This window comes from Micromonospora sp. RTP1Z1 (genome assembly GCF_033804685.1).
GTDB lineage: Bacteria > Actinomycetota > Actinomycetes > Mycobacteriales > Micromonosporaceae > Micromonospora.
The window spans coordinates 1-183,566 of the sequence record NZ_JAPFQV010000003.1; the positions used below are offsets into that span (position 1 = coordinate 1).

168 protein-coding genes, 7 pseudogenes and 1 riboswitch are annotated in these 183,566 nt (G+C 73.3%); of the genes and pseudogenes, 122 read left to right on the top strand and 53 right to left on the bottom strand.

Annotated elements, in window-relative coordinates; translation table 11 throughout:
• The coding region (locus tag SLP03_RS02305; protein ID WP_319458808.1) for an NTP transferase domain-containing protein at positions 1-472 on the bottom strand (472 nt) is incomplete at its 3' end.
• Positions 473-586: 114 nt separating this feature from the next.
• Here SLP03_RS02305 and SLP03_RS02310 point away from each other — a divergent pair.
• The 5 genes from SLP03_RS02310 to SLP03_RS02330 all read left to right on the top strand — a co-directional run bounded on the left by SLP03_RS02310 (position 587) and on the right by SLP03_RS02330 (position 5,660).
• Positions 587-1,312 (top strand): lysophospholipid acyltransferase family protein, encoded by a 726-nt coding sequence (locus SLP03_RS02310; RefSeq protein WP_319458809.1) that lies wholly within the window; start codon positions 587-589, stop codon positions 1,310-1,312.
• Complete coding sequence (locus SLP03_RS02315) at positions 1,309-2,316, top strand: NAD(P)H-dependent glycerol-3-phosphate dehydrogenase (protein ID WP_319458810.1); 1,008 nt, start codon at positions 1,309-1,311, stop codon at positions 2,314-2,316. Before SLP03_RS02310 ends, SLP03_RS02315 begins: the two co-directional genes overlap by 4 nt.
• 7 nt (positions 2,317-2,323) lie before the next feature.
• A complete protein-coding gene (locus tag SLP03_RS02320; protein WP_319458811.1) occupies positions 2,324-3,478 on the top strand; it encodes a cystathionine gamma-lyase in 1,155 nt (384 codons plus the stop codon).
• A 161-nt stretch (positions 3,479-3,639) separates the two neighbouring features.
• A complete protein-coding gene (locus tag SLP03_RS02325) occupies positions 3,640-4,431 on the top strand; it encodes a putative protein N(5)-glutamine methyltransferase (RefSeq protein ID WP_319458812.1) in 792 nt (263 codons plus the stop codon).
• Between the two features lie 173 nt (positions 4,432-4,604).
• On the top strand, positions 4,605-5,660 hold the full coding sequence (locus tag SLP03_RS02330) for an ROK family protein (protein WP_319458813.1): 1,056 nt from the start codon (positions 4,605-4,607) through the stop codon (positions 5,658-5,660).
• On the opposite strand, the gene SLP03_RS02335 is transcribed toward SLP03_RS02330, so the two are convergent.
• A complete protein-coding gene (locus SLP03_RS02335; protein WP_319458814.1) occupies positions 5,657-6,913 on the bottom strand; it encodes an ATP-binding protein in 1,257 nt (418 codons plus the stop codon). The genes SLP03_RS02330 and SLP03_RS02335 overlap by 4 nt on opposite strands.
• 208 nt (positions 6,914-7,121) lie before the next feature.
• Between SLP03_RS02335 and SLP03_RS02340 the strand changes: the two genes are divergently transcribed.
• Positions 7,122-8,228, top strand: coding sequence for a D-alanine--D-alanine ligase family protein (locus SLP03_RS02340; protein WP_319458815.1), 1,107 nt, complete (start codon positions 7,122-7,124; stop codon positions 8,226-8,228).
• A gap of 135 nt (positions 8,229-8,363) precedes the next feature.
• Here the strand turns inward: SLP03_RS02340 and SLP03_RS02345 are convergent, their stop codons facing one another.
• Positions 8,364-8,981, bottom strand: coding sequence for a DUF3515 family protein (locus tag SLP03_RS02345; RefSeq protein WP_319458959.1), 618 nt, complete (start codon positions 8,979-8,981; stop codon positions 8,364-8,366).
• A gap of 9 nt (positions 8,982-8,990) precedes the next feature.
• Positions 8,991-9,224, bottom strand: a complete 234-nt coding sequence (locus SLP03_RS02350; RefSeq protein WP_319458816.1) for an Lrp/AsnC ligand binding domain-containing protein — start codon at positions 9,222-9,224, stop codon at positions 8,991-8,993.
• A gap of 174 nt (positions 9,225-9,398) precedes the next feature.
• Here SLP03_RS02350 and SLP03_RS02355 point away from each other — a divergent pair, with 174 nt between their 5' ends.
• Both SLP03_RS02355 and SLP03_RS02360 read left to right on the top strand, forming a co-directional pair.
• Positions 9,399-10,346: a thiamine-phosphate kinase gene (locus SLP03_RS02355; protein ID WP_319458817.1), complete on the top strand. Its 948-nt coding sequence runs from the start codon at positions 9,399-9,401 to the stop codon at positions 10,344-10,346.
• Between the two features lie 62 nt (positions 10,347-10,408).
• Positions 10,409-10,876 (top strand): GNAT family N-acetyltransferase, encoded by a 468-nt coding sequence (locus SLP03_RS02360; protein WP_319458818.1) that lies wholly within the window; start codon positions 10,409-10,411, stop codon positions 10,874-10,876.
• A gap of 132 nt (positions 10,877-11,008) precedes the next feature.
• On the opposite strand, the gene rpmB is transcribed toward SLP03_RS02360, so the two are convergent.
• Positions 11,009-11,200 carry a 50S ribosomal protein L28 gene (gene rpmB, locus SLP03_RS02365; RefSeq protein WP_007456456.1) on the bottom strand — a complete coding sequence of 64 codons (192 nt, stop codon included), beginning with the start codon at positions 11,198-11,200 and terminating at the stop codon, positions 11,009-11,011.
• Between the two features lie 236 nt (positions 11,201-11,436).
• Here rpmB and SLP03_RS02370 point away from each other — a divergent pair, with 236 nt between their 5' ends.
• Entirely contained in the window at positions 11,437-13,059 is a 1,623-nt protein-coding gene (locus tag SLP03_RS02370; RefSeq protein WP_319458819.1) for a DAK2 domain-containing protein, read from the top strand.
• Entirely contained in the window at positions 13,056-15,257 is a 2,202-nt protein-coding gene (recG, locus tag SLP03_RS02375; protein ID WP_319458820.1) for an ATP-dependent DNA helicase RecG, read from the top strand. Before SLP03_RS02370 ends, recG begins: the two co-directional genes overlap by 4 nt.
• Before the next feature lie 203 nt (positions 15,258-15,460).
• On the opposite strand, the gene SLP03_RS02380 is transcribed toward recG, so the two are convergent.
• Positions 15,461-16,414, bottom strand: a complete 954-nt coding sequence (locus SLP03_RS02380; protein WP_319458821.1) for a cell wall anchor protein — start codon at positions 16,412-16,414, stop codon at positions 15,461-15,463.
• Positions 16,415-16,665: 251 nt separating this feature from the next.
• Here SLP03_RS02380 and rsmD point away from each other — a divergent pair, with 251 nt between their 5' ends.
• The 9 genes from rsmD (at position 16,666) to SLP03_RS02425 (ending at position 24,399) form a co-directional block, all read left to right on the top strand.
• A complete protein-coding gene (rsmD, locus tag SLP03_RS02385) occupies positions 16,666-17,229 on the top strand; it encodes a 16S rRNA (guanine(966)-N(2))-methyltransferase RsmD (protein WP_319458822.1) in 564 nt (187 codons plus the stop codon).
• On the top strand, positions 17,226-17,714 hold the full coding sequence (coaD, locus tag SLP03_RS02390; protein WP_319458823.1) for a pantetheine-phosphate adenylyltransferase: 489 nt from the start codon (positions 17,226-17,228) through the stop codon (positions 17,712-17,714). Before rsmD ends, coaD begins: the two co-directional genes overlap by 4 nt.
• A gap of 148 nt (positions 17,715-17,862) precedes the next feature.
• Positions 17,863-18,360 carry a hypothetical protein gene (locus tag SLP03_RS02395; protein ID WP_319458824.1) on the top strand — a complete coding sequence of 166 codons (498 nt, stop codon included), beginning with the start codon at positions 17,863-17,865 and terminating at the stop codon, positions 18,358-18,360.
• A 106-nt stretch (positions 18,361-18,466) separates the two neighbouring features.
• Positions 18,467-19,030: a YceD family protein gene (locus SLP03_RS02400; protein ID WP_319458825.1), complete on the top strand. Its 564-nt coding sequence runs from the start codon at positions 18,467-18,469 to the stop codon at positions 19,028-19,030.
• 5 nt (positions 19,031-19,035) lie between these two features.
• The gene (rpmF, locus tag SLP03_RS02405; protein ID WP_319458826.1) at positions 19,036-19,209 is read left to right on the top strand and encodes a 50S ribosomal protein L32; all 174 of its coding nucleotides are present in this window, start codon (positions 19,036-19,038) and stop codon (positions 19,207-19,209) included.
• Between the two features lie 111 nt (positions 19,210-19,320).
• Positions 19,321-20,292 carry a phosphate acyltransferase PlsX gene (locus SLP03_RS02410; RefSeq protein ID WP_319458827.1) on the top strand — a complete coding sequence of 324 codons (972 nt, stop codon included), beginning with the start codon at positions 19,321-19,323 and terminating at the stop codon, positions 20,290-20,292.
• Positions 20,289-21,098: a ribonuclease III gene (gene rnc / locus SLP03_RS02415; protein ID WP_319458828.1), complete on the top strand. Its 810-nt coding sequence runs from the start codon at positions 20,289-20,291 to the stop codon at positions 21,096-21,098. Before SLP03_RS02410 ends, rnc begins: the two co-directional genes overlap by 4 nt.
• Entirely contained in the window at positions 21,091-21,948 is an 858-nt protein-coding gene (mutM, locus tag SLP03_RS02420) for a bifunctional DNA-formamidopyrimidine glycosylase/DNA-(apurinic or apyrimidinic site) lyase (protein ID WP_319458829.1), read from the top strand. The genes rnc and mutM overlap by 8 nt, the downstream gene beginning before the upstream one ends.
• A gap of 234 nt (positions 21,949-22,182) precedes the next feature.
• Positions 22,183-24,399 carry an MMPL family transporter gene (locus tag SLP03_RS02425; protein WP_319458960.1) on the top strand — a complete coding sequence of 739 codons (2,217 nt, stop codon included), beginning with the start codon at positions 22,183-22,185 and terminating at the stop codon, positions 24,397-24,399.
• 122 nt (positions 24,400-24,521) lie between these two features.
• Here SLP03_RS02425 and SLP03_RS02430 read toward each other — a convergent pair whose 3' ends face one another.
• Entirely contained in the window at positions 24,522-25,421 is a 900-nt protein-coding gene (locus tag SLP03_RS02430; protein WP_319458830.1) for an endo alpha-1,4 polygalactosaminidase, read from the bottom strand.
• Positions 25,422-25,501: 80 nt separating this feature from the next.
• On the bottom strand, positions 25,502-26,644 hold the full coding sequence (locus tag SLP03_RS02435; protein ID WP_319458831.1) for a CAP domain-containing protein: 1,143 nt from the start codon (positions 26,642-26,644) through the stop codon (positions 25,502-25,504).
• Positions 26,645-27,018: 374 nt separating this feature from the next.
• Between SLP03_RS02435 and SLP03_RS02440 the strand changes: the two genes are divergently transcribed.
• From SLP03_RS02440 to SLP03_RS02450, 3 genes are all read left to right on the top strand, one after another.
• Positions 27,019-27,213 (top strand): hypothetical protein, encoded by a 195-nt coding sequence (locus SLP03_RS02440; protein WP_091064470.1) that lies wholly within the window; start codon positions 27,019-27,021, stop codon positions 27,211-27,213.
• 319 nt (positions 27,214-27,532) lie between these two features.
• A complete protein-coding gene (gene smc / locus SLP03_RS02445; protein ID WP_319458832.1) occupies positions 27,533-31,144 on the top strand; it encodes a chromosome segregation protein SMC in 3,612 nt (1,203 codons plus the stop codon).
• On the top strand, positions 31,144-31,764 hold the full coding sequence (locus SLP03_RS02450; RefSeq protein WP_319458833.1) for an HAD-IA family hydrolase: 621 nt from the start codon (positions 31,144-31,146) through the stop codon (positions 31,762-31,764). Before smc ends, SLP03_RS02450 begins: the two co-directional genes overlap by 1 nt.
• 22 nt (positions 31,765-31,786) lie before the next feature.
• Here SLP03_RS02450 and SLP03_RS02455 read toward each other — a convergent pair whose 3' ends face one another.
• The 6 genes from SLP03_RS02455 to SLP03_RS02480 form a co-directional block, all read right to left on the bottom strand.
• Positions 31,787-33,283: a N,N-dimethylformamidase beta subunit family domain-containing protein gene (locus SLP03_RS02455; RefSeq protein ID WP_319458834.1), complete on the bottom strand. Its 1,497-nt coding sequence runs from the start codon at positions 33,281-33,283 to the stop codon at positions 31,787-31,789.
• Positions 33,284-33,542: 259 nt separating this feature from the next.
• Positions 33,543-34,073, bottom strand: a complete 531-nt coding sequence (locus SLP03_RS02460; RefSeq protein ID WP_319458835.1) for a DinB family protein — start codon at positions 34,071-34,073, stop codon at positions 33,543-33,545.
• Between the two features lie 43 nt (positions 34,074-34,116).
• On the bottom strand, positions 34,117-34,608 hold the full coding sequence (locus tag SLP03_RS02465) for a universal stress protein (RefSeq protein WP_319458836.1): 492 nt from the start codon (positions 34,606-34,608) through the stop codon (positions 34,117-34,119).
• A 4-nt stretch (positions 34,609-34,612) separates the two neighbouring features.
• Positions 34,613-36,232, bottom strand: a complete 1,620-nt coding sequence (locus tag SLP03_RS02470) for an MDR family MFS transporter (protein ID WP_319458837.1) — start codon at positions 36,230-36,232, stop codon at positions 34,613-34,615.
• Positions 36,233-36,344: 112 nt separating this feature from the next.
• Positions 36,345-36,782 carry a MarR family winged helix-turn-helix transcriptional regulator gene (locus tag SLP03_RS02475; protein ID WP_319458838.1) on the bottom strand — a complete coding sequence of 146 codons (438 nt, stop codon included), beginning with the start codon at positions 36,780-36,782 and terminating at the stop codon, positions 36,345-36,347.
• A gap of 14 nt (positions 36,783-36,796) precedes the next feature.
• Positions 36,797-38,509, bottom strand: a complete 1,713-nt coding sequence (locus tag SLP03_RS02480) for an alkaline phosphatase D family protein (RefSeq protein WP_319458839.1) — start codon at positions 38,507-38,509, stop codon at positions 36,797-36,799.
• 149 nt (positions 38,510-38,658) lie between these two features.
• On the opposite strand from SLP03_RS02480, the gene ftsY reads away from it, so the two are divergent.
• The 5 genes from ftsY (at position 38,659) to SLP03_RS02505 (ending at position 45,015) form a co-directional block, all read left to right on the top strand.
• Entirely contained in the window at positions 38,659-39,849 is a 1,191-nt protein-coding gene (gene ftsY, locus SLP03_RS02485) for a signal recognition particle-docking protein FtsY (protein ID WP_319458840.1), read from the top strand.
• A gap of 6 nt (positions 39,850-39,855) precedes the next feature.
• A complete protein-coding gene (locus tag SLP03_RS02490; RefSeq protein WP_319458841.1) occupies positions 39,856-40,719 on the top strand; it encodes an aminoglycoside phosphotransferase family protein in 864 nt (287 codons plus the stop codon).
• Positions 40,720-40,963: 244 nt separating this feature from the next.
• Positions 40,964-42,361, top strand: coding sequence for an ammonium transporter (locus SLP03_RS02495; RefSeq protein ID WP_319458842.1), 1,398 nt, complete (start codon positions 40,964-40,966; stop codon positions 42,359-42,361).
• A gap of 25 nt (positions 42,362-42,386) precedes the next feature.
• The gene (locus SLP03_RS02500) at positions 42,387-42,725 is read left to right on the top strand and encodes a P-II family nitrogen regulator (RefSeq protein WP_170285500.1); all 339 of its coding nucleotides are present in this window, start codon (positions 42,387-42,389) and stop codon (positions 42,723-42,725) included.
• 13 nt (positions 42,726-42,738) lie between these two features.
• Entirely contained in the window at positions 42,739-45,015 is a 2,277-nt protein-coding gene (locus tag SLP03_RS02505; protein WP_319458843.1) for a [protein-PII] uridylyltransferase, read from the top strand.
• Between the two features lie 178 nt (positions 45,016-45,193).
• Here the strand turns inward: SLP03_RS02505 and SLP03_RS02510 are convergent, their stop codons facing one another.
• Positions 45,194-45,430: a winged helix-turn-helix domain-containing protein gene (locus tag SLP03_RS02510; RefSeq protein WP_319458844.1), complete on the bottom strand. Its 237-nt coding sequence runs from the start codon at positions 45,428-45,430 to the stop codon at positions 45,194-45,196.
• 192 nt (positions 45,431-45,622) lie between these two features.
• Here SLP03_RS02510 and SLP03_RS02515 point away from each other — a divergent pair, with 192 nt between their 5' ends.
• The 7 genes from SLP03_RS02515 to SLP03_RS02545 all read left to right on the top strand — a co-directional run bounded on the left by SLP03_RS02515 (position 45,623) and on the right by SLP03_RS02545 (position 52,539).
• Positions 45,623-45,829 (top strand): hypothetical protein, encoded by a 207-nt coding sequence (locus SLP03_RS02515; RefSeq protein WP_319458845.1) that lies wholly within the window; start codon positions 45,623-45,625, stop codon positions 45,827-45,829.
• 204 nt (positions 45,830-46,033) lie between these two features.
• Positions 46,034-46,936: an ABC transporter ATP-binding protein gene (locus SLP03_RS02520; RefSeq protein ID WP_319458846.1), complete on the top strand. Its 903-nt coding sequence runs from the start codon at positions 46,034-46,036 to the stop codon at positions 46,934-46,936.
• Positions 46,926-47,747, top strand: a complete 822-nt coding sequence (locus SLP03_RS02525; RefSeq protein WP_319458847.1) for an ABC transporter permease — start codon at positions 46,926-46,928, stop codon at positions 47,745-47,747. Before SLP03_RS02520 ends, SLP03_RS02525 begins: the two co-directional genes overlap by 11 nt.
• Positions 47,748-47,756: 9 nt before the next feature.
• Positions 47,757-48,929: a sensor histidine kinase gene (locus tag SLP03_RS02530; protein WP_319458848.1), complete on the top strand. Its 1,173-nt coding sequence runs from the start codon at positions 47,757-47,759 to the stop codon at positions 48,927-48,929.
• Positions 48,926-49,582: a response regulator transcription factor gene (locus SLP03_RS02535; protein ID WP_319458849.1), complete on the top strand. Its 657-nt coding sequence runs from the start codon at positions 48,926-48,928 to the stop codon at positions 49,580-49,582. The genes SLP03_RS02530 and SLP03_RS02535 overlap by 4 nt, the downstream gene beginning before the upstream one ends.
• Positions 49,583-49,782: 200 nt before the next feature.
• On the top strand, positions 49,783-51,339 hold the full coding sequence (gene ffh, locus SLP03_RS02540) for a signal recognition particle protein (protein ID WP_319458850.1): 1,557 nt from the start codon (positions 49,783-49,785) through the stop codon (positions 51,337-51,339).
• A 120-nt stretch (positions 51,340-51,459) separates the two neighbouring features.
• Entirely contained in the window at positions 51,460-52,539 is a 1,080-nt protein-coding gene (locus SLP03_RS02545; RefSeq protein WP_319458851.1) for an amidohydrolase family protein, read from the top strand.
• Between the two features lie 70 nt (positions 52,540-52,609).
• Here SLP03_RS02545 and SLP03_RS02550 read toward each other — a convergent pair whose 3' ends face one another.
• Entirely contained in the window at positions 52,610-53,176 is a 567-nt protein-coding gene (locus tag SLP03_RS02550) for a hypothetical protein (RefSeq protein WP_319458852.1), read from the bottom strand.
• 127 nt (positions 53,177-53,303) lie between these two features.
• Here SLP03_RS02550 and proS point away from each other — a divergent pair, with 127 nt between their 5' ends.
• The 12 genes and pseudogenes from proS (at position 53,304) to SLP03_RS02610 (ending at position 61,631) form a co-directional block, all read left to right on the top strand.
• The gene (gene proS, locus SLP03_RS02555; RefSeq protein WP_319458853.1) at positions 53,304-54,710 is read left to right on the top strand and encodes a proline--tRNA ligase; all 1,407 of its coding nucleotides are present in this window, start codon (positions 53,304-53,306) and stop codon (positions 54,708-54,710) included.
• 49 nt (positions 54,711-54,759) lie between these two features.
• Positions 54,760-55,380: a DUF402 domain-containing protein gene (locus SLP03_RS02560; RefSeq protein WP_319458961.1), complete on the top strand. Its 621-nt coding sequence runs from the start codon at positions 54,760-54,762 to the stop codon at positions 55,378-55,380.
• Positions 55,381-55,619: 239 nt separating this feature from the next.
• Positions 55,620-56,174 (top strand): 30S ribosomal protein S16, encoded by a 555-nt coding sequence (gene rpsP, locus SLP03_RS02565; protein WP_319458854.1) that lies wholly within the window; start codon positions 55,620-55,622, stop codon positions 56,172-56,174.
• Positions 56,149-56,409: an RNA-binding protein gene (locus tag SLP03_RS02570; protein ID WP_030500803.1), complete on the top strand. Its 261-nt coding sequence runs from the start codon at positions 56,149-56,151 to the stop codon at positions 56,407-56,409. Before rpsP ends, SLP03_RS02570 begins: the two co-directional genes overlap by 26 nt.
• On the top strand, positions 56,409-56,966 hold the full coding sequence (rimM, locus tag SLP03_RS02575; RefSeq protein ID WP_319458855.1) for a ribosome maturation factor RimM: 558 nt from the start codon (positions 56,409-56,411) through the stop codon (positions 56,964-56,966). The genes SLP03_RS02570 and rimM overlap by 1 nt, the downstream gene beginning before the upstream one ends.
• Positions 56,967-56,984: 18 nt before the next feature.
• The gene (gene trmD, locus SLP03_RS02580; RefSeq protein ID WP_319458856.1) at positions 56,985-57,773 is read left to right on the top strand and encodes a tRNA (guanosine(37)-N1)-methyltransferase TrmD; all 789 of its coding nucleotides are present in this window, start codon (positions 56,985-56,987) and stop codon (positions 57,771-57,773) included.
• A 143-nt stretch (positions 57,774-57,916) separates the two neighbouring features.
• Positions 57,917-58,273, top strand: a complete 357-nt coding sequence (gene rplS / locus SLP03_RS02585) for a 50S ribosomal protein L19 (RefSeq protein ID WP_319458857.1) — start codon at positions 57,917-57,919, stop codon at positions 58,271-58,273.
• A gap of 193 nt (positions 58,274-58,466) precedes the next feature.
• A pseudogene (lepB, locus tag SLP03_RS02590) lies at positions 58,467-59,335 on the top strand (signal peptidase I).
• 9 nt (positions 59,336-59,344) lie between these two features.
• Positions 59,345-59,968 carry a signal peptidase I gene (gene lepB, locus SLP03_RS02595; RefSeq protein WP_319458858.1) on the top strand — a complete coding sequence of 208 codons (624 nt, stop codon included), beginning with the start codon at positions 59,345-59,347 and terminating at the stop codon, positions 59,966-59,968.
• A 48-nt stretch (positions 59,969-60,016) separates the two neighbouring features.
• On the top strand, positions 60,017-60,505 hold the full coding sequence (locus SLP03_RS02600; RefSeq protein WP_319458859.1) for an NUDIX hydrolase: 489 nt from the start codon (positions 60,017-60,019) through the stop codon (positions 60,503-60,505).
• Positions 60,499-61,311 carry a ribonuclease HII gene (locus SLP03_RS02605; RefSeq protein ID WP_319458860.1) on the top strand — a complete coding sequence of 271 codons (813 nt, stop codon included), beginning with the start codon at positions 60,499-60,501 and terminating at the stop codon, positions 61,309-61,311. Before SLP03_RS02600 ends, SLP03_RS02605 begins: the two co-directional genes overlap by 7 nt.
• Positions 61,308-61,631: a DUF2469 domain-containing protein gene (locus SLP03_RS02610; protein WP_011905215.1), complete on the top strand. Its 324-nt coding sequence runs from the start codon at positions 61,308-61,310 to the stop codon at positions 61,629-61,631. Before SLP03_RS02605 ends, SLP03_RS02610 begins: the two co-directional genes overlap by 4 nt.
• A gap of 58 nt (positions 61,632-61,689) precedes the next feature.
• Here SLP03_RS02610 and SLP03_RS02615 read toward each other — a convergent pair whose 3' ends face one another.
• Together SLP03_RS02615 and SLP03_RS02620 are read right to left on the bottom strand one after the other, a co-directional pair.
• A complete protein-coding gene (locus tag SLP03_RS02615) occupies positions 61,690-62,796 on the bottom strand; it encodes a sulfite oxidase (RefSeq protein WP_319458861.1) in 1,107 nt (368 codons plus the stop codon).
• A gap of 34 nt (positions 62,797-62,830) precedes the next feature.
• Positions 62,831-63,481, bottom strand: coding sequence for a class I SAM-dependent methyltransferase family protein (locus tag SLP03_RS02620; RefSeq protein ID WP_319458862.1), 651 nt, complete (start codon positions 63,479-63,481; stop codon positions 62,831-62,833).
• Positions 63,482-63,640: 159 nt separating this feature from the next.
• Here SLP03_RS02620 and SLP03_RS02625 point away from each other — a divergent pair.
• A pseudogene (locus SLP03_RS02625) lies at positions 63,641-64,210 on the top strand (murein hydrolase activator EnvC family protein); the annotation flags it as partial.
• Positions 64,211-64,222: 12 nt separating this feature from the next.
• On the opposite strand, the gene SLP03_RS02630 reads toward SLP03_RS02625, so the two are convergent.
• The 3 genes and pseudogenes from SLP03_RS02630 to SLP03_RS31480 form a co-directional block, all read right to left on the bottom strand.
• On the bottom strand, positions 64,223-65,404 hold the full coding sequence (locus SLP03_RS02630) for an aminotransferase class V-fold PLP-dependent enzyme (RefSeq protein WP_319458863.1): 1,182 nt from the start codon (positions 65,402-65,404) through the stop codon (positions 64,223-64,225).
• A 91-nt stretch (positions 65,405-65,495) separates the two neighbouring features.
• Positions 65,496-65,999, bottom strand: a pseudogene (locus SLP03_RS31475) (tyrosine-type recombinase/integrase); the annotation flags it as partial.
• Positions 66,000-66,196: 197 nt separating this feature from the next.
• A pseudogene (locus SLP03_RS31480) lies at positions 66,197-66,611 on the bottom strand (site-specific integrase); the annotation flags it as partial.
• Positions 66,612-67,196: 585 nt separating this feature from the next.
• On the opposite strand from SLP03_RS31480, the gene SLP03_RS02640 reads away from it, so the two are divergent.
• Entirely contained in the window at positions 67,197-67,538 is a 342-nt protein-coding gene (locus SLP03_RS02640) for a hypothetical protein (protein ID WP_319458865.1), read from the top strand.
• Positions 67,539-67,858: 320 nt separating this feature from the next.
• Here SLP03_RS02640 and SLP03_RS02645 read toward each other — a convergent pair.
• Positions 67,859-68,169, bottom strand: a pseudogene (locus SLP03_RS02645) (ATP-binding protein); the annotation flags it as partial.
• Positions 68,170-68,203: 34 nt separating this feature from the next.
• On the opposite strand from SLP03_RS02645, the gene SLP03_RS02650 reads away from it, so the two are divergent.
• From SLP03_RS02650 to SLP03_RS02695, 10 genes and pseudogenes are all read left to right on the top strand, one after another.
• Positions 68,204-69,361 carry a recombinase family protein gene (locus tag SLP03_RS02650; protein WP_319458962.1) on the top strand — a complete coding sequence of 386 codons (1,158 nt, stop codon included), beginning with the start codon at positions 68,204-68,206 and terminating at the stop codon, positions 69,359-69,361.
• A complete protein-coding gene (locus SLP03_RS02655; RefSeq protein WP_319458866.1) occupies positions 69,358-69,654 on the top strand; it encodes a hypothetical protein in 297 nt (98 codons plus the stop codon). Before SLP03_RS02650 ends, SLP03_RS02655 begins: the two co-directional genes overlap by 4 nt.
• 527 nt (positions 69,655-70,181) lie before the next feature.
• Positions 70,182-71,094: pseudogene (locus SLP03_RS02660) on the top strand (hypothetical protein).
• A gap of 345 nt (positions 71,095-71,439) precedes the next feature.
• A complete protein-coding gene (gene rpsB, locus SLP03_RS02665) occupies positions 71,440-72,327 on the top strand; it encodes a 30S ribosomal protein S2 (RefSeq protein WP_319458868.1) in 888 nt (295 codons plus the stop codon).
• 134 nt (positions 72,328-72,461) lie between these two features.
• Positions 72,462-73,289, top strand: a complete 828-nt coding sequence (gene tsf / locus SLP03_RS02670; RefSeq protein ID WP_319458869.1) for a translation elongation factor Ts — start codon at positions 72,462-72,464, stop codon at positions 73,287-73,289.
• Positions 73,290-73,447: 158 nt separating this feature from the next.
• Positions 73,448-74,215, top strand: a complete 768-nt coding sequence (pyrH, locus tag SLP03_RS02675; RefSeq protein WP_319458870.1) for a UMP kinase — start codon at positions 73,448-73,450, stop codon at positions 74,213-74,215.
• Positions 74,216-74,297: 82 nt separating this feature from the next.
• Positions 74,298-74,855, top strand: a complete 558-nt coding sequence (frr, locus tag SLP03_RS02680; protein ID WP_319458871.1) for a ribosome recycling factor — start codon at positions 74,298-74,300, stop codon at positions 74,853-74,855.
• Positions 74,856-75,116: 261 nt separating this feature from the next.
• Positions 75,117-76,601, top strand: a complete 1,485-nt coding sequence (locus SLP03_RS02685; protein WP_319458963.1) for a phosphatidate cytidylyltransferase — start codon at positions 75,117-75,119, stop codon at positions 76,599-76,601.
• A gap of 104 nt (positions 76,602-76,705) precedes the next feature.
• Positions 76,706-77,854 carry a 23S rRNA (adenine(2503)-C(2))-methyltransferase RlmN gene (gene rlmN, locus SLP03_RS02690; RefSeq protein ID WP_319458872.1) on the top strand — a complete coding sequence of 383 codons (1,149 nt, stop codon included), beginning with the start codon at positions 76,706-76,708 and terminating at the stop codon, positions 77,852-77,854.
• Positions 77,855-77,885: 31 nt separating this feature from the next.
• Complete coding sequence (locus SLP03_RS02695) at positions 77,886-78,962, top strand: DivIVA domain-containing protein (protein WP_319458873.1); 1,077 nt, start codon at positions 77,886-77,888, stop codon at positions 78,960-78,962.
• 76 nt (positions 78,963-79,038) lie between these two features.
• Here the strand turns inward: SLP03_RS02695 and SLP03_RS02700 are convergent, their stop codons facing one another.
• Complete coding sequence (locus tag SLP03_RS02700) at positions 79,039-79,263, bottom strand: DUF2631 domain-containing protein (protein WP_319458874.1); 225 nt, start codon at positions 79,261-79,263, stop codon at positions 79,039-79,041.
• Between the two features lie 78 nt (positions 79,264-79,341).
• Here SLP03_RS02700 and SLP03_RS02705 point away from each other — a divergent pair, with 78 nt between their 5' ends.
• From SLP03_RS02705 to SLP03_RS02715, 3 genes are all read left to right on the top strand, one after another.
• A complete protein-coding gene (locus SLP03_RS02705) occupies positions 79,342-80,220 on the top strand; it encodes a tetratricopeptide repeat protein (protein ID WP_319458875.1) in 879 nt (292 codons plus the stop codon).
• Between the two features lie 127 nt (positions 80,221-80,347).
• Positions 80,348-81,937, top strand: a complete 1,590-nt coding sequence (locus SLP03_RS02710; RefSeq protein ID WP_319458876.1) for a Rieske 2Fe-2S domain-containing protein — start codon at positions 80,348-80,350, stop codon at positions 81,935-81,937.
• Between the two features lie 122 nt (positions 81,938-82,059).
• Positions 82,060-82,683: a TMEM175 family protein gene (locus SLP03_RS02715; RefSeq protein ID WP_319458877.1), complete on the top strand. Its 624-nt coding sequence runs from the start codon at positions 82,060-82,062 to the stop codon at positions 82,681-82,683.
• Between the two features lie 74 nt (positions 82,684-82,757).
• Here SLP03_RS02715 and SLP03_RS02720 read toward each other — a convergent pair whose 3' ends face one another.
• Positions 82,758-84,359 (bottom strand): NAD(P)/FAD-dependent oxidoreductase, encoded by a 1,602-nt coding sequence (locus tag SLP03_RS02720; RefSeq protein ID WP_319458878.1) that lies wholly within the window; start codon positions 84,357-84,359, stop codon positions 82,758-82,760.
• A 193-nt stretch (positions 84,360-84,552) separates the two neighbouring features.
• Between SLP03_RS02720 and SLP03_RS02725 the strand changes: the two genes are divergently transcribed.
• Positions 84,553-85,095: a GNAT family N-acetyltransferase gene (locus SLP03_RS02725; protein ID WP_319458879.1), complete on the top strand. Its 543-nt coding sequence runs from the start codon at positions 84,553-84,555 to the stop codon at positions 85,093-85,095.
• A gap of 55 nt (positions 85,096-85,150) precedes the next feature.
• On the opposite strand, the gene SLP03_RS02730 is transcribed toward SLP03_RS02725, so the two are convergent.
• Positions 85,151-85,759, bottom strand: a complete 609-nt coding sequence (locus tag SLP03_RS02730) for a tyrosine-protein phosphatase (protein WP_319458880.1) — start codon at positions 85,757-85,759, stop codon at positions 85,151-85,153.
• 188 nt (positions 85,760-85,947) lie between these two features.
• Here SLP03_RS02730 and dxr point away from each other — a divergent pair, with 188 nt between their 5' ends.
• Genes dxr through ispG form a run of 3 tightly spaced genes read left to right on the top strand, consistent with a single transcriptional unit; the run spans position 85,948 to position 89,588 of the window.
• Positions 85,948-87,159: a 1-deoxy-D-xylulose-5-phosphate reductoisomerase gene (gene dxr, locus SLP03_RS02735; RefSeq protein ID WP_319458881.1), complete on the top strand. Its 1,212-nt coding sequence runs from the start codon at positions 85,948-85,950 to the stop codon at positions 87,157-87,159.
• Complete coding sequence (locus SLP03_RS02740) at positions 87,159-88,406, top strand: site-2 protease family protein (RefSeq protein ID WP_319458882.1); 1,248 nt, start codon at positions 87,159-87,161, stop codon at positions 88,404-88,406. The genes dxr and SLP03_RS02740 overlap by 1 nt, the downstream gene beginning before the upstream one ends.
• Before the next feature lie 9 nt (positions 88,407-88,415).
• Positions 88,416-89,588 (top strand): flavodoxin-dependent (E)-4-hydroxy-3-methylbut-2-enyl-diphosphate synthase, encoded by a 1,173-nt coding sequence (ispG, locus tag SLP03_RS02745; protein WP_319458883.1) that lies wholly within the window; start codon positions 88,416-88,418, stop codon positions 89,586-89,588.
• A gap of 135 nt (positions 89,589-89,723) precedes the next feature.
• Here ispG and SLP03_RS02750 read toward each other — a convergent pair whose 3' ends face one another.
• Positions 89,724-90,308 (bottom strand): PadR family transcriptional regulator, encoded by a 585-nt coding sequence (locus tag SLP03_RS02750; protein ID WP_319458884.1) that lies wholly within the window; start codon positions 90,306-90,308, stop codon positions 89,724-89,726.
• A gap of 235 nt (positions 90,309-90,543) precedes the next feature.
• On the opposite strand from SLP03_RS02750, the gene SLP03_RS02755 reads away from it, so the two are divergent.
• From SLP03_RS02755 to SLP03_RS02775, 5 genes are all read left to right on the top strand, one after another.
• Positions 90,544-91,383, top strand: coding sequence for a GNAT family N-acetyltransferase (locus SLP03_RS02755; RefSeq protein ID WP_319458885.1), 840 nt, complete (start codon positions 90,544-90,546; stop codon positions 91,381-91,383).
• Positions 91,384-91,497: 114 nt separating this feature from the next.
• The gene (locus SLP03_RS02760; protein ID WP_319458886.1) at positions 91,498-92,238 is read left to right on the top strand and encodes an ATP-binding cassette domain-containing protein; all 741 of its coding nucleotides are present in this window, start codon (positions 91,498-91,500) and stop codon (positions 92,236-92,238) included.
• The gene (locus tag SLP03_RS02765) at positions 92,235-94,385 is read left to right on the top strand and encodes a YhgE/Pip domain-containing protein (RefSeq protein WP_319458887.1); all 2,151 of its coding nucleotides are present in this window, start codon (positions 92,235-92,237) and stop codon (positions 94,383-94,385) included. Before SLP03_RS02760 ends, SLP03_RS02765 begins: the two co-directional genes overlap by 4 nt.
• A gap of 88 nt (positions 94,386-94,473) precedes the next feature.
• A complete protein-coding gene (locus tag SLP03_RS02770) occupies positions 94,474-95,067 on the top strand; it encodes a TetR/AcrR family transcriptional regulator (RefSeq protein WP_319458888.1) in 594 nt (197 codons plus the stop codon).
• Positions 95,068-95,190: 123 nt separating this feature from the next.
• Positions 95,191-98,688, top strand: a complete 3,498-nt coding sequence (locus SLP03_RS02775; RefSeq protein ID WP_319458889.1) for an ABC transporter ATP-binding protein/permease — start codon at positions 95,191-95,193, stop codon at positions 98,686-98,688.
• 35 nt (positions 98,689-98,723) lie between these two features.
• Here the strand turns inward: SLP03_RS02775 and SLP03_RS02780 are convergent, their stop codons facing one another.
• From SLP03_RS02780 to SLP03_RS02795, 4 genes are all read right to left on the bottom strand, one after another.
• The gene (locus SLP03_RS02780; RefSeq protein ID WP_319458890.1) at positions 98,724-99,791 is read right to left on the bottom strand and encodes an NADH:flavin oxidoreductase/NADH oxidase; all 1,068 of its coding nucleotides are present in this window, start codon (positions 99,789-99,791) and stop codon (positions 98,724-98,726) included.
• 65 nt (positions 99,792-99,856) lie between these two features.
• Positions 99,857-101,146 carry a dicarboxylate/amino acid:cation symporter gene (locus SLP03_RS02785; protein WP_319458964.1) on the bottom strand — a complete coding sequence of 430 codons (1,290 nt, stop codon included), beginning with the start codon at positions 101,144-101,146 and terminating at the stop codon, positions 99,857-99,859.
• 203 nt (positions 101,147-101,349) lie between these two features.
• Entirely contained in the window at positions 101,350-102,009 is a 660-nt protein-coding gene (locus SLP03_RS02790) for a DUF998 domain-containing protein (protein ID WP_319458891.1), read from the bottom strand.
• A complete protein-coding gene (locus SLP03_RS02795; protein ID WP_319458892.1) occupies positions 102,002-102,967 on the bottom strand; it encodes a glutathione S-transferase family protein in 966 nt (321 codons plus the stop codon). The genes SLP03_RS02790 and SLP03_RS02795 overlap by 8 nt, the downstream gene beginning before the upstream one ends.
• A 104-nt stretch (positions 102,968-103,071) precedes the next feature.
• Between SLP03_RS02795 and pcaF the strand changes: the two genes are divergently transcribed.
• The 8 genes from pcaF to SLP03_RS02835 all read left to right on the top strand — a co-directional run bounded on the left by pcaF (position 103,072) and on the right by SLP03_RS02835 (position 111,444).
• Positions 103,072-104,277, top strand: coding sequence for a 3-oxoadipyl-CoA thiolase (pcaF, locus tag SLP03_RS02800; RefSeq protein ID WP_319458893.1), 1,206 nt, complete (start codon positions 103,072-103,074; stop codon positions 104,275-104,277).
• Between the two features lie 187 nt (positions 104,278-104,464).
• Positions 104,465-105,283 carry an SAM-dependent methyltransferase gene (locus tag SLP03_RS02805; RefSeq protein ID WP_319458894.1) on the top strand — a complete coding sequence of 273 codons (819 nt, stop codon included), beginning with the start codon at positions 104,465-104,467 and terminating at the stop codon, positions 105,281-105,283.
• A 6-nt stretch (positions 105,284-105,289) separates the two neighbouring features.
• A complete protein-coding gene (locus tag SLP03_RS02810; protein WP_319458895.1) occupies positions 105,290-107,455 on the top strand; it encodes a putative bifunctional diguanylate cyclase/phosphodiesterase in 2,166 nt (721 codons plus the stop codon).
• A gap of 114 nt (positions 107,456-107,569) precedes the next feature.
• Positions 107,570-108,070: a DUF456 domain-containing protein gene (locus tag SLP03_RS02815; protein ID WP_319458896.1), complete on the top strand. Its 501-nt coding sequence runs from the start codon at positions 107,570-107,572 to the stop codon at positions 108,068-108,070.
• 147 nt (positions 108,071-108,217) lie between these two features.
• On the top strand, positions 108,218-108,961 hold the full coding sequence (locus SLP03_RS02820) for an MBL fold metallo-hydrolase (RefSeq protein WP_319458897.1): 744 nt from the start codon (positions 108,218-108,220) through the stop codon (positions 108,959-108,961).
• Between the two features lie 62 nt (positions 108,962-109,023).
• On the top strand, positions 109,024-109,518 hold the full coding sequence (locus SLP03_RS02825) for a GNAT family N-acetyltransferase (protein ID WP_319458898.1): 495 nt from the start codon (positions 109,024-109,026) through the stop codon (positions 109,516-109,518).
• Between the two features lie 295 nt (positions 109,519-109,813).
• A complete protein-coding gene (locus tag SLP03_RS02830; protein WP_319458899.1) occupies positions 109,814-110,230 on the top strand; it encodes a YciI family protein in 417 nt (138 codons plus the stop codon).
• A complete protein-coding gene (locus tag SLP03_RS02835; protein ID WP_319458900.1) occupies positions 110,230-111,444 on the top strand; it encodes an RNA polymerase sigma factor in 1,215 nt (404 codons plus the stop codon). Before SLP03_RS02830 ends, SLP03_RS02835 begins: the two co-directional genes overlap by 1 nt.
• Here SLP03_RS02835 and SLP03_RS02840 read toward each other — a convergent pair.
• Together SLP03_RS02840 and SLP03_RS02845 are read right to left on the bottom strand one after the other, a co-directional pair.
• The gene (locus SLP03_RS02840; protein ID WP_319458901.1) at positions 111,409-111,567 is read right to left on the bottom strand and encodes a hypothetical protein; all 159 of its coding nucleotides are present in this window, start codon (positions 111,565-111,567) and stop codon (positions 111,409-111,411) included. The two genes, SLP03_RS02835 and SLP03_RS02840, sit on opposite strands and share 36 nt — an antisense overlap.
• A gap of 495 nt (positions 111,568-112,062) precedes the next feature.
• Positions 112,063-112,317, bottom strand: coding sequence for a hypothetical protein (locus SLP03_RS02845; RefSeq protein ID WP_319458902.1), 255 nt, complete (start codon positions 112,315-112,317; stop codon positions 112,063-112,065).
• Between the two features lie 115 nt (positions 112,318-112,432).
• Between SLP03_RS02845 and SLP03_RS02850 the strand changes: the two genes are divergently transcribed.
• Together SLP03_RS02850 and SLP03_RS02855 are read left to right on the top strand one after the other, a co-directional pair.
• Positions 112,433-113,020: an isoprenylcysteine carboxylmethyltransferase family protein gene (locus tag SLP03_RS02850; protein WP_319458903.1), complete on the top strand. Its 588-nt coding sequence runs from the start codon at positions 112,433-112,435 to the stop codon at positions 113,018-113,020.
• 178 nt (positions 113,021-113,198) lie between these two features.
• Positions 113,199-113,759: a GNAT family protein gene (locus SLP03_RS02855; RefSeq protein ID WP_319458904.1), complete on the top strand. Its 561-nt coding sequence runs from the start codon at positions 113,199-113,201 to the stop codon at positions 113,757-113,759.
• Positions 113,760-113,862: 103 nt separating this feature from the next.
• Here the strand turns inward: SLP03_RS02855 and SLP03_RS02860 are convergent, their stop codons facing one another.
• The 3 genes from SLP03_RS02860 to SLP03_RS02870 form a co-directional block, all read right to left on the bottom strand.
• Positions 113,863-114,372, bottom strand: a complete 510-nt coding sequence (locus SLP03_RS02860; protein ID WP_319458905.1) for a hypothetical protein — start codon at positions 114,370-114,372, stop codon at positions 113,863-113,865.
• 189 nt (positions 114,373-114,561) lie between these two features.
• On the bottom strand, positions 114,562-115,356 hold the full coding sequence (locus tag SLP03_RS02865) for a HEAT repeat domain-containing protein (protein WP_319458906.1): 795 nt from the start codon (positions 115,354-115,356) through the stop codon (positions 114,562-114,564).
• A 140-nt stretch (positions 115,357-115,496) separates the two neighbouring features.
• Entirely contained in the window at positions 115,497-115,661 is a 165-nt protein-coding gene (locus SLP03_RS02870) for a reverse transcriptase N-terminal domain-containing protein (protein ID WP_319458907.1), read from the bottom strand.
• A gap of 865 nt (positions 115,662-116,526) precedes the next feature.
• On the opposite strand from SLP03_RS02870, the gene SLP03_RS02875 reads away from it, so the two are divergent.
• Positions 116,527-116,796 carry a nuclear transport factor 2 family protein gene (locus SLP03_RS02875; protein WP_319458908.1) on the top strand — a complete coding sequence of 90 codons (270 nt, stop codon included), beginning with the start codon at positions 116,527-116,529 and terminating at the stop codon, positions 116,794-116,796.
• A 325-nt stretch (positions 116,797-117,121) separates the two neighbouring features.
• On the opposite strand, the gene SLP03_RS02880 is transcribed toward SLP03_RS02875, so the two are convergent.
• Together SLP03_RS02880 and SLP03_RS02885 are read right to left on the bottom strand one after the other, a co-directional pair.
• Positions 117,122-117,817: a hypothetical protein gene (locus SLP03_RS02880; protein ID WP_319458909.1), complete on the bottom strand. Its 696-nt coding sequence runs from the start codon at positions 117,815-117,817 to the stop codon at positions 117,122-117,124.
• 442 nt (positions 117,818-118,259) lie between these two features.
• Complete coding sequence (locus SLP03_RS02885; RefSeq protein ID WP_319458965.1) at positions 118,260-118,400, bottom strand: DUF397 domain-containing protein; 141 nt, start codon at positions 118,398-118,400, stop codon at positions 118,260-118,262.
• A 450-nt stretch (positions 118,401-118,850) separates the two neighbouring features.
• Here SLP03_RS02885 and SLP03_RS02890 point away from each other — a divergent pair, with 450 nt between their 5' ends.
• From SLP03_RS02890 to SLP03_RS02915, 6 genes are all read left to right on the top strand, one after another.
• Entirely contained in the window at positions 118,851-120,443 is a 1,593-nt protein-coding gene (locus SLP03_RS02890; protein ID WP_319458910.1) for an amino acid permease, read from the top strand.
• A 176-nt stretch (positions 120,444-120,619) separates the two neighbouring features.
• Complete coding sequence (locus SLP03_RS02895) at positions 120,620-121,984, top strand: glutamine synthetase family protein (RefSeq protein WP_319458911.1); 1,365 nt, start codon at positions 120,620-120,622, stop codon at positions 121,982-121,984.
• Between the two features lie 38 nt (positions 121,985-122,022).
• Positions 122,023-123,378: an aldehyde dehydrogenase family protein gene (locus SLP03_RS02900; protein WP_319458912.1), complete on the top strand. Its 1,356-nt coding sequence runs from the start codon at positions 122,023-122,025 to the stop codon at positions 123,376-123,378.
• Between the two features lie 5 nt (positions 123,379-123,383).
• Positions 123,384-124,151 carry a 3-oxoacyl-ACP reductase gene (locus SLP03_RS02905; protein WP_319458913.1) on the top strand — a complete coding sequence of 256 codons (768 nt, stop codon included), beginning with the start codon at positions 123,384-123,386 and terminating at the stop codon, positions 124,149-124,151.
• Positions 124,148-124,846: a gamma-glutamyl-gamma-aminobutyrate hydrolase family protein gene (locus SLP03_RS02910; RefSeq protein ID WP_319458914.1), complete on the top strand. Its 699-nt coding sequence runs from the start codon at positions 124,148-124,150 to the stop codon at positions 124,844-124,846. The genes SLP03_RS02905 and SLP03_RS02910 overlap by 4 nt, the downstream gene beginning before the upstream one ends.
• Positions 124,847-125,094: 248 nt before the next feature.
• A complete protein-coding gene (locus tag SLP03_RS02915; protein ID WP_319458915.1) occupies positions 125,095-128,763 on the top strand; it encodes a SpoIIE family protein phosphatase in 3,669 nt (1,222 codons plus the stop codon).
• A 49-nt stretch (positions 128,764-128,812) separates the two neighbouring features.
• Here the strand turns inward: SLP03_RS02915 and SLP03_RS02920 are convergent, their stop codons facing one another.
• The gene (locus SLP03_RS02920) at positions 128,813-129,127 is read right to left on the bottom strand and encodes an STAS domain-containing protein (RefSeq protein ID WP_319458916.1); all 315 of its coding nucleotides are present in this window, start codon (positions 129,125-129,127) and stop codon (positions 128,813-128,815) included.
• Positions 129,128-129,222: 95 nt separating this feature from the next.
• Between SLP03_RS02920 and map the strand changes: the two genes are divergently transcribed.
• The gene (gene map, locus SLP03_RS02925) at positions 129,223-130,080 is read left to right on the top strand and encodes a type I methionyl aminopeptidase (RefSeq protein WP_319458917.1); all 858 of its coding nucleotides are present in this window, start codon (positions 129,223-129,225) and stop codon (positions 130,078-130,080) included.
• Positions 130,077-130,793, top strand: coding sequence for a VIT1/CCC1 transporter family protein (locus SLP03_RS02930; protein WP_319458918.1), 717 nt, complete (start codon positions 130,077-130,079; stop codon positions 130,791-130,793). Before map ends, SLP03_RS02930 begins: the two co-directional genes overlap by 4 nt.
• Positions 130,794-130,948: 155 nt before the next feature.
• On the opposite strand, the gene SLP03_RS02935 is transcribed toward SLP03_RS02930, so the two are convergent.
• From SLP03_RS02935 to SLP03_RS02960, 6 genes are all read right to left on the bottom strand, one after another.
• Positions 130,949-131,443 carry a nitroreductase/quinone reductase family protein gene (locus SLP03_RS02935; RefSeq protein ID WP_319458919.1) on the bottom strand — a complete coding sequence of 165 codons (495 nt, stop codon included), beginning with the start codon at positions 131,441-131,443 and terminating at the stop codon, positions 130,949-130,951.
• A 68-nt stretch (positions 131,444-131,511) separates the two neighbouring features.
• A complete protein-coding gene (locus tag SLP03_RS02940) occupies positions 131,512-134,226 on the bottom strand; it encodes an FtsX-like permease family protein (RefSeq protein ID WP_319458920.1) in 2,715 nt (904 codons plus the stop codon).
• Entirely contained in the window at positions 134,223-134,957 is a 735-nt protein-coding gene (locus SLP03_RS02945) for an ABC transporter ATP-binding protein (RefSeq protein WP_319458921.1), read from the bottom strand. Before SLP03_RS02945 ends, SLP03_RS02940 begins: the two co-directional genes overlap by 4 nt.
• Before the next feature lie 175 nt (positions 134,958-135,132).
• The gene (locus SLP03_RS02950) at positions 135,133-135,717 is read right to left on the bottom strand and encodes a PadR family transcriptional regulator (RefSeq protein WP_319458922.1); all 585 of its coding nucleotides are present in this window, start codon (positions 135,715-135,717) and stop codon (positions 135,133-135,135) included.
• A 79-nt stretch (positions 135,718-135,796) separates the two neighbouring features.
• Entirely contained in the window at positions 135,797-136,246 is a 450-nt protein-coding gene (locus SLP03_RS02955) for a ferritin-like domain-containing protein (RefSeq protein ID WP_319458923.1), read from the bottom strand.
• On the bottom strand, positions 136,243-136,698 hold the full coding sequence (locus SLP03_RS02960; RefSeq protein WP_319458966.1) for a hypothetical protein: 456 nt from the start codon (positions 136,696-136,698) through the stop codon (positions 136,243-136,245). The genes SLP03_RS02955 and SLP03_RS02960 overlap by 4 nt, the downstream gene beginning before the upstream one ends.
• A gap of 235 nt (positions 136,699-136,933) precedes the next feature.
• Here SLP03_RS02960 and rimP point away from each other — a divergent pair, with 235 nt between their 5' ends.
• The 10 genes from rimP (at position 136,934) to SLP03_RS03010 (ending at position 145,892) form a co-directional block, all read left to right on the top strand.
• Positions 136,934-137,647, top strand: coding sequence for a ribosome maturation factor RimP (gene rimP, locus SLP03_RS02965; RefSeq protein WP_319458924.1), 714 nt, complete (start codon positions 136,934-136,936; stop codon positions 137,645-137,647).
• Entirely contained in the window at positions 137,644-138,687 is a 1,044-nt protein-coding gene (gene nusA, locus SLP03_RS02970) for a transcription termination factor NusA (protein ID WP_319458925.1), read from the top strand. The genes rimP and nusA overlap by 4 nt, the downstream gene beginning before the upstream one ends.
• 16 nt (positions 138,688-138,703) lie before the next feature.
• Positions 138,704-139,036 (top strand): YlxR family protein, encoded by a 333-nt coding sequence (locus tag SLP03_RS02975; protein WP_319458926.1) that lies wholly within the window; start codon positions 138,704-138,706, stop codon positions 139,034-139,036.
• 93 nt (positions 139,037-139,129) lie between these two features.
• On the top strand, positions 139,130-142,156 hold the full coding sequence (gene infB / locus SLP03_RS02980; protein ID WP_319458967.1) for a translation initiation factor IF-2: 3,027 nt from the start codon (positions 139,130-139,132) through the stop codon (positions 142,154-142,156).
• Between the two features lie 88 nt (positions 142,157-142,244).
• The gene (locus SLP03_RS02985) at positions 142,245-142,538 is read left to right on the top strand and encodes a DUF503 domain-containing protein (RefSeq protein ID WP_319458927.1); all 294 of its coding nucleotides are present in this window, start codon (positions 142,245-142,247) and stop codon (positions 142,536-142,538) included.
• Positions 142,539-142,714: 176 nt separating this feature from the next.
• Positions 142,715-143,200 carry a 30S ribosome-binding factor RbfA gene (rbfA, locus tag SLP03_RS02990; protein WP_319458928.1) on the top strand — a complete coding sequence of 162 codons (486 nt, stop codon included), beginning with the start codon at positions 142,715-142,717 and terminating at the stop codon, positions 143,198-143,200.
• The gene (locus SLP03_RS02995; RefSeq protein ID WP_319458929.1) at positions 143,197-144,234 is read left to right on the top strand and encodes a bifunctional oligoribonuclease/PAP phosphatase NrnA; all 1,038 of its coding nucleotides are present in this window, start codon (positions 143,197-143,199) and stop codon (positions 144,232-144,234) included. The genes rbfA and SLP03_RS02995 overlap by 4 nt, the downstream gene beginning before the upstream one ends.
• A gap of 65 nt (positions 144,235-144,299) precedes the next feature.
• On the top strand, positions 144,300-144,707 hold the full coding sequence (locus SLP03_RS03000) for a hypothetical protein (protein WP_319458930.1): 408 nt from the start codon (positions 144,300-144,302) through the stop codon (positions 144,705-144,707).
• Positions 144,707-144,916, top strand: a complete 210-nt coding sequence (locus SLP03_RS03005; protein WP_319458968.1) for a DUF6186 family protein — start codon at positions 144,707-144,709, stop codon at positions 144,914-144,916. The genes SLP03_RS03000 and SLP03_RS03005 overlap by 1 nt, the downstream gene beginning before the upstream one ends.
• Before the next feature lie 463 nt (positions 144,917-145,379).
• Positions 145,380-145,892, top strand: a complete 513-nt coding sequence (locus tag SLP03_RS03010; protein WP_319458931.1) for an adenylate kinase — start codon at positions 145,380-145,382, stop codon at positions 145,890-145,892.
• Positions 145,893-145,963: 71 nt separating this feature from the next.
• On the opposite strand, the gene SLP03_RS03015 is transcribed toward SLP03_RS03010, so the two are convergent.
• The gene (locus SLP03_RS03015; RefSeq protein ID WP_319458932.1) at positions 145,964-146,710 is read right to left on the bottom strand and encodes an MIP/aquaporin family protein; all 747 of its coding nucleotides are present in this window, start codon (positions 146,708-146,710) and stop codon (positions 145,964-145,966) included.
• A gap of 125 nt (positions 146,711-146,835) precedes the next feature.
• On the opposite strand from SLP03_RS03015, the gene SLP03_RS03020 reads away from it, so the two are divergent.
• Positions 146,836-148,167 carry an MATE family efflux transporter gene (locus SLP03_RS03020; RefSeq protein ID WP_319458933.1) on the top strand — a complete coding sequence of 444 codons (1,332 nt, stop codon included), beginning with the start codon at positions 146,836-146,838 and terminating at the stop codon, positions 148,165-148,167.
• A 38-nt stretch (positions 148,168-148,205) separates the two neighbouring features.
• Here the strand turns inward: SLP03_RS03020 and SLP03_RS03025 are convergent, their stop codons facing one another.
• Positions 148,206-149,144, bottom strand: a complete 939-nt coding sequence (locus SLP03_RS03025) for a hypothetical protein (RefSeq protein ID WP_319458934.1) — start codon at positions 149,142-149,144, stop codon at positions 148,206-148,208.
• A 173-nt stretch (positions 149,145-149,317) separates the two neighbouring features.
• The gene (locus SLP03_RS03030; protein ID WP_319458935.1) at positions 149,318-150,301 is read right to left on the bottom strand and encodes a hypothetical protein; all 984 of its coding nucleotides are present in this window, start codon (positions 150,299-150,301) and stop codon (positions 149,318-149,320) included.
• Positions 150,302-150,413: 112 nt separating this feature from the next.
• Between SLP03_RS03030 and truB the strand changes: the two genes are divergently transcribed.
• From truB to SLP03_RS03070, 8 genes are all read left to right on the top strand, one after another.
• Positions 150,414-151,298 (top strand): tRNA pseudouridine(55) synthase TruB, encoded by an 885-nt coding sequence (gene truB / locus SLP03_RS03035; protein WP_319458936.1) that lies wholly within the window; start codon positions 150,414-150,416, stop codon positions 151,296-151,298.
• 59 nt (positions 151,299-151,357) lie between these two features.
• Positions 151,358-152,287, top strand: coding sequence for a bifunctional riboflavin kinase/FAD synthetase (locus SLP03_RS03040; RefSeq protein WP_319458937.1), 930 nt, complete (start codon positions 151,358-151,360; stop codon positions 152,285-152,287).
• A 193-nt stretch (positions 152,288-152,480) separates the two neighbouring features.
• A complete protein-coding gene (rpsO, locus tag SLP03_RS03045; RefSeq protein ID WP_319458938.1) occupies positions 152,481-152,750 on the top strand; it encodes a 30S ribosomal protein S15 in 270 nt (89 codons plus the stop codon).
• A gap of 223 nt (positions 152,751-152,973) precedes the next feature.
• A complete protein-coding gene (locus SLP03_RS03050; RefSeq protein WP_319458939.1) occupies positions 152,974-155,355 on the top strand; it encodes a polyribonucleotide nucleotidyltransferase in 2,382 nt (793 codons plus the stop codon).
• A 136-nt stretch (positions 155,356-155,491) separates the two neighbouring features.
• A complete protein-coding gene (locus SLP03_RS03055) occupies positions 155,492-156,862 on the top strand; it encodes a pitrilysin family protein (protein ID WP_319458940.1) in 1,371 nt (456 codons plus the stop codon).
• 149 nt (positions 156,863-157,011) lie between these two features.
• On the top strand, positions 157,012-157,785 hold the full coding sequence (dapB, locus tag SLP03_RS03060; protein ID WP_319458941.1) for a 4-hydroxy-tetrahydrodipicolinate reductase: 774 nt from the start codon (positions 157,012-157,014) through the stop codon (positions 157,783-157,785).
• A 134-nt stretch (positions 157,786-157,919) separates the two neighbouring features.
• Entirely contained in the window at positions 157,920-158,843 is a 924-nt protein-coding gene (locus SLP03_RS03065) for an AraC family transcriptional regulator (protein WP_319458942.1), read from the top strand.
• A 68-nt stretch (positions 158,844-158,911) separates the two neighbouring features.
• A complete protein-coding gene (locus tag SLP03_RS03070; RefSeq protein ID WP_319458969.1) occupies positions 158,912-159,391 on the top strand; it encodes a GNAT family N-acetyltransferase in 480 nt (159 codons plus the stop codon).
• Positions 159,392-159,463: 72 nt separating this feature from the next.
• Here the strand turns inward: SLP03_RS03070 and SLP03_RS03075 are convergent, their stop codons facing one another.
• Positions 159,464-161,602, bottom strand: coding sequence for a glycogen debranching N-terminal domain-containing protein (locus SLP03_RS03075; RefSeq protein WP_319458943.1), 2,139 nt, complete (start codon positions 161,600-161,602; stop codon positions 159,464-159,466).
• A 178-nt stretch (positions 161,603-161,780) separates the two neighbouring features.
• Between SLP03_RS03075 and SLP03_RS03080 the strand changes: the two genes are divergently transcribed.
• The 4 genes from SLP03_RS03080 to SLP03_RS03095 all read left to right on the top strand — a co-directional run bounded on the left by SLP03_RS03080 (position 161,781) and on the right by SLP03_RS03095 (position 166,129).
• Positions 161,781-162,770: a LacI family DNA-binding transcriptional regulator gene (locus SLP03_RS03080; RefSeq protein WP_319458944.1), complete on the top strand. Its 990-nt coding sequence runs from the start codon at positions 161,781-161,783 to the stop codon at positions 162,768-162,770.
• A gap of 29 nt (positions 162,771-162,799) precedes the next feature.
• Positions 162,800-164,047 (top strand): extracellular solute-binding protein, encoded by a 1,248-nt coding sequence (locus SLP03_RS03085; RefSeq protein ID WP_319458945.1) that lies wholly within the window; start codon positions 162,800-162,802, stop codon positions 164,045-164,047.
• Between the two features lie 65 nt (positions 164,048-164,112).
• On the top strand, positions 164,113-165,234 hold the full coding sequence (locus SLP03_RS03090) for a sugar ABC transporter permease (protein ID WP_319458946.1): 1,122 nt from the start codon (positions 164,113-164,115) through the stop codon (positions 165,232-165,234).
• Position 165,235: 1 nt separating this feature from the next.
• Entirely contained in the window at positions 165,236-166,129 is an 894-nt protein-coding gene (locus SLP03_RS03095; protein ID WP_319458947.1) for a carbohydrate ABC transporter permease, read from the top strand.
• Positions 166,130-166,152: 23 nt separating this feature from the next.
• Here the strand turns inward: SLP03_RS03095 and SLP03_RS03100 are convergent, their stop codons facing one another.
• On the bottom strand, positions 166,153-166,734 hold the full coding sequence (locus SLP03_RS03100) for a GNAT family N-acetyltransferase (RefSeq protein WP_319458948.1): 582 nt from the start codon (positions 166,732-166,734) through the stop codon (positions 166,153-166,155).
• A 35-nt stretch (positions 166,735-166,769) separates the two neighbouring features.
• Between SLP03_RS03100 and SLP03_RS03105 the strand changes: the two genes are divergently transcribed.
• The gene (locus SLP03_RS03105) at positions 166,770-168,047 is read left to right on the top strand and encodes a glycosyltransferase family 87 protein (protein ID WP_319458949.1); all 1,278 of its coding nucleotides are present in this window, start codon (positions 166,770-166,772) and stop codon (positions 168,045-168,047) included.
• On the opposite strand, the gene SLP03_RS03110 is transcribed toward SLP03_RS03105, so the two are convergent.
• A complete protein-coding gene (locus SLP03_RS03110; protein WP_319458950.1) occupies positions 167,946-168,497 on the bottom strand; it encodes a GNAT family N-acetyltransferase in 552 nt (183 codons plus the stop codon). The genes SLP03_RS03105 and SLP03_RS03110 overlap by 102 nt on opposite strands.
• 78 nt (positions 168,498-168,575) lie before the next feature.
• Here SLP03_RS03110 and SLP03_RS03115 point away from each other — a divergent pair, with 78 nt between their 5' ends.
• The 6 genes from SLP03_RS03115 to SLP03_RS03140 all read left to right on the top strand — a co-directional run bounded on the left by SLP03_RS03115 (position 168,576) and on the right by SLP03_RS03140 (position 175,789).
• A complete protein-coding gene (locus SLP03_RS03115) occupies positions 168,576-169,805 on the top strand; it encodes a winged helix-turn-helix domain-containing protein (protein WP_319458951.1) in 1,230 nt (409 codons plus the stop codon).
• Between the two features lie 4 nt (positions 169,806-169,809).
• Positions 169,810-170,472: a DUF2752 domain-containing protein gene (locus tag SLP03_RS03120; RefSeq protein ID WP_319458952.1), complete on the top strand. Its 663-nt coding sequence runs from the start codon at positions 169,810-169,812 to the stop codon at positions 170,470-170,472.
• A gap of 111 nt (positions 170,473-170,583) precedes the next feature.
• The gene (thyX, locus tag SLP03_RS03125; protein ID WP_319458970.1) at positions 170,584-171,321 is read left to right on the top strand and encodes an FAD-dependent thymidylate synthase; all 738 of its coding nucleotides are present in this window, start codon (positions 170,584-170,586) and stop codon (positions 171,319-171,321) included.
• Between the two features lie 53 nt (positions 171,322-171,374).
• Positions 171,375-172,298, top strand: coding sequence for a 4-hydroxy-tetrahydrodipicolinate synthase (dapA, locus tag SLP03_RS03130; RefSeq protein WP_319458953.1), 924 nt, complete (start codon positions 171,375-171,377; stop codon positions 172,296-172,298).
• Between the two features lie 55 nt (positions 172,299-172,353).
• Positions 172,354-174,042, top strand: coding sequence for a ribonuclease J (locus SLP03_RS03135; protein WP_319458954.1), 1,689 nt, complete (start codon positions 172,354-172,356; stop codon positions 174,040-174,042).
• 184 nt (positions 174,043-174,226) lie between these two features.
• Positions 174,227-175,789 (top strand): S1 family peptidase, encoded by a 1,563-nt coding sequence (locus SLP03_RS03140; RefSeq protein WP_319458955.1) that lies wholly within the window; start codon positions 174,227-174,229, stop codon positions 175,787-175,789.
• 96 nt (positions 175,790-175,885) lie between these two features.
• Here SLP03_RS03140 and SLP03_RS03145 read toward each other — a convergent pair whose 3' ends face one another.
• Together SLP03_RS03145 and SLP03_RS03150 are read right to left on the bottom strand one after the other, a co-directional pair.
• Positions 175,886-177,526: a YbjN domain-containing protein gene (locus SLP03_RS03145; protein ID WP_319458956.1), complete on the bottom strand. Its 1,641-nt coding sequence runs from the start codon at positions 177,524-177,526 to the stop codon at positions 175,886-175,888.
• A complete protein-coding gene (locus tag SLP03_RS03150; protein ID WP_319458957.1) occupies positions 177,523-178,002 on the bottom strand; it encodes a YbjN domain-containing protein in 480 nt (159 codons plus the stop codon). Before SLP03_RS03150 ends, SLP03_RS03145 begins: the two co-directional genes overlap by 4 nt.
• Before the next feature lie 112 nt (positions 178,003-178,114).
• On the opposite strand from SLP03_RS03150, the pseudogene SLP03_RS31485 reads away from it, so the two are divergent.
• Positions 178,115-179,599 (top strand): annotated as a pseudogene (locus SLP03_RS31485) (DNA translocase FtsK 4TM domain-containing protein); the annotation flags it as partial.
• Positions 179,600-179,707: 108 nt separating this feature from the next.
• A complete protein-coding gene (locus SLP03_RS31490; protein WP_413644260.1) occupies positions 179,708-182,062 on the top strand; it encodes an FtsK/SpoIIIE domain-containing protein in 2,355 nt (784 codons plus the stop codon).
• 206 nt (positions 182,063-182,268) lie between these two features.
• On the opposite strand, the gene SLP03_RS03160 is transcribed toward SLP03_RS31490, so the two are convergent.
• Positions 182,269-182,583 (bottom strand): multidrug efflux SMR transporter, encoded by a 315-nt coding sequence (locus SLP03_RS03160; RefSeq protein WP_319458958.1) that lies wholly within the window; start codon positions 182,581-182,583, stop codon positions 182,269-182,271.
• Positions 182,584-182,640: 57 nt separating this feature from the next.
• A riboswitch (guanidine-III (ykkC-III) riboswitch) is annotated at positions 182,641-182,701 on the bottom strand.
• A 120-nt stretch (positions 182,702-182,821) separates the two neighbouring features.
• On the opposite strand from SLP03_RS03160, the gene SLP03_RS03165 reads away from it, so the two are divergent.
• On the top strand, positions 182,822-183,566 hold a 745-nt coding region (locus SLP03_RS03165; RefSeq protein WP_319458971.1), incomplete at its 3' end, for an ornithine cyclodeaminase family protein.

Consider the following 183,566-nt stretch of genomic DNA (forward strand, 5'->3'; position numbering starts at 1 on the left):
CGCACCGGGGCTCCAGCGGCACGCCCGGCGGCGCCGCCAGCAGCACCGTGCCGCCGCCCGGGGCGTCGGCCACGAACCGGCGTACCCCCGGCGGGCCGGCCGGGACCGCGGACAGCGCCGCCGTCAGCTCGGCCGGGCGCAGCGCCGGCAGGTCGGCGGTGAGGCCGGCCACCCGGGCGTGCCGGCCGGCGGCCGCGGCGCCGTGCCGGAAGGCGGCGTTCAGCCCGGCGTCCGGCGCGTCCGGCACGACCCGGGCGCCCGCCGCGGCCAGCTCCGCCGCCGCGCGGGCGTCGTCGGTCACCACCAGGACCTCGGCCACCGCCGGGCAGGCCAGCACCGCGCGGACCGTGTCGGCCGCCAGGGCCAGCGCCAGCTCCTCATGGGGTACGCCCGGCAGCGCGCCCCGCAGGCGGCTCTTCGCCGCCGGAAGACGCTTCACCGGCACCACCACGGTCCAGGTCGGCTCAGCCACGTGACAATCCTGCCAGTTGGGCGGCGGTACCCTCACTGGCCGGACCCGGGGCGAGCAGGCATGATTTCGTCGCGGGACGTGGGCGCGCGGGTCGGGGCACGACGAGGAGGCACGGTGGCACGGCGAAGGCTGGGATTCTGGCAACGGTTCGCCGTGGCGCTGGTCAAGCCGGTGATGACCGTCTGGACCCGGCGCACCTGGCGGGGCGCGGAGCAGTTGCGCCGCGAGGGCGGGATCATCATCGTGCCCAACCACATCTCGCACGCCGACCCGCTGGTCTCCGCGCACTTCATCCACGACGCCGGCCGCTGGCCGCAGTTCCTGGGCAAGGCCAGCGTGTTCCGGGTCCCGGTGATCGGCTGGATCGTGCACCGATGCAAGCAGATCCCGGTGGAGCGCGGCACCGTCGACGCGGTCAAGTCGCTGGACAAGCTGGTCGCCGCCCTGGCCGAGGGCGGCGCTGTGGTGATCTACCCGGAGGGGACCACCACCCGTGAGCCCGAGCTGTGGCCGATGAAGGGCAAGACCGGGGCCGCCCGGCTGGCGCTGGCCACCGGCGCGCCGGTGATCCCGCTGGCGATGTGGGGCCCGGAGAAGCTGTTCGACCCGCGGACCACCCGGTTCGGCCTGCGGCCCCGGATCCCGGTGACCGTGGTGGCCGGCCCGCCGGTCGACCTCAGCCGCTGGGCGGGCGCCGCGCCGACCCGGGCGGTGCTGGAGGGGATGACCGACACCATCATGCTGCGGCTGCGCGACATGGTCGCGGAGATCCGCGGTGGCACACCGCCGCCGCTCTGGGAACGTCCCGCCCGTCCGCGTACTCCCGAGGTGACCGAATGACCGGACATGTGGCGGTGCTGGGGGCCGGGTCGTGGGGCACCGCGTTCGCCAAGATCCTCGCCGACGCCGGCCGGGACGTGACGATCCTGGCCCGGCGGCGGGCGGTCGCCGAGGCGATCCGGACCGGGCGGCACAATCCGGACTACCTGCCGGGCCTGCGGCTGCCCGACCGGGTCACCGCGACCGGGGACGCCGAGGAGGCCATCGCCGGGGCCGAGGTGGTCGTGCTCTCCGTCCCGTCGCAGACCCTGCGCGGCAACCTGGCCTGGTGGACCGGCCACCTCGACCCCGACGCCACCCTGGTCTCCCTGATGAAGGGGATCGAGCTGGGCACCACCAAGCGGATGAGCCAGGTCATCACGGAGACCGCCGGGGTGTCCGCGGACCGGGTGGTGGTGGTCTCCGGCCCCAACCTGGCGCCCGAGATCGCCGCCGAGCAGCCGGCCGCGACCGTGGTCGCCGGCACCGACCCCCGGCGGACCGCGCTGGTCCAGTCGTCCATCCGCACGCCGTACTTCCGGCCGTACACCAACGACGACGTGATCGGCTGCGAGCTGGGCGGGGCGGTCAAGAACGTGATCGCCCTGGCCTACGGCATCGCCACCGCGATGGGTTTCGGCGACAACACCCGGGCCATGCTGATGACCCGGGGGCTGGCCGAAACCGCCCGGCTGGGCGTGGCGCTCGGCGCGGACCCGATCACCTTCGCCGGCCTGGCCGGCATGGGTGACCTGGTCGCCTCCTGCTCGTCGCCGCTGGCCCGCAACCGCACCTTCGGCGAGCACCTCGGCCGCGGTGAGACGCTGGAGCAGGCGCAGGCCGCGACCCGGCAGACCGCCGAGGGCGTGAAGAGCTGCCTGGCCATCCGCGACCTGGCCCGGGCGCACGGGGTGGAGATGCCGATCACCGAGCAGATCGAGCGGATCTGCCACGAGGGGATGGACCCGCGGCTGGCCGTGGACACCCTGATGAGCCGGACCGCCAAGCCCGAGTCGTACGAGTGAGGCGCCGATGACCGAGTTCCGCGACGGCACCCGGTGCGTGCACGCCGGGTTGCCCGCGCCGACGCCCGGGGAGCCGTTCCTGCCGGGGCCGGTCTTCGCCGCGCCGTACCACCTGGACCCCTGGCGGGGGCCGGCGGCGACGCCGAACGGGTACGGACGGCCGGACAACCCCACCCGCCGCCTGCTGGAGGCGGCGATCGGGGAGCTGGAGGGCGGCGACTGCCGGGTCTTCGCCAGCGGCCAGGCCGCCATCACCGGGCTGCTGCTGGCCCTGCTGCGCCCCGGCGATACCGTGCTGCTTCCCGCCGACGGCTACTTCCCGGTCCGGGCCTTCGCCACGAGCACCCTGGAGGGCATCGGCGTCCGGGTCGGCTTCGTGCCGACCGCCGGGCCGTACCCGTCGTTCGAGGGTGTCCGGCTGGTGCTGCTGGAGACCCCGGCGAACCCGGGCCTGGACGTGGCCGACGTGCCGGCGCTGGCCGCCCGGGCGCACGCCGCCGGCGCGCTGGTCGCGGTCGACAACACCACCGCCACCCCGCTCGGGCAGCGACCGCTGGACCTCGGCGCCGACGTCGTGGTCGCCTCCGGCAGCAAGGCGCTGACCGGGCACTCCGACCTGCTGCTCGGCTACGTGGTGACCCGCTCAGCCGAGCTGCTGGAACCGGTGACCGCCTGGCGGACCACCACCGGGGCCGTGCCGGGCGCCTTCGACGCCTGGCTGGCCCACCGGTCCCTGGCGACGATGGACCTGCGGCTCGCCCGGCAGTCCGCCAACGCCGAGGCGCTCGCCCGGCTGCTCGCCGGCCGCGCCGACGTGACCGGCCTGCGCTGGCCCGGGCTGCCCGGCGACCCGGCGTACCCGGTGGCCTCGGTCCAGATGCGACGGATGCCCGGGGTGCTCTCGTTCGACCTCGGGGACGCCGACCGGGTGGCCCGCTTCCTCGACGCGGCCCGGCTGGTCGCCGCCGCGACCTCGTTCGGCGGGCTGCACACCACCGCCGACCGGCGGGCCCAGTGGGGGGACGACACCGCGCCCGGCTTCGTCCGCCTCTCCTGCGGCATCGAGGACACCGCCGACCTGGTCGCCGACATCGCCGTCGCGCTGGACGCCAGCACCGGGGCCGGCCCGGCCGCGCCGGGCGACGCGACGCGCACCGGCTGAGCTATCGTGAGCCCGGCCCTGAGCCGTTTCGGCCCGAGCGGGCCCCGACCGGAGGAGGTGAGACCGATCCATCAGACAGGACCGGTGCTCCCCTCCGCGTCCGCGTCGCCCGGGAAGTAGGCGACGCCGGGAGCGCCGACGAGCGTTCCCGGAGGTTTCCCATGGCGCCATTCCCGTTCTCCCCTGACCGTCCCGCCCTCGTCCGCCAGCTGCGCGCCGCCGGCTGCGTCTACGCTGAGGACGAGGCGGAGTTGCTGATCGACGCGGCCGACTCGGCCGAGGCGTTGGCCGACCTGGTCGACCGCCGGGTCGCCGGCCTGCCGTTGGAGCACCTGCTCGGCTGGGCCGAGTTCTGCGGCCTGCGGGTGGCCGTCGACCCCGGCGTCTTCGTCCCCCGTGGACGGACCGCCCTGCTGGTCGCCACGGCGGCTGCGGTGGCCGGACCCGCCCCCGCCGTACTGGACCTGTGCTGCGGCTCTGGTGCCGCCGCGCTGGTGCTGCACGCCCGGCTCGCACCCCGGTGGCTGGCCGCCGCCGACGTCGACCGGGCGGCCGTGGCCTGTGCCCGGCGCAACCTCGACCCGCTGGGCGTACCGGTGTTCCAGGGCGACCTGTTCGCGCCGGTCCCGCCCGAGTGGCGCGGCCGGCTCGACCTGGTGGTGGCGAACGCCCCCTATGTGCCGAGCGGGGCGGTGGCGTTGATGCCGGCGGAGGCGCGGCTGCACGAGGCCCCGGTGGCGCTCGACGGCGGCGTGGACGGGCTGGCCGTGCTGCGCCGGGTGGCCGCCGGCGCGGCGGAGTGGCTCGCCCCGGGCGGGCACCTGGTGGTGGAGATCAGCGAGCGGCAGGTCGATGTGCTCTGTGGAGCCTTCACCGCCCTCGGCCTGGAGGCCGTCGTGGTGCGCGACGACGACCTGGACGCCACCGCCGTCACCGCCCGCCGCGCTGGCTGAGCCAGGGCCACGGCGACGGCCCACGACGACCCGTCGGTCCCGGTCCGCCCGTCGTCCGCTCGGCGCGGCTCGCGGCCCGTTGGGCCGCCGGTGTCAGGTGGCCGGGGATGGCGGGACGGTGAACGTGGAACTAGCCTCAGATCGGGACGGGCTCGGCGGGAGGCGGTGGCGGGGTGGGCAGCGCGGGTGTGCCGGTGGTGGTGGGTCTCGACAACGGCGGAAACAGCAACAACGCGACCGTCCTGACCGTCGACGGCCGGTTCCTGGTGGACGGGCTGGTGGAGATACCGAGCGAGGTGCAGTCCGGTCCCGAGGCGGCGATCGAGGCGCTGGCTCGGGCGCTGGACGGGGTGCTGGCGCTGGTCGGCGTCCCCCGCGAGCTGGTCCGCGCGGTCGGGCTGGACACGCCGGGCCCGGCGAGCGCCACCGGGGTGATCTCCTCGCGCGGCTCGACGAACTTCTCCCAGCCGGCCTGGCGGGGGTACGACGTACGCGGCGCGCTGGAGCGCCGGCTCGGCCTCCCGGTGATCTACCACAACGACGGTAATGCGGCCGCCCTCTACGCGCACCACGTGCACTTCGGGGCGGACGCGCTGCGCCGCTCCTCGGTCGCCGCCATCGTCGGCACCGGGCTCGGCGGTGGGGTGGTGGAGAGCGGTCGGGTGGTCGCCGGGGCCGCCGGCATGGCGGGAGAGTTCGGGCACGTGCACATCCCGCTGGACGGGCTGCTCGCGCCCGGTCAGCCGATGCCCACCTGCGCCTGCGGCTTCGCCGGGGACGCGGAGAGCGTCGCCTCGCTGACCGCGATCGAGCGGAACCTGCTGCCGCACTGGCTGGGCCGGCACCCCGGGCATCCGCTGGCGGCCGAGGAGCCGGGCCGGGCGGCGAAGCTCGTCCGCGGGTACGGCGAGCGTGGCGACGCGCTGGCCCGGGAGGTCTTCACCCAGCAGGCGATGGCGTTGGGCCGGCTCTTCACGATCGCGGCCAACTTCACCGACCCGCACGCGTACTTCGTCGGTGGTGGGGTGGTGGAGGCGGCGCCGGAGTTCCGCGACTGGTTCCTCGCCACGGTCGCGGAGCACACCGTGCTCCGCGCCGAGCAGGCCGCCGTCGCCACCTTCGCCCTGGTGCCCGACCGGGACATGGCCGGGGCGCGCGGGGTGGCCATCGCGGCGCTGGAGACCCTGCGCGCGGGGTCCACGGTCGGCCCGGTGGTCGCCGGCAGTTAGAGCAGCTTGCGCCGCTTCAGGTAGGCCACCAGGTCGTCGTAGACGCCACCCTCGTTGGCGAAGATGGCGACGTTGCGGGCGGTCGACAGCCAGGGCCGGGTGGACGGGCGGACCTCCTTCAGTGCCCGCTCCAGGTCCCGCTGCTCGATCATCCGGACCTCGCCGGTGCGTACCGAGTCGGCCATCGCGAACTCGGCGGCGGTCTCGCAGAGGTGGGCCAGGTCGGCGCCGGAGAAGTCCTCGGTCGCGACGACCACCTTGCGCAGGTCGATGTTGGCGATCGGCCGCTCACGCAGGTGGTACTCGAGGATCGCCGCGCGGGCCTCGGCGTCGGGCGGCAGCACCAGCACCACCCGGTCCAGCCGGCCCGGCCGGCGCAGCGCCGGGTCCACGTCCCACGGGGTGTTCGTGGCGGCCAGCACGAAGACCCCCTCGTTGCTGCCCTCCATGCCGTCAAGTTCGGCCAGCAGTTGGTTGCCCAGCGTCCGCATCGAACTCGACGAGGCCTGTGAACGCTTGTGGCCCAGGGCGTCGACCTCGTCGAGGAAGAGCACGCAGGGCGCGTTGCGCCGGGCCGCCTCGAACAACTCGTGCAGGTTCCGCTCCGAGTTGCCGATCCACATGTCGAGCACGTCGACGATGGACAGGGAGAGGAACTTCGCGCCCATCTCGCCGGCAACCGCCCGGGCCAGGAAGGTCTTGCCGCACCCGGGCGGGCCGTAGAGCATCAGCCCGCCGCGGAGGCTCTTGCCGTACATCCGCCGCAGCTCGGGATTGCGCAGCGGGCCGAGGAAGGCCAGCTCCAGGCGTTCCTTCACGGCCGTCATGCCGCCCACGTCGGCCAGCCGGACCGTGGCGGACTCCACGTCGTACACCCGGTCGGCGTCGCCGACGACCGGTTCCGGCTCGTCGCCGGCCCGGGCGAAGCGCGGCGGTACGACGTCGGCAAGCTCCTGCTCGTACGCGGCCAGCGGGTCGTCTCCCGGCGGTGTCGGACCGGCGGGGGCCGCGCGCGGCGCGGGCGGCCGGGCCGCCCGCGCCTCCGGTGCGGGCGTGCCCAGCGCCCGCTGCATCAGGCTCTGGGCCTGGTTGTTGCCCGGGTCCCGGGCGAGTGCCTGCCCGATCTGCGCGATCGCCTCCCCGCCCCGGCCGGCGTCCAGCAACAGCCCGGCCAGGTGCAGGCGCAGGGGCAGGTCGTCCGGGCGGCCGCCGACGGCGGCCAGCAGGCTGTCGATGAGGGGATCGGCGCTCATAGGACGAGGAGCGTAGTGAAGGCGGGGTCCGCTCCGCTCACCCGAACGGCAATTACTCCCCGTGTACTGCTCGTTGACCGGTTGCGTTGTCCGGGCCCGGGTACCCGGGTATCGGCTTTGGGTTCTCGCCACGCACAGTAAGGTCAATCGGGTGAGCGCCACCGGCGAGCACGGCCAGCCGCAGTCGCGAGCGAAGAGGTGACCTCGAGTGACCACCCCAGGCAAGACCCGTGTGGCGATCGTCTTCGGCGGCCGCAGCCCGGAGCACGGCATCTCCTGCGTGAGCGCCGGCAGCGTGCTCGGCGCCCTCGACCCGGACGAGTTCGAGGTGGTGCCGGTCGGCATCACCCGGCAGGGCCAGTGGGTGCTGACCAGCGGCGACCCGAGCCAGCTGTCGATCCAGGCGCGCAAGCTCCCGGAGATCACCGCAGCCGCCGGCGCCGCCCTGGTGCTGCGCGCCGAGCCGACCGCGGGTGGCCTGATGGTGCTCGACCCGACCGAGGGCCCACGGGCGCTGGCCGACGTGGACGTGGTCTTCCCCGTGCTGCACGGGGCGTACGGCGAGGACGGCACCATCCAGGGCATGCTGGAGATGGCCGACATCCCGTACGTCGGGGCGAACGTCTTCGCCTCCGCCGCCGCCATGGACAAGGAGTTCACCAAGAAGCTCTGCGCCGCCGAGGGCATCCCGGTCGGCCCGTACGTGGTGCTGCGCAACGGGGTGACGCTGAGCGAGGCGGACAAGGAGCGGCTGGGGCTGCCGGTCTTCGTCAAGCCGTCCCGCGCCGGCTCGTCCTTCGGCATCACCAAGGTCGACGACTGGGCGCAGCTCGACGCGGCGGTCGCCACGGCCCGCGAGATCGACACCAAGGTGCTGGTCGAGGGGGCGATCGCCGGCCGGGAGATCGAGTGCGGCGTGCTGGAGGGCGAGGCGGGCGGCGCGCCCGAGGCGTCCGTGCTGGCCGAGGTGCGGATGGTGGGCGACCACGGCTGGTACGACTTCGAGGCGAAGTACATCTACGCCGACGAGGTCTGCGAGTACGACGTCCCGGCCAACCTGCCCGAGCGGGTCACCCGGCAGGTCCAGGAGTACGCCACCCGGGCGTTCACCGCGCTGGACTGCTCCGGCCTGGCCCGGGTCGACTTCTTCGTCACCCCGGAGCTGGACGTCTACCTCAACGAGATCAACACGATGCCGGGCTTCACCCCGACGTCGATGTTCCCGCGGATGTGGGCGGCCAGCGGCCTGGAGTACCCGAAGCTGGTCAACCGCCTCATCCGCACCGCCCTGCACCGCCACACCAGCCCCCGCTGACCGCCGGGTCGCCCCACGCCACCCCAAGATCCGCGCACTTTCACGGAAAGAGTGGCCTCCCGAGCGGGAATGGCCACTCTTTCCGTGAAAGTGCGCCCGGTGCCGGGGCGCGGGTGCGGGGCGGACGGGGGTGGGTCAGGGGGTGCAGCCCTGCGGGGCGCTCTTCGCCGAGGGGACCGCGGCGACGATGGTGTCGGAGATCGGGCTGACCCACTGCAGCGGCTGCTCGTACTGCCGGGGCACGCGTACGCGGACCGGGGTCTCCCGGTCGACGGTGGTCAGCACGGTGGCGTCGGCCTCCTGCACCGCGTGCCAGCAGACCTTGTTGACCGACCACACCTCGTCGGTGGGCTGGACGATCGGCGGCGTGCCGCCGCAGGCGACGGTCAGCGCCGGGTCGCCGTACGCGACGTTCTGCTCGGGGCCGGCGGTGACCGGCCGCTGGGCCAGGTCGCGTACTCGCGGCGGCAACTGCGACACCAGGGCACGGCAGACCGTCGCCGGTCGCTCGGCCAGCGTCGGGGCGGGCAGCTCGACCGGGGCGGTGGACTGCGGCCGCGCTGCGGTCGCCGACGGGACCGGCGCGGCGGCCGGCTCGTCCGGGGCGAGTTTCGCGAAGGTGAAGCCGGCCACCGCCACGGTCACCGGCAGCGCGATGAGCGTGGCCACCAGTGCGGCGCGGCGGTTGGTCCGGTCCGGGCGCGGCGTCTCGTCGACCGGGCGGGACTCGTCGGGAACAGGGGAGACGGTGATCTCGTCCACTTACAGCCGCACCACCGAACACGTGAGGGTGCGGGTGATGCCGGGCACCATCTGCACCTTGCTGACGATGAGTTTGCCGAGCTCGTCGACGGAGTTCGCCTCGGTGAGCACCACCACGTCGTACGGCCCGGTGACGGCGTCGACCCGCACCACGCCGGCAAGGTCCGCGATCAGACCGGCCACGTCACGCGCCCGTCCGACCTCGGTCTGGATGAGGATGTACGCCTGTACCACGACTCGACCTCCGTCCGTCGCCGCCCTGGGGCGGCCCGAAGGGTGAAACTACCGTACGGAGCAGGCCTGATCCCTATCGGTGGCCGGGTGGACGCGGTGAGCGAGGGCACGCCCCGCCTGGGGACGGCGTGGCGGCCCCGGTGTGGGACGAGTGGATGCGACGAGGGGACGGCGATGACGGTCGCGGGTGTCGGAGAGTTCGGACTGATCGATCGGGTCACCGCCCGGTTGACGTACGGGGAGAGCTGCCTGCTCGGCCCGGGTGACGACGCGGCGGTGGTGGCGGCGCCGGACCGGCGGGTGGTGGCCTCGACCGACGTGCTGGTCGAGGGGCGGCACTTCCGCCGGGACTGGTCCACCGCGCGGGACGTGGGGCATCGGGCCGCGGCGGCCAACCTGGCCGACATCGCGGCGATGGGTGCCACCCCGACCGCCCTGCTGGTGGCCCTCTGCATGCCGACGGATCTGGACACCAGCTGGGCGGAGGAGCTGGCCGACGGCCTCGGCGCGGAGGCGGCCCTGGTCGGCGCGAGCGTGGTCGGCGGGGACATGTCCGCCAGTCCCACGCTGACCATCGCGGTCACCGCCCTCGGCGACCTGGCGGGACGGCCGCCGGTGGTCCGTTCCGGGGCGCGACCCGGCGACGTGGTGGCCCTGGCCGGGCGGACCGGCTGGGCGGCGGCCGGCTACACCGTCCTGTCCCGCGGCTTCCGGACGCCCCGGCTGCTGGTGGAGGCGTTCCGGCGGCCCGAGGTGCCGTATCCGGCCGGCCCGGAGGCGGCCGGGCTCGGCGCCACCGCCATGATCGACGTCTCGGACGGGCTGGTGGCCGACCTGGGCCACGTGGCGAAGGCCAGCGGCGTCGCCGTCGACCTGCGTCGGGACGCCTTCGAGGTGCCCCGGCAGATGCGGGACGCGGCGCAGGCGCTCGGCGTCGACCCGTACTCCTGGATCCTCGCCGGGGGCGACGACCACGCCCTGGTCGCGACCTTCCCGCCGGCGGTGGCGCTGCCGGCGCGGTGGCGGCCGGTCGGGCGGGTGACCGAGGGCGTGGGGGTGACCGTGGACGGCGCGGCGTACGACGGGCCGGCCGGCTGGGACCACTTCCGCCGGACGGAGTGATCTGCGACCGAACCGGGCCGGCAGGCCCGGAACGGCGTCGGTGGCGGTCGTACCCTTCAGGCGTGAGTGAGATCGAGATCCGGGCGGAGCGGTTCGACGCGCCCGAGTCGCAGGCGTTGATCCGGGCGGCCCTGGCCGACCTCGGCCAGCGGTACGGGGGCAGCGGTGACGAGACGCCGGTCGACGCGGCGGAGTTCGCGCCGCCCGCCGGCGCGTTCCTGGTGGCCTACGTCGGTGGGGAGCCGGTGGGCTGCGGCGGCTGGCGCAGCCACGGCGACGACGGGGAGACGGCCGAGCTGAAGCGGATGTACACCAGCCCGGTCGCCCGGGGCCGGGGAGTGGCCCGCGGGGTGCTGGCCGCGGTCGAGCAGTCGGCCCGGGACCACGGCCGCAAGCAGATCATCCTGGAGTGCGGCGAGAAGCAGCCCGAGGCGATCGCGATGTACACCGCGGCCGGCTACGAGCGGATCCCGAACTTCGGCTTCTACCGGGACGAGCCCGGCTGCCTGTCGTTCGGCCGCCCGCTCTGACCTGGGTCGTGGTGCGGGGCGGCGTCGTCGTCACACACCGCGGCGCCGTGTCCGAACCCGGACACGAGAGCACCGGCGGACCGTGACGGCCCGCCGGTGCTGGGTGGATCTTGAAGCTGAAGGCTTACCGCGTCAGGCGCGGGTGACCTTGCCGGCCTTGATGCACGAGGTGCAGACCTGCAACTTCTTGGTGTTGCCGCCACCGGCCGGGGTACGCACCGACTGGATGTTCGGGTTCCAGCGGCGGTTGGTCCGCCGGTGCGAGTGGGACACGTTGTGGCCGAAGCCCGGTCCCTTGCCACAGACGTCGCACACGCTAGCCACGGGATACTCCTGGGATTGATACGTTCATGAGGTCGCCGCCAGGCGCTGCCCGGGCAACCTGGTCAGGTTACCCGATGACCCGCCGTACGCCCAACCGGCCCGGTCGGCGGCGGCTCGGGCTCGCCCAGCGTACCGGTGCCGGGCGGAGGCCTGGACGGTGGGCCGGGACGGTGGACACGCCGGTGGGGGCCGGTCGGCCCCGGCGCGTGTCGGTGCGCGCAAGTAGGCTTCTCGCCGTGCTGGACACCCTCGACGCCGCCGCGGTGCGCCGCTGGTGCGCGAGCGGGCTGGCCGCCCTGCGGCGGCACCAGGGCGAGATCGACGATCTCAACGTCTACCCGGTGCCGGACGGCGACACGGGCACCAACCTGGTGCTCACCCTCACCTCCGCGCAGCAGGCCCTCGCGATGGATCTGGACACCCTCCCCGACGACGGTCACACCCCGCACGGGCACGCGCTGCGGCTGATGGCCCGGGGCGCGCTGCTCGGGGCCCGGGGCAACTCCGGGGTGATCCTGTCGCAGATCCTGCGCGGCTTCGCCGACGCGCTGGCCGCCGCGCCGGCGGTCCGCGGCCGCCAGCTCGCCGCCGGGCTGACCGACGCGGCCACCGCCGCGTACGGCGCGGTCGCCCGGCCGGTCGAGGGCACCCTGCTCAGCGTGGTCGCCGCCGCCGCGCGCGCCGCCGAGCAGGCGGACAGCGACGACCTGCGGGCGGTGGCCCGGGCCGCGGCCGGCGGGGCGGCGCGGGCGCTGGCGCGTACCCCCGAGCAGTTGCCGGCGTTGGCCCGGGCCGGCGTGGTGGACGCCGGCGGGCGGGGGCTCTGCGTGCTGCTGGACGCGCTGGTCGAGGTGATCACCGGGGAGAGCCCGCAGCAGCCGGCGCCCGCGCCGGCCGTGGTCCGTCCGCCGGCCACGGCCGTCCGGGAGACCGGCTCCCCGGAGTACGCGTACGAGGTGCAGTTCCTGCTGGACGCCGGGGCGGAGGCGGTGGCGCGGCTGCGCGCCGAGCTGGACGCGCTGGGCGATTCGCTGGTGGTCGTCGGCGACGGTGGTCCCGGCGGCGGCACCTGGAACGTGCACGTGCACGTCAACGACGTGGGCGCGGCGATCGAGGTGGGGGTGGCGGCCGGCCGGCCGCACCGGATCTCGGTGACCCGCTTCGCCGACCAGGTGGCGCCGGCCGCGCCCCCGCCGACCGTGCTGCCGGACGGCCGGGCGGCCGTGGTGGTGGCGGCCGGCGCCGGCCTGGCTGAGTTGTTCGGCGCCGAGGGCGCCACCGTGGTGCCGGGCAACCCGTCGACCGGCGAGCTGCTGGACGCGATCCGGGCCACCGGCGCAGCCAGGGTCGTGGTCCTGCCCAACGACCCGAACACCCAGTCGGTGGCGAGCGCCGCCGCCAAGGAGGCCCACCGGCTCGCCGTCAAGGTCAGCGTGGTGCCGACCCGGTCCCCGGTGCAGGCGTTGGCCGCCCTCGCCGTGCGGGACCCGGGCCGGCGGTTCGAGGACGACGTGATCGCCATGGCCGAGGCGGCCGGCGCCTGCCGGTACGCGGAGGTCTGCCACGCCAGCCGCGAGGCGCTCACCGTGGCCGGGCCGTGCCAGCCGGGCGACGTGCTGGCGCTGGTCGAGGGGGAGGTGCACCTGATCGGCGCGGAGCTGGTCGACACCTGCACCGCGGTGGTCGACCGGATGCTCGGCGGCGGCGGCGAGCTGGTCACCCTGCTCAGCGGGGCGGACGCCCCGGCGGGGCTGACCGACCGGGTACGCGAGCACGTGGCACGGGCCTGGCCGTTCGTCGAGGTCCAGGCGTACGAGGGCGGGCAGCCGCACTATCCGCTCCTGGTGGGGGTCGAATGACGTCCGAGCCGTCCACCCTGGACACGCCGCTGAAGAAGCTGGTCGGGGAGAAGACCGCGAAGGCCCTGGCGAGCCACCTCGACCTGCACACCGCCGGCGACCTGATCTACCACTTCCCCCGCCGGTACGACGAGCGCGGCGAGCACACCGACATCCGTTCGCTGGACGTGGGTGAGCAGGTGACCGTGCTGGCCCAGGTGCAGCGCACCGCGGTCCGGCCGATGCGGCAGCGGCGGGGCAACCTGCTGGAGGTGACCGTTGGCGACGGCTCGGGCGGGGTGCTCACCCTCACCTTCTTCGGCAACCAGGCCTGGCGGGAGCGGGAGCTGCGCCCCGGCCGGTGGGGGCTGTTCGCCGGCAAGGTCACCGAGTTCCGGGGCAAGCGGCAGCTCAACGGCCCGGAGTACGTCCTGCTCGGGGAGGGCGGTGACGGCGAGGCGGCTGCTAACGAGGAGGTCGAGGAGTTCGCCGGCGCGCTGATCCCGGTCTATCCGGCCGCCGCCGCGGTGCCCACCTGGGTGATCGCCCGCTGCGTGCGGGTGGTGCTGGACACCTTCACCCCGCCGGAGGATCCGCTGCCGGCCACCGTCCGGGCCGCCCGCAAACTGATCGGCATCGACGTCGCGCTGCGCGAGATCCACCGGCCGTCCACCAAGGAGGAGCTGTACCGGGCGCGGCGGCGGCTGAAGTGGGACGAGGCGTTCGCGGTGCAGCTCACCCTGGTGCAACGCAAGCGCCGGGCGGCCGACTGGCCGGCGAGGTCCCGGCCGCCGCAAGCCGGCGCGCTGCTCGACGCGTTCGACGCCCGGCTGCCGTACGAGCTGACGCCCGGCCAGCGGACCGTCGGCGCGGAGATCGCCACCGACCTGGCCACCGCCCACCCGATGCACCGGCTGCTGCAGGGCGAGGTCGGCTCGGGCAAGACGGTGGTCGCGCTGCGGGCCATGCTCCAGGTGGTGGACGCGGGCGGTCAGGCGGCCCTGCTCGCCCCGACCGAGGTGCTCGCCGCCCAGCACTACCGGGGCACGCTCGACCTGCTCGGCCCGCTGGCCCGGGCCGGTGAGCTGGGTGCCGCCGACGGCGCCACCCGGGTGGAACTGGTGACCGGCTCGCTCGGCGCGGCGGCCCGGCGGCGGGCCCTGGCCGAGGTGGCCGAGGGTCGGGCCGGCATCGTGCTCGGCACCCACGCGCTGCTCTACGAGGGGGTCGACTTCGCCGACCTGGGCCTGGTGGTCGTCGACGAGCAGCACCGGTTCGGCGTGGAGCAGCGGGACGCGCTGCGCGCCAAGGCCGACCAGCCACCGCACGTGCTGGTGATGACGGCCACCCCGATCCCGCGCACCGTGGCGATGACCGTCTACGGCGATCTGGAGATCTCCACCCTCTCCCAGCTCCCGCAGGGCCGCTCGCCGATCGCCTCGCACGTGGTGCCGGCCGCCGAGAAGCCGGCCTTCCTCGACCGGGCCTGGCGCCGGCTGCGCGAGGAGGTCGCCGCCGGCCACCAGGCGTATGTGGTCTGCCCACGGATCGGTGAGGGCCCGCAGAGCGAGGAGGAGCCGCCTCGGGAGGACGACAACGGGCGGCGACCGCCCCTCGCCGTCACCGAGGTCGCGCCGCTGCTCGCCGAGGGGCCGCTGCACGGGCTGCGGATCGGCGTGCTGCACGGGCGGCTGCCGGCCGACGAGAAGGACGCGGTGATGCGCTCCTTCGCCGACGGCGCGCTGGACGTGCTGGTCGCCACCACGGTGGTCGAGGTCGGCGTCGACGTGCCCAACGCCACCGTGATGATCGTGCTCGACGCCGACCGGTTCGGCGTCTCCCAGCTCCACCAGTTGCGCGGCCGGGTGGGGCGCGGGTCCGCCGCCGGGCTCTGCCTGCTGGTGAGCGAGGCGGCGGAGGGCTCGTCGGCCCGGGAGCGGCTGGAGGCCGTCGCGTCCACCACGGACGGTTTCAAGCTCGCCGAGCTCGACCTCGAGCAGCGCCGCGAGGGCGACGTGCTGGGCGCGACCCAGTCCGGGCGCCGCTCCCACCTGCGGCTGCTCTCATTGCTGCGGGACGCCGACCTGATCCGGGACGCCCGGGCCGAGGCGATCGCCCTGGTCGAGGAGGACCCGGAGCTGGTCCGGCATCCCGCGCTGGCCGCCTCGGTCGCCGCCCTGGTCGACGAGGAACGCGCCGAGTACCTGGAGAAGGGCTGACGCCGGTCCGATCGGAGCCGTCCGGTGCCGTTCGTCCCCGTGCTCGACCCCAGCCCGTCGTCTTCCGCCAGAAGTTGATCCACCCGTGGCCGCCGGCCGGCCGGCGGAAGGCCGCTGCCGAGTCGACGGCGACACCGCATGGCGGATGCGCCGAGGGCGCGCCGACCGGGTGGTCGACGCGCCCTCGGGCGATCCGAACGGGATCAGGCGGTGAAGCGGACCCGACGACGGCGGGCCATCACGAAGAGCACCGCGCCGGCGGCGAGCAGGACGGCTGCCCCACCCACGATGGCGCCGGCGGCCGGACCGGTGACCGGCAGGCCGCCACCCTGGCCCGAGCAGTCCTTCGGCTGGGTGTACGGGATGGTCTCGGAGTCCTCGACCACGTCGTACTTGACCGTGACCTTGAGGCCCTTGTACGCGTCGAAGCTGACCGAGACGGTCTTGCCCGGCACGGAGACGAGCTTCTTGGTGACGCCCTTCTCGGTGGTCATCGTGGCGGTGAAGGGAATGCCCTTCGCCGGGTTCTCCACGCTGAAGGTCATCTTGTCGCAGGTCTGATCGAGCTGGAAAATCGGCTCGGCCGGCTCGGCCGGCTCGGCCGGGACGGACGGCGTCGCGGACGGGCTGGCCGGGCTGGAGGCGGACGGCGACGGGGTGGCCTCGGGCGACTTGGTCGGCTCCGGGGTGGCGCTCGGCGACGGGGAGCTGGGCGACGGCGACGGCGACTCAGCCGGGCCGCAGTCCCGGCTGGGCTGCGCGACTACGCTCTGCGACGTGGTGATGATCTGGTCGCCGCGCACCCAACGCGCCTCGACGTTGAGCTTCAGTTCGGGGATGGCGCCCTCGAAGGTGTGGGTCTGCGTACCGGTCAGCGGGGTCCCGCTCTCCGTCTCCAGGGTCGCCCCGACGGCCAGGTTGCCGGTGATGTCACCGGGCACGGTGGACTCGACCTTGGTGATGGTGCCGGTGATGTCGGGCACGTTGCTGCCCACCGACCAGTTGACGGTGACCTTGCCGTCCTGGGCCGCGCAGTAGGTGCCGGAGGGCTGGGGGTGGTGGGCCATGGCCGGAGCGGCGAAGGTCGCAACGCCGGCGAGGCCGATCAGCGCGCCGGCGGCGACCGCCGCGACGCGTCGGAAGTTCGGACGGTTCACGTGTACTCCTGATTAGGGGAACCGGAGAGTGCGACGGGCTGGCGGAAACCTCACGCCAGGCGCGACACCCGGCAGACCCTAGCGATCTCGCAGTGTGCGCCACAGCACTGATTGCTCCTTCAGGATGATGTTGTCAATTCGTGATCTTAGATAGACTTCCTGTCGCGGCCCGGCTCCGCAGCGGTGATGTGCCGGCCGTCTGTCGGGCTCTCGGCCGTCGCGTACCGTCGAGCCATGCACAGGGAGCGACGGTGACCCGGATCGTGGCCGGGGCGCTCGGTGGCCGACGGATCGCCGCGCCGCCCGGCGCCGGCACCCGGCCCACCTCCGACCGGGTCCGGGAGGCCTTGTTCAGCGCGGTGCAGGCCGAGGTGGACCTCGTCGGGGCCCGCTTCGCCGACCTGTACGCGGGCTCCGGCGCGGTCGGGCTGGAGGCGCTGTCCCGGGGCGCCGACCACGTGCTGCTGGTCGAGTCCGACCCCCGGGCCGCCCGGGTGATCCGGGAGAACGTCGCCGCGCTGCGGGCCGCCCCGGCCGCCCGCCTGGTCACCGGCAAGGTGGCCACCGTGCTCGCGGCCGGCCCCGACGGCGACCCGTACGACGTGGTCTTCGCCGATCCGCCGTACGCCGTGCCCGACGAGGAGATCACCGCGATGCTGGCCGCGCTGGTCGACGGCGGCTGGCTGGCCGCGGACGCCCTCGTGGTGGTGGAGCGGTCCCGCCGGACCGGGCCGGTCAACTGGGTGGAGGGCGTCACGCCCGAGCGCAGCCGCCGGTACGGCGAGACCACGCTTTGGTACGGTCGCCGATCATGAGACGTGCGGTCTGTCCCGGCTCGTTCGATCCGGTCACCAACGGACACCTCGACATCATCGGCCGGGCCAGCCGGCTCTTCGACGAGGTGATCGTCGGGGTGCTGGTGAACCAGTCGAAGCGCGGCCTGTTCACCGTCGAGGAGCGGATCGACATGCTCCGCGAGGTGACGGCCTCGTACGACAACGTGCGGGTGGAGTCGTTCCGCGGGCTGCTGGTGGACTTCTGCCGCGCCCAGCAGGCGAGCGTGCTGATCAAGGGCCTGCGGGCGGTCAGCGACTTCGACTACGAGCTGCAGATGGCCCAGATGAACATCGGCCTGGCCGGCGTGGAGACGCTCTTCATGCCGACCAACCCGCTCTACTCGTTCCTCTCCTCCAGCCTGGTCAAGGATGTGGCCAAGTGGGGCGGGGACATCTCGTCGCACGTGCCGGACCTGGTCCGTGAGCAGCTGCGCGCCCGGCTGACGCCGCCGCAGCCCGACTGACCCGACCGCCCGGGCGGCCCTGCGCGACGCGCCGGGACGGGGCGGTTGGGCCACCTGTCGCCCGCGCACGACATCATTGGTGGAGCGGGAACCCGGCCGCAGCCCGCATCATGTAGGTCGGCCGAAGAACGACAGGAGTGAGGTACCGGTGGACCCGCTCGATCGCATCGATGAACTGATCGCCATGGTGGAGCAGGCCCGCTCCGTCCCGATGTCGCGCAACAACTGCATGGTCGACCGGGGCGAGATGATCGGCGCCCTCGACGAGCTGCGCGTCGAACTCCCCGCCGACCTGCGCCGGGCCGCCGCGCTGCTGGATGAGCGCGACAAGATCATGGAGGCCGGCAAGCGGGAGACCGACCGGATCATCAGCGAGGGTGAGGCAGAACACGCCCGCCTGGTCTCGGTGAACGAGATCACGGTCTCGGCCGAGCACGAGGGTGCCCGGATCATCGCCGAGGCCCGCGCCGAGGCCCAGCGCCTCCGCGAGGAGGTCGACGACTACGTCGACACCGCTCTGGCCAACTTTGAGCAGTTCCTCACCCGGGCCCTCGCCTCGATAGAGCGCGGCCGGGACAAGATGCACGCGCTGCGGGAGATCGGCACCTTCGCGGGCGACGAGGCGGACCGCCCGCTACCCTTCTGAGCGGCACCCCGGCAGCCGACAGGCGGGGTGCACGCCCCCGATTCGACGGTCGGGTGCTCGTCCAGGTAACCTTTTTTGTCGGCCTCTCACCGGCCGGAGTCTGACTATGCCCAAACACTCGCCTTCATCACTCAACCCCAGGTCGCCGCTGGTCCTCGACACGAGGGACCTGCCGCGTCGGCCTGGTGCGTTGCTTACGGTCAAGCGGGTCGTCCCGGCACCGGCGGACCTCGGCGTGGAGTTGATCAGCGTGCCGGAGGGCGCGGACCTCGACCTCGATCTGAGGTTGCAGTCGGTGTCCGAGGGCGTGCTCGTCTCCGGGACCATCAGTGGTCCCGTCCAGGGCGAGTGCGGCCGTTGCCTGCGCGAGATCAACGACTCGGTGGTCGTGCACGTCCAGGAGCTGTACGCGTACGAGAACAGCACCACGGACACCACGACCGACGAGGACGAGGTGGGCCGGATGCAGGACGATCTGATCGACCTGGAGCCGGCGCTGCGGGATGCGGTGGTGCTCACACTGCCGACCAACCCGCTCTGCCGGGAGGACTGCCCAGGGTTGTGCCCCGAATGTGGGGTGCACTTGGACGATCTGCCGGCCGATCACAGCCATCAGCAGATCGACCCGCGTTGGGCGGGCCTGTCGCAACTGACCCGTACAGAGGAGTAAGAACCGTGGCCGTCCCGAAGCGCAAGATGTCGCGCAGCAACACCCGGTCCCGCCGGGCGAACTGGAAGGCGACCGTGGTCGCGACCGTGGCCTGCCCGCAGTGCAAGTCTCCGAAGCTGCCGCACACCGCCTGCTCCGTCTGCGGCACGTACAACGGCCGCCAGGTTCTCGAGGTCTGACCTGGACGCCGAGTGACGCCCCCGACCGCGGGTCGGGCGGCGCGCGCACCCTGGCAATCGCCCGGTGCCCCGGCTCCCTCAGCCGCCGGCCGTGCCACGGCCGGCGTTCCGGTGGAGCCGGGCACCGCGCGGATCGCCGTTGACCTCCTCGGCGGGGACGACGCTCCCGCCGTCGTGGTTGACGGCGCTCTGCGTGCCGTGCGCGCCGACCCTGACCTGCATCTGCTGCTCGTCGGTCCGACCGAGGTCGCCGACGGGCTGATCGACGCCCTCGATCCGGCGCAACGCGACCGGATCACGGTCCGGCCGGTCCGGACCGTGGTCGGCATGACCGACCATCCCACCGCCGCCCGCGCGCACAGCACCGTCCGCGCCGCCGTCCACGCGGTACGCGAGGGTCTCGCGGACGCGCTCGTCTCCGCCGGGTCGACCGGCGCCACCGTCACCGCCGCCGCGCTGGGCTTCGGGCGCTGGCCCGACGTACGCCGGCCGGCCCTGGTGGCCACCCTGCCGGCGATCGCCGGCCCGGTGGTGCTGCTGGACGTCGGCGGCGCCCTGGAGCCGCGCCCGGCCACCCTCGCCCGGCACGCCGTCCTCGGGGCCTCCTACGCCGCCGTGGCGCACGGCGTCGCCGAACCCCGGGTCGGCCTGCTCTCGGTCGGCACCGAGGCCGGCAAGGGCGACCGGCTGCGCCGGGCCGCCGATCCCGTGCTGGCCGCGGTGCCGCTGCCCTGCGGCGCCCGCTACGTCGGCCTGGTCGAGGGGTACGACGTCTCCCTCGGTGTGCGCGCCGACGTGGTGGTCACCGACGGGTTCACCGGTAACGTGCTGCTCAAGGCGATCGAGGGCGCGTACGCGATGGCCGGCGGTCCGCCCGCCGGCGGCGGCGCCCCCCGGGCGGCCGTCGTGCTCGGCGTGGCCGGCACGGTGGTCGTGTGCCACGGCGCGGCCCGGCCCGACGACGTCGCCTCCGGCATCGCCCTCGCCGCCCACCTGTGGCGGCGCGGGGCCACCCACCTGATCTCCGGCCTGCTCGACGGCATTCCGCAGGATCCCGCACACGGCAACGAGGTAGTGCAATGACCAACGACAAGCGGCGGCGTGCTCCCATCGGTCACCTGGAGGCGGCCTTCGGGGTGTCGCTCGACCCGGAGCTGCTGGAGCGCGCGCTGACCCACCGCTCGTACGCGTACGAGAACGGCGGCCTGCCCACCAACGAGCGGCTGGAGTTCCTGGGCGACTCCGTGCTCGGGGTGGTGATCACCTCGGCGCTCTTCCACAACCATCCCGACCTGCCCGAGGGGCAGCTCGCCAAGCTGCGGGCCAGCGTGGTGAACATGCGCGCCCTCGCCGATGTGGCCCGCGGCCTCGGGCCGGACGGGCTCGGCGCGTACCTGCTGCTCGGCAAGGGCGAGGAGAGCACCGGCGGCCGGGACAAGGCGAGCATCCTCGCGGACACCCTGGAGGCGCTGCTCGGCGCGATCTACCTCCAGTACGGCCTGGACACGGCGGCGCTCGTGATCCACCGGCTCTTCGACCCGCTGATGGCCGAGTCGGCCGGCCGGGGTGCCGCGCTGGACTGGAAGACCAGCCTCCAGGAGCTGACCGCCGCGCTGGGGCTGGGCGTCCCGGAGTACCGGATCGAGGGCACCGGGCCGGACCACCTGAAGACCTTCACCGCCTGGGTGGTGGTGGCCGGCAACCGGTACGGCGGCGCGGAGGGCCGGAGCAAGAAGGAGGCCGAGCAGCGGGCCGCCGAGACGGCCTGGCGGATGCTGACCGAGCAGGCCGAGGCGGACGCGGCGGCGGCCACCGCGGAGCTGTCCGGCGACGGCGCGCCGGGCGACGCGGGGAGCGAGGCGGCCGAGGCGGGCGCTCACCGTGCCTGAGCTGCCCGAGGTCGAGACGGTCCGGCAGGGGCTGGCCCAGTGGGTCGTCGGCCGCCGGATCGCCTCGGTGGAGGTGCGCCACCCGCGTTCGGTGCGCCGGCACGCCCCCGGCGGCGCGCACTTCGCCGACGTGCTGGCCGACCGGACGGTGACCGACGTCCGGCGGCGCGGCAAGTACCTGTGGCTCCCGCTGGACAGCGGCGACGCCCTCATCGGCCACCTCGGCATGTCCGGCCAGCTGCTGCTGCAACCCGTCGGGGCGGCCGACGAGCTGCACCTGCGGGTCCGGTTCCGGTTCGCCGACGACGGCCCGGAGCTGCGCTTCGTCGACCAGCGCACGTTCGGCGGGCTGTCCGTGTCGGAGGGCGGCGCGGAGCTGCCCGCCGAGATCGCGCACATCGCCCGGGACCCGATGGACCCGGAGTTCTCCGACGCCGGTTTCGTGGCGGCGCTGCGCCGGCGGCGTACCGAGGTGAAGCGGGCGCTGCTCGACCAGACGCTGATCTCCGGGGTCGGCAACATCTACGCCGACGAGGCGCTCTGGCGGGCGAAGCTGCACGGCGTCCGCCCCACCGACGCGCTGACCGGCCCGGCCGCGCTGCGGCTGCTCGGTCACGTCCGGGACGTGCTCGGCGAGGCGATCAAGCAGGGCGGCACCAGCTTCGACGAGCTGTACGTCAACGTCAACGGCGAGAGCGGCTACTTCGACCGGTCGCTGAACGCGTACGGCCGGGAGGGCGAGCCCTGCCGGCGGTGCGGGGCGCCGATCCGGCGCGAGGCGTTCATGAACCGGTCGTCGTACAGCTGCCCGCGCTGCCAGCCGCGGCCCCGGGGCGCCCTCCGGGGATGACCCCGAGGCGGCTCGGGGTTGCGCCGGTGTGCCTCTTCGGGCCACTCCCGGCGGGTCCCCCGGTCGTACCCTGAAAAGCCCCTTCTGTCCGGTTGGCCGACCCGTCCCGGCCCGGTCGGCCGGTGCTCGCCGGATCGGGGACGAGCCCGGGCCGTTCCCCGATGTCCGAATCCGTTCCGCTCCCTAGCGTCAGCACAGTCGGTGCAGGACCGACGTGTGGAGGGGGAACCGGAGATGGGCAGGCGACCGGTGACGGTGCGGTTGGCGCGGTGGAGTGCGGAGCACCCGTGGCGGGCCATCGCGCTCTGGGTGGTCTTCGTGGCGGTGTGCTTCGTGGGCGGGAACGCCGCGGGCATGACCGAGGCGACCGACGACGACATGGCGATCGGCGAGGCGGGACGGGCCCAGCTGATCGTCGACGGCGGGAACTTCGACGAGCCCGCGGTGGAGAACGTGCTGATCACGCCCCGCGCCGGGGCGCTCGACCAGACGGCGGCGAAGACCGCGGCGGACGACGCGGCGGCGCGGCTGCGCCAGCTCACCGGCGTCGCCTCGGTGGGCGCGCCGGTGCCGTCGCGGGACGGTGGCGCGCTGCTGGTGCCGATCACCATGTCCGGCGACCCGAAGACCGCGTCGGACCGGGTGCAGCCGCTGCGGGACGCGACCGCGAAGGTCCAGGAGGCGCACCCGGGGCTGCGGATCGAGCAGGTCGGGGGGCCGTCGATCAACAAGGCGCTGGACGACACCCTGGGCAGGGACTTCAAGCGGGCCGAGCTGCTCAGCCTGCCGGTCACCCTGGCCATCCTGATCATCGCGTTCGGGGCGCTGATCGCCGCCGGCGTGCCGGTGCTGCTCGCGCTCTCCTCGGTGGCCGCGGCGATGGGGCTCTCCACCCTCGCCTCGCACCTGGTGCCGGCGACCGACACCACGGCCAGCGTGATCCTGCTGATCGGCATGGCCGTCGGCATCGACTACTCGCTCTTCTACGTCCGGCGGGAGCGCGAGGAGCGCGCGAAGGGCCGCTCCGGCCTGGACGCGGTGGAGATCGCGGCGGAGACCTCCGGGCACGCCGTGGTGGTCTCCGGCTTCGCCGTGATCATCTCGATGGCCGGACTGCTGCTCGCCAACGACGCGGTCTTCTCCTCGCTCGCCGTCGGCTCGATCCTGGTGGTGGCGGTCGCGGTGACCGGCTCGCTGACCGTGCTCCCGGCGCTGCTGGCCAAGCTGGGGCGCTGGGTCGACCGGCCCCGGGTGCCGCTGCTCTGGCGGCTCACCGCGCCGCCCACCGGGCGGCACGGGGAGCGGGCGACGCCGCGGTTCTGGCCGGCCGTGCTGAAGCCGGCGCTGCGGGCTCCGCTGGCCACCCTGGTCGTTTCGGTGGGGCTGCTGCTCGCCCTGGCCGCCCCGGCGCTGGGCATGAAGCTGAAGTTCCCCGGCATGGAGGACCTGCCCCGGACCACGCCGGCCATGCAGGCGTACGACCGGCTCACCGCCGCCTTCCCGAGCACCGGCACCAGCCACACGGTGGCGGTGCGGGCGTCGGCCGACCAGGCCGACCGGGTCCGGGCGGCGCTGACCGACCTGGCCGGGCGGGCCGCCGACCCGCTCTTCGCGCCGGCCGAGGGGGACGGCCCGAAGATCAAGGTGTCGGCGGACCGGCGGGTGTCGGTGCTGGAGGTGGCCACCCCGTACGCCAGCCGCACCGACGAGGCGGCCCGCTCGCTGCACGAACTCCGCGACGACCTGGCACCCGCCGCACTGCGCGGCGTCCCGGGCATCGAGTACGCGATCGGCGGCGGCGTCGCCGACAGCGAGGACTACGCCGCGCACATCCGGGACAAGCTGCCCGTGGTGATGGGTTTCGTGCTGGCGCTGACCTTCCTGGTGATGGCCTGGACGTTCCGGTCGGTGGTGGTCGCGCTCACCGCCATCGTCCTCAACCTGCTCTCCGCCGGGGCGGCCTACGGGCTGCTGGTCCTGGTCTTCCAGGGCGACTGGGCGGAGGGGGTGCTCGGCTTCACCTCGATGGGGGCGATCGTCTCCTGGCTGCCGCTCTTCCTCTTCGTGGTGCTCTTCGGCCTCTCGATGGACTACCACGTCTTCGTGGTCAGCCGGATCCGGGAGGGCGTCCGCGAGGGCATGTCGAACCGGGACGCGGTGGCGTACGGGATCAGCTCGTCGGCGGGCGTGGTGACCAGCGCGGCCATCGTGATGGTCGGCGTCTTCGCGATCTTCGCCTCGCTCAGCACGATCGACATGAAGCAGCTCGGCATCGGCCTGGCCGCGGCGATCCTGCTGGACGCCACGATCATCCGGGCGGTGGTGCTGCCGTCCCTGATGACCCTGCTCGGCGAGGCGAACTGGTGGGCGCCCCGCTTCCTGCGGGCCCGGGCGGCGACCCCGCCGGCCGAGCCGCCCGCCCCGGCGCCGGAGCTGGTCGACGCCCGCTGACCTCGCGCCGCACGAGGGCCCGGACCACACCTGGTCCGGGCCCTCGCCGCGACCGTCTCCACGGGTGGGCGATCGTGGCGTCACCCTTTCCGGGGGTACGCGCTGGGCCGGCTCCGGCGGGGTCAGAGGAGCGGGCAGGGCTCCCGCCAGGCGTCCAGGTCGCGGTCCTTGCGGATCGAGGTGAATCCGTACCCGACGGTGGTCACGCAGTACCCGGCCGGGCTGCCGGCGTACTCGACGTGGAAGACCGGCTTGTGCGCGTCGGCGAAGGGCAGCAGCTTGGCGCACTCCCGCAGCCGGACGCACTCCTCGTTGACCGCGAAGTCGAAGTCGGGCGCCAGCGCGGCTACCTGCGGCACGTCGTTGACCAGGCCGGGGGAGAGGTCGAGGGACCGGGCGAGCGTGGCGAGTCGCCGGTTGAACAGCAACTGGTCGTCGAAGCCGAGCGGGAAGCCGGGCCGGTGCAGGTAGCCGTCGGCGTCGGCGAGCGCCACCCCACCGAAGCCCTTGCCCCGGCACAGCCGGAACCGGTCGGCCAGCACCGGCTCCAGCGTGTCCCACCGCCGCACGTCCAGCCACCGGCTGCCCGGCCGGCCCGCCACCGCGGCGCCGCGGACCGCCGTCGGGAGGCGGCTGGCGTCCGGGTCCGTGCCGGCGTACGTGCCGACCCGGACCTGGCACACCAGCCGACGGTGCCGGGCGCGCAGCGCCGCGGTCTCGGTCGAGGTGGTCCGCACCGGGTCGAGCAGGAAGACGTCCGCCTCGACGGTGACGTCGAGCGGGCCGCTGAGCTGCCACTGCCACTGCCAGCCACGGGTCGACTCGGCCGGCCAGGGGGTGGGCGCCCCGGGCGGGACCAGTTCCGTCCGGCAGCCGGGCACCGGGGCGAGCAGCAGCAGCGGCACCAGTGCCGGCAGGGCCCGGCGCAGTCCGCGCCGGGCGACGCGTGCTGGTCGGACCCACGGCGCGGGCCGGGCCGGCCGGATCCGCATCGGCAGCTCCCGGGTCGCGGGCGGCACCATGCCGCCCCTGCCGGTACGCCGGGCTGGCCCCGGCGTACCTCACCCGGTCAAACGAGCACGGACCCGGTCACGACTCGCGTTCAGCGCGGGGTGCCGAAGTCCTGCGTCCAGTACGGCCCGTTGCTCCGCGCCACACCGACGCCGATCTCGGTGTAGGAGCAGTTCAGGATGTTGGCCCGGTGCCCCGGGCTGTTCATCCAGGCGTCCATGACGGCGGCCGGCGTCTGCTGGTTCCAGGCGACGTTCTCGCCGTACGCCCGCCAGGCGTAGCCGACCCGGTCGAGCCGCTCGCCGGCGTCGCTGCCGTCGCTGCCGTCGTGCGACATGGTCTTGTGGTCGGCCTGGTCCTGGCTGTGCCGCTGGGCCGCCAGCATCAGCTTGTTGTCGATGCCGAGCGCCTTGCAGCCGGCCTTGGCCCGCTCGCGGTTGACCAGGTCGACCACGTCCTGGAGCTCCGCGCTGATCCGGCCGGTGGAGGTGGCCGTGGCGGTGCTGCGGCTCGGCGCGGCGGCGCGATCGAGCTGACGGGACGGGGCGGTGGTGCGGCTGGGCTTCGGCGCGGCGGTCCGGCTGGCCGACGGGCTGGGCCGGGCGGTGCTCGGCCTGGCGGTGGGTGAGGCCGGGGCGAGGGCGTCACCGGGGGCGGCGTCGGTGCCCGGCACGGCGGGGGCGGCGGCCACGGTGTCGTCGACGGCAGTCGGGTCGGTCTGCTGGTCGCCGCCGGGCAGCAGCAGGGCGCCCACGCCCAGGCTCACCACCAGGGTCGCCGCGGCGGCGGCTCCACCGATCAGGAGCGAACGGGGGAAGCGCCGGGCCTGCCGGTGCCGTCCCTCGCCGGAACCGTCGGGGCCCGCATCCGGGGCGGCCCGGAACGCGGTCAGGTCGGCCGGGGCCGTCCCGTCGAGCCAGGGGTGGCCACCCGGGTGGTGGCCGGCCGGCTCGAACGGGGCGACCCGCGGCAGCTCGCCCGTGCGGTCGGCGGGGAGGGGCTCCGGCCGCTCGAACGGCGCGACCGGGAAGGGGAGTTCACCGGTCTGGTCGGCCTGCCACCGCTCGGTGGGGTGTTCCCGCCAGGCGTCGGCGGGCTCCGCCGGCTCGTCGCCGAAGAGGTACGACGACCGCGGCTCCGGCCGGTCGGTGAGCCACGCCGGGGGGTGGTCGGTCGGCGGCTCGGGACGCCGGTAGGCGTCGTCCGGGTCGGTCGGTTCGGTCCAGCGGTACACGCCTGTCGCCTCCACGGGTTCGGTTGCGGGCCGGGCTGACCGTACGGGTGGGCCACGAGCTGCGGCAACGTGGCTAAGAAAGAGTTAAGGCGAAGCGGACAGACGGGTGGAGCTGTTCGCACAATCCGGGCGTACAGTTAAGTAGTCCGGACAGAGCGTGTCCGCGCCTTGTGGCCGCCCCCCGACAAGTGGACAGGTCGACGTAGAGATGATCTACGGCCTGGGAGAACTTGACGAAGGAGGGGTTTTCGGCTCAATATGTAGGTGTCGCCAGTCGCGCCCAGTCACGCCCGCATATCGCCGGGGATGACAGCCGCGAACACCATGGGCGCGCGTTGGCCGGCCTTTCCGGCAGCGCATATCTAGGAGTCAGCATGGCGAAGGCCCTCTACGGCCACGTAGGTGCAGCGTCCGACCGACGTCTGCTCGACGAGGCCACCCGACTGCGTGCCAGGGTTCAGGCATTGGAGTTCGAGATCACGCGTCTGCGCGCCGAGAATGATCGGCTCGCGGCGGCTGCGGCGGAGGCGGACGACCTCCTCCGGCTGGCCGAGCCCGCGCTTACCTGATCTCCAGTTGTCGGAAAACTGAATCGCACCACACAAAACGCGCGCCGACACTCAAGTGCCGGCGCGCAGTTCTGTCCGCACACTTTTCGCGGCGGCTTTCTCGATCTTGTGAATCGCCCGGGGAATGCGCCAGGGAGTGCGGAACGCGAATAGCGATCTTGTAATTTTCGCCACTGGCGAAGATGACTGGCGGATCGGGGCGCGACCGGCGCGGGGTGGGTCGAGTACCCGGGTGCCCCGGCCCCCGGGTTAGTCTGCGGGTTCACCAGGTCCGCGCGGCCGGCGACGGTACGGCGGCCACCGGACGAGGATCGAGACGGTGCATCTCAAGAGCCTGACGGTGAAGGGCTTCAAATCCTTCGCCTCCGCGACGACGTTGAAGCTGGAGCCCGGGATCACCTGCGTGGTGGGCCCGAACGGCTCCGGCAAGTCCAACGTCGTCGACGCCATCGCCTGGGTGCTCGGCGAGCAGGGCGCCAAGGCGCTGCGCGGCGGCAAGATGGAGGACGTCATCTTCGCCGGCACCGCCGGCCGGGCGCCGCTGGGCCGCGCCGAGGTCACCCTCACCATCGACAACACCGACGGTGCGCTGCCGATCGAGTACACCGAGGTCTCCATCACCCGCCGGATGTTCCGCTCCGGCGAGAGCGAGTACGAGATCAACGGCGACTCCTGCCGCCTGCTGGACATCCAGGAGCTGCTGTCGGACTCCGGCATCGGCCGGGAGATGCACATCATCGTCGGCCAGGGGCGGCTCGACGGGATGCTGCACGCCAAGCCGGAGGACCGGCGGGCGTTCATCGAGGAGGCGGCCGGCGTCCTCAAGCACCGCAAGCGCAAGGAAAAGGCGCTGCGGAAGCTCGACGCGATGCAGGTCAACCTCAACCGGCTCACCGACCTCACCGCGGAGTTGCGCCGCCAGCTCAAGCCGCTGGGCCGGCAGGCCGAGGTGGCCCGCCGCGCTGCCGCCATCCAGGCCAACCTGCGCGACGCCCGGCTGCGGCTGCTCGCCGACGACCTCGCCACCCTGCGCACCACGCTGGACCGGGAGATCGCCGACGAGACCGCGCTGCGCGAGCGGCGCGAGCAGTTCGAGGCGGAGCACACCGAGGTGCAGGGCCGCCTCGGCGAACTGGAGGGCGCCCTCGCCGAGGACGCGCCGCTGCTCGCCGCCGCCCAGGACACCTGGTACAAGCTCTCCGCGCTCCAGGAGCGCTTCCGCTCGATCGAGCAGCTCGCCCGGGAGCGGCTGCGCCACCTCAGCTCCGCAGGCGACGAGGAGCGTCCCGGCCGCGACCCGGACCAGCTGGAGGCCGAGTCGCAGCGGGTCCGCGAGGAGGAGGAGGAGCTGCGCGCGGCGCTGACCGACGACCAGATCCGACTGGCCGAGGCGGTCGAGCACCGGCAGGAGCTGGAGCGGCAGCTCGCCGCCGCCGAACGCGAGCTGGTCGCCGCCGCCAAGGCCATCGCCGACCGGCGGGAGGGGATGGCCCGGCTGACCGGTCAGGTCAACTCGGCGCGGGCGCGGACCACCAGCGGCGGCGAGGAGATCGAACGGCTCGCCGCCGCCCACGCCGACGCCCTGGCCCGCGCCGACAAGGCCCAGGCGGAGCTGGACGCCGTCGAGGAGGTGTCCACCGAGGCTGACCGGGACAACGCCGATCTGGACGCCCGGCACGCCGAGGCGGTCACCGTCCAGGAGCACGCGCAGGCCACCGTCCGGACCTTCGCCGACGCCGAACGCACCGCCGAGAAGGACGCCGCCACCTGGAAGGCCCGCGAGGAGGCGCTCGCCCTCGGCCTGCGTCGCAAGGACGGCGCCGGCGCGCTGCTCGGCCGCGCCGACCAGGTGCCCGGCCTGCTCGGCAGCCTGGCCAGCCTGCTCACCGTCACCCCGGGCCACGAGGCCGCGCTGGCCGCCGCGCTCGGCGGGCTCGCCGACGCCGTCGCGGTCAGCGGGGTGGACGAGGCGGTCGAGGCGATGCGGCTGCTGAAGATCTCCGACGCCGGGCGGGCCGGACTGCTGGTGGGCAGCCCAGCCGGCCCCGGCATGGCCGGGCCGGCCGACGCGCTGCGCCCGAAGCTGCCGGAGCACGCCCGTTGGGCGCCCGACCTGGTGGAGTGCTCCGCCGATATCCGTCCGGCCGTGCACCGGGCGCTGCGCGACGTGGTGCTGGTCGACGACCTCGCCGCCGCGGCCGAGCTGGTCGCCGGCAACCCGGAGCTGCGCGCGGTCACCCCGGACGGGGACGTGGTCGGGGCGTACGCGGCGGCCGGCGGGTCGGCCAAGGCGCCCAGCTACATCGAGGTGCAGGCCGCGGTCGAGGAGGCCCGGGCCAACCGGCTCACCGCCGAACGGACCAGCGCCGAACTGCGCGAGCAGCTCGCCGACGCGCGCGCCGAGGTGGCCGCCGCGAAGGAGGCCGTACAGCACGCCGCCGCCGCCAAGCGGGAGGCGGAGAGCCACCGCAACGCCGCCGCCCGCCGGCTCGCCGAGCTGGGCGCGGCCGCCCGCTCGGCGAAGGCCGAGACGGACCGGCTGGGCGACTCCCGGGCCCGCGCCGAGGCGGCCCGGGAGCGGGACCTGCTGGCCCTGGCCGAGCTGGAGGAGCGGTTGCGGCTGGCCGAGGACACCCCGCTCGACGCCGAACCGTCCACCGAGGAACGCGACCAGCTCGCCGCGATGGTGCCGCAGGCCCGGCAGAACGAGATGGAGGTCCGGCTCGCGGTGCGTACCGCCGAGGAGCGGGTCTCCTCGATCGCCGGCCGGGCCGACTCCCTGGCCCGGCAGGCCAGCGCCGAGCGGGCCGCGCGGGAACGCGCGGTGGCCCGGCGGGCGGCGCGGACCCGCGGCGCGGCGATCGCCCGGGCCGTGGTCGGCGGCGCGCGGGAGGCGCTCACCCGACTCACCGTCTCCATCGCCCAGGCCGAGGAGCACCGCGACGGGGTCGCCCGGGAGCGCGCCGCGCGGGAGGCCGAGCTCCAGGAGGTACGCGGCGCGGCCAAGCGCCTCGGCGCGGAGCTGGAGCGGCTCACCAGCCAGGTGCACCGGGACGAGGTGGCCCGGGCCGAGCAGCGGCTGCGCATCGAGCAGTTGGAGGCGAAGGCCGCCGAGGACTTCGGCCTCGACGTGGAGACCCTGGTCGCCGAGTACGGCCCGGCCCAGCTCGTCCCGCCCACCCAGGTGGACGTGGCGGCGGCCGAGCGGGACGGACTGCCGGTGCCCGAGCCGGTCCGCTACGAGCGGCCGGTGCAGGAGAAGCGGGCCGCCAAGGCGGAACGCGAGCTGGCCCTGCTCGGCAAGGTCAACCCCCTCGCGCTGGAGGAGTTCGCCGCGCTGGAGGAGCGCTTCAAGTTCCTCTCCGAGCAGCTGGAGGACCTCAAGGCCACCCGGCGGGACCTGCTCACCGTGGTCAAGGACGTGGACGAGCGGATCCTGGAGGTCTTCGCCAGCGCGTTCGAGGACACCGCCCGGGAGTTCGAGCAGGTCTTCACCGTGCTCTTCCCCGGCGGTGAGGGGCGACTGATCCTCACCGACCCGGAGGACCTGCTCACCACCGGCGTGGAGGTGGAGGCCCGGCCGCCGGGCAAGAAGATCAAGCGGCTGTCGCTGCTGTCCGGCGGCGAGCGGTCGCTGACCGCGGTGGCGATGCTGGTGGCGATCTTCCGCGCCCGGCCCAGCCCGTTCTACATCATGGACGAGGTGGAGGCGGCCCTCGACGACGTGAACCTGGGTCGCCTGATCACGCTGCTGGCCCAGTTGCGGGAGAAGAGTCAGCTGATCGTCATCACCCACCAGAAGCGGACGATGGAGATCGCCGACGCGCTCTACGGCGTGACCATGCGCAGCGGGGTCACCCAGGTGATCAGCCAACGGCTCAACCGGGCCGAGGACGACGAGCGGCGTGGCCGCGGCGAGGAGAACGACTAGTGGCTCGGGAACGCGCGACGGCGCTCCTGGTGGACTTCGACGGCGTGCTGCGCCGCTGGGACCCGGCGGTCGCCGCCGGCGTCGAGCGGGCGTACGGGCTCTCCGCGGGCGTGCTCGGCGAGATCGCCATGCAGTGGGGCCGGCTCCAGCCGGTGCTCACCGGCCGGGTCAGCCACGCCGAGTGGGTGTCCAGCGTGGCCGATGCGCTGGCCGGGTCGGTGGGAGACCCGGAGCGGGCCCGCGCCGCCGTCGAGGAGTGGCAGCGCTACCGGGGCGAGGTCGACGCCGACGTGCTGGCGTTCGTCCGCGAGGTGCGGGCGGCCGGCGTGCGGGTGGGGCTGGGCACCAACGCCACCGACCTGCTCGACGCCGACCTCGCCGTGCTCGGTCTGACCGACGACTTCGACGTGGTGGTCAACTCCTCGGTGATCGGCGTGCACAAGCCGGCGAAGGAGTACTTCCAGGCGGCCTGCGCGGCGCTGGAGACCTCGCCGTCGCGGGTGCTCTTCGTCGACGACGAGGACTGGGCGGTCCGGGGCGCCCGCGCCGCCGGCCTCTCCGCGCACCGCTGGGGCGGCCCCGCCGACCTGCGCTACCTGCGGGCGGCGCTGGCCTACTGAGCCGCCGCGCCCGGCGCCGCCGTCACCCCTGGACCGGCAGGACGGGTGCTGGCTGCTCGGCGAGCACCCGGTGGAGCAGGTTGGCGGTGGCCCGGGCCAGTCGCGGGTCGGCGACCGTCGGGTCGGCGAGCACCCGGGTCCAGCCCAGCGATCCGGCGGCGAACACCCATGCGCCGGACGGCGCCCGGTAGAGGTGGGTGTGCTGCCGGTGTGTCTTGCCGTGCCAGGAGTACGGGGAGTCGGCGAGCAGCGTCTGCTCCACCGCGCGGGGCCGGGGGACGCCGGGCATCCGCTGGTCGGCCTCACCCCAGACCACCTCGGGGATCAGGTCGCCGTCCCGGACGCCCGTGCCGGCCCAGAACCAGTGGCGGCTGTCGCGGACCTCCAGCGGCGCGTAGCCGTCGACGACGCTGACGTACTGGGCGCCGATCAGCTGCTGCTCGGGGTTGCCGGTCGACCGCCACCTCGTCATCGGGGGGCTCTTTTCGCACCGGACCAGCCGATCGCCCAGTCCGTAGTCGGTCCGCCAGTAGCAGTTGTTGGCGCCGAGGAAGACCAGGCTGGTGCCGCGGTTGCGGGCCGCGACGACTGCCCGGCGCATCGGCGCCGACCAGTACTCGTCGTGGCCGGGGAAGATCACCACCGGGTACGAGGCCGGATTCACCCGCCCGGTGTGCAGGTCCTCGCTGGTGGCGTACGTGACGTCGAGCCCCTGCGCCTCCACCCACTGGACGAAGCCGATGTCGTGCGCCGCGAGCTGCGGGATGCCGTTACCGGAGTACGGCCGGTCGTGGCCGACCGCCCGGGCCCGGCGCGCCGTGTCCAGGCGACCGGCGGCGTCCTGGCCGTAGTAGAGGCTGGCGCCGGTGCGTCCGTCCGCCGGCCAGATGTTGTACGCCTGCCAGGTGCTGGTGGGCAGGACCACCAGCCCACCGGTCGGCTGCGCCGGGTCCCGCACCACGAACGGGATCCACTGGTGGTGGCCGGAGGCGCTGCTGAGCAGGGCCAGGTGCAGACCGCTCGGGCGGTCCGGGGTGACCGGCAGCCGCCAGCCCGTGCGCCAGGCGCAGGAGACCGCCCTGGTGAGCGGATCGACGACCGGCGGGTCCTGGCTTACCCCGTCGAGCCACGGGCTGACGGCCACCGTCCGCGCACCGGCGCCGCCGTAGTGGCCGACGCGGAAGATGGTGATCCGGTAGCGCTGGGACCGGGCCACCGAGACCCGGAACTCCATCTCCTCGCCGGGCGCCACGCTGGTGGCATGGACGTACCCGGCGATCTCGCCGCCGCGGTCGGTGGCGAACCGATGGCCGGTCAGGCGGAAGCCGTTGGCGCCGGAACGGGCGTTCTCCGCCGCGACGGTCGGCCGGCCCGGGGCGAGGCTCCGGTCGATCGCCGGGTCGGCGCCCGCCGGATCCCCCGGATAATGCGGGTCGGCGGGCGGGGCGGCCCCGGACGGCCGGCTCTCGCGGCACGCCCCGCCGCCCAGCACCGCCGCCGCCCCGAACGCCCCCAGCATGCCCAGCGTCCACCTCCGGGTATGCGTCGTCCATCCCCCGTCGACCATCGTTGCGCTCCCGCCTCAGCGGCCCCTGTGCCCGGCGGACCGACCCGAAGGGGCGCGTGCGCGGCGGGGACGGGTCCGGCCACGACCCGTCCACCCGTAAGACGTGCCGGGTAGGGGCCGAGTTGCCAAAGTCGGCGCAGTGTGGCCGGTCGGGCCGGTCGCGCGTCCGGTCGGGCGATGATGGTGGCCGATTCGGGGGGAGGTGCCCAGGTCAGTCGCCGACGACCCCGTCGATGCGTTCGCGGATCAGGTCGGCGTGGCCGTTGTGCCGGGCGTACTCCTCGATCATGTGCACGTACACCCAGCGGACGTTCATCTCGTCGGCGCTGCCGTCCCGGCGCTTGCGCAGGAAGGTGGCGTCCAGCGACAGGTCGGCGGCGGCCTTCCGGGCGGCCTCGACCTCGGCGGTGAAGGTGGCGAAGCCGGCCTCCGCGTCGGCGTCGGCGATGTCGTCCAGGTCACCGTCCGGGCTGGCGTCGGTGATGTAGAGGTCGTCGAGCTGCTGGCCGGCGGCCCGGATCCGGAACCACCAGCGCTCCACCTCGGACATGTGCCGGACCAGGCCGAGCAGGGTCAGCCCCGACGGCTCGACGCTGGGGGTCTTCAACTGCTCGGCGGTCAGGCCGGCGCACTTCATCAGCAGGGTCTGCCGGTGGTAGTCGAGCCAGCCTTCCAGCATGGTCCGCTCGTCGGCGACGTACGATTCGGTCTTCCGGGTGATCTCCGGTGCTCTCCAGGTCATGCCGGCCATCCTGGTCGGCGGGTCCGACAGCCGCGACGGATTATCAGGGCACCACGACGACCGGCCAGCGCCCGGTGCGGACCAGCCGGGTGGCGACCGAGCCGACCAGGCGGTGCCCGGCCTGCTCGGACGATCCCACCACGACCAGGTCCGCGCGGGTCTCGTCGGCCGCCTTGCAGAGTTCGGCGTACGCGTCGCCGCGCCGGCACAGGAACGTCACCGGCACGCCGAACTCCTCGGCGCCGCGCCGAATGCCCCGGCGCAGCTCCTCGGCCAGCTCGTCGTGGGTGCGCTGCATCGCCCCGGCGTCCACCCCGGGCACCAGGGCGGCGAAGCCGGCCGGCGAGCTGACGAAGACGACCACCAGGGCGGATCCCTGCCGGCGGGCCAGGCCGGCGGCGTACCAGCCGGCCCGCTCGGAGGTGCGGGTGCCGTCCACGCCTACCAGGACCACCCGGGGCCCGTCGGTGCCGCGCTCGAACGGCAGCGGACGGGCCTGCGGACCGTAGTCCTCACGATCGACCGGAGTGCTCATCGGGTCAGTCCCGGATACCGGTCCGTACCACTGCGGCCCCGCCGCCGGCGGCGACGGTGGACTCGCGCTCGACCTCGGCGGCGATCGGGTCGCCGTTGTGCCGGCGCAGCGGGATTTCCTTGATGAAGCAGACCGCGATCAGGGCGATCAGCCCGAACGGGGCGGCGGCCAGGAAGATGTCGCCGGCGCCGTGGCCGTACGCGCTCTCCACCACGGCGCGGATCGGCGCGGGCAGGGTGTGCACGTTCGGCAGGGTGCCGCCGCTGCCCGAGCCCGAGGCCGGGATGCCGAGTCCGGCCAGCCCGTCGGCGATGTAGTCCTTGACCTTGTGGCCGAGGATCGCGCCGAGGGCGCTGACGCCGATCGCGCCGCCGAGGCTGCGGAAGAAGGCGACCACCGAGCTGGCCGCGCCGAGCTCGTGCGGGCCGACGGTGTTCTGCACGGCCAGGACGAGGTTCTGCATGGTCATGCCCAGCCCGAGACCGATCAGCGCCATGTAGATGCTGAGCTGCCAGTACGGGGTGTCGTAGCGCAGCGTGCCCATCAGCGCGAAGCCGGCGGTCAGCAGGGCGGAGCCGGCCACCAGGTACCGCTTCCAGCGGCCGGTGTTGGTGATGATCCGGCCGACGACCGTGGAGGAGACCAGCAGGCCGAGGATCATCGGCAGGGTCATCAGGCCGGACATGGTCGGGCTCGCGCCGCGGCTGATCTGGAAGTACTGGCTGAGGAAGACCGAGGCGCCGAACATGCCGACGCCGACCGCGATGCTGGCGACGACGGCGAGGGTGATGGTGCGGTTGCGGAACAGCCGCGGCGGGATCATCGGCTCGCTGGCCCGGTTCTCCACCCGGACGGCGATCACGCCGAGCAGCACCGCGCCGGCCACCATGACGGCGGACTGCCAGGAGAGCCAGTCGTACTTGTCGCCGGCGAGGGTGACCCAGATGAGCAGCAACGAGACGGCGGCGGTGATCATGGTGGCGCCCCACCAGTCGATCTTCGCCGCCCGCTTGACCACCGGCAGGTGCAGGGTCTTCTGGAGCACGATCAGCGCGGCGATGGCGAACGGCACGCCGACGTAGAAGCACCAGCGCCAGCCGAGCCAGTCGGTGTCCACGATCACGCCGCCGATCAGCGGGCCGCCGATGGTGCCGACGGCCAGCACCGCGCCGAGGTAGCCGCTGTAGCGGCCGCGCTCGCGCGGCGTGATCATCGTCGCCATGATCACCTGAGCCAGGGCGGTGAGACCGCCGGCGCCGACGCCCTGGAGCACCCGGCAGGCGATGAGCTGCCCGGTGGACTGGGAGAGGCCGGCCAGCACCGAGCCCAGCACGAAGACCGTCAGGGCGAGCTGGACCAGGATCTTCTTGCTGGTCAGGTCGGCGAGCTTGCCCCAGATCGGGGTGGTCGCGGTGGTGGCCAGCAGCGTCGAGGTGACCACCCAGGTGTACGCGGACTGGCCGCCGCGCAGCTCGGTGATGATCCGCGGCAGCGCGTTCGAGACGACCGTGGAGGAGAGGATCGCGACGAACATGCCGAGCAGCAGGCCGGAGAGGGCTTCCAGGATCTGCCGGTGGGTCATGTCGACGGCGGTCGCCCGGGTGGGCGCTGTCGCCTGGGTCATCGTGGAGTGCCTCCGCAGCAAATCGGAAAAGGGTTGCCTCAGGCAACCGTAGGGCTTGGTTGCCTCGAGCAACAACCGGACGTGGCGCAGGTCTTATTCCCGCCCGAAGGCATCAGAAGGTGTCGTTGAACTGGTGCAGCAGCCGGGCGAACTCCTCGACGTCCCGTTTCGGCCAGCTCTCCATGGTGCGCCGGATCTGCCCGAGCCGGGCCGCCCGGGCCGCGTCGAACCGCCGGGTGCCCTCCTCGGTGAGGCTGAGCTGCGCGGCCCGGCGGTCGTCCGGGTCCGGGTCGCGGCGTACCAGGCCGAGCCCCTCCAGGCTGTGGATCTGCCTGCTGAGCGTCCCCTTGCCGATGCCGAGCTGGACGGCCAGGTCGGTCAGCCGGATCGGGCCGGAGCGACGCAGCCAGAGCAGTAGGCCGTACGCGTTCGGCTCCAGGTTCGGATGCACCTCGCGGGCGATCTCCCAGGACAGCGCCCGCCCACGGCGCAGCAACGCGGCCAGCTCGTGCTCCACCGCGCGCAGGGCCTCCGGCAGGTGCTCCTCCACGGCGAAGAGCGTACTCAGGCGGCGTCGGTGAGCCGGCGCCGCGCCACGGTACGAAGATGACCGTCGCTGGTGGTGCCCTCGATCACCACCTCGGCCGACCGGCCCCGGTGGGTCAGCGTGGCCACCGCGTTGCCGAAGTACGGCCCGGCCAGCCTCTTCCACCGCACCGTCGGCCGGCGGACCCCGGCCGAGCGGGCCAGGGCCCGGGTGGCCCCCGCCGGGCCGGGCGACCAGCCCAGCGTCATCAGCGGGCGCATCGCGGCCGGCACCTGGTTGTGGATGGGGGAGCAGGTGAGCTGGTGCACCGGGGTGCGGGCGGCCGGGTCGGCGAACCGGGCCCGGGCCACGTACGAGTGGTGCACGTCACCGGAGAGCACGCTGATGGACGCCGGCGGCGCGTACGCCGACCCGGCGCCGACCCGGTCGCCCGGCCTTCCCGGCGTGCCACTGCCGAGCCGGGCGAAGAGCTCGCCGAGGGCCTCGAAGGAGCGGCGGAACGCCGCCCAGTGCTCCAGGTCCAAGGCCCGCCGGACCCGCTCCGACAGGCGGGCCACCCACGGTCGACGGGAGTCGGCGAGCCGCTCGTTCCAGGCCTCGACGTGGTGGATGCCCGGCGGCAGCAGCCAGGGCAGCGAGGTGCCGACCACCAGGTGGTCGTAGACCCCGTGCGCCCGGTCGAGGAACCAGGACCACTCGCCGGGCGGCAGCATCGCCCGGTTGCCCGACTCGAGCACCCGGCTGGACCGGTTGTCCAGCATCACCAGGCGGGTGCGGCCCAGGTCCAGCGCGTAGCTCCACTGGTACTGCACGGCCCGCCACCGTTCGGTGTCGTGGGCGACGTCGGCCTCCGTGTCGACCCGCTCGCCGAACTCGCGCAGCACGCTCGTGGCGTCCTCGGCGGCGGTCACCTTCGCGTAGAGGGGGTCGGCGGCGATCTCGTCCGGGGCGAGGTTGCCCAGGTGTTGGTAGACCCAGTACGAGGCGAGTCCGCTGCGGATCCGCTCGGCCCACCACGGCTGCTCGCGCATCTCCGCCCGCCAGTCGGCCGAGGTGTTCCAGTCGTCGATGATCTCGTGGTCGTCGAAGATCATCACGCTCGGCACGGTGGAGAACAGCCAGCGGATCTCCGGGTCGCGCCAGGACTCCAGGTAGAGCTTGGTGTACTCGTCGAAGCTGACCACCTGGGTCGCCGGGGCGTCCTTCGGCCGCCGCCGGCGCCGTTTGAGCAGCTTCCGGACGGTCGGCGAGGTGACGTCGGCGTAGACCTGGTCACCGAGGAGCACCAGCAGGTCCGGCAGGTCGGCCGGGTCCGGGCCGGCGAGCAGCCGCCGGGCGTACGCGTCGAGCGCGTCCGGGGGCAGCTTGCGGGCCGTGGCGTGCTGGGTGGTCTCCCGGCACGAGCCGAAGATCAGGCGCACCGGCTGATCCCGGTCGTCGGCCTCCCGGGTCCGGATGGAGCTGGCCGGGAAGCCGCTCTCCGGCACCGGCCAGGCGACCTCGTCGTCGATCAGCACCTCGTAGGTCGTCGCGCTGTCCGGGGCGAGCCCCTGCACCACGACGATCGCGTAGTGGTGGTCGTACGCGGAGAAGGTCGGCGCGGTCCCGGAGGCGCCGCCGGCCGTGCGGACGGTGACCATGGCGGGCCCGCTGGTCTCGACCCAGACGGTGGCCCGCGTGCCGACGACCCGCCGCAGCAGCGGACCGATGAGCAGGCGCGGGCTGGGCATGGTCGACCTCCGAGGTGAGCGGACTTCCTGTTTACTACCCGGCCGGCGGTCGCACCACAGGTGGCTGGCATCGAGCCTACCGCCGGTCGCGACCAGGGGCGGGGTGCGGTCGATGAGACGCCGTCGCCGGCATCTGACAGGATTTCGGCATGACGGAATACCTCCTCATCGCACTCGCCCTGCTCGGGGTCCTGATCCTCGGTGCCCTCGGGCTGGTGGTGCCACGGCTGCGCCGGCGGCCGGAGCCGCCGCTGCCGGAGACGGAGGTCGACACCCGGGCCGAGGAGGACCTGGCCGGTCCGCCGGTCGAAGCGGCGGAGTCCGACCTCTCCACCGGGGTCCTGGTCGCACCGCCACCGGTGATCGAGGCGCCCGCGCCCGCCATCGAGGTCCCCGAACCCACCGCCGGCCGGCTGGTCCGGCTGCGCTCCCGGCTGTCCCGCTCGCAGGGCGTCTTCGGCAAGGGCCTGCTCGGCCTGCTCAGCCGGGAGCACCTCGACGAGGACACCTGGGAGGAGATCGAGGACAGCCTGATCACCGCCGACGTCGGCGTCGACGCCACCCGCGAGATCGTCGACCGGCTCCGGGAGCGGACCCGGGTGCTCGGCACCCGCTCCGCCGGTGAGCTGCGCGCCCTGCTCGCCGCCGAGCTGGTCAACGCCCTCGACCCGACGCTCGACCGGTCCCTGCACACCGCCCCGAAGGACGGCGTGCCGGCGGTGCTGCTGGTGGTCGGCGTCAACGGCGCCGGCAAGACCACCACCTGCGGCAAGATCGCCCGGGTGCTGGTTGCCGACGGCCGTAGCGTGATCCTCGGCGCGGCCGACACCTTCCGGGCCGCCGCCGCTGACCAGTTGGAGACCTGGGCCGGTCGCGTCGGCGCCGAGACCGTCCGCGGGCCGGAGGCCGCCGACCCGGCCAGCGTCGCCTTCGACGCGGTCAGGCGCGGCATCGACACCGGCGTGGACACCGTCCTGATCGACACAGCCGGGCGCCTGCAGAACAAGATCGGCCTGATGGACGAGCTGGGCAAGGTCAAGCGGGTGGTGGAGAAGCACGGCCCGATCGACGAGACGATCCTGATCCTGGACGCCACCACCGGCCAGAACGGCCTCGAGCAGGCCCGGGTCTTCACCGAGGTGGTCAACGTGACCGGCGTGGTGCTGACCAAGCTCGACGGGACCGCCAAGGGCGGCATCGTGATCGCCGTGCAGCGCAAGCTCGGCATCCCGGTCAAGCTGGTCGGCCTCGGCGAGGGCCCGGACGACCTGGCCCCGTTCGACCCGGCGCAGTTCGTCGACGCGCTGCTCGGCACCGAGCCGCTCGCCCGGGACGCGTAGCCTCGAGTGACGACCGACGATCGCGCCTTCAACGGGTGGCGCGACCCCAGCCACCCGTCGCCGCGCCTCGGGAGACCGTACGTGACTTCGCAGGAGATCCCGCTGCACGGCGGGAACGTGAGCACCGTGGTCCGGGTGGGCGACACGGTCCGGCGCAACGTCGGGCCCTGGACGCCCTCCGTGCACGCCCTGCTGCGCCACCTGGAGTACGTCGGGTTCACCGGCGCGCCCCGCGCCCTGGGCATGGACGAGCGCAACCGGGAGGTCCTGTCGTACCTGGAGGGGGAGTGCGGGGAGTACCCGCTCGCCCGGCACTGGGTCACCGACGAGGCGCTGGTGACCGTGGCGACCATGCTGCGGATGTTCCACGACGCCCAGTACGGTTTCACCCCGCCGCCGGGGGCGGTCTGGCGCTCGTTCGGCCCGCCCCCGCCGGACACCGAGGTGATCTGCCACCACGACGCCGCCCCGCACAACGTGATCTGGCGGCCCGACGGCACCCTCGGGCTGATCGACTTCGACCTCGCCTCGCCGGGCGCGCGTATCTACGACGTGGCGTACGCGGCGTGGACCTGGGTGCCGATCTTCTCCGACCGGGACTCGATCACCCTCGGCTGGAAGCACCCCGACCGGCCGCGCCGGCTGCGCCTCTTCGCCGACGCGTACGGGCTGATCCCGCGGGACCGGCACCGGCTGATCCGGACCATCCGCAAGCGGATCGTCGACCACGTCGAGGGCATCCGGCGGATGGCCGCGGCCGGGGAGCCGGCGTTCGTCCGGATCGTGCACAAGGGGCATCTCCGTCGCCCGATGCGGGACCTGCGGCTGCTCGACTACGAGCGGCACGCCCTGGAGAACGCCCTGCGCTGATCGGCCGGGTCGCGGGCACCGGTGGTCACCCGTCCATCGACGCCCGACGTACGGCCGATCCACCGCCGTCCATCCGGCGGCTGTGCGGGTTTCTTCACACGTACGAAACAAGCCGTCACGGACCGGAAATCGGCCGGGGTCGTTGAGTGAAACAGCCGGCGACGAAGCTTCCGCCCAACCGGCTGACGGGCGATGCTGCCAGGTCTCAGTCGGAGGGAGGACTTCCACACCGAGAGGAGGCAGCGTGGAGATCAACACCGGCAACACCGCCTGGTTGCTCTTGTCGACTGCGCTCGTGCTGCTCATGACGCCCGGTCTGGCCCTGTTCTACGGAGGGCTGAACCGGTCCAAGGGCGTACTCAACATGATGATGATGAGCTTCTCCGCGATCGGGCTCATCTCCGTACTTTGGGTCATCTACGGCTTCACCCTGGCGTTCGGCACCAACGACAGCGCCGGGGCCAACAACGTGATCGGCAGCTTCACCCAGTACTTCGGCACGCAGACGAACTTCATCGGCGAGGAGTGGCTCTTCCTCGGCGCGGGGACCGGCATCCCCACCTACGTCTTCATGGTCTTCCAGATGATGTTCGCCGTCATCACCGTGGCCCTGATCTCCGGCGCGGTCTCCGACCGGCTGAAGTTCTCCGGCTGGCTGCTCTTCGCCTTCGCCTGGTTCACCCTGGTCTACGTGCCGGTCGCGCACTGGGTCTGGGGCGGCGGCTTCATCGGCTCCAAGATCAAGGCGCTGGACTTCGCCGGTGGCACCGCGGTCCACATCAACGCCGGCGCCGCCGGCCTGGGCCTGGTGCTGATCCTCGGCAAGCGCATCGGCTGGCCGAAGGAGAGCTTCAAGCCGCACAACGTCCCGCTGGTCGCCCTCGGCGCCGGCCTGCTCTGGTTCGGCTGGTTCGGCTTCAACGCCGGCTCCGAGCTGACCGTCGACGGCACCACCGCGGTGGCCTTCGTCAACACCCAGGTCGCCACCGCCGCCGGCCTGGTCGGCTGGGTCGTCGTGGAGTGGCTGCGCAGCGGCAGGCCCACCCTGGTCGGCGCCTCCTCGGGCGCCGTCGCCGGCCTGGTCGCCATCACCCCGGCCTGCGGCTTCATCGCCCCGCTCCCGTCGGTGCTGCTCGGCCTCGTCGCCGGCGCGGTCTGCGCGGTCGCGGTCGGCCTGAAGTACCGGCTCGGCTTCGACGACTCGCTCGACGTGGTCGGCGTGCACTTCGTCGCCGGTTGGATCGGTTCGCTCTCCATCGGCCTCTTCGCCACCCTCCAGGTCAACTCGGCCATCGAGGGCCTGGGCGCCAGCGAGGGCCTCTTCTACGGTGGCGGGGTCACCCAGCTCGGCCGGCAGGCGCTGGCCAGCGGCATCGTCTCGGTCTACTCGTTCAGCGTGGCCGCGCTGATCGCCCTCGTCGTCAAGAAGCTGATCGGGCTACGCTCCGACGCCGAGGACGAGGTCGCCGGCATCGACGTCGCCGAGCACGCGGAGAGCGCGTACGACCTCTCGCCCACCACGGGCAGCAGCGCGGGCGGCGCGTTCGCGATGGCCGGGATCGGCGCCACCAAGCCGGCCCCGGAGTCCGCCGGGCCGGCGGACGAGACCGCCGAGCCGGTCAGCGAAAAGGTCGCCGGTTAACGTTCCTGGGATGGAGGGGTTGGACATGAAGCTGGTGACCGCGGTCATCAAGCCGTACCAGCTGGACGCGGTGAAGGAGGCCCTGCACGCCCTCGGCGTGGCCGGCCTGACCGTCAGCGAGGTCCAGGGGTACGGCCGGCAGAAGGGGCACACCGAGGTCTACCGGGGTGCCGAGTACACGGTCGAGTTCCTGCCCAAGATCCGGGTCGAGGTGCTCACCGACGAGATGGACGTCGACAAGATCGTCGATGCGATCGTGGCGGCGGCCCGAACCGGCAAGATCGGCGACGGCAAGGTCTGGGTGACCGGCGTCGAGGAGGTCGTCCGCGTCCGCACCGGCGAACGCGGCCTGGACGCCCTGTAAGGAGCCGCATCCGATGACCTCGTTGATCAAGAATAATGCGTCAGGACACCCCGGCGACGGCGACGCAAACCTCTTGATCAACGAGGTCGTCGGCCTTCCCGGCGGGATCGGGGCGGGGGCGCGGGCCGCGCGGGCGGAGGCGTTCGAGTCGTGGCTCGCGGGGCTGCTACCCCCGCGGGACGGGATCGCGCTGATCGCGGTCGGCGGGCTGGGGCGGCGGCAGTGCGCGCCGTACGGGGACCTCGACCTGGTGCTGCTGCACGCCGGGGTGCCCGGCACCGACGAGCTGGCCGCCTCGCTCTGGTACCCGATCTGGGACGCCGGGCTCCGGCTCGACCACTCCGTACGGACCGTCGCCGAGGCGCTCTCGGTGGCCCAGGACGACGTCAAGGTCGCCCTCGGACTGCTCGACGCCCGCTACGTCGCCGGCGACGGGGCCCTCGCCGACCAGCTCATCCGCACCGCCACCGACCACTGGCGGCGCACCGCCGTCCGCCAGCTCCCCGGCCTGAAGGAGATCACCGCCGCCCGCTGGGCCACCCACGGCGAACTCGCCTTCCTGCTGGAGGGCGACCTGAAGGAGGCCGCCGGCGGGCTGCGCGACGTCGGTATCCTCCGGGCCATCGCCACCGCCGGGATCACCGACGCGCTCCGCCCGGCCGTCCGCGCCGCCCACCTGCGGCTGCTGGACACCCGCGACGCCCTGCACCAGCAGGTCGGCCGCCGGGTCGACCCGCTCGTCGCGCAGGAACGCGACGGGGTCGCCAAGCTGCTCAGCCTGGACGACGGCGACGCCCTGTTGCGCCGGGTCGCCGGGGACGCCCGCACCGTCAGCCACGCCCTCGACGACGCCTGGCGCGCCGCCGACCGGCTCCGCTCCGGCCGCCGCCGGGGCGCCGACGGCCGGCCGGTCCGCCGGCCCGTCGCCCGGGACGTCGTCGAGCACGACGGCGAGCTGGTGCTCGCCCGCACCGCCATCGGGGCCCGCCCCGACCCCAGCCTGTCGCTGCGGGTCGCCGCCGCCGCGGCCATCACCCGGCTGCCGATCGCCCGGGCCACCTGCGAGTGGCTGGCCGCGTACTGCCCGCCGCTGCCGGCGCCCTGGCCGCCGGCCGCCCGTGCCGCGCTGATCACCCTGCTCGGTGCCGGTCCCGGCCTGGTGCCCGCCTGGGAAACCTGCGACCGGTACGGCCTGATCGACGGCTGGCTGCCCGAGTGGACCCGGCTGCGCAGCCTGCCCCAGCACAACCCGGTGCACCGGTTCACCCTGGACCGGCACTTGGTGCAGACCGCGTACGAGGCGAGCCGGCACACCCGCGAGGTGGACCGCCCCGACCTGCTGCTGCTCGGCGCGTTCCTGCACGACATCGGCAAGGGACTGCCGGGGGACCACAGCACCGTCGGGGCGCCCCTCGCGGAGGCGGTGGCCGCCCGGATCGGGCTGCCCGAGCGGGAGGCGGCACTGATCGGCGCGCTGGTCCGGCTGCACCTGCTCCTGCCCGACGTGGCCACCCGCCGGGACCTCGCCGACCCGAAGACCATCGCCGACGTGGCGGACAAGGTCGGCGACACCACCACCCTGGACCTGCTGCACGCCCTGGTCCGCGCCGACGCCGCCGCCACCGGCCCGGCCGCCTGGTCGGACTGGAAGGGGCGGCTCGTCGCCGAGCTGGTCGCCCGGGTGCGTACCGCGCTGGACACCGGCGTCCTGCCCGCGCCCCCGGCCCCCGACCCGGCGCTGGTGGCGGGGCCGCTCCCGGTCGTACACCTGACCGAGGACCGGGTGGCGGTGGCCGCGGCGGACCGGCGCGGCCTGCTCGCGACGGTCGCCGGCTGCCTGGCCCTGCACCGGCTGGAGGTGCTCTCCGCGGACGCCTCCACGGTCGACGGCCGGGCCCTGGTCGAATGCCGGGTGCAACCCCGGTACGGCCTCGCGCCCGACCCGATCGCGCTCAGCGCCGACCTGCGCCGGGCGGTCGGCGGCGACGTCTCGGTCACCCAACGGTTGCGCGGCCGGGCCCTCGCCGCGCCCGGGGCGGGCGCCGCACCCCGGGTGGTCTGGCACCGGGAGGCGGCCACCGACGCGGTGCTGCTCGAGCTGCGGGCGGCCGACGCGGCGGGCCTGCTCTACCGGGTGACCTGCGCCCTCGACGAGGCCGGCGCACAGGTGCGGGCGGCCCGCATCTCCACCCTCGGCGCCGACGTGGTGGACGCCTTCTACCTGGTCGGCGGCTGGCCGGACGACGCCGAGCGGGCACGCCTGGAGGCCGCCGTCCTCGCCGCCGTCTGATTCGTGCGGACGCCGTCCGGCTACCTCAACGCGGTGGACAGGCAGAGCCGCGAGCGCGCCGCTGCGGCCCTGGCCGGGCTGGAGCGGCGCACGGCCAAGGTAGGCAAGAGCAAGGCGTCTGCGGCAGCCTGAGCCACCCTGGACGAACGGTCCGCACCTCGTGCGGGTCCGGGCCGTTTCAGCTCTCCGGCTGCCCGACGTACGTCCCGCGCTGCGGCACGGTGTAGACCAACCCGCGCTCGCGCAGCAGGGCCACCGCTCGCCGCGCCGTACCCCGCGCGATGCCGTACTCCTGGACGATCGTGGACTCGCTCGGGATGGGCCGGTGCGGCGCAAGTGCGCCACTGGAGATCCGAGCGGCGAGAAGGTCCGCTACCTGCCGATAGACGGGCACGGGGCCGTCGGGATCGATCATGAGACGACGCTAGCCAACCAGGAATGACCGAGATTCTTTAGATACGTTCCTAGACGTTCATGCTCGTACAAGCCTACGATCGGTGACGAAGGCCCGTGGCGCACGTCGATCTTGCGGGCACGGTGAGCGGTCCGGCTACTTGATCGGGGATCGGTGGCCGGACCTGCCCGTTCTGGAGGTGGAGCGGTGCCCATGGATGACGGACCGGTCACGCCGGCCCTGGTGCTCTGGACGGCCAAGCGGGTGATCACGCAGCACCGGGAGCAGCCGAGCGAGCACCGGGCCACGGGGCGCTGCGGGCAGTGCCGGGACGACGGGTGCGACATGCTGAGGTGGGCGCGGGGCGTGGTCCGGGCGCACCGGCGCGCGGGCAACGCCCCTGGCCGCTTTGCCGGGTAGGGACAGGTCCGGCTGCGCCCGGCGGGTACTGGCGATGGCCTGGACCATTGCCGAGCTCGAGAGGCGGGACCGGCCTGCACCGCGAGGACGTGCGGGAGGCCATCCAACTGAGAGAGACTCCCGCCCGATCTACGTCGGGCGGCGTACGCGGGGAGCCGCTGTCGGGACGACGCTGAACGCTCCGCCGCCCGGCACCGTCAGGGCATGAACCTGCCAGTGCAGACCGAAGGGCTAACCAAGCGGTACGGCGGCCTGACCGCCGTGCAGGAACTCGACCTGACCGTGCGGGCCGGCGAGGTGTACGGCTTCCTCGGCCCCAACGGCGCCGGCAAGACCACCACGCTGCGCATGCTGCTCGGCCTGGTACGCCCCACCGCCGGCACGGTGCGGCTGCTCGGCCGACCGCCGGGTGCGGGCCGGCTCGCCGGGGTGGGCGCGCTGATCGAGGGCCCGGCCTTCTACCCGTACCTGTCCGGGCGGGAGAACCTCCGCGTGCTCGCCCGCTACGCCGGAACCGTCGCCGATCGGGTGCCGCTGGTGCTGGAGCTGGTCGAGATGGCCGACCGGGCCGGGGACCGCTATGCCACCTACTCAATGGGCATGAAGCAGCGCCTCGGCGTCGCCGCCGCGCTGCTCAAGGATCCGCGCCTGCTCATCCTCGACGAACCCACCAACGGCCTCGACCCGGCCGGTATGGCCGACATGCGCGCGCTGATCCGCCGGCTCGGCGCCAGCGGCTGCACGGTGCTCTTCTCCAGCCACCTGCTCGGCGAGGTCGAGCAGGTCTGTGACCGGGTCGGGGTGATCTCGCGCGGCCGGCTGGTCGCCGAGGGCAGCGTGGCCGAGCTGCGGGGCGTCACCGGGCTGCGGGTGCTGGCGGACCCGCTGGACGACGCCGCCGCGCACGCCCGCGCGTTGATCGGTACGGAACGGGTGCGGGTGGTCGACGGCGGGCTCGACCTGTCGGTCGAGCCGGAGCGGGCGGCCTGGCTCAACGCGGAGCTGGTCGGGGCGGGAGTGGCGGTGCGGGAGCTGCGGCCGCGAGAGCGTGACCTGGAGCAGGTGTTCTTCGAACTGATCGGGAAGGGGACGGCTGATGTCGCGTAGTTTGCGGGCGGAGACGGCGAAGCTGGTACGGCGGCCGGCGGCGTGGCTGCTGCTCGCCATCACGCTGGTGCTCTCGCTGTTGTTCACCTACGTCTTCCCGTACGCCGGCTACGCCGGCGGCACCGCGGGCCCGAACAGCGACCGCACCCTGCCGATGCTGCTGCCGGACCGGCTGGTGGGCAACTCGCTCGGCGGGCTGCCGGTCTTCCTGGGCTCGATCCTGCTGATCCTCGGGGTGCTCGTGGTCGGCGGCGAGTACGGCTGGGGCACCTGGAAGACGGTGTTGTCGCAGGGGCCGTCCCGGCTGGAGGTCTACGGCGGGCAGCTGCTCGCCCTGGCCGGCGCCGCGCTGGTCGTCGTGCTCTCGGTCTTCGCCCTCGGCGCGGTGAGCAGCGCGCTGATCGCCGGGGCGGAGTCCCAGCCGGTGCACTGGCCCTCCCTCGGCGACCTGCTCACCGGGATCGGGGCGGGGTGGCTCATCGCGTCGATGTGGGCCATGCTCGGGGTCGTGCTCGCCGTCGCCCTGCGTGCGGTGGCCCTGCCGGTCGGGCTGGGTCTGGTGTGGATGCTCGCGGTGCAGAACCTGCTCGCCGCGATCGCCGCCCCGTTGTTGGACTGGGTGGCGCAGGTGCAGCGGACGCTGCCCGGCCCCAACGCGGGATCGCTGGCCGCGGCGCTCGGGGCGCCGTTGGACACTCCGGGTGTCGCGTCGGCGGTCGGCGGCGCGCAGGCGGCGCTGGTGGTCGCGGCCTACCTGGTCGCCTTCGCGGCGGCGGGCGGCTGGCTGCTGCACCGCCGGGACATCGGTTAGGGCTGCGGCGTGCGGGAAGGGGAGGGCGGCGTGGAGCGGGACCGGGCCGGCTGGCGGGTGGGCGTCGCCGACGCCGCCCTCGCCGCGGCGCTGCTCGCCTTCGGGCTGGTCGGCACCCGGGGCGCCGCGGCGGAACAGGGCGTCTCGCTGGCTGGCGTGGCCTACGCGCTGGTGGTGGTCGCGGCGCTCGGGCTGGCCGTCCGGCGCCGCTGGCCGGAGGTGCCGCTGGCGGTCGCCACCGTAGCCAGCACGGCGTACCTCCTGCTCGGCTACCCGTACGGCCCGATTCTGATCTCGTTCTTCGTCGCGGTCTACACGGTCGCCGCGTACCGGCCCCTCCGGGTGGCGGCGACCGCCTGCGGGCTGGCACTGGCGGTGCTGCTGGCCTGCGTCTTCGCCGGCGTGCGGCCGTGGGGGCTGGTGGGGATCATGCCGGCCGCCGCCTGGGTGGTGGTTCCCTTCGCGGTGGGGACCACGGTCCGCCTGGTTCGCGAGAGTGGCGCGCGTACCCGGGCGGAGCAGGCCCGGCAACTGGCCGACGGCGAGCGGCTGCGGGTCGCCCGGGAGGTGCACGACGTGGTGGGGCACGGACTCGCGGCGATCCACATGCAGGCGGAGATCGCGCTGCACCTGCTGGCCAAGCGGCCCGAGCAGGCCGAGGCGGCGTTGGCCGCGATCAGCCGCACCAGCAAGGAGGCGCTGGACGAGCTGCGGGTCACGCTCACCGTCGTCCGGCAGGAGGAGGCCGGCGCGGAGCGGGCGCCGACGCCCGGGCTGACCCAGCTGCCGGAGCTGCGGGACCGGCTGGCCAGCGCCGGGCTGCCGGTTGACGTCGAGGTCACCGGGGAGCCGCGAACGCTCCCCGTCGCGGTCGATCTGGCCGCGTACCGGGTGGTGCAGGAGTCGCTGACCAACGTGCTGCGCCACGCCGGCCGGGCCACCGCCACCGTCCGGGTCGGGTACGCGCCGACCGAGGTCAGCGTGGAGGTGACCGACACCGGCCGGGGCTCGGCGACCGCAGGCCCCGACGGCGGCCGGTCCGGGGCGGGGCCCGGGGGCGGGCACGGTCTGGCCGGGATGCGCGAGCGGGTCACCGCGCTGGGCGGGTCCTTCACCGCCGGGTCCGGGCCCGGCGGGGGATTCCGGGTGTACGCGACGCTGCCACTGGAGGAGCTCACATGATCAGGGTGTTGATCGCCGACGACCAGGACCTGGTCCGGATCGGCCTGCGGGCCCTGGTGGAGAGCGAGGACGACCTCGCGGTGGCGGGCGAGGCGGCCGACGGGCTGGCCGCGGTGGAGCTGGCCCGCCGGGAGCGGCCCGACCTGGTCCTGATGGACGTCCGGATGCCGGGCATCGACGGCATCGAGGCGACGCGGCGGATCGTCGCCGACCCGGAGCTGAGCGGAACCCGGGTGGTGGTGCTGACCACCTTCGAGCTGGACGAGTACGTCTTCGACGCACTGCGGCACGGGGCGAGCGGCTTCCTCACCAAGGACACCCGCCCGGCCGAGCTGCTGCGGGCGATCCGGCTGGTCGCCGAGGGCGAGGCGCTGCTGTCGCCGTCGGTGACCCGGCGGGTGGTCCGGGAGTTCGCCACCCGGCCGGCCCGGGTGCCCCGACCCCACCCCCGGCTCGGCGCCCTCACCGACCGGGAGCGGGAGGTGGTGGGGCTGGTCGGGGAGGGGCTGAGCAACGTCGAGATCGCCGACCGGCTGGTGGTCAGTCCGGCCACCGCGCGTACCCACGTCAGCCGGGCGATGATCAAGCTGGGCGCCCGGGACCGGGCCCAGCTGGTGGTCTTCGCGTACCAGTCGGGGCTGGTGCGGTCGTGATCGTCTGGGGGAACGGTGCGCCTTCTGTCGGGCAGGACCACGGTGGCCGTCGTCGCAGGTAGGGCGATCTTGACGAGGGCGGCCCCGGCCGGGCCGGCGGGAAGCAGGGGCGAGGTGGGACGGTTACCCTTGCGGGTGGCCGGCCTTGTGCGCGCCGGCCGAGTCGTACCCGCCGGAACACTGACAAACGGGATGTTCGTGTGTTTGACACCTTGAGTGACCGCCTGTCCGGGATCTTCACCAAGCTTCGCGGCAAGGGTCGGCTCACCGACGCCGACATCGACGCCACCGCGCGCGAGATCCGCATGGCGCTGCTGGAGGCCGACGTCGCCCTGCCGGTGGTCAAGGGCTTCATCGCGAACGTCAAGGAGCGCGCCCGGAGCTCCGAGGTCTCGCAGGCGCTCAACCCGGCGCAGCAGATCATCAAGATCGTCAACGAGGAGCTGGTCAACGTCCTCGGCGGCGAGGGCCGGCGGCTCCAGTTCGCCAAGCACCCGCCGACGGTGATCATGCTGGCCGGCCTCCAGGGTTCCGGTAAGACCACCCTCGCCGGCAAGCTGGCCCGCTGGCTCAAGGCCCAGGGCCACCAGCCGCTGCTGGTCGCCGCCGACCTCCAGCGCCCCAACGCCGTCGGGCAGCTCCAGGTGCTCGGTGGGCGCGCCGGCGTCGAGGTGTACGCCCCGGAGCCCGGCAACGGCGTCGGCGACCCGGTGCAGGTGGCGCGCGCCTCGATCGAGCACGCCAAGCGGGCCGCCCGGGACATCGTCATCGTCGACACCGCGGGTCGCCTCGGTATCGACGCCGAGATGATGCAGCAGGCCGCGGACATCCGCGACGCCGTCCAGCCGGACGAGGTCATCTTCGTCATCGACGCGATGGTCGGTCAGGACGCGGTGCGGACCGCCGAGGCGTTCCGCGACGGCGTCGGCATCACCGGCGTCGTCCTGTCCAAGCTTGACGGCGACGCGCGCGGTGGCGCCGCGCTGTCGGTCCGGGAGGTCACCGGGCAGCCGATCCTCTTCGCCTCCACCGGCGAGAAGCTGGAGGACTTCGACGTCTTCCACCCCGACCGGATGGCCAGCCGGATCCTCGGCATGGGCGACGTCCTCACTCTGATCGAGCAGGCCGAGCAGGCCTTCGACTCCGATCAGAAGGAGAAGATGACCGCCAAGCTGATGGGCGGCGAGCAGTTCACCCTGGAGGACTTCCTCGAACAGCTCATGGCGGTCCGCCGGATGGGCCCGATCGCCAACGTGCTGGCCATGATGCCCGGCATGGGGCAGATGAAGGACCAGCTCGCCGAGCTGGACGACAAGCACTTCGACCGGGTCACCGCGATCATCCGGTCGATGACCCCGGGCGAGCGCACCAACCCGAAGATCATCAACGGCTCCCGCCGGGCCCGGATCGCCGGCGGCTCCGGGGTCACCGTGATGGACGTCAACCAGCTGCTCAACCGCTTCACCGACGCGCAGAAGATGATGAAGCAGATGGGCGGCATGATGGGCCTGCCCGGCGGTGGTCGGCGCAAGGCGACCAAGTCGCCGAAGAACAAGCGCAAGGGCACCAAGGGCGGCAACCGGCCGCGTACCGGGGCGGGCGCCGGGCTGCCGGGCGGCTTCCCGGGCGGCATGCCGCAGCTCCCGCCGGGTCTGGACCCGGGCGACCTGGCCGGCGGCCAGGGCCTGCCGCCCGGCTTCAAGCTCCCGAAGATCGACTTCAACAAGCTCGGCAAGGGTGACAACAGCCCCCGCTGATCCCGCGTTGACGTCGCGCGGCCCCGCCACCCGTCCCGGTGGCGGGGCCGCCGTCGTTTCCGGAGCCGGCAAGCCGGGCTGCTCGCGCGGGACGCGGAGTGATCCGGTAGGACTGTGCTCATGGCTCTGCATGTGCGCGGTGTGCTCCTGCCGGACGACGAGGTCCGGGATCTCTGGCTGGTCGACGACCGGGTCACCTTCGAACCGGTGCCGGGCGCGGAGACGGTGGCTGACGGCGGCTTCGTGCTGCCGGGGCTGACCGACGCGCACTGCCACATCGGCATCGCCCGCGGTGGCGCCCCCATCACCTCCCTCGACCAGGCCCGCGAGCTGGCCCGCACCGACCGGGACGCCGGGGTGCTCGCGATCCGGGACGCCGGCTCGCCGTACCCGTATCCCGAGTTGGACGACGAGCCGGACCTGCCGCGGCTAGCCCGCGCGGGACGGCACGTCGCGCCGCCGAAGCGCTACCTGCGCGACATCGGCGTGGAGGTCGGCGCGGCGGAGGTGGCCGCGACGGTGGCGGCGCAGGCCGCCGCCGGCAACGGCTGGGTCAAGCTGGTCGGCGACTGGATCGACCGGGGCGTGGGCGACCTCGCGCCGGCCTGGGACGCCGACACCATGACCGCCGCCGTCGCGGCCGCGCACGCCGCCGGGGTACGCGCCGCCGTGCACACCTTCTCCGAGTCGGCCGTGGAGATCATGGTGCGGGCCGGGGTGGACTCGGTGGAGCACGGCACCGGGCTGAGCCTCGACCTGGTCGACCTGATGGCCCGGCAGGGCACCGCGCTGATCCCCACGATGATCAACATCCGGACCTTCGGTGACATCGCCGAGCAGGCCCGGGCCAGATTCCCCGGGTACGCCGACCACATGCTCGCCCTGCGCGACCGCTTCCCCGAGGTGGTCCGGGCCGCCTACGAGGCGGGCGTGCCGATCTACGTCGGCACCGACGCGGGCGGTGGGATCGACCACGGGCTCGCCGCCGAGGAGATGCTGCTGCTGCACGAGCAGGCCGGCATGTCCACCCTGGACGTCCTCGCCGCCGCCTCCTGGGGCGCCCGGGCGTGGCTCGGCTTTCCCGGCCTGGTCGAGGGCGGCCTCGCCGACCTGGTCGTCTACCCGGAGGACCCGCGCCGCGACCTCCGCGTGGTCCGCACCCCGTCCCGCATCGTCCTCCGCGGCACCGTCATCCGCTGATCCCGCCCCTGGCGGGCCGAGTCCCTGGGTTCGCCCATGGTGCCCGGAAGCCTTCGGGCGGTCGGACGGCTCAGCTCACGAAGAGGCGGTACTGCGCCTCCACCCAGAAGCCGCCGCCGTCGCTGCCGCCGAAGGTCAGCTCGTGGGCGCCGGGGGCCAGCGGCGGGAGGCTGACCCAGAGGCCCCAGCAGGTGACCGGCGTCGGATGGGAAGTGGACGTCACCCCGTTGCCGAGCGCGCCGCGTACCTCGAACGGGGTCGGAGTGCCGACCGTCGCCAGTGGCAGCGGCACCCCGTCGAGCTGCGCGTGCCCGGTCGCCCGGGACACCACCGGCACCTCGCCCGGGCCAGCCGGGAACTGCCACATGTTGAACGCCGGGAAGAACAGCGGCCGGCCGGTGGGCACCGCGCAGCGCCGGGTCACCGACCCGCCGTCGGTGCCGGCCAGGAACCACCCGTCGTCCGGCTGGTGGTGCCCGGCGTGCTCGCCGGTGGTGTCACGGACCGGGTTCTTCGTCGGCCCGTGCGCCGCCACCCAGCGCACCCAGCGGGCGGTCAGCCCCTCCGGCGAGGTGGGCGGATACGGCAGCGGGGCCGGCCCGGAGGCGCGGCCGAACAGGGAGCGCAGCGGGGACATGGCCGCAGATGCTAATCACCGCGGGGCCCGTTCCGCTGCCCCGCGCGCGCCCGCCTGGACGGTGCTCCCGAGGCCCGGGCGCGCCCGAGCGCGGCGGCCCGGCGGGCGGCGCATAGGATGTGCGGTCATGGCTCGCGTGCTCACACCCCGTGCGGAAGACTTTCCCCGCTGGTACCAGGACCTGATCGCCAAGGCGAAGTTGGCCGACAACGGCCCGGTCCGGGGGACCATGGTGATCCGACCGGCCGGCTACGCCATCTGGGAGCGGATGCAGGCCGAGATGGACGCCCGGATCAAGGCGGCCGGCGCGGAGAACGCGTACTTCCCGCTCTTCATCCCGGAGAGCTACCTCAAGCGCGAGGCCCAGCACGTCGAGGGCTTCTCGCCGGAGCTGGCCGTGGTCACCCACGGTGGTGGCAAGAAGCTCGCCGAGCCGGTGGTGGTACGCCCCACCAGCGAGACGGTGATCGGCGAGTTCATGGCCAAGTGGATCGACTCGTACCGCGATCTGCCGCTGCTGCTCAACCAGTGGGCCAACGTGGTCCGCTGGGAGCTGCGCCCCCGGATCTTCCTGCGCACCAGCGAGTTCCTCTGGCAGGAGGGGCACACCGCGCACGCGACCCGCGAGGACGCCCGCGCCTACGCCCGCCGGATCCTGCACGAGGCGTACGAGGACCTGATGGTCAACGTCCTCGGCATCCCGGTGGTGGTCGGCCTGAAGACCACCCGGGAGCGCTTCGCCGGCGCGACCGCCACCTACACCTGCGAAGGCATGATGGGTGACGGCAAGGCACTCCAGCTGGGCACCAGTCACGAGCTGGGGCAGAACTTCGCCAAGGCGTTCGACATCAGCTACTCCTCGGCCGAGGGCGGCCGGGAGCACGCCTGGACCACCTCCTGGGGCACCTCGACCCGGATGCTCGGCGGCCTGATCATGGCCCACGGCGACGACAACGGGCTGCGGGTGCCGCCGAGGCTGGCGCCGATCCAGGCGTACGTGATGGTGGTCAAGTCCGGCGAGGGCGTCGGCGAGGCGGCGGCCAAGCTCCGCGACGGGCTGCGCGACGCCGGCGTCCGGGTCGCGCTCGACGACCGCACCGACACCCCGTTCGGCCGCCGGGCCGTCGACGCCGAGCTGCGCGGCTATCCGGTACGTGTCGAGGTCGGCCCCCGCGACCTGGCCGCCGGCAACGCGGTGGTGGTCCGGCGTACGGACGGCTCGAAGTCCCCGACGCCGGTCGCCGACGTGGTCGGCGCGGTCCTCGCCGCCCTGGGGGCCGACCAGCGGACGCTGCACGACCAGGCCCTGGCCCACCGCCGGTCCCGCACCGTCGAGGTGTCGACCCTCGCGGAGGCGATCGAGGCGGCGGCCACCGGCTGGGCCAAGGTGCCGTGGTCGGCGGTCGGCGTCCAGGGCGAGGCGGAGGCGAACGGCCAGGGCGTGACGGTCCGGTGCCTGCTGCGTGCCGACGGCTCGGTGCCGGACTCGGAGGACGAGTCCGACCTGGTCGCCATCCTCGCCCGCGCCTACTGAGGTGCGACCCGGCGGCCCCGTCGCCCGGTTCACGCCGGGCCGGCTGATCATGCACCGGAACGTGCGGAACGGCCGGATCGGTTGGGTCCGGCCGGCCCGGGTGGTGCTCGACGACGACCGGGGCCTGCTGCTCTGGCTGGCCCCGGGCTCGCCGGTGGCGAACGAGGTCGCCGCCGACGGGCGGGGCATGCGGGCGATGCCGTTCACCGAGTGGGTGGGCACCTCCTACCGGCTCGCGCTCGGCCGGTGGAACGGGCCGGGGCTGCTGAAGTTCCTGCCCACCGGGGCGGCCCACTCGGTCTGGTGGTTCCGGGACGCCCGGGACGGTTTCTCCCACTGGTACGTCAACCTGGAGGAACCGGGCATCCGCTGGGACGACGGTCCGGTGGCCGGGGTCGACGTGGTGGACCAGGACCTGGACGTGCTGGTCCGGCCGGACCGCCGCTGGGAGTGGAAGGACGAGGAGGAGTTCGTCGAACGCCTCGCCTTCCCCGACGACTACTGGGTGGCCGACGAGAAGGCGGTCCGGGTGGAGGGGGAGCGGGTGATCGTCCTCGCCGAGGCCGGTGCCTTCCCCTTCGACGGCACCTGGTGCGACTTCACCCCGCCGGCAGAATGGGGCGTACCGGACGAACTGCCGCTCGGCTGGGACCGTCCGCCGGTCCGCTGACGGTGTCCTCCGTCACCCGGCCGCGCAGCTTGGGTGACCTGTCCGGGTCCGGTGTGAGAGATCCGCGCCGGATCTGGCAGAATGGTTCGTTGGTATCCGGCGCGCGTCCGGCGCCCTCTAACCCGGGCGCGTCGCCAGTCCATCGAGTGGTCTCCGTCCCAAACCCCACTGGGCCGGTTGGCGCTCACCCATGCACCGCCCGTACCGGGCAGTGAGATCGCAACAGGAGCGAAACAACTGTGGCCGTAAAGATCCGGCTCCTGCGGATGGGCAAGATCCGCAACCCGCAGTACCGCATCGTCGTCGCCGACTCGCGCACCAAGCGTGACGGTCGCGCGATCGAGTTCGTGGGCGTGTACCAGCCGAAGGAAGACCCTTCGGTGATCGTGGTCAAGTCGGAGCGGGTTCAGTACTGGCTCTCCGTCGGCGCGCAGCCGAGCGAGGCGGTGCAGCGTCTGCTGGAGCTGACCGGTGACTGGCAGAAGTACAAGGGCCTGCCGGCCCCGCCGCCGCTGAAGGTCGCCCCGGAGCGGGCCGACCGCAAGGCGGCGTACGAGGCCGAGGCGAAGGCTGCCGCCGGCCTGGCTCCGGAGACCCCGGCCAAGCCGGCCAAGAAGGCCGCCAAGGCGGAGGCTCCCAAGGCGGAGGCTCCGAAGGCGGAGGCTCCCAAGGCGGAGGCTCCGAAGGCGGAGGCTCCCAGGGCGGAGGCTCCGAAGGCGGAGGCCGCCCCGGCCGAGGCTGAGGCGCCGAAGGCCGCGGAGCAGACCGGTGCCGAGTCCGGCGAGCAGGCCTGACATGGCGCTGCGTCCCGCCCTGGAGCACCTGGTCAAGGGGATCGTCGACCACCCGGACGACGTCCGGGTGCGGATGGTCGATTCCCGTCGGGGCAAGCGGCTCGAGGTCCGCGTGCACCCGGAGGACCTCGGCACGGTGATCGGGCGGTCCGGCCGGACCGCCAAGGCACTGCGCCAGGTGATCGGCTCCATCGGCGGGCGTGGAGTACGCGTCGACATCGTCGACTCGTACTGATGCTTCTCGTCGTCGGCAGGATCGGCAAGCCGCACGGGCTCCGCGGTGAGGTCACCGTGGAGGTGCGGACCGATGAGCCCGAAGCACGGTTCACCCCCGGGTCGGTGCTGCGCACCGAGCCGGGGGTGACACCCCCGGCCAACCCGGCGTCCGGTCCGGGCGTGCCATTCCAGGTGCCGGCCGAGCTGACCATCGAGGCGGTGCGCTGGCACCAGGGCCGGCTGTTGGTGGCCTTCGAGGGCGTGCTGGAGCGGGACGTCGCCGAGGCGCTGCGCGGCACCCTGCTCACGGTCGACAGCGGCGACGTCGCGTCGCCGGAGGACCCGGAGGAGTTCCACGACCACCAGCTGGTCGGTCTCGCCGTGGTCACCCCGGCCGGCGAGCGGGTGGGCGAGGTGGCCAGGATCGATCACGCTCCCGCGTCCGACCTGCTGGTGGTGCGCCGTTCCGAGGGGCGTACCGCGTTGATCCCGTTCGTCAAGGCGATCGTGCCCGAGGTCGACCTCGCCGGCGGTCGCGTCGTCGTCGACCCGCCCGCCGGTCTGCTCGATCTCTAGACCGCCGGAGCACCCCCCATGCGCGTCGACATCGTGTCGATCTTCCCGGAGTACTTCGCCCCGCTGGACCTGTCGCTGATCGGCAAGGCCCGGGCGAACGGCACGCTGCGGCTGGCCGTACACGATCTGCGGAATTGGACCCACGACGTGCACCGCACGGTCGACGACACGCCCTACGGCGGCGGCCCCGGCATGGTGATGCGGCCGGAACCGTGGGGTGAGGCGTTGGACGCCCTGGCCCCCGACGAGCTCAGCCCGGACGGCCACACGCTGCCCCGGCTGCTGGTGCCCTCGCCGGCCGGCGTCCGGTTCACCCAGGCCATGGCGCACGAGTTGGCCGCCGAGTCGCACCTGCTCTTCGCCTGCGGCCGGTACGAGGGCATCGACCAGCGGGTGCTCGACCACGCGTCCACCCGGATGCGGGTGACCGAGGTCTCCCTCGGCGACTACGTGCTGTTCGGTGGCGAGGTCGCGGTGCTGGTGATCCTGGAGGCGGTGACCAGGCTGCTGCCCGGGGTGCTCGGCAACGCCGGCTCGCTGGACGAGGAGTCGCACGCCCACGGGCTGCTCGAGGCGCCGATGTACACCAAGCCAGCGAGCTGGCGCGGGCACGAGGTGCCGGAGGTGCTCCGCTCCGGTGACCACGGGCGGATCGCCCGCTGGCGGCGGGACGAGGCGCTGACCCGGACGGCCGCGCGCCGACCCGACATGATCGCCGCGCTGCCACCGGAGAGCCTGGACAAGCGGGACCGGGCCGCGGTGGACCGGGGCGGATTTCAGCCGTCGCCGGAGGATGTGGCAGAGTAGAGGGGTTGCCGCATCCGCCCGCGCCCGCGGGCGGCTGCGAGGATCCCCGACCGGAGCCGGCGCGTCGGCCACCACCCGGGGATCAGAATCACCCATCCGCGCACCGACTGACGGTGCGCCGTGAGCCTCACGAGGACACAGCGATGAACATCCTGGACGCTCTTGACGCCCAGTCGAAGCGGGTCGACCTCCCCGACTTCCGTGCCGGTGACACCGTGAAGGTGCACGCGCGGGTCGTCGAGGGCAACCGGTCCCGTGTCCAGATCTTCCAGGGCGTCGTCATCCGCCGCCAGGGTGACGGTCTGCGCGAGACCTTCTCGGTCCGCAAGGTCAGCTTCGGTGTCGGTGTGGAGCGGACCTACCCGATCAACAGCCCGGGCATCGACCGGATCGAGGTCGTGACCCGCGGTGACGTCCGCCGCGCCAAGCTGTACTACCTGCGCGAGCTGCGCGGCAAGAAGGCCAAGATCAAGGAGCTGCGCGAGAAGCAGTCCAGCTGAACCACCGCCCGCCACGCCGCCTGAACTGCGCGGATGTCGTATCGACCGGATCGCATTACCCTGGTCGTACGGGCGCAGAAGGGCAGCGACGCCGCAGCGGTGTATCGCGCGGCACAGCAGTCCACTACCGCCCGCGGGGTCTCACGACGAGGCTCCCGGGCGGTAGTGTCGTTTCTGCGGACCGGAGAGTGGCATGGTGCAGATGCTTGACGAGGACGGCACCGTCGATCCGTGGCGCCGGCGGGCCCGGCGCACCAGGCGGCAGATGCCCCTCTGGCAGGAGTTGCCCCTGCTCCTGATCGTCGCCTTCTGCCTCGCCGTGCTGATCCGCACCTTCCTGCTCCAGGCGTTCTTCATCCCCTCGGGGTCGATGGAGAACACTCTGCTGATCGGCGACCGGGTGCTGGTCAACAAGGTCATCTACGACGTCCGGGATCCGGTGCGCGGCGAGGTGGTGGTCTTCCGCGGCACCGACAAGTGGGTCGCCCAGGAGACCCCGGCGCCGCCGGCCGGCCTCGCCGGGAAGGTCGGCCGCACCCTCGGCGATCTGGTCGGGGTCAGCCGCCCCGGCGAGAAGGACTTCATCAAGCGGGTCATCGGGATCCCCGGGGACAAGGTCTGGTGCTGCGACAAGGGCCGGGTCGTGGTCAACGGCATACCGCTGGACGAGCGGGCGTACGTGTCCGAGGATTCGCCGGCCGAGCTGCCGCCGAACCCGAAGGAGTGCCGGTCCCGGCAGTTCACCGAGGTCGTCGTGCCGGCCGGGCAGATCTTCGTGATGGGTGACCATCGGCTGGTCTCCCAGGACGCCCGCTGTCAGGGTCCGGTGCCGATCGGCAACGTGGTGGGCCGGGCCTTCATGATCGTCTGGCCCTCCGAGCGGTGGACCTCGCTGCCCGTGCCGGACACCTTCTCCAGCCTGCCCCGGGCGGACGGCGCGCCGGCCGGGCCGGCCCTCGTCGACCCCGACCCGGTGGGCGGCGTCGTCCTGATCCTCCCGGTCACGGCGGCCCTCTCCGTTCTCGCGCGTTCCGGGCGACCCCCGCGTGCCCGGCGTCGTAGGCTCCTCCCGTGATTGACGAGCAGACCGAGAAACCTCGCAGTTCCTTCTGGAAGGAGCTGCCCATCCTCCTGGGCGTGGCGATCCTGGTCGCAGTGCTGGTGCGTGCCTTCGTGCTGCAGACCTTCTTCATCCCCTCGCCGTCCATGGAGAACACTCTCAAGATCGACGATCGGGTGCTGGTCAACAAGCTGGTCTACGACTTCCGGTCGCCGCACCGGGGCGAGGTGATCGTCTTCAAGGCACCCACCGCGTGGAGCGGCAACCCGGAGGGCGAGGACTTCATCAAGCGGGTGATCGGGGTCAGCGGCGACCACGTGGTCTGCTGCGACGCCCAGGACCGGCTGGTCATCAACGGCCGGTCGCTGGACGAGCCGTTCATCTTTCCCGGGAACAAGCCGGCGGACCAGGATTTCGACATCACCGTGCCGCGGGATCGGCTCTGGGTGATGGGTGACCACCGGGAGGCCTCCGGCGACTCGCTGGAGCACTGGCAGCAGTCCGGGCAGGACATCACCGAGGCCACCATCCCCGAGGACCAGGTCGTCGGGCGGGCGTTCACCGTCTTCTGGCCGGTCAACCGGGCGACCTGGCTCACCGTCCCGAAGCAGTTCGACGGGATTCCCAATCCCTGACCCCGGACGGCGTGGGCGTTCGTCGGAGCCGTCTGGCAGGCTTGGGCGGTGACCGTCTACACCCCTCGTCGCGCGGCCCGGGTGCTGCTCGTCGACGCGGCCGGCCGGGTGCTGCTCTTCGCCGGCACCGACCCCGCCCGACCGGGCCACGCCTACTGGTTCACCCCCGGTGGTGGGCTCGACCCGGGAGAGAGCCCGGCCGACGGCGCGGCCCGCGAGCTGGCCGAGGAGACCGGGCTGCGGCTCACCCCCGCCGAGCTGGGTCCACCGGTGTGGGCCGAGACGGTCGAGTTCCCGTTCGACGGGGTCTGGTACCGGCAGGAGCAGGAGTTCTTCCTGGTCCGCGTCCCGGACTGGGAGGTGGACACGGCGGGCTTCGACGAGATCGAGCGGGCCAGTGTCACGGGCCACCGCTGGTGGTCCCTGGACGAGCTGGCCGGCACCGACGAGCGCTACTACCCGCAGGACCTGCCGGCGGTGCTGACCAGGTCGCTCGCCGCCGACCGGCCGGCCGCCGCCGGGAGTACGCCGTGCTGACGCCCCCGCGCACCGTGGTGCGCCGCGACGGCGGCCTCTACGCACTCGAGCGCGCCCTGCAACGGCGGGGCTTCCGGCACGTGGCCGGCGCCGACGAGGCCGGTCGAGGCGCCTGCGCCGGACCGCTGGTGGCCGCCGCCGCGGTGTTGCCGGAGGGGCGGCGCGGCGAGATCGACGGGCTGGCCGACTCCAAGCTGCTCACCCCGGCCAGCCGAGAGCGGATCTACGGCGAGGTGGTCGCCCGCGCCCTCGCGTACGCGGTGGTGGTCATCCCGGCCGAGGAGGTCGACGCGCGCGGGCTGCATGTGTGCAACGTGGCCGCGATGCGGCGGGCCCTCGCGTCGCTGACCACCCGGCCGGAGTACGTGCTGACCGACGGCTTCGGCGTCGACGGGCTGGACGTGCCGGGGCTGGCGGTCTGGAAGGGTGACCAGGTGGCCGCCTGCGTGGCGGCGGCGAGCGTGCTGGCCAAGGTCACCCGGGACCGGATCATGGTCGAGCTGGACGGCCGGTACCCCAGGTACGGCTTCGCCGAGCACAAGGGCTACATCACGGCCGAGCACACGGCGGCCCTGCGGGAGCACGGGCCGTGCCGGGAGCACCGCTTCTCGTACGTCAACGTGGCCACGATCTCCGGTCGGGACGGGCGGCCGCCCCGGTCCCGCCGTCCGGTCGTGGAGGGCCCGGACGAGCCGATTGAGCGCTCCGGCGCGTCAGGGGGTACCGTCGGCGTGGCGTTGGGCGAGCAGCCTCGACCTCCGGCGCCGGTGGGGGAAGATGTGGTCATGGAAGGCGGAGTGCGATGAGCGCGGAAGATCTCGAGAAGTACGAGACCGAGATGGAGCTGCAGCTCTACCGGGAGTACCGCGACATTGTCCGCCAATTCTCCTACGTGGTGGAGACCGAGCGCCGTTTCTACCTGGCCAACCAGGTCGACCTGCACGTGCGCAACTCGGACGGCGAGGTCTACTTCGAGGTCGAGATGCACGACGCCTGGGTGTGGGACATGTACCGCCCTGCCCGTTTCGTCAAGAACGTCCGGGTAATGACGTTCAAGGACGTCAATGTGGAAGAGCTCGAAAAGCCGGACATCTCCCTTCCCGCAGACTCCGGATTCGGCAGCTGACGGGTTCCGTCCGCCGCAGCTGATCCGCCCGGCCCGGGCGGATCCGGCCGCACCGCGCTCACCCCGCCAGGACCACCACCTCGACCCGCTGCACCAGGTTGTTGGCGAAGCCGCCCCGGTTCCACGACTGCTCGACCGGCTGGCGGCGTCCGGAGGCGTCCGTGGCCCGGGCGCCCAGCACGTACCGTCCCGGCTCCGGGGGCCAGTCGAAGTGCCACCGCCGCCACGCCCAGTCTCCGCCGCTCGGCTCGTCCAGCCGGGCCGCCGCCCAGCTCGCGCCACCGTCGGTGGTCACCTCGACCGCGGTGACCGGTGCGTGTCCCGACCAGGCACGACCGTCCACGGTGCACGGACCCGGACGCAGCACCCGGGTACGCGTCATGAAGTCCGGGAAGCCCGGCGGGCGGACCAGGGCGCGGGGCTCGATCCGGGTCACCGGCACGCCCGGGTCGTCGGCCTCGTTCCGCAGCCGGTACGCCACCGCGTTCTGGTAGCCGTCGAACGGCTCGGTCAGCACCCGGATGTTCCGCAGCCACTTCACGTGCGCCATGCCGTACCAGCCGGGCACGATCAGCCGCAGCGGCGCGCCGTGCTGCGGCAGCAGGGGAGCGCCGTTCATCTCGTACGCCAGCAGCACCTCCTCGCGCAGCGCGTCCGGCACCGGCAGGGCCCGCTGGTAGTCCTGCTCGACGCCCCGCTCGACGCCATGGTCGGCGCCGGTGAAGACCACGTCCACCGCGTCGGCGGACAGGCCCGCCTCGCGCAGCAGCGGCGCCAGCGGCGTGCCGGTCCACTCGGCGTTGCCGACCGCCTCCACCAGCCAGGGTTGGCTGACCGGCCGCGGCTGCAGCAGCGCCCGTCCGTTGCCGGCGCACTCCAGGGTCACCCGGTGGGTGACCCTGGGACGGTCCCGCAGCGCGGCCAGGTCGAGGCTCACCGGCCGGTCCACCGCCCCGTCGACGGTCAGCGTGTGCGCCACCGGGTCGACGTCCGGGATGTCGTAGTGGATGAGCAGGTAGTGCAGACCGGCCGGGGTGACGTCGTAGCGCAGCGCTTCGAGAGGGATCCCGTGGTTGCGCGCGGCGAGTTGCAGCTCCTCCGGGCTGATCGCCTCGTCCGGCCCGGCGATCCGGGACGGCCGGCTGACGTCGTCCACAGTGGTCATCTCTGCTCCCGGTGGTCGGTGGGCTGAGGCCCGGTCACGGGCGGGTGATCCGGTCGTGGCCGACGAACTCGAACATCGTCACGCCGGCCGGCAGCGGCCGGGGCTGACCGGTGAAGCGGTGCACGCCCACCCCCACCCCGTCGGCCGGGCTGCTCACCGCCACCGGGGTGAAGCCCTCCTCGGCGAACCAGTCGCAGATGGTGGGCACCAGGTCCGGCTCGCGGCGATTCCGGGTCCAGAAGACCGTCCCGCCGGTGGCGCAGAGAGCGGCGCAGTGCCGGACCGTGGCCCGGATGTCGGCGTCGACGATGTTGCCGAAGATCCCGCAGACCAGGACGAGGTTCGCCGGAACGAGGCCGGCGTAGTGGTCGGTCAGCGCCGCGTCCCCGACCACCACCTGCACCGCCGACAGGCCGGCCGCCGCCGCGGCCGCCCGGGCCACCTCGGCGTTGCGGGGGCCCAGCTCCACCAGGCAGGCGATCACGTCGTCCCGCCGGGGATGCGCCGCGAGCACCGGGATCAGGTCCCGTCCCTGGCCGGCGCAGAGGCTGACCACCCGGAGCGTGCCGGGTGGGGCCTGGTCCAGCGCCTCGCCGATGCGCAGCCGCAGCTCGGTCAGGCGTCGGGACAGGGCCGAGCCTGGCTGGTCGTAGTCGTCGTGCCAGGCGTACCAGTCCGGCGTCACCGGCTCAGCATAGGCGGTGGCGGGCACCGAACGGTGCGGTCGCATAGCAGATCGACTCCGCCGCCGGGGCCTGTCCACAGCCGGGCCGCCGTCCACAGTCGGCGGTGGCGGTGGTGGCGCGGCGACCGCCCCCGGGAGCAGGCTCCCGCCGTGCGAACAGTGCTGGCACCGGTGGCCCTCGGCCTCCTGCTGATCCTTCCGACGGTGCCCGCCCCTGCTGCCGGGTCGACGGCAGTCCTCCCGTCGGGAGGGATTTTCCGGGCCGGTGGTGCTCCGCCGGGCTCCGCCCTGCCGTGGGGAGGGGCGCCGCGGGCCGGGCCGCGGTTCCGGTGGCCGCTCGCCGGCACACCCCGGCCGGTGCGCCGGTTCGACCCGCCGCCCGAGCCCTGGCTGCCCGGTCACCGCGGCGTCGACCTGGCCGCCGCCGCGGGCGTCGAGGTCCGGTCGGCGGGCGCGGGCGTGGTGCTCTTCGCCGGTACGGTGGCCGGGCGCCCGGTGGTCACCGTCGGGCACGGCGACGGGCTGCGGACCACCTACGAACCGGTACGCCCGGGGCCGGCGGCCGGTGCCCGGGTGGCCGCCGGTACGCCGATCGGCACCCTGCTCGCCGGCCACCCCGGCTGCCCCGCCGCGGCGTGCCTGCACTGGGGGCTGCGGCGGGGCGAGGAGTACCTCGACCCGCTGGCCCTGCTCGGCCCGGGACCCGTCCGGCTGCTCCCGGTCGACGGCGACGGCCGCGGCTCAGCCCTGGGCGAGCAGCGCGGGGAGCCGGACCGCCAGCCGGTCGTACTCGTCGGGGGTGTTGTAGACCTGGCCGCAGAGCCGCAGCCAGCCCCGGTCGAGCCAGGTCATGACCGCCACCTCGGCGGCGAGCCGCTCCGCGATCCGGGTCCGCAGCGCCTTCGCCGCGTCCATCGTGGTGGCGACGCCGGGCGGCAGCGGGATGAGCCGCATGGACACCGTCGGTCCGCCGGGCTCCGGCAGGTCGGCCGGCGCCACCCCGAGGGCGTCGCCGACCACCCGCTGCCCGTACGCGGCGAGCGCGGCGTTGTGCGCGCGTACCCGGTCCAGGCCCAGACTGCGCAGGGTGAACAGCCCCGCCGGGGCGGCCAGCCAGGCGGTGTAGTCCAGCGTCGCCTGCCACTCGACCCGGGCGGGGAAGCCGGCCTCCTGCTCCCAGGAGACGACCAGCGGCTCGATCCGCTCCCGCCATGGCTCCGCGACCACCAGCACGGCGGTCCCTCGCGGCGCGTACGCCCACTTGTGCAGGTTGCCGACCCAGAAGTCGGCGCCGATGGAGGCCACGCTGATCGGCAGCATCCCCGGAGCGTGCGCCGCGTCGACCAGCACGGGCACGCCGCGCTCGCGGGCCACCCCGACCACGGCGGCGGCCGGGAAGAGCCGGGCGGTGGCGGAGGTGAGCTGGTCGACCACCAGCAGCTTGGTCCGTCCCGGGCGCAGCCCGGACCGGACGATCTCGACGACTTCCTCGTCGTCGGCGGTCAGCGGCACGTGCAGGGTCCGGTGCGTCGCCCCGGTGCGTCGGCACTCCCGCTGCACGGAGAAGCCGACCGCGCCGTACCCGTGGTCCGTGGTCAGTACCTCGTCGCCGGGCCGCAGTCCGAGCGACTGGAGCACCACCGCCACGCCCGTGGTCGCGTTGCCGACCAGCGCGGTGCCGTCGGGGTCGGCTCCCAGGAAGCCGGCCAGGTGCCGGCGGGTGTGGGCGATCCGGTCGACCAGGCCCTGGGTGAAGAAGCGCAGCGGGTTCGCCTCCATCTCGTCGCGCAGCCGCTGCTGGGCCCGCTGCACCCCGATCGGGACCGCGCCGAACGAGCCGTGGTTGAGATGACTGACGGACGGGTCGAGCGAGAAGAGCAGTCGAGCCCCGGGGATCGGCTCGGGCGGCTGCGGGACCGTCATCCGCCGATCGTAGCCCGCCGTCGATCATCAACTCGAAGATCGGCGTCCTCCGGTGGTGACGGGCCATCGACGGCGCGGCCCGCCGGGTCGGTCAGGCGCGCGGGTGGGCCTGCCGGTACACCGCACGCAACCGTTCCACCGAGACGTGCGTGTAGATCTGAGTGCTGGCCAGCGAGGAGTGGCCGAGCAGCTCCTGCACCGCGCGCAGGTCCGCCCCGCCCTCCAGCAGATGGGTGGCGGCCGAGTGTCGCAGTCCGTGCGGGCTGGTCCGGGGCAGGCCGGCCCGCTCGGCGTACCCGGCGACGATCCGGCGCGCGGTGGTCGGGTTCAGCCGCCCGCCCCGGGCGCCCAGCAGCAGCGCACTTCCGGAGCCCGGGCCGGCCAGGGCAGGTCTGCCCCGGCCCAGCCACGCGTCCAGCGCGCGCTGCGCCGGAACCCCGTACGGCACGGCGCGTTCCCGGCCCCCCTTGCCCAGCACCCGCACCACCCGACGGCCGTGGTCAACGTCAGCGAGGCCCAGGCCGCAGGCCTCGCTGATCCGGATCCCGGTGCCGTAGAGCAGTTCCAGCAGCACCTGGTCCCGCAGCAGCACCGGCTCGTCCGGACCGGCCGCGGACCGGTCGGCGGCCGGGTCGGCAGCCTCGGGCGGCGCGGCGGTCCGGTCCGCGCTCTCGGGCGGCGCGGCGGTCCGGTCCGCGCTCTCGGGCGGCCCGGCGGTGCGGTCGGCGGCTCCGGGCGGCGCGGTGGTCCGCTTGGCGCCCGCCGGTGGTGCTGCGGTTCGGAACGGGGCGGCCATCAGGGCGGCGGCCTGGTCGGCGCGGAGCACGGTGGGCAACTCGCGGTGGGCCTTCGGGCTCGCCAGCGGGGCGGCCACGTCGGCGGGCAGCAGCCCCGACCGATGCGCCCAGGCGCTGAAGGTGCGTGCCGACGCGGCGCGGCGGGCCAGCGAGGTCCGCGCGGCGCCCATCGTCCGCTGCTTCGCCAACCAGCTGCGCAGCACCGCCAGGTCCAGCTCGGCCAGGTCGGCGCAGCCCATCCGGACGGCGTGGTCGAGCAGCGAGACCAGGTCGGTGACGTAGGCCCGCACGGTGTGCGCGGAGCGGTTGCGTACCCGCGCCAGATAATCGGCGAAGTGGTCCACCGACTCCCGCATCGCCGGCGGCAGTCCCTCATGGGCTGCCCGGGTGCCACGTCCAGCGCCGCTCATCGCCCGCTCCGGCCCGGTGCCGGTGCGCCGGGTCGTGTCCTCACCGGCTCGTCGGCACCGGTGGAGGCCGCTGCGGGCCTGATCCTGCTGTCGGCGGACACCGGCCCAGCCTACGGGCCTGATCCCGCAACGGCAGGGCACCAGGCGGTCGTCCTGCCGCGGCGCGCCGTCGTTCCGCCTGCCGTCCGTGGCCCGTGTCGCCATTCCCCGCTGTGCCGCCTTCCACTCGCGCCACCGTCTCGTCCTCCCCACGCCGCGTGGCTGCGGGCCGCCGGCCCGGGGCCACGGGTCGGCGCGCCGTCAGGGGGTGGCTGACCGGGCCCTGGACAGGGGAAACTGGTCGTACGAAGAGGACGGTGCCAGCGTCCGCCGAGCGGACGTGACGACGACCGTGCCGGTGTCGCTGCCGACCCGGGGGTTCCGAGCGCTCCGGCCGGTGGGCCATGCCGGAGCTGTCACGGCGCCGGACCGGCCTGGTGGTGTCACGGTGCCGAGCCGGGCCGGTGGAGTAGCAGGGGTGATTCGCGAGGCGGAAGGAGCGGCGTCGGTCCGGAAAGGCGACGCCGCCGAAAGGAGGGACTGAGCGTGGGGGTGGATGCCGTTCTCTACCGGCTGGTCCGGGCGGGCCCCGGCCGGCGTCGCCCGTCGCACGTCGCGGCCGACGTGGTTGCCGACCCCGACGACGTACTGCTCGACCTGTTGACGCGGGTGCGGGGCGCGGGTCGTACGCCGTTGCTCGACCGCGTCGATCCGCTTGGTGAGCTGGTGGTCGGTGCCGAGTCGGCGCCGCAACTCCTCGCCGAGCTGCGCTGCCTGGCGGAGGTGGCCCGGGCGTCCACGGAGGTGGACCGGGTCCGCCGGCTCGCGCTGCTCGTCCGCCGCTGCGTGACCAGCCGGGACGTGGAGATCCGCTTCGAGGGCGACTGAGCCCGCCGCACCATCGCCCCGGTCGGTTCTTCCGGTGCCGGCTGGCGGGGTTGCGGGGCGGACTCAGCCGGGCGGTGGTGGCGCGCCTGCCGGGCGGGTGCCGCTCGGGCGCCGGTCCGGTGGTGGGGCGAGCGCGTACCCGCCGTCCCGGCGGACCACCAGCCCCAACTCCTCCAACAGGGACAGCTTGCCCGACCAAGAACCCTAATCCCTCCGGTCTAGCTTCGGCTCGACCCTGATCCGGGAGGCCCGTCCAGCTCGCTGGGCGGGCCTCCGCCGTCACGATCATGATCATGACTGTGTCCGGGGCGGCCAGCACGCCCACGAACGGCCACAAGGCGCCCCCCATCTACCAGCGCCGGCACGGTGGCGGTGTGGTGCGGCGCCTGGAACGGTGGTCGGTGCAGCCGCCCGTCGGACGGGGAGCACGCCGGCGATCGACTGCAGCGCGGTGACCTCCAGCGCGGCGTCGTCGCCCAGGTCGGGCAGGATCGACGGCAGGCGTTCGGCCAGCATGGTCTTGCCCGCGCCAGGCGGCCCGAGCAGCGCGAGGTGATGGCTACCGGCGGCGGTCACCTCCAGCGTCCGTCGGCCCAGCCCCCTGGCCGGCCACGTCGGCCAGATCCGGCCGCGTCGACGCGGTCCTGGCTTGGCACACCGACCGGCTGCACCGGTCCCCCACCGAGCTGGAGGAGTACATCACCGCGTGCGAGCCGCGCGGCGTGCCCACGTACACCGTCAAGGCCGGCCCGCTCGACCTCAGCACCCCGAGCGGCCGTATGGTCGCGCGCCAGCTCGGCGCCGTCGCCCGGTACGAGGTGGAGCACCAGGTCGAGCGGCAGCAGCGCGCCAAGCTCCAGGCCGCTGCGGACGGGAAGTGGGGCGGCGGGCGGCGGCCGTATGGCTATGAGCCGGACGGGGTGACGCTGCGGCCCGACGAGGCCCGGGCGGTCGCCGAGGCCACCGACGCGATCCTGTCCGGGGCGAGCGTGCGGTCGCAGGGCGCCGCGATGAATGCTCGCGGACTGGTCACCTCGACCGGCCGATCGTGGACGCCGCAAGAGCTGCGGAAGGTGCTGCTGCGCGCGCGCAACGCGGGGCTGCGGGAGCACCGAGGCGAGGTGGTCGGGCCGGCCGCCTGGCCGCCGCTGGTCGACGAGGACCGCTGGCGCGCGCTGGTGTCGGTGCTGACCCACCCCGGCCGCCGTACGCAGTGGTCCTCGGCGCGCCGGTGGCTGCTGAGCGGCCTCGCGCTCTGCGGCGTGTGCGGGTCGCCGGTACGCGCCACGCTGCTCAACAGCACCCGGGGCGGCGTGCCGTCCTACACGTGCAAGGCGACGAAGTGCGTGGTGCGCAACGCCGTCGAGCTGGACCAGTACGTCGGCGCGATCGTCGTCGAGCGGCTGTCCCGGCCGGACGTGGTCCACCTGCTCGCCGCTTCCGGCCGGCCCGACGCGGACAAGCTCCAGCTCGACGGGTCGGCGTTGCGCGAACGGCTCGACGGCCTGGCGGCGGCGTACGCAGACGGCGCGATCGACGTCCGCCAGCTGCGCGAGGGCTCGGAGCGGCTGCGGGCCCGGCTCGCCGAGGTGGAGGAGCAGATGGCCGCTGCTGGCCGGGGCGACGCGCTCGCTGGCCTGGTGGGCGCGACGGACCCGGCCGCAGCGTGGGACGCCCTGGACCTCCACCGCCGGCGGGCGGTCGTCGACACGCTGATGGTGGTGACGATCCAGCGGACCCGCAAGGGCCGGCCGTCCGGCTGGACGCCGGGCAGCTCGTACTTCGATCCCTCAACGATCGAGTTCACTTGGAGGACCACATGAGCCGCGAGGTACGGCACGAGGTCGGCCTGGACATCACGTGCCGGACCCACCCGGGCGAGGTGCTGTTCTGGCCAGGGATGGCGCTGGACGAGTCCCGCACGATGCGGGAGGCCGGCCCGAAGCACTTCCCTCGCGGCATCGCGCACGAGTGCGGCGAAGCGAGCACACCGACCTACGCCGCAGCCTCGCCGGCCGGGATGGCCGGTACTTCGCTCCCGCCTTTGACCGCCTGGTCGAGGCGGGGCAGATCGCCATCGAAGGCATCGACGGTGGTGCGCGCGGATACCGCCTGATCGGTAGTGCGTCGTGATCGCCAGATCCGGTTGGACAGTTGGACGTTGTCCAACCGGGGTCGACGGAAACGGCCCATCACGATCTTCTATATCCCCAGGTCAACAGCAAAAGGTTCATCTATATAGGGGCCGGCGGGGTGGGGGTCGGTTGGACAGGGCGCCGCACCGGGCAGCCTCCCCCGGCCAAGAATCCATGGCAGCGCTCCTTGGCTCCCGCGCCAGTCAAGCTTTCTCTCCCCGCGATGCGCGGGCCGGTTTTTGGGAGGGTGACGCAGGTGTCGGACTTCGCACCGTTACCCGTACGCGCCGACGGCCTGGTTCCGCTTCGTCATGCCGGTCAGGGTGGGCTCTGCCCGGTCGGTCGGGCCGTCCCCCTCGGTCTTACCGTGGACAACCGAAGGGGTTGTGGACGGCCAGACGATCATGCCGGTGCCGTGCTAGGAGCCGGCTCGACGGTCACCGAACGTGCACCCGTGATGACCGGACCCGTGTCGTACGGACCTGGGGTGTCGTCGTCAGGCGGCCGGATGGCGCGGGTGGAGCCGGTCGCATACCGTGCCCGTCGTGGACGGACGACAGAGCTTTCCCGAGGATCAGCAGGGGTCGCGCTGGAGCGACCCCGGATACGCCGAATCGGACTGGCGCGGCGGGGGCGACCCGCGCTACCGCGACGACCTCCGGCCGCCGGAGCAGCGCGCCGACGCGGACCAGGGTCGGTACGCCGACCCGATGACCTCGCGGTACGACGATTCGGGGCGTTTTGGTGCGGTCGACCCGCTCGGTGACGGACGGCCGGAAACCGAGGGCTACCGGCCGCCCAGGTCCCGGCGGGGGGAGGATCCGGAGATCTCCGGCGAGCTGCCCGGTGAGCGCGGCGGCCGCCGGGCGGCCCGGGAGGGCGCGGATCAGCTCGCCACCGGCGTCCGGGAGGGTGTCGGCGGCCGGGACCCGCTCGGCGCGGACCGGATGCCCGACGCGTTACGACCCGCTCCCCTCGGCGGCTACCCGATCGTCGAGCCGACCCACGCCGCTCCGCCGTCGTTCCCGGCGGGCGGCCCGCCCCCGCACCCGCTGGAGATGCCGACCGGGCCGATGCCGTCGGTCGCGCCCCGGCTCGACCCCCCGCCGGCCGGCGACGGCGTCTACCGGACCCGTCGGCCGGCGCTGGCGGTGCTCCTCGTGGCGCTGACGCTGGTGTTCGAGGTCCCCGCCCTGCGGGTCCTCCTGCACGGACTGGTGGGCAACCCCGTCTCGGCCTCCGACGTGGTGGTGGGGACGTTCCTGGTCGCCGGGCTGCCGATCTTCGCCGCCGGCCTGTACGGGCTGCGTACCGGTGGACTGGCGCTCGCCGAGGGCAGCCGCGGCTGGCTCCGCCCGCCGACGGCCTACCTGACCGTCGGGCTGGTGCTCTTCGTCGCCGCCGCGCTCGGCGCCCGCTGAGCGATCCGCCGGGGGCCGGCTGAGCCCGTCCGGCGCCGGGCGTCGGGCCTGACCCTCATGCCGGGCGCCGGGCCTGATGCCGGGGACCGGTCCGGGCCGTACGCCCGGAGCGTGACGGTGCGGGGCGTTCCCGCACCCCGGGGCTGCCGGGCGGAGAAGGGGCGTACACTGGTCAACTGGCGACCGCCTCGCGCGGTCGACCTCGCGCGCCCTCTCCACGGTTCGTCGTGGGGCGACGGCCTCCCTGGTCCCGATCTTGGTCGGGCCCACCATGGCCGGCGACCAGGCGCCAGGACGCCCGGCCACCGGCCGGGCGTGACAACCAGGGATCTTGAGGAGTACCCCATGGCCGTCGTGACCATGCGTCAGCTACTGGAGAGCGGTGTCCACTTCGGGCACCAGACCCGGCGCTGGAACCCGAAGATGAAGCGCTTCATCATGACCGAGCGCAACGGTATCTACATCATCGACCTGCGCCAGACCCTCGAATACATCGAGAAGGCGTTCGAATTCGTGCGCACCACGGTGGCCGAGGGCGGCAGCATCCTCTTCGTCGGCACCAAGAAGCAGGCCCAGGAGGCCATCGCCGAGCAGGCGACCCGGGTCGGCCAGCCGTACGTCAACCACCGCTGGCTCGGTGGCATGCTGACCAACTTCCAGACGGTGTACAAGCGCCTGCAGCGGATGAAGGAGCTGGAGGCGCTGGGTGACCTGAGCGGCACCACCGCCGGTTACACCAAGAAGGAGACCCTGCAGCTCTCCCGCGAGAAGATCAAGCTCACCCGCACCCTGGGTGGTCTGCGGGACATGCAGAAGCTCCCGGCCGCGATCTGGGTGGTCGACACCAAGAAGGAGCACATCGCCGTCGACGAGGCCCGCAAGCTGGGCATCCCGGTGATCGCGGTCCTCGACACCAACTGCGACCCGGACGATGTCGACTTCCCGATCCCGGGCAACGACGACGCCATCCGCTCGGCGGAGCTGCTGACCAGAGTCGTGGCGGCCGCCGTCGCCGACGGCCTGATCGCCCGTTCCGGCCGTCGCCGGGGCGGCGACGAGAAGCCGGAGCCGGGTCAGGTCGGCACCGACGAGCCGCTGACGGAGTGGGAGCGCGAGCTGCTGGAGCAGCCGAAGAAGGCCGACGAGCAGCAGCCGACCGCGCAGCCGCAGGCCGAGCAGCAGCCGGCCGCGCAGCCGCAGACCGAGCAGCCGGCTGCCGCTGCCGCGGAGTGATCGCGCCGCCGCGTCCCCACCGTCCGATTTCGCGGCCGGTGGGGCGCGGCGGGTAGCCGGGCACATCCGGCCCGGATCCGGGTAACCCGGCAGTCAGACCATCCCACCGCAGTCTCAACATCGAAGAGAGAGTCATGTCCAACTTCACCGCCACGGACGTCAAGAAGCTCCGCGACCTCACCGGCGCCGGCATGATGGACTCCAAGAAGGCGCTGACCGAGGCCGAGGGCGACTTCGACAAGGCCATCGAGATCCTGCGCGTCAAGGGTGCCAAGGACGTTGGCAAGCGGGCCGGCCGCACCGCCGCGAACGGCCTGGTCGCGCACTCCGGCAAGGCGCTGCTCGAGCTCAACTGCGAGACCGACTTCGTCGCCAAGAACGACGCCTTCGTCGCCCTGGCCCAGCAGCTGGTCGAGCACGGCGAGCGCAGCGGCGTCAGCACCGCCGAGGAGCTGCTGGCCAGCTCGATCGACGGCAAGCCGGTCGCCGAACTGATCCAGGAGCAGTCCGTCAAGATCGGCGAGAAGCTGGTGCTCAACCGCTTCGCCAAGCTGGACGGCACCACCGCGGTCTACCTGCACCGCAAGAGCCAGGACCTGCCGCCGGCCGTCGGCGTGCTGGTGGAGTACGCCGGCAAGACCGACGAGGCCGGCGACGCCGACGCCCGCGGTGTCGCCATGCAGATCGCCGCGATGCGGCCGAAGTACCTCACCCGGGACGAGGTGCCGGCCGAGGTCGTCGAGTCCGAGCGGCGCATCGCCGAGCAGACCGCCCGCGAGGAGAACAAGCCCGCGGCGGCGCTGCCGAAGATCATCGAGGGCCGGGTGAACGCCTTCTTCAAGGACTACGTCCTGATCGAGCAGGCGTCGGTGGCCGACAACAAGAAGACGGTGAAGCAGATGCTGGCCGAGGCCGGCATCGAGGTGAGCCGCTTCCTGCGGTTCGAGGTCGGCCAGGCCTGAGCCGCAGCTCGGGCGTCTGACGCCCATGGGCATGTAACGAAGACGAGGAGGCCGCCGGTGTACGTGACAGGCACCGCGGCCTCCTCGTCACATAGGGTCGGCAGCGGCAGGTACGGGGCACGCGGCGCACGCGAGGTGCGCGAGGGAGGGCGGGGCGGATGACGCAGGTTGTGAGTGACCGGAGCCTGGCGGCGGATGATCCGACCGCCCCACCGCCCGGCCGGGCTCGTCGGGTGGTGCTGAAGCTCTCCGGCGAGGTCTTCGGCGGTGGCGCGATCGGCGTCGACCCGGACGTGGTGCAGGCCATCGCCCGACAGATCGCCACCGTGGTGCGCCGCGGCGTGCAGGTCTCCGTGGTGGTCGGCGGCGGCAACTTCTTCCGCGGCGCCGAGCTGCAGAAGCGCGGCATGGACCGGGCCCGGGCCGACTACATGGGCATGCTCGGCACGGTGATGAACTGCCTGGCCCTTCAGGACTTCCTGGAGAAGGAGGGCATCGAGACCCGGGTGCAGAGCGCGATCACCATGGCCCAGGTCGCCGAGCCGTACATCCCGCTGCGGGCCATCCGGCACCTGGAGAAGGGCCGCGTGGTGATCTTCGGTGCGGGTGCCGGCATGCCGTACTTCTCCACCGACACGGTCGCCGCCCAGCGCGCGCTGGAGATCCGCGCCGACGTGGTGCTGATGAGCAAGAACGGCGTGGACGCCGTCTACACCGCGGACCCCCGGATCGACCCGACCGCCAGCAAGCTGGACACGATCACCTTCTCCGAGGCGCTGCGCCGCAACCTGCGGGTGGCCGACGCGGCGGCGTTCAGCCTCTGCATGGAGAACGGCCTGCCGATGCTGGTCTTCGGCGCGCAGGGCGACGACACCATCGTCCGCGCCGTCGGCGGTGAGAAGATCGGCACCCTGATCACCGCCTGAGCGCCCCCGCTCGAGCGGCAGCGTCCTCCGACACGACATCAGCAGAGCCCACGACGAGTAACAGAAGGAGGCGAGGAGACCGGTGATCGACGACACCCTCCTCGAGGCCGAGGAGAAGATGGAGCGTGCGGTCGAGCACGCCAAGGAAGAGTTCGGCGTCATCCGCACCGGTCGCGCCAACGCCGCCATGTTCTCCAAGGTCATCATTGACTACTACGGCACCCCCACCCCGCTGCCCCAGATGGCCTCCATCGGCGTTCCCGAGCCGCGCATGGTGATCATCAAGCCGTACGACAACTCGCAGATCAACGCCATGGAAAAGGCGATCCGCGACTCCGACCTCGGCGTCAACCCGAACAACGAGGGCAACCAGCTCCGCATTCTGCTCCCGCAGATGACCGAGGAGCGGCGCCGCGAGATGATCAAGGTCGCCCGGCACAAGGGCGAGGAGGCCAGGGTGGCCGTCCGCAACATCCGCCGCAAGGCCAAGGAAGAGCTGGACCGCCTGGTCAAGGACGGCGAGGTCGGCGAGGACGAGGGCCGCCGCGCCGAGAAGGACCTGGACGACCTGACCCAGCGGTACGTCGCCACCGTCGACGAGCTGGTCAAGCACAAGGAAGCGGAGCTGCTCGAGGTCTGAGCCGCCCGACGACCCGCCACGGCACCGGTGTGCCGCCGCCCGCCCGGGTGGCGGACCCGGTGCCGTCGTCGTCGTGGGGCCATCGTCCGCCGTGCCGGCTTCGCGGGTGCAGTAGGCTCGGCACGATTCCCACCCACCATGGGGTGAACGGCGGGGATCGGCTGGCCGTCGGGCCGGTCAACCGGAACAGTCGCGCCTGTAGGGGATGGTCTTGGTCTTGCGTCAAGTGGTGGAACTCGTACCGCATCCGCTCGGTGCGTGATGTCCCACCCCGACCCCTACGGCGCCGCCGAGCCCCGCGGCTGGGACCGGCCTGACGGCCCGCCCGCGCTGCCCTGGCCCGAGCCTGACCTCGAACCGGGGCTGTGGCGCCAGCCCGGCGCCAACTCCGAGCTGTACGCCGAGCCGCACGGCCGGCCCCGGCCGACGGCCGACCCGTACCCCGGTCCCGCCGGCGACCCGTACGTCCGACCGGACGTCGACGGCCGTCGGCCCGGCCCGTACGACGAGCGACCCGGCCGGGCCAACGGCCGTCGAGACCGGGACCACGGCGACCCGGACCGGGACCGTCGCGACGCCGCCCCCGGCCGCCGGGCCCCCGGCCACGCCGACCGCGGCTACCGCGCCCTCGACGACGAGGGCCGCGCCTACCGGGACGCCGACCGGGGTTTCCGGGACGCCGACCGCGACCACCCCGGCAGCCGGGACACCGGTCGGGAGGATCCGCGCCGGCCGGCGGGCCCGGACCGGGGTCGCCCCGCGGCGGGGCCGTGGGGCGACCGGCCCGGCGCACCGGACGACGAGTACCCGACCGCGCAGATCGCGCCGGTCCGCGACGAGCCGGACCCCGAGCCCGAGCGGCCGGGCCGCCGGACGCGGGGGCGGCGGCGGGCCAGCGTGGACCGGCCGCCCACCCAGCAGGCCGCGCCCAGCCGGGCCGGCCGCAACCTGCCGGCCGCGATCGCGGTCGGGCTGGGCCTGGGCGCGGCGATCCTGGTGCCGCTCTTCTTCTACCCGCCGGCGTTCCTCGCCGTCGTCGTCGTCGCCGTCGCGGTCGGCACCTGGGAGATGGCCCGCGCGGTACGCCGCAGCGGCGCCCACCCGCCGCTGGTGCCGCTGATCGCCGGCGGGGCGATCACCGTCGGGCTGGGCTGGTTCGCCGGCCCGGACGCGTTGAGCCTCGGCCTGCTGGTCACCGTGCTGGGCACGATGATCTGGCGGTTGGGCGACGGCCCGGGCAACTACCAACGCGACCTCACCGCGGCCACCCTCATCGCGGTCTACGTGCCCTTCCTCGCCGGGTTCGCGGCGATGCTGGCCGCCGCCCCCGGGGACGGTCAGCTGCGGGTGCTGGTCACCCTGGTCGCCGTGGTGCTCTCCGACACCGGCGGGTACGCGGCCGGCGTCTCGTTCGGCAAGCATCCGATGGCACCGTCGATCAGCCCGAAGAAGTCCTGGGAGGGCTTCGCCGGATCGGTCGCCGCGGCGGCGACCGGCAGCGCCCTGCTGATCTGGCTGCTCTTCGACGTGTCCCCGTGGTGGGGCGCGCTGTTCGGGATGGCGATCTCCTGCGCGGCGGTCCTCGGTGACCTCGCCGAGTCGATGATCAAGCGGGATCTCGGCGTGAAGGACATGAGCAACCTGCTCCCCGGGCACGGTGGCCTAATGGACCGGCTCGACTCGATCCTCTTCGCCGTGCCGACGGCTTACCTGCTGCTGGCGGTCTTCGTGCCGGTGGTGGGCTGAGTCATGAATCACGTCGGCGGGCGCGACTCCTCCACGCGGTCAGGGCCGATTTGGCACGTACGGACGGCTGCGCCCCGCTCCGGGCGTGTCAGACTGGACTCGCCATGACGAGCCTGCCCCTGATCTCCGTAGACCCCGCCGCCCGCGGCCGCCGACCCGCGATGCCTCCCCGTCACCTCGCCGACCTGGACCTGCCGGGCCGGCAGGCGCTCGTCACCGAGCTGGGCGAGCCGGCGTTCCGCGCCAAGCAGGTCTCCAACCACTACTTCGGCCGGCTGGTCCGCGACCCCGCGCAGATGACCGACCTGCCGGCGGCCACCCGGGAGCGGCTCGCCGGGTCGCTGCTGCCCACCCTGCTCACCCCGGTGCGCGAGCTGGCCTGCGACGACGGGGCCACCCGCAAGGCGCTGTGGCGGCTGCACGACGGCTCGCTGGTGGAGAGCGTGCTGATGGGCTACCCGGACCGGGTGACCGTCTGCATCTCCAGCCAGGCCGGCTGCGGCATGGCCTGCCCGTTCTGTGCCACCGGCCAGGCCGGGCTGACCCGCAACCTCTCCACCGCGGAGATCGTCGACCAGGCGGTCTACCTGGCCGGGGTGGCCGCCTCCGGCGTGGTCGCCGGTTCGCCGCCGCGGCTGTCCCACGTCGTCTTCATGGGCATGGGCGAGCCGCTGGCCAACTACTCGCGGGTCGTCGCGGCGATCCGCCGGCTGGTCGCCCCCGCGCCCGAGGGGCTCGGCCTGTCCCAGCGGCACATCACCCTTTCCACGGTGGGGCTGGTTCCGGCCATCCGCCGACTGGCCAGCGAAGACCTCTCAGTGACTCTTGCGTTGTCGCTGCACGCCCCCGATGATGAGCTGCGCGACGAACTCGTCCCGGTCAACCAGCGCTGGAAGGTATCCGAGGTGCTGGACGCGGCGTGGGAATACGTAGCCACGACGGGTCGTCGCTTGTCGATCGAGTACGCGATGATCAAGGACGTGAACGACCAGCCGTGGAGAGCCGATCTGCTCGGGCGGCTGCTGGCCGGCAAGCTGGCCCACGTGAACCTCATCCCGCTCAACCCGACTCCGGGCAGTCGTTGGGACGCCAGCCCGAAGCCGGTCGAGCGGGAGTTCGTCCGGCGGTTGCGCGACGCCGGGGTGTCGACCACGGTGCGGGACACCCGGGGACGCGAAATCGACGGTGCATGTGGGCAGCTCGCCGCCGCCGAGGACAGGGACACCGACCCGCCGCGCGAGGCGACGGCGTGACCGGGCGTAGCGAACGAGACCAGGAGACATAGTGGCGAGTCAGGGTCAGCGTTTCCGGCGTAAGGCGCTCCGCCGGGGATACAAGGTCGACGAGGTGGACGCCTTCCTGGACCGGGTCGAGGCGACCCTCGCCGGCCAGCCGGTCGGCGCGCCCGCGGCCTCCCAGGAGGTGCACGACGTCGTCTTCCGGGTCCGCTTCAACGGCTACGACGAGTGGCAGGTCGACCTGCACCTCGACCGGGTGGAGCGGCAGCTGGCCGAGCTGGAGGAGCGCGGTGGCGTCCCCGGCGGCCGGGGCGGCGATCCCCGGATGGCCGACCGGCTCGGCCCGCCGATGCGCGACGACCGCGGCCTGTCTCCGGTACCGCAGCCGCCCATGCCACCCCGGGCGATGCCCGCGCAGGCCGGCCCGCCCGCCGACCGCTACGGCCGGTACGACGAGCCGACCGGCGCCTTCGCCGGCGGGTACGACGCCCCGCGCGGCGGGTACGACGCCCCGCGCGGCCCGGGCGGCCCCGGCCCGACGGGTCCGGGTGCCCCGATGGGGCACGGTGGCCAACCGCCGCGCGGCCTGCCCCCGGGCCCCAGCGGATACGGCCAGGACCCGGGTGGATACGGCCAGGAGGGGCCGCGCTTCGACGGCTTCGAGGCCGGCCGGCACGGCCGGGCCGACATGACCGCCGAGATCCGGATGTCCGAGCGGGAACTGCGTGACGTGCGCGGTCGTGGCCCGGCCGGGCCGCCGGCCCTGCCGCAGCAGGGCATGGGCGGGGGCCCCGGGATGTCCGGTCCGCCGATGGCCGGCCCGCCCGTCGGTGGCCCGCCGATGGTCGGCCCCCCGATGGCCGGCCCGCCCGGGAGCGAGCTCTACCGGGTGGACCAGATCCGCCGCAGCTTCCAGGTGCGCCGCTTCGGCAGCGGGTACGACCCGGACCAGGTCGACCGCTTCTTCGAGAGCCTGCTCGGCGGCATGCAGGGCCGCAACCAGATGCCGGTGAACCCGAAGGACCTGGACACTCTGCGCTTCGGCCTGGTGCCCGGTGGCTACTTCGAGGCCGAGGTCGACGCCGCCCTCAAGGACGTGCAGGACATCCTCTTCGGCCGCTGAGCCTGTACGACGACGAAGGCCCGCCCCGAGGAGGGGCGGGCCTTCGTGCGTTACCGGGTTCCGGACGTCGACCGGGTCAGGACCGCAGGCCGTTGCGGCGCAGCACCGAGTCGCCGATGACGATGGCCAGCAGCAGTGCGGCGATGCCGATCAGCCAGATGTCCTCGACCTTGCCCTCGTGGTTGCCGCAGAGCGCCATCATCACCAACACCACCGCAGAGAGCACCGCGCCGATCTGCCCCGACTTGCGGTGCCCGGGCTTGTGCTGATCTGGCGCGGTTACCGGCTCGCTTCCTGCCACTGTCGGTCCTTCCCTCGCGATCGGATCTCCGATTAGTCTGGCACGCCCCGTGCCCGGCTCGGCGCAGGGTCCGACCGGATGGGGGACCGCATGACCCGCGAGGACGACCGGGAGCTGCACCGGACGGCGTACGAGGCGTGGGAAGCGGAGAACTGGCCGGTCGCCGGGGAGCTGCTGGAGCGGTTGGCGCGGCGGCACCCGGACCATCCCCGGGCCGGGATCTGGTGGTACGACGCGGCGCTGGCCCACAAGTTCCTGCGCAACTGGGCGAAGGCGTACGAGCTGGGCCGGGAGGCGGCGGCACGCGCGGAGCGGGGCGGCCAGGACCCGGCGTTCTGGAACCTGGGCATCGCGGCGACGATCGTGGAGGACTGGGACACCGCCCGGGACGCCTGGCGGGGTTACGGCCTGACCGTGCCCGACGGCGACGGCGAGATCATGGCCGACTTCGGGGTCACCCCGATCCGGCTGAACGCGGACCGGAGCGGCGGCGAGGTGGTCTGGGCGCGGAGGCTCTGCCCGACCCGCGCGCAGGTGCTGAACGTCCCCACCCCGGAGTCCGGGCGCCGGTACGGCGAGGTCGTGGTGCACGACGGGGCGCCGAACGGGGAGCGGGAGGTGGACGGCCGGACGTACTCCGTCTTCGACGAGCTGCTGCTGTTCCGGGCGTCGGAGCTGCCCACCTCGTCGGTGACGGTGGCCGCCCACGTCGAGGACGTCCGGGCCCTGGCGGCGCTCTTCGGCGAGCACGGGTACGCGGCGGAGCCCTCCAGCGGCGTGCAGGTGATCTGCGCCTGCTGCAGCGAGGGCAACGTGTCGCAGAACGCCGACCACGTGGTCGGGGGCGAGCAGGTGGTGAACGTGGCCGCCCCGGTCGACGAGATCCCGGCGCTGATGGAGCGCTGGCGGGCCGCCGCCCCGGAGCGGCGGAGCTGGACGGAACCGGCCCAGGGCTGAGCGTCCGGGCCGTTGGGCCCCTCTTCGGCCGGGCGGAACGGCACTAGCGGCGTCGCGGGTCGGCGACCACACTGCCTCCGGTAGCGTCTTGACGTACACCTTGATTGTCTTTTTGAGGGGGACTGCGGTGCGAGTGACCGGTACGGGGCATGCCAGCATGCGGATCGACACGCCCGCAGGCAGCATCCTGTGCGACCCGTGGGTCAATCCGGCCTACTTCGCCTCCTGGTTTCCGTTCCCGGACAATTCGCTGCTGGACTGGGAGACCCTGGGCCAGGTCGACTACCTGTACGTCTCGCACCTGCACCGGGACCACTTCGACGCCAAGCACCTGCGGGACCACGTCTCGAAGGACGCCACCGTCCTGCTCCCCGAGTTCCCCACCTCGGAGATGGAGGACGAGCTGCGGGAGCTGGGCTTCACGAAGTTCCTGAAGGCGCCGAACGAGCAGGTCGTGGAGCTGCCCGGCGGCCTGAAGGTCATGATCCAGGCGCTCACCAGCCCGACCGACGGCCCGATCGGTGACTCCTCGCTCTGGGTGGAGTACGACGGGGTCCGGCTGCTGAACCAGAACGACGCCCGCCCGACCGACCTGACGGTCTTCGCCGAGCTGGGTCACGTGCACGCCCACCTGCTCCAGTTCTCCGGCGCGATCTGGTACCCGATGGTCTACGAGCTGCCGCAGGCGGCGAAGACCGCGTTCGGCAAGCAGAAGCGGGACCGGCAGTTCGACCGCACCTGGCGCTACATCGACGATCTGAAGGCCGACCACGTCTTCCCGATCGCCGGGCCGCCGTGCTTCCTGGACGACGCGCTGTGGCAGTTCAACGACATCCACGGCGACGAGGGCAACATCTTCCCCGACCAGTCGGTGTTCCTGGAGGAGTACGCGAAGGTCGGCGGCACCAACGGCATCGTGCTGCTGCCGGGCAGCGTCTCCGAGGTCACCACCGAGGGCGCGACCACCACCCACCCGGTGCCGGTGGCGGAGTTCTTCGCCGAGAAGGTCGCCCACCTGGAGGAGATGCGGGAGCGCAAGCGTCCGGTCATCGAGGCGGAGAAGGCGTCCTGGCGGCACCCCGAGGTGGATGTGCTCGGCGAGATGAAGCGCCGGATCGAGCCGCTGCTGGACGAGTCGATCTACCTGGCCAAGGGAGTCGGCGGCCCGGTCCGCTTCGACCTGGTGGGGACTGACGACTCAGGCGGGGAGACGATTGAGTCGATCGTGGTGGACTTCCCGGGCAAGGAGGTCCGGCCGTACGCGGACGAGAAGGTGCGTTACCGGTTCCGGACCGAGCGGTCGCTGATCGAGCACCTGCTGCACATCGGCGAGGTGGACTGGGTCAACTCGCTCTTCCTGTCCTGCCGCTTCTCGGCGGCCCGGATCGGCCAGTACAACGAGTTCGTCTACGCCTTCTTCAAGTGCCTCTCCGAGGAGCGCCTCCAGTACGCCGAGGGCTGGTACGACGAGCACGAGCGGGCCGTCGACGCCGAGGACATCACGCTGGACGGCTGGGTGATGCAGCGGCGCTGCCCGCACCTGAAGGCGGACCTGACCCGGTTCGGCATCGTCGAGGGCGACCAGCTCACCTGCCAGCTGCACGGCTGGAAGTTCGACCTGTCCAGTGGCCGCTGCCTGACCAGCGTCGGCCACAAGATCCGCGCCCACCGCGCCGACGCCGAAGCCCCCGCCCCGGCCGGCGGGGCGGCCAGTTAGGTTTCGCCGCGCACGCCGCCCCCGCCGGGTGACCATCAGATCAGAGGACATCCGGCAGGGGCGGGGGCGGCGTGACGGGGGCGGACAGGGAGTCGGGGTACCGGTTCCGGCGGAGCAGCGAGATGGCCCGGGATTCCGCCCGGGTGGAGGCGTTCAGCGACGCGGTGATCGCCATCGTGCTGACCGTGATGGCGGTGGAACTGCTCCAGTTCGGCCCGGACACCCCGAAGGACAAGGGGCTGGCGGCCGCGCTCGCGCACGAGTGGCGCTCCTACCTGGCGTACGTGATCACCTTCGCCATCGTCGGCCAGATCTGGCTGACCCACCACAACATGTGGCGGTACGTGGTCCGGGTCGACCAGATGCTGCTGGTGTTCAATCTGGCGCTGATGCTCTTCGTGGCGGCGATCCCGTTCACCGCCAACCAGCTCTCGGACCACCTGCGGGGCACCGACGCGGATCAGCAGCTGTCCGCCGCGCTCTACGTCGGCACGGTGCTCGGTGAGGCACTCTTCTTCAACCTGAGCTGGTGGTGGGCCCGTCGACGCAATCTGCTCCACCCGGACCTGGACCCCCGGCTGGCGAAGGCGGTGGCCCGCCGGTACCGTCTCGGCCCGCTGCTCTACCTGATCGCCTTCGCCGTCGTCTTCATCGACCCCATCCTCAGCCTCTGCGCGTACCTCCTCCTGGTCGGCCTCTACCTGATCCGCGGCCCCGGCGACCTGCCGTCGACGGCCCGGACGTGACGCCGGCGGGGGTGGGGTCAAGGAGGGGCCCCTGCGCCAGCGGAGGCGGCAACAAGGGACCCCTCCTTGACGCCTCACCGGTTGAGGTCGGTGAGGATGCGGCGGGCGGCGTTGTGGCCGGCGGCGCCGATGACGCTGCCGGCGGGGTGGCAGCCGGCGCTGCCGGCGTACACGCCGTCGACGCCGGTGGCGTACGGCATGCGGTCGGTGAACGAGACGGTGTTGTCGACGTGGTGGATGTGGCCGCCGGTGATGCCGAAGTGCGCCTCGATGCCGGGCGGGGGGAGCGGCACCGCGTCGGCGATCAGGTCGCCGGCGCCGGGGGCGTACCGCTCGCAGATCTCGATCAGGCGCGACACGTAGCCGGGCAGCGCCTCGTCCCAGGTGGTGCCGGCCAGCTCGTACGGGACCGACTGGACGAAGAGCGCCGACGAGTGGTGCCCGGCCGGGTCCGACAGCGACGGGTCGACGGTGGTGTGCAGGTACCACTCGATGGTCGGCTCCTCCGGCAGCCGCCCCGCCTGCACGTCCGCCCACATCGCCCGCAGCGCCGTCATCGGCGACTCGCCGCCCGCGCGCACCAGCGACGCCGAGCCGGGCAGCAGGTGGATGGTGGAGCCGAACGGGCTCGGCGCGTCCGCCGGCAGGCAGGAGAAGCGGGGCAGCCCGGTCAGCGCCAGGTTGAGCTTGAGGGTGGTGCCGGTGCGGCGGTTCGCCGCCATCCGCTCGCCGAGCGGCGCCGGCAGCGCGCCGTCGGGCAGCAGCTCCATCAGCCGGTACGGGTCGCAGGCTCCGAGCACCACGGACGCGGCGACCGACCGGCCGTCGGCCAGCACCACCCCGCTGGCCGCGCCGCCGTCCAGGGTGATCGCGGTGACCGGCGTACCGGTCAGGATCGTCGCCCCGGCGGCGCGGGCGGCGTCGGCGAACGTCCGCGAGACGGTGCCCATGCCGCCCTCGGCGATCATCCAGGTGCCGCCCGCGCCCGGCAGCCGGCACATGTTGTGCGCCAGGAAGTTGTGCCCGGTGCCGGGGTCGTCCGGGCCGGCGTTCAGCCCGGAGAGGCCGTCGGTGACCGCGTACATACTGACCAGCAGCTCGGAGCGGAAGTCGAAGCGGGCCAGGTAGTCGGCGACCGAGCCGCGGACCAGGTCGACGAAGACCTGGCGCAGCGCCGGCCGGACGTACCGCTCGGCGGTCTCCTCCACCGGCAGCGGCTCGGTGAGCCAGGCCGGCGCCAGGTCCTCCCGGAGCGCCGCCAGCTCGGCCTGCAGGGCATCGTCGGCGGCCACGTCGGCGGGGGAGAAGAACTCAGCGAGCTGCCGCCGGGTGGCCGCGGTGTCACTGCCGAAGAGCAGGTACGGCGAGCCGAGGCCGCCCGGGGTGGGCAGGAAGTAGTGCGGGTCGCGGCGCAGCACCGGGATGCGCACGTCGAGCGTGGCGAGCAGCTCCGGCGGCATCAGCCCGAGCAGGTACGACCCGGTGGAGTGGCGCAGCTCCGGGACCTTCGGGAACGGGTTCTCGGTGCGGGTGGCCCCGCCGATCACCTCGGCCGCCTCCAACACCAGCACGTCGAGGCCGGCGCGGGCCAGCAGGATCGCCGAGACCAGACCGTTGTGCCCGGACCCGACGATCACGACGTCGGCGCGGGACGGCAGCTCACTCGCTTCGCTCATGCCCGGGCAGCCTAGTGCCGCGCGGCCTCCGTGGGGAGGTCGTCGCGGTGCTTTTCGGCCCGGCAACCCACGACGAGGTGTTCCTGCGGCTACGAGACGCCGCGCTGGTGACCCGCTTCGTCCGCCGCCATCCCTCGCCCATCGGGACCTCCTTCCCCCTGGGGCGGCCCAGCACGGATTACCATCCGCCGGCATGACGATCGTCTCGACCGACCGCCTGGTGGTCCGCGACTGGACCGAGGACCGGGCGGACCTGGACCGGATCTACGACATCTACTCCCGCGACGAGGTGATGCGCTGGTTGGGCGGCGGATCGGGGCGGATGACCGACCCGGCGGAGGCGGCGGAACGGGTCCGGTCCTGGCGGGACCGGTACGCCCCGTACGGCGACCGGTACGGCCTCTGGGCGATCGAGCCGCGAGCCGCCGGCCGGGCGGCGGGCAGCGTGCTGCTCAAGCCGCTGCCGGGCCGCGCCGGCGTCACCCCCACCGACGACATCGAGGTCGGCTGGCACCTGCACCCCGACTCCTGGGGGCACGGCTACGCCACCGAGGCGGCCCGGGCGGTGCTCGACCGGGAGTTCGCCACCGGCATCCGGCAGGTCCACGCCGTGGTGATGGCGGGCAACGAGGCGTCGATGGCGGTGGCCCGCCGGCTCGGCATGGCGCACGTCGGCGTCCGCACCGACTGGTACGGCGGCGCCGAACTGGAGACCTTCGTGCTGCGCGCCGACTGACCGCCTCCCCGGCGCGCCACGCTGTCGCGGCGGATCCGCGGGGCCCCGCTTCTCCTCACGCCGCGAGCCGGGCCCGCACCGCCCGTAGCAGCCCGGCCTCGACGCCCGTCCCCGTCAGGTACGGCGTGGCCCCGCCGTACCGCCGATCGAGATGGGTGAGGGTGTTGAGCATCGCCAGCCGCGAGCAGCCGTCCGTGGCCGCGTAATCGTCCGCGATCTCGTCCGGGGCGACGCCCGCCACCGCGAGCAGGAGCGCGACGAGGACACCGGTTCGGTCTTTGCCGGCGTGACAGTGCACGACGACACCACCCGGTGGCGCCTCGGCCGCGACCCGAAAGGCCGCGCCGATCCGGTGCCGGTTGTGGTCCAGCATCGGGCTGTATGAGTCGGGCGGTGGTACGTAGTCCAGCACCTCGTTGAGCAGGGGCGAGTGCCGGTAGGGGGCGTCACGCGCGAACGGGCTCGGGTTCCGTTCGCACTCCCGCGCCCGGCGCAGGTCGATGATTCGGCTCACCGAACTGTCCCGCACGGCTTGCACCGCCGGCCCGGTGAGCAGGTCATGGCCGTCCGACCGCAGCAGGGCGCCGACGCGGATTCGGCGACCGTCGCTCGTGGGGGTGCCGCCGAGGTCGCGGGCGTTGCGGCAGTCCGGCCAGTCCAGCATTACTCTCGCGCTCCTCCGGTCGGCGACGAGGGGACCTCGACTCAACCGCTCGCCCGGCCGGCCGTCAACCCGGTCGCTCGCTTGAGGGGGTGCCGTGACCCGCTGGTGTGGCCCGCCGGTGGAGGAACCGGACAGCGGGGAGTGAGGCTCCCAGCGGGCGTTCAGGACGCCTGGGGAAGAATGGCCGGGTGACCTCTCCCCGTGACCTCGTCCTGCTCGGGTCCACCGGCTCGATCGGTACCCAGGCCATCGACATCGTCCGGCGCAACCCGGACCGGTTCCGGGTGGTCGCGCTCGGCGCCGGCGGTGGCAACGTCGAGCTGCTCGCCGCGCAGGCCCTGGAACTCGGGGTCGAGGCGGTCGGGGTGGCCAAGGCGTCCGCCGCGCAGGACCTCCAGCTCGCCTTCTACGCCGAGGCGAGCCGGCGCGGCTGGGCCACCGGGGACTTCAAGCTTCCCAAGATCGTGGCCGGGCCGGACGCGATGACCGAGCTCGCCGGGTGGCCGGCCGACGTCGTGCTCAACGGGGTCGTCGGCTCGCTCGGGCTGGCGCCGACCCTCGCCGCGCTGCGCGCCGGTCGTACCCTCGCCCTGGCCAACAAGGAGTCGCTGGTGGCCGGCGGCCCCCTGGTGAAGGCCGCGGTGACGCGGCCGGGGCAGATCGTTCCCGTCGACTCGGAGCACTCGGCGCTGGCGCAGTGCCTGCGCGGCGGCAGCCGGGGCGAGGTGCGGCGCCTCGTGGTCACCGCCAGCGGGGGCCCGTTCCGTGGCCGACGCCGCCACGAGTTGACCGAGATCACACCCGCGCAGGCGCTGGCGCACCCCACCTGGAACATGGGGCCGGTCGTCACGATCAACTCCGCGACCATGGTCAACAAGGCGCTGGAGGTGATTGAGGCGCACGAGCTGTTCGACGTGCCGTACGCCGACATCGAGGTGATGGTCCACCCGCAGTCGGTGATCCACTCGATGGTCGAGTTCATCGACGGCTCGACCCTCGCCCAGGCCAGCCCGCCGGACATGCGGCTGCCCATCGCGCTCGGCCTCGGCTGGCCCGACCGGGTGCCGGAGGCGGCCGCCGCGGTCGACTGGACGAAGAGCCACACCTGGGAGTTCTTCCCGCTGGACGACGCCGCCTTCCCGGCGGTGGCGCTGGCCAAGGCGGCCGGCGAGGCGGGGCGCTGCCGGCCGGCGATCTACAACGCGGCCAACGAGGAGTGCGTCGCCGCGTTCGTCGCCGGGCGGCTGCCGTTCCTCGGCATCGTCGACACCCTCCAGCGGGTGCTGGAGGACGCTCCCGACTTCGACGAACCAGGTACCGTCGAGGACGTGCTCGCCGCCGAGTCGTGGGCACGTACGCACGCCCAGGAGATCATCGTGGCGTCGGTGGAAGGAGCCTGATGGCAAACCTGCTCGGGGTAGTGCTCTTCGCGGTGTTCATCCTCGTCTCGGTCAGCCTGCACGAGGCCGGGCACATGCTCACCGCGAAAGCCTTCGGGATGAAGGTCACCCGCTACTTCGTCGGCTTCGGTCCGACCCTCTGGTCCTTCAAGCGGGGCGAGACCGAGTACGGCGTCAAGGGCATCCCGCTCGGCGGCTTCTGCAAGATCGTCGGCATGACCCCGCAGGACGACGACGTCGACCCGGCCGATGAGCCGCGCGCCATGTGGCGGTACCCGGTCTGGAAGCGGACGATCGTGATGTCCGCGGGATCGATCGTCCACTTCACGCTGGCCCTGGCCGCGCTCTGGATCATGGCGGTCTCCGTCGGCCTGCCCAACCCGAAGTTCCCCGCCACGGAGAAGGAATTCCTCGCCGAGCCGGCGGTGGTCGCCCTCGCCCCGTGCGTCGTGGTGGAGAACGCCGGCCGCGCCTGCCAGGCCGGCGACCCGGCCAGCCCGGCCGCGCAGGCCCAGCTCCGCGACGGCGACCGGATCACCGCGGTGAACGGCAAGCCGGTGCGCAGCTGGGGCGACATGCTCGACGTGGTCCGCGCCACGCCGCCCGGCAAGGCCGCCGTCGACTACGTGCGCGACGGCGCCGCGGCCACCACCGCCATCGACCTCGCCGCGGTGCAGCGCCCGCCGCTGGGGAACCCCAAGGGCGCCACCTCGGCGGTCTCCGCGATGGGCGTCGCGCTCCGACCCACCACCCCGCAACTGCTCGAGTACGGCCCGGCCGGCGCCGTCGGCGCCACCGCCGACTTCACCGGCACCATGGCGGTGCAGACGGCGCACGCCATGCAGCGGATCCCGCAGAAGGTCCCCGCCCTGTGGACCGCCATCACCGGCGGCGAGCGGGACGTGGACACCCCGATCAGCGTGGTCGGCGCCAGCCGGCTCGGCGGCGAGTTCGTGGCGAACGACGCCTGGTGGTCGTTCTTCATGCTCTTCGTCTCACTGAACTTCTTCATCGGCGTGTTCAACCTGCTGCCGCTGCTCCCGCTGGACGGGGGCCACATCGCCATCGCCTGGTTCGAGCGGGCCCGGTCCTGGCTCTACGCCCGGATCGGCCGGGCGGACCCGGGTCGCGTCGACTACCTCAAGCTCATGCCCATCACGTACGCGGTGATCCTGATCGGTGGCGTGTTCACGCTGCTGACCGTCACCGCGGACGTCGTCAACCCGATCACGCTCTTCCCAAGGTGAGTGCCTGAAGTGACCGCTGTCAGTCTCGGTATGCCCCCCGTACCGCCGCCGCCGCTCGCCCCGCGTCGGGCCAGCCGCCAGATCATGGTCGGCTCGGTACCGGTCGGTGGGAGCGCACCGGTCTCGGTGCAGTCCATGACCACCACCCTGACCTCCGACGTCAACGCCACCCTCCAGCAGATCGCCGAGCTGACCGCGTCCGGCTGTCAGATCGTCCGGGTCGCCGTGCCGTCGCAGGACGACGTCGAGGCGTTGCCGGCGATCGCCCGCAAGTCGCAGATCCCGGTGATCGCCGACATCCACTTCCAGCCGAAGTACGTCTTCGCCGCGATCGACGCCGGCTGCGCGGCGGTCCGGGTCAACCCGGGCAACATCCGGCAGTTCGACGACAAGGTGAAGGAGATCGCCAAGGCGGCCGGCGACGCCGGGGTGCCGATCCGGATCGGCGTCAACGCCGGCTCGCTGGACAAGCGGCTGCTCGCCAAGTACGGCAAGGCCACCGCCGAGGCGCTGGTCGAGTCGGCGCTGTGGGAGTGCTCGCTCTTCGAGGAGCACGGCTTCCGGGACATCAAGATCTCGGTCAAGCACAACGACCCGGTGGTGATGATCCGGGCGTACCGCCAGCTCGCTGAGCAGTGCGACTACCCGCTGCACCTGGGCGTCACCGAGGCCGGCCCGGCGTTCCAGGGCACCATCAAGTCGGCGGTCGCCTTCGGCGCCCTGCTGGCCGAGGGGATCGGCGACACGATCCGGGTCTCGCTCTCCGCCCCGCCGGTCGAGGAGATCAAGGTCGGCAACCAGATCCTGGAGTCGCTCGGTCTGCGCGAGCGTGGCCTGGAGATCGTCTCCTGCCCGTCGTGCGGCCGGGCCCAGGTCGACGTCTACAAGCTCGCCGAGGAGGTCACCGCCGGCCTGGAGGGGCTGCCGGTGCCGCTGCGGGTGGCCGTGATGGGCTGCGTCGTGAACGGCCCGGGGGAGGCCCGCGAGGCCGACCTCGGCGTCGCCTCCGGCAACGGCAAGGGCCAGATCTTCGTCAAGGGGCAGGTCGTCAAGACCGTCCCCGAGGCGCAGATCGTGGAGACGCTGATCGAGGAGGCGCTCCGGATCGCCGACGAGATGGGCGCCGACCTCCCCGAGGAGCTGCGCGACATGGTCCCCGGTCCCCGGGTCACCGTCCACTGACGCCCCGCCGCACCGCGCCCCCTGCGCGCCGTGCGGCGCACTTTCACGGAAAGAGTGGCTATTCCACGTGGAATAGCCACTCTTTCCGTGAATGAGGGCGGATCTTTCGGGGTGCGCGGCGGGAAAGTGAGCCCGTCACTCCGTCTCGGCGAGGATGGCGTAGAGCTTGCGGCGGGTCTCGTCGAGCACCTGGGCGGCCCGTTCGCGCTGGTCGTCGGTGCCGGTCGTCATCACCTGGCGCAGCGCGTTCATCGCCTGCGCGCCGGCGTCCCGGATGTCGTGCCAGCTGTTGACCGTGTTCTCGGCGAACTCCGCCCAGGGCGGGGTCTGCGCCGCCTCGGTGGCCTCCGCGTGCCCCTGGTCGGTGAGGGTGAACCGTTTGCGGCCGCCGCCGGACTCCTCGGTGGCCGCGATGACGCCCTCGTCCTCCAGCAGTTGGAGGGTGGGGTAGATCGACCCGGGGCTGGGCCGCCAGGCCCCGCCGGTGCGGGAGTCGATCTCCTGGATCATCTCGTAGCCGTGCATCGGCCGTTCGGTGAGCAGGGCCAGCATGGCGCCCCGGACGTTGGGGCGTCGGCCCCGGCCCCGACCGCCCCGGCCGCCTCGCCCGCCGTGACCGTGCGGCCCCGGGGGGAACGGCGGGCCGGGCGGGAACGGCGGGAAGCCGAAGCCGCGCATCCGGGCCTCGTGCATCGCGTGCATCCGGTGGTGGAATCCCATCGGACTCTCCTTATCTTCGTAGTGTCGCTGATGCATCGACGATATATCGGCAACCCATCGGCGACAAGACGATGGTGAGTGTGGGCAGAAAACCATACGTACGTCTTGCTAGCTGCCCGGCGTGCGCCTGCTTCCCGAACCGGGCTCGGCCCGGACCTCACGCCGGTCCCGGTCGGCTGACCCGGTCATCAGGTCGGCCGGCGCGCCCCCTGGCCGATCTGGCAGGCTGGTAGCCGTGCTGACGGTGCCGGTACGCCAACTGGGGGAATCGGAGCGCCGCGCGGTCGAGCGGTTGCTCGATCTCGATCCGTTCGCGGGCGCGCAGGTGGCCGAGCGGGTGGCCGCCCGCGGGCTGGCCTGGTGGCGGTCCGACGGCCGGATCCTGGGCTACGGCGCCCGACGCAGCCTGGAGTCGATCTGCTGGCTGGGTGGCAACCTCACCCCGGTGCTCGCCACCGAGTCGGCGGTCGCCGCCTTCGCCGAGCAGCTCGGCAGCGAGGAGCGGATCTGCTCGTCGATCGTCGGGCGGGCGGACGCGGTGCTGGGACTCTGGGACCGCCTCTCCGGGCAGTGGGGACCGGCCCGGGACGTACGCCCCAACCAGCCGCTGCTGGCCACGGACGCGCTGCCGACGGTGGCGGCCGACCCGGAGGTGCGGCGGGTGCATGGCGGCGAGGTCGACCGGCTCTTCCCTGCAGCGGTGGCGATGTACACCGAGGAGGTCGGGGTCTCGCCGCTGACCGAGGACGGCGGGCGGGGCTACCGGCGACGGGTGGCCGACCTGGTCCGCGCGGGCCGCGCGTACGCCCGGTTCGTCGACGGCGCGGTGGTCTTCAAGGCCGAGCTGGCCGTGGTGACCCGGCGGACCGCCCAGGTCCAGGGGGTCTGGGTGGCGCCGGAGTGGCGGGGGCGGGGGATCGCCACCTCGGCGATGGCGGCGGTGGTCCGGGACGCGCTGGTCCGGGTCGCGCCGACGGTCAGCCTCTACGTCAACGACTTCAACCTGCCGGCCCGGCGGGTCTACGAGCGCTGCGGCTTCCGGCCGGTCGGCACGCTCGCCACCGTGCTCTTCTGACCCGGGCATGGCCGGGATCACGTTCTCCTGAATTGCGCTGAACCGGACGTACGGCGTTATGCTGACCGTGTTTTTGTACTGACCAGTCAGTTCAAAGGAAGTCGGGATGGGACGATGAAGATCGTCGAAGCAAGCGGGTTGGGGCTGCGAACCCGCCGGGGCTGGGCGTACCGGGACGTCGACCTCACCGCCGGGGCCGGCGAGCTGCACGCGGTGACCGGGCCACCCGGCAGCGGACGCACCTCCCTGCTGCTCGCCCTGGCCGGCAGCTTCCCGCACACCGAGGGGGAGCTGCGCCGGCGCGGCCCCGCCGCGCTCGGCCAGGTCGCCGGGGTGCACGAGCCCGACCCCACGCTGACCGTGGCCGAGCACATCCAGGAGCGGCTGCTGCTGCTCGGGCCGGTGCCGCGCCGCCGCCGGCAACTGGTGCCGGTCGCCGCCGTCCGGGCCCGCCGGGCGTACCGGCGGGACGCCTTCGCCGCCGCCATCGCCGGCGCCGGCTTCACCGACACCCCGCTCGAGCCCGACGTGTACGGCCGCGACCTCACCCCCGTGCAGCGACAGGTGCTCGGCCTGGTGCTGGCCAGCCTCAGCGGCCCCAACCTGATCGTCGCCGACGACGTGGACGCCGGATCCGACGCCCCCGAACGGGCCTGGATCTGGGCCGCCCTGTCCCGCCTCGCCGACCAGGGCTACGCGGTCGTCGCCAGCGCCCGCGCGGTCGAGACGGGCAGCACCGCGATCACCCACCGGGTCGGCGACCCGACCCTGCCCGTGCGTACCGAGCTGACCCCCGCCGCCCTCGTCGCGCCCCGCGCGGCGACCCAGCACGAGACCCCCGAGGTGACCGCATGAGTGTCGTTCGTCTCGCACTCTTCGAGCTGCGCCGGATGACCCGGGGCCGGCTGCCGCGCGCCGCGCTCGCCATCCTCACCGTCATCCCGCTGCTCTACGGCGCCCTCTACCTCTACGCCTTCTGGGACCCGTACGGGAACCTGGACCGCATCCCGGTCGCCCTGGTCAACGCCGACCGGCCGGCGAAGGCCAGCGACGGCACCGAGGTGCACGCCGGCCGGGACCTCACCGACGAGCTGATCCACCGCAAGGTCTTCGGCTGGACCGTCACGGATTCCGGAGACGCCGCCGCCGGTCTGCGCAGCGGTCGCTACCACCTGGTCTTCTCCATCCCGGCGGACTTCTCCGCCGCCCTGGCGGCCAGCCCCGAACCGGACCAGCCGGCCCGCCGGGGCGAGCTGAAGGTGGTCAACGACGACGCCACCAACTACCTCTCCGGGCTGCTCGCCCGCTCCGCGTTCAGCGAGATCCGGGCCGCCGCCGCGGAGAGCACCGCCGCCTCGTACTTCGACAAGATGCTGATCGGGTTCACCGACGCCAAGGCCGAGACCGGCCGGGCCGCCGACGGCGCCGGAAAGATCCACGACGGGCTCGGCGCCTCCGAGGACGGTGCCGGGAAGATCGCCGACGGGCTGGACACCTCCGCCGACGGCGCCGGGCAGCTCTCCGCCGGCCTCGACACGTCGGTCCAGGGCGCGCAGAAGCTCGCCAGCGGGCTCGACCAACTGCAGACCGGCGCCGCGCAGATCGCCGACGGCACCGCCCAGGCGGCCACCGCCACCCGCGCCGTCGCCGCCAAGGTGGACGGCGCCGCCGACAGCATCGAGCCGGTGCTGCGGGACAACGCCGAGCGGATCCAGCGCTCCGCCACCGCCATCGCCGAAGGCGCGCAGGCGCTCGCCGACGGCATCGACGCGCTGCCGGCCAAGGCGAACGAGGCGGTCACCCAGGCGGAGAAGGTCCGCGACCGGCTGGACGCGCTCGTCGCGGCCCACCCCGAACTGGCCGACGACCCCACCGTGGTCGCCGCCCGACAGGCCGCCAACCAGGCCGTCGCCGCCGCCAGGGCGGTCGCCTCCGGCCTCGACAAGACCGACCTGGCCGCGTTGAAGAAGCAGATGACCGAGGTCGCCGCGACCGCCCGGAAGATCGCCGCCGCCGCGCCGCACCTCGCCGACGACGTCGCCTCCGCCCGAGCCAAGGTCGACCAGCTCGCCAGCGGCCTCGGCAAGCTCGCCGACGGCAGCGCCCAGCTGCGCGACGGCCTCGGCAGCGCCGCCGACGGCGCCGACCAGCTCCGCGGCGGGCTGTACCGGCTCGCCACCGGCGCCCGCCAGCTCGACGGCGGGCTGGCCCAGCTCAGCAGCGGCAGCGACCGGCTCGCCGACGGCCTGACCAGGCTGGAGGGCGGCGCTGGCGACCTCGCCGACGGGCTCGCCGCCGGGGAGAAGAAGCTGCCCGGGTACGACGACGCGGACGACCGCGCCGACATCCTCGGCGACCCGGTGGGCCTGACCCGTGACTCGCACCACCCGGCCAGCTCGTACGGCGTGGGCTTCGCCCCGTACTTCCTCGCCCTGGCGCTCTGGGTCGGCGCGATGATCACGTACATGCTGCTGCGGCCGGTCAACCGGCGGCACGTGATGTCCGGAGCGCCCGGCTGGCGGGTCGCGCTCGCCGGCTGGCTGCCCGCCGCGGCGATCGGGCTGGCCCAGGCCGGCGTGCTCTTCGCAGTGGTGACCCTGGTGCTCGGCCTCCACCCGGTGCACGGGGCGGCGACCCTCGGGCTGCTGGCGCTGACCTCGCTCGCCTTCACCGCGATCATGCAGCTGCTCGGCGCGGCGCTCGGCCCGGCCGGCCGGCTCGCCGCGCTGGCCCTGCTGATGCTCCAGCTCACCTCGTCCGGCGGCACCTACCCGGTGCAGACCTCGCCCGGCTTCTTCCAGGCCATCCACCCCTGGCTGCCGATGACGTACGTGGTGGCCGGGCTCCGGCACACCATCAACGGCGGGCCCGCCGGACCGGTGCTCACCGGGGCGATCGTGCTCGCCGCCTTCGGGGCGGGCGCGATGGTGCTCACCATCGGGGCGACCCGCCGCTCCCGCCGGCTCACCCCGGCCAAGCTGCACCCCGAACTGACCATGTGAGGATGCTATGGGCCGGACGGCGGTGGCGCGGGGCTCCGGCAGGGGCCGGCCCTCCGGCGCGTGGCGGGGTTCTGGACGGGGAGGGCGAGTGACGGACGGACGGTCGCGGCGGCGGGAGGACACCCGCCAGCGCCTCTTCGTGGCGGCGGTGGAGCTCATCGCCGAGCAGGGTTTCTCGGCCACCACCGTGGACGACATCGCGGCCCGCGCCGGAGTGGCCAAGGGGACCGTCTACTACAACTTCGAGTCCAAGGCGGTGCTCTTCGAGGAGCTGCTGCGGCACGGCATCGGCCTGCTCACCGCCGACTTCCGGGCCGCGGTGGCCGGGCTGCCGCCGCGCGAGGCGCTCGCCGCCCTGGTCCGCGCCGAGCTGGAGTACATCCGCCGGTACCGGGCCTTCGCCCAGCTCCTGCTCTCGGAGATGTGGCGGACCAACCGGGAGTGGCAGCAGACCCTGCGGCTGCTGCGCGGCGAGGCGATCGAGGTGATCGCCGAGACCGTCCGGGCCGGGGTGGCCAGCGGCGACCTCCCGGCCGACCTGGACGTGCGGACGGCCAGCTCGGCGCTGTTCGGCGTCGGGCTGGTGGTGGCCGTGGACTGGCTGGTCTTTCAGCCGGAACGGCCCCTCGAGGACGTGCAGGAGGCGCTGCTCGGCATCGTCCGCCGGGTCGCCCAGACCTGACCGCGGACGACCGCCGGCGGTCGCCGTCACGGACCGGGACGCGGTAAATGCGTTGAGCGGTCGCGGCCATACGAGCAGGCTGGGGGCACCGCCCCGCCCACCCGAGTCCGGAGGACCCGTCCCATGCGCCTGCTCCGTGACCTCTGGGCCACCGCACCACGCCGGATGGCGGTCGTCGTCCTGCTGATCCTGCTCGGCGCCGGCGGCCAGGCCGCCGCCTCGGCGCTGGCCGGGCCGGTGCTGGTGCACCGCTCGGCGGGCTGGTTCGCGGTCCTGGCCGTGGCGCTGGTCGTAGCCGTCCTCACCGACCTCGCCGTCGGGCTGCTGATGGCCGGGCTGACCGCCGACTGGTCCGCCGACGTCCGCCGCCGGCTCTGCCGGGTGGCGCTCGGGCAGGACCTGCCCACCCTGGAAACCACCCCCGTCGGCGAGCTGCTCGACCGGATCGACAACGACGTCTACCAGGTCGCCGCCGAGATGCGGAACACCGGCGTCCGGCTCGTCCAGGGGCTGGCGGTGTGCCTGCTCGCCACGGCGAGCGCGCTGGTCGTCTGGTGGCCGGCCGGGCTGGGGATGGTGGTGCTGACCGCGCTGCTCGGCGTGGTGCTGCGTCGCCCCACGGCGCGGATCGCCCCCGCCCGGATGGCCGAGGAGGAAGCCTGGTCCGACCTCGCCGCGGTGATGGAGGAGGCGGTGCACGGCCAGGACGACGTCCGGACCAGCCTGGCCCGGCCGTACGTGCTGCGCCTCTACGCCCGGCGGGCCGCCGAGGTGATCGCCCGGGGCGGGCGGGTGTTCCGGCTGTCCGCCCGGGTCACCGCCCTCGCCGCCGGGTGCATCCGGATCGGCATCGCCGGCGTGGTGCTCGGCGGGGCATGGGCGCTGGCCGCCGGCCGGATCGACGGCGCCCGGCTCACCGCGATCTGGCTGCTCGCCCTCGCCTTCGGCGCGACCGTCGAGCACATCGCCCGCTGGGTGCCGCACCTGCAGTACGCGCTCGGCGCCTGGGCCCGGGTGCAGCTGCTCTCCGGCGCTCGGCAGGAACCCGCCGGCGGGGCCGCCCCGGCCGACGGCGACCTCACCGTCCGTGGGCTCACCTTCCGCTACCCGTCCGGCGGGGACGAGCGGGGGCCGGCGCTGCGCGACATCCGGCTCAGCTTCGTCCGCGGCCGGTCGTACGCCCTGGTCGGGCGGACCGGATCGGGCAAGTCCACGCTGGCCAAGGTGCTCACCCGGGCCGTCGACGTACCGCGCGGCACCGTCCTCCTCGGCGACACCGACCTGGTCGACCTGGACGTCGAGGCGCTGCGCCGGTGGATCGCCGTGGTGCCGCAGCGGACCGAGATCCTGGCCGGCACCCTGGCCGAGAACGTCGCGCTCTTCGACCCCGACCTGCTCGACGACGCCACCCGGGCGCTGGCGGAGCTGGGGCTGGCCGGCTGGATCGCCGAACTGCCCGACGGCGTGGACACCAAGCTCGGCGAGGGCGGGCACGTCCTCTCCGCCGGGCAGGAGCAGCTCGTGGCGTTCGCCCGGATCCTGGTCCGCGACCCGCACGTGGTGATCCTCGACGAGGCCACCGCCCGGCTCGACCCGGTCACCGAGACCCGGGTACGCCAGGCCACCGAGCGCCTGCTCGCCGACCGGATCGGCATCGTCATCGCCCACCGGCTCTCCTCGGTGCGCCGCTGCGACGAGGTGGTGGTGATGGCCGACGGCGTGGTGCTGGAGGCCGGACCGCTGCGCGAGTCGGCGCGCTTCGCCGAGCTGCTGGCCACCAGCCACGCGAGCGCGTACGCCGGGGCCGGGGGACGCCGGGGCGGCGTGGAGCTGCTGGACGGACCGGGCGGCGAGTGGGATCCCGATCCGGAGGGGCCGGCCGCGCCGGTGGTGATCGAGCGGCCGGTGGTCGTACCGAAGAGCGACCCGCCGCCGCCGCCCCCGGCGCCGCCCGCGCGGACCATGCGGGAGATCCTGCGGCTGGGCACCAACGACCCGCGGTACGGCCTGGCCTCCGTCACCCTGTTCATCGTGCTGACGCTGCTCGGCCTGGACGGCGCCGTGCTGCCGTGGCTCTGGGCCGACGTGATCGGCGGGGGCGACCCCTGGCTCCCGGCGCTCGGCATCGTCGCCGCGCTGCTGGTCGTCCTGCCGCTGCCCTACCTGACCAACCTGTGGTTCCCGCAGTGGTGGATCCGGCAGATGCTGCGGATCAGCCTGCGCCTGGTGCACGGGCAGACCGGGGCGCGCCGGGTCAGTGGGCACACCCCGGCCGAGGTGGTCGCCCAGGGCGGCGACACCGACCGGGTGGTGCAGCTCGCCGACAACCTGATGGACCAGTTCATCTCGGTGGCGATCGTGGTCACCATGACCGTGGTGACCGGCAGCGTCGTGCCGGCGCTCTTCTTCGCCGGGACGATGCTGGTCTCCGGGCTGGCGGCGACGCTGTTCGGGCCGCGGTTGGAGCGCACCGCCGGGGGCACCGTGAAGGCCCGGGCCGCCTTCGCCACCGCGTTGGTCTCCTCGCTGTCGGCGGCCCGTACGGTGAAGCTCGCCGGCGCCACCCGCCCGGTGCTCGACCACCTCGCGGCGCTGGACACCGTCCGCAGCGACCGGCAGCGCCGGGAGATCTCAATGCAGGTCTGGGCGCGCTCCACCCCGTCACTGGTCAGCGGCCTGCTGCCGATCGGCGCGTGGGCGGTCTACCTGGCCGGCGGGCTCTCCGCCGGTGCCACCCTGGTGGCGGTCTCCACCCTCGGGGCGGCCCGCTGGTTCGCCTGGACCACCGCGTCGCTGGTCTCGAACTACCCGTCGGCGCGGGTGTGGACCCGGCGGACCGTGGCGATGACCGGGATCGGGGAGTACTCGGCGGCGGTGTCGGGGGTCGACCTGGCCGCCGGCCGCGCGCCGGCGCCCGAACCGCCGCCGCGGCACCCGCTGCGCCGGCTCGACCTCGCCGGCTTCGGGGCGCTGCACTCCGACGGCACCCTCGCCGTCCGGGACGTCGACCTGACCGTCGTACGGGGACAGTTGGTGCTCGTGGTCGGGCCGGTCGGCGCCGGCAAGTCCTCGCTGCTGCGGGCGCTCGCCGGCATCGTGCACCACGTTGGCGGGCTGCGCTGGAACGGAGATCCGGTCACCGAGCCGGAGCTGTTCCTCCGCCCCAACCAGGTCGGCTACGTCAGTCAGCTGCCCCGGGTGCTCTCCGGCACGGTCGCCGACAACATCGCTCTCGGGCACGAGGTGGACGCCGCCGACGCGGTGACCACGGCGCAGCTGGAGCACGACCTGGCCGCGGCCGGTGGCGGGCTCGGGCTGCTGATCGGGCACAAGGGCACCCGGCTCTCCGGCGGGCAGCTCCAGCGGCTGGCGCTGGCCCGGGCGCTCGCACCGCGTACCGAGCTGCTGATCGCCGATGACGTGTCGTCCGCGCTCGACGTCACGACCGAGCTGGCGCTCTGGGCGGCGCTGCGCGACCGCGGGGTGACCGTGGTCGGGTCGACGTCCAAACGGGCCGCGCTGGTCCGGGCCGACCACGTGGTGGTGCTGGTCGACGGGTCGGTGGCGGCCCAGGGCCCCTGGCGCGACCTGGAACCCCACTGGTCGCACCTGGCGGGCTGACCCGCATGATCAACGGCTGTGCGGGCCCGACCCGGTCAGAAGGCGCGGGTGTACTGGTGGGGCCAGTGGGGTTCGGCGGTGAGCTTGCCGGCGGCGCGGCGGGGCCAGTACGGGTCGCGGAGCAGTTCCCGGCCCAGCAGCACCAGGTCGGCCTCGCCACCGGCGACGATCTCCTCGGCCTGCGCCGGCTCGACGATCAGGCCGACCGCGCCGGTGAGCACGCCCGCCTCGCGGCGGATCCGCGCGGCCAGCGGCACCTGGTAGCCGGGGCCGACCGGAATGCTCGCCCTCGCCGAGGCGCCGCCGGAGGAGGCGTCGACCAGGTCGACGCCGGCCGCGGCCAGCTCCCCGGCGAGCACCACGCTGTCCTCCACGGCCCAGCCGCCGTCGACCCAGTCGGTCGCCGAGATCCGGGTCAGCACCGGCACGGACTCGCCGACCGTGGCGCGGACCGCCCGGGCCACCTCCAGGGTCAGCCGCATCCGAGCGGCGCGGTCGCCGCCGTAGCCGTCCGTACGGTGGTTGGTCAGCGGGGAGAGGAACTCGTGCAGCAGGTAGCCGTGCGCGGCGTGGATCTCCACCGCGGCGAAGCCGGCGTCCAGCGCCCGGCCGGCAGCGGTCGCGAACGCGGCCACCACACCGGCTATCCCCGCCTCGTCCAGGGCGGTCGGCTCCCGGTAGTCGGGCAGGAACGGCTCGGCGCCCGGGCCGACCGGCGTCCAGCCGCCCTCGGCGTCCGGCACGCCGCCGCGTCGCTCGGCCCACGGCCGGTACGTCGCGGCCTTGAACCCCGCGTGCGCGAGCTGTACGGCCGGCACGGCGCCCTGCGCGGCGATGAACGCGGTGATCGGGCGCCAGGCGTCGACGTGCGGGCCGGACCAGAGGCCGACGTCCTGCGGGCTGATCCGGCCCTCGGGGACCACCGCGGTGGCCTCGGTGACGATCAGGCCGGCGCCACCGACGGCCCGGGAGCCCAGGTGGGTCTGGTGCCAGTCGGTCGGCAGCCCGTCCGGGCCGGCGCTGTACTGGCACATGGGGGCCATCGCGACCCGGTTGGGCAGGGTGACGCCGCGTAGGGCGAGCGGGGTGAACAGGGCACTCATGCGGTGATCCTCCTCGAACACGACGGCGAGGAGGGCACGGGGCCCTCCTCGCCGATCGGTGGATGTCAGGCCGGGACGGGAGCCAGCTCGTCGGCGGACCGCGTCTCGTCGGCGTCGACCAGCTCACGCCTGCCGGCCGACTCGTACGCGGCCCGGTCGAGGGTGCCCTCGCGGGCGGCCACGATGGTCGGGACGAGGGCCTGGCCGGCCACGTTGGTGGCGGTGCGGATCATGTCCAGGATCGGGTCGATCGCCAGCAGCAGGCCGGCGCCGGCCAGCGGCAGGCCCAGCGTGCTCAGGGTCAGGGTCAGCATCACGATCGCACCGGTCAGGCCGGCGGTGGCGGCCGAGCCGACCACCGAGACGAAGGCGATCAGCAGGTAGTCGCCGATGCCCAGGTGCACCCCGAAGACCTGCGCCACGAAGATCGCGGCCAGGGCCGGGTAGATGGCGGCGCAGCCGTCCATCTTGGTGGTGGCGCCGAACGGCACGGCGAAGGAGGCGTACTCGCGGGGGACGCCGAGCCGCTCGACGGAGCGCTGGGTCACCGGCATGGTGCCCACCGAGGAGCGGGAGACGAAGGCCAGCTCGATGGCGGGCCAGGCGCCGGCGAAGAAGCGTAGCGGGTTGAGCCGGCCGGCGACCACCAGCAGCACCGGGTAGACGACGAAGAGCACGATCGCGCAGCCGACGTAGACGGCGGTGGTGAACTTGGCGAGCGGGGCGAGCAGGTCCCAGCCGTACGAGGCGACGGCGTGGCCGATCAGGCCGAGGGTGCCGATCGGGGCGAGCCGGATCACCCACCAGAGGGCCTTCTGCACGATGCTCAGCACGGACCGGTTGAACTCGACGAACGGCTCGGCGGCCTGGCCGACCAGCAGCGCGGCGGCGCCGACCACCAGGGCGAGGAAGACGATCTGGAGGACGTTGCCCTCGACGAACGCGCCGACCGGGTTGGTCGGCACGATGCCGCTGAGGAAGTCGGTCCACGAGCCGGTGGTCTTCGGCGGCGCGGCGCCGCCCACGTCCAGCGTCACCCCGCGACCCGGGTCGGTGAGCAGGCCGAGGCCGATGCCGATGCTCACCGCGATCAGGGCGGTGATGCCGAACCAGAGCAGCGTCTTCAGCGCCAGCCGGGCGGCGTTGGCCACGCCGCGCAGGCTGACCACGCTGACCACGATGGCGGTGAAGACCAGCGGCGGGACGGCCAGCTTGAGCAGCTGGATGAAGAGGCCGCCGACGGTGTCGAGGGTGCTGGCGAGCCAGCTCAGGTCGTTGGCGCGGGCGAGGAAGCCGAGCGCCACGCCGAGCACGAGGCCGAGCAGGATCTGCACGGAAAAGGGGATCTTGCGCAAGGCGGAAGCCATGAGGATGCGTCCAAGGGTCTGGGGGTCGAACGGGGCAGCGTCAGGAGAGCGGCTGCGCCGGACAGACGCCGCTGGCCTGCAGTCGGAGGTCGACGTACAGGCGCACGGTGAGGTGCCAGACATTGGTCATCGCCTGCCGACGCTACTCCCAGCCAACCCGCAGCTGGAAGGAGTGGTCGGCGTGACGCCCCTTACAACGGTGGTTCCCGCCCCGATGCTCCGCTGATCACGACCGGGTGCCGGGCCAGGCCGAGCGCGGTGGCGGTGGCCAGGCCCCAGCCGGCCGCCACCGTCAGCAGCAGCCGCTCCAGCACCCCGACCAGGCCGCCGCGCCCCACGGTCAGCATCGCCACGGCGATCGCGGCGGAGCACGGCAGCGCCAGCGCCGCGCCGAGGCCGGCAATCCAGCGGACCGCCCGGTCGGCGGCGGGGGAGCGGAGCAGGGCCAGCATCGCGAAGACCACCGAGGCCGTCGCCGCGATGCTCGCGCCGCCGTGCACCAGGTCGGCCACGGTGGGCGTCTCGAACGGCGGCAGCGGGCAGCCGGCGCTGCACGCCACCGCGCCCGAGAGCAGCGTGAGGACGCTGCCGGCCGCGAGCAGCGCCCCGGCCACCCGCAGCGCCGTGGGCAGCGCCACCGCGAGCAGCAGCAGCGCCGCGGCCAGCGCGAAGATCCCGATCCGGTACGCCGGGGCGTACCCGCTGTCGGTGACGCCGGCCTCGCTGACGTACCCGGTGGGGCCCGGACCGGGACCGGCGACCACGGCGACCGTCACCGCGACCGCGCCCGCCAGGGTGCAGCCGGCGGCGGCCGACGCGGCGACGACCCGGCCGAGGCCCCGGTCAGCCACGCCCGTGCGGCGTGGTCCAGCCGGAAAGGTCCGGGCCGAGCGGCACGATGCCGGTCGGGTTGATCTCCCGGTGCGTGCCGTAGTAGTGCCGCTTGATGTGGTCGAAGTCCACCGTCTCCCCGAAGCCGGGGGTCTGGAACAGGTCCCGGGCGTACGCCCAGAGCACCGGCATCTCGGTCAGCTTCTGCCGGTTGCACTTGAAGTGCCCGTGGTACGCCACGTCGAAGCGGACCAGTGTGGTGAAGAACCGCACGTCCGCCTCGGTGATCGTGTCGCCCATCAGGTAGCGCCGCCCGGCCAGCCGCTCCGACAGCGCGTCCAGCCGGGCGAACAGCGCGGTGTACGCCTCGTCGTACGCCTCCTGCGAGGTGGCGAAGCCGCACCGGTAGACCCCGTTGTTGACGTCCCGGTGGATCTCCGCCATCAGGGCGTCCAGCTCCGGGCGCAGCTCGATCGGGTACAGGTCCGGCGCGTCCGGGGCGTGGAACCGCTGCCACTCGGTGGAGAGGTCCAGGGTGAGCTGCGGGTAGTCGTTGGTGACCACCCGCCCGGTGAGCGTGTCGACCAGTGCCGGCACGGTCACCCGCCCGCTGTAGTCCGGGTCGGTGGCCAGGTACGCCTCGGAGAGGAAGCCGATGCCGAGCGCCGGGTCGAAGCCGTCCTGGTCGAGGGTGAACCGCCAGCCCCGCTCGTCCCGGATCGGGTCGACCGTGCCCAGCGAGATGACGTCCGCCAGCCCGAGCAGGCGCCGCACGATCCGGGCCCGGTGCGCCCAGGGGCAGGCCCGGCACCAGATCAGCCGGTACCGGCCGGCCTCCAGCGGCCACCGGTCCTGCTCGTCCGGCCCGCCGCCGGGCGGTGACGTCGAGTGCGGGGTGACCCGACCGGTGAACCGGTTGGGCTGGCGGACGAACTCGCCGGTGCCGGCGGTCTCTGCGCTGAACTGGGCCCGGGCCATGCCGTCAACCTATCCGCTCCGGGCGTGGATATCCTGGCGCCAGGCGTCCCCGTGACCCGGTGGACGCCGCCCCCGCCCTTCCCACCCCCGAAGGACAGACGCCGATGACCGTGGCATACCTCGTGGCCGGAGTTCGCACCCCGATCGGCCGGTACGCCGGCGCCCTCGCCGGGGTACGCCCCGACGACCTCGCCGCCCACGTGATCCGGGAGCTGGTCGCCCGGCACCCGTCGGTGGACTGGGCCCGCACCGACGACGTGCTCCTCGGCTGCGCCAACCAGGCCGGCGAGGACAACCCCAACGTGGCCCGGATGGCGGCGCTCCTCGGCGGCCTGCCCGAGGAGGTCCCGGGCAGCACGGTCAACCGGCTCTGCGGCTCCGGCCTGGACGCCCTGGCCACCGCCGCCCGGTCCATCGTGGCCGGGGAGGCCGACCTGGTGGTCGCCGGCGGAGTGGAGAGCATGAGCCGGGCGCCCTTCGTGATGCCGAAGGCGACCACGCCGTTCTCCCGCACCGCCGAGGTCTACGACACCACCATCGGCTGGCGGCTGGTCAACCCGCTGATGACGCAGCGGTGGGGCATCGACTCGATGCCGGAGACGGCGGAAAATGTCGCCGCCGAGCACGGCGTCGACCGGGCCGCCCAGGACGGGTTCGCGTACCGCTCGCAGCAGCGGGCCGCCAAGGCGCAGGCCGACGGCCGGTTCGCCGAGGAGATCGTGCCGGTGACCGTGCCGGCCGGGCGCCGCGAGACGAAGCTGGTCGAGGTCGACGAGCACCCGCGGGAGACGTCGCTGGAGAAGCTCGCCGCGCTGCCCACCCCGTTCCGCGAGGGCGGCACGGTCACCGCGGGCAACTCCTCCGGCGTCAACGACGGCGCGGTCGCCCTGTTGGTCGCCTCCGAGGCCGCCGTGTCCCGGTACGGCCTCACCCCGCTCGCCCGGATCGGCGGCGCCGCCGCGGCCGGCGTGCCGCCGCGGATCATGGGGATGGGGCCGGTGCCGGCCACCCGCAAGCTGCTCGACCGGCGCGGCCTCGGGCTCGCCGACATCGACGTGATCGAGCTGAACGAGGCGTTCGCCGCCCAGTCCGTCGCCGTGCTGCGCGAGCTGGGCCTGCCGGAGGACGCCGAGCACGTCAACCCGAACGGCGGCGCGATCGCCCTCGGCCACCCGCTGGGGGCCAGCGGCGCCCGGCTGGCGCTCACCGCCGCGCTGGAGCTGCGCCGCCGGGGCGGCCGGCGGGCCCTCGCGACCATGTGCGTCGGCGTGGGGCAGGGCATCTCGCTGCTGCTGGAGTCCGCCGCCTGACGAGGGTCCGCCGCCGCCTCGCCGGTGGCGGACCACCGCCCGCCTGTGTCGAAAAGCCGATCTCCCGTCGGTTGGCGGACGCGCCTAGAGTGGTCAGCACCACACGATCCGCGGGTCGGCCGGTGTCGCTTCCGCGCGCCCGGACACCACCGCCTCCCGCGCCGCGGCGACGAACTGGGGCGACGTGATGCAGATGCCGGACGGACTTCCCGCCGAGATCGACCTGAGCCGCCCGAGCGCGTCCCGGGTCTACGACTACTTCCTCGGCGGCGCGCACAACTTCGAGATCGACCGGCAGCTCGCCGAGCAGATCGCCAGCATGACCCCGAACCTGGCGGCCACCATGCGCTCGGGCCGGGATTTCCTGCGCCGGGCCGTCCGGGCGCTGCTCGACGCCGGGATCGACCAGTTCCTCGACATCGGCTCCGGCATCCCGACCGTCGGCAACGTGCACGAGGTCGCCCAGGCGGCGAACCCCAAGGCACGGATCGTCTACGTCGACATCGACCCGGTCGCCGTGGCGCACAGCCGCGAGCTGCTCGCCGGCAACGACCTCACCGCCGTCCTCCACGCCGACCTGCGCGAGCCGGAGCGGATCTTCGCCGAGGCCCGCGAGTCGGGCCTGATCGACTTCGGCCGGCCGGTCGGCATCCTGCTCGCCGGGGTGGTGCACTTCATCCCGGACGCCGACCGCCCCGGGGACATCCTGGCCACCCTGCGGGCCGCCGCCGCGCCCGGCAGCCACCTGGTCGTCTCGCACTCCACCTTCGAGGACCAGCCGCAGGAGATGCTCGACGCGCAGCGGCTGGCGGCGCGTACCGCCACCGAGATCACGCTCCGTTCGCGCGCCGAGATCAGCTCCTTGTTCGGCGACTGGACGATCCTCGAACCGGGCGTGGTGCACATGCCGCTGTGGCGCCCGGACTTACCGTCCGACGTGGACGAACACCCCGAGCGGTTCGGTGCCTTCGGCGGCGTCGCCCGGCACGACCAGCCCGCCGGCTGAGCCGACATGGACGCCGCGCCGGTGCCCGGCGGGGAGGACTTCAGCCGGCCGGGTGCCCAGGCGTACGCCGCCGAGTGGGTTCGGGCGGTCCGCCGGCTCGGGTTCGTGCCGCTGAGCGCGACCGAGACCGAACGGCTGCTGCTCGTGCACACCGTACGGCTGGCCCAGGCCCTTCTCGCCCCGACGTTCTCCGCGCAGGCGGCGGAGGACGTCGGGCGGGCGCTGGTGGAGGCCCACCTCACCGAGGCCGGCGTGCTCGACTGGTCGGTGCGCGCGCTCGGTGACCAGTTCCTGGCCCGCGTGCTGCCCGCCCGGGCGGACCGGCCCGAGGCGCGGGAGCGGGTGGCGGCGTTGCGGGGCGGGCTGGCCGCCGGCTTCGCCCGGGCGCTGCGCGATCGCACCTTCAGCCAGCAGGAGCGGATCGCCCGCTCGGCCTGGCAGGCCCGGGACGCGGTCGAGCAGGCGCTGCGGGACAGCGAGGCCCGGTTCCGCGCGGTGTTCACCGGGGCGGCGATCGGGATCGGCATCGCCGGCATCGACGGCCGGATCATCGACGTCAACCGCTCCTTCGCCGACATGCTCGGCTACACCATCGAGGAACTGCGCGAGATCACCGTCGACTCGCTCTTCCCCGCCGACGACGCCGCCGGCATGTGGGAGCTGTACCCGGAGCTGGTCGACGGCAAGCACGACAGCGCCCGGGTGGAGAAGCGCTACCACCGCAAGGACGGCAGCATCGTCTGGACCGACCTCGCGGTCTCACTGATCCGGTACGACGACGGCCGGCCCCGGTTCACCGTCGCGATGATCGAGGACATCACCGAGCGGTACGAGCTCCAGCAGCGGCTCCGCTTCCAGGCGCTGCACGACCCGCTCACCGGCCTGCCCAACCGGACGCTCTTCTTCGAGACGCTGAGCAGGGTCTTCGACACCGCCGGCGAGGAGCAGCGGGTCGGCATCTGCTTCCTCGACCTGGACGGCTTCAAGGCGATCAACGACAGCCTCGGCCACGACCTCGGCGACCTGCTGCTGATCGTGATCAGCCGGCGACTCGCCGACTGCGTCGCCGGGCGCGGCCACCTGGTCGCCCGGATGGGCGGCGACGAGTTCGTCATCCTGATGGACTCCGGCGGCGGCCTCGACGACGCGGTGGAGGTGGCCGAGCTGGCCCTGGCCGCGGTCTCCGCCCCGGTGCACGTCGGCGACCAGCAGCTCGCGGTCTCGGCCAGCATCGGCATCGTGGAGTGCCCGGCCGCGGAGACCAGCGTCTCGGAGCTGATGAAGGCCGCGGACATCACCCTCTACTGGGCGAAGGCGGAGGGGCGGGGCCGGTGGGCGGTCTACGACCCGGAGCGCAGCGCCGCCGACATCGCCCGCTCCGCCCTGGCCGCCGGCCTGCCGGTCGCGCTGGACCGGGGCGAGTTCGTGCTGCACTACCAGCCCATCGTGTCGCTGCTCGACGGCACGATGCTCGCGGTGGAGGCGCTGGTCCGCTGGCAGCACCCGGACCTGGGGTTGATCGGGCCGGACCGGTTCATCGGGCTGGCCGAGGAGACCGGGCTGATCGTCCGGCTCGGCGCCTGGGTGCTCCGGCAGGCGTGCCGGGACGCCGAGGGGTGGCGGCGGGCGTACCCGGACGCGCGGCTGGTGGTCAGCGTCAACCTGGCCGCCCGGCAGGCCGACGACCCGGCGATCGTGGACACGGTGGCCGAGGCGTTGACCCGGACCGGGCTCCCGGCGGAGCTGCTGCAGCTGGAGTTGACCGAGAGCGCCGTGATGGGCGCCGCCGGGGAGCCGCTGCGGTCGTTGCGCGAACTGGCCGACCTGGGCGTCCGGCTGGCCATCGACGACTTCGGCACCGGGTACTCGAACCTGGCGTACCTGCGCCGGTTGCCGATCCACTGCCTGAAGCTGGCCGGCCCCTTCGTCGAGGGGATCCGGGCCGACGGGGCGGATGCCGCGGCCGACCACCGGGACGAGCGGATCGTCGACGCGCTGGTCCGGCTGGCGCACGCGCTGGAGCTCTGGGTCACCGCCGAGGCGGTGGAGACCGAGGTGCAGGCCGAACGGCTGCGGGCGCTGCGCTGCGACACCGGGCAGGGGCGCTGGTTCGGCGCGCCGGTGCCGGCGGAGCGGATCCGCGCCCGGCTCGCCGGCGGGGAGTTGCCGTGAGCGCGAGGAGTGAGCCGGTATTGCGAGCCCCGCAGTCGCGAGCTGAGGAGATGCCGTGAGCGCGAGGAGTGAGCCGGTTTTGCGAGCCCCGCAGTCGCGAGCTGAGGAGATGCCGTGAGTCTCACCGACACGCAGGCGGTGGTCTCGGTGGTGGCCGCGCTGGCCATCCTGGCCGGGCTGGCCGGGGTGGTGGTGCCCGGGCTGCCGGCCCTGCCGCTCTGCTGGGGCGGGGTGCTGGTCTGGGCGCTCTTCGGGGCTGCCGGGCCCGGCCGCTGGGCGGTGCTCGCCGCCGCCACCGTGGTCGCCGCTGGCGGCACGGTGGTCAAGTACCTCTGGCCCGGGCGGAACCTGAAGCGGACCGGCGTGCCCACGTCGTCCATGTTGGCCGGGGGACTGCTGGGGCTGGTCGGCTTCTTCGTCATTCCGGTGGTCGGCTTGGTGATCGGCTTCGTGGCCGGGGTGTGGGGCGCGGAACGGCTGCGGCTGGGCAGCAACCAGCTCGCCTGGCCGGCGACGATGCAGGCGCTGAAGGCGGCCGGGCTGTCGATGCTCGTGGAGTTCGGGGCCGGCCTGGTGATCGCGGTCCTCTGGGTGGCCGGGCTGCTGTTCGTCTGAACCGGCCTGGCGGGGGCGGGTCGCGCGGTGGTGCCGACCCACGCGCCACCAGGGGGCTCCGCCGTGCCGGCGGGCTGCCCGGCCGCGCGCCAGGCCCGGCGGCCGTCGGCCGGTGCCGGGCTGTGGGCACCGTTTAGGGTCGACCCCATGCGGATCACCGTTCTCGGCGGGCTCGGCGCGTGGCCTACCGAACGGCAGGCGTGTTCCGGCTTCCTGGTGGAGCACGAGGGGTTCCGGTTGCTGGTCGACCCCGGTTACGCGACCCTGCAACCGCTGCTCGCCCGGGTGCCGGCGGCCGAGGTGGACGCCGTGTACGTCAGCCACGGCCACCCCGACCACTGCGCTGACCTCCAGCCGTTGCTGCGGGCCCGGGTGCTCGCCGACCGGAACGGTCCGCCGCTGCCGGTGTACGCCCCTGCCGGCAGCCTGGAGCGGCTACTCGCGATCGACGAGCCGGGCCTGATCGCCGGGGCGTACCGGCTTCACGAGTTCGCCCCGGGCGAGCGCTTCGGGGTCGGGCCGTACACCGTGGACACCTGGTCGCTGCCGCACTGGTTGCCGAACGCCGGGGCCCGGTTCGCCGCCCGGGATGCGGTGTTCGGCTACACCGGGGACACCGGGCCCAGCCCCGACCTCGTCGCGCTGGCCCGGGACGCCGACCTGCTGATCGCCGAGGCAACCTACGCCGACGTGATCCCGGACCGGCATGCCGGGAATCTCTCCAGCGCCCTGGAGGTCGGCCGGTACGCCGCGACCGCGCGGGTCCGCCGGCTCCTGCTGACCCATCTGTGGCCCGGCACCGATCCGCAGGCCGCTGTCGCGGCCGCCCGGCAGGCGTACGGCGGGCCGGTCGACGTGGCCGGGCCGGGCGTCGTGGTGACGGTGCCGTAGTCGGGCCGGCTACCGCGGGAACTGGCTTGCCTGGTCCCCACGCCTGCGGCAGCCTTCGTGGTGTGATCGAAACCCGTGTGCTCGACGAGGGCGATTGGAAGATCTGGAGGGAGCTGCGGCTCGCCGCATTGGTAGAAGCGGCGTACGCCTTCGGCTCCCAACTGGCGGACTGGCAGGGCGACGGCGACCGTGAGGAACGCTGGCGCGGTCGGCTGGCCATCCCCGGCTCGTACAATGCAGTGGCGATGCTCGACGGGCAGCCCGTCGGGATGGCCAGCGGGGTGCCGACCGATCTGGACGGCGTCGTCGAGCTGATCTCGATGTACGTGGCGCCGGTAGGCCGGGGCCGGAGCGTGGGCGACCACCTCGTGCGGGCGGTCGAGCAGTGGGCCCGGCAGGTGGGCGCGGGGACGCTGCGGCTGGCCGTGGTGGAGGGCAACAAGAACGCCTGGGCGCTCTACCAGCGCAACGGCTTCCGTGACACGGGTGAGCCCGGCGATCTCATGCCCGACGGCCTGCGTCGGGAGCACATCATGGCCAAGAGTCTCATTCCTTAGCGGTCCGGCCGTCGATCGAGGGTGCGCCGCTACCGGATGCCTGGTGGCGGCGCACCCCTCGCCCTGCTCAGCACCGTGCTCAGGTTGCTGCGACGATAAGCTTTCTGATCAGCATGGCGTCCGCGTCAGCCATCGCTCAGGGCCAGGTCTGACGGGCGCAACGCGGGTCGGACGGATTCGGCTGCGTCGCGGCGAGAGATTTCTCCGGGGCCGTGTCGATCCGCGGGCCGCTCGTTCGACGTGTGGGTGCGAGTGCGAGGGCCGAGAGGCGGCCCCGCCGGACGAGGAGAACGCGATGCCGAAGTACATGCTGATCATGCGGGGCACCGATGAGTCGAACGCGGCCCTGATGGCCGGGTTCGAAGAGCTGGCGGCCACGACCTACCACTACATCGAGGAGCTGGTCAAGGCCGGCGTGTTCGTCGCGGCCGAAGGGCTGGACGATGCGGGCCAGGGCGTCGTGGTCGACTTCAGCGGCGAGGCCCCGGTGGTCACGGACGGGCCGTACGGAGAGACCAAGGAACTGTTCGGGGGCTACTTCCTGCTCGATGTCGCCTCGAAGCAGGAGGCGGTGGAGTGGGCCAAGCGGGTCCCGTCGGTCACTGGGTCCAAGATCGAGATCCGGCGGGTGGCCGGGGACGACGAGATGCCGCAGGACAACGAGGGGTCCGTCGAGGAACGGGCTGGGAGCGAGAGCACCGGCCGGATCTGATGGGTACGGCCGACGTCGAGGCCGTCTGGCGGATCGAGTCGGCGCGGATCGTCGCCGCGCTGACCCGGTTCACCGGCGATTTCGGGCTGGCCGAGGATGCCGCCCAGGAGGCGGTGGCCGAGGCGCTGGTGTCGTGGCCGCTCACCTCTCCGGCCAATCCGGCCGGCTGGCTGATGGCCACGGCCCGGCGGCGGGCGATCGACGCGATCCGCCGCCGGACTGCCCTGCAGGACCGATACGCCCTGCTGGCGGCTGACCCGGTGGTCGACGAGGACATCGACCCCGACCGGATCGACGACGACATCCTGGCGCTGATGTTCGTCAGCTGCCACCCGGTGCTCTCCCCCGAGGCCCGGGTGGCGCTGACCCTGCGCGTGGTCGGCGGCCTGTCCACCGAACAGATCGCCCGCGCGTTCCTGGTACCCGTGCCGACCGTGCAGGCCCGCATCACCCGGGCGAAGAAGACGATCGCGGCGGCCGGGGTGCCGTTCGAGCTGCCGCCGGCCGGTGAGCGCCGGGAACGGCTGGGCGGCGTGCTCAGCGTCGTCTACGTGATCTTCACCGAGGGGTCGACGGCCACGTCGGGCGACCGGCTGCTACGCCCCGGCGTCGCGTACGAGGCGATCCGGCTGGCCCGCACGCTGGCCGCGCTGCAGCCGGACGAGCCGGAGGTGCACGGTTTGCTCGCGCTGTGCGAGCTGACGGCCGCGCGCTTCCCGGCCCGGACCGGCCCGGATGGTTCGCCGATCCTGCTGGCGGACCAGGACCGGCGGCGGTGGGACTTCTCGGCGGTCCGCCGTGGGCTGGCCGCGCTGGCCAAGGCATCGGCTCGCGGGCTCGGCCCCTACGGCCTGCAGGCTGCGATCGCCGCCGCCCACGCGTCGGCGCCGTCGGTGGAGGCGACCGACTGGGACCGGATCGTGGTGCTCTACGAGGCGCTCGGCCGGGTCGCGCCCTCGCCGGTGGTCGAGCTCAACCGGGCCGTCGCCGTGGCCATGGCCTCGGGTCCGGCGCAAGCCCTGGCCATGGTGGACGAGCTGATCGCCTTGGACCGGCTCCCCGGTTCGCATTTGGTTCCGACCGTACGCGGTGAGCTGCTGGCCCGCCTCGGTCGGCGACCTGAGGCGCGCGCCGAGCTGGAGCTGGCGGCCCGGCTGTGCGCCAACCAGCTCGAACGCTCAGTGCTGCTGCGCAAGGCGGCCGCGCTGGGCTGACTTCTCCAGCGCGGCCGGCCGGGATTCGAGTGCGGCCCGGATGCCGTCGATCGCGTCGGCCCCGACGGCCAGGCGCAGCGGCGGCTCCGCCATGCCGGCGACCGCGACGATCGCGTCGGCCACGTCGGCGAATCCCCGAACGCGGACGGCGGGAGCGCGGCGAACCCGGTGAGAAACTCGCCCACGGTCGGCGCGTAGACCTCGTCGGGCGCGACGACGTGGGCGGTGCTGGCGAAGTCGGTCGCGAACGTGCCGGGTTCGACGATCGTCACCCGCACGCCGGCCGGGCCACTTCCGCGGCGAGCGCCTCGCTGAGCAGCTCGACGGCCGCCTTCGAGGCCGAGTAGAGCCCGGACGAGGCCCACGCGAACTGCCCGGTCAGCGAACCGCAGCACCTCCTCGGCCTCGGGCGCGGTGAAAAGACCACGTGCACCGATCGCAGGCCTTGAGCGTCCTGGGCCAGACGCGCCTGGCTCGGCCAGCAGCACGTCGAAACGCTGCCGTGGCCAGCCCCGACGGCCGGCAATAGGCGGGTAGCCGTCGAGCAGCTCGAGGGCGCGGCTGAAGTCGGGGGATGTTGGCGCGCTGGTCAGCACGTAGATCGGGGTGCCGTTGCCGTCACAGATCAGATGGTGTTTGGGAACCGGGCTTGCGCGGTTGACCGGCGACGGGCCTGTCCCGAGACCCCTTTTTGGCGTCGATGTGATTGCCGTCCATCGCCGCGCGCGACCAGTCGATCCGGTTCCCTGTGTTCAACCGCTCGGGCAGGATCTGGTGGAGTTGGTCGAACACGCCGGCATCAATCCAGCGTTTCAACCGCCGCCAGCAGGTCGTACCGGGGCCGAAGCCGAGTTCTTGCGGGACTTTAAGCATGGCGAGGTAGTTAAGCGCCGTACACACTCATCTCGGCTATGAGAGTGCGTTGTGGGGTGGCTTTCTCTGGGCGTTGCGGTTGTATACCGCGACCTGGTTCGGTGATACTCGCGGCGTGCCCGTGCCGTATGAAGAGGTCTCGCACTTGGCGCGTATCGTCTTTTTCGTCAGCGTCGGCGCCTTCTCTGCGGGCGAACTCTCACAGGCGCTCCGCGTACGCCGCGGCGCGACGGGCGTCAGTGTGCGCGCGGAGATTGTGTTCAGAGCGATGTTCTTCAGTGCGATCCTGCTGTTGCCCGTCGGTCGAGCTGTCGCCCCGGGCGCCGTGATCGCCGGTGGTGTGTGGCTGTTCGCGCTTGGCGTGGTGATCGGGTGGCTCGGCCTGCTGCTGCGCTGGTGGTCTTTTGCGAGCCTGGGGAACTACTTCACCGTGGTGCTGAAGACCAGTGAGGACCAGCCGGTTGTGGAACGGGGTCCATACAGGGTTCTGCGACACCCGAGCTACACCGGCCTACTGCTCGCCATCGCGGGAGGCGGCCTGATGTTGGGAAATTGGGTCAGCGCCGTGGGCGCGGCCGGCTTGGTGCTGATCGCCCTGATCTATCGCCTTCGGATCGAGGAGCGCGCCCTGAGTGCGGCACTGGGCGACCGCTACCGAGAGTTTGCAGCGGGCCGCGCCCGGCTCATCCCCTACGTGTGGTAACCCTTGCTACCCAGCCCGATCCGTCTCGCCCACGCGGAACCTTGATGTGGCAGCAGGTTCGCGCGCTCATCGGCAAGTCCGGACGTCGGCTCCATTCGCTTGACAAGACACTCCGTAACGCGCGGATCGCGGCAGGTGCGGATGTTGCTCGCTGCCGGTAGCCTTTTACACTGTCACGATGATCGGTCCCACCTCCCTTCCGGGAGGCGTAATATTGCGCCCATTGGATTTCGGCGACGCGCCTGCGCTGCTCGACGCGTACATCCGCAGTCGTGAGCATCTGCGTCCCTTCGATCCGGTGCGACCCGACTCGTTTTGGACGCTTGCAGGTCAGCAGAGTCGGCTCGACACGATGATGCAGCAGCAGAAGGAGGGCAGGCTACTGGCCTGCGCGATGCTGCGTGACGGTCGGGTGCTGGGGTGCGCAACGCTCAACACGATCGTGTTCGGTCCTTTCTGCAGCGCAAGTCTCGGGTACTGGGTGGAACCCGCCGAGGTCGGGCGAGGCCTCGCGAGCGCCGCTGTCGCAGCGCTTTGCCGGATCGCCGACGAGGAGCTTGGTCTACACCGGATCGAAGCAAGCACGAGCCCGTTGAACCTCGCCTCTCAGCGGGTGCTGGCCAAAAATGGGTTTGAACAGTGGGGAACGGCGCGCAAATACCTGCACATCAACGGTAGATGGCAGGACTCCCATCTGTTCCAGCGGATTCTCAACGATCGGCCACCGAGCTTCGACTGAGGAGGTAGATGAACATCCGCACATCGGCACGACAGCGCACTGCGCCGGCCGGGCCAACGCGCGGACAGCGGCAGTTGAGTATGCGCGACCGATTCCATGCGACTCAGTCCCACCAGACGGCAACGGCAAGCCGCCGCCGCGCCGCATGTGCGTAGGAGTCGCGCAGCGCGGCGAAATGCCGGTGCAGGTACGGCCCCGGGTGCCCATCGAACTCGCGCATGTCGATGGTCAGTAGCGCCGCCGTTGCATCTTCAGGAAGGACGGCCAGCACGGCGTCCGTCTCAACCTGCCCAAGCAGCCTGGCAACCTCAGCGACGATGTCCGGTTCAAGCGCCGCCACGGGGTGCTCCCACACCGTGTCCTGGCGGCTGCGGTAGGCAGGATTGATCTCCACGTCGCCGCCGAGCCCGCGCCGCAGCGCTACGAGGATCGGCGTACTGACCTGCGCTAGTTCGAAGACGCCGACGAGCGGCGCCGGCGCCCAATCGAGGTCCAGGTAGTCCGATGAGGGCAGCAGCTCAAACGAACAGAGCTTGTCCAACTCCTCCACCAAGCCGCGGCACACGGCAAGCTGGTCGGGCGAGAGTCGTGCCAATTGTTGCGTTACCGCCACGCCCGAGAGTTTCTCAGACCGTCGATTGCCACCGCCTACTGAACGCACTCACCTCGGCAGGATCACGCGCCCGCTCCCCGGCCCCTCGTGACGCACGGCGAGACCGGGTCGGCGGCAGATCCGTATGACCTACACCGAGGAGCCCACAGTGTCGGCAACGACGGGTGCCGGCCGAGTCGATGGTGTCGATCAGCAGTTGTCCGCACCCGACGCTGTTGGATCGCTGAGCTGCAACCGCTCGCGTAGCCGCCGCGCTTCGCGACCGCGGTAAACCCGCAGGACGCTTACCAGGGTGTCGCGTACGTCCGGATCGGGATGATCGGCCAGGTATGCCAACTCCTCGGCGCCGCCGCGCCGGCCTTGGCCCAGCTCGCAGAGCACGTCGATGATCTCGTCGGCGGTGCTCGCCGTCCGCAACCGCATCATCAGCTCAAGCTTCGGCTTGGGTGGCTCGTCGTAAGGGAAGCGGCGGCGCAACTTGGCCACCTTGTACCCCCCGCGCGGGAGACAGGATGGACACGGGCAGGGCCGCCGGCCGTGGGCTGCCGGCAAGTACCGCCAACCGACTCCCTGCGGAACGTTACGGATCCGTCGTACCTCGGCGCTCGTGATCGCGCGGGGCACGAACACCTCGTAGCCGCGCGGATCGTCGAGCTCACGCACCGCCGCGACCGCTCGTGCTGCGGTGGCGTCGCGCGGTGGGGCACCGTAGCGCCCGACGGTCACCGGCTCGTCGTCGGGCAGCCGCAGGTGCACCCCTACCAGCACGCCCGAGTGCCAGCGCCGCAGCTCACGAACCCACTGGTAGGTGAGAGTGAACGACGGCAGCATCGGCATGCAGTACACGCCCCGTCCGCCGGCCCACCCGTGGCTACGCGCGGCGATTCCCGAGCGCTCGATGCGTCGAGCCGACTGCGCCACGGTGATGTGCACGAACTCCGCCATTGCCAGGATGGTAGCCGGCTGGCGGGTGGTGACGGTCACGAGTTCTCGGGCGCCCTACACGATCGGAGCGACGAACAACGCAGTCGGGTAGGCGGGACGCATTGCTGCGTCCCGCCCCCCTCAGAACCGTGCGTGCCACTCGTCGCGGCACACGGCTCAAGCAAGCCGCTTGGGCGATTTCAGGTGTGCTTCTGCAGGTTCCTGACCCTGGGCCAGTCGCCTTCCTTCGTCGCCTTGAAGATCCTGCCCCGTAGCCGCCGTACGTTCTCCTCGTGGCGCCGCCAGGCGACGGTGTCCCACTGTGGAGATACGTCCTCAGGTCCGTTCACTCCGAGGGCCGCCATCGCAACATCGAAAGCTAAAGCCGTCATCGCGTCTAACTTGTCCTTCGGTTCGGGTGGTTGCGGTGCGTCGTCGTCAAAGGCTCACCCGCCACACGTCAGCCTGCTTTCGCAGCCGGGCACAAGGTCCGGTATCCGGCCGGTTATACGACAACGACCGGTAGGAGGACCGGTCTAAACGTTCCCGCTTTCCCGTTGCCTTTCAGCCTGCCGGCGTTCGCTTCTTGGGCGTCCTGTTCCCGCCACGGAGTTGGGCTCTCCTCACGGTCGGCTTACCACGACATCCGAGGACGTCGTGGACCGTGCCGGGGTTTCCACGTTCCACACGCGTGAGACACGGCCGGGTCGGGTGCCCTCTTGACCCCGGAGGCGACGGTATCCACACGACCGTAGATGAGTCCTCGGTCGTCGTCTGCCGACTCTCAGCGGCTAGCCTCTTTATCTCCCCGGCACCACATGTCCGACCCGGGGAATTGCCGTGACGAGGCATCAACGAGGGTTCACCATATTCACCCTTTCGGCCTTCCCCTCACCTGTGACTCCCAGTCGGTGCGGGAGTCCTTGGGCTTTCCCCTGAGCTTCGCACCCAGCCATTACTAGCCACGCACGTCAGGGCGGGGACCGGTCTCGGACACTGACCGGGAGCTACGTCTCGGGCATCTACACCCGACCTCCAATCGACGTACTCACTCAACACGTGCGACCTCGTGTCGCACCTCATCTCGGCAAAGTAGGGCGTCGGCAGGGCTGGCGATCGTCCGCGACTCGCGGCTTTACATGAGGACGCTTTGGCATCGATGGCCAGCACACACTCTGGGGTCGGAATCAGCCACCCGACGATCGCGACGCGAGAGGCTAGGTGGACGCCGTGAGCGAGGCCGAACCGTTCGACGGGACGATCGCGGCATGGCAGGCCGCCGGCGAGAGCGGTGACGCGGCGGCGGCCGCTCGATGCCTGGCGGACGACGTGGAAGTGATTTCACCGCTGACCGCAAAGTTCCGCTTCCGCGGCCGGGATCAGGTTGCTGAGATGCTGGGCGCCGCGTTCGACGTCATCAGCGGCATCCGCTTCCATACGGCGGTCGGTGCCGGTGACACCCGTGCGCTGTTCTACCACGCTCTTGCCGGCCGGGAGTAGATCGAGGAAGCTCAGTCCTGCGGCTCGACCCGGCTGGCCTGATCCGTGAAATGACCCTGTTCGGTCGCCCGATGCCCGGTCTTGCCGCAGTCATGGCCGACATCGGCCCTCGGCTACTTCAGCGACAGGGCCGTCCGGGGCTCGCCCGAGTCGTCAACCTGGCGACCAGGCCGCTGGCGGTCATCACCCGTCTCGGCGAGCGACGGCTCGTACCGCTCGCCGACCCAGACCGCGTCGAGCCAAGGTAGTCCAAGAGTCAATGACCTGGCGACTACGACCGGCGGCGCACCTCACGGGGTACCGCCGGTCTTGGCTTTCTCCATGGTCAGTCGCGCGCACCGACCGCCGCGCCGGACCGGCCGGCGGCAATGGCGGGCGCGTCGGGCCGGCGGGTGAGGACGAGGATCGACGTGACGAGCACGAGCAGCGCCAATCCGACGAAGCTCGAGAACCGCACCGTCCATAGTGGGCCGCGTGGGTTGTCGTCGATCGGGAAGGCGGCGCCCACGACGAGCAGCACCGTGGCGGTCCAGCCGAGAATCGCGGTGGCCCGGAGCACGCCGGTCGGCCGCCCAGCAGCCCACAGGGCACCCGGCGTCTGCAGCATCCCGGCGATCGAGAGCGTAACCAGCGCGGCGGGCAGGCCGATCAGCGCGATGCCTGCGCTGTTGGCCTGCAGGAGCGCGGTCAGCGCCCCGTCGTCGATCCGCGGATCGCCCTTGGCGATCGCGACGGCGTCGAGGAAAGAGGTGGCCATGCCGCCGACGGCCACCAGCGCCGCAGCACCCACGGCCGCCATCCGCGACCAGGCCGACTCCGCGATCCCGAGCCCCCGCGGCAGGAACACGATGAACGGAATGAAGAGCAGCATGAAGGCCGTACCGGCGAGGAAGTCCCCGACCAGGTAGCGGGTGCCGTTGTCCGCGAAGAAGTCGCGGAGTTCTGCCAGCGGCGCGTCGGACGCTGGCGGTTCACCCTGCAGACCACCCACGCTGCCCAGGAAAATGACGACCCAGGCCACGCCGAGGCCTCCGACCCACCGGGCCGGCGTACGAGAGAGCTCCATACCGGCGACGCTAGGCCCTGGGCCGGCGCAACACATCCGACCGGAAGCGGCAGGGTCCGTACGACGCTGGACGTACACGGCGTGGTTTGTGATCCGGCGGGCGACGGTGGGCCCGCCGGCCTTCGTTCAGGGTTACCAGTGTGCAACCCGCTGCGACTTCACCCTCAGCCGAAGATCACGCCTTGGCCCACCCGACTTCTCCTCGACAAGCGCACGGAGCCGTTACCACCGTCAGTCCGTATCACTGAGCGTTACCAGAGCCGACCGGTTTCGGCCGTAGCAAGCGTCCGCCTACTGGACCAACTGGCAAGTGCCCGAGGCCGTCCAGCGGGGTGCGGCTGTTCAAGCATGAAGAGGCCCGCCATCATCGCGCCCAGAAGGCGTCTTCTACGTTGGCTCAGGACTGCTTGGTGTGTTCGACGAAGGCCGTCCAAGCGGCCGGACTGAAGGTCAGCGCGGGGCCGTTCCTGTCCTTGCTGTCGCGGTGCTGGTCTACCTGGGCGGGCTGTTGGTTGAGGCGACCGACCAGCTCGGCCAGCTCCACTCGCAGACGAGGCTGGACCTCACCGAGCGCTTCCTCGCCTGGGACAGGGCCCGCGGCTGACCACCCTTGCCCACCCGAACGAGCAGTGCACCGGTGATCGCTGGCGGCAACCAGCGGCACCGGGGCCCTGTTCACCGGAGCGGGACCGCGCGGAGGCGGGGGCGGCGGCGCGGGGTGCCCGGAAGGTACGGCGGATCGCCGTACGAGTGAGAGAGAGGTGAGCACCCCGCGCCGTCGCGGACCGGGCGTTGCCGAGCGCCCGGCGGTGGCCCGTCGCGAACGGGCCTGGCCACGGGGTCAAGGATGCGGCCGGGAGGGCCGGTCCGGCAACGGAATTAGCCGCGGCGGCGGTGAGATTCCCACGGCCGTCGTATTGACCCCCTTGATCGGCAGGACCACACTTTGCCCACTCGTACCTGGGGAACCACCTCGAGGAGGTGTGCAGTGGCCACCACGCCCGCGCCGACCGCCGAGCAACCGATGGACGACGACGCCCGACGGCTCGCCGAACTCGGCTACAAGCAGGAGCTGCACCGCAAGTGGAGCGGCTTCTCCAACTTCGCCATCTCGTTCTCCATCATCTCGATCCTGGCCGGCTGCTTCACCACCTTCGGCCAGGCGTGGAACAACGGTGGACCGGTCGCCATCTCCTGGGGCTGGCCGCTGATCTCACTGTTCATCCTGATCATCGGCTTCTGCATGGCCGAGCTCGTGTCCGCTTACCCGACCGCAGGCGGGATCTACTGGTGGGCGGCGAAGATGGGTCGGCCGGTGCACGGCTGGTTCACCGGCTGGCTCAACCTGGTCGGGCTGGTCGCGGTCACCGCGTCGGTGGACTACGGCTGCGCGACGTTCCTCAACCTCACCCTCTCCGCGCTCTTCGACGGCTGGGCCGGCACGCTGCACCAGACCTTCTTGCTCTTCGTGGTGATCCTGGCCCTGCACGGGCTGATCAACATCTTCGGACACCACATCATCGACGTCCTGCAGAACGTCTCGGTCTGGTGGCACGTGGCCGGCGCGGCGGTGGTGGTGGCCATCCTGCTCCTCGTCCCGGACCACCACCAGAGCTTCCAGTTCGTCTTCACCGAGCGGTTCAACAACTCCGGCTTCGGCGACGGCGACACCGGTGGGCTGACCTTCTGGTTCTACGTGCTGCCGCTGGGCTTCCTGCTCACCCAGTACACGATCACCGGCTTCGACGCCTGCGCGCACGTCTCCGAGGAGACCCGGGGCGCCTCGCAGGCCGCCGCCAGCGGCCTCTGGAAGTCGATCTTCTATTCGGCGGTCGGCGGCTGGATCCTGCTGCTGGCGTTCCTCTTCGCCGCCACCGACGTGGACGCGATCAATGCCGCCGGCGGCTTCTCCGGGGCGATCTTCGAGACCGCGCTGACCCCGTTCTTCTTCAAGGCGGTCATCATCATCTCCACCATCGGGCAGTTCTTCTGCGGGATGAGCTGCGTGACCTCGATGTCCCGGATGACGTACGCGTTCAGCCGGGACCGCGCGGTGCCGGGCTGGCGGCTCTGGTCCCGGGTGGACCGCAACGGCACCCCGGTCAACGCGATCATCGGGGCGACGGTGGCCGGCCTGGTGCTCACCCTGCCCGCCCTGTACAAGAACTCGGCCGGCATCCCGGTCGCCTTCTACGCGGTGGTCTCGGTCGCGGTGATCGGGCTCTACCTGTCGTTCCTCATCCCGATCTTCCTGCGATTGCGGATGGGGGACCGGTTCGTCCCGGGGCCGTGGACGCTCGGCCCGAAGTACAAGCTCCTCGGCTGGATCGCGGTGGTCGAGATCGCGATCATCTCGATCTACTTCGTGCTGCCGATCGTCCCCGCCGGGGTGCCCGGCAACGACGAGTTCACCTGGTCGGCGGTGAACTACGCGCCGATCGCCGTGGGCGGGGTGCTGCTGCTGGTCGCCGTCTGGTGGTACGCCTCGGCCCGGAAGTGGTTCACCGGCCCCCGCCGTACCGTCGATCTGCCGGCGCCGCGACCGGCCCCGGACGGCGCCCGGGCCGACGAGCCGGCCTGACCTCGGACGTCCCGGTCCGCCGGCCCTCGGCGGACCGGGACATGACGCGGGTCGGTGCCGTGTCGGTATTGACGCGGACCGGATCCGGGCGGGCGATCGGTGTTTGCCGGGGCGGCCGCCCCGGGCATTGACGATGATCCGCTAGGCCGGTAGACCTTGGTGATGGAGGCTCGCCGATGAGGAAAGCTCCGCTCTCGCTGGAAGAACTGCGGGTCGCCATTCGGGGCGGCGAGATAGACACGGTGGTGCTGGCCCTGACCGACATGCAGGGCCGGTTGCAGGGCAAGCGGTTCCACGCCCCCTACTTCCTCGACGAGGTGGTCGCCCACGGCAGCGAGGGGTGCAACTACCTGCTCGCCGTCGACGTCGACATGAACACCGTCGACGGGTACGCGATGTCGTCCTGGGAACGCGGCTACGGCGACTTCGCGATGAAGCCGGACCTCACCACCCTGCGCCGGGTGCCCTGGCAACCGGGCACCGCCATGCTCCTGGCCGACCTGGAGTGGCTGGACGGCTCCGGCCCGGTGGTCGCCTCGCCCCGGCAGATCCTGCGCCGGCAGCTGGACCGGCTGGCCGCCCACGGGCTGACCGCGTACGCCGGCACCGAGCTGGAGTTCGTGCTCTTCCGCGACTCGTACGAGGAGGCGTGGCGGCGCGGCTACCGCGACCTCACCCCGGCCAACCAGTACAACGTGGACTACTCGCTGCTCGGCACCGCGCGGGTGGAGCCGCTGCTGCGGCGGATCCGCACCGAGATGGCCGGCGCGGGGTTGACCCCGGAGAGCGCCAAGGGCGAGTGCAACCTCGGCCAGCACGAGATCGCCTTCCGGTACGACGAGGCGGTGGCCTGCGCCGACCACCACGTCATCTACAAGAACGGCGCCAAGGAGATCGCCGCCCAGGAGGACATGTCGATCACCTTCATGGCCAAGCCGAACGCCCGCGAGGGCAACTCCTGCCACATCCACTTCTCGTTGCGCGACCGCGACGGCCGCTCCGCGATGCTGGGGGACGGGCCGGCGCGCCTGAGCCTGACCGGGCAGCGGGTGCTCGCCGGGCTGCTCGACACCATGCGGGAGCTGAGCCTCTTCTTCGCCCCGAACGTCAACTCCTACAAGCGCTACCAGCCCGGCTCGTTCGCCCCCACCGCGCTGCGCTGGGGCACCGACAACCGCACCTGCGCGCTGCGGCTGGTCGGGCACGGGCAGGGCATGCGGGTGGAGAACCGGGTGCCCGGCGCCGACGTCAACCCGTACCTGGCGGTCGCCGCCCTGGTCGCCGGGGCGGTGCACGGCATCGAGCGGGAGTTGGAGCTGGGCGACGAGTGCGCCGGCAACGCGTACGACGACCCGACCGCCGAGCGGGTCCCCGCCACCCTCCGCGACGCCCTCGCCCTCTGGGAGTCCTCCACGGTCGCCAAGGACGCCTTCGGCGACGAGGTGATCGCCCACTACGCCAACCACGCGAAGGTGGAACTGACCGCCTTCGACGCCGCCGTCACCGACTGGGAACTCGCCCGTGGCTTCGAACGCCTCTGAGGCCGGCAAGATCGTGGGGGAGAGGGGACGGTGGGGGCGTGAGTGAGGTCAGGAACCCGGCGACGGGGGAGGTGGTGGCGGAGGTGGCCGGCACGTCGCTCGCGGAGACGGATGCGGCGATCTCGCGGGCGGCGGTCGCGTACGAGTCTTGGCGGGGGGTTGCGCCGGGGGAGCGGGCGCGGGTGTTGCGGCGGTTCGCCGCGTTGGTGGACGCGCATCTGGAGGAGTTGGCGCTGCTGGAGGTGCGCAACTCGGGGCACACCATCTCCAATGCCCGGTGGGAGGCGGGGAACGTCCGGGACGTCCTCGACTACTACGCGGGGGCGCCGGAGCGGCTGACCGGGCAGCAGATCCCGGTGCCGGGCGGGCTCGACGTCACCTTCCACGAACCGCTCGGCGTGGTCGGGGTGATCGTGCCGTGGAACTTCCCGATGCCGATCGCCGGCTGGGGCTTCGCCCCGGCGCTCGCCGCCGGCAACACCGTCGTGCTCAAGCCCGCCGAGCTGACCCCGCTGACCGCGCTGCGCCTCGCCGAACTGGCCCTCGAAGCCGGGCTGCCGGAGGGCGTCTTCACCGTGCTGCCCGGCGCCGGAAGCGTGGTGGGGGAGCGCTTCGTCACCCACCCGGCGGTGCGCAAGGTCTGCTTCACCGGCTCCACCGAGGTCGGGACGCGGATCATGGCCGGCTGCGCCGCGCAGGTCAAACGGGTCACCCTGGAGCTGGGCGGCAAGTCCGCCAACCTGGTCTTCGCCGACGCCGACCTGGCGAAGGCCGCCGCCGCCGCGCCGTACGCCGTCTTCGACAACGCCGGCCAGGACTGCTGCGCCCGCTCCCGGATCCTGGTCCAGCGGCCGGTGTACGACCGGTTCCTGGAACTCCTCGAACCGGCCGTGCGCGCCTTCCGGGTGGAGGACCCGGCGGCGGAGACCGCCGAGATGGGCCCGCTGATCACCGCCGCCCACCGCGACCGGGTCGGCGGGTACGTCGACGGCGCGAAGGTGGCGTTCACCGGCTCACGTCCCGACGGCCCCGGCTTCTGGTACGCCCCGACGGTGCTGCTCGCCGAGTCGCCGGCCGACCGGCACTGGCGGGAGGAAATCTTCGGCCCGGTGGTCTCGGTGCTCCCGTTCGACGACGAGGCCGACGCGATCCGGCTGGCCAACGACACCGAGTACGGCCTCTCCGGCTCGATCTGGACCCGGGACGTCGGGCGGGCGGTCCGGGTGGCCCGGGCGGTCGAGTCGGGCAACCTCAGCGTCAACTCGCACTCCTCGGTGCGCTACTGGACCCCCTTCGGCGGGATGAAGCGCTCCGGCCTCGGCCGGGAGCTGGGTCCGGACGCGCTGCACGCCTTCACCGACGTCAAGAACGTGTTCATCTCGACAGAGGAGTGACCTCAGTGCAGGGACGGCTACAGGACCGGGTCGCCGTGGTGACCGGGGCGGGCAGCGGAATCGGCTTGGCCACCGTGCGGAGGTTCGCCGCCGAGGGGGCCCGGGTGGTCTGCGCCGACATCGACCCGGAGGCGGGCAAGCGGGCCGCCGACGAGGTGGGCGGGGAGTTCGTGGCCACCGACGTGGCCGACGAGGCGGCGGTCCGGGATCTCTTCGACGGGGTGGCGGCGCGGCACGGGCGGGTGGACGTCGCGTTCAACAACGCCGGCATCTCCCCGCCGGACGACGACTCGATCCTGGAGACCGGGCTGGACGCCTGGGAGCGGGTGCTCCGGGTCAACACCACCAGCGTCTACCTCTGCTGCAAGCACGTCATCCCGCACATGCGCCGGCAGGGCAAGGGATCGATCATCAACACCGCCTCCTTCGTCGCGCTGATGGGGGCGGCCACCTCGCAGATCGCGTACACGGCGAGCAAGGGCGGGGTGCTGGCGATGACCCGGGAGCTGGGGGTGCAGTTCGCCCGGGAGGGCATCCGGGTCAACGCGCTCTGCCCCGGCCCGGTCGCCACCCCGCTGCTGCTGGAGCTCTTCGCGGCCGACCCGGAGCGGGCCGCCCGGCGGCTGGTGCACGTGCCGATGGGCCGGTTCGGCCAGCCGGAGGAGATCGCCGCCGCGGTGGCCTTCCTGGCCAGCGACGACTCGTCGTTCATGACCGCGGCGCAGTTCGTGGTGGACGGCGGCATCACCGGCGCGTACGTGACCCCGCTGTGAGCCGCCCGCTCATCGGGATCACCGCGTACGTGGAGCCGGCCAGCTGGGCGGCGTGGCGGGACGTGCCGGCGGCGCTGGTGCCGCAGGCGTACGTCCGGGCGGTCACCGCCTCCGGCGGCCGGGCCCTGGTCCTGCCCCCGGACGACGCCGACGCGGACGTGCTGCGGGTCCTCGACGGGCTGCTCCTCGCCGGCGGCGCCGACGTCGGCCCGGAGCGGTACGGCCAGCCGCACGATCCGCGTACCGAGAGTCGCGCCGACCGGGACGCCGGCGAGCTGGCCCTGCTCACCGCGGCGCTCGCCGCGGACCTGCCGGTGCTCGGGGTGTGCCGGGGGATGCAGCTGCTCGCGGTCGCCCGCGGCGGGGCGCTGCACCAGCACCTGCCGGACGTGGTCGGGCACGACGGGCACCGGCCGGCGCCCGGGGTGTACGGGGCGCATCCGGTCCGGTTCGCCCCCGACAGCCTGGCCGGGTCGGTGCTGGCGGGGGTGGACCGGGTCAACTCCTACCACCATCAGGCGGTGGCGGACCCGGGCGACCTGACGGTCACCGGGTGGGCCGACGACGGGGTGGTGGAGGCGCTCGAGGATCCGCGGCGGCGCTTCCTGTTGGGCGTGCAGTGGCACCCGGAGATCGATCCGGACCCGCGCCCGGTGGCCGCACTGGTCCAGGCCGCGCGCGCCGGTCACCGCTGACCCCAGGACATGTTGCACAGATCACATTGCCGCGCCGACGACGCGCGGTGACCGCGCCCGTGCGCAGGCCGGGCGCTGCCCCGGCCCGCGCGTTCGCCCACGGGCGGTGGTTACGTCAGGATGAGGCGCAGGTAATCAGCGACCAACGGCTGCGGTGCGTTACGTTGCCTCTCCGTCTGGGTAGTACGCGGGGATGGCCGGCGAAGCTTCGCCGGCCGTCGTGAACGTTGGCCGGAGCGGGAGGCTGCATGAAGTCGGCCCAAGGGGGCGAGGGCGTGCGACGTTCGTCCTCGGGGACCGGCGAGGCGGAGCTGCCACCGCTGCTGACCGCGGCGTTCGCCGCGGGCGGCGAGATGGGTGAGCGGCTGCGCGCCTTCGACTGGTCCGCCACCCCGCTGGGCGACCCGGCGAGCTGGCCCCCGGCCCTCTGCCACGCCGTCAGCATGATGCTCTCCTCCCGCGCCCAGATCGTGATGTTCTGGGGCGAGGAGCACCACGCCTTCTACAACGACGGGTACCGGCCGACCATCGGGGCGAAGCATCCGGCGGTGATCGGGCAGCCCGCCCGCCTCCACTGGGCGGAGACCTGGGAGGTGCTGGGGCCGCTGCTCGACGGGGTGCGCCGCACCGGCGAGCCCTACCGCTGCGAGAACCACCCCTTCGTGATCGACCGGTACGGCTTCCTCGAGGACGTCTACTTCGACGTCTCGTACGACCCGATCCGCGACGGCGACGGCACCGTCAACGGCGTCTTCTGCTTCGTCAACGAGACCACCGGCCGGATGCTCGGCGAGCGCCGGCTGCGGGTCCTGGCCGAGCTGGGCTCCCAGCTCGCCGACGTGCAGAGCATCCCGGAACTCGGCGGGGTCGCCGCCCGAGTCCTCGACGGGAACCGGGCGGACGTGCCGTTCAGCCTGCTCTGGCTGCACGACTCCGACGGCAGCCCGACGCTGGCCGGCTGCGCCGGCGTCGAACCCGACCAGGTCGTCGGCGGGCCGCCGCAGGCGCCGCCGGTGACCATGGACGACCCGGACGGCCCGCGGACGGTGCCGGTCGCCGACCTGCTCGGCGGGGTGCCGCCGGAGGCGGCCGAGCACGCCCTCGTACTGCCGATCACCGCGACCAACGAGCCGGCCGGCGTGCTGGTACTCGGGCTCGCCCGCCGGCTGCCGCTCACCGACGAGTACCGCGACTTCAGCGACCTGGTGGCGGCGCAGATCTCCCGGGCGGTCGGCAAGCAGCGGGCGTACGAGCAGGAACGCGCGCGGGCCGCGGAGCTGGCCGCGCTGGACCGCGCCAAGACCAACTTCTTCGCCAACGTCAGCCACGAGTTCCGTACCCCGCTGACCCTGGTCCTGGGACCCATGGAGGATCTGCTCGCCGACCCCGGCCTGCCCCCGGCGTACACCGATCGGCTGACCATGATGCACCGCAACGCGCTGCGGCTGCTCAAGCTGGTCAACACCGTGCTGGACTTCTCCCAGCTGGAGTCCGGCCGGCTGGCCGCCCGGTACCAGCCCACCGACCTCGCCGACTACACCTCCCGGCTGGCCAGCACCTTCCGCTCGGCGATCGAGCGGGCCGGGCTGCGCCTGATGGTGGACTCCCCGCCGCTGCCCGCGCCGGTCCACGTCGACCGGGACATGTGGGAGAAGATCGTCCTCAACCTGGTCTCCAACGCGGTCAAGTTCACCTTCGACGGCGAGATCCGGGTCCGGGTGCGGGCGGTCGACGGTGCCGCCCGGGTCGAGGTCGTCGACACCGGGGTCGGCATCGCGCCGGAGGAACTCCCACACGTCTTCGAGCGGTTCCACCGGGTTCCGGGCGTCCGCTCGCGCACCCACGAGGGCACCGGGATCGGGCTCGCGCTGGTCCGCGAGCTGGTCGAGATGCACGGCGGCGCGGTCGAGGTGCACAGCCGGGTCGACGAGGGAACCACCTTCGCCGTGACCGTCCCGTTCGGACACGGGCACCTGCCCGCCGACCGGGTGGCCACCCTCGCCCCGATGCCGCTGACCGAGCCGGAGCAGGCCCGCCTGTACGTCGCCGAGACCGCGCTCTGGACCGACGAGGTCGGGCCGCCCGCCAGCCTGCCGGGACCGGCCGACGCGCCGGCCGGCGGCGGCCGGATCCTGCTCGCCGACGACAACGCGGACCTGCGCGAACACGTCACCCGCCTGCTCGCCCACTCCTACGAAGTGGTGGCCGTGCCGGACGGCGTGGAGGCGCTCCGGCTGGCCGTCGACTCCCCGTTCGACCTGGTGCTGACCGACGTGATGATGCCGCGCCTGGACGGCTTCGGGCTGGTCACCGCGCTGCGGGCGAACCCGGTCACCCGGCACGTGCCGATCGTGCTGCTCTCCGCCCGGGCCGGTTCGGCCGAGGCGATCGCCGGGCTCTCCGTCGGTGCCGACGACTACCTCACCAAGCCCTTCTCCAGCCAGGAGCTGATCGCCCGGGTCCGGGCCAACGTCGAGCTGGGTCAGCTGCGCGGACAGATCATCCGGCGGCTGAACGCCCTGGCCGACGCGGCCGTGGCGATCAACACCGCCCGCTCCACGGCAGACGTGGTGCAGGTCGCCGCCCGGCACGCGCTCAGCCTGACGGAGGCCGCCCGGGTCGTGGTGAACGCCACCGGGGCGCGCTACGAGGCGGACGGTGGCGGTGAGGCCGCCGCCGAGCCGTCGGTGGTGCTGCCGCTCAGCGGCACCACCGGCGAACACCTGGGCGAGCTGCGGGTGTGGCGGCGCGACAGGGACGGCACCGAGCAGGCCGTGCTGACCCAGCTGGCCCGCCTGGTCGGCGTGCGGCTGGAGAACGCCCAGCTCTACGAGGCCGAGCACCGGATCGCCACCACCCTCCAGCACAGCCTGCTGCCGCGTACGCTGCCGCAACGGCCCGGCGCCGTGGTGGCCAGCCGGTACCTGCCGGGCAGCGCCGACGTCGAGGTCGGCGGCGACTGGTACGACGTCATCGGCGCCGACGACGACGAGCTGGTGCTGGTGATCGGCGACGTGGTGGGCAAGGGCGTCCGGGCCGCCGCCGCGATGGGCCAGCTGCGCAACGCGCTGCGGGCGTACGTCCTGGAGGGCTTGGACCCGGGCCAGGCGTTGACCCGGCTGAACCGGCTGGTCGGCTCGACCGAGGGCGGCTCGTTCGCCACCGTGGTCTGCCTCTGGTTCTCCCCGCGCACCGGCCGCCTGCGGTACGCCAGTGCCGGTCACCCGTCCCCCCTGCTGATCCGCGGAGACGACGTGGCGTTCCTGCACGATCGAGCCCTCGGACCGCCGATCGGGGCGCTCCCGGAGACGGCGTACGGGACCGTCGAGGGTGAGCTGGCCCCCGGCGGTCGCCTGCTGCTCTACACCGACGGCCTGATCGAGGACCGACAGCTCGGCATCGACGCGGCGCTGGGCCAGCTGCGGCTGGACGCCGCCACCCGCGGCGAGCACGTGGCCGACGTGGTCGACGCGGTGGTCGAGCGGGTCGCCGGGCGACCCCGGCACGACGACGTGGCGGTGCTGGCCCTGGAGGCGGCCGAACTCAACCGGTTCGCGTTGCGGCTGCCGGCCGATCCGGCCCGGCTCAGCGTGCTGCGCAAGCGGTTGGAGGACTTCCTCCTCGCCCACCGGGTGGACGAGGACGACCTGTTCGATCTCACCGTGGCGATCTCCGAGGCCGCCGCGAACGCCATCGAGCATCCGGTGTCGCCGGCCGAGCCGGTGATCGACGTCGAGGTGACGATCGAGGACCGCACGGTGATCGCCACGATCCGCGACAGCGGGCAGTGGCGGGAGTCGACCAACTCGGGATTCCGGGGTCGGGGACTGACGCTGATCAAGGCGCTCGGCGAGCTGACGATGCGCCGTACCGCCGAGGGCACCGAGGTGACGCTGCGCCGGCAGCTGCGCGACTGAGCCGGACCGCCCGGCGACACCGGAGGCCGGACCGGCCGGCCGCGTGGGGTCAGGCCGGCCGCAGCCACTCCTGCTCGCCGAGGCCGGAGATCTCCAGCACCCGGCGGACCCGGGGGGACGGCAGCACGGTCAGCGTGCCGGGGAAGCGCTGGGCGAGCCGGACCAGCGCGTGGATGGCCGCCGAGTCGAAGAAGGTGACCGCGCGGAGGTCGAGCGTGACCCGCCTGGCCGGCTCGCGGAGCGCAGCCTGGAACATGGTGTCGGCGGTGGCCATGTCGACCTCGCCGGTCACCAGCACACGGAGCTGATCACCGTCGACCTCCGCCGTGGCGGAGAAGACGGGAGGTAGGCTCCCTTGATCCACGGAGCCACAATGGCACAGCCGGCCGGGCGCGGCAACAACCCACGCCAGCAGGCCGTGGCGGGGGTCACCGCGGGGTGCGGCGATAGGCTGTGGGCATGACCGTCCGTGCGCCGCTGACCCCAGGCACGCTCTCCCCGTGGCGACCGGTGCCTGCCCACATCGCCCGACCGGAGTACGTGGGCAAGAAGCGCCCTCAGGAGTGGCGCGGCTCGCACGTGCAGACGCCGGAGACCATCGAGAAGATGCGCGTCGCCAGCCGGCTCGCCGCCCAGGCGACCCAGCTCGCCGGGGAGCACTGCAAGCCGGGCGTGACCACCGACGAGATCGACCAGGTGGTGCACGAGTTCCTGGTCGACCACGGCGCCTACCCGTCGACGCTGGGCTACAAGGGCTTCCCGAAGTCCTGCTGCACCAGCCTCAACGAGGTCATCTGCCACGGCATCCCCGACTCGACCGTGCTCGCCGACGGCGACATCATCAACGTCGACGTCACCGCGTACATCGGCGGGGTGCACGGGGACACCGACGCCACGTTCTGCGTGGGCGAGGTGAGCGACGAGGCCCGGCTGCTGGTCGAGCGGACCCACACGGCGATGATGCGGGGAATCAAGGCGGTCGCCCCCGGTCGGCAGATCAACGTGATCGGTCGGGTCATCGAGTCGTACGCCAAGCGGTTCGGCTACGGCGTGGTCCGCGACTTCACCGGCCACGGCATCGGCGAGGCGTTCCACAGCGGCCTCTACGTGCCGCACTACGACAGCCCCCGGCCGACCGACATCATGGAGCCGGGGATGACCTTCACCATCGAGCCGATGATCACCCTCGGCACCTACCAGTACGACATGTGGGACGACGGCTGGACGGTGGTCACCAAGGACCGCAAGTGGACGGCCCAGTTCGAGCACACCATCGTCGTGACCGACGAGGGCTACGAGATCCTGACCCTGCCGTGACCGAGACCCCGGCGGCGCTGCGCGAGGCGCACCACGCGGACGTGTCCGGCGGCTGGCTGCGGCCCGCCGTGTTCGGCGCGATGGACGGCCTGGTCACCAACATCGCCCTGATCGCGGGCGTCGCCGGCGGTGGCGTCTCGCCGCGCAGCGTCGTGCTCACCGGCGCTGCCGGGCTGGTCGCCGGCGCCATCTCGATGGGGCTGGGGGAGTACACCAGCGTCCGCTCGGCCAACGAGCAGGTCGCCGCCGAGGTGGCCAAGGAGCGGCGCGAGCTGGAGCGGCACCCGGAGGCGGAGGCCCGCGAGCTGGCCGAGGCGTGGGTCGCCCGGGGTCTGCCGCGGGACCTGGCGATGCAGGTCGCCGACGCGGTCCGGCGCAACCCGGAGGAGGCGCTGCGGATGCACGTCCGGGAGGAGTTGGGCGTCGACCCCGACGAGCGGCCCAGCCCGTGGGCGGCGGCGATCTCGTCGTTCCTCTGCTTCTCCGTCGGGGCGCTGGTCCCGCTGCTGACCTACCTGCTCGGCTTCACCAGCCTCTGGCTGGCGCTCGCCGTCGGCGGGGTGGGGCTCTTCGTTGCCGGGGTGGTCGTCGCCCGGTTCACCAACCGCCCCTGGTGGACCAGCGGCCTGCGCCAGCTCCTGCTCGGTGCTGCCGCCGCCGGCGCGACGTACCTGGTCGGCGCCCTCATCGGCATCCAGGGTGGCATCGGCTGACCCACGCCGCCGCCGTCCCCACCCCCGGTTCCCGGGCGCATACCTTCCCGGGCTGAGCAGCCCGTTCACCGTGGCCGCCGCCAGCCGCGCCTCGCCGAGCATCAGCAGCGCCTGGTCGGTCTCGTACCATCGGGCCGGCGTGGCGCGCCCGGAAGTCAGGACGGGTCGGCGCCGGTCCGTTCCGCGCCGACCGGGACCAGCCGGAAGATCCGGATCTCCCGGTCACCGGCCCGCTCGGCGTACGTCCGGTACGCGGGCCACTCGGTGACCAGCAGCTGCCACAGCCGCTCCCGCTCCGGGCCGGTGGCCGCCTCGGCGCGCACCGGGATCCGGCGCCCCTTGACGTCCACCTCGGCGGCCGGCTGGGCCAGCAGGTTCATCGCCCAGCCGGGCTGGTGCTGTTGCCCCCAGTTCGACCCGATCACCACGTACGCGTCGCCGTCCGGCACGTACAGCAGGGGGTTACTGCGGGGCTGACCGGAGCGGCGGCCGGTGGTGGTGATGACCAGGGAGGGCGCCAGGCCCAACGCGACCACCCGGCCCTTCGTGAGTCGGCCGATCATCCGGTCGGCGGGGACGAGCAGGCGCATCGTGGCGCCGAACCATTTCTGGTGGCCGAGCCGGCGCGTGAGGGTTCCCAGGACGGACACCGGCCCAGTCTGTCGGCTCCGCCGCCGCGGCGGCACCCCCCGACCGGGCCGGTCCACATCGGAGACCGTCACTCCAGCCGGCGTTCCACGGGCAGCCGGGACCGGGTCACCAGCCCCGCCCCGAGCATCGCGAGCAGCGGCACCACCACCAGCACCCCGAGGGTCAACCAGGGCACCACCACCGGGTACGGCGTCTCGACGGGCCAGGCCGTGGCGTACCGGCGGTTCACCGAGGAGAGGATGATCACCGCCGAGCCGAGGCCGGCGACGATGCCCAGCACCGACCCGAGCACCGCGATCACGCCGGCCTGGCAGAGTGAGAGCACCCGGCGCACCCGGGGGCTGGCGCCCACCGCGGCCAGGGTGGACAGGTCCCGGCGGCCCTCGGCGGCGGCGAGCCCGGTGGCCGCCCCGGCGGCGCCCAGGGTGATCACGCCGGAGCCGATGGCCAGCAGGAGCAGCAACGGCCGCCGGTCCGAGGACGGCTCCTCCTGCTCCACCTGCACCTGCAGCGAGGCGAGCCGCGGCAGCTCGGCGACGAGTTGTTCCTGCTGCGCCACCGTCGGCGGCCCGGTGGTGTCGACCACGTAGCCGAGCTGCGCGCCCACCAGGCCGATCCGGGCCGCCGCCGCGGCGGAGAGGAAGAGCCGGTCGACCGGGACGCCGCCGCGCAGCGCATACCCGGGCAGGGTGGTGACGGCGGTGGACGGCGGGTCCTGCCCGGCGGTGGCCCGGCTGACGGTGACGGCCACCCGCCCGTCGACCAGTTGCCGCGGGTCGGTCACCACCACCCCGCCGGCCCGGAGCACCGCCGTCGCGGCGGCCACCTCGACGGCCGGGGCGCCGGTGAGTGCGGGCAGCGCGGAGCCGTCGTCCACGTACGCCGGCAGGTAGAGGCCGTCCGGGCTGCGCGACGGCCGGGCGCAGCGCGGGTCGGCGAGGGCCCGTCGGCGGCCGTCGACGGCCAGGTACTCGGTCAGCTCGTACGGGCACTCCCGGTCCGGTGGGATCACCGCCGCCGCGCGGCAGTAGTCGTCCGGGGACGTCGGGGCGGCGCAGGCGGGCACCTCGAGCCGGGCGACCGTGCCGTCCGGCAGGACGGCCCGGACCCGCTCGGTGACCTGCGCCAGCGCGGGCAGGTCGGCGACGGACGTGTCCGACCGCAGCACCAGCACGTTGCCGGGTGGGATGCCCGGCTGCCAGTCCGCGCGGTGGCGGGCGTCCTCGCTGGCCACGTAGACCCCGAGGGCGACGGTGCCGGCGACCGCGGCCATCACCGCGGAGATGGCCGGCGCGGCGGAGGAGCGGTTGCGGCTCGCGTCGCGCAGCGCCAGCCGCGGCGCCAGCGGCAGCAGCCGGCCGGCCCGGGCGAGCAGCCCGATCAGGGTCGGGGTGCCGAAGACCAGCCCCAGCTCGCCGAGGATCAGCCCGGCCAGGATCACCGTCGGGGTGGTCCGGGCGGCACCGAGCGCGGCGACGCCGGAGCCGCCGAGGGTGAGCAGCACCCCGATGACCAGCCAGCGCCGGCGGTGCCGGGGTGGGCTGCGCCGCCCGGCCAGCCCGGCCACCACGTCCTCCCGGGCGGCGGCCCAGGCCGGGGCGAGTGCGGCGAGCACCCCGGCCAGCACCGCCACCGCGGCGATCGCGGCCAGCGCCGCCGGGAAGACGCGGTACCCGCCGGACCGGGCAAAGGTGACGTACTGCTCGATCAGCGGCCGGCCGGCGAACGCGGCGGCGGCGCCGAGCAGCAGCCCGAGCCCCGCCCCGCCCGCGCCGAGCACCACCCCGTCGGCCAGCACGACGCGGCGCAGGTGCACGTGGTCCCCGCCGGCCACCGCCACCAGCGCGAGGTCCCGGCGCCGCCGCCGTACGCCGACCGCGAAGGCCGGGCCGACCAGCAGCACCACCTCCAGCAGGCCGAGGCCGCCGACCAGCACCGCGTTGCCCGCCTCCGCCACGTCCGGCACCGGCACCGCGTCGCCGGCGGTGTCGTCCCGGCCCGGGACGGCGGTGCGGGCGCTCACCGCCACCCCGCGCGCGTTCAGCCGGTCCACCAGCGCCGGGTCCAGCCGCCCGGGCAGGTCCACCAGCCAGCTCTCGTCCGTCGGGGGGATCGGTCCGACCGGCGCCTCCGGTCGCACCGCGACCACCTCGCGCAGGTCGTCCGGGAACTCCACCACCCCGACCACCCGGTACGGCCCGCCGCCGTCCGCGGTGCGGACCGTGCCGCCGAGGCGTACCCCCAGGCGGCGCAGGGCCGGCGGGCTGACCGCGATCTCGGTGGGCGTGGTCGGCGGTCGTCCGGCGCGCAGCCTCGCCCGCGGCCGGGCGACGGGATCGGTCAGGTCCAGGCTCCGCGCGCCGAACGACACGTTCCGGCCGTCGATCCGCACCTCGAACGGGACCCACCAGCGGACCTGGCTGACCCGGCTGCCCGGGGGCAGCAGCGCGGCGATCTCGGCGGCGGTGACCGGGCGGGTGCGCGGCCCCGTCTCGCCCTGGGCCGGCCAGGAGTTCTCCCCCCAGGCGTCCTGGACGACCGCATTCTCGGCCAACCAGCGCAGCTCCGCGTCGGCGCCCCCGAGCCGCCGGTCCAGCTTCTCCGCCCGGGTCAGCTGCGCCATGTCCCAGCTCACCGCGGTGAAGCTCAGCGCCAGCACGGGCAGCGTGATCATCGCCAGCACCAGCGCGGTACGCCCGCGCGCCCGGCGCGCCTCCCGCTGCGCGATGCGCAGCGCGACCAGCCACGAGCCGACCGCCCCGGCGAACCGGCCCCGACTCACCGCCCGCTGCCGGTCAGCAGCTGCTCGACGCCGGCCAGCGGTGCCGTCGAGTCGACCAGCACCCCGTCCCGGAGGAAGATCACCCGGTCCGCCCAGCCGGCGTGCCGGGCCTCGTGGGTGACCAGCACCCCCGCCGCGCCGGCGTCCACCCGGCGGCGCAGCAGGTGCAGCACCGCCTCCCCGGCCTGCGAGTCGAGCGCCCCGGTCGGCTCGTCGGCGAGCACCAGCCGGCGCCCGCCGACCAGGGCGCGGGCGATCGCCACCCGCTGCTGCTGACCGCCGGACATCTGATCCGGGAAACGGCCGCCCAGCCCGGTCAGCTCCACCTCGGCCAGCGCGGCCAGCGCCAGCCTGCGGGCCTGCCGGACGCCCGTACCGTCGAGTTCCAGGGGCAGCGCGACGTTCTCCGCCGCGGTGAGGCTGCCGAGCAGGTTGAGGTCCTGGAAGACGTAGCCGATCCGCCGCCGCCGCAACTTGGCCAGCTCCCGGCGGTCCAGCCTGCCGAGCGCCGCCCCCTCGACCAGCACCTCGCCGGCGGTGGGGCGGTCCAGCCCGCCGGCGAGCGCCAGCAGGGTCGACTTCCCGGAGCCGGAGGGCCCCATCACGGCGACCAGCTCCCCGGGGTGGACCGTGAGGCTGACCCCGCGCAGCGCGTGCACGGCGGCCTCGCCGGCACCGTGGGTCCGGTGCACGCCCCGCAGCTCCAGCACGGCCTCCCCCCGGCCGCTCACCGAACCGGCTTCGTTCGCGGCTGCGGGGCTCGCAGGCCCGGCTCGCTCCTCGCGCTCACGGTGCTGGTCTTCGTTCGCGGCTGCGGGGCTCGCAGGCCCGGCTCACTCCTCGCGCTCACGGTGCTGGTCTTCGTTCGCGGCTGCGGGGCTCGCAGGCCCGGCTCACTCCTCGCGCTCACCGTTGGACCTCCTCGTCGGTGCGGTCCACCGCCCCGGCGTCCGGCGCGGCCGGCCGGGGCGGCGCGGGGCGGTAACGGACCAGGCTCGTCTCGCAGTGGTCGAGCCAGCGGATCTCCGCCTCGGCCTGGAAGACCATCGCGTCCAGGACCAGCCGCCAGGGCAGGTCCTCCGGCTTGTCGCTCGCGTACTTCAGTCGGGTCAACTCCTGCAACGTCCGCATGGTCGCGCTGCGCTGGTTCTGCACCACCGCGCGGACGTCCACCCCCGGGGTGGTGATCGCCAGGGCCAGCTTGATCGCCAGCTCGTCCCGGGGCCGGTCGGTGCGGCTGATCGGGGTGGCGAACCAGAGCGCCAGGTCCGCCCGCCCGGCGTCGGTGATCTCGTACGGCCGCTGCCCGCCCTCGTGCTCCGGCAACGGACGGATCAGGCCGTCCCGTTCCAGCCGGGAGAGGGTGGTGTAGACCTGCCCGATGTTCAGCGGCCAGGTCGAGCCGGTCGACTCCTCGAAGGCGGCGCGCAGCTGGTAGCCGTACATCTGGCCGCGTTCGAGCAGGGCGAGCAGCCCGTGACGGATGGACATGGAAACGGAGTATGCATACCTGGTATGCGGCCCGCAACCGGAACGCTCGCGCCGTGACCTGGGACGTCGTCGCCGCCGCTCAGACCGGGCGACCGGGGAAGGGAACGGTGAGCGGGGTCACTCCCGCGGTCCGCCGCCAACGGGTGGCGCGCAGCGCGCAGTCGGTCAGCGCGGCCAGGGCGCGGTTCCGGTCGGCCCCCGTGGTGTGCGGCAGGGCCGCCCGCCAGAACCCGGCGGTCCGCTCCTCCACCTCGACCGCCAGCTTGAGCGCGCTCACCCGGTCGGTCACCGGGTAGGGCAGGGCGTACCCGGCCCGGTCGGCGGGGACCTGACCGCCGCCGGAGCTGAGCTGGAGGATCAGGGCGTCGCGGCGGGCCCGGTGGGCCGCCTCGGCGGTACGGGCGGCGGCACGGGCGGCGTCGGCGAGGCGTACGCCGATCACGCCGTACGCCCAGATCGCCGCGTACTCCGCGGTGAGGGCGGCGGCCAGGGCCTCGCCGGGCCCGGTGGGTGCGGTACGCGGGATCACTTCAGCGCCTCCACGTGGGTCGCCCGGGCGGCGGCGATGGAGCCGAGCGGCGCGGCCCGCTCGGCCGGTGCCGCCGCGCACGCCTTGGCGGCGTTGTCCCGCCCGGCCCGCTCGGCCTCGCGCAGCCCGTTCAGCGGGTCGGCGGGGTCCGCGGCGCCGGACGGGCCCGGGGTGCCGGCCGGCGCTCCGGTCGGCGCGGGGCGGCCGATCACCCGGCGCAGCTCGTCGGCGTGGGCCTGGTGGGCGTCGGCGATCGGGGTGAGCCGGTCGGCCAGGCCCGGGTCCGCGGCGATGGCGGCCCGGTGCCGGGCGGCCAGTGCGGCGGACTCGGCCGCCAGCGGCTCGAGCGGGTCGGGCGGCGGCGGCTTGTTGTCGTTCCGGTCGAAAAGATCACAGCCGGTCAGCGGTACGGCCGCGCCACCGACCACCACCAGCGCCCCGGCGCGCAGCACGTTTCGCCGGGAATGTCCCGGTGCACCGTCGCGTTGTGTCGTTCTGCCCGTCTCCACCGGACAAGTCAACACCATCCGTGGCCGCCCGTGGGCCACCGGCGTCGGTGCGCCGCCGGGTCCGGCGCCCGCCGCGCGCGTTACGCTCTGCGCAGCCACCGGGCGCGTTCGCCCCGGTGGCGTGCCGGCATGGCGGGCCTACCCGGCCCGGAGCTCGATCAGCAGAAGGGTGCGCCAGATGACGCAGCGTGGCCGTGCCACCAGGCCGACGGGGTCGTCCGGGCGACCCCGGCGCGCCGACGGGCCCCCTGGCGGGGCCCGGGCCGGCGCACCGCGCGGCGGTGATCTCGGCGCCCGGCGCGCGCGGCTGCGCGAGGTGATCGAGCCGGTGGTCGACGGTGCCGGCTACGACCTGGAGGACCTCGCCGTCTCCCGGGCCGGCCGACGACACGTCGTACGGGTGATCGTGGACGCCGACGGCGGGATCAACCTGGACGCCGTCGCGGACATCTCCCGCGCGGTCTCCGCGGCGCTGGACGCCGCGGAGGAGGCCGGCGGTGACCTCGTGGCGGGGGAGTACCAGCTCGAGGTCAGCTCGCCGGGCGTGGACCGACCGCTCACCCTGCCCCGGCACTGGCGGCGCAACGTCGGCCGGCTGGTCAAGGTGACCGTGCGCGCCGCGACGGGGCTGCCCGGGCAGCGGCCCGCCGGGGACCGGCAGGTCGCCGGCCGGGTGGTCGAGGCCGACGACGAGCGCGTGGTGCTGGAGACGGACGCCGGCCGCGCGGAACACGGCTACGCCGAACTCGGACCCGGTCGGGTCCAGGTCGAGTTCAGCCGCCTCGGCGAGATCGACGAAGCGGACGGGCTCGACGAGTCCGGTGACGCCGACGACATTGACGACATTGACGACATCGACGACGAAGATGATGTGGAGGACGAGGAGAGGTGAACATCGACCTCGCGGCGCTGCGCGCACTCGAGCGCGAGCGGGAGATCCCGTTCGACACGATCCTCGCGGCGATCGAGACCGCGTTGCTGACCGCCTACCGGCACACCGACGGCGCCGAGTCGCACTCCCGGGTGGAGATCGACCGCAAGTCGGGGGCCGCCCTGGTCTACGCGCAGGAGCTGGACGACGACGGCACCGTGGTGCGGGAGTGGGACGACACCCCGCACGACTTCGGGCGGATCGCCGCAATGACGGCAAAGCAGGTGATCCTCCAGCGCCTGCGGGAGGCCACCGACGAGGTGCACTTCGGCGAGTACGTCGGTCGTGAGGGCGACCTGGTCACCGGCGTGGTCCAGGCCCACGAGACGCGCACCGAGAAGGGCATCGTCAGCGTCGACCTGGGCAAGCTGGAGGGCGTCCTGCCCCAGTCCGAGCAGGTCCCCGGCGAGCGGTACACGCACGGCGAGCGGATCCGCTGCGTCGTGGTGCACGTGGCCAAGGGAATGCGCGGCCCGCAGATCACGTTGTCCCGATCGCACCCGGCGCTGGTGAAGAAGCTCTTCGCGCTGGAGGTGCCGGAGATCGCCGACGGCACCGTCGAGATCGGCGCGATCGCCCGTGAGGCGGGTCACCGTACGAAGATCGCGGTGCGCTCCACCACGCAGGGCGTCAACCCCAAGGGGGCCTGCATCGGCCCGATGGGGCAGCGGGTCCGCGCGGTGATGAGCGAGCTGCACGGTGAGAAGATCGACATCATCGACTGGTCGGACGACCCGGCGACCTTCGTCGGCAACGCGTTGTCGCCGGCCAGGGCGCTGCGGGTCGAGGTGGTCGACCTGGCCACCAGGACCGCCCGGGTGACCGTTCCCGACTTCCAGCTGTCGCTCGCGATCGGCCGGGAGGGGCAGAACGCCCGCCTTGCCGCCCGGTTGACCGGTTGGCGGATCGACATCCGCTCTGACGCGGAGCAGACCGAGACGGCCGGCCGGGGCGCTGCTGATCACGTACCGGAGCCGGGCGGCGCGGTCTCGAGCAGCTAGGGGTAGACTTTCTCCAGTGGTACGACGCGCGCTGCCGGAGCGCACCTGTGTGGGCTGCCGGAGACGTGCGCCAGCCAGCGAACTGCTGCGGATCGTCGCGATCGGTGACGAGGCTGGTCACAGCCTCCGGCCCGATCCGGCTCGTAGGCTGCCGGGTCGGGGAGCGAACATGCACCCGGATCCGGCCTGCTTCGCGCAGGCGGTGCGTCGACGCGCCTTCGGGCGGGCACTGCGCATCACCGGGGTCGTCGATCACGGTGAGCTGGCGGAGCACGTTGACGCGCCAACCACTACGTCCGGTCAGCCCGACCGGGCGAGGGTCGCTAGCAAGGTAGGACGACCGACATGAGCACACGATGAAGTCCCTGAAATGACCAGGCTTCAAGTGCACGAGTGAGGTCGCTGCGGGTACTGCCCGCACGACCTCGGAGTGAGGAGTGCAGTGGCAGGTAAGGCCCGCGTACACGAGCTGGCAAAAGAGCTCGGGGTCGAGAGCAAGACCGTTCTCGCCAAGCTGAAGGAAATGGGCGAGTTCGTCAAGTCCGCGTCCAGCACCGTCGAGGCGCCCGTCGCCCGACGACTGCGTGGCGCATTTGTCGCGTCCGCCGGTGGTTCCTCGGCACCGGCCGCCCCCTCGGCGGCCGCTCCGGGCCCGGCACTGACCCCGACGCCGTCCCCGACCCCGGGTGCCCCCCGGGTCTCGGCCAAGCCGATGCCGCCCCGGCGGCCGGCCGCGCCGACCCCTGGACCGAAGCCCAAGGGCCCGGTCCCCAGCGCGCCGCAGCCGGCGACTCCGGTCGCCAAGCCGGCGAGCGCACACGACATCGAGGTGGCGGCCGCCGAGACGCGCGCCGCCGCCCTCAAGGCTGAGCAGGAGGCCGCGGTCAAGGCCGCGCAGGCCGCCCGCCAGCAGCAGCGGGAGAACGTCCGCCGGGAGCCTCCGGCCGAGGGCGGTCCCCGTCCGGGCCCGCGTCCGGGTCCGAACGCTGCGCCGCAGCGTCCGGGTGCCCCGGCCGCCGGTCGTCCCGGTGGCCCGACCCCGGGCCAGGGTGCCCGGCCGGGTGGTCGTCCGCCCGCGCGCGGCGCCGGTAACAACCCGTTCGGCATCCAGGGTGGCCAGCAGCAGCGGCCGCCGGCCGCCGGTGCCGGCCCCCGGCCGAGCCCGTCCGGTATGCCGCCGCGGCCGAGCCCGGCGTCCATGCCGCCGCGGCCCAGCCCGGCGTCCATGCCGACTCAGCGTCCGGCTACCGGTCGCCCCGGCGGCCCCGGTGGCGGTCGTGGCGGCCCCGGTGGCGGCGCAGGTCGTCCCGGCGGCGGTCCGGGCGGCGGTGGCGGTGGCTTCCGTGGCGGTCCCGGTGGCGGCGGCGGTGGCGGTGGCGGTGGCTTCCGCGGCGGTCCCGGCGGCGGTCCCGGCGGCGGTGGCGGTGGCTACCGTGGCGGTCCCGGTGGCGGTGGCGGTGCTCCCGGTGGCGGTTTCCGTCCGGGCGCGCCGGCCGGTGGCGGTGGCCGTCCGGGTGGTGGCGGTCGTGGCCGTGGCGGCGGCGCCGCGGGTGCCTTCGGGCGTCCGGGTGGCCGGCCGACCCGTGGTCGCAAGTCGAAGAAGCAGCGCAGACAGGAGTTCGACAACCTGTCGGCCCCGACCATGAGCTCGGGTGCCCCCCGGGGTCAGGGTCAGGTCGTCCGGCTCTCCCGTGGCGCCTCGCTGTCGGACTTCGCCGACAGGATCAACGCCAACCCGGGTTCGCTGGTCCAGGAGATGTTCAACCTGGGCGAGATGGTCACCGCGACCCAGTCCTGCTCCGACGAAACCCTGCTGTTGCTGGGTGAGCACCTCGGGTTCGACGTGCAGATCGTCAGCCCGGAGGACGAGGACCGCGAGCTGCTCGCGCAGTTCAACATCGACCTCGACGCCGAGGTCGCGGAGGAGCGCCTGGTCAGCCGTGCGCCGGTGGTGACCGTCATGGGTCACGTCGACCACGGTAAGACCAAGCTGCTCGACGCGATCCGCAAGGCGAACGTCGTGGCCGGCGAGGCGGGTGGCATCACCCAGCACATCGGCGCGTACCAGGTCCACGTCCCGCACGACGGCCAGGACCGCGCGGTGACCTTCATCGACACTCCGGGTCACGAGGCGTTCACCGCCATGCGTGCCCGTGGCGCCCAGGTGACGGACATCGTGGTGCTGGTGGTCGCGGCGGACGACGGCGTGATGCCGCAGACCATCGAGGCGCTCAACCACGCCAAGGCGGCGGATGTGCCGATCGTGGTCGCGGTCAACAAGGTCGACAAGCCGGAGGCCAACCCGGACAAGGTCCGCCAGCAGCTGACCGAGTACGGGCTGGTCGCCGAGGAGTACGGCGGCGACACCATGTTCGTCAACGTGGCGGCCAAGCCGGGTATCGGCATCGAGGAACTGCTCGAGGCCGTCCTGCTGACCGCCGACGCGTCGCTGGAGCTGACCGCTCCGATCGACGGGCCGGCTCAGGGTGTGGCCATCGAGGCGCACCTGGACAAGGGCCGCGGTGCGGTGGCGACGGTGCTGGTGCAGAAGGGCACCCTGCGGGCCGGCGACTCGATCGTCGCCGGTGGGGCGCACGGCCGGGTCCGGGCGATGCTCGACGAGAACGGCAACCAGGTCGCCGAGGCGGGTCCGGCCCGTCCGGTGCTGGTGCTCGGTCTGACCGCGGTGCCGGGTGCGGGTGACACCTTCCTGGCGGCCGAGGACGACCGCACGGTGCGCCAGATCGCCGAGCAGCGGCAGGCGCGGCGGCGGGCGGCGTCCTTCGCCAACTCCCGTGGCCGGGCGACTCTCGAGACGCTCATGGAGCAGCTCAAGGAGGGCGAGAAGACCTCGCTCAACCTGGTGCTCAAGGGCGACGTCTCCGGTTCCGTGGAGGCCCTCGAGGACGCGCTGTTCAACCTCGACATCCCGGAGGAGGTCCAGCTCAGGATCATCCACCGGGGCGTGGGTGCGATCACCGAGAGCGACGTCATGCTCGCGAGCGCCTCGTCCGAGGCGGTCACGATCATCGGCTTCAACGTGCGGGCAGCGAACAAGGTCCGCGAGATCGCCGACCGCGAGGGCGTGGAGATCCGGTACTACACGGTCATCTACCAGGCCATCGAGGAGATCGACGCCGCGCTCAAGGGGCTGCTCAAGCCGGAGTACGAGGAGGTCGAGCTGGGCTCCGCGGAGGTCCGCGACGTGTTCCGCTCGTCCAAGGTCGGCAACATCTCCGGCTGTATCGTCCGGTCTGGCATCCTCCGCCGCAACGCCAAGGCGCGGCTGCTGCGGGACGGGGCGGTCGTGGCGGACAACCTCACGATCAGCTCCCTCAAGCGGTTCAAGGACGACGCGACGGAGGTCCGCGAGGGCTTCGAGTGTGGTCTGACGCTGGGCGGTTTCAACAACGTCCAGGTCGGCGACATCATCGAGACCTTCGAGATGCGGGAGAAGCCGCGCGCCTGATCCGACGGTGACACAGTGATCAAGGGGTTTACGCCTAAGGGCGTAAACCCCTTGATCATGTCCGGGAGTGTCCGTATCGTCCGGGATGATGTTCACCGGAACCGCAGTCTTCGACCTGTTGCTGCCGGGCGACTCCCGGTCGCTCAAGGCGAAAAGATCATATGTACGGCCGATCGTGGCGGCGCTGCGCCGCTTCGAGGTGTCGGCCTCCGAGGTGGGAGCGCTCGACCTGCACGGTCGGGCCGAGATCGGGGTGGCCGCGGTGGCCGCCGAGGCGGCACACGTCCGCGAGGTGCTCGACTCGTGCGAGCGCCTGGTGGCCGGTCGCCCCGAGGCTGAACTGCTGTCGGTGCGCCGCCGGCTGTACGGCGAGGACGACTGACGCCGGGACGGCCGTTGCCGCCGGCGTGGGCCGGATCCGCCGTGGCCGTCGCCACCGGCGGCCCCGCGCGACGGTCACGATCGCGCGGGTAGTGTTCGAGATGTTGGGCGGTCGGGCCCGGCGGCGCCGCGCGCCGCCGTTTCCGGCCGGGAGCAGGATGCCTGGAGGTGGGGGAGATGACGGATCCGGCCAAGGTACGCCGGCACGCGGAGCGCATCCGCGAACTGGTCGCGTCGGTGGTGCGGAGCCAGATCAAGGACCCCCGGCTCGGGATGATCACCATCACCGACGCCCGGATCACCGCCGATCTGCGCGACGCCACCGTGTTCTACACGGTGCTCGGCGACGCGGCGGCCCAGTCCAGCACCGCCGCCGCGCTGGAGAGCGCCAAGGGCTTGCTGCGCAGCACCGTCGGCAAGGCCCTCGGGCTGCGGCACTCGCCGACCCTGACCTTCGTTCTCGACGACGTGCAGGACCAGGTCAAGCACATCGACGACCTGCTCGCCGCGGCCCGCAACGCCGACGCCGAGGTGCAGCGGCTGGCCGCGAGCGCGAAGTACGCCGGCGAGGCCCAGCCGTACCGCCTCGAGGACGAGGTCGAGGACGCCGAGGTCGCGGACGTCGAGACCGAGGACGAGCCGCGCGGCGGCGACCGCCCGTGACCGACCCCGCCGAGGGCGCCCCCCAGGCGCCCACCGGGGCCGAGTGGGCGGCCGCGGTCGCCGCGGTACGCCAGCTTCCCGCCGACGCGCGGGTGCTGCTGATCTGCCACGTCAACCCGGACGGGGACGCGCTGGGCAGCATGCTCGGCTTCGGGTTGGGGCTGCGCCGGCTGGGCGTACGGCACCTCCAGGCGACCTTCCCCGGGCCCCCGGTGGTGCCGGAGCCGTTCCGCTGGCTGCCCGGGCTCGACCTGCTGGTGCCGCAGGACGCCGCGTATCCGGACCCGGACCTGGTCATCTGCTTCGACGTCGCGAGCGAGTCGCGGCTGGGTGTCCTGGTGGACCGGCTCGGGTCGGCGGCCGAGGCGCTGGTGCTCGACCACCACGCCTCCAACACCCGGTTCGGCGGCATCCAGCTGGTCGACCCGCACGCCGCGGCGACCTCGGTGGTGGCCGAGGGGCTGCTGGACCGGCTCGGGGTGCCGCTGGACGCGGACATCGCCGCCTGCCTGTACGTCGCGCTGAGCACGGACACCGGCTCGTTCCGCTTCGAGGCGACCACCCCGGCGGTGCACGAGATGGCGGCCCGGCTGCTGGCGACCGGCATCCGGCCGGGGGACATCTCCCGCCGGATCTTCGACACCCGGCCGTTCGGCGCCGTCCGACTCTTCGGCGAGGTGCTCGGCCGGGCCCGCCTGGAGCCGGGCGCGGCCGGCGGGCGCGGCCTGGTCTGGACGTACGCGACCCTGGACGACCTGGCCCGGCACGACCAGCCGCCGTACGTGCTGGAGGCGCTGATCGACTCGGTGCGCTGCACGGCCGAGGCGGACGTGAGCTGCGTGGTCAAGCAGGTGGCGGCCGGCGAGTGGGCGGTGTCGCTGCGGAGCAAGGGCGCGGTGGACGTGAGCCGGGTGGCGGTGGCGTTGGGCGGCGGCGGTCACCGGTTCGCCGCCGGGTTCACCGGTCGGGGCGGTGCCGACGAGGTGGTCGACCGGATCCGCGCCGAGCTCGACGGGGCGCTGCTCGCGGCCTGAGATCAGGGTCGACTCCGGGGTGTGGCGGTCTTCCCGCGTTCCGTGACGGTGAGGACAATCGGGTGATGGATCACCCCCGAGAGCTCACCGCCGAGGCGCCCCGGGCCTGGGACCGTCCCGTCGTCTCCGTACCGGTGCTGATCTGCCTCTCCCTGGTCGGCGGGCAGCTGCCGTCCTTCTCTGCGCAGGCCAACCTCTACACCCTGAGCACGGGCGGGGTGCTGATCTGGCTCGGGCTGAGCAACCGGGCGCCCCGGCGGCCCGCTCCTCGCCGGCTGGCCCCGGGTGCGGTCTGGTGGCTGCTGCCGGTGACCGTCTTCGGGGTCTTCGAGGGGGCGACCTTCGTGCTTTCGGTGGGTGACGACTTCCCTACCTTCTCCCGGCTGGCGGATCCGCTGCTGGAGGACCATCTGGTCCGGTCCACGGCCTGGTTCGCCTGGTTGGCCGCGTTCTGGGGGCTGGTGCGGCGATGATGCGGGCGCTGGCCATCGGCGGCTTCCTGACCGCGGTGCTGTTCTTCGCGGCGGTGGAGTGGGCGTCCCGGCGCGAGGGTTCCCGCGTCCCGACGCTCGGCGACGTCTGCGCGTTCGTGATGCGGTACGAGGTCGGCCCGGTGCCGGTCGGGCGGATCGGCCTGTTCGGCTTCTGGTGGTGGCTGGGCTGGCACTTCCTCGCCAGGTGACCGGGGCAGTTCCAAATGTCGGGAAGACTGGGCAGCATGTGGACCTGAACGATAGCTTGGGTAAGGACCGGCGCCGCGCCGCGATGCAGGTCGTGGGCGGTGGCGCCACACCAGGTGCCGCCTCCCTCCAGGGTCAGACCGACCCGGGCTCACGCTGCCAGGCGAGCCGCTCCGGTGATCCCGGACCGCCGTCGGGCGCTCAGCACCACCGCCCGTAGGGCCACCGTGTCCCGGTGGTCCGCACCCTGGAAGGGATCTCCCGATGGCGACCAGGCCCAGCCGCAAGCCGCAGTCCGAGACCACCGACGAGGCCCGCGAGCAGATGCGCCGCGCGCTGCAGACCTCGATGGACACCCGTCAGTGACGTACGCCGTCCGGCGGTGACGCCGCCGACGTCGCTTCGTCGCCAGCGTCACCGCCGTCCCGGCTCCCACGGCTCGCCCTCCGGCGCTACCGTCGCCCGGTGCGCCGCATCCTCATCGTCGGCAGCGCGGGCGCCGGCAAGAGCACCCTCGCCCGCGAAGTCGCCCACCGGCTCGATCTCCCGCTGATCCACCTCGACCGGCACTATTGGCGGCCCGGTTGGGTCGCCTCCGACGACGTCCGCTTCCGCGCCGACGTCGCCGCGCTCGCCGCCCGCCGGGCCTGGGTGATGGACGGCAACTACGGCGGTACCCTCGACCTCCGCCTGTCCCGCGCCGACCTGCTGGTGCTCTGCGACCCGCCGCGCCTGCGCTGCCTCGCCCGGGTGCTGCGCCGCCGCTGGGTCCACCGCGCCACGCCCCGCCCCGACCTGCCGGACGGCTGCCCCGAGCAGATCGACCTGGAGTTTCTCCGGTACGTCTGGCGCTATCCCCGGCGGTCCCGCCCCCGCCTGTTCGCGGCGGTGGCCGAGGTCGCCCCGGAACTGTCGGTGGTCCGCCTGCGCCGCCGGCGGGACATCCGCCGCTGGCTCGCCACCCTGCCGACCGGCTGAACACCGGGCGGCCGGCGGTCGAGCCGGCCCATCGGACAGACCCGGCCGGTTGCGCCGTCGCCGGTACGGGGTCACTGCTGCGGTCTGCCCTGGGCGACGCGTCGGCTGACCCGCCCGCCGCCGGGCCCGCGCAGCAGCAGCGCGACTCCGGTCGCCACCGGCACCGCCAGCAGCGGGCCGAGCAGGTACGCCCACCAGGCCCGGGGCTGGCCGTACACCAGGGCGGGGCCGAGCGAGCGGAACACGTTCATCGACGCGCCGGTCAGTGGCGAGGCCCAGAGCCCGGCGAGGGCGAGGTAGCCGCCGACGGCGACGGCCGCCAGCGGGCCGACGTTCTGGGCGCCGGAGGCCGTGCCGAGGATGGTGCTGAGCAGGCCGACGGTGAGGATCAGTTCCCAGACCAGGGCCAGCGGGGCGCCGATGCCGGGGCCGGGGACGGTCAGGCCGGCGGTCCCGTGTCCGCCGAGCAGGCCGGCGAGGAGCGCCGCTGCCGACACCGCTCCGGCGAACTGGGCGACGAGGTAGCCGGGGACCCGGCGCCACGGGAAGTCCCGCCGCAGGGCGAAGGCGAGGGTCACCGACGGGTTCAGGTGGGCGCCGGACACGGCGCCCATGAAGAGGATGATCGAGGCGAGCATCAGCCCGGGGGCGACGACCGCCGCGGTGCGGCTGACCGGCTCGCCGCCCAGGCGCTGGTTGACCACGCCCGGCCCGACGGACGCCAGCACCAGGAAGAAGGTGCCGAGAAGTTCGCCGACGAGCCGCCGCCACCAGATCGGGTCGGTGCCGTCGACGATCTCGTCGCCGCTGGCCGCCATGGCCTCACCGTACGACGCTGGGACGTGTCGGGGGCCGCGGTACGGGGACACCGTCGGTCGGCTCGCGTCGGTAAGCCTCGCCGGGGCTTGCGATCCTTACTCGCCCCATGCCAGGATCGGCGGCGATGAGCCAGACCGCCACCACCTCCGCCACCTCCGGCGCGGCCACGCCCCGCCGGATCGCCGCGCTCGCCCTGCCGGCGCTCGTGGTGCTCGCCGCCGAGCCGCTCTACGTCCTGGTCGACACGGCGGTGGTCGGGCACCTGGGCCGGGTACCGCTGGCCGCGCTCGCCGTCGGCGGCACGGTGATGACGCTAACCGCCTGGCTCGGCACCGTCGTCGCCTACGGCACCACCGGGCGGACGGCGCGACGGTTCGGATCGGGCGACCGGGCCGCGGCGGTGGCCGAGGGCGTGCAGGCATCCTGGCTGGCGCTGGCGGTCGGGGTGCTGGTGGCGCTCGGCATGCAGCTCGGCGGCGGGGCGTTGGCGCGTACCCTCGTCGGCGGCACGGGCGAGGTGGCCGGCGCGGCCGCGCAGTGGTTGCGGATCGCGGCGCTGGGCGCACCCGGCCTGCTGCTCGCCGCAGCCGGCAACGGCTGGCTGCGCGGCATCCAGGACACCCGGCGGCCGCTGCTCTTCGTGCTCGCCCCCAACCTGCTCTCCGCGCTGCTCTGCCCGCTGCTGGTCTATCCCGCCGGGCTCGGCCTGGTCGGCTCGGCGGTGGCGAACGCCGCCGCGCAGACCCTCTCCGGTGGCCTCTTCGCGGCGGCGTTGGTCCGTGAGCGGATCTCCCTGCGACCCCGGCCGCGGCTGATCCGGCGGCAGCTCGTGCTCAGCCGGGACCTGCTGATCCGGGGCGTCGCCTTCCAGGCGAGCTTCCTCTCCGCCACCGCCGTCGCCGCCCGCTTCGGCGCCGCCGCCGTCGGCGCCCACCAGATCGCCCTCCAGCTCTGGTTCTTCACCGCCCTGGTGCTGGACGCGCTCGCCATCGCCGCCCAGGCGCTGATCGGGGCCGCGCTCGGCGCGGGCGACGCCGCCGGCGCGCGCGTCCTCGCGCGCCGGATCGCGCTGCTCGGCGGCGCCTGCGGCGTCGCCTTCGCGGTGCTGATCGCCGCCGGGGCCGGCGTCGTGCCGTCCTGGTTCAGCTCCGATCCGCAGGTACGCCAGCAGGCCATGGCGGCCTGGCCGTGGTTCGTGGCGTTGCAGCCGATCGGCGGGGTGGTCTTCGCCCTCGACGGGGTGCTGATCGGCGCCGGGGACGTTCGCTACCTGCGCAACCTCACCATCGTCGCGGCGCTGGGCGGGTTCCTGCCGGCGATCTGGCTCGCCTACGGGCTGGACCTCGGCCTCGGCGGGATCTGGGCCGGGCTGACGCTCTTCGTGGTGCTCCGGCTGGCCGCTCTGCTGCTGCGGCTGCGCTCCGGCGGCTGGGCGGTGGTCGGCGCGGTCCGCTGACGACGGGAGGCCGGCGGCCCGGTCGTCAACGGACGGGCTCAGCACGCCTCGCCGTCGCCCGGGCGCCAGCTGTCGTCGTAGACGTCTCCGGTCGGCTGTGGCTTCAGCCGGCGTAGCAGGGCGGGCTCGGCCTCCAGCGCGATGAAGCCCTTGTCCAGCGCGGCGCAGGTGGAGTTGACGACGGTGGCGTCGGCGTCGGCGATCCAGAGCCCACGCGAGCTCGGCCGTACGTCGTCCGAGTGGGGCAGGTGCCAGACCACCTGATCGCGCAGGGTGATCAGTTCGGCCCCCGGCGGATACGTCTGCGCCTGGAAGAGGTCGAACGAGTAGACCCAGAAGAACCGGGTGGTGATCGCCAGCACCCGGATGCCGTCACCGTCTGTGGTGGCCGCGTACTCGATCGTGCCCTTGACCCGGATCCCGTCCTCCGGCACCCACGCTGGGTTGGCGTCGCGCGCGATGCGGGTGGCGTAGCCGAGGCTGCTCTTCCCCTCGGCCAGGTCGGCCCGGACCGTCTCCCGCGCGTCCGGCGCGAGCCGGGCCAGGAACTGATCATGCTCGTCGACGTTCACCATGCGGTCCCCCAGCCGGCCCTCGACCAGCGCCGCCCGCACCTTCGCCAGCGCGTCCGCGACCTGCTTCGCGGTGAATGGTCCGGTCGCGCGGGCCGCCGGCAGGGTGATCCCCGCCTCGCCCTCGGGGAACCGCTCGGCCGGGGTGCCGAGGAAGACGCCGAGGGTGTTGCCGTCGGCGTCGACCGGCCGGGGCGCCGTGCTGGCGCGGGCCCGCACCGGCAGCACGACCTGGCCGTGGTTGACCTTGTCGGCGAAGCGGTAGCCGGTGGTGCCCAGGAACCCGAGGAACCCGACGACCAGCAGCAGGCCGACGGCGCCGAGCAGCTTGCCGCTGTGCAGCTCCCAGCCGAGGCGGAGCCGTTCGGCCCGGGTCAGCTCGTGCTCCTGCGCCGGCTGCCGCATCCAGTCGGGATCCGGACGGGCTCGGGATCGGCGGCGAAGAGGTCGTCCAGGCGACGCCCCGGCTCGGGGGCGGGCTGGTCGTCGGTCATGTCGGTTCCAGTGGTCGGGCGGCATGGGGCGGACGATCTTCGCACGCGTCGGCCCGGCCTCGCTGCCCCCTTTTTGGCCGCCGGTCAGCAGTGGTCCTTGACCGCGATCGGATGGTTTGGGTCGTAGAGCTGGTCCGGGTCCTCGGTCGTTCCGGCGGAGGTGTAGTCGGGCCGGCCGGCGTCGAGCAGCCCCTGCCGGATCAGCGCGCAGTCGAGGTTCCAGCCGTACGCCTTGTTCGACCAGAGCCGGAGGCCCTTCGAGCCGGGGCGGACGTCGTCGGGGTGTGGCAGGTGCCAAACCAGCGTGTCGTGCAGCACGGCCACGCCCGCGCCGGGCGCGGCCCCCGGGCGCGCGAAGGCGTACGCCCAGACGAAGTTGGTGGTCACTTCCAGCACCCGCGCGCCGTCGGGTTCCCGGGTTGCCCGGTAGGTGACGGTTCCCTTGACCCGCGGCTGGTCCGGCGCGAGCCGGGCGTCGGGTGCGAGCCGAGTGGCGTAGGTGGGCCACCGCTCGGTGCCGAACTCCCAACGGAGGTAGTCGCGGTCCTCCGGGGCGAACTGCCGGACCAGGCGTTCCGGATCCTTCGCCGTCATGAAGGCGCGGTCCAGCCGGGCTGTGACCATCGCGGCACGGACCTTCGCCAGCCCGGCCGCGACCTGCTTCGCGGTGAAGGCGCCGGTCGGCTCCGCCGCGGGCAGGATGATCCCGGCCACTCCCTGCGGGAAGGCCGCCGCCGGTGTGCCGGCGAAGGCCCCGGCCGCCGTCGTGGGCGAGGCCGTCGGGTCGGCGCCGACGCCCGCGGACGGACCGGCCGTCGGGTACGCGGAAGATCCCGGCCGCCGGGCGTGCCGGTACGCGACGGTGCCCGCGGTCACCAGCAGTCCGCACACCAGCAGGGCGCCGACCACGGCGAGCAGCCCTCCGCCCACGCGGTGCAGCCGGATGCGCAGCCGCACCCAGCGGCTCGGCTGGATCTCTTGTTCCAGCTGACGCAGCCAGTCGGGGAAGTCGTTCCCGGCGGCGGGGCGGTCCGGCCGGGCGTCGGGGGTGGGGTCGTCACTGGTCATCACGAGTCCCGAGGGGCTGGCCGGGGTACCGGGCGAGTGATCTTCGCACCCGGACGCGCGGGGCGGTATCCCCCGCGGGCGTCGGGATCCTCCTCTGGCAGGCTTGACGGTCGTGAGCACAGACGGACTGATCGTGGTCGACAAGCCCGGCGGCATGACGTCGCACGACGTGGTGGCGCGGATCCGGCGGTTGGCGCGTACCCGCCGGGTGGGGCACGGGGGCACGCTCGACCCGATGGCCACCGGCGTGCTGGTGATCGGGGTGGGTCGGGCCACCCGGCTGCTGACCTACGTGATCGGCGCCGGCAAGAGCTACACCGCGACGATCCGGCTCGGCCAGGCCACCGTCACCGACGACGCCGAGGGCGACGTGATCGCCACCACGCCGGCCGGCGCGGTGACCGAGGAGGCGATCCACGCCGCGCTCGCCGCGCTGACCGGCGAGGTCGACCAGGTGCCGAGCGCGGTCAGCGCCATCAAGATCAACGGTGAGCGGGCGTACAAGCGGGTCCGTGCGGGGGAGAGCGTCGAGCTGCCGGCCCGCCGGGTGACCATCTCCCGGCTGGACGTCCTCTCGATCCGCCGGGACCAGACCGACGTGGTGGACGTGGACGTGGACGTGACCTGCTCGTCCGGGACGTACATCCGGGCCATCGCCCGGGACGCGGGCCTGGCGTTGGGGGTCGGTGGCCACCTGACGGCGCTGCGACGGACCGCGGTGGGCGGGTTCACCCTGGCCGAGGCGGCCACCCTCGACGAGCTGGAGCAGCGCGCGCCGGAGGTGGTCAACCTGCCGCTCGACGTCGCCGCGGACCGGTACTTCCCGCGCCGGGACGCCACGCCGGACGAGGCGAAGATCCTGTCCCACGGCGGGCCGCTGGACCCGGCCGGCATCACCGGGCCGTACGCCGTCTTCGGTCCGGACGGCGGCCTGATCGCTATCGTCAGCGAGCGGGACGGGCGGGCCCGCGCGGAGATCGTGCTCGCCCCGGCCTGACGGTCGGGCGCGGATCCACCCGCCGGCGCCGGCCGGCGGGACAGCAGGGGAGGAGCGGCATGCAGCGGTGGCGGGGGTACGAGGCGGCACCCGGTGGCTGGGGGCGGTCGGTCGTCACCATCGGCGTCTTCGACGGCGTGCACAAGGGGCATCAGGCGACCATCGGCCATGCCGTGGCGCGGGCCCGGGAGCTGGGCGTCAAGTCGGTGGTGGTGACCTTCGACCCGCACCCGGCGGAGGTGGTCCGCCCCGGCTCGCACCCCGCCGTCCTGACCGAGCCGGCCCGCAAGGCGGAACTGATCGAGGCGCTCGGCGTTGACGTGCTCTGCGTGGTGCCGTTCACCCCGGAGTTCTCCCGGCTGCCGGCCGAGGAATTCGTGCACGACATCCTGGTGGAGCACCTGCACGCGGCGCTGGTCGTGGTCGGCGCCAACTTCCGGTTCGGGCACCGGGCCGCCGGTGACGTGGCCCTGCTGGAACGGCTCGGCCGCACCTTCGGCTTCGGCGTGGAGGGCGCCCCGCTGGTCGCCGAGGCGGGCACGGTCTTCTCCTCCACGTACATCCGATCCTGCGTCGACGCGGGCGAGGTCACGGCGGCGGCCGTCGCGCTGGGCCGCCCGCACCGGGTCGAGGGTGTGGTGGTCCGCGGCGATCAGCGCGGACGCGAGCTGGGTTACCCCACCGCCAACCTGCTCTGCCACCGGTACGCGGCGATCCCCGCCGACGGCGTCTACGCCGCCCGGCTGGTGCGCCGGGGGCACCGGGAGCCCCTCGCGGCGGCGGTGTCGATCGGCACCAACCCGACCTTCTCCGGGCGGGAGCGGCGGGTGGAGGCGTACGCGCTGGACTTCGCCGGCGACCTGTACGGCGAGCGGCTGGCCCTGGACTTCGTCGCCCACCTGCGCGAACAACGGACGTACGACTCGATCGAGCCGCTGGTCGCCCAGATCGCCGAGGACGTGGAGCGGACCCGCCGGGCCCTCGGCTGAGCGTCCGCCGCCCCGCCGCGCGGCCCTTCACCGGGTGGTCCCGCCGTGGGCTGGTAGGCTGGCGGAGACGTCGGCTGACCGACGTGGAGCCTCGCGTGCCTGCACGACGCCGCGGGTGCGAGGTTCGTCCGTCTCCGGTCCTCCGGACTCCGACGACGGACATCATTGATCAACCCACCGAAACAGGGAGAACATGGCGCTCGACCAGGAAGCCAGGGCAAAGATCCGCTCGGAGTACGCGACCGCCGAGGGCGACACCGGTTCGCCGGAGGTGCAGGTCGCGGTCCTCACCAAGCGGATCGCCGAGCTCACCGAGCACCTGAAGGTGCACAAGCACGACCACCACAGCCGCCGTGGGCTGCTGCTGCTGGTCGGCCGTCGCCGTCGGCTGCTCAACTACGTCCAGAAGAAGGACATCAACCGCTACCGGTCGCTCATCGAGCGGCTCGGCCTGCGCCGATGACGTGACGGGGGAGTGGCCGGTCGGCCGCTCCCCCGTTCCGGTACCACAGAAGAACAGGGCCGTGCGACCACCCGACAGGGAGCCGATCAGCGTACCGGTCTCCGGTAGTGGCCTCCGGGAATCCCGGCATCATGCCGGTCACCCCGGGCGCTTCGATCGAAGACCGGCCGTCTGAGCAGCTCCGAGTGTCGTGGGCCCATGACGCGAAGGAGCACGACAGCACATGACCGAGACCAACCTCGGCACCGAGTCCCGCACCGCGGTGATCGACAACGGGTCCTTCGGCACCCGTGAGATCACCTTCTCCACCGGTCGGCTGGCCCGTCAGGCCGCCGGCTCCGTCGTCGCCCAGCTGGGCGAGACGGTGGTCCTCTCCGCCACCACCGCCGGCAAGCAGCCGAAGGAGCAGTTCGACTTCTTCCCGCTGACCGTCGACGTCGAGGAGCGGATGTACGCCGCGGGCCGGATCCCCGGCTCGTTCTTCCGCCGTGAGGGTCGCCCCAGCGAGGACGCCATCCTCACCTGCCGGCTGATCGACCGGCCGCTGCGCCCGTCGTTCGTCAAGGGCCTGCGCAACGAGGTCCAGGTCGTCGAGACCATCCTCGCGCTCGACCCGCAGCACCCGTACGACGTCGTGGCGATCAACGCCGCCTCGATGTCCACCAAGCTCTCCGGCCTGCCGTTCTCCGGCCCGATCGGGGCGACCCGGGTCGCGAACGTCGACGGCCAGTGGGTCGCCTTCCCGACCCTGGAGGAGCTGGCCCGGGCCACCTTCGACATGGTGGTGGCCGGCCGCACCCTGGCCGACGGTGACGTCGCCATCATGATGGTCGAGGCCGAGGCGACGCCGAACGCCGTGGCCCTGATCGCGGGCGGCGCCACCGCCCCGACCGAGGAGATCGTGGCCAGCGGCCTGGAGGCCGCCAAGCCGGCGATCCGCGAGCTGTGCCGCGCGCAGAGCGAGCTGGCCGAGGTGGCCGCCAAGCCGGTCACCGAGTTCCCGGTCTTCCTGGACTACCAGGACGACGTGTTCCAGGCGGTGGCCGACCTGGCCCGCGCCGACGTCGCCGAGGCCCTCCAGATCGCCGGCAAGGCGGTCCGCGAGGAGGCCCTGGACGCGATCAAGGCCCGCGTGCAGGGGGAGCTCGGTCCGCGCTTCGAAGGCCGGGAGAAGGAGCTCAGCGCCGCCTTCCGGTCGCTGACCAAGTCCGAGGTGCGCAACCGCGTGCTGCGCGAGCAGGTCCGCATCGACGGGCGTGGCCCGCGCGACATCCGGCCGCTGACCGCCGAGGTCGGCGTGCTGCCCCGGGTGCACGGCTCGGCGCTGTTCGAGCGGGGCGAGACCCAGATCCTGGGTGTCACCACGCTGAACATGCTGCGCATGGAGCAGATGGTGGACACCCTCTCCCCGGAGAACCGCAAGCGCTACATGCACAACTACAACTTCCCGCCGTACTCGACCGGTGAGACCGGCCGGGTCGGCTCGCCGAAGCGGCGCGAGATCGGCCACGGCGCTCTCGCCGAGCGGGCGCTGATCCCCGTGCTGCCGTCGCGCGAGGAGTTCCCGTACGCCATCCGGCAGGTCTCCGAGGCGCTCGGCTCGAACGGCTCCACCTCGATGGGTTCGGTCTGCGCCTCGACGCTGGGTCTGCTCAGCGCCGGTGTGCCGCTGAAGGCGTCGGTCGCCGGCATCGCGATGGGGCTGATCTCCGACGAGGTCGAGGGCAAGACCCAGTACGTGACGCTGACCGACATCCTCGGCGCCGAGGACGCGTTCGGCGACATGGACTTCAAGGTCGCCGGCACCCGGGACTTCGTCACCGCGCTCCAGCTCGACACCAAGCTCGACGGCATCCCGTCGGACGTGCTGGCCGCCGCGCTCCAGCAGGCGAACGAGGCCCGGCAGACCATCCTCGACGTGATGCAGCGGGCGATCGAGACGCCGGCCGAGATGTCGGACTACGCCCCGCGGGTCACCACCGTCAAGATCCCGGTCGACAAGATCGGCATGGTGATCGGCCCGAAGGGTCAGACCATCAACGCCATCCAGGACGAGACCGGCGCCGAGATCTCCATCGAGGACGACGGCACGATCTACGTCGGCGCGACCAACGGCCCGTCGGCCCAGGCCGCGGTGGAGCGGATCAACGCGATCGCCAACCCGACGCTGCCGAAGGTCGGCGACCGGTTCCTCGGCACGGTGGTGAAGACCGCCGCGTTCGGCGCCTTCATCTCGCTGCTGCCGGGCCGCGACGGCCTGCTGCACATCTCCAAGGTGGGCGACGGCAAGCGGGTAGAGCGGGTCGAGGACTTCCTCAACGTCGGCGACCGGGTCGAGGTGGAGATCGCCGACGTCGACGCGCGCGGCAAGATCTACCTGGACAAGGTCCGCCCGGAGGGCGCCGAGGCGCCGGCCGCGGGCGAGGCCGCCGAGGGCGACCGGCCGGCCGGCCGGGACCGCGGTGACCGGGGTCCCCGCGACCGCGGCGACCGGGACCGCGAGCGCGGCAGCCGTGGCCCGGAGCGTGGCGAGGGTGGCGGCGAGGGTGGCGGCGAGGGCGGCGAGGGCGGCGAGCGTCCGCGCCGCCGGACCCGGCACAGCTGAGCAGTGACCGACCGGGTGGGGACGTCGTCCCCACCCGGTCGGCTCGTGACACCGCACCACCCACCCCTCGTCGAAGTGAGAGCAGGTTTCCGTGAGTCGGGCCCAGCGTTCGTCTTTTCCTGCGGGTCGACGGGGGGTGGCGCCGTCCGGCGCCGGCTGGCACGCCGCCGGGTCGCAGCCCGAGCGCGCCGGTGGGTCGGCCCGGGCGGTCACCCGCACGCTGAGTGACGATCCGCTGGGCGGCACGGTACGCCGTACCGTGCTGCCGAGCGGATTGCGCGTGCTGACCGAGGCGATCCCGGCGATGCGCAGCGTTTCCTTCGGCATCTGGGTCGCGGTCGGCTCGCGGGACGAGACCGGACCGCAGGCCGGTGCCGCGCACTTCCTGGAGCACCTGCTCTTCAAGGGCACGAAGAAGCGGACCGCCATGGAGATCTCCTCGGAGATCGAGGCGGTGGGCGGCGAGACCAACGCCTTCACCACCAAGGAATACACCTGCTACTACGCACGGGTGCTCGACGAGGACCTGCCGCTGGCGATCGACGTGATGTGCGACGCGGTCGCCGACTCGGTGCTGGAACCGGCCGACGTGGAGACCGAGCGCGGCGTCATCCTCGAAGAGATCGCCATGCACGACGACGAGCCCGGCGACGAGGTGCACGACCTCTTCGCCCGCGCCGTCTACGGCGACCACCCCCTCGGCCGGCTGATCTCCGGCACCGAGGAGACGGTCACCCCGATGACCCGGCGCCAGATCCAGAGCTTCTACCGGCGTCGCTACACCCCGCCGCAGATCGTCATCGCCGCCGCCGGCAACCTCGACCACGCCACCGTGGTCAAGTTGGTCCGCCAGGCGCTGCGCGGCACCCCGCTGGACACCGACCCGGCCACGCCGGCCGCCCACCGCCCGGCCACCCCGGAGGTACGCACCGAGCCCCCCACCACCCTGGTCGAGCCGAAGGAGACCGAGCAGGCGCACGTCATCCTCGGCTGCCTCGGCATCGACCGCACGGACGAGCGCCGCTTCGCCCTCGGCGTGCTGAACAACGTCCTCGGCGGCGGGATGTCCAGCCGGCTGTTCCAGGAGATCCGGGAGCGGCGCGGCCTGGCCTACTCGGTCTACTCCTACGCCAGCCAGTACGCCGACAGCGGTCTCTTCGCCGTCTACGCCGGCTGCGCCCCGGGCAAGGTGGACGAGGTGCTGAAGCTGACCCGGGCCGAGCTGGCCCGGGTGGCCGCGGACGGGATCACCGCGGCCGAGCTGGCCCGCGGCAAGGGCATGTCGAAGGGTTCCTTCGTGCTGGGCCTGGAGGACACCGGCTCGCGGATGAGCCGGCTGGCCAAGGGGGAGCTGCTCTACGGCGACCTGATGCCGGTGGACGAGCTGCTCGCCCAGGTCGACGCAGTGACCCTCGACGACGTGAACACCCTCGCCGCCGAGCTGCTCGGCCGGCCGATGTCCCTCGCGGTGGTCGGCCCCTTCGGCGAGGCCGACTTCACCGCCTGACGTCCGCCCGCGGAGAGCCGGCGGGGAACGCGGCACTCGCAGCGCCCGCTGCCGCAACGTGGCGTGAGCGGAGTGGCCCCTGGCCGGCGGGTGGGATGCCGGGTGGTCCCGGCGGGTGACGCCGTCCCGATTGGGATAGGTTGTGCCCCGTGACTGACGAGCAGGAGAAGAGCCCGGTCGAGCCGATCCGGGTCGGCGTGCTGGGTGCCCGCGGCCGGATGGGCATGGAGGTCTGCCGGGCGGTCGACGCGGCCCCCGACATGGACCTGGTGGCGATGATCGACCAGGGTGACTGGCTGTTCAACGCCTCCGACGCGGGCGCCGAGGTGATCGTCGACTTCACCACCCCGGACGTCGTCATGGACAACGTGCACTGGTGCATCGACCAGGGCATCAACGCCGTGGTGGGCACCACCGGCTTCACCGAGCAGCGCCTCGACCGGGTGCGCGGCTGGCTGGCGCGCAAGTCCGGCGTGGGCGTGGTGATCGCCCCCAACTTCGGCATCGGCGCGGTGCTGATGATGCAGTTCGCCGCCCGCGCCGCCCGGCACTTCGAGTCGGTCGAGATCATCGAGCAGCACCACCCGCGCAAGCTGGACGCCCCGAGCGGCACGGCGACGCACACCGCGCGGCGCATCGCGGCGGCCCGCGCCGAGGCCGGTCTCGGTCCCACGCCGGACGCCACCAAGGACGAGGTGCCGGGCGCCCGCGGCGCCGAGATCGACGGGATCCGGGTCCACGCGGTCCGGGCCACCGGGCTGGTCGCCCACCAGGAGGTGCTCTTCGGCACCACCGGGGAGACGCTGACCATCCGGCACGACTCGTACGACCGGGCCTCCTTCATGCCCGGCGTGCTGCTGGCCATCCGCGCGGTCCGCCACCGCCCCGGTCTGACCGTCGGCCTGGACGACCTGCTCGGCTGACGCCGCGCCCGGGCCGGCCGCCGCTCGGCGGCGGCCGGCCCGTCGGGTGCCACCGCCCGTCAGTCGGTGGCCGCGCCGGCAACTCCGCAACGGCGGTCAAGCACCGGACCGGGTCCACGGTGCACGCTGGAGCCATGACCACGACGGACGGCCTGACCAGCATCCTCGACTGGGTGCAGACCGGCCTTGACGAGCCGGCCATCAGCCCGGCCGATCTCGCCGCCCGTGCCCATCTCTCCCGGTTCCACTTCGACCGGCTGATCGCCGCGGCGACCGGGGAACCACCCGGTGCCCTGCGCCGCCGGCTGCTGCTCGAACGGGCGGCCCACCGGCTCGTCACCGGCGACCGCACGATCCTGGAGATCGCGGTCGAGGCCGGGTACGGCTCGCACGAGGCGTTCACCCGTGCCTTCCTGCGCGCGTACGGCGCGACTCCCACGGCCGTGCGACGGCGGCGGCCGCTCACCTTCCGGGAGCTTGAGCTGCCGTGCCCCAGCGGCGTCCACTTCCAACCCCCCGGTGGCCTGCGGCTGCCGGCAGCACACGAGGAGACCCCGATGAACGTGCTGCAGTACCTGGTCGACCACCACGTCGAGACCCTGACCGAGATCATCGACCGCGCCGCCCGGCTGGACGAGGAGATCCTCGACCGGCCGGTCACCGTCTCGGTGGAGACCATCGACGACCGGCCCACCCTCCGTTCGTTGATCAACGCGATGGTCACCCAGGAGGAACACTGGCTGTCGGCGCTGCGCGGGGGCGGCTGGCCCGACGAGAGCGACCGCTCGATCGACGGCCTGGCGGCCCGGCACGCGGTGGCCGGCCGGGACTACCGGGCCTTCGTCGCGCAGACGCTGGCGACCGGCAGCCTCGCCGACACGTTCGTCGACACCACCTGCACACCGCCGACCACCCACACCCTCGGCGGCACCATCGGCCATGTGATCACCTTCGCGGCCGTCCGCCGTACGCTCGCCATCGGAGCCCTGCACACCGCGGGCGTCACCGATCTGGGCGCGGGCGACCCCCGGCCGTACCTCGACGCACGCGCCGGCTGAGCCCATCCGGCCGCGGCGGCCGAAAGCGGTCGCCCGGGAGGGTGCCACCGCCTAGGCTGCCCCGGGTGATGATCGATTCTGGGCTGCGCGACCGGGCCGGCCGCCAGGTCACCCTCCGGCCGGTCGACGACGGGAACTGGCGGGCCGTCGCCGACGTGGCACCCCGCGACGACCAGCGCGGCTGGGTGGCCGCCCTGGCCGCCCGCTATCTCGTGCTGACCATGCGGTCGGACGTCTGGACCTCGCTGGCCGTGCTCGCCGACGAGGCCGTGGTCGGGCACGTCATGTGGGGGGTGGACGACGACGGCTCCCGGTGGATCGGCGGCATGGTGATCGACGCCGCCGAGCAGGACCGGGGCGTGGGGCGGGCCGCCGTCCGTACCCTCGCCGACTGGTTGTCCACCCAGGACGGCGGCAGTGTCGTGCGGCTGTCGTACCACCCGGAGAACGTTCCCGCCGCCCGCCTCTACAGCTCGCTGGGGTTCACCCCCACCGGTGTCATGGAGGACGACGAACTGGTCGCCGAACTCTCCCCACCTGCCCCGTGACCATGAGGTTGTCGCCGTGCCCCGCCGAGGCGGGTGACGACAACTTCATGGTCGGACGGCGTGGGGCGGTGGTCAGCGGGCGGCCGGTGACGGGGCGGTGCCGGCGGGGCGGGGGCTGGGGACGGTCGGGGTCGCGTGGGGGGTCGGGATGTCGAGCGTCAGGCCGGCCGGGAGGCCGGTGACCGTCGGGTGGCCGGAGCGGTCGACGTGGACGTCGACCGGGGCGCCGGCGACGCGGAACCGGTCGACCGCGAGCGCGCCCAGCTCCGGGCCGGCCAGCGGTCGTAGGGTCACCCGGCCGGCGGGCACGTCCGGGTAGAGCCCGACGCCGGCCTGGAGGAGCATGACCGAGGCCGCCGCCGACCAGGCCTGCGGCCGGCAGGCCGCCGGGTACGGCACCGGGCGGCCGGCCACCTCGCGGTCGTCCCCGCCGTACAGCTCGGGCAGCCGGTAGTCGAACGCCTCCGCCGCCGCGAGCAGTCCCTCGGCCAGGCCGAGCGCGGCGTCGGCGAAGCCGGCCCGGGCCAGCCCGGCGAGGACGATCGCGGTGTCGTGCGTCCAGATCGACCCGCAGTGGTACGACAGGGGGCTGAAGCCGGCGTCGTCGGTGGACATGGTGCGCAGCCCGAAGCCGCCGGCCAGCGCGTCCGTGGTGAGCAGCGCCGCCACCTGCGCCGACTCGTCCGGCGACAGCAGTCCGGTGCCGAGTAGGTGGCCGATGTTGCTGGTCAGTGAGTCGACCGGGCGCTTGTCCCGGTCCAGCGCGAGGGCCGGCTGGGGGCCGTGCCGGCCGTCCACCCAGAACGTGGCCCGGAACCGCTCGGCCAGCCGGTCGGCGTACCCGCGCCAGCGGTCGGCGCCGGGCCGGTCGAACGCGTCGAGCAGGGCCGCCCCGTCCACCGCCGCCCGGTACGCGTACCCCTGCACCTCGGCCAGCACGATGGGCGCCTGCGCGAGCCGGCCGTCGCGGAACCGGACGGCGTCGCCGGAGTCCTTCCAGCCCTGGTTGGACAGGCCGTGGCCGGTGGTGTCGACGTACTCGACCAGCCCGTCGCCGTCGGCGTCGGCGTGGTCGGCGAGCCAGCCCAGCGCGGCCTCCAGGTACGGCAGCAGCGGCTCCACCTGGTCGGCGGGCAGGCCCCAGCGCCAGGCGTCGTGCAGCAGGCTGATCCAGAGCATGGTCGCGTCGACGGTGCCGTAGTAGGCGGGCGGCAGGCGGAGACCCTCGTCGGCCAGGGCGAACTCGTGCCGGCGCAGCTCGTGCAGGATCTTGCCGGGGGCCTCGCCGCTGGCCGGGTCGACCCGGGTGCCCTGGCGGCGGGCCAGCACCCGCAGCGTGCCGGCGGCCAGTTCGGTGCCGAGCGGCAGCATCATCCGGGCGGCCCAGAGGCTGTCCCGGCCGAACAGGGTGAGGAACCAGGGGACGCCGGCGCCGAGGAAGACGTCCGCGGGGCGGGCGGGGTCGGCCAGCCGCAGCCCGCGCAGGTCGGCCAGCGACCGGTCGAGGAGGCGGGTCAGGCGGCGGTCGTCGGCGCGTACCCGGGGGTCGGACCAGGTCGGCTCGCCGGCGGGGGCGGTCACCACGGCGTTCGGGTCCTCGACCGTGAGCCGCCAGCGCAGGGTCACCGCCCCGCCGGGGGCGAGGTCGACCGGCCAGCTCAGCCGGGGCGCGGTGGCCCGCTCGCCGGTGGCGTCCACCCGGGCGGCCTCGCCGGTGACCGTCACGGTGATCCCGTCGGCGGCCCAGCTGACCTGGCCGGGTTGGCCCGCCTTCGCTTCCAGTGGCGCGGTGGCGCCGCCGGACTTGACCACCTCGATCGGGGCCAGGTCGCAGCCGAGGTCGACGCTGACCGTGGCGCGTACCGGCGTCGTCGCGGTGGAGACGACGTGCAGCTCCTCGCTGATGCCCGTGGGCCCCGCCCGGCGGACCCGGTCGACCCGGACGGTCGGGTCGGGGCCGGGGTCGCCGAGCCAACGGGCGAGGCCGACGAAGCGGGTGGTGTGCGCGTCGACCGCACCGCGGGTCAGCCCCTCGGGCTCCCGGTCGTCGACGCGCAGCTCGGCCCGGGAGAGCACCCGGGCGTCGGCGTGGAAGACGCCCTGCACGCCGCTCGGGCGGATCTGGCCGGCCGCGTCACCCAGCGCGCTGGTGGGGGCGAGGACCACCCCGACCAGGTCGTGCAGCAGGGGTTGCAGGTGGCGTTCGGTCACGGGGTACTCCTGGTGCTGGTCGGTGGTACGGGTGTCGCGACCGGGTCGTCCCGGGGTGGAAACGGATGTCTTGACAGATCGTCCCGGCCGGTGCAAAGTGCGAAACATTCCGGAAACTTTGAACGATCTAATCCTGCCGTAAGGGAGTTGGATCGTTCAAGGCGGCGAGAGGGATTTTGTGCCTGACAAGGTGACGATCGCGACGGTGGCCCGGCACGCCCAGGTCAGTCGGCAGACCGTCTCGAACGTGCTCAACGCGCCGCACATCGTCCGCGACGAGACCCGGCGACGGGTGCAGGAGGCGATCGCGGAGCTCGGCTACCGGGCCAACCAGGCCGCCCGGCAGATGCGGACCGGGCGCTCCCGGCTGATCGCCGTCCGTATCGAACCGACCCGGGACGGGATCAACGGCTCCGTGCTCGACCGGTTCCTGCACGGCCTCACCGAGACCGCCGACGCCGCCGGCTACCGGGTCATGCTCTACACCGCCACCGGCGACGACCAGGAGATCGCCACCTACGACGACCTGCTCGGCGCGTACGAGCTGGACGGCTTCGTGCTGACCGGCACCGACCACGGCGACCCCCGGACGGCCTGGCTGGCCGGCCGGGGCGTGCCGTTCGTGACCTTCGGCCGGCCGTGGGACGCCCCCGAGTCGCACCCCTGGGTCGACGTGGACGGCGCCGCCGGCACCGCCCAGGCCACCTCCCGGCTGCTCGCGAACGGCCACCGCCGGATCGCCTTCATCGGCTGGCCGGAGGGGTCCGGCGTCGGCGACGACCGGCGCGCCGGCTGGCGTACCACCCTGACCGCGGCCGGCCTCGACCCGGACGGCCTGCACCGGGAGACCGAGGACGGCGTCGCCCACGGCGAGCGGTTGATGCGCGACCTGCTCGCGACCCCCGAGGCGCCGACCGGCGTGGTCTGCGCGAGCGACTCGCTCGCCCTCGGCGCGCTGAAAGCCGTCCGGGCGGTGGCCGCCCGGGCCGCCGTCATCGGATTCGACGACACCCCGGTCGCGGCGGCGGTCGGGTTGACCAGTGTCAGTCAACCGCTCGCGGCCGCCGCCGCCAGCTGCGTCGAGCTGCTCACCGGCGTGCTCGACGGCCACCCCACCGACCCCCACGTGCTGCTCCAGCCCGCGCTGGTGCTGCGGCACACCGCGTGATCCCCCGTTTCCCCCACCAGGAGAAGAAGATGGCATCTCGATCCCTCGCCCGGGCGGCGGTGGCCGGCCTCGCCGCCGTCGCCCTGTTCGGCTCCGCCGCCTGTGGCAGCGGCTTCAACGACTCGTCCGGCGACGCGAAGCAGTCCAGCGGCCCGGCGAACCTGCAGATCCTGATCGGCTCCTCCGGTGACGCGGAGACCAAGGCCGTCCAGGACGCCGCCGCCAAGTGGGCCTCGTCCTCGGGCAACCAGGCCACCGTCACCCCGGCCCAGGACCTCGTCCAGCAGCTCGGGCAGGCCCTCGCCGGCGGCAACCCGCCGGACGTGTTCTACGTCGACGCCAGCCGCTTCGCCGACTACGCGAGCGTCGGGGCCCTGGAGCCGTACGGCGACAAGATCAGCAAGCCGGACGACTTCTACGAGAGCCTGCGCACCGCGTTCAGCTACGACGGCAAGTTCTACTGCGCACCCAAGGACTTCTCCACCCTCGCGCTGCAGATCAACACCGACCTGTGGGCGAAGGCCGGGCTGACCGACGCCGACGTGCCGACCACCTGGGACCAGCTCACCGCCACCAGCCAGAAGATCAAGGCCAAGGGCCTGGTGCCGCTCGCGCTCGGCGACACCCGGGACCGGATCGGCGCGTTCCTGGTGCAGAACGGCGGCTGGCTGCTCAGCAAGGACGGCAAGCAGCCCACCGCGGACACCCCGGAGAACCTGGCCGCCCTGCAGTACGTCAAGACCCTGCTGGCCAGCGGCTACGCCCGGTACCCCAAGCAGCTCGACGCCGGCTGGTCCGGTGAGGCGTTCGGCAAGGGCAAGGCCGTGATGACCATCGAGGGCAACTGGATCAAGGGCGCCCTGCAGAACGACTTCCCGAAGTTGAAGTACAAGGTGGCCCCGCTGCCCGCCGGCCCGAAGGGACAGGGGACGCTCTCCTTCACCAACTGCTGGGGGATCGCGGCCAAGAGCAAGTTCAAGGACCAGGCGATCAAGTTCGTCGAGGCGATGACCGCCGGCGACCAGCAGATGACCTTCGCCAAGGCGTTCGGCGTGATGCCCTCCCGGCAGTCCGTCCGCGACCAGTACACGAGCGCGTTCCCGGCCGACAAGCCGTTCATCGACGGCGCCGCGTACGCCCAGGGCCCGGTGAACGCCCCGAAGATGGACAGCGTCCTCGGCGACCTGGACACCGGCCTGCAGGGCCTGACCAACGGCGACCCGAAGACCGTCCTGCAGAACTTCGACAAGAACGCCAAGGCGGCGCTCGGCGGCTGAGCAGGGACCGGAGGGCCCGGCGTGGACCGGGCCCTCCGGCCGGCTCCCACTCGGAAGGAGGGGAGATGGCAACCGAAGCACTCGCCGGGCCGGCCACCGCGCAGTCCGGCCCACCGGGCCGCCCGGGACGGGGCATCCGGAGCAACGAGAACGTCGCCGGGTGGCTCTTCGTCGCGCCCGTGATCGTCATCCTCGGACTGTTCCTGCTGCTGCCGATCCTGATGGCGCTCTGGGTCAGCCTCACCGACTGGAACGGCCAGGGCAGCCCGTTCACCGGCAAGGTGCCAGTCGTCGGCGGCGACAACTACACCCGGCTGTTCACCGAGGACGGGCTCGCCCGCCGCGACTTCATGACCAGCATCCGGAACAACATCTACTACGTGGTGCTGGTGGTGCCGACGCAGACGGTGCTCGCCCTCGGGCTCGCCCTGGTGGTCAACAACCGGATGCTCAAGGGGAAGGGGTTCTTCCGGACCGCCTTCTACTTCCCCTCGGTCACCAGTTCGGTGGCGATCAGCGTGGTCTTCCTGTTCATGTTCGCCAACTCCGGCGCGGTCAACGCGCTGCTGCGCATCTTCGGTATCGAGGGGCCACAGTGGTTCGCCGACTCGCGGGGCGTGCTGCACCTGCTGCTCGGCGCGGTCGGCGTGGACTCCCCGCCCACCGCGCTCTCCGCCGGCGGCCCGTTCGGCCTGAGCTGGTGGGACTGGCTCGCCGGGCCGAGCGTCGCGATGATCTCGATCATCAGCCTGGTGATCTGGACCACCTCGGGCACCTTCATGCTGATGTTCCTCGCCGCGCTGCAGAACGTCCCGGTGGCGTTGGACGAGGCGAGCATCCTCGACGGGGCCACCCGCTTGCAGCGGTTCCGGCACGTCACCCTGCCGCTGATCAAGCCGACCACGTTCCTGGTGCTCACCCTCGGCCTGATCGGTTCCTGGCAAGTCTTCGACCAGGTGTACGTGATGAGCCAGGGGGAGCCGGCCAAGACCACGCTCACCCCGGCATACCTGTCGTACCGGACCGCGTTCCGGGACTTCGACTACGGCTCCGGGGCGGCGATCTCGTTCGTCCTCTTCCTGATCATCATCGTGCTCACCCTGGTCCAGCGCCGGATCATGGCCGACCGGGACGAGCCCCGGCCCCGGCGCGGCCGGTGGCGGCGACGCGCACCGGAAGGGGCCTGACATGGCCGTGCTGACAGACCGGCCGCCAGCGCCGGCGGCCCCCGCGCGCCGGGCCGACCGCGGCCCGCGTGCCCTGGTCAACAGGTTCCTCGGGTACGCCGTCCTGATCTTCTTCGGGCTGGTCTTCCTCTACCCGTTCGTCATCCAGATCGGCAACTCGCTCAAGACCGAGCCTGACGCGGCCGCGAACCCGCTCTCCCCGGTGCCCGACCCGCTGTCGCTGGCCGGTTTCGAGCGGATCTTCGCGGGCACCGCCTTCCCGCTGTGGCTGGGCAACTCGCTGCTGGTCACGGTGCTGGTGACGCTCGGCCGGGTGTTCTTCGACTCGCTCGCCGGGTACGCCCTCGCCCGGCTGCGGTTCCGCGGCCGGGCCGGACTCTTCGCCGCGATCATCGCGGTGATGGCGGTGCCCGGCGTGGTGCTGCTGATCCCGAAGTTCCTGGTGCTCAACCAGCTCGGGCTGTACGACAGCTATGCCGGGCTGGTCGTGCCGCTGCTCGCCGACGCGGCCGGCGTCTTCATCATGAAGCAGTTCTTCGAGTCCATTCCGGTCAGCGTGGAGGAGGCGGCCCGGATCGACGGCGCGGGCACCTTCCGCACCTTCTGGTCGGTGGTGCTGCCGATGGCACGGCCGGCGTTGATCACGCTGACCATCCTGTCGTTCCAGGGCTCCTGGAACGAGTTCCCGCACAGCCTGGTCGCGGTGCAGGACCCGGGCCTGTTCACGCTGCCCCGGGGCCTGGCCGACCTGGTCAGCGGCTCGCTCGGCAAGGGCACGCAGTACCCGTTGAAGCTGGGTGCCGCGCTGCTGGCCACCATCCCGGTGGCGGTGCTCTTCGTGATCTTCCAGCGGTACTTCGTCCGGGGCGCCAACGAGGGCGCCGACAAGGGCTGACCCTGTCACCGGCCGCGCGGCGATCAGGCCTCGGTGGCCGGCTCGGTGGGGACCGTGACGTGCAGCCGGAGCTGCGGGACCAGCATGTCGTCCACGTCCAGCGCCCGGGCCGCGCCGTCGGGCTCCCACCCGGTGCTGGTGAGGAACTTCCGGGTCGCCTCGTCCCCGTCGAACGCCCAGGCCACCGCCCGGGTGAAGCCGTCGGCGCGCCACAGGTCCACGGCGGCGGCGAGCAGCCGGCTGCCGTGCCCGCGCCGGCCCCAGCGCGGCTCGATCAGCAGGTCGGTCACCGCCACCACGCCCTCGGCCAGCGCCTCGGCGGGCTCGCCCGGGGCGAGCGCCTCGGCGTCGGCCGGACCGGATGCGGCGAATCCCACCAGATACGATTGCTCGGCCTGTTCGACGGCGACCAGCACGCGGTGCGCGCCCGAGGGCGGCTCCTGCACCGCAGCGCTCCACCGCCGGGCGAGGTACGCCTCGTCCAGGTTGTCGAGCACGTGCCGGGGCAGGATCCGGCGGTACGCGACCCGCCAGGTCGCGAGCTGAATGCGTGCGATCTCGCCGGCGTCTTCGGGACGCGCCGGGCGGACGTACCCGAGAGCCATGGAACGTGAGCCTACGCAGGGCGAGGGAGGCGACGGTGGCGCAGGGTGCCAGGCGGACGTTCGGGCAGGTCGCCGGGGTGGTGGTGCTCGCCGTCGCGGTGGCCGCCTTCCTCGCCGTCGCGGCCGTGCGGCACGGCTTCTTCGACCTTAAGGTCTACTACGGCGCGCTGACCTTCTGGGTGCACGACGGCGGGGAGATCTACGACTTCCTCAAGGCGGGCACCCAGTACGGCTTCACCTATCCGCCGTTCGCCGCGCTGGTCATGCTGCCGATGGCGTACCTGCCGTGGCCGGCGGCGATCACGGTGAGCGTGGTCGCCAGCGTGGCGACCAGCGCGGTGCTGATCTGGTGGCTGGTCGACCCGATCTCCCGCCGGGCCGGCTGGACCCGCTGGTTCGCCCTCGCGGTGGCGCTCTGCCTGGCCGCCGCCTTCGAGCCGATGCGCGAGACGGTCAACTTCGGCCAGGTCAACACGCTGCTGCTCTTCCTGGTGGCGGTGGATCTGCTCCGGCTGCTGCCGGCCGGCAACCGGTGGGCCGGAGTGGGCATCGGCCTGGCCACCGCGATCAAGCTGACCCCGGGCGTCTTCATCGTCTACCTGCTGGTCACCCGGCGCTGGCGGGCCGCGTTCACCGCGATGGCCGCCGCGGCGGGGGCGACCCTGGTCGCCGCCGCGCTCTTCCCGGACGCCTCGCGGGAGTTCTGGACCGAGGCGCTGTGGAACACCGGCCGGGTCGGGGAGCTGGCGTTCGTCTCCAACCAGTCGCTCCGCGGGGTGGTGGCCCGGCTCGACCCGGAGCACCCGAGCACGGTGGCCTGGCTGGTGCTGGTCCTCGCCACCCTCGCGGTCTGGGCGTGGCGGTCCCGGGCCGCCGTGGCCGCGGGCGACGAGGCCACCGGCCTGGCGCTGACCGGCGCGATGATGTGCCTGGTCAGCCCGGTGACCTGGGTGCACCACCTGGTCTGGCTGATCCCCGGACTGATCCTGCTGGTGGACAACGCCATGGCCGCGCCCGCCCGCGGGCGCCGGCGCCGCGTCCTGCTGGCCGCCGCGATCATCGGGTACGGCTTCCTGATCAGCCGGATCGTCTGGGCCTGGGAGAAGGACTTCACCGGCGTGGACGGATTCCTCGGCAGCAACACCTATGTCTGGATCAGCCTGGCGCTGCTGCTGGGCCTGCCGATCCGTCGCCGGGCCACCCCGGCCGGGTCAGCCGTCGAGCCGGGCGGCGTACCGCAGCTCGAGCAGCCCGAGGGGGTCGCGTCCGCCGGAGAGCGGCACCGGGTAGGTGGACTCCGCCCCGTCGGGTGACAGCCCGGCGCGCTCGTAGAAGTGGCGGGCCCGGACGTTGTCGGCCAGCACCCAGAGCCGGTACTCGGTCCAGCCCCGCCCGGCGAGCCCGGCGCGGGCCGCGGCCAGCAGCGCCCGGCCGGTCCCGCCGCCCCAGCGCGCCGGCTCCACGTACATGGCCAGGATCTCGCCGTACGCCGGGTCGACGTCGGCCCGGTCCTGGTCGTTGCGGTACGGCCCGAAGGTGGCGAAGCCGGTGACCGTCCCGTCGACCTCGGTGACCAGGGTGGTGAACGGATGCTCCGGGTCGGCGGTGCCGAGGTCGCGCCGCCGCTGCGCCCAGGCCGCCGGGTTCAGCCGGCGCAGCACCTCGGCCGGCATGATCCCGGCGTAGCCGGCCTGCCAGCCGTGCACGTGCACCCGGGCGATCGCCTCGGCGTCGTCCGGCTCCTCCCTGCGGATGGTGAGCATCCGTCCGTTCTATGCCCCGGCGGGCGATCGGTCCAGCGTCCGCTCCGACGTCGTACCGGTGGATTAGGGTGCCCGACGATGGCTGAACCGGAATCGCTCTCGCTCGCCCAGGCCCGGCGCATCGCCCTCGTGGCCCAGGGCTTCGCCGACCCGGCGCCCGGCGGCGCCCTCAACCGCCGGCACCTGCGCCGGGTGCTCGACCGGATCGGGTTGATCCAGATGGATTCGGTCAACGTGCTGCAGCGCGCGCACTACCTGCCGCTCTACAGCCGGCTCGGGCCGTACCCGACCACGCTGCTCGACTCCGCCGCCTACCGGCGCCCCCGCGAGCTCTTCGAGTACTGGGGGCACGAGGCGTCGCTGGTGCCGGTCGAGCTGCATCCGGCGCTGCGCTGGCGGATGGCCAAGGCGCAGGACGACGCCTGGGGCGGCATGCGCCGGATCGCCCGGGAGCAGCCCGAGCTGGTGGCCTGGGTCCGCGACGAGGTGGCCGCCCGGGGGCCGCTCACCGCCGCCGAGATCGAGCACGACGCGCCCCGGGAGACCGGCAACTGGGGCTGGAACTGGTCGGCGGTCAAGCGGGCGCTGGAGTTCCTGTTCTGGGCCGGCGAGGTGACCGCCGCCGATCGCACCACCTCGTTCGCCCGCCGCTACGACCTGCCCGAGCGGGTGCTGCCCGCCGCCGTGCTCGACGCGCCCACGCCGAGCGACGCCGACGCGTGGCGCGCCCTGGTGTCGGTCGCCGCCCGGTCGCTCGGCGTGGCCGCCGAGCCGGAGCTGCGCGACTACTTCCGGCTGCCGCTGGCCGGCGCCCGGCGGGCGGTCGCCGAGCTGGTCGAGGCGGGGGAGCTGACGCCGGTCACGGTGCCGGGCTGGCGGCAGCCGGCGTATTTGCACGCGCAGGCCCGGCTGCCCCGGTGGGTGCGGGGCAACACCCTGGTCAGCCCCTTCGACCCGCTGGTCTGGGAGCGGGGCCGCGCCGAGCGGCTCTTCGGCTTCAGCTACCGGATCGAGATCTACGTGCCCGCCCCGCAGCGGGTGCACGGCTACTACGTGCTGCCGTTCCTGCAGGGGGAGCGGTTCACCGCGCGGGTCGACCTGAAGGCCGACCGGAAGGCCGGGGTGCTGCTCGTGCCGGCCGCCTGGATCGAGCCCGGGGCCGATCCGGGGGAGACCGCGATCGCCCTGGCCGCCGAGCTCTACCGGCTGGCCGGTTGGCTCGGCCTCGACGCGGTGGCCCCGCCGGCGGCGGGGGACCTCGCGGTCCCGCTGGCCGCCGCGTTGACGGGCGTCGCCGGTGTACGGTGAGCGCGTGACGAGCGTCGAGCGGCCGGCCATCCAGCCGGGCCAGCAGGCCCCCGACGAGGCCCCCGACGGTGTCGCGCCGATCGCCCCGGCGGTCCTCGGCGCCGGGCACGCGGAGCGCGGGCCGGAGGCCTGGCCCACCGGCCCCGTCCCTGCCGGCTCCGCCCCCACTGGCGACGTCCCTGCCGGCGGCTGGCCGCAGCCGGCCTACCAGCCGGTCGAGCCGGACCGGTTCACCCGGCTGGTGATCCGCCTCCACGAGCGCGCGCCGCGCTGGGCGGTGCCGCTGGCCGCGCTCGGCTGCGTCGGCATGGGAATGGCGTACGCGCTGGTCAGCGACCCCACCCACAGCGACCCGGACGCCCGGCCGACCTGTCTGCTCAAGCTCACCACCGGGCTGGACTGCCCGGGCTGCGGCGGCACCCGCGCCCTCTGGTACGTGCTGCACGGTGACCTGCCGGCCGCCGCCCGGCACCACTTCCTCTTCGTCTTCTCGCTGCCCTTCCTCGCCTACCTCTTCGTCGCCTGGGCGGGGAACCAGGCGTTCGGCTGGCGCCTGCCGGAGCTGCGGCTCAGCCCCAAGGTGATCGGCGGCTTCCTGGCCGCCTGGCTCGCCTTCTCGGTGCTGCGCAACCTGCCCCTGGCCCCCTTCACCTCGCTCTACGTCTGACCCACCCCGGGGCCGGCCATTCCGCGTGAGCCGGTGGTGGGCGCTTTCACGTCCGCGCGCCCAGGTTTCGCCACCGGGCGTCCGGCCACTACAGTCCCAGGAATGCCGGAGATGGTGCAGCCCCAGGTCAAGCTGATCGCGTGGACCCAGTTCCAGGCACCGGACGACGTGCCGTGGTCGACCGACGCCGAGGGTGGTCAGGCGCTCGCCGAGTTCGCCGGCCGGGCCTGCTACCAGTCCTGGAAGAAGCCCAACCCGGCGACCGCCACGAACGCCGGCTACCTGGCGCACATCCTGGATGTCGGGCACCTCTCGGTGCTGGAGCACGGCTCGGTGAGCTTCTACTTCAGCGGGGTGTCCCGCTCCTTCACCCACGAGCTGATCCGGCACCGGCACTTCTCGTACTCCCAGCTCTCCCAGCGGTACGTCCCCGAGCGGGACGCCGCCATGGTCGAGCCGAAGGTGATCGCCGAGGACCCGGAGCTGCACAAGAAGTTCGTCGAGGCGGCCGAGGCGAGCGTCCGGGCGTACACCGAGCTGCTGGAGGGGCTGGAGCAGCGCTTCTCCGACGAGCCCAACCCGACGCTGCGCCGCAAGCAGGCCCGACAGGCGGCCCGGGCGGTGCTGCCCAACGCCACCGAGACCCGGATCGTGGTCACCGGCAACTACCGGGCCTGGCGGCACTTCATCAAGATGCGCGCCACCGAGCACGCCGATGTGGAGATCCGTGACCTCGCCGTCGAGTGCCTGCGGCAGCTCATGGATGTCGCGCCGAACGTCTTCGCGGACTTCGTGATCACCACCCTGCCGGACGGCACCGAAGTAGCGGCCAGCCCGCACGCCGAGTGACTCCTGCACCCTTCCCCGCCGGAGCCCCGGTGGTCGTCCGCTAGGTTGTGAACATGACGCACGACCACCCTGCTGCCCCCGACCGGGGCGCATCGCGCCCGTTCGGGCGACTGCTCACGGCCATGGTGACCCCGCTCACCCCGGACGGGTCCCTCGACCTGGACGGCGCCGTACGGCTCGCGGAGCACCTCGTCGACGAGCAGGGCAACGACGCGCTGGTGGTCAACGGCACCACCGGCGAGTCGCCGACCACCACCGACGCGGAGAAGGAGGCCCTGATCCGCGCCGTCGCCGAGGCGGTCGGCGACCGGGTCAGGATCGTCGCCGGGGTCGGCACCAACGACACCCGGCACACCATCGAGCTGGCCGCGTCGGCCGAGAAGGCCGGCGCGCACGGTCTGCTGGTGGTCACCCCGTACTACAACAAGCCGCCGCAGAGCGGGCTGCTGCGGCACTTCACCGCGGTCGCGGACGCCACCGGACTGCCGATCATGCTCTACGACATCCCGCCCCGCGCGGGCGTGGCGATCGCCACCGAGACGCTGGTGCGGCTGGCCGAGCACGGCCGAATCGTCGCGGTCAAGGACGCCAAGGGCGACCTGACCGCCACCAGTTGGGTGACCAGCCGCAGCGACCTGGCCATCTACAGCGGCGAGGACTCGCTCACCCTGCCGCTGCTGGCGGTCGGCGGTGTCGGTCTGGTCGGCACCTCGACGCACTTCACCGGGGCGCTGGCCAAGCAGCTGATCGAGGCGTACGACGCGGGGGACACCGCGACGGCGCTGCGCCTGCATCGGCGGCTGCTGCCCCTGTTCACCGGCATCTTCCGTACCCAGGGCGTGATCCTGGTGAAGGCGGGCCTGGCCGCCAAGGGCCTGCCCGCCGGCCCGGTACGGTCGCCGCTGGTGGACGCCACCGCCGACGAACTGGCCCAGCTGCGCGCGGACTGCGCGGCGGCGGGCCTGGAACTGCCCTGATGACCAAACGACACGACGGACGCCGGATTGCGGCGTCGCAGATTGAGGTGGACGCGTGACCGAGGCGCACATCGAGGGCGAACAGCCCCCGCCGCTGCCGGAGGGCGGCCTGCGGATCATGCCGCTCGGCGGACTCGGCGCCATCGGCCGGAACATGACCGTCTTCGAGTACGACGGCAAGCTGCTGATCGTCGACTGCGGGGTGCTCTTCCCCGACGTCGAGCAGCCGGGCGTGGATTTGATCCTGCCCGACTTCGGTCCGATCCTGGACCGGCTCGACGACATCCAGGCGATCGTGCTCACGCACGGTCACGAGGACCACATCGGCGCGGTGCCGTACCTGCTCGCCCACAAGTCGGACATCCCGCTGGTCGGCTCCCAGTTCACCCTCGCCCTGGTCGAGGCGAAGCTGGCCGAGCGGCGGATCCAGCCGTACACGCTGACCGTGCGGGAGGGCGGCCGGGAGCGGCTCGGCCCGTTCGATCTGGAGTTCTTCGCCGTCAACCACTCGATCCCGGACGCGCTCGCGGTGGCCATCCGCACGCCGGCCGGCCTGGTGCTGCACACCGGCGACTTCAAGATGGACCAGCTCCCGCTCGACGGCCGGATCACCGACCTGGCCGGCTTCGCCCGGCTCGGCGCCGAGGGCGTCGACCTGCTGCTGTCGGACTCCACCAACGCGGAGATCCCTGGCTTCGTCACCCCGGAGCGGGAGATCGGGCCGGTGCTCGACTCGATCTTCGCGAAGGCCAAGGGGCGGATCATCGTCGCCTCGTTCGCCTCGCACGTGCACCGGGTGCAGCAGGTCTTCGACTCGGCCGGCGAGCACGGCCGCAAGGTCGCGTTGATCGGCCGTTCGATGGTCCGCAACATGGGCATCGCCCGGGACCTCGGCCTGCTCAACATCCCGGCCGGCCTGATCATCGGGATCGAGGAGGCGACCACGCTGCCGCCCGAGCAGATCGTGCTGATGTCCACCGGCTCGCAGGGCGAGCCGATGAGCGCGCTCGGTCGGATGGCCAGCGGCGACCACCGGCACATCACCATCGCCCCCGGCGACACGGTGGTGCTGGCCTCATCGCTGGTGCCCGGGAACGAGACCTCCGTCTACCGGGTGATCAACCGGCTGGCCCGGGCCGGCGCGGTGGTCGTGCACAAGGACGTGGCCAAGGTGCACGTCTCCGGCCACGCCCCCGCCGGTGAGCTGCTCTACCTGCTCAACGTGGTGCGGCCGAGCAACCTCATGCCGGTGCACGGCGAGTGGCGCCACCTGCGCGCGCACGCCCGGCTCGGCATCGAGTCCGGGGTCGCCGCCGACCGGGTGGTGATCTGCGAGGACGGCGACGTGGTCGACCTGGTCGAGGGCCGCGCCAGCCTGGTCGGGCACGTGAAGAGCCGGTACGTCTACGTCGACGGTCTCGCCGTCGGCGACGTCAGCGAGTCGCTGCTCACCGAGCGTCGGATGCTCGGCGACGGCGGTTTCATCGCGACCACCGTGGTGGTCGACTCGGTCACCGGCAAGGTGGTCGCCGGCCCGACCGTCTCCGCGAAGGGCTTCTCGGAGGACCCGGAGGCGTTCAACCCGGTGATCCCGCTGATCACCGAGGCGCTCAACCGGGCCGCCGCGGACGGCATCACCGACCCGCACCAGCTCCAGCAGATCGTCCGGCGCACCGTCGGGCGGTGGGTCAACGACGCGTACCGACGGCGGCCGATGATCGTCCCGACCGTGGTCGAGGTCTGACCCCACCGGCTCCGCACGCCGGTCCACCGTCCGCGGTGGGCCGGCGTCGTCGCTCTCCGGGTACGAATCGACGTCGCCCGACCACGCTCGGTCGATCGTCGTCCGTCACTTCAACCGATCGGCGTCCGTCTCCGTACTCCGCTCCGGCAGGCGTATCCCGCGCCGGCCGGGAGGAGCGTGGCGGATGGACCGCAGACGGATCACAGCCATCGGCGTACTGGTGGCGGCGGTGGGAGCGGCGGCGGCGGTGACCCTGCCGTCGTTCGCCGGGGATGGCGCGGCGCCCCGCGGTGGCGCGCCCGCGGCGTCCGACGGCGTCGCGCCGGTGGTGGTCGACGCGCTGAGCCGCGACCTCTCGCTGAGCCGGGAGCAGGCGGTGAAGCGCCTGAAGACCGAGCGCCGGGCCGCGGGCACCGTCACCCGGCTCCGTACCGAGCTGGGCGATGACTACGGCGGCAGCTGGCTCAGCGCCGACGGTGCGACGCTCAACGTGGCGGTGGCCGACCCGGCGCAGGCGGCGACGGTGCGGGCGGCAGGCGCGGTGCCGAAGCAGGTCGACCGGGGTGTCCGCGAGCTGGACGCGGTGATGAGCCGGCTCGACTCGGCCGGCGGCAGGGCCAGCCCGGACGTCTCCGGCTGGTATGTCGACGTCGTCACCAACTCGGTGGTGGTGCTCGCCCAGCCGGGCGCGGAGGCGGCCGGCCGGCGGTTCGCCGAGGCCAGCGGGGTGCCCGCCGGGTCGGTCCGGGTGCGGGCCGCCGCGGAGGCGCCCCGCCCGCTGTTCGACGTACGCGGCGGCGACGCCTTCTTCATCAACAACGCCGGCCGCTGCTCGGTCGGCTTCTCCGTGGTGGGCGGCTTCGTCACCGCCGGGCACTGCGGCCAGCCGGGCGACCGGACCACCGGCGCGAACCGGATCGCCCAGGGCACCTTCGCCGCCTCGTCCTTCCCCGGCGACGACTGGGCGGTCGTCGAGGTGAACGGCGACTGGACGCCGCAGGGCGTGGTGAACGACTTCAACGGGGGCACGGTGCCGGTGAACGGCTCCACGGAGGCCCCGGTCGGCGCCTCGGTCTGCCGCTCCGGCTCGACCACCGGCACCCGCTGCGGCGTGATCCAGGCGAAGAACGCCACGGTGAACTATCCGGAGGGGACGGTCACCGGGCTGACCCGGACGGACGTCTGCGCCGAACCGGGCGACTCGGGCGGCGCCTGGCTCTCCGGCGACCAGGCGCAGGGGGTCACCTCCGGCGGGTCCGGCGACTGCACGCAGGGCGGGGTGACCTTCTTCCAGCCGGTCAACGAGATCCTCCAGCGCAACAACCTGACCCTGGTCACCGCGAACGGACAGTCGCCGCCGTCCGCGCCCCCCGCCGACGGCGGCGCCACCGCGCCGCCGGCCACCGCCGCCCCGAGCGCGCCGCCCGGCGGGGAGCAGACCGCGTGCACCGGCCAGGTGAGCCGCACCGGCCAGATCGCCGCCGGCCGGGCGCAGAACCAGCCGGACGGTCGCTGGTTCCGGACCGCCGCCGGCAGCCAGGAGGCCTGCCTGGACGCGCCGGAGGGCACCCTGGTGGCGCTGCAGCTGCAACGCTTCACCGGGGCCTCGTTCCAGACCGTGGCCAGCGCCGACACCGCCGACGGCGTGGCTCGGCTGTCCGCCGACACCCCGGCCGGCGTCTACCGCTACCGGGTCGTCGGGCTGGACGGCGCCGGGGCGTACACCCTGGCCTTCTCCGCCCGCTGAGCCGCTGCCGGGCGTCCCGTCCGGCGGCCCGGACCGCGGCCCCCGTCCCCCACCGCCCGGTGGCCGGGGGCCGCGCCGCGTCCGGGACCGTCCCGGTCAGGGCAGCGCGGCGACCGCGGCGGTGTACCCGACGCCGGTGGCCACCGTCGCCTCGATCAGGACGCCGAGCTGGGTGGGGGCCACCCCGTGTTCCAGGTCGGTGGTGACGTCCCCGGCCAGCAGCAGCTCGCCGGAGTCCAGCTCGTGCACGTAAGCCTTGGGCAGCAGCCGGTCGTGGTTCCAGTCGTTGCAGAACGCGTACGCCTCGGCCCGCCGGGCCGCCGGCAGCCGTCGGGTGGCGACCACCCGGGCGTGCAGGATCTCCCCGCGCCGCCCCAGCCGGCGGTACCGGATCACCGCCTCGCCCCAGCGGCCCACCACCGTGCCGTCCGGCTCCACCGCGTACCCGTCGCCACGCCGATCCATCGCGGCGGTCAGCAGGGCCAGGCTCAGCGGGGCCAGTTCCTCCTCGGCCGGTGCGGCCCGCCCCGCCGCCGGGTCGTCGGCCGGCCACTCGTCGGGGTCGTCGTCGCCCGGCAGCGGCACCGGGTCGGCGAGCGGCCGTTCCGCCAGCCAGGAGGCGATCCGCCCGGACTGGTGGCCGGTGCCGTTGCGGGCGTCGAAGCTGCCGGCCAGCTCGGTCGCCACCGCGAGCAGGTCCGCGCCGAGCGTGGCCACGTCCACCTCCGCCGCCGGTCGGGGACCGTGGCCGGGGCGGTGGATGCGCCGCCCGCCCCGCCCGGCCTCGGCGGCCAACGCGCAGAGCAGCGCGCCGGCGGCGGCGAGCTCCATCGCGGACAGGTCGTCGTACGGGTGGTCCAGCCGCGGCAGCTGCTCGGCGAGGATGTCCAGCCCCCGGTCCAGGTGCCCGCCCAGCGCGCAGAACCGCAGGTGCGCGGCGAGCTGCGGGAAGGCGGTCCGTTCCCGCCGGTGCCGCCGGTAGGCCCGCAGGTGGGCCCGCCCCGCCCGGTCCGCCGCCCCGCTCCGCAGCCACGGCAGCAGCGCCACGGCGAGGGCCCGCTCCGGCTGGTCGGTGCAGCGGACCCCGCCCTCCAGCACCGGCCGCAGCGCGTCGAGCGCCGTCCCGTCCTCGCCCCAGCCGGCCAGCAGTTCCGCCCGGCGGGCCGGGGCGCAGCCGGGGCAGCCGCCGGCCGGGTCGGGCGCGGCGGCCGACTGTTCCGGGTCGCAGCGCGGCGGCGGACCCGCCGAGCCGGCACGGTCGTGGCGCCAGCGGTCGTACTCCCGGCGCGCGGTCGGCTCGTCGCCGAGGTGGTCGGCGAGCCGGCAGCGCAGCTCGGCGACCGGCTCGGCGTCCGGGCCGAGCTGGCCGGCGAGGTCGTCCAGCAGGGACCGGGCCTGGTCCAGGCCGACCCGCGGGGTGCCGAGGAACGCCTCCACCGCCTGCCGCTGGTGGCGGCGGAGCGTCTCGGCGTCGCCGGGGCGGCCGGCCAGCAGCCCGGGTGCCCGGTCGACCGCCGCCAGGCAGCGGCGCACCGGTTCGAGCAGCCGCCACCGCTCCCCGTGGTGCAGGTACGCCTCGATCAGCGCGAACCGGGCGGCCAGCCCGGTGCCCGGGTCGCCGGTCGCGTCGGCCTGATCGGCGATCCGCTCCAGCTCGGCGAAGCGGGCCTCGCCGTCGGGCAGGTCCCGGGCGTCGGCGAGCGCCTCGGCCGGCCCCCGGTCGCGGGAGGTGGTCACCGGACCGACCCGCCGGGGAGGCGGCCGACGGCCGTGGCGAGCTGACAGCCGGTGGAGATGCCGCAGTCGATCAGCTGGTCGAGCTGGTGCGGGGTGACGCCGCGTTCCAGGTCGGTGGTGACCTCGCCGAAGACCTGGGCCAGGCCGTCGTCGGCGACGTGCACGAACGCCTTGGGCCAGAGCCGGTCGTGGTTCCAGGTGTTGCAGAACGCGTACAGGGCCGGCACCTGCTCGATGCCGAAGCGCGGGGCGGTGACGGTACGCACCTGGAGCAGCTCGCCCGCGGCGCCCCGGCGGAAGAACCAGATCAGGCTCTCCTCCCAGCGGCCCACCAGGTTGCCGTCGGCGTCCGCGGCGACCGTGTAGCCACGGTTGGTCAGCACCGCGGCGATCAACTTGCCGGTGAGCGGTCGTAATGCTTGCGGGTGTCCGGCCAGGGGGCCGTCCGGACCGTCCTCGATCTCCGGCGACGCCATCGGGCATCCCTTCTGAGGCGAATAACACAGCGGACGGCGCGGTCCGTGCTGCGACGCGCGGACACGACCCGGAAAGCGGCGATCTGCCGGGTGACGCCGTTACCGTGACTGTATGGCGGGCCGTACCTCTCAGGCGAGCCGGCGACGCGGCGCGTCGCCGCGCGGCACCACGAACAGCCGTGCCCGTCAGCCGGCGAAGAAGACCACCCGGGCGGCAGCCCGGCGGCGAACCGCGGCCCGGCCCGGCCCGGCCGTCTACGCCGGACGCGCGGTCGGCGCGGTCTGGATGGGACTGGCGCACGGGGTGGGCTGGGCGGTCCGGGCGGCCGGGCGGCAGGCCGCCACCGCCCGCGACCTGGATCCGGAGCACCGCCGCGACGGTGGCGGGCTGCTGCTCTTCGGTTTCGCCATCCTCGCCGCGGTGGCCATCTGGTTCGGCGGCGCCGGGCCGGTCGGCGCCCGGCTGGCCGACACCGTCCGGCTCTTCCTCGGCGCGATCGCGATCGTGGTGCCGGTGCTGCTGATGATCGGCGCCTGGCGGCTGATGCGGACGCCGGCCGACCCCGAGCACCGGGGCCGTGGCCTGGTCGGCTGGGGGTCCATGCTGATCGCCACCGCGGCGATGCTGCACATCGGACAGGATCCGGTCGACTCCGTGCAGCGGGACTACGCGGGCGGCCTGCTCGGCGCGGGCGTCGGCGACCTGCTGGTGACGGCGATCACCGCCTGGGTGGCGGTGCCGCTGCTGGTCCTGCTGCTCCTCTTCGGCCTGCTGGTGGTCACCGCGACCCCGATCAACAAGATCCCGGAGCGGCTCGGGCTGCTCGCCGGTTCGCTGGTCGCGCCGCCGGACGCCGCCGACGCCGCGACCGAGGTGGCGGCCGGGAAGCCGGCCCGCAAGCGGCCGGCCAAGCGGCTGCCGCCGCCGTTGGACCCGGACGACCCGGACGGCGACCTCTACGGCGTCGACCTCCAGGACACCGTGGTGCTGCCGCGCAAGCCGCCGGCGAAGGTGCCCGCCACCCGCAAGCCGGTCGAGCCGCCGGAGCACTCGCCCCTGCCGACCCGGGCGGAGCAGCTCGCGCTCAACGGGCTGGCCGGGGACTACACCCTGCCGCCGGCGAACATGCTCAGCGGCGGCGCCGCGCCGAAGACCCGGAGCAAGGCCAACGACGAGGTGATCGCCGCCCTGACCGGCGTCTTCGACCAGTTCGACGTGGACGCCGCGGTCACCGGCTTCACCCGGGGTCCGACGGTCACGCGGTACGAGGTCGAGCTCGGCCACGGCGTCAAGGTCGAGCGGATCACCCAGCTCTCCCGCAACATCGCGTACGCGGTGAAGTCGCCGGACGTGCGGATCATCAGCCCGATCCCGGGCAAGAGCGCGGTCGGCGTGGAGATCCCGAACACCGACCCGGAGAACGTCGCGCTCGGTGACGTGCTGCGTTCGCGGGCCGCGACCAGCGACCACCACCCGATGGTGGTGGCGCTCGGCAAGGACATCGAGGGCGGCTACGTGGTGGCCAACCTCGCGAAGATGCCTCACATCCTGATCGCCGGGGCCACCGGCGCCGGCAAGGCTCTTGCCCTGGACACACCGATCCCCACGCCCGACGGATGGTCCACCATGGGCGCGCTCCATGTTGGCGGAAGGGCCTTCGACGAGCTGGGTCGGGCGTGCACGATCGTCGCTGCCACCCCCGTCATGTATGACCGGCCCTGTTACGAGGTGGAGTTTTCCGACGGCACAGTCATCGTCGCCGATGCCCAGCACCAGTGGCAGACGACAACGAGGGCGGGCCGGACTCAGCGAACCCACCGATGGAAGGATGGTTCGTACTGGTCCGCGGGTGATGTGAAGCGGGTGACCATGCGGGCGGTTCAGGTGCTGGCGGAGTTGGATCGGCCGGTGTCGACTGACGAGGTCATCGCCGATGTGGGCCAGCAGTTCCGAAACGTGCTGCACCGGGTCGTGCGTGGGCTGCCCAGGGAGGCGGAGAGCGCCTGGACCAGCTACCGACGGGGTGGTCGTGATGTGACCCGCCGGGTGCCGGGCTATTCCCGTCACCGGATCTACCAGGCGTTGCACCAACTTGTCACGGATCCGGGACGATCAGGTCGCAGGCGTGCCTTCGACGACCGGCCGGTCACCACGGCCGAGATAGCAGCGTCGCTACGGGTGGTCGGGCGAAGCGGCTCCTGGGCCAATCACGCCGTGGATGTGTGCGGGGTGCTCGATTATCCAGAGCAGGATCTACCCGTCGCTCCGTACACCATGGGCTGTTGGCTGGGTGACGGCACGACCGGGTCGGCCGGCTTCACCTGCGCCGAGGACGAACTGCTGGACAACATTCGCCTGGACGGGTACGTCGTGACGAAGCACGCGGCCAGCCGGATGCAATACACGATCTCGAACAGCCCGGAACGGGACCGGCGAATCGCCGAGGCGGTGGAGCTGGCGACCAGCGGTGTGAGCCTTGCTCGGGCGGCCCGGCGGTTCGGGGTGGGTCTCTCCGCCGTGTGTCTGGCAGCTCGGGGTCGGAGCCCGCAACGGCGAACGGGTCACGTCGAATCAGACACTGGCCCCCTTGGCCGTTACCGGACCCTGCGGCAGTTGTTCCGCGAGATCGGGACGAAACACATCCCCGCTATTTATCTGCGTTCGTCCGAGCAGCAGAGGCGAGCCTTGCTGGCAGGTCTGCTGGACACCGACGGAACGGTTTCCAAGCAAGGCGGGGTCGAACTCGCGCTGACGAACGAGCGTCTGGCCCAGGATGCTCTGGAGCTGATTCTTGGGCTCGGTTACCAGGCGACATTGACGACGAAGCAGGTGAAGGGCCGGAATCAGTCAACCTCCGTCTGCTATCGGATCCATTTCACCCCGGTCGACAAGGTCTTCCGATTGGCGCGCAAGGCGAGCCGACAAGTGGTCCGCACGCGCTCGACGACGTCGCGGCGCTACATCGTGGACGTGCGGCCAATCGCCTCGGTACCTGTCCGATGTATCGAGGTCGACAGCCCGAGCCACCTGTACCTGGCCAGCCGTGCGTGCATCCCCACGCACAACTCCAGTTGTCTGAACACCCTGCTGGTGTCGGTCCTCACGCGAGCGACGCCAGACGAGGTACGGCTGCTGCTGATCGACCCGAAGCGGGTCGAGATGACCGGCTACGAGGGCATCCCGCACCTGGTCACCCCGATCGTGACCAACGCCAAGAAGGCGGCCGACTCGCTGGACTGGGTCGTCCGCGAGATGGACATGCGCTACGACGACCTCGCCGCCAACGGGGTCCGGCACATCGACGACTTCAACCGCAAGGTACGCAACGGCGAGATCAAGGCCCCGCCCGGCAGCGAGCGGGAGATGCGCCCCTACCCGTACCTGCTGGTGATCGTGGACGAGCTGGCCGACCTGATGATGGTCGCCCCGCGCGACGTGGAGGACTCGGTCGTCCGGATCACCCAGCTGGCCCGGGCCGCCGGCATCCACCTGGTGCTCGCCACCCAGCGCCCCTCGGTCGACGTGGTCACCGGCCTGATCAAGGCCAACGTGCCGTCCCGGCTGGCCTTCGCCACCTCCTCGCTGGCCGACTCGCGGGTCATCCTCGACCAGCCCGGCGCGGAGAAGCTGCTCGGCCGCGGCGACGGGCTGTTCCTGCCGATGGGCGCCTCGAAGCCGGTCCGGATCCAGGGCGCCTGGGTGACCGAGCGCGAGATCGCCGACGTGGTGAAGTTCTGCAAGGACCAGCGCGAGCCGGAGTTCCGCTCGGACGTGCTCGCCCCGGCGCAGGAAAGCAAGAAGAAGATCGACGAGGACATCGGCGACGACCTGGACGTGCTGGTGCAGGCGGTCGAACTGGTGGTCACGTCGCAGTTCGGCTCGACGTCGATGCTCCAGCGCAAGCTGCGGGTCGGCTTCGCCAAGGCGGGCCGGCTGATGGACCTGATGGAGACCCGGGGCGTGGTCGGCCCCTCCGAGGGGTCCAAGGCCCGGGACGTGCTGGTCAAGCCCGACGAGCTGGACGAGGTCCTGGCCGGCCTGCGCGGCGGCGGGGAGTAGGCCGAGCCCGGCCGTGGGGGACGGCTACGCAACGAGGCCCGCCGGGATCCGGCGGGCCTCACGTCGTGGCGCGGGTGGTCAGGAGTTCATCAGCGCGGCGGCGATGACCATGCCGAGGATGGCGCCGACGACGCTCGCGGCGGCCGCGTACCAGCCGAGCGGCTTGTCGCCGAGCACCGCGCCGACGATGCCGAGGATCAGTCGGGTCAGTGGAAGAGCTTCAGGCCGACCACGCCGGCCACCACCAGCGCCAGGCAGGCGATCCGGGGCAGGCTGGCCGGCTCGTGCAGGGCGAGCATGCCGACCAGCGCGGTGCCCACCACGCCGATGCCCACCCAGACCGCGTAGCCGGTGCCGACCGGGATCTCGCGCAGCGCGTACGCCAGGCCGGCCATGCTCAGCACCAGGGTGACCGCGAAGGCGGCGGAGGGGAGGGGGCGGCTGAAGCCGGCGCTGCGATCGAGGGAGATCGCCCACGCGGTCTCGAGCAGTCCGGAGAGCACCAGCACGATCCAGGCCATGGCAGGTCACCTCTGCGGGCGGGCCCGGCCGCCGGGGCCGGGACGAGTCGGTTGTCGTCCGGGGCGTCTTGCCTGACCGGGTACGCCCACGACTCGTCCGGGGCGGCCCGGCCATCGTGCGCCGGCGGGTGCCGCCGCAGCCGACGCTAGCACCGGTCGGGCGCGGCGGCCGCCGGCGCGGTGACGAACCCCACCACCGATGGATCTCAACCTCACTTCAGGTTGCAGTATGGGGGTCATGACGCTGCTCTTCTCCGACGAGGACGTCGCCGCGACCCTGGACGCCCCGGTCACCGTCGCCGCGATGCGGGACGCGCTGCTGGCCGCGTACGAGGGTCGGCTGGTCGCCCCGCCCCGGGCGTCCGCGCCGCTCGGCGGCGGCCGGATGGTGCTGACCGCCGGCCACCTGACCGGCGAGTGGTACGGCTTCCGGTCGTACGACACCTTCGGGCACCCGGAGAGCGGGCAGCTGGTGGTGCTGCACGACGGGCGGACCGGGGCGGTGCGGGCGATCGCGGTCGGCGGGGAGCTGGGCTCCCGACGTACCGGGGGGCTGGGCGGGGTGGCCGTGGACGCCCTCGCCCGCCCCGACGCGGCCACCCTCGGCGTCGTCGGCTCCGGCCGGCAGGCGTGGTCCCAGGTCGGGGCCGCCGCCGCGGTCCGCCCGCTGCGCGAGGTGACCGTGCACAGCCGCGCGGCCGCCCCCCGGGACGCGTTCGCCGCCCGGGTCCGGGCCGAGCTGGGCGTGCCGGCCCGGGCCGTGGCCACCGCCTCGGCGGCGGTGACCGGGCGGGACATCGTGGTGCTCGCCACCACCAGCCCGACCCCGGTGCTGGACGCCCGGGACCTCGCGCCGGGCACGCACGTCAACACGGTCGGCTTCAAGCAGCGGCACCGCGCCGAGTTCGGCCCCGACCTGCTGGCCGCCGCCGACGTCCTGGTCACCGACTCGCCGGCCCAGGCGATCGCGTACGACCCGCCGA

What these genes read in the sequence shown, in the direction of transcription:
- SLP03_RS02315 (WP_319458810.1), top strand. Translation starts at nt 1,309, where the DNA reads ATGACCGGACATGTGGCGGTGCTGGGGGCCGGGTCGTGGGGCACCGCG.
- SLP03_RS02320 (WP_319458811.1), top strand. Translation starts at nt 2,324, where the DNA reads ATGACCGAGTTCCGCGACGGCACCCGGTGCGTGCACGCCGGGTTGCCC.
- SLP03_RS02325 (WP_319458812.1), top strand. Translation starts at nt 3,640, where the DNA reads ATGGCGCCATTCCCGTTCTCCCCTGACCGTCCCGCCCTCGTCCGCCAG.
- SLP03_RS02335 (WP_319458814.1), bottom strand. Translation starts at nt 6,913, where the DNA reads ATGAGCGCCGATCCCCTCATCGACAGCCTGCTGGCCGCCGTCGGCGGC.
- SLP03_RS02355 (WP_319458817.1), top strand. Translation starts at nt 9,399, where the DNA reads ATGACGGTCGCGGGTGTCGGAGAGTTCGGACTGATCGATCGGGTCACC.
- recG (WP_319458820.1), top strand. Translation starts at nt 13,056, where the DNA reads ATGACGTCCGAGCCGTCCACCCTGGACACGCCGCTGAAGAAGCTGGTC.
- coaD (WP_319458823.1), top strand. Translation starts at nt 17,226, where the DNA reads ATGAGACGTGCGGTCTGTCCCGGCTCGTTCGATCCGGTCACCAACGGA.
- SLP03_RS02400 (WP_319458825.1), top strand. Translation starts at nt 18,467, where the DNA reads ATGCCCAAACACTCGCCTTCATCACTCAACCCCAGGTCGCCGCTGGTC.
- rnc (WP_319458828.1), top strand. Translation starts at nt 20,289, where the DNA reads ATGACCAACGACAAGCGGCGGCGTGCTCCCATCGGTCACCTGGAGGCG.
- SLP03_RS02425 (WP_319458960.1), top strand. Translation starts at nt 22,183, where the DNA reads ATGGGCAGGCGACCGGTGACGGTGCGGTTGGCGCGGTGGAGTGCGGAG.
- SLP03_RS02430 (WP_319458830.1), bottom strand. Translation starts at nt 25,421, where the DNA reads ATGGTGCCGCCCGCGACCCGGGAGCTGCCGATGCGGATCCGGCCGGCC.
- SLP03_RS02440 (WP_091064470.1), top strand. Translation starts at nt 27,019, where the DNA reads ATGGCGAAGGCCCTCTACGGCCACGTAGGTGCAGCGTCCGACCGACGT.
- SLP03_RS02455 (WP_319458834.1), bottom strand. Translation starts at nt 33,283, where the DNA reads ATGCTGGGGGCGTTCGGGGCGGCGGCGGTGCTGGGCGGCGGGGCGTGC.
- SLP03_RS02460 (WP_319458835.1), bottom strand. Translation starts at nt 34,073, where the DNA reads ATGACCTGGAGAGCACCGGAGATCACCCGGAAGACCGAATCGTACGTC.
- SLP03_RS02465 (WP_319458836.1), bottom strand. Translation starts at nt 34,608, where the DNA reads ATGAGCACTCCGGTCGATCGTGAGGACTACGGTCCGCAGGCCCGTCCG.
- SLP03_RS02470 (WP_319458837.1), bottom strand. Translation starts at nt 36,232, where the DNA reads ATGACCCAGGCGACAGCGCCCACCCGGGCGACCGCCGTCGACATGACC.
- SLP03_RS02480 (WP_319458839.1), bottom strand. Translation starts at nt 38,509, where the DNA reads ATGCCCAGCCCGCGCCTGCTCATCGGTCCGCTGCTGCGGCGGGTCGTC.
- ftsY (WP_319458840.1), top strand. Translation starts at nt 38,659, where the DNA reads ATGACGGAATACCTCCTCATCGCACTCGCCCTGCTCGGGGTCCTGATC.
- SLP03_RS02500 (WP_170285500.1), top strand. Translation starts at nt 42,387, where the DNA reads ATGAAGCTGGTGACCGCGGTCATCAAGCCGTACCAGCTGGACGCGGTG.
- SLP03_RS02505 (WP_319458843.1), top strand. Translation starts at nt 42,739, where the DNA reads ATGACCTCGTTGATCAAGAATAATGCGTCAGGACACCCCGGCGACGGC.
- SLP03_RS02510 (WP_319458844.1), bottom strand. Translation starts at nt 45,430, where the DNA reads ATGATCGATCCCGACGGCCCCGTGCCCGTCTATCGGCAGGTAGCGGAC.
- SLP03_RS02515 (WP_319458845.1), top strand. Translation starts at nt 45,623, where the DNA reads ATGGATGACGGACCGGTCACGCCGGCCCTGGTGCTCTGGACGGCCAAG.
- SLP03_RS02520 (WP_319458846.1), top strand. Translation starts at nt 46,034, where the DNA reads ATGAACCTGCCAGTGCAGACCGAAGGGCTAACCAAGCGGTACGGCGGC.
- SLP03_RS02525 (WP_319458847.1), top strand. Translation starts at nt 46,926, where the DNA reads ATGTCGCGTAGTTTGCGGGCGGAGACGGCGAAGCTGGTACGGCGGCCG.
- SLP03_RS02535 (WP_319458849.1), top strand. Translation starts at nt 48,926, where the DNA reads ATGATCAGGGTGTTGATCGCCGACGACCAGGACCTGGTCCGGATCGGC.
- SLP03_RS02545 (WP_319458851.1), top strand. Translation starts at nt 51,460, where the DNA reads ATGGCTCTGCATGTGCGCGGTGTGCTCCTGCCGGACGACGAGGTCCGG.
- SLP03_RS02550 (WP_319458852.1), bottom strand. Translation starts at nt 53,176, where the DNA reads ATGTCCCCGCTGCGCTCCCTGTTCGGCCGCGCCTCCGGGCCGGCCCCG.
- proS (WP_319458853.1), top strand. Translation starts at nt 53,304, where the DNA reads ATGGCTCGCGTGCTCACACCCCGTGCGGAAGACTTTCCCCGCTGGTAC.
- SLP03_RS02560 (WP_319458961.1), top strand. Translation starts at nt 54,760, where the DNA reads ATGCACCGGAACGTGCGGAACGGCCGGATCGGTTGGGTCCGGCCGGCC.
- rimM (WP_319458855.1), top strand. Translation starts at nt 56,409, where the DNA reads ATGCTTCTCGTCGTCGGCAGGATCGGCAAGCCGCACGGGCTCCGCGGT.
- trmD (WP_319458856.1), top strand. Translation starts at nt 56,985, where the DNA reads ATGCGCGTCGACATCGTGTCGATCTTCCCGGAGTACTTCGCCCCGCTG.
- rplS (WP_319458857.1), top strand. Translation starts at nt 57,917, where the DNA reads ATGAACATCCTGGACGCTCTTGACGCCCAGTCGAAGCGGGTCGACCTC.
- SLP03_RS02610 (WP_011905215.1), top strand. Translation starts at nt 61,308, where the DNA reads ATGAGCGCGGAAGATCTCGAGAAGTACGAGACCGAGATGGAGCTGCAG.
- SLP03_RS02615 (WP_319458861.1), bottom strand. Translation starts at nt 62,796, where the DNA reads ATGACCACTGTGGACGACGTCAGCCGGCCGTCCCGGATCGCCGGGCCG.
- SLP03_RS02630 (WP_319458863.1), bottom strand. Translation starts at nt 65,404, where the DNA reads ATGACGGTCCCGCAGCCGCCCGAGCCGATCCCCGGGGCTCGACTGCTC.
- SLP03_RS02655 (WP_319458866.1), top strand. Translation starts at nt 69,358, where the DNA reads ATGAGCCGCGAGGTACGGCACGAGGTCGGCCTGGACATCACGTGCCGG.
- rpsB (WP_319458868.1), top strand. Translation starts at nt 71,440, where the DNA reads ATGGCCGTCGTGACCATGCGTCAGCTACTGGAGAGCGGTGTCCACTTC.
- tsf (WP_319458869.1), top strand. Translation starts at nt 72,462, where the DNA reads ATGTCCAACTTCACCGCCACGGACGTCAAGAAGCTCCGCGACCTCACC.
- pyrH (WP_319458870.1), top strand. Translation starts at nt 73,448, where the DNA reads ATGACGCAGGTTGTGAGTGACCGGAGCCTGGCGGCGGATGATCCGACC.
- SLP03_RS02685 (WP_319458963.1), top strand. Translation starts at nt 75,117, where the DNA reads ATGTCCCACCCCGACCCCTACGGCGCCGCCGAGCCCCGCGGCTGGGAC.
- rlmN (WP_319458872.1), top strand. Translation starts at nt 76,706, where the DNA reads ATGACGAGCCTGCCCCTGATCTCCGTAGACCCCGCCGCCCGCGGCCGC.
- SLP03_RS02705 (WP_319458875.1), top strand. Translation starts at nt 79,342, where the DNA reads ATGGGGGACCGCATGACCCGCGAGGACGACCGGGAGCTGCACCGGACG.
- SLP03_RS02715 (WP_319458877.1), top strand. Translation starts at nt 82,060, where the DNA reads ATGGCCCGGGATTCCGCCCGGGTGGAGGCGTTCAGCGACGCGGTGATC.
- SLP03_RS02720 (WP_319458878.1), bottom strand. Translation starts at nt 84,359, where the DNA reads ATGAGCGAAGCGAGTGAGCTGCCGTCCCGCGCCGACGTCGTGATCGTC.
- SLP03_RS02725 (WP_319458879.1), top strand. Translation starts at nt 84,553, where the DNA reads ATGACGATCGTCTCGACCGACCGCCTGGTGGTCCGCGACTGGACCGAG.
- SLP03_RS02730 (WP_319458880.1), bottom strand. Translation starts at nt 85,759, where the DNA reads ATGCTGGACTGGCCGGACTGCCGCAACGCCCGCGACCTCGGCGGCACC.
- SLP03_RS02740 (WP_319458882.1), top strand. Translation starts at nt 87,159, where the DNA reads ATGGCAAACCTGCTCGGGGTAGTGCTCTTCGCGGTGTTCATCCTCGTC.
- SLP03_RS02750 (WP_319458884.1), bottom strand. Translation starts at nt 90,308, where the DNA reads ATGGGATTCCACCACCGGATGCACGCGATGCACGAGGCCCGGATGCGC.
- SLP03_RS02760 (WP_319458886.1), top strand. Translation starts at nt 91,498, where the DNA reads ATGAAGATCGTCGAAGCAAGCGGGTTGGGGCTGCGAACCCGCCGGGGC.
- SLP03_RS02765 (WP_319458887.1), top strand. Translation starts at nt 92,235, where the DNA reads ATGAGTGTCGTTCGTCTCGCACTCTTCGAGCTGCGCCGGATGACCCGG.
- SLP03_RS02775 (WP_319458889.1), top strand. Translation starts at nt 95,191, where the DNA reads ATGCGCCTGCTCCGTGACCTCTGGGCCACCGCACCACGCCGGATGGCG.
- SLP03_RS02780 (WP_319458890.1), bottom strand. Translation starts at nt 99,791, where the DNA reads ATGAGTGCCCTGTTCACCCCGCTCGCCCTACGCGGCGTCACCCTGCCC.
- SLP03_RS02795 (WP_319458892.1), bottom strand. Translation starts at nt 102,967, where the DNA reads ATGGCCCGGGCCCAGTTCAGCGCAGAGACCGCCGGCACCGGCGAGTTC.
- pcaF (WP_319458893.1), top strand. Translation starts at nt 103,072, where the DNA reads ATGACCGTGGCATACCTCGTGGCCGGAGTTCGCACCCCGATCGGCCGG.
- SLP03_RS02805 (WP_319458894.1), top strand. Translation starts at nt 104,465, where the DNA reads ATGCAGATGCCGGACGGACTTCCCGCCGAGATCGACCTGAGCCGCCCG.
- SLP03_RS02810 (WP_319458895.1), top strand. Translation starts at nt 105,290, where the DNA reads ATGGACGCCGCGCCGGTGCCCGGCGGGGAGGACTTCAGCCGGCCGGGT.
- SLP03_RS02820 (WP_319458897.1), top strand. Translation starts at nt 108,218, where the DNA reads ATGCGGATCACCGTTCTCGGCGGGCTCGGCGCGTGGCCTACCGAACGG.
- SLP03_RS02830 (WP_319458899.1), top strand. Translation starts at nt 109,814, where the DNA reads ATGCCGAAGTACATGCTGATCATGCGGGGCACCGATGAGTCGAACGCG.
- SLP03_RS02835 (WP_319458900.1), top strand. Translation starts at nt 110,230, where the DNA reads ATGGGTACGGCCGACGTCGAGGCCGTCTGGCGGATCGAGTCGGCGCGG.
- SLP03_RS02845 (WP_319458902.1), bottom strand. Translation starts at nt 112,317, where the DNA reads ATGCTTAAAGTCCCGCAAGAACTCGGCTTCGGCCCCGGTACGACCTGC.
- SLP03_RS02855 (WP_319458904.1), top strand. Translation starts at nt 113,199, where the DNA reads ATGATCGGTCCCACCTCCCTTCCGGGAGGCGTAATATTGCGCCCATTG.
- SLP03_RS02870 (WP_319458907.1), bottom strand. Translation starts at nt 115,661, where the DNA reads ATGGCGGCCCTCGGAGTGAACGGACCTGAGGACGTATCTCCACAGTGG.
- SLP03_RS02895 (WP_319458911.1), top strand. Translation starts at nt 120,620, where the DNA reads ATGAGGAAAGCTCCGCTCTCGCTGGAAGAACTGCGGGTCGCCATTCGG.
- SLP03_RS02915 (WP_319458915.1), top strand. Translation starts at nt 125,095, where the DNA reads ATGAAGTCGGCCCAAGGGGGCGAGGGCGTGCGACGTTCGTCCTCGGGG.
- map (WP_319458917.1), top strand. Translation starts at nt 129,223, where the DNA reads ATGACCGTCCGTGCGCCGCTGACCCCAGGCACGCTCTCCCCGTGGCGA.
- SLP03_RS02950 (WP_319458922.1), bottom strand. Translation starts at nt 135,717, where the DNA reads ATGTCCATCCGTCACGGGCTGCTCGCCCTGCTCGAACGCGGCCAGATG.
- rimP (WP_319458924.1), top strand. Translation starts at nt 136,934, where the DNA reads ATGACGCAGCGTGGCCGTGCCACCAGGCCGACGGGGTCGTCCGGGCGA.
- SLP03_RS02985 (WP_319458927.1), top strand. Translation starts at nt 142,245, where the DNA reads ATGTTCACCGGAACCGCAGTCTTCGACCTGTTGCTGCCGGGCGACTCC.
- rbfA (WP_319458928.1), top strand. Translation starts at nt 142,715, where the DNA reads ATGACGGATCCGGCCAAGGTACGCCGGCACGCGGAGCGCATCCGCGAA.
- SLP03_RS03000 (WP_319458930.1), top strand. Translation starts at nt 144,300, where the DNA reads ATGGATCACCCCCGAGAGCTCACCGCCGAGGCGCCCCGGGCCTGGGAC.
- SLP03_RS03005 (WP_319458968.1), top strand. Translation starts at nt 144,707, where the DNA reads ATGCGGGCGCTGGCCATCGGCGGCTTCCTGACCGCGGTGCTGTTCTTC.
- SLP03_RS03015 (WP_319458932.1), bottom strand. Translation starts at nt 146,710, where the DNA reads ATGGCGGCCAGCGGCGACGAGATCGTCGACGGCACCGACCCGATCTGG.
- SLP03_RS03020 (WP_319458933.1), top strand. Translation starts at nt 146,836, where the DNA reads ATGAGCCAGACCGCCACCACCTCCGCCACCTCCGGCGCGGCCACGCCC.
- SLP03_RS03025 (WP_319458934.1), bottom strand. Translation starts at nt 149,144, where the DNA reads ATGCGGCAGCCGGCGCAGGAGCACGAGCTGACCCGGGCCGAACGGCTC.
- SLP03_RS03030 (WP_319458935.1), bottom strand. Translation starts at nt 150,301, where the DNA reads ATGACCAGTGACGACCCCACCCCCGACGCCCGGCCGGACCGCCCCGCC.
- SLP03_RS03040 (WP_319458937.1), top strand. Translation starts at nt 151,358, where the DNA reads ATGCAGCGGTGGCGGGGGTACGAGGCGGCACCCGGTGGCTGGGGGCGG.
- rpsO (WP_319458938.1), top strand. Translation starts at nt 152,481, where the DNA reads ATGGCGCTCGACCAGGAAGCCAGGGCAAAGATCCGCTCGGAGTACGCG.
- SLP03_RS03050 (WP_319458939.1), top strand. Translation starts at nt 152,974, where the DNA reads ATGACCGAGACCAACCTCGGCACCGAGTCCCGCACCGCGGTGATCGAC.
- SLP03_RS03065 (WP_319458942.1), top strand. Translation starts at nt 157,920, where the DNA reads ATGACCACGACGGACGGCCTGACCAGCATCCTCGACTGGGTGCAGACC.
- SLP03_RS03070 (WP_319458969.1), top strand. Translation starts at nt 158,912, where the DNA reads ATGATCGATTCTGGGCTGCGCGACCGGGCCGGCCGCCAGGTCACCCTC.
- SLP03_RS03085 (WP_319458945.1), top strand. Translation starts at nt 162,800, where the DNA reads ATGGCATCTCGATCCCTCGCCCGGGCGGCGGTGGCCGGCCTCGCCGCC.
- SLP03_RS03090 (WP_319458946.1), top strand. Translation starts at nt 164,113, where the DNA reads ATGGCAACCGAAGCACTCGCCGGGCCGGCCACCGCGCAGTCCGGCCCA.
- SLP03_RS03095 (WP_319458947.1), top strand. Translation starts at nt 165,236, where the DNA reads ATGGCCGTGCTGACAGACCGGCCGCCAGCGCCGGCGGCCCCCGCGCGC.
- SLP03_RS03100 (WP_319458948.1), bottom strand. Translation starts at nt 166,734, where the DNA reads ATGGCTCTCGGGTACGTCCGCCCGGCGCGTCCCGAAGACGCCGGCGAG.
- SLP03_RS03110 (WP_319458950.1), bottom strand. Translation starts at nt 168,497, where the DNA reads ATGCTCACCATCCGCAGGGAGGAGCCGGACGACGCCGAGGCGATCGCC.
- SLP03_RS03115 (WP_319458951.1), top strand. Translation starts at nt 168,576, where the DNA reads ATGGCTGAACCGGAATCGCTCTCGCTCGCCCAGGCCCGGCGCATCGCC.
- thyX (WP_319458970.1), top strand. Translation starts at nt 170,584, where the DNA reads ATGGTGCAGCCCCAGGTCAAGCTGATCGCGTGGACCCAGTTCCAGGCA.
- dapA (WP_319458953.1), top strand. Translation starts at nt 171,375, where the DNA reads ATGACGCACGACCACCCTGCTGCCCCCGACCGGGGCGCATCGCGCCCG.
- SLP03_RS03140 (WP_319458955.1), top strand. Translation starts at nt 174,227, where the DNA reads ATGGACCGCAGACGGATCACAGCCATCGGCGTACTGGTGGCGGCGGTG.
- SLP03_RS03150 (WP_319458957.1), bottom strand. Translation starts at nt 178,002, where the DNA reads ATGGCGTCGCCGGAGATCGAGGACGGTCCGGACGGCCCCCTGGCCGGA.
- SLP03_RS31490 (WP_413644260.1), top strand. Translation starts at nt 179,708, where the DNA reads ATGTATGACCGGCCCTGTTACGAGGTGGAGTTTTCCGACGGCACAGTC.
- SLP03_RS03160 (WP_319458958.1), bottom strand. Translation starts at nt 182,583, where the DNA reads ATGGCCTGGATCGTGCTGGTGCTCTCCGGACTGCTCGAGACCGCGTGG.